This is a genomic window from Maricaulis sp. B-26 (genome assembly GCF_056857855.1).
Window position 1 is genome coordinate 111,778 of the sequence record NZ_JBSXNX010000023.1, and the last position, 161,860, is coordinate 273,637.

At 63.7% G+C, this 161,860-nt stretch carries 138 protein-coding genes, 1 tRNA gene, 1 other RNA gene and 1 pseudogene (1 of these 141 cut by a window edge); 56 read left to right on the forward strand and 85 right to left on the reverse strand.

Annotated features, from left to right (window positions below; genetic code table 11):
* From AC13HB_RS09895 to AC13HB_RS09925, 7 genes are all read left to right on the forward strand, one after another.
* Window positions 1–731, forward strand: the 3' portion of a protein-coding gene (locus AC13HB_RS09895) for an efflux transporter outer membrane subunit (protein ID WP_482949583.1). It extends 670 nt beyond the left edge of the window; the window shows 731 of its 1,401 coding nt (coding positions 671–1,401); the start codon falls outside the window, past its left edge; the stop codon is at window positions 729–731.
* Window positions 732–733: 2 nt separating this feature from the next.
* Window positions 734–2,032, forward strand: a complete 1,299-nt coding sequence (locus AC13HB_RS09900) for an efflux RND transporter periplasmic adaptor subunit (RefSeq protein ID WP_482949584.1) — start codon at window positions 734–736, stop codon at window positions 2,030–2,032.
* 29 nt (window positions 2,033–2,061) lie between these two features.
* Window positions 2,062–5,280 (forward strand): efflux RND transporter permease subunit, encoded by a 3,219-nt coding sequence (locus tag AC13HB_RS09905; RefSeq protein WP_482949585.1) that lies wholly within the window; start codon window positions 2,062–2,064, stop codon window positions 5,278–5,280.
* Between the two features lie 72 nt (window positions 5,281–5,352).
* On the forward strand, window positions 5,353–7,419 hold the full coding sequence (locus tag AC13HB_RS09910) for a M13 family metallopeptidase (protein WP_482949586.1): 2,067 nt from the start codon (window positions 5,353–5,355) through the stop codon (window positions 7,417–7,419).
* Window positions 7,420–7,596: 177 nt separating this feature from the next.
* On the forward strand, window positions 7,597–9,678 hold the full coding sequence (locus AC13HB_RS09915; protein WP_482949587.1) for a M13 family metallopeptidase: 2,082 nt from the start codon (window positions 7,597–7,599) through the stop codon (window positions 9,676–9,678).
* A gap of 116 nt (window positions 9,679–9,794) precedes the next feature.
* Entirely contained in the window at window positions 9,795–11,051 is a 1,257-nt protein-coding gene (locus tag AC13HB_RS09920; RefSeq protein ID WP_482949588.1) for a DUF819 family protein, read from the forward strand.
* Window positions 11,048–11,653 (forward strand): gamma-glutamylcyclotransferase, encoded by a 606-nt coding sequence (locus tag AC13HB_RS09925; protein ID WP_482949589.1) that lies wholly within the window; start codon window positions 11,048–11,050, stop codon window positions 11,651–11,653. Before AC13HB_RS09920 ends, AC13HB_RS09925 begins: the two co-directional genes overlap by 4 nt.
* Here the strand turns inward: AC13HB_RS09925 and AC13HB_RS09930 are convergent, their stop codons facing one another.
* Window positions 11,654–13,309: an aminotransferase class V-fold PLP-dependent enzyme gene (locus AC13HB_RS09930; protein ID WP_482949590.1), complete on the reverse strand. Its 1,656-nt coding sequence runs from the start codon at window positions 13,307–13,309 to the stop codon at window positions 11,654–11,656.
* Window positions 13,310–13,434: 125 nt separating this feature from the next.
* Between AC13HB_RS09930 and AC13HB_RS09935 the strand changes: the two genes are divergently transcribed.
* Complete coding sequence (locus tag AC13HB_RS09935; RefSeq protein WP_482949719.1) at window positions 13,435–13,896, forward strand: Lrp/AsnC family transcriptional regulator; 462 nt, start codon at window positions 13,435–13,437, stop codon at window positions 13,894–13,896.
* 109 nt (window positions 13,897–14,005) lie between these two features.
* Window positions 14,006–15,484, forward strand: coding sequence for an MFS transporter (locus tag AC13HB_RS09940; RefSeq protein ID WP_482949591.1), 1,479 nt, complete (start codon window positions 14,006–14,008; stop codon window positions 15,482–15,484).
* On the opposite strand, the gene AC13HB_RS09945 is transcribed toward AC13HB_RS09940, so the two are convergent.
* The 3 genes from AC13HB_RS09945 to AC13HB_RS09955 are packed head-to-tail and all read right to left on the reverse strand — an operon-like array spanning window position 15,481 to window position 20,241.
* Complete coding sequence (locus AC13HB_RS09945) at window positions 15,481–16,638, reverse strand: osmoprotectant NAGGN system M42 family peptidase (protein ID WP_482949592.1); 1,158 nt, start codon at window positions 16,636–16,638, stop codon at window positions 15,481–15,483. The genes AC13HB_RS09940 and AC13HB_RS09945 overlap by 4 nt on opposite strands.
* The gene (gene ngg, locus AC13HB_RS09950; RefSeq protein WP_482949593.1) at window positions 16,625–18,439 is read right to left on the reverse strand and encodes an N-acetylglutaminylglutamine synthetase; all 1,815 of its coding nucleotides are present in this window, start codon (window positions 18,437–18,439) and stop codon (window positions 16,625–16,627) included. Before ngg ends, AC13HB_RS09945 begins: the two co-directional genes overlap by 14 nt.
* The gene (locus AC13HB_RS09955) at window positions 18,436–20,241 is read right to left on the reverse strand and encodes an N-acetylglutaminylglutamine amidotransferase (protein WP_482949594.1); all 1,806 of its coding nucleotides are present in this window, start codon (window positions 20,239–20,241) and stop codon (window positions 18,436–18,438) included. Before AC13HB_RS09955 ends, ngg begins: the two co-directional genes overlap by 4 nt.
* A 263-nt stretch (window positions 20,242–20,504) precedes the next feature.
* On the opposite strand from AC13HB_RS09955, the gene AC13HB_RS09960 reads away from it, so the two are divergent.
* The 3 genes from AC13HB_RS09960 (at window position 20,505) to AC13HB_RS09970 (ending at window position 22,988) form a co-directional block, all read left to right on the forward strand.
* Complete coding sequence (locus AC13HB_RS09960) at window positions 20,505–21,014, forward strand: hypothetical protein (RefSeq protein ID WP_482949595.1); 510 nt, start codon at window positions 20,505–20,507, stop codon at window positions 21,012–21,014.
* A 268-nt stretch (window positions 21,015–21,282) separates the two neighbouring features.
* Window positions 21,283–21,726, forward strand: coding sequence for a hypothetical protein (locus AC13HB_RS09965; protein ID WP_482949596.1), 444 nt, complete (start codon window positions 21,283–21,285; stop codon window positions 21,724–21,726).
* Window positions 21,723–22,988, forward strand: coding sequence for a relaxase/mobilization nuclease domain-containing protein (locus AC13HB_RS09970; RefSeq protein WP_482949597.1), 1,266 nt, complete (start codon window positions 21,723–21,725; stop codon window positions 22,986–22,988). The genes AC13HB_RS09965 and AC13HB_RS09970 overlap by 4 nt, the downstream gene beginning before the upstream one ends.
* Before the next feature lie 53 nt (window positions 22,989–23,041).
* Here AC13HB_RS09970 and AC13HB_RS09975 read toward each other — a convergent pair whose 3' ends face one another.
* From AC13HB_RS09975 to AC13HB_RS10005, 7 genes are all read right to left on the reverse strand, one after another.
* Window positions 23,042–25,360 (reverse strand): AAA family ATPase, encoded by a 2,319-nt coding sequence (locus tag AC13HB_RS09975; protein WP_482949598.1) that lies wholly within the window; start codon window positions 25,358–25,360, stop codon window positions 23,042–23,044.
* 2 nt (window positions 25,361–25,362) lie between these two features.
* Window positions 25,363–26,568 (reverse strand): GIY-YIG nuclease family protein, encoded by a 1,206-nt coding sequence (locus AC13HB_RS09980; RefSeq protein WP_482949599.1) that lies wholly within the window; start codon window positions 26,566–26,568, stop codon window positions 25,363–25,365.
* Entirely contained in the window at window positions 26,561–28,609 is a 2,049-nt protein-coding gene (locus tag AC13HB_RS09985; protein WP_482949600.1) for a DEAD/DEAH box helicase, read from the reverse strand. The genes AC13HB_RS09980 and AC13HB_RS09985 overlap by 8 nt, the downstream gene beginning before the upstream one ends.
* Window positions 28,610–28,616: 7 nt before the next feature.
* Window positions 28,617–29,783: a hypothetical protein gene (locus AC13HB_RS09990; protein ID WP_482949601.1), complete on the reverse strand. Its 1,167-nt coding sequence runs from the start codon at window positions 29,781–29,783 to the stop codon at window positions 28,617–28,619.
* Entirely contained in the window at window positions 29,780–32,512 is a 2,733-nt protein-coding gene (locus AC13HB_RS09995; protein WP_482949602.1) for a class I SAM-dependent DNA methyltransferase, read from the reverse strand. The genes AC13HB_RS09990 and AC13HB_RS09995 overlap by 4 nt, the downstream gene beginning before the upstream one ends.
* Before the next feature lie 318 nt (window positions 32,513–32,830).
* Window positions 32,831–33,319 (reverse strand): hypothetical protein, encoded by a 489-nt coding sequence (locus AC13HB_RS10000; RefSeq protein WP_482949603.1) that lies wholly within the window; start codon window positions 33,317–33,319, stop codon window positions 32,831–32,833.
* Entirely contained in the window at window positions 33,304–33,564 is a 261-nt protein-coding gene (locus AC13HB_RS10005; protein WP_482949604.1) for an ECs_2282 family putative zinc-binding protein, read from the reverse strand. The genes AC13HB_RS10000 and AC13HB_RS10005 overlap by 16 nt, the downstream gene beginning before the upstream one ends.
* 585 nt (window positions 33,565–34,149) lie before the next feature.
* Between AC13HB_RS10005 and AC13HB_RS10010 the strand changes: the two genes are divergently transcribed.
* From AC13HB_RS10010 to AC13HB_RS10020, 3 genes are all read left to right on the forward strand, one after another.
* Window positions 34,150–34,548, forward strand: coding sequence for a hypothetical protein (locus AC13HB_RS10010; RefSeq protein ID WP_482949605.1), 399 nt, complete (start codon window positions 34,150–34,152; stop codon window positions 34,546–34,548).
* 120 nt (window positions 34,549–34,668) lie between these two features.
* A complete protein-coding gene (locus tag AC13HB_RS10015; RefSeq protein ID WP_482949606.1) occupies window positions 34,669–36,756 on the forward strand; it encodes a type IV secretory system conjugative DNA transfer family protein in 2,088 nt (695 codons plus the stop codon).
* 133 nt (window positions 36,757–36,889) lie between these two features.
* The gene (locus tag AC13HB_RS10020) at window positions 36,890–37,090 is read left to right on the forward strand and encodes a hypothetical protein (protein ID WP_482949607.1); all 201 of its coding nucleotides are present in this window, start codon (window positions 36,890–36,892) and stop codon (window positions 37,088–37,090) included.
* A gap of 628 nt (window positions 37,091–37,718) precedes the next feature.
* On the opposite strand, the gene AC13HB_RS10025 is transcribed toward AC13HB_RS10020, so the two are convergent.
* Window positions 37,719–38,219 (reverse strand): antirestriction protein ArdA, encoded by a 501-nt coding sequence (locus AC13HB_RS10025; protein WP_482949608.1) that lies wholly within the window; start codon window positions 38,217–38,219, stop codon window positions 37,719–37,721.
* A 186-nt stretch (window positions 38,220–38,405) separates the two neighbouring features.
* A complete protein-coding gene (locus tag AC13HB_RS10030) occupies window positions 38,406–39,008 on the reverse strand; it encodes a hypothetical protein (protein ID WP_482949609.1) in 603 nt (200 codons plus the stop codon).
* A gap of 245 nt (window positions 39,009–39,253) precedes the next feature.
* Here AC13HB_RS10030 and AC13HB_RS10035 point away from each other — a divergent pair, with 245 nt between their 5' ends.
* Both AC13HB_RS10035 and AC13HB_RS10040 read left to right on the forward strand, forming a co-directional pair.
* On the forward strand, window positions 39,254–39,550 hold the full coding sequence (locus AC13HB_RS10035) for a hypothetical protein (protein WP_482949610.1): 297 nt from the start codon (window positions 39,254–39,256) through the stop codon (window positions 39,548–39,550).
* Window positions 39,550–40,587, forward strand: a pseudogene (locus AC13HB_RS10040) (recombinase family protein); the annotation flags it as partial. The gene AC13HB_RS10035 and the pseudogene AC13HB_RS10040, both read left to right, overlap by 1 nt.
* A 493-nt stretch (window positions 40,588–41,080) precedes the next feature.
* On the opposite strand, the gene AC13HB_RS10045 reads toward AC13HB_RS10040, so the two are convergent.
* Window positions 41,081–41,157: transfer RNA gene (locus AC13HB_RS10045), tRNA-Arg, on the reverse strand.
* Between the two features lie 129 nt (window positions 41,158–41,286).
* Window positions 41,287–42,297, reverse strand: coding sequence for a P1 family peptidase (locus AC13HB_RS10050; RefSeq protein ID WP_482949611.1), 1,011 nt, complete (start codon window positions 42,295–42,297; stop codon window positions 41,287–41,289).
* Between the two features lie 88 nt (window positions 42,298–42,385).
* Here AC13HB_RS10050 and AC13HB_RS10055 point away from each other — a divergent pair, with 88 nt between their 5' ends.
* Window positions 42,386–44,158, forward strand: a complete 1,773-nt coding sequence (locus tag AC13HB_RS10055) for a gamma-glutamyltransferase family protein (RefSeq protein ID WP_482949720.1) — start codon at window positions 42,386–42,388, stop codon at window positions 44,156–44,158.
* Here the strand turns inward: AC13HB_RS10055 and AC13HB_RS10060 are convergent.
* Together AC13HB_RS10060 and AC13HB_RS10065 are read right to left on the reverse strand one after the other, a co-directional pair.
* The gene (locus tag AC13HB_RS10060) at window positions 44,155–45,633 is read right to left on the reverse strand and encodes a sensor histidine kinase (RefSeq protein WP_482949612.1); all 1,479 of its coding nucleotides are present in this window, start codon (window positions 45,631–45,633) and stop codon (window positions 44,155–44,157) included. The genes AC13HB_RS10055 and AC13HB_RS10060 overlap by 4 nt on opposite strands.
* 25 nt (window positions 45,634–45,658) lie before the next feature.
* On the reverse strand, window positions 45,659–46,411 hold the full coding sequence (locus AC13HB_RS10065) for a TVP38/TMEM64 family protein (RefSeq protein WP_482949613.1): 753 nt from the start codon (window positions 46,409–46,411) through the stop codon (window positions 45,659–45,661).
* 130 nt (window positions 46,412–46,541) lie between these two features.
* Here AC13HB_RS10065 and rpmH point away from each other — a divergent pair, with 130 nt between their 5' ends.
* From rpmH to dapD, 7 genes are all read left to right on the forward strand, one after another.
* The gene (gene rpmH, locus AC13HB_RS10070) at window positions 46,542–46,676 is read left to right on the forward strand and encodes a 50S ribosomal protein L34 (protein ID WP_482949614.1); all 135 of its coding nucleotides are present in this window, start codon (window positions 46,542–46,544) and stop codon (window positions 46,674–46,676) included.
* A gap of 5 nt (window positions 46,677–46,681) precedes the next feature.
* Window positions 46,682–47,059, forward strand: a complete 378-nt coding sequence (gene rnpA, locus AC13HB_RS10075) for a ribonuclease P protein component (RefSeq protein WP_482949615.1) — start codon at window positions 46,682–46,684, stop codon at window positions 47,057–47,059.
* A gap of 16 nt (window positions 47,060–47,075) precedes the next feature.
* Window positions 47,076–48,884: a membrane protein insertase YidC gene (gene yidC, locus AC13HB_RS10080; protein ID WP_482949616.1), complete on the forward strand. Its 1,809-nt coding sequence runs from the start codon at window positions 47,076–47,078 to the stop codon at window positions 48,882–48,884.
* 71 nt (window positions 48,885–48,955) lie between these two features.
* Window positions 48,956–49,531, forward strand: coding sequence for a ribosome biogenesis GTP-binding protein YihA/YsxC (gene yihA / locus AC13HB_RS10085; protein WP_482949617.1), 576 nt, complete (start codon window positions 48,956–48,958; stop codon window positions 49,529–49,531).
* Window positions 49,532–49,534: 3 nt separating this feature from the next.
* Complete coding sequence (locus AC13HB_RS10090) at window positions 49,535–50,533, forward strand: DUF1036 domain-containing protein (protein WP_482949618.1); 999 nt, start codon at window positions 49,535–49,537, stop codon at window positions 50,531–50,533.
* Window positions 50,533–51,243, forward strand: coding sequence for a pyrimidine 5'-nucleotidase (locus AC13HB_RS10095; protein ID WP_482949619.1), 711 nt, complete (start codon window positions 50,533–50,535; stop codon window positions 51,241–51,243). The genes AC13HB_RS10090 and AC13HB_RS10095 overlap by 1 nt, the downstream gene beginning before the upstream one ends.
* Entirely contained in the window at window positions 51,240–52,067 is an 828-nt protein-coding gene (dapD, locus tag AC13HB_RS10100) for a 2,3,4,5-tetrahydropyridine-2,6-dicarboxylate N-succinyltransferase (protein WP_482949620.1), read from the forward strand. The genes AC13HB_RS10095 and dapD overlap by 4 nt, the downstream gene beginning before the upstream one ends.
* Here the strand turns inward: dapD and AC13HB_RS10105 are convergent.
* The gene (locus AC13HB_RS10105; protein ID WP_482949621.1) at window positions 52,064–53,287 is read right to left on the reverse strand and encodes a BaiN/RdsA family NAD(P)/FAD-dependent oxidoreductase; all 1,224 of its coding nucleotides are present in this window, start codon (window positions 53,285–53,287) and stop codon (window positions 52,064–52,066) included. The genes dapD and AC13HB_RS10105 overlap by 4 nt on opposite strands.
* Window positions 53,288–53,499: 212 nt before the next feature.
* Here AC13HB_RS10105 and AC13HB_RS10110 point away from each other — a divergent pair, with 212 nt between their 5' ends.
* Together AC13HB_RS10110 and AC13HB_RS10115 are read left to right on the forward strand one after the other, a co-directional pair.
* Window positions 53,500–53,841, forward strand: coding sequence for an aspartate decarboxylase (locus AC13HB_RS10110; protein WP_482949622.1), 342 nt, complete (start codon window positions 53,500–53,502; stop codon window positions 53,839–53,841).
* A 26-nt stretch (window positions 53,842–53,867) separates the two neighbouring features.
* Window positions 53,868–54,383, forward strand: coding sequence for a GNAT family N-acetyltransferase (locus tag AC13HB_RS10115; RefSeq protein ID WP_482949623.1), 516 nt, complete (start codon window positions 53,868–53,870; stop codon window positions 54,381–54,383).
* Here AC13HB_RS10115 and AC13HB_RS10120 read toward each other — a convergent pair.
* Window positions 54,380–54,844 carry a cupin domain-containing protein gene (locus AC13HB_RS10120; protein ID WP_482949624.1) on the reverse strand — a complete coding sequence of 155 codons (465 nt, stop codon included), beginning with the start codon at window positions 54,842–54,844 and terminating at the stop codon, window positions 54,380–54,382. The two genes, AC13HB_RS10115 and AC13HB_RS10120, sit on opposite strands and share 4 nt — an antisense overlap.
* A 50-nt stretch (window positions 54,845–54,894) precedes the next feature.
* On the opposite strand from AC13HB_RS10120, the gene dapE reads away from it, so the two are divergent.
* Both dapE and AC13HB_RS10130 read left to right on the forward strand, forming a co-directional pair.
* Entirely contained in the window at window positions 54,895–56,061 is a 1,167-nt protein-coding gene (gene dapE, locus AC13HB_RS10125) for a succinyl-diaminopimelate desuccinylase (protein WP_482949625.1), read from the forward strand.
* Window positions 56,058–56,633 (forward strand): hypothetical protein, encoded by a 576-nt coding sequence (locus AC13HB_RS10130; RefSeq protein WP_482949626.1) that lies wholly within the window; start codon window positions 56,058–56,060, stop codon window positions 56,631–56,633. The genes dapE and AC13HB_RS10130 overlap by 4 nt, the downstream gene beginning before the upstream one ends.
* Here AC13HB_RS10130 and truA read toward each other — a convergent pair.
* From truA to AC13HB_RS10145, 3 genes are read right to left on the reverse strand one after another with little or no spacing between them, the layout of a single operon-like run.
* Window positions 56,606–57,364, reverse strand: coding sequence for a tRNA pseudouridine(38-40) synthase TruA (gene truA / locus AC13HB_RS10135; protein WP_482949627.1), 759 nt, complete (start codon window positions 57,362–57,364; stop codon window positions 56,606–56,608). The genes AC13HB_RS10130 and truA overlap by 28 nt on opposite strands.
* Window positions 57,364–58,296 (reverse strand): methionyl-tRNA formyltransferase, encoded by a 933-nt coding sequence (gene fmt, locus AC13HB_RS10140; RefSeq protein ID WP_482949628.1) that lies wholly within the window; start codon window positions 58,294–58,296, stop codon window positions 57,364–57,366. The genes truA and fmt overlap by 1 nt, the downstream gene beginning before the upstream one ends.
* 43 nt (window positions 58,297–58,339) lie before the next feature.
* Window positions 58,340–58,948, reverse strand: a complete 609-nt coding sequence (locus AC13HB_RS10145) for a hypothetical protein (protein ID WP_482949629.1) — start codon at window positions 58,946–58,948, stop codon at window positions 58,340–58,342.
* Between the two features lie 156 nt (window positions 58,949–59,104).
* On the opposite strand from AC13HB_RS10145, the gene AC13HB_RS10150 reads away from it, so the two are divergent.
* The 5 genes from AC13HB_RS10150 to AC13HB_RS10170 all read left to right on the forward strand — a co-directional run bounded on the left by AC13HB_RS10150 (window position 59,105) and on the right by AC13HB_RS10170 (window position 63,206).
* A complete protein-coding gene (locus AC13HB_RS10150) occupies window positions 59,105–59,956 on the forward strand; it encodes a pirin family protein (RefSeq protein WP_482949630.1) in 852 nt (283 codons plus the stop codon).
* Between the two features lie 135 nt (window positions 59,957–60,091).
* On the forward strand, window positions 60,092–61,075 hold the full coding sequence (locus AC13HB_RS10155) for a glutathione S-transferase family protein (RefSeq protein ID WP_482949631.1): 984 nt from the start codon (window positions 60,092–60,094) through the stop codon (window positions 61,073–61,075).
* 73 nt (window positions 61,076–61,148) lie between these two features.
* Window positions 61,149–62,081: an AraC family transcriptional regulator gene (locus tag AC13HB_RS10160; protein ID WP_482949632.1), complete on the forward strand. Its 933-nt coding sequence runs from the start codon at window positions 61,149–61,151 to the stop codon at window positions 62,079–62,081.
* 127 nt (window positions 62,082–62,208) lie between these two features.
* Window positions 62,209–62,691 carry a YHS domain-containing (seleno)protein gene (locus AC13HB_RS10165; protein ID WP_482949721.1) on the forward strand — a complete coding sequence of 161 codons (483 nt, stop codon included), beginning with the start codon at window positions 62,209–62,211 and terminating at the stop codon, window positions 62,689–62,691.
* A gap of 107 nt (window positions 62,692–62,798) precedes the next feature.
* The gene (locus tag AC13HB_RS10170; RefSeq protein ID WP_482949633.1) at window positions 62,799–63,206 is read left to right on the forward strand and encodes an MAPEG family protein; all 408 of its coding nucleotides are present in this window, start codon (window positions 62,799–62,801) and stop codon (window positions 63,204–63,206) included.
* A 31-nt stretch (window positions 63,207–63,237) separates the two neighbouring features.
* On the opposite strand, the gene def is transcribed toward AC13HB_RS10170, so the two are convergent.
* Together def and AC13HB_RS10180 are read right to left on the reverse strand one after the other, a co-directional pair.
* Window positions 63,238–63,762 (reverse strand): peptide deformylase, encoded by a 525-nt coding sequence (gene def, locus AC13HB_RS10175; protein WP_482949634.1) that lies wholly within the window; start codon window positions 63,760–63,762, stop codon window positions 63,238–63,240.
* 31 nt (window positions 63,763–63,793) lie between these two features.
* Window positions 63,794–65,233, reverse strand: coding sequence for a DNA recombination protein RmuC (locus AC13HB_RS10180; protein ID WP_482949635.1), 1,440 nt, complete (start codon window positions 65,231–65,233; stop codon window positions 63,794–63,796).
* Window positions 65,234–65,437: 204 nt separating this feature from the next.
* On the opposite strand from AC13HB_RS10180, the gene AC13HB_RS10185 reads away from it, so the two are divergent.
* A complete protein-coding gene (locus AC13HB_RS10185; RefSeq protein ID WP_482949636.1) occupies window positions 65,438–66,556 on the forward strand; it encodes a GNAT family N-acetyltransferase in 1,119 nt (372 codons plus the stop codon).
* 63 nt (window positions 66,557–66,619) lie between these two features.
* Window positions 66,620–67,765, forward strand: a complete 1,146-nt coding sequence (locus AC13HB_RS10190; RefSeq protein WP_482949637.1) for a PQQ-dependent sugar dehydrogenase — start codon at window positions 66,620–66,622, stop codon at window positions 67,763–67,765.
* Window positions 67,766–67,775: 10 nt separating this feature from the next.
* On the opposite strand, the gene AC13HB_RS10195 is transcribed toward AC13HB_RS10190, so the two are convergent.
* The 6 genes from AC13HB_RS10195 to AC13HB_RS10220 all read right to left on the reverse strand — a co-directional run bounded on the left by AC13HB_RS10195 (window position 67,776) and on the right by AC13HB_RS10220 (window position 71,737).
* Window positions 67,776–68,492, reverse strand: a complete 717-nt coding sequence (locus AC13HB_RS10195; protein WP_482949638.1) for a queuosine precursor transporter — start codon at window positions 68,490–68,492, stop codon at window positions 67,776–67,778.
* Between the two features lie 57 nt (window positions 68,493–68,549).
* Entirely contained in the window at window positions 68,550–69,155 is a 606-nt protein-coding gene (gene recR / locus AC13HB_RS10200) for a recombination mediator RecR (protein ID WP_482949639.1), read from the reverse strand.
* A 7-nt stretch (window positions 69,156–69,162) separates the two neighbouring features.
* Window positions 69,163–69,486, reverse strand: coding sequence for a YbaB/EbfC family nucleoid-associated protein (locus AC13HB_RS10205; protein ID WP_482949640.1), 324 nt, complete (start codon window positions 69,484–69,486; stop codon window positions 69,163–69,165).
* Complete coding sequence (locus AC13HB_RS10210; protein ID WP_482949641.1) at window positions 69,483–71,330, reverse strand: DNA polymerase III subunit gamma/tau; 1,848 nt, start codon at window positions 71,328–71,330, stop codon at window positions 69,483–69,485. Before AC13HB_RS10210 ends, AC13HB_RS10205 begins: the two co-directional genes overlap by 4 nt.
* A 35-nt stretch (window positions 71,331–71,365) precedes the next feature.
* Window positions 71,366–71,464, reverse strand: an RNA gene (ffs, locus tag AC13HB_RS10215) — signal recognition particle sRNA small type.
* A gap of 45 nt (window positions 71,465–71,509) precedes the next feature.
* Window positions 71,510–71,737, reverse strand: coding sequence for a hypothetical protein (locus AC13HB_RS10220; RefSeq protein ID WP_482949642.1), 228 nt, complete (start codon window positions 71,735–71,737; stop codon window positions 71,510–71,512).
* A gap of 183 nt (window positions 71,738–71,920) precedes the next feature.
* Here AC13HB_RS10220 and AC13HB_RS10225 point away from each other — a divergent pair, with 183 nt between their 5' ends.
* Both AC13HB_RS10225 and nudC read left to right on the forward strand, forming a co-directional pair.
* Window positions 71,921–73,276: an MBL fold metallo-hydrolase RNA specificity domain-containing protein gene (locus AC13HB_RS10225; protein WP_482949722.1), complete on the forward strand. Its 1,356-nt coding sequence runs from the start codon at window positions 71,921–71,923 to the stop codon at window positions 73,274–73,276.
* 99 nt (window positions 73,277–73,375) lie between these two features.
* Window positions 73,376–74,296, forward strand: coding sequence for an NAD(+) diphosphatase (gene nudC / locus AC13HB_RS10230; RefSeq protein ID WP_482949643.1), 921 nt, complete (start codon window positions 73,376–73,378; stop codon window positions 74,294–74,296).
* 111 nt (window positions 74,297–74,407) lie between these two features.
* Here the strand turns inward: nudC and AC13HB_RS10235 are convergent, their stop codons facing one another.
* Complete coding sequence (locus AC13HB_RS10235; protein ID WP_482949644.1) at window positions 74,408–74,935, reverse strand: porin family protein; 528 nt, start codon at window positions 74,933–74,935, stop codon at window positions 74,408–74,410.
* A gap of 307 nt (window positions 74,936–75,242) precedes the next feature.
* On the opposite strand from AC13HB_RS10235, the gene AC13HB_RS10240 reads away from it, so the two are divergent.
* Complete coding sequence (locus AC13HB_RS10240) at window positions 75,243–75,947, forward strand: c-type cytochrome (RefSeq protein ID WP_482949645.1); 705 nt, start codon at window positions 75,243–75,245, stop codon at window positions 75,945–75,947.
* Window positions 75,948–76,042: 95 nt separating this feature from the next.
* Here the strand turns inward: AC13HB_RS10240 and AC13HB_RS10245 are convergent, their stop codons facing one another.
* Genes AC13HB_RS10245 through AC13HB_RS10255 form a run of 3 tightly spaced genes read right to left on the reverse strand, consistent with a single transcriptional unit; the run spans window position 76,043 to window position 78,649 of the window.
* Window positions 76,043–76,894 (reverse strand): C40 family peptidase, encoded by an 852-nt coding sequence (locus AC13HB_RS10245; RefSeq protein ID WP_482949646.1) that lies wholly within the window; start codon window positions 76,892–76,894, stop codon window positions 76,043–76,045.
* Window positions 76,822–77,235, reverse strand: coding sequence for a MarR family transcriptional regulator (locus tag AC13HB_RS10250; RefSeq protein WP_482949647.1), 414 nt, complete (start codon window positions 77,233–77,235; stop codon window positions 76,822–76,824). The genes AC13HB_RS10245 and AC13HB_RS10250 overlap by 73 nt, the downstream gene beginning before the upstream one ends.
* A gap of 55 nt (window positions 77,236–77,290) precedes the next feature.
* The gene (locus AC13HB_RS10255) at window positions 77,291–78,649 is read right to left on the reverse strand and encodes a leucyl aminopeptidase family protein (RefSeq protein ID WP_482949648.1); all 1,359 of its coding nucleotides are present in this window, start codon (window positions 78,647–78,649) and stop codon (window positions 77,291–77,293) included.
* Between the two features lie 105 nt (window positions 78,650–78,754).
* On the opposite strand from AC13HB_RS10255, the gene AC13HB_RS10260 reads away from it, so the two are divergent.
* Entirely contained in the window at window positions 78,755–79,549 is a 795-nt protein-coding gene (locus tag AC13HB_RS10260; RefSeq protein WP_482949649.1) for a tetratricopeptide repeat protein, read from the forward strand.
* Between the two features lie 6 nt (window positions 79,550–79,555).
* On the opposite strand, the gene AC13HB_RS10265 is transcribed toward AC13HB_RS10260, so the two are convergent.
* From AC13HB_RS10265 to AC13HB_RS10315, 11 genes are all read right to left on the reverse strand, one after another.
* Window positions 79,556–80,026 (reverse strand): OsmC family protein, encoded by a 471-nt coding sequence (locus AC13HB_RS10265; RefSeq protein ID WP_482949650.1) that lies wholly within the window; start codon window positions 80,024–80,026, stop codon window positions 79,556–79,558.
* A gap of 69 nt (window positions 80,027–80,095) precedes the next feature.
* On the reverse strand, window positions 80,096–80,608 hold the full coding sequence (locus tag AC13HB_RS10270; protein WP_482949651.1) for a hypothetical protein: 513 nt from the start codon (window positions 80,606–80,608) through the stop codon (window positions 80,096–80,098).
* A gap of 62 nt (window positions 80,609–80,670) precedes the next feature.
* Window positions 80,671–81,669 carry a type II secretion system F family protein gene (locus AC13HB_RS10275; RefSeq protein WP_482949652.1) on the reverse strand — a complete coding sequence of 333 codons (999 nt, stop codon included), beginning with the start codon at window positions 81,667–81,669 and terminating at the stop codon, window positions 80,671–80,673.
* 7 nt (window positions 81,670–81,676) lie between these two features.
* Window positions 81,677–82,678, reverse strand: a complete 1,002-nt coding sequence (locus tag AC13HB_RS10280; protein ID WP_482949653.1) for a type II secretion system F family protein — start codon at window positions 82,676–82,678, stop codon at window positions 81,677–81,679.
* A gap of 2 nt (window positions 82,679–82,680) precedes the next feature.
* Complete coding sequence (locus tag AC13HB_RS10285) at window positions 82,681–84,225, reverse strand: TadA family conjugal transfer-associated ATPase (protein WP_482949654.1); 1,545 nt, start codon at window positions 84,223–84,225, stop codon at window positions 82,681–82,683.
* Window positions 84,226–84,231: 6 nt separating this feature from the next.
* Window positions 84,232–85,842 carry a CpaE/TadZ family protein gene (locus tag AC13HB_RS10290; protein WP_482949655.1) on the reverse strand — a complete coding sequence of 537 codons (1,611 nt, stop codon included), beginning with the start codon at window positions 85,840–85,842 and terminating at the stop codon, window positions 84,232–84,234.
* A gap of 17 nt (window positions 85,843–85,859) precedes the next feature.
* Complete coding sequence (locus AC13HB_RS10295) at window positions 85,860–86,534, reverse strand: CpaD family pilus assembly protein (protein WP_482949656.1); 675 nt, start codon at window positions 86,532–86,534, stop codon at window positions 85,860–85,862.
* A gap of 11 nt (window positions 86,535–86,545) precedes the next feature.
* Window positions 86,546–88,024: a type II and III secretion system protein family protein gene (locus AC13HB_RS10300; protein ID WP_482949657.1), complete on the reverse strand. Its 1,479-nt coding sequence runs from the start codon at window positions 88,022–88,024 to the stop codon at window positions 86,546–86,548.
* Window positions 88,025–88,035: 11 nt separating this feature from the next.
* Window positions 88,036–88,896: a Flp pilus assembly protein CpaB gene (cpaB, locus tag AC13HB_RS10305; RefSeq protein WP_482949658.1), complete on the reverse strand. Its 861-nt coding sequence runs from the start codon at window positions 88,894–88,896 to the stop codon at window positions 88,036–88,038.
* Window positions 88,897–89,038: 142 nt separating this feature from the next.
* Window positions 89,039–89,578 (reverse strand): A24 family peptidase, encoded by a 540-nt coding sequence (locus AC13HB_RS10310; protein ID WP_482949659.1) that lies wholly within the window; start codon window positions 89,576–89,578, stop codon window positions 89,039–89,041.
* Between the two features lie 164 nt (window positions 89,579–89,742).
* On the reverse strand, window positions 89,743–89,901 hold the full coding sequence (locus tag AC13HB_RS10315) for a Flp family type IVb pilin (RefSeq protein ID WP_301065653.1): 159 nt from the start codon (window positions 89,899–89,901) through the stop codon (window positions 89,743–89,745).
* Between the two features lie 271 nt (window positions 89,902–90,172).
* Here AC13HB_RS10315 and AC13HB_RS10320 point away from each other — a divergent pair, with 271 nt between their 5' ends.
* The 3 genes from AC13HB_RS10320 (at window position 90,173) to AC13HB_RS10330 (ending at window position 91,788) form a co-directional block, all read left to right on the forward strand.
* Window positions 90,173–90,637, forward strand: a complete 465-nt coding sequence (locus AC13HB_RS10320) for a pilus assembly protein N-terminal domain-containing protein (protein ID WP_482949660.1) — start codon at window positions 90,173–90,175, stop codon at window positions 90,635–90,637.
* Between the two features lie 70 nt (window positions 90,638–90,707).
* The gene (locus AC13HB_RS10325) at window positions 90,708–91,256 is read left to right on the forward strand and encodes a TadE/TadG family type IV pilus assembly protein (RefSeq protein ID WP_482949661.1); all 549 of its coding nucleotides are present in this window, start codon (window positions 90,708–90,710) and stop codon (window positions 91,254–91,256) included.
* A complete protein-coding gene (locus AC13HB_RS10330; protein ID WP_482949662.1) occupies window positions 91,249–91,788 on the forward strand; it encodes a TadE/TadG family type IV pilus assembly protein in 540 nt (179 codons plus the stop codon). Before AC13HB_RS10325 ends, AC13HB_RS10330 begins: the two co-directional genes overlap by 8 nt.
* On the opposite strand, the gene AC13HB_RS10335 is transcribed toward AC13HB_RS10330, so the two are convergent.
* The 4 genes from AC13HB_RS10335 to AC13HB_RS10350 all read right to left on the reverse strand — a co-directional run bounded on the left by AC13HB_RS10335 (window position 91,785) and on the right by AC13HB_RS10350 (window position 96,188).
* Complete coding sequence (locus AC13HB_RS10335) at window positions 91,785–92,585, reverse strand: aminotransferase class IV (RefSeq protein ID WP_482949663.1); 801 nt, start codon at window positions 92,583–92,585, stop codon at window positions 91,785–91,787. The genes AC13HB_RS10330 and AC13HB_RS10335 overlap by 4 nt on opposite strands.
* Entirely contained in the window at window positions 92,582–93,859 is a 1,278-nt protein-coding gene (pabB, locus tag AC13HB_RS10340) for an aminodeoxychorismate synthase component I (protein ID WP_482949664.1), read from the reverse strand. The genes AC13HB_RS10335 and pabB overlap by 4 nt, the downstream gene beginning before the upstream one ends.
* A gap of 20 nt (window positions 93,860–93,879) precedes the next feature.
* On the reverse strand, window positions 93,880–94,650 hold the full coding sequence (locus tag AC13HB_RS10345) for a tyrosine-protein phosphatase (protein WP_482949665.1): 771 nt from the start codon (window positions 94,648–94,650) through the stop codon (window positions 93,880–93,882).
* A 74-nt stretch (window positions 94,651–94,724) separates the two neighbouring features.
* Window positions 94,725–96,188 (reverse strand): AMP nucleosidase, encoded by a 1,464-nt coding sequence (locus tag AC13HB_RS10350; protein WP_482949666.1) that lies wholly within the window; start codon window positions 96,186–96,188, stop codon window positions 94,725–94,727.
* A 170-nt stretch (window positions 96,189–96,358) separates the two neighbouring features.
* Between AC13HB_RS10350 and AC13HB_RS10355 the strand changes: the two genes are divergently transcribed.
* On the forward strand, window positions 96,359–98,932 hold the full coding sequence (locus AC13HB_RS10355; protein WP_482949667.1) for a bifunctional aspartate kinase/diaminopimelate decarboxylase: 2,574 nt from the start codon (window positions 96,359–96,361) through the stop codon (window positions 98,930–98,932).
* Here AC13HB_RS10355 and AC13HB_RS10360 read toward each other — a convergent pair whose 3' ends face one another.
* Window positions 98,933–99,421: a hypothetical protein gene (locus AC13HB_RS10360; protein WP_482949668.1), complete on the reverse strand. Its 489-nt coding sequence runs from the start codon at window positions 99,419–99,421 to the stop codon at window positions 98,933–98,935. It abuts the gene before it with no gap.
* Window positions 99,422–99,604: 183 nt separating this feature from the next.
* Here AC13HB_RS10360 and AC13HB_RS10365 point away from each other — a divergent pair, with 183 nt between their 5' ends.
* Window positions 99,605–100,552, forward strand: coding sequence for a hypothetical protein (locus tag AC13HB_RS10365; protein WP_482949669.1), 948 nt, complete (start codon window positions 99,605–99,607; stop codon window positions 100,550–100,552).
* Between the two features lie 99 nt (window positions 100,553–100,651).
* Here the strand turns inward: AC13HB_RS10365 and AC13HB_RS10370 are convergent, their stop codons facing one another.
* From AC13HB_RS10370 to slyA, 3 genes are read right to left on the reverse strand one after another with little or no spacing between them, the layout of a single operon-like run.
* The gene (locus AC13HB_RS10370; protein ID WP_482949670.1) at window positions 100,652–102,235 is read right to left on the reverse strand and encodes a DHA2 family efflux MFS transporter permease subunit; all 1,584 of its coding nucleotides are present in this window, start codon (window positions 102,233–102,235) and stop codon (window positions 100,652–100,654) included.
* Window positions 102,222–103,391 carry an HlyD family secretion protein gene (locus AC13HB_RS10375; protein ID WP_482949671.1) on the reverse strand — a complete coding sequence of 390 codons (1,170 nt, stop codon included), beginning with the start codon at window positions 103,389–103,391 and terminating at the stop codon, window positions 102,222–102,224. The genes AC13HB_RS10370 and AC13HB_RS10375 overlap by 14 nt, the downstream gene beginning before the upstream one ends.
* On the reverse strand, window positions 103,381–103,842 hold the full coding sequence (gene slyA, locus AC13HB_RS10380; protein WP_482949672.1) for a transcriptional regulator SlyA: 462 nt from the start codon (window positions 103,840–103,842) through the stop codon (window positions 103,381–103,383). Before slyA ends, AC13HB_RS10375 begins: the two co-directional genes overlap by 11 nt.
* Window positions 103,843–103,983: 141 nt before the next feature.
* On the opposite strand from slyA, the gene cueR reads away from it, so the two are divergent.
* A complete protein-coding gene (gene cueR / locus AC13HB_RS10385; protein ID WP_482949673.1) occupies window positions 103,984–104,367 on the forward strand; it encodes a Cu(I)-responsive transcriptional regulator in 384 nt (127 codons plus the stop codon).
* A gap of 761 nt (window positions 104,368–105,128) precedes the next feature.
* Here the strand turns inward: cueR and AC13HB_RS10390 are convergent.
* From AC13HB_RS10390 to putA, 4 genes are all read right to left on the reverse strand, one after another.
* Window positions 105,129–106,166, reverse strand: coding sequence for a ribonucleotide-diphosphate reductase subunit beta (locus tag AC13HB_RS10390; protein WP_482949674.1), 1,038 nt, complete (start codon window positions 106,164–106,166; stop codon window positions 105,129–105,131).
* A gap of 190 nt (window positions 106,167–106,356) precedes the next feature.
* Entirely contained in the window at window positions 106,357–107,190 is an 834-nt protein-coding gene (locus AC13HB_RS10395; RefSeq protein WP_482949675.1) for a lipid A-modifier LpxR family protein, read from the reverse strand.
* Window positions 107,191–107,425: 235 nt separating this feature from the next.
* Window positions 107,426–109,321, reverse strand: coding sequence for a ribonucleoside-diphosphate reductase subunit alpha (locus AC13HB_RS10400; protein WP_482949676.1), 1,896 nt, complete (start codon window positions 109,319–109,321; stop codon window positions 107,426–107,428).
* Between the two features lie 357 nt (window positions 109,322–109,678).
* A complete protein-coding gene (gene putA / locus AC13HB_RS10405) occupies window positions 109,679–112,816 on the reverse strand; it encodes a bifunctional proline dehydrogenase/L-glutamate gamma-semialdehyde dehydrogenase PutA (RefSeq protein WP_482949677.1) in 3,138 nt (1,045 codons plus the stop codon).
* Between the two features lie 477 nt (window positions 112,817–113,293).
* On the opposite strand from putA, the gene AC13HB_RS10410 reads away from it, so the two are divergent.
* Window positions 113,294–114,361, forward strand: a complete 1,068-nt coding sequence (locus AC13HB_RS10410; protein WP_482949723.1) for a glycosyltransferase family 4 protein — start codon at window positions 113,294–113,296, stop codon at window positions 114,359–114,361.
* A 120-nt stretch (window positions 114,362–114,481) separates the two neighbouring features.
* Here AC13HB_RS10410 and AC13HB_RS10415 read toward each other — a convergent pair whose 3' ends face one another.
* From AC13HB_RS10415 to phnC, 4 genes are all read right to left on the reverse strand, one after another.
* A complete protein-coding gene (locus AC13HB_RS10415) occupies window positions 114,482–115,537 on the reverse strand; it encodes a substrate-binding domain-containing protein (protein WP_482949678.1) in 1,056 nt (351 codons plus the stop codon).
* A gap of 69 nt (window positions 115,538–115,606) precedes the next feature.
* The gene (locus tag AC13HB_RS10420) at window positions 115,607–116,806 is read right to left on the reverse strand and encodes an OprO/OprP family phosphate-selective porin (protein ID WP_482949679.1); all 1,200 of its coding nucleotides are present in this window, start codon (window positions 116,804–116,806) and stop codon (window positions 115,607–115,609) included.
* A 254-nt stretch (window positions 116,807–117,060) separates the two neighbouring features.
* Window positions 117,061–119,064 (reverse strand): phosphonate ABC transporter, permease protein PhnE, encoded by a 2,004-nt coding sequence (gene phnE / locus AC13HB_RS10425; protein WP_482949680.1) that lies wholly within the window; start codon window positions 119,062–119,064, stop codon window positions 117,061–117,063.
* The gene (phnC, locus tag AC13HB_RS10430; RefSeq protein ID WP_482949681.1) at window positions 119,064–119,858 is read right to left on the reverse strand and encodes a phosphonate ABC transporter ATP-binding protein; all 795 of its coding nucleotides are present in this window, start codon (window positions 119,856–119,858) and stop codon (window positions 119,064–119,066) included. Before phnC ends, phnE begins: the two co-directional genes overlap by 1 nt.
* A 69-nt stretch (window positions 119,859–119,927) precedes the next feature.
* On the opposite strand from phnC, the gene AC13HB_RS10435 reads away from it, so the two are divergent.
* The gene (locus AC13HB_RS10435; RefSeq protein ID WP_482949682.1) at window positions 119,928–120,410 is read left to right on the forward strand and encodes a prepilin peptidase; all 483 of its coding nucleotides are present in this window, start codon (window positions 119,928–119,930) and stop codon (window positions 120,408–120,410) included.
* Here AC13HB_RS10435 and AC13HB_RS10440 read toward each other — a convergent pair.
* From AC13HB_RS10440 to AC13HB_RS10500, 13 genes are read right to left on the reverse strand one after another with little or no spacing between them, the layout of a single operon-like run.
* A complete protein-coding gene (locus tag AC13HB_RS10440; protein WP_482949683.1) occupies window positions 120,404–120,952 on the reverse strand; it encodes a hypothetical protein in 549 nt (182 codons plus the stop codon). The two genes, AC13HB_RS10435 and AC13HB_RS10440, sit on opposite strands and share 7 nt — an antisense overlap.
* Window positions 120,939–121,679, reverse strand: a complete 741-nt coding sequence (gene gspN / locus AC13HB_RS10445) for a type II secretion system protein N (protein ID WP_482949684.1) — start codon at window positions 121,677–121,679, stop codon at window positions 120,939–120,941. The genes AC13HB_RS10440 and gspN overlap by 14 nt, the downstream gene beginning before the upstream one ends.
* Window positions 121,679–122,191 (reverse strand): type II secretion system protein M, encoded by a 513-nt coding sequence (locus AC13HB_RS10450; protein ID WP_482949685.1) that lies wholly within the window; start codon window positions 122,189–122,191, stop codon window positions 121,679–121,681. Before AC13HB_RS10450 ends, gspN begins: the two co-directional genes overlap by 1 nt.
* Window positions 122,188–123,408 (reverse strand): type II secretion system protein GspL, encoded by a 1,221-nt coding sequence (gene gspL, locus AC13HB_RS10455; RefSeq protein ID WP_482949686.1) that lies wholly within the window; start codon window positions 123,406–123,408, stop codon window positions 122,188–122,190. The genes AC13HB_RS10450 and gspL overlap by 4 nt, the downstream gene beginning before the upstream one ends.
* A complete protein-coding gene (gspK, locus tag AC13HB_RS10460) occupies window positions 123,405–124,400 on the reverse strand; it encodes a type II secretion system minor pseudopilin GspK (RefSeq protein WP_482949687.1) in 996 nt (331 codons plus the stop codon). The genes gspL and gspK overlap by 4 nt, the downstream gene beginning before the upstream one ends.
* Entirely contained in the window at window positions 124,397–125,059 is a 663-nt protein-coding gene (gene gspJ, locus AC13HB_RS10465; protein ID WP_482949688.1) for a type II secretion system minor pseudopilin GspJ, read from the reverse strand. The genes gspK and gspJ overlap by 4 nt, the downstream gene beginning before the upstream one ends.
* A complete protein-coding gene (gspI, locus tag AC13HB_RS10470) occupies window positions 125,056–125,418 on the reverse strand; it encodes a type II secretion system minor pseudopilin GspI (RefSeq protein ID WP_482949689.1) in 363 nt (120 codons plus the stop codon). Before gspI ends, gspJ begins: the two co-directional genes overlap by 4 nt.
* 1 nt (window position 125,419) lies before the next feature.
* On the reverse strand, window positions 125,420–125,926 hold the full coding sequence (locus AC13HB_RS10475; RefSeq protein ID WP_482949690.1) for a GspH/FimT family pseudopilin: 507 nt from the start codon (window positions 125,924–125,926) through the stop codon (window positions 125,420–125,422).
* Complete coding sequence (gene gspG, locus AC13HB_RS10480) at window positions 125,926–126,384, reverse strand: type II secretion system major pseudopilin GspG (protein WP_482949691.1); 459 nt, start codon at window positions 126,382–126,384, stop codon at window positions 125,926–125,928. Before gspG ends, AC13HB_RS10475 begins: the two co-directional genes overlap by 1 nt.
* A gap of 10 nt (window positions 126,385–126,394) precedes the next feature.
* Complete coding sequence (gene gspF, locus AC13HB_RS10485; protein ID WP_482949692.1) at window positions 126,395–127,636, reverse strand: type II secretion system inner membrane protein GspF; 1,242 nt, start codon at window positions 127,634–127,636, stop codon at window positions 126,395–126,397.
* On the reverse strand, window positions 127,623–129,152 hold the full coding sequence (gspE, locus tag AC13HB_RS10490; RefSeq protein ID WP_482949693.1) for a type II secretion system ATPase GspE: 1,530 nt from the start codon (window positions 129,150–129,152) through the stop codon (window positions 127,623–127,625). Before gspE ends, gspF begins: the two co-directional genes overlap by 14 nt.
* Window positions 129,142–131,124 carry a type II secretion system secretin GspD gene (gene gspD, locus AC13HB_RS10495; protein ID WP_482949694.1) on the reverse strand — a complete coding sequence of 661 codons (1,983 nt, stop codon included), beginning with the start codon at window positions 131,122–131,124 and terminating at the stop codon, window positions 129,142–129,144. The genes gspE and gspD overlap by 11 nt, the downstream gene beginning before the upstream one ends.
* Window positions 131,124–131,984: a type II secretion system protein N gene (locus tag AC13HB_RS10500; RefSeq protein WP_482949695.1), complete on the reverse strand. Its 861-nt coding sequence runs from the start codon at window positions 131,982–131,984 to the stop codon at window positions 131,124–131,126. Before AC13HB_RS10500 ends, gspD begins: the two co-directional genes overlap by 1 nt.
* 442 nt (window positions 131,985–132,426) lie before the next feature.
* On the opposite strand from AC13HB_RS10500, the gene AC13HB_RS10505 reads away from it, so the two are divergent.
* Window positions 132,427–133,599, forward strand: coding sequence for a S8 family serine peptidase (locus AC13HB_RS10505; protein ID WP_482949696.1), 1,173 nt, complete (start codon window positions 132,427–132,429; stop codon window positions 133,597–133,599).
* 127 nt (window positions 133,600–133,726) lie between these two features.
* Here AC13HB_RS10505 and AC13HB_RS10510 read toward each other — a convergent pair whose 3' ends face one another.
* On the reverse strand, window positions 133,727–136,393 hold the full coding sequence (locus AC13HB_RS10510) for a TonB-dependent receptor domain-containing protein (protein ID WP_482949697.1): 2,667 nt from the start codon (window positions 136,391–136,393) through the stop codon (window positions 133,727–133,729).
* A gap of 77 nt (window positions 136,394–136,470) precedes the next feature.
* Entirely contained in the window at window positions 136,471–139,332 is a 2,862-nt protein-coding gene (locus tag AC13HB_RS10515) for a hypothetical protein (RefSeq protein WP_482949698.1), read from the reverse strand.
* A gap of 557 nt (window positions 139,333–139,889) precedes the next feature.
* Here AC13HB_RS10515 and AC13HB_RS10520 point away from each other — a divergent pair.
* Both AC13HB_RS10520 and AC13HB_RS10525 read left to right on the forward strand, forming a co-directional pair.
* The gene (locus AC13HB_RS10520; protein ID WP_482949699.1) at window positions 139,890–141,131 is read left to right on the forward strand and encodes a type III PLP-dependent enzyme; all 1,242 of its coding nucleotides are present in this window, start codon (window positions 139,890–139,892) and stop codon (window positions 141,129–141,131) included.
* On the forward strand, window positions 141,128–142,180 hold the full coding sequence (locus AC13HB_RS10525; protein WP_482949700.1) for a 1,9-bis(guanidino)-5-aza-nonane synthase: 1,053 nt from the start codon (window positions 141,128–141,130) through the stop codon (window positions 142,178–142,180). The genes AC13HB_RS10520 and AC13HB_RS10525 overlap by 4 nt, the downstream gene beginning before the upstream one ends.
* A gap of 176 nt (window positions 142,181–142,356) precedes the next feature.
* Here the strand turns inward: AC13HB_RS10525 and AC13HB_RS10530 are convergent, their stop codons facing one another.
* Window positions 142,357–144,225: a P-loop NTPase fold protein gene (locus AC13HB_RS10530; RefSeq protein ID WP_482949701.1), complete on the reverse strand. Its 1,869-nt coding sequence runs from the start codon at window positions 144,223–144,225 to the stop codon at window positions 142,357–142,359.
* 1,824 nt (window positions 144,226–146,049) lie between these two features.
* Between AC13HB_RS10530 and AC13HB_RS10535 the strand changes: the two genes are divergently transcribed.
* Complete coding sequence (locus tag AC13HB_RS10535; protein ID WP_482949702.1) at window positions 146,050–146,514, forward strand: hypothetical protein; 465 nt, start codon at window positions 146,050–146,052, stop codon at window positions 146,512–146,514.
* Here AC13HB_RS10535 and AC13HB_RS10540 read toward each other — a convergent pair.
* Window positions 146,511–148,133 carry a peptide ABC transporter substrate-binding protein gene (locus tag AC13HB_RS10540; RefSeq protein WP_482949703.1) on the reverse strand — a complete coding sequence of 541 codons (1,623 nt, stop codon included), beginning with the start codon at window positions 148,131–148,133 and terminating at the stop codon, window positions 146,511–146,513. The genes AC13HB_RS10535 and AC13HB_RS10540 overlap by 4 nt on opposite strands.
* Window positions 148,134–148,298: 165 nt before the next feature.
* Here AC13HB_RS10540 and AC13HB_RS10545 point away from each other — a divergent pair, with 165 nt between their 5' ends.
* Complete coding sequence (locus AC13HB_RS10545) at window positions 148,299–148,940, forward strand: MarC family protein (RefSeq protein WP_482949704.1); 642 nt, start codon at window positions 148,299–148,301, stop codon at window positions 148,938–148,940.
* Between the two features lie 10 nt (window positions 148,941–148,950).
* On the opposite strand, the gene aguB is transcribed toward AC13HB_RS10545, so the two are convergent.
* The 3 genes from aguB to AC13HB_RS10560 all read right to left on the reverse strand — a co-directional run bounded on the left by aguB (window position 148,951) and on the right by AC13HB_RS10560 (window position 154,171).
* The gene (gene aguB, locus AC13HB_RS10550; RefSeq protein ID WP_482949705.1) at window positions 148,951–149,814 is read right to left on the reverse strand and encodes an N-carbamoylputrescine amidase; all 864 of its coding nucleotides are present in this window, start codon (window positions 149,812–149,814) and stop codon (window positions 148,951–148,953) included.
* Between the two features lie 4 nt (window positions 149,815–149,818).
* Window positions 149,819–150,865, reverse strand: coding sequence for an agmatine deiminase family protein (locus AC13HB_RS10555; protein WP_482949706.1), 1,047 nt, complete (start codon window positions 150,863–150,865; stop codon window positions 149,819–149,821).
* Between the two features lie 99 nt (window positions 150,866–150,964).
* Window positions 150,965–154,171, reverse strand: coding sequence for a TonB-dependent receptor (locus tag AC13HB_RS10560; RefSeq protein WP_482949707.1), 3,207 nt, complete (start codon window positions 154,169–154,171; stop codon window positions 150,965–150,967).
* 319 nt (window positions 154,172–154,490) lie between these two features.
* Between AC13HB_RS10560 and AC13HB_RS10565 the strand changes: the two genes are divergently transcribed.
* Window positions 154,491–156,038: an ArnT family glycosyltransferase gene (locus AC13HB_RS10565; RefSeq protein WP_482949708.1), complete on the forward strand. Its 1,548-nt coding sequence runs from the start codon at window positions 154,491–154,493 to the stop codon at window positions 156,036–156,038.
* Window position 156,039: 1 nt separating this feature from the next.
* Here the strand turns inward: AC13HB_RS10565 and argC are convergent, their stop codons facing one another.
* The 4 genes from argC to AC13HB_RS10585 form a co-directional block, all read right to left on the reverse strand.
* Window positions 156,040–156,969, reverse strand: coding sequence for an N-acetyl-gamma-glutamyl-phosphate reductase (argC, locus tag AC13HB_RS10570; RefSeq protein ID WP_482949709.1), 930 nt, complete (start codon window positions 156,967–156,969; stop codon window positions 156,040–156,042).
* Window positions 156,966–158,297: an acetylglutamate kinase gene (locus tag AC13HB_RS10575; protein WP_482949710.1), complete on the reverse strand. Its 1,332-nt coding sequence runs from the start codon at window positions 158,295–158,297 to the stop codon at window positions 156,966–156,968. Before AC13HB_RS10575 ends, argC begins: the two co-directional genes overlap by 4 nt.
* A complete protein-coding gene (locus AC13HB_RS10580; protein WP_482949711.1) occupies window positions 158,294–159,304 on the reverse strand; it encodes an N-acetylornithine carbamoyltransferase in 1,011 nt (336 codons plus the stop codon). The genes AC13HB_RS10575 and AC13HB_RS10580 overlap by 4 nt, the downstream gene beginning before the upstream one ends.
* Before the next feature lie 120 nt (window positions 159,305–159,424).
* A complete protein-coding gene (locus AC13HB_RS10585; RefSeq protein ID WP_482949712.1) occupies window positions 159,425–159,610 on the reverse strand; it encodes a hypothetical protein in 186 nt (61 codons plus the stop codon).
* A 260-nt stretch (window positions 159,611–159,870) separates the two neighbouring features.
* Between AC13HB_RS10585 and kdsB the strand changes: the two genes are divergently transcribed.
* Together kdsB and AC13HB_RS10595 are read left to right on the forward strand one after the other, a co-directional pair.
* Window positions 159,871–160,650, forward strand: a complete 780-nt coding sequence (kdsB, locus tag AC13HB_RS10590) for a 3-deoxy-manno-octulosonate cytidylyltransferase (RefSeq protein ID WP_482949713.1) — start codon at window positions 159,871–159,873, stop codon at window positions 160,648–160,650.
* Window positions 160,650–161,282, forward strand: a complete 633-nt coding sequence (locus tag AC13HB_RS10595) for a histidine phosphatase family protein (RefSeq protein WP_482949714.1) — start codon at window positions 160,650–160,652, stop codon at window positions 161,280–161,282. The genes kdsB and AC13HB_RS10595 overlap by 1 nt, the downstream gene beginning before the upstream one ends.
* The last annotated feature ends 578 nt before the right edge of the window (window positions 161,283–161,860 follow it).

A 161,860-nucleotide genomic window follows, 5' to 3' on the forward strand; every position in this document is an offset into this window, starting at 1 on the left:
CCTCCCGCGAACGCGCCGAAGCCGCCGCAGCCCGCAGCCTTGAAACCCTGCTCGGCCGCTATCCCGGCGGTGCCATGGAACCGGTCGCCGACTTCCCGGAGATCGACGTGCTGGCCGGCATCGGAAGCCCGGAAGACCTGCTGGTCCGACGTCCCGACGTCCGCGCCGCCGAGCGCCGTCTGATCGCCGCCGGCCTGCGCGCCGATGCAGCCCGCAAGGCCCTCTTCCCGAGCCTCTCCCTGAGCGGCGGAAGCGGAACGGGCGGCCCGGACTTCGAAGATGTCCTCGATACCGATAGTCTGGTATCGAGCGTTACGGCTTCACTGTTCGGCCCGATCTTCAATGGCGGCAGCTTGCGCGCCCAACGCGACCAGGCCCAGGCCAATGCCGAACTTCAGGTCGCGTCCTACGTGTCCACGGTTCTGGGCGCCTGGCAGGAGGCAGAGAACGCCATCCATGCCGACGCCCTTCTGAGCCAGCGTGTCGACAGCCTCGAGCGTGCCTATATCGAGGCGGCCGAAGCCGAGGATCTCGTGATCCGGCAGTATTCCAGCGGCGTATCGACGATCTTCGATCTTCTCAACGCCCAGAGCCGACGCATCAGCGCCGAAAGCCAGTATATTTCGGCGCGTCGCGATCGTGCGACAAACCGCGTCGACCTTTATCTCGCCATCGCCGGCGATTTCTCCGCGGCCCAGTCCGCAGACCCGGCCGCGCCTACAGGAGAATAGTCATGCAACTCGTGGGACGTTTCATCATCATCGGCGGCGCCGTGCTTCTTGTCGGCTTCGTCCTGTTCACGATCTTCGCATCGAAACCCGAGCCCCAGCGTGCCAATGCCGCGCCGCGGCCCGTCGCGGTCTTCGTCAGCGAAACGCAGCGCGACACGATCCATCTGACCGTGAACTCGCAAGGCGAGGCCCGGCCGCGCACGCAGATCAATCTGGTGCCGCAGGTGGCCGGTCGCATCACCTATGTGAACCCGGACTTCATCGAAGGCGGCTTCTTCGAGGCCGGCGAAACCCTGATCCAGATCGAGGATGCCGACTACCGCCTCGCCGTGACCCGGGCATCTGCCCAGGTTGCCCAGGCCGAACAGGCCCTGGCGCGCGAACAGGCGGAATCCGAGCTGGCCGCCCGCGAGTGGGAAGAACTGGGCGAAGGCGAAGCCTCCTCCCTGACCCTGCGCGAACCGCAACTGGCAGAAGCCCGCGCCCAGCTGGCCGCGGCCCAGGCCTCGCTGCAATCGGCCCGCCTGGACCTCCAGCGCACCCGCGTCTCCGCGCCCTTCACCGGTCGCGTCCGCTCCAAGAATGCCGATCTCGGCCAGTATGTCGCTCCGGGCGCCAATCTCGGCGAGGTCTTCTCGACCGACACCGTTCTGGTGCGCCTGCCGCTGACCGACCACGAACTCGGTCTGCTGGGCATACCGGTCGCCTTCGAGGCCAATGACGTGACCGACGCCATCCCGGTGACGCTGAGCGCAAGGCTGGCCGGTCAGATGCACTCCTGGCAAGGACACATCACGCGTACCGACAGCGCCATCGATCCGCAGACCCGCGTGCTCTATGCCATCGCCGAAGTCGAGGACCCGTACGGTGCCGCCGCCGAGGGCGGTGCGCCGCTCGCGGTCGGCCTGTTCGTCGATGCCGAAATTCGCGGCCGCGAGGTCGAGGGCGCCTTCATCCTTCCGCGCTCCGCGCTGCGCGGCCAGAACAGCGTCCTGGTCGCCGAGGAAGGCGGCACGCTCTCCGTGCGCACGGTTGAGGTCATCAACTCCACGCCGGACCGCGTCGTCATCTCCGGCGGCGTACGGGGCGGCGAGCTCGTCGTGACCTCGCCGATCCGCGGCGCCAGCGACGGCATGCGCATCCAGACCTTCGGCAATGACGGCGAACTCATGGCCGCCTACTCCGCCACCTATGACGAGTCTCCCGAGGGCGAGGACGCCGAGGACGGCGAAGAAGGCCTCGCCGAAACTGAAACGGAATCCGGCGAATCCGACAGCGAAGCTGTCACGAGCGCCGGCTGATCTGATCGACCGCAAGTAAGGAGGCGGCGATGACCGACCCGAACACGACACACGACGAAGCGCCGCGCAGCGGCATCATCAGCTGGTGGGCCCGCAACTCCGTTGCCGCCAACCTGATCATGATCATCGCCGTATTCGGCGGGTTCTTCGGTTACAAATCGCTCAACCGCGAAGTCTTCCCCAGTGTCGCCATCAACGGCGCCAACATCTCGGTCGCCTGGCCGGGTGCCTCGCCCCAGGAGGTCGAGGAGCAGATCATCGTCCGTATCGAGGAAGCGCTGACCGACATGGATGGCATCGAGACCATCACCTCGACGGCGCGCGAAGGCGGCGGCTCGATCAATGTCGAAGGCAAGCGGAGCGTCGATGTCGGTGAATTCATCGACAACATCAAACTCGAGGTCGACTCGGTCAACAACCTCCCGCAATCGGCCTTCCGGCCGGTCGTTACGCCCTGGCGTTCACAGGACCAGGTCGTCGGCTTCGCCATTCACGGCAATGTCGACCGCCGCGAACTGCAGCAGTTCGGGCGCGAGATTCGCGACGAGGTGGCACAGCTTCCCGGTGCCTCGATCGTCAATGTCTGGGCGACGCGTAACGAAGAGGTCTCGATCGAGGTTTCCGAAGCCAATCTGCGCCGCTACGACCTCACCTTCGACGAGATCGTGCGCGCCGTCCGCGCCAGCTCGCTGAACGCTTCTGCGGGCAGCGTGCGAACCGATCTGGGCGATGTGAACATCACCTCGCGCCAGCTCGCGGATACGGCCCCGGAATTCGAGAACATCATCATCCGCCAGACATCCGACGGCGGCACACTGCGGGTGCGTGACATCGCACAGGTCACGGACGGCTTCGTCGACTTCAACCTGGAAGCCACCTATGACGGCGAGCCGATGGTGCTCGTGGTTGTCGTGACCTCCCCCAATATCGACGTGGTGGAAACCTCGGCAGCCGTGCGCGACTATATCGAGCGCAAGCAGTCGGACGTGCCCGAAGGCGTCACGCTCTCGCTTTGGTGGGACAGTTCGGAAATGTACACGGCGCGGATGGAGACCATCTCCAATTCGGCCCTGTTCGGCGGCATTCTCGTGCTGATCGTGCTCTTCCTCTTCCTGCGCCCCATCGTGGCCTTCTGGGTGACGGTCGGCATTTTCGTCGCCTTCGGCGGTGCCTTCCTGCTGCTGCCGGCGCTCGGCGTCACGCTGAACATGCTGTCGCTCTTCGCCTTCCTGCTGGTGATCGGTATCGTCGTCGACGATGCCATCGTGGTGGGCGAAAACATCTATGACAGGGTTGAACGGGGCGAACCGGGCCTGACGGCTTCGATCGTCGGCACGCAGATGGTCGCCAAACCGGTCATCTTCGCGGTCATCACCACGATCATGATGTTCTCGCCCTGGATGCTGCTCAGCGGGCCGGAAGTGCAGTTCACCCGACAGATCTCGCTCGTCGTGATCGCCGCCCTGGCCTTCTCGCTGATCGAGTCCCTGCTCATCCTGCCAGCGCACCTCTCGCACATGAAGCCGCAGTCCAACAAAGGCCTGTTCGGTCCGCTGATCGCGGTGCAACGCGCCATTGCCGGCACGCTGGTCTGGTTTGCGCGAAATGTTTACCGGCCGGTCGCCAAGGCGGCGATCCTGAACCGCTATGCCACGCTGGTCGTCTTCGTCGGCATCTTCGCGGCCTCGATCGCGCTGATGATGACCAATCGCGTCGGCTCGGTCTTCATGCCGCAGATCGAGAACGACATGATCCAGGTCAATATCCAGCTGGCCGAGGGCACGCCCTGGAACCGGACCGAACAGGTCCGCCAGCAGCTCGACGAGGCGCAGCGCCTGACCCTGGAGCATTACCGTGAGGAATTCCCGGGCGAGATCGACATGCTCCACAACCGGTCGACCCTGGCCACGGACGGTCGCATCCGCGCCTGGATCCGCCTGGCCGATCCGGAAGTGCGTCCGGGCGGTCTGCCGACCTCGACGGTCGCCCAGACGATCCGGGAGTATCTGGGTCCGATACCGGACGCGGAGGAGGTTCGCCTCGACTCCACCATCAATGATGGCGGCAATTCGATGCGCTTCGCCCTTTCCGGCCAGAATCTGGCGGAGTTGCGGGAGGCGGCCGACGATCTGAAGTCCCAGCTTCGCAGCTATGACACGCTCTACGACGTCGTCGACTCCATGCAGACCTCGACCGAGGAGCTCCAGTTCAGCTTGCGCCCGAACGCGCAAGGTCTGGGTCTGACCCTGCAGGACGTCACCCGTCAGGTCCGCCAGGCCTTCTATGGCGAGGAGGTCCAGCGCCTGCCCCGCGAAGGCCAGGACGTGCGCGTCATGGTTCGCTGGGACCAGGAATCGCGCCAGTCGCTCGACTCGCTGCGCGAGGTCCGCATCCGCACCTCGGACGGTCGGGAAGTCCCGCTGTCGACCGTCGCGGAAGCCGAGTTCGCACCGGGCCTGAACCGGATCAACCGCCGCAACGGCATGCGCACCATCACGGTGAGTGCCGAACTGTCGGACCCGGCGGCCCGCGGCGAAATCACGGAGAGCCTGAACGCGGACTATTTCCCGACCTTTGAACAGCGCTTCCCGCACACCTCGCGTGACGAAATCGGCCAGGCCGAGGGCGAACGCGAATTCATGCAGGAAGTCATGGGCCTGCTCCTGCTGGCACTGGTCTCGATGTACCTGCTGCTGGCGGTGGCCTTCAAATCCTACTTCCAGCCCATCGCGATCATGATCGCCATCCCGTTCTCTCTGACCGGGGCGATCTTCGGACACATGCTGTTCGACATGCCGATCGCGCTGTTCTCCTACTTCGGCGTCGGCGCGGCCGCGGGGGTCGTCATCAACGACAACCTCGTCCTGCTCGACTTCGTGAACCGGCTGCGCGCCAACGGCGTGGGTGCCTTCCAGGCCCTGATCGACGCCGGCGTACAGCGCTTCCGCCCGATCCTGCTGACCTCGGTCACCACCTTTCTCGGGATTTTCCCGATGATGGCGGAACGCTCGACCCAGGCGGAATTCCTGAAGCCGATGGTCGTCGCTCTGGGCTTCGCGGTCGTCTTCGCTCTCTTCCTGACCCTGCTTCTGGTACCGGCCATGTACGCCATCGGCGTCGACGTGGCCCGCTTCTTCCGGATGCTGTGGACGGGCAAGAAGCAGCCGCCGCTCGGCGCCCACTACGCGGACACCGATTTCGCGCACGGCGAATATGCGGGTCACCTGAAAGGTTCGCCCGCCGAATAGCCAAACAACGCCCCGCACGCTATGCCGTGCGGGGCGTTTTACGTTTCCGAACTACTCCAGGGGGTTGATCACATGAAAAAGCTATTGATGAGCACGGCCGTGCTGGCCTTGCTCGCAGCCTGCGACCAGGCGTCCGTTCCTGCCGGCAATGAGGCCGACACTACCAGCCACGTCACCACCGCCAGCGCCGATATCGGCGAATGGGGTTTCGACATGGAAGGCATGGACCAGGCGGTCGTGCCGGGCAATGACTTCTACCGCTATGCCAACGGCACCTGGCTGGACAATACCGAGATTCCGGCCGACCGGTCGAACTACGGCATGTTCACCGAGCTTGCCATCGAGGCCGAAGAGCACGTCCAGGACATCATCCTGACGCTCACCGCCGAGGATGCCGAAGACGGCTCCGTCGAGCAGCAGGTCGGCGATCTGTACGGGTCCTGGATGGACACGGAGACGGTCGAACAGCGTGGTCTCGCACCGGCACAGCCCTATCTCGAGGAAATCGCGGCCGCTCAGACGCACGCCGACATCGAAGGGCTCTTCGCCACCATCCATCACCAGTCGCCTTACGGCGTCGGCATTATTCCCGACCCGGCGGACACGACGCGCTACACGGTCTTCGTGGGGCAGGCCGGTCTCGGCCTGCCGGATCGCGACTACTATCTCGAAGAAGACAATGCCCGTTACGTCGAGGCCTATCGTGCGTTCATCACGCAGATCTTCGACCTGGCCGGCATCGAGGGCGGCGCCGAGAAGGCGGACGCCATCATCGCGCTCGAGACGAGCCTCGCCGAGGTTCACTGGAGCCAGGCCGACAGCCGCGACATCAACAAGATCTACAATCCGATGCCGATCGACCAGCTCGACACGCTGGCGCCGCAATTCGACTTCCCGGCGGGCATGGAGCAGCTGGGTCTGGACGGCGTCGCCACCTATCTCGTCGCGCAGCCGAGCGCCATCGAGGGTGCGGCAACGATCTTCGAGGATACTTCGGTGGATACCTGGAAGGATTATATGACCTTCCACTTCCTGCGTTCGAATGCCAGCCGCCTTCCGGCTGCCTTCGACGAAGCCAGTTTCGAACTCTACGGCCGCACGCTGAACGGCACCGAGGAACAACGCCCGCGTGATCGCCGCGGCGTCAATCTCGTCGGCGGACAGCTCGGCGAGGCCGTCGGCCAGGTCTATGTCGAGCGTCACTTCCCGGCCTCCTCAAAGGAAGCCATGGAAGGCCTCGTCGCCAATCTGGTCGCGGCCTTCGAGGAACGCCTGAACAGCCTGGACTGGATGGATGAGGAAACGCGGGCCAATGCGCTGCGCAAACTGTCCACTTTCGAGCCGCGCATCGGCTATCCGGACGAGTGGCGCGACTATTCCGCGCTCGAGGTCCAGTCCGACGACCTGTTCGGGAATATGATGCGTCTCGCCGAATTCAACTGGAACGACCAGGTCGAAGACCTTGCCGGACCGGTCGATCGCGGCGAATGGCCCTATCCGCCGCAGACGGTGAACGCCTCCTACAACCCGCTGATGAACCAGATCACCTTCCCGGCGGGCATCCTGCAGGCGCCCTTCTTTGATCCGAATGCCGACGCGGCGATCAATTACGGCGCCATCGGCGCGGTGATCGGTCACGAAATCGGCCACGGCTTCGACGACCAGGGCCGCCGCTTCGACCATGACGGCTCGATCCGCGACTGGTGGACCGAAGAGACGAATGAGCGTTTCGAGGAGCGCGCCGACCGTCTCGGTGCCCAGTATGATACCTACTCGCCGGTCGAGGGCCGCTTCGTGAACGGCGAGTTCACGATGGGCGAGAATATCGGCGATCTCGGTGGCTTGCAGATGGCCTACACCGCCTATCACCGTTACCTCGACGAGTGCTGCGGCGGCGAGGCGCCGGTCATCGACGGCTTTACCGGCGACCAGCGCTTCTTCCTGGCCTGGGCCCAGGTCTGGCGCCGTCTCTATCGCGAGGACAATCTCATTGCCCGCCTGACGACGGACCCGCACAGCCCGTCCCAGTACCGGACCAATGGCGTCGTCCGCAATCTGGACGCCTGGTACGAGGCCTTCGGGGTGACCGAAGAACACGACCTCTACCTGCCGCCGGAAGAGCGCGTGAAAATCTGGTAGCGCAAACCGCTTCCGAAACCAGAACGGCCCGGCGAAGATCGCCGGGCCGTTTTGCTTTGTGTGGGCGGTCTGGCCCGTCCGGTCGCTGCAATGTGACAAGACGGTCAGTTGCAGTCCAGAATTCTCCCCCTACTGTCTTCGCCCATGTTTATCGGGAAATCCCTGGGGAGTTCATCCATGAAGAAGTATCTGCTCGGAGGCGCATGTCTGGCGCTTCTCGCCGCCTGCAACCCGGCGGCCGAAACGCCTGAAGCCAATGACGCCGCCGCGACCGAGGCCGCTGCCGCCACGGAAATGTCGGGCAGCCCGGCGCTGGGCGACTGGGGCATCCAGACCCAGCATGTCAGCGACACCGTCCATCCGGGCAATGACTTCTTCCGCTATGTGAATGAAGGCTGGCTCGACACAACCGAACTGCCGGCCGGCTTCTCGAGCTTCGGCGCCTTCACCGAACTCTATCTGGAATCGGAAGAACGTATCGAGGGCATCATCCACGAAGCCTCGGCCAGCGAAGCCGAGGCTGGCACGCTGTCCCAGCAGGTCGGCGACCTCTATGCCAGCTTCATGGATACCGAACGCCTCGAAGCGCTCGGCCTCGACCCCGCCCGTCCGGGTCTCGAGCGGATCGCTGCAGCGTCCACCCACCAGGACATCGCAAACCTGATGGGCGCACCGGGCACGGATTCGATCTTCGGCGCCGGCGTCGGTCGCGACCCGGGCAATCCGCAGCGCTACATCGTCTCCGTCGGCCAGTCGGGCCTCGGCCTTCCCGACCGCGACTACTATCTGCGCGACGATGAGCGTTTCCAGCAATATCGCGATGCCTATATCGCCTACATGACCGACGTGTTCGAGATGATCGGCATGGACAATGGCGCCGAGCGTGCGCAGTCCATCCTGGAACTCGAGCGCGCCATCGCCGAGATTCACTGGACTCGGGCGGAAAGCCGCGACCGGGTTGCGACCTACAATCTGATGACCACGGACGAGCTGAACAGCTATGCCGCCGGCTTCCCCTGGGACGCGTTCATGACGTCCCTGGATTTTGGCGACCAGTCGGAAGTCGTCGTTCGCCAGAACACGGCCATCCAGTCCCTCGCCCAGCTCTTCAGCGAAATTCCGGTCGAGACCTGGCAGGACTACCTCGCCTTCCACTGGATGGAGAGCCACCGCAACCAGCTGACGCCGGCCTTCTACGAACGATCCTTTGATTTCTACAATCGCACGCTGAGCGGCACGGAAGAGCCGCGCCCGCGTGAAGACCGGGCCGTCCAGTACGTCAATGGCTCCATGGGCCAGGCCATCGGCCAGATCTATGTCGAGCGCTACTTCCCGCCGGAATACAAGGCCCAGATGGAAGAACTCGTCGGCTATCTCCGTGCCGCCCTGCGCGAGCGGATCGAGACGCTGGAATGGATGGATGACGAGACTCGCGTCGAAGCCTTCGACAAGCTCGAGAAATTCCTGCCGAAGATCGGCTATCCCGACGTCTGGCCGGATTATTCCGATATCGAGATCCGTGCCGACGATCTGTGGGGCAATGCCGAGCGCATCAATGCCTGGTTCCGTGCGGACAGCCGCGAGCGCCTGCGCGGTCCGATCCGCGAGTGGGAATGGTTCATGTCGCCGCAGACGGTGAACGCCTATTACAGCTCCACGGCCAACGAGATCGTCTTCCCGGCGGCCATCCTGCAGGGCCCCTTCTTCGATCCCTTCGCCGACCCGGCCGTCAATTTCGGCGGTATCGGCGCGGTGATCGGTCATGAAATGGGCCATGGCTTCGACGACCAGGGCAGCCAGTCCGACGGCGACGGCGTTCTGCGCAACTGGTGGACCGACTTCTCGCGCGAACAGTTCGACGCACGCACCGACCAGATCGTGGCGCAGTACGAAGCGTTCTCGCCGGTCGAGGGTATGAATGTCGACGGCCGCCTGACCCTGGGCGAGAATATCGGCGATATCGGCGGTCTCTCCATGGCCTACCGGGCCTACCAGATGTACCAGGCCGATCATGGCGAGGCGCAGGACATCGACGGCTTCACCGACGATCAGCGCTTCTTCATGGCCTGGGCCCAGGTCTGGCGGAATGTGCGTACCGAAGACAGCCTGCGCTCGCAGCTGCTCGGCGATCCGCACAGCCCGGCGCAGTACCGGGTCAACGGCGTCGTCCGTAATATGGACGTCTGGTACGACGCCTTCGGCGTGACCGAGGACCACGACCTCTACCTGCCGGAAGAGGATCGCGTCTCTATCTGGTAAGTCTCCGGCTTTCCTGACGAAACGGCCCGGCCCTGCGCCGGGCCGTTTTGCGTTGCGCTCTTGCGAAATGCGAGCGGAACCGGTCTTATCGGCGCAAATCCACCGGGGGAGACATCATGGAAGCCGAAGCCGCACCGCTTGTGACCAATGACGCCATCGTGCTCGGCCTGCTGGCCGTGCTGCTGGGCGGAGTGTTCTGGACCTCGACCTCCGGCCTGCGCTTCTTCAAGGGCTTCTACCGGATCTTTCCGCCGCTCCTGCTCTGCTATTTCCTGCCCTCGCTGCTGAACACGTTCAACATCGTCGATGCGGAAGAATCCAACCTCTACTTCGTCGCTTCGCGCTATCTCCTGCCGGCAGCCCTCGTCCTGCTGACCATGTCGGCCGACCTGCCCGCCACCTTCAAGCTGGGGCCAAGGGCGCTGATCATGTTCCTGACCGGTACGGCCGGCGTGGTCATCGGCGGACCGGTCGCCCTGCTGATCGCCAGCGCCATCTTCCCGGACGTGATCGGCGTGGACGGTCCGGATGCGGTCTGGCGTGGCATGACCACGGTCGCGGGCAGCTGGATCGGCGGCGGCGCCAACCAGGCCGCCATGTACGAGGTCTTCCAGGTCGGCGACGAGATCTTCTCGGCCTGGGTCGCGGTCGACGTTATCGTGGCCAATGTCTGGATGGCCTTCCTGCTCTTCGCCGCCAGCAATAATCGCGCGATCGATGCACGCATCGGCTCCGACACCCGCGCGGTGGACCATTTGCGGGTGAAGTCGGAGGCCTATGAGAGTGAGCACGCACGCATTCCCGAGCTTCGCGATCTCATGTTTATCGCCGCGATCGGATTCGGCTCCGTCGCCCTGGCCCACTTCATGGCCGACCAGCTGGCGCCCTGGTTCAGCGAGATGTCCCCGGCCCTGGCCGACATGGCTCTGGGTTCGGGCTTCTTCTGGCTCGTCCTCGTGGCGACGATCATCGGCGTCGTGCTGTCCTTCACCAAGGCCCGCAAGCTGACCTCTGTCGGCTCGATGAAGACCGGTTCCGTCTTCATCTACATCCTGGTCGCCACGATCGGCATGAATATGGACATCACGGCGATCGCGCGGAATCCGGAATTCTTCCTGATCGGCCTGATCTGGGTCTCGATCCACGCCGCCCTGCTGATCATCATGGCGGTTCTGATCAAGGCGCCGACCTTCTTCCTCGCCGTGGGCAGCCAGGCCAATATCGGCGGCGCGGCCTCCGCGCCGGTCGTGGCCTCGGCCTTCCACCCCTCGCTCGCGCCGGTCGGCGTGCTGCTCGCCATTCTCGGCTATATCCTCGGCACCGCCGCCGCAACGCTGACGGGTGAAATCCTGCGGGTGATCGCCGGCGCATGACGGATTACGTCATTGGTTATGGAAGCCTGCTGAGCGGTTATAGCCGGCGTACCTATTCCGGCATCCAGGAGGGCGTGCTGCCTGTTCGGGCGCATGGCTGGCGGCGCGGCTGGACGGTGCGCTATCCCGACGAGGCCGCCACCTATGCCGGCGTGCGGACGGCGCCGGGGCATGTACTCGACGCCGCTCTCGTACCGACGCTGATCACGCCGGAGCTGAAGCACCGCGAACGCGGCTATGTCTTCACGGAAGTCCCGCGCGGGACGGTCGAACCGGCCCGGCCGGGCGACCGTCTGCCCGAAGGCCGGTTCTGGATCGTGGTCAATCGCGAGCAGGTCCGCGCCGATGCGGAGCATCCCATCCCGCAGAGCTATGTCGATACCTGCCTGGCCGGATGTCTGGAAACCGGTGGCGATGTTCTGGCGAGCGCGTTTATCCGTCATACCGAATTATGGGATGCGCACTGGGTGGACGACCGGGATGCGGAGCAGCCGCTCTATCCGCGGCTCACGCCCGTCGATGCGCAGGAACGCGCGCATATCGACGCCTTGCTGGAGGCGGCCGGCGTGCTGCGCTATCGCCAGCCTGCGGGGCGTTACTAGCTAGACCGCCATGCCGGCGGCCCGATTTTCAGCGCCGGCACCGAACCGCGCAGCGAGTTCGTGCGCCTCGCACAGAGCGGCCGAGCGGAGAGCCCCCGCACTGCAGCACTCGCAATCCACAGCCTTCACACGTCCCTCGCCCGACAACAGCCGCGCCGGGAAGACAGGCGCATCGATGCCCTCTTCCCCGCCCCAGCTCCAGGCACCGGTTTGCGGGTCGCAATCGTAGAGTCCGGCGAAACAGGCCGCATGCTCTGCGAGGAAAGCGACCGCTTCGATCAGATAGTCGATCTCCTCATCGCTCATCAGCCAGTGCAGGCTGACCCGGCACCAGCCCGGTCGCGCGCCGGTCTCACCAGCCAGGACCCGCTCGCGGATCTCCATGCTGGACGCCATGTCGAGCCCCAGAAGCGCATGCCCGTACGGCCCGGCACAGGAACAGCCTGCCCGCGACTGGATGCCGAACAAGTCGTTGAGCAGGACGGTGACCAGGCGCGGCGGCACCAGCGCGCCGTCGGCGCCGCGCAGATTGAAGGAGACGATCCCGATCCGGCGGTCCGGATCGGCGGGACCGAGGATTTCGATCCGCGGATGCGCCTGCCAGGTCCCGAAAGCCCGCAACAGGGCCGCGTGTTCTCGCGCCTCGATCGTGCCATGCCCGATCTCGTCCTGCAGCTGGAGCGCCAGCGCGGCACGCACGAGCTGCGGCAATCCGGGCGTGCCGGCCCGCTCGCGCGCCTCGACATCCTCGATGAAGTCGTGCCCGCCCGGCCAGACATAACGCACCGTGCCGCCGGCGCTCTGGGTCGGAGGCAGATCGGTGCGGTAGAGCGCGCGATCGAAAAGGAGGAGCCCGCAGCTTCCCGGACCGCCGACGAATTTGTGCGGCGAGAAATACACCGCATCGATCCGCGCACCCTCATCGCCCTCCGGGTGCATGTCGATCGGCAGATAGGGCGCGCTGGCCGCGCAATCGAGACAGAAGACGGCCTCATGGGCATGCAGCAGACGCGCCAGGGCCCGTACATCTGTTTTCACGCCGGTGACATTGGATGCGGCGGAAAAGGCACCGATCTTGCGCTTGCCGGCATGGCGCGGATCAGCGAGCGCCTGCTCCAGCGCCGCCATGTCCAGACCGCCGCGCTCGTCGAGCGGGATCGTTACGGTGTCGGCGAGGCTTTCGCGCCAGCTCAGCTCGTTGGAATGATGTTCATAAGGGCCGATGAAGACGACGGTGTCGGCCTCCCGCTCGGCCAGACCGCCGAGCCGGTCGCGCGTCGCCGGCGGAATGGCGAGGCCGAGGATTTCCTGGAGCTTGTGAATAGCCCCGGTCGCGCCGGACGCGCAGGGGATAAGACAGTCTTCGGGACCGGCATTGACCGCAGACTTGATCCGCGCCTCCGCCTCGCGCATCCAGGCATTGCTGGCGCGGCCGGTGGCGCTGTCTTCGGTATGCGGGTTGGCGTAGTCGACCGAGAGGGCGGACATCACAGCCTCGACGGCTTCCACGCTGCGACCGGATGCGGTGTAGTCGGCGTAGAGCAGTGGCTTGCGGCCGAAAGGCGTGTCCAACGTGGCGTCGCTGCCCGACAACCCCTTTCGCAGATCGGCAATGCGCACTTCGTCCGTCTCCATTTCCACCCTGTCTTTTGCCACCTTGGCCAGCCTCCGATTCCCTGAGCGCACAGAAAAGCATCGTTTCGGGAGGGATTTTTCCCAAAATTTGTCGCCTTTGGACTATGCGGTAGTGATTTTCACTACTATGACTCTCAATCATGGATATCGACAGCTATGACGCCCGACTTTTGCGCGCAATCCAGTCCAATTCCGACCGAACCGTGCAGGAACTCGCCGACCTGATCGGGCTCAGCCCGACGCCGACAGCCCGGCGCCTCAAGCGACTGGCCGAAGCCGGGATTATCGACCGGCATGTCGCCCTGCTCGACCCGGAAGCGCTCGGCTTGCAAGCCACGCTCTTCATCGCCGTGCGAACCAGCCAGCACGATGCGGCCTGGCTCGAACGCTTCGCCGAAGGCGTCAAACGCATGCCGGAGGTCGTGGAATTTTACCGGCTGAGCGGCGATATCGACTATCTGATCAAGCTCTGCCTTCCCGATGTGCGCGCCTATGACGAGGTCTACAAAAAGCTGATCGCCATCGCACCGCTCTCCGACGTCAGCGCCAGTTTCGCCATGGAAGCCATCAAGAACACGACCGAGCTTCCCATCCCGGCCCCCCGCTGACCGGGCACGGCTTGAAACGCCCCTCGCGATACGAGAAGCTCCGCGCCAGACGCTCTCCGGCCCTTGCACCGGCCGCCCCGCCCACACACGCGACAAAGACGGCAGCCTCATGACGGATTTCCCCGATGATACGACGCTCCCCCGCAATGCAGCGGTGGAAGGCTATCGCAATGTCGCCGCCATCGTACTGGCCCTGACGGTCATGCAGGCGGCGGTGGGCGCCCTGTCCGTCGTCGGCCCGCTCACACTTCTCGCCCAGGGCGCGTCTTCGCTGAAAATCGGCATCATCGTGACCGGCTATGCACTCGGCTTCCTGCTGGGCGCGCACCTCGCACCGAAGGAGATCCGGCGTATCGGTCATATCCGGGCCGTCGCCGCCTTCGCCGCCGCCGCCTCGATCGCAGCTGCCCTGCTTCACGCCAATGATGCATTGGTCTGGTGGATGCTGATGCAGTTCATCATGGGGATGTGCGTCGCGGGCCTGCTGGCTTCCGGAGAGAGCTGGATCGCCGATGCGGCGCCCAGCGAACACCGGGGCGCCATTCTCGGCTTCTATCTGGTTGCCTCGAAGGTCGGCTTCATGACCGGGCCTTTCCTGGCCGCCTCGGTTCCCCCCGGAGCCGCGACCGGCTTTCTCATTGTCGCCGCACTCTTCACAGCCAGCCTGATACCGGCCTGCGCCACCAATCGCGCCCATCCCCGCATCCCGGAGACAGAGCCCTTCAGCCCGCTACGGGTCTGGCAGATCGCGCCGTCAGCGATCATTGCCGCCTTCACGGCAGGCCTCGTCAACGGTGCCGTGCTTCAGCTCTATGCCGTCTATAGCGGCAGTCTCGGCGGCGCAGGGTCCGCGATGGCGCAGACAGCCGCCATCTTCAACGCGGCCCTGATCGGCGGGTCGGTCCTCGCCCAGTGGCCGGCAGGCATCATTTCCGACCGCATGGACCGGCGCATCGTGATTGCCGCCCTCGCGATCATCAGCGGTGCGGCTGCGCTCGTGCTCGCGCTCTTCTCCGGCATTCTGCCGCAGGGTGCGATTTACGGGATCGCCGCCATCTGGGGCGCCGGCGCTCTTTCCTATTACGGCATTGCGGTCGCACACGCCGCGGACCGCGCTCCGGAAGGCGATGCCACCAGCATGATGTCGGGCATTCTCATGGTCTGGGCGCTCGGCTCCATTATCGGCCCGCTCGGCGCCAGTTCGGTGATGAGCCTGACCGGCCCGTCCGGTCTCTTCCTTTTCGCCGCTGTGGCACTGGCAGGGCTCGCACTCGCCATGATCTATCGCCGCACGGATACGCCGCCCGTTCGGGAGGGCGACAAGTCCGACTTCGAACCAACCTCGGCCACGAGTATCGCCGTCGTCGAACTCACGGAAGTAGCCGGTGAGGAGGCGGAAGCCGGGGCCGAAACGGGAGAGGGTTTCGACGGCGAGTATGATTACGGTTTCGAGCGGCAGTCTCAGGCCCGCTCCTTTCCCTCGGACAAGACGGGCGGCACGACTCCGGAGCACGAGGCCCCGGCCGACGAGGACCCTGACGACGAGGACCCTGATGACGAGGAACCGGGCGGCTACTGGCGCAACTAGCCGCCCTCCGCCGGCTCGGTGGGCTGTTCGGTAAAGCCCGACAGATCGCCGGACGGTGCAGCGTCGCGCTTGATCTCCACCTCGCTCATCGCATAGGCGCCGAGCAGGCGTGCCACGGAGAAAAGTGCGTTCTCGTGCACGCGCTCATAGCCGTGCGAAGCGTCGATCCCGAAGGTGACCAGAGCCGTACGCACATCCGCCCCGCCCTCGATCGCCGAGGCCGCATCGGAACGGTAATAGCGGAACACATCCCGCTGATGCGGGATGGAATGATCGCGGGCGAGGTGAAGAAGCTTGGTGGTCAGATGATAGTCGAAGGGTCCGGTCATATCGGCCATGCCGATCGTCACGCCCGTTTCCTTGGAATTCTGCCCCGGCGCCACGGCACCATTGTCGACGGCCACCATGGAGGCCACGTCATGGGTCAGGATGGATGACGCCCCGACCCCGACCTCCTCGGATATCGAGAACAGGAAAAGCGTGTCCACCGGCGGCGTCACGTCATTGTCGCGAAGCGCTTTCAATGCCGTGAGCATCGCGGCCACGCCGCCCTTGTCGTCGAGATGGCGTGAAACCACGAAACCGTTCTGCAGATATTCCGTGCAGGGGTCGATGGCGACGAAGTCGCCGACAGCAATGCCCAGCGCCTTCGCGTCGACGGCGGCCACGCCAAGGGCGGCAGCCTCGATATCCGTATGCATGGGCGCGTCGATTCGCAGCTCGACCTGGCTCCAGGCGACCGGCTGGGTGTCGATCTCCTTGTTATAGACATGGCCGGAAGCCTTCAGCGGCAGGATGGAGCCGCGATAGCTGCCGTGCTCCGTGAAGATCGTGCAGCGCGCGCCCTCCGCGAAGCGCGCCGACCAGTGCCCGATCGGGACAAGGGAAAGGCGTCCATTGTCCTTGAGATAGGAGACCTGCGCGCCCAGTGTGTCGACATGCGAGATGATGGCGCGCGCCGGCTGTTCGCGCCGGCCGGGAAGTCGCGACCGGATCGCGCCGCGCCGCGTCAGCTCGAATTCGACGCCGAGCCGTTCCAGTTCCTCGCCGCACCAGCGCGCGATCTCGTCCGTATAGCCGCTCGGGCTGGGGATCGCGAGCAGGGTCTTCAGGGTATCGCGAAGATAGTCTTCATCAATTTCAATGCCTTGCATCCTCGTCTCCAGGTCTGGGTACATCGATGCGAATGGTCTGGGGGAAGAGCAGATCGATGAAACGCTCGACCACCGGCTGGGGTTCATGATTGGCGAGGCCGGGACGCTCATTCGCCTCGATGAAGACGAATTCGTCGAGCACCGGCGCCTTGACGATGAAGTCGAGCCCGACGACGGGCATGTCGAGCGCCCGTGCCGCCGCGATCGAGGCTTCCACGATGCGCGGATGCAGGAGATCCGTCACATCGTGCAGCGTCCCGCCCGTATGCAGATTGGCCGTGCGGCGCACTTCGAGCGTCTCCGACGCGTCCAGAACATCGTCCAGGCCATACCCCGCCGCCCGGACACAGCGCTCGGTCTCCGCATCGAGCGGGATCCGGCTCTCCCCGCCGGTTGCGGCTTCGCGACGGCGGCTCAGCCCCTCGATGAGCGCCCTCACCGTCTTCTTGCCGTCACCGGATATTTCCGGTCGCTTGCGAAGAGCACCGGCGACCACCGCCCCGTCGATCACGATGACCCGAAGATCATCGCCGGCGACACAGGTCTCCACCAGCACTTGCGGACAGAAGGCCCGGGCCGTTTCGATTGCGGTCTCGAGGTCCTCGCGAGATCGTATATCGACCGTGACCCCTCGACCCTGCTCGCCGCGTGCGGGCTTGACGACAACCGAGCCGCTGCGCTCGAGTAGACCCAGCGCCGCCTCGAAATCCTCGCCGTCGACCGCCTCGGCCACTTCCAGCCCGATCTCGCGCATCAGGCGGCGCGTCACCGCCTTGTCGTCGCAGCGGCTCATGGCGATCGCGGTCGTCAGTTCTGTGAGCGATTCCCGGCAGACGATCGAGCGCCCGCCGAAGGTGAGCCGGAAAAAGCCGCCTTCCGCGTCCAGCACATCCACGGAGATCCCGCGGCGGCGGGCTTCCTGCACGATAATCTCCGCATAGGGATTGAGGCCCTCCTCCAGCGTGTCGCCGGTAAAGAGCTTCTCATTGATCGGGTTCTTCCGCTTGACGGTAAAGAAGGGCGTCCGCTCGAAGCCGAGACGCTCGTAGAGCCCGATCGCGGACTCGTTGTCATGGATCACCGAGAGGTCGACATAGGCCGACCCGCGCGCGGCATAATGGGCGAGCAGGTGTCGCGTCAGCGCCTCGCCCACCCGGGCATGATTGGCGCGCGGGTCGACGGCGAGGCACCAGAGCGATGCACCATTCTCCGGATCGCTGAAACAGCGGGCATGGTCGACCCCGGTCACCGATCCGATGATCTCTCCGGAGCTCTCGTCGACCGCCACGAAATAGGTCAGGCAACGGCTGTCGCGGCGCTCCCAGAAGAAATCGGGATCGACCGAGACCATGCCGCAGGCCGAATAGATCCGGTTGACGGCATCGGCATCGCTGCGCGTGCAGAGCCGGCGAACCGAGAAGCCGCGCGGCGGATCGCCGGCATCGCGAAAAGTGGACAGGTCGCGCCGGTAGGTGTGCGACGGATCGAGGAAGATGTCCTGCGGCGCCAGGGCCAGCAGGACGTGCGGATCGCGCACATAGAAGGCGATATCCCGCCGACCGGGCCTTTCCGCCAGCAATCGGTCGATCAGCGCCTGCTGATCGGAGAAAGTGTGAGCGAAAACGAGCTGCCCCCAGCCGCAATCCAGGCTGACCTCGGGATCGATTTTCGGCAATTCGGAACCGTCCGCGGCAACGCCTTCATCCCGCGGCAGCAGGGATTGCTCGCGCTTGCGCCGAAGCCGGTAGGACATCGCGCCGGATGCCGTCCGCGTCTTCGTACCTGTGCTCGAACGACTCATGCCGCAGCCTCCAGTGCACCGGCCCGTGCCGGTGCGTCATGTGTCTCCAGCCAAAGCGCCAGCACCCCGATCTGCCAGAGCTTGGATCCGCGCAGCTTGGTGATGTGCGCCTCGGGGTCGCGCAGAAGGGTCTCCACATACTCGTCCCGCACCAGGCCGCGATCGCGGAAGCCCTGAGAGCGGACCGCGTCTGCGACCATGTCGAGGAAATCGCCGCGCAGATATTTCAGGGCCGGCACCGGGAAATAGCCCTTGGGCCGGTCGATGACCTCGTGCGGCAGGATTTCGCGGGCCAGATGTTTGAGCACGCCCTTGCCTTCCTGCTCGAGATGAAGCTCGGCCGGGCAGCGCGCCGCCAGCTCGATGACCTCGTGGTCGAGGAAGGGCACACGCGCCTCCAGCCCCCAGGCCATGGTCATGTTGTCCACCCGCTTTACCGGGTCGTCGACCAGCATGACCTGGGTGTCGAGCCTTAGCGCCTTGTCCAGCGGCGAAGCCGCACCGCCGCGCTCGAAGTGATCGCGTACATATTCGCCCGCATGGTCGGCTCCGAGCCATCCCGGCTGCAGCAGTTCGCCCATCTCTTCGTGCGAGCGGTCGAAAAAGGCGTCGCGATAGGTGGCAAAAGCGTCGTTCGCGCCCGCCATGGGCGGGTACCAGTGATACCCCGCGAACGCCTCGTCGGCGCCCTGACCGGACTGCACCACCTTCACATGCTTGGAGACCTCTTCCGAAAGAAGATAGAAACCCACGCAGTCATGACTGGTCATCGGCTCCGACATGGCCGAGATCGCCCCCGGCAGCGCATCGAGCGCCCGCGACGCCGCAATCTCCATCTTGTGGTGATGCGTGCCGAAACGCTCGGCGATGATGTCGGAGTATTTGAACTCGTCGCCGGCCTCCCCGCCCACGGTCTCGAAACCGATGGAAAAGGTGTTGAGACCGGTCACGCCGGCCTCGGCGAGCAGCGCGACGATCAGCGAACTGTCCAGCCCGCCCGAGAGCAGCACGCCGATGGGCACATCGGCGACCATGCGGCGGCGCACCGCGTCGCGCAGTGCGGTATGGATGCGGTCATGCCATTCGCCCGGCGACAGGGCCGCTTCGCCCGCAGGCAGCGTGTAGTCGCACTGCCAGTAGACGCTCTCGCGGCGCCGACCATCCGGCTCGATCTCCAGCAGGGTCGCCGGCGGCAGCTTGCGCACGCCCTCGAACAGGGTGCGCGGCGACGGGACCACGGCATGAAAGCTGAAATAATGGTGCAGGGCGACCGGGTCGATATTGCGATCGATATCGCCGGCCGCCAGCAGAGCCGGCAGCGACGAGGCGAAGCGCAGCCCGTCCGGACGTTCGGCGAGATAGAGCGGCTTGATGCCCTGCCTATCGCGGCACAGCACGACCCGGCCGCTGTCGCGCTCGGTTATGGCGAAGGCGAACATGCCCTTGAGCCGTTCCGGCAGATCGCGCCCCCAGGCGTGCCAGCCCTTCAGGATCACTTCCGTGTCGCTGGTGGAGAAAAAGCGATATCCCTTCGCCTCGAGCTCCGCGCGCAATTCACGGTGATTGTAGATACAGCCGTTGAAGGCGAGGCTCAGGCCGAGCTCGGAATCGACCATGGGCTGCGCGCCGGCTTCGGACAGATCGATGATCTTCAGCCGCCGGTGCGCGAGGCCGACGCCATCGCGCAAGACAATACCGTTTCCGTCAGGCCCTCGCCGTCGCATCGCCTGACTCATTCGGGCCAGTGCTTCCGGATCGGAAGACGATTGGCTGAACGACAAGTCGCCGGCAATTCCACACATGCGAAACAGACCTCCTGTATTGAAACTGTATTTGAAAGAAAAAAATCACCTGAGAAGCGTTGATCGGAAGTTCATAAGTAATATGGCACCGCAATTCGAAATTCAAGGAAAGCGCAAACCGTGAAATTTGCCGCTCATTCTATTTTATGCGCACACGCGACCCTTGATTCTTTTCCGTATAACACTATCCCTTAGACACGAATTTATTTCTCGGAGACGCATCAGCGTTCGAGATTCTTTAACGATGGAGACAATTTAGCTTTATGAGACACCGTGAACGCCCGCGCAGGGTCGCCGCTTTCGTTGCCGAGTCCGTCAATATCCAGCAGATGCAGAGCGCCACAGAAGCCCTGAACCGGCACAATCGCCGTGCCGTCCTGGTGTCGGATCAACACGCCCTCCTGCGCGGATATAACGGGAATGCTGAAATCAACTTCGCCGTGGCACAGACCACCGAGGAGACCGATCCGGACGCCTATGACGCGCTGATCCTGCTGGACGGCGCCTCCCGCCTGAAGCCGAGCGCCATCGAGCTGAGCCGCCGCTTCGGCGATGCCGGCAAGCCTGTCGTGGCCCTCAGAGGCAGCGCCGATCTGCTCGCCGGCATGGCCGGCACCGACGCACCGGGCGACGAGACCGCGGCCGCCATGATCGACGGCACGCTCTACCAGAGCGGCGACGACGACTGCGACTGGAAGATCCTGGACGCCGTCGGATCCCGCCTTCAGGGCGGCCCGGGCGATGACGCCGCCCCGCAAAAGCGCCGCGCCTGACGCGATCGCGCCTTGAAGACACAAAAAAACCCCGCTCCTTCGAGCGGGGTTTTTCATGGCGCACATAGCCGCCCCGACAGCACCCGTCAGCGCCCGAAGCGGTCGCAGGTGAGGGCTCAACGAATTGCCATGAGATCAAGGAAATGGCGCGCCTTGAAGGAAATTCTTCGAACGCGCTATTTGAAACATTACAGGATTGGGAGCACCAACTCAAACACTCTGAGATAGACTTCAAGGCTATCTCTCAGAAGCCAAAGGGGCCGCAGCTATGAGCGGCCTAGAGAAAGCAGCAAAGCTGGGCGTTAGCGCCCGTTTCAAGACCGCTGCGGCGCAGCAAGACAAATCAAAGCCTGCACCGCCATTCTCCCTCCGTCTGACCGTTGGAGAGCGCGCAAAGCTCGAACACATGGCCAATGGCATGTCGCTCGGCGCGTATATCAGAAAGCGCCTGTTCGGCGATGATGCAGAGCCGCGAAAGTCACGCCAACGCAGGCCAACTGTTGACCGCATAGCTCTAGCAAGAGCGCTGAGCATCTTGGGCAATTCACGGCTCGCCTCCAACCTCAATCAGATTGCAAAAGGCATCAACAACGGGACACTGCCTTTGGGGCCTGATCTTGAAGCTGAGCTGGTAAGCGCTTGCGCTGATATCCAGACCATGCGCGACGAACTGATGAGGGCACTTCGGACGGGCACTGAGGGGCCGTCATGATCCTCAATGGCAATCAACGCGGCGGCGCGAAAGACCTGGCCATTCACCTCATGAAAGAGGAAAACGATCACGTCGAGCTTTATGAACTTCGCGGTTTTGTCGCCGATGACCTGATGGGCGCTTTTGGAGAAGCGCAGGCGATCAGCAAGGGCACGCGCTGCAAACAGTTTTTGTTCTCGCTGAGCCTGAATCCACCCGAAAAGGAATTGGTGGCTGTTGCAGAGTTTGAGGCCGCGATTGATAAGGTCGAGAAAAAGCTCGGACTTGAAGGCCAGCCTCGTGCCATCGTCTTTCATGAAAAGAATGGACGTCGTCATGCTCATGCTGTGTGGAGCCGGATCGATACGATCAACATGAAAGCGATCCAGCTTTCTCATTCTCACAGAAAGCTGCGAGACGTATCCCGCGAAATCTACAGAGAGCATGGTTGGGAGTTGCCGACTGGTCTGATTGATCGCGACGCCCGTGATCCGAAGAATTTCTCGCTCGCCGAATGGCAACAGGCTCGGCGCATTGGGAAGGACCCACGAGCGATCAAATCAGCGCTGCAAGATGCTTGGGCAATTTCCGATTCCAAGTCGGCATTGGTGCAAGCGCTCGAAGAAAGGGGTTTCACCCTCGCCAAGGGCGACCGACGCGGCTTTGTTGTCCTTGATCGCGACTGCGAGATTTATTCACTTCCCAAGTGGCTTGGCATCAAAACGAAGGCCGTTCGCGAAAAGGTCGGGCCTTCTGCCCCTCTGATGAGTGTCGAGGCGGCCAAGGCCGAGATCGCATTGGCCATGACACCGGCGATGCAACGCCTGGAAGCTGAACGGCGCGCCAAGGCGAGATTGGAGCGTGAGGCTCTAAATCAGCAACGGAAAGAGCTTGTCCGCGTGCAACGTGCGGAGAGAAGGGCGCTACAAGAACGTCATCGCAAGCGCAGGACTGCCGAAGCCCAAAGACGACAGGATCGCTATCGTTCTGGGATCGCTGGTGTGTGGGATATTCTTCGTGGGGAAAAGCGTCGGATCAAAAAGCAAAATGAACTTGAGGCTTGGCAGTGTGTGATGCGTGACCGCTCTGAACGAGACGCGCTTATCTTCGAGCATTTGGAGCAGCGCCGCGAGTTGAACCGCGAGCAGAAACAACAGTATCAGCGTCAAGCGGACTTGAAACTCACTCTCACTGATGAGCAACGCAGATATGAGCAAATGCGCAAGCATCTACAACACTCCGCGAAAGCACGATTATCACGGGATCTGGATCGGGAACGGTAATCAGTGCGTCTATGGGAACAAAGCTTGAAGTTCTTTAAGGCGAGTGATCAGCCTTACGGTTGGGATTGAATGATAGCGATTTGTCCAGAGGCATATTTCTCGACGACTGAGAGTGCTTCTTGGCAAGCCAGCTTTAGGTCATCGTCTGTAGGAGCCTCGTCATAGTAGGTTCCATGACAAAGAGAGTTGATCATTATGCTTTTGATACTGAAGCCCTCCTCTCCAGCAAGATAGGACACAAAGACCTCAAGGCTCTCAGATTTGTCAGGCCTGCAAAAACGCCCAACCGCTTCCAGTACAGACCGGATCGCATTGCCGGTGCCGTGATCGGGATTGTTGCCGTTCGCAACCTGGTAGACGTGCGCAAGCTGTTGCTCAAACGGAGCCACATAGCTCCTCAGGTGGGAAATTTTATGTGTGACGCCATCAGTAGAAAGAGAGAAAGTTGCCTCGTCTTTGACAACCTTGTTCGTCCGGGAAATATTGAAGAAATAGCTGCTGTGGGTGAGGATCAGAAGCTCAGGCCGCACGACTTTGTTGCCGTCTATCTTGCCGGGATTGATGGAAATCTCGCCCTTGTCTGAAATGCCAAGGTGCTTAAGCGTCTGCGCGATAGCAAACACAAAATCATACGACATCGAAGTCACCGGGTCGTCAAACACTAGGAAGAGCTTCCTGTAATCGCTGTTCGAGGTCACCTTCCGATGAACGCATGCTATGAAGTAACAGAAGGCGATCGCAGTCTTCTCTCCATCACTTAACGTGCGGTGCGGACCGCGCATCATCTCGTGATCGCCGCGTTTGAGAACGAAATTGTCTTTGTCAAAGACATATTTGTTCGCAAAGAACTCCTTGAGAAGAAGCTCGAAGGTTTCCGCGACACGAACACGAGCGTCGGTAGACGGGCTTGACTTCTCAAGTGCCGTCAATTCGTCCTGCCTGCTTTTGGTGACACCCCTGAGTAACCTCAAGGCTACGACATCCGCCCAGTTGCTGATCGCAAACTCACGATCAAACACCTCGCATGCTTTGCGTTGCAAAGATTTGCGCTCCTCGTCGGATTTTTCGATAGCCCCGTTGAGCTCCGAGACCTTGATGTTGTTTTCTTCTATGATCTTGTTGATGCCAGTGATGCAGGCAGTGAGGTCGACACTTGGTAGCGAGTGCGGGGTGTACAGCGCGCCAGCCTTCTCTTGGATGGCGCTCTTAATAGAGGTGATGACCGTCTGAACCTCCTTGAACTCCAAATCCCCGTCATTGATTTCGGTGTCTTTTCTGGACGGAACAAAGCGCTTAAGCTTGTTCAATCGCGATTTCTGTCTCGCGACCTGCGTTTCGGCATCTTTCAGCTCAGCCTCTTTTTGGTTGAGCTTGGCGAAGAACTTCCGAAGCTCCGCTTTGTGCTTTTCCTCTTCGTCCTCAAAATATGCGATATAGGCATCGATTATGGCCTTCGGACCGGGGGCTGTAATTCCCTGCTCGCAAAGCGGACATGTCGTGCGGTGCTCGTCCTGAATGATTGTTGCACCGGTTTCATAGAAGCCGTGATGGGTATCGATCTTCTTCTTAATCTCTTCGGAGACGCTTGACAGGGAAGTCACTCGTTGGAGCGAGGCTTCCAATAACCCAAGCTCTATATCGTCACTTCTGATCAAGCCCAGAATATCTGGATATATTGGTTCCGCCGGAATCGCTTTGAGGCTGTCCAAATCCTTGAGGATATCTGCAAAGCATTGCTCGGGAGGCTCCGGCTTTTCGGCAAAGCGCTCAAGCAGGCTGTCGAGGCTTAGAGCTTTATATTCCCGGAGCTGTTTGTTGCTGCCCGCTTTCTCGTGAAGCTCAGCTAGTTTTTCCTTATCGTATTTTTCGCGAAGCGCTGAAATAGCAGCCTGCTCTTCTGCAGCGACCTTTTCCAGAGAGTCCTGGGTATCCTTGAGTTTAATGTTCTCGCTATCAACTGAGATCCGATTTTCGATCTCACCATCAATTTCATATTCGCGCTCTCTCAGCTCTTCCTGCACGAAATCTTCGGAAAACACATGAAAGATAGTATCGGTTACGCTAGCAGATACTCTATCGGTTGGCTTTTCGAGGTGCAGGGAACCCAATACATTCGTGCCGCGTGAGAACGAGAAGCTCCCTTTACCATCAGAAGATTCATCTGAAATTAGATTTTTAGCAGCATCAGAAATGTCGCGACCCTGGGCTTCTAAGTCCAAATAGCGCAGCGCGCGCGATAGGAAGGACTTACCGGTTCCATTACGGGCAAATATTAGATTTTGATTGTACTTTGTGAGGTCACCGCTAAGCGCGAATATCGGACCTAAGTAATTTGCTGTTATTGAAAAGGCGGGTTTGGGAAGCGTGGTCATATCTACCGCCTAGAAACTTCATTCGTCTGGACCAAGCCCGCCACGTCAGGAGAGTAAAGATACTCGCTGATCGTACCGTCCTTGAATTTTTCAATCGCTTCGTTGATCACGAAGAGCGGGACCAGGAACCACTCACGCGGCTCAACCGGATTTCCAAAGCGGTCTTTGATGTCAATTTGCAATCTCGCGGGCTCAAAGACGCGGTGCATTAGGCGTTCGAACTTTTTTCGATTGATATTGAATAGCTCGTAAGTCGCGACGACCTCGACGTCGGCCAGAAGATAAGTCGCATCTTTTGCTGCGTTGGCGATGCGCTTCTCAACGCTACCGCCTGTAACGCCGATCTTGTGCAGCACCTCACGATTTTCAGCTACGACCGGATGGCTGGATTTGCTCCTCAGCACGTAAATTGTTCCGCTGGCCAGGTCTTCGTCTTCCTGCTCTCCTCCGAACAAAGGGCCAGCCGAGGGATCGGTGATGCGGCGTCCAGCTTCATCCTTGTGAAGCGCTCGTTGAAGCGACCGCATTAGCATGTTGCTCTCAGTACCGTTGTCGAAAATCACGCGGAGACGCGCATCGGTCATGCCCTGTGGCGTCAAGAATGCCTCGTCCATATGAGCCACGTAGGCTTTCTGACCGCCAACGACAAAGAAGCGTCCAGGCGCAATTTCCGCTTTCCGCTCAAACGGGCGGGTGGTTCTCATTCCGGTATCGAGTTCGTGTTGGACTTGATCGAATAGCGGCTTGAACTTCTCAAAATCCTCGCACTTCTCACGATTGGCAACTTCTTCCGCTGCCCGCTTCTCAGCAGCCGATCGAACATGACGCAATTCGGTGATCGATGCAGTTTCGCTCTCAACGCCCAGTTCGCGGAGAAGGGCATCATCATCAAGTTCTTCTACATCAGGCGAGTCCGCTGACGATGTTCCTGCCACAAGCCCTTGGTGATCGAGCGGTTCGACCAAGGCTCGGCACTCTTCCAGCTTGCGGATACGATCAAGCCGGACGGCATAGAGACGCTCGAAAATATCTCGCTCTTCGCCGTGCTGCGGGACGCGATCATGTTCTTCGACGAAGCGCTGAATTTCTTCAAAGCCCGCGATAATGCGCTCCTCGCGCGGCGTCCGTGTGACCGCTTTCTTAGCTTCGACCTTAACGCCTAACTCGGCTAATAGGGCATCATCTTCTTCTGTGAACTCTTTAGCCATTGGCAGCCTCCGCTTTCATGCGGGCGAGGAAGGCGACGCCTTCGGCCATTTTCTTTTCCCAGGCATCCTGCGAGGTAATCGACGGCAAACGTCCACGTTCCTGCTTGAACTTCAGGGCGCGTTTAGCGAGGTCGCGCGCCTCTTCAGCGGTAAGCTTGACCTGCTTGCCGGACATGATGGCTTTGACCTGTTTCAAGCGATCTTCGTTCATAGTTTTGGAGAGGATGGCATAAGCCTCAGAGAACGGATTGATCCGGTCGATCAGGTCGATATCCAACTCGCGTACGTCGGTAACGTATTTGCGGACGCCTTCGACAAAAGCTGTATTCGCTTTGATTTCGTTGTCGCCGCTTTCATTGGCGGCTTTCTTCGCTTCTTGGGTGAGGTTCAGCGCCGCGATAGCGCGTTGACGCACAGCTTCCTGATCGTCTTCATCCAGCTCGGGGTAGCGATCCTTGATGATCTTACCCATACGCACCTGGGTCAGCTCTTCTGGTACCAACTCCTCATCGAACAAGCCGCGCTCGATAGAGGCTTTATCCTGTACGAATGCGGTGATGACCTCGTTCAGGTCTTCGCGGCAAATTCGTTCAGCCTCTTGTGTCTTTGGTTCTTTCAGACCCTTGATTTCGATCTGGAACTGGCCACTGTTCTCGTTGAAACCGACATTGCATTTATTTGGATCGTAGCCGTCTTCGCCATAGTCGAAATCTGCCTGCGGCCCGGTATTCGGGTTCTTAGGTGTGAAGTTGAAGCGTGGTGCGAGAACTTGCTCCATGAGCAAGCTTGCGGCGATGGCTTTCAGCGTATCGTTCACCGCTTCAGTCACGGCTTCTTCGGAGGCATCAGGCTCGGCGATTAGATTGGTGAAGCGGGCTCGCGTTTTGCCTTCCGCGTCGCGTGTCGCGCGTCCAATGATCTGCACAATCTCGGTGAGGCTCGAACGGTAGCCAACGGTCAGAGCGTGCTCACACCAAATCCAGTCAAAGCCTTCCTTGGCCATGCCCAGGGCGATGATGATATCGACATGATCGCGGTTATTCTTTTGAGCGGGGTCTTTGAGGGCGGCTGAAACCTTGTCGCGCTTGGACGGGTCGTCATCGACCAGGTCGGCGATTTTGAGGATGCGTCCATCTGGGCGCTTCACCAGTTGGAAGCCGGTGGTCGGGTCGGTCCCTTGCCAATCGCCCAGCTCCTCGATGATGTGCTCCACCTCGCGGATTTTGTCTTTTGTGCTCTCGCGGGAGTTCACGCTCGGAATGTGAATGATTGTCTTCTGATCGGGATCAAGCACTTTAAGAATGTCATCGGCGTATGCTCCTGAATAGAAGAAGTAGCCGATATCTAGCGATTTCAGCCACGTGTAGCCATTGAGCTGCTCGTAATAGGTGTAGGTGACCGGCTCGAATTTCACTTCGTCTTCGGGCATCAGAACCGGGTCGGCATCGCCACGGAAATAGGAACCCGTCATCGCGACGATATGAACTTTGTCGCGCGCGATCAGAGCGGCGAGATGCTGGCCAAGCTTGTTGTCGGGATTAGCCGAGACGTGGTGGAACTCATCGACCGCAATCAGGCGGCCATCAAAGGCTTCGATCCCGAACTTATCGACGGCAAAGCGGAAGGTCGCGTGGGTGCAGACCAAAATCTGGTCGGCGCTATCGAGGAAAGCGCTGACGGAATTGACTTTGCCGCCGTCCTCCCCGGGCGCATTGCAAAGATTCCACTTGGGAACGACTGCCCAGTCAGCCCAGAAACCGAATTTCGAAAGCGGCTCGTCGTTGAAGCTTGAACCGATGGATTTCTCTGGCACAACGATGATCGCTTGCTTCACACCCTGATTGTGCAGCTTGTCGAGCGCGACAAACATGAGTGCGCGGCTCTTCCCTGAAGCAGGAGGGGATTTGATCAGGAGGTATTGCTCACCTCGCTTTTCATAGACCTGTTCCTGCATCGGGCGCATGCCCAGCTCATTCGATTTGGTCGAATTGCCATTGGCAGAATATTGAACTGATACTGATGGAACAGATTTTTCTTTCATAAATACCTCAAGTGTTTGTTTTTACGGCAGCACAACCAAGTCGCCACGCGGTCTCAATATCGTTTTCATTTGCGAGATAAAATTCGCCGCCAAGCCATTCTGCATGGCTGGCCAAATGTCGCTTCATGGCGTCCTCACCGAGCACGGCAACGGCATGGTTAGCGCATAAGGGCAAGCCCAACGACTTGCGTGTGCGATCCACCGTCCAGCGAAATGATCCACGTGGCATCGCCTTCTGCAAGGCTTGCCGGCGTAGGTCCGGACTCGCGGACAGGCCGATCTTGATGATTGAACGTGTCTCCCCCTGCCGCCCGAGATAGGCGGAAACATCCCCTGACAGCCTGAGTATGTAGAGATCACGCGGCAGGCTGTGTGAGCCTTGGCTCACTTCATAGCCTTCGCTGGCCGCAGGTCCGGCGCGAACCAGCCCGCGCTGCGGTTCTTCTTCGGATAACGTCTGCGCAGCAACAGGCTGATAAATCTCGACCTCTTCACAGGGGATCGCTCTCAGACGCGCGATGATCTGCGGATCGATGAGAACCTCCCCCATCGCCGCAATATGGCGCGCATGACGCCCCAGATCGGGGAAAATCTCCATCGCGCTTGGCCGATATTCCGGAAGATAGCTGAAGGCGCGCAGCGCGCGGTTCGAATGACGCCATTTAGCTGGTTCCCGACCGTGGTGGATGGGGTGGGTGAATTCATTACGGTCGCCAGTGTCGTGACTGACAAGGTAGAAGCCCGCAATCTTGCCTTTTAGATCAGGGTCCGTGTCGGTCTGATTGCTGGTCACATAACAAACCGTGATGAAGGGGTTGGATAGCTGCGCCATCAGATTGGCGCGGCGCGTTAAGCCGCGATCGCCCGACCAACCAACCGTGCCCCAGGTTTCCGGACTCCATCCCCAGAAAGAAGTGAACAAGACCGAGGTGGCATCGGTCCAGACCTCACTCACATCGGCTCGGCCACGCGCGACGGCCTGGAAATGCGCCTCGAAGGCGTGGACGCTGCCATAGGTTTCGACGACGCGTGTCTGAACCTTGCGCATCATGTCTTGGCCGCGCTCTGGCCACTGGTGGTAGGCGAACATGGCGGTGAAGTCACCGAAAATGCGCTGAGCAATGTCGGATATGACTTTGGCATCACCGCCGGGGCTGTAGGGTCGATCGCTCATGCCGCCCCCTTGGTTTTCGTCATTTTGGTGTAAAGCTCGAACAGCTTTTCGAGCCTCTCAGTGTCATTCTTGAAACGACGCCCAATGTAGATGCGTTCAAGGACTTCATCGTTACGCTCATGCGCAGCACGCAGGTCGTCAGGCATTTTATCGGGATCGTAGAGATCAGCGATGGTGGCAGGCCAATGCGCCTCTCTTGCTACAAGAATACCTTCAGCGCACTGAGACAGGTCTTCCTTGTTTTTCTCGGTCATCTTAGGAACAGGGAACGTGTTCCACCCCATCGTATTAGAGTACCGAAACCGTGTTTCGAGCTTTCCGCAGATGGCTGCAATCCAAACTAGGTGCAATCTGGAGGCCAGTAGAGATAAATTCCAAAGCGGCGCGTCATATATAGCAAACGCTTGATTTGTCGTTCCAATCCGCCCTGGCAGGATGGTCGTTGGCAAATACTCCCGCGTTTCAGATGAAACTTGAGGCGCGAGGATCGTCGTAGCACGAGGAAGATTTCGATCTCGATACTGATGCGGGCGGTCAGCCAACGCGTTGTAGCTGGGGTCTTTGCTGTTCGTCCGAGTTTCCCGAACTTTTTCGATTCGGGCGGCTATCTCAGGTATTGAACGAGCGAACGGCAAATCAATGTCATCGATCCAGATACAATACCGGCACTGGCCTTTGATGAATTCTTGCGCTCCATATAAAGGCAGAATCAGACGATCGGCTTCGGGGTAGGTTTTAATTATTTTATCTTTTTCAGACTGATTTAGTGATAGATGGTTTCCGTCTCCCGGCAAATTTCCATAGTTCATTTTTGAGATTTGGGAGATCGGCCTGCTTTGCGCACTCACAACAACTGAATGTCCTGGAAGTAGATACGGGGATATTTCATCCACTTCTCGCACCGTATCACCGTCAAATAGCTTTTTTGTTCGGCGATTTTTACCCACACCGATTATTACGACAGTAACTCCCGCGTTATTGGCGGCACTGTTCGCCCATTTGAATGATTGATGGGCGAAGTTTATCCGAAGCCCTTTCCCGAATAGATGTGGCCAATAGATTGGTACTTGTGTCCCTTGGGAAACGGAGTTTGTTGTAACAAATGCGAATTCCCCGCTTTGATGGATTACAAAGTCAGAGGCCTTTTCAATCCAACCGAAAACGTAGTCCAGCGAGGCGCTAGACTTTATCCGATCTCCGAGAATTGCCTTAAGATCGCTCTTCTGAAATTTGTCTTGATTTCGCCTTCCGATATACGGTGGGTTTCCACAGATATATGTTTCACCTCCCTCGTTCTCGAAATCGATCTCGGCTTGATCCAATGGCGTTTCGAACAAGTCATCTGAAGAAATTTTCACGCCTGTTCCAGTGGGCGGGCATATGCTCAGCCAATCCAGACGAAGGGCATTGCCGCAGGTGATCCAGTTCATTGCATTCAACGGCAGGAACTCTTTCAAAGCTTCTTGCTGGCCGCGATAAAGAACATCACATTGGAACTCTGCAATAATGAGTGCGAGACGCGCGATTTCTGCCGAGAAGTCTCGTAGTTCGATGCCTCGAAAGTTCGTAAGCGGGATATCCGTTCGACGCTCTTTCTCGCCGCGCCGCTTGTTGATTTCGGCTTCTATCGCCCGCATTTCCTTGTAGGCGATCACAAGGAAATTGCCTGAGCCGCAGGCCGGATCGAAGACACGGATTTTGGCGATCCGGTTTCGAAGATTCAGAAGCTTGCGCGAGTTATCGCCTGCTTCCTCCAGCTTCTCTCGGAGATCATCCAGAAAGAGCGGATTGAGCACCTTCAAAATATTGGGCACGCTTGTGTAATGCATGCCCAAAGCACCGCGTTCTTCATCATCCGCAACGGCCTGAATCATCGATCCAAAGATATCTGGGTTGATCTTCTTCCAATCGAGATTGCCGATATGGAAGAGATAGCGCTGCGCAATCCGGCTGAAACGCGGTACGTCTGTCGAGCCGGAAAACAGGCCACCATTTACGTACGGAAATTTGTCGGCCCAGCGTGGAATCTTGGCCTCGGCGCGCTCTTCAAACTTCGTGTTCATCGCACGGAAAAGCTCGCCAATAACCTCATGCGTGTTTGAGGAATCGCGTTCGCTCATTTGCTCGATAGTGCCGGTGAACAGGTTCTCACCGTCAAAGATATCCGTGTCTTCCGCAAAGAAGCAGAAAATCAGCCGCGCCATGAAGTGGTTCATGTCGTGTCGGCGTTCTTCCGTCCCCCATTCAGGATTGTCTTTCAAAAGCTCGACATAGAGCCGGTTCAGACGACTGGTGGCCTTAATGTCGAAGGCGTTTTCGCGGATTTGCTTGACGGTCGAAATGCCCGCCAGCGAGAGAAAGAAGCCAAAGTGGTCGGGGAAGTCTTTGTAGGCACAGGCGACCGTCTCGCCGCCAATCAGGTCTTCCGCCTCGAACTCGCTTCCATCAGTCGCGAGCACATACTTGGCTTTGGCCTTTGTCGTCGCAGGGCTTTCCTTCAACGCGCGAAGCGTCTCCGTCACCGTGCCAGGATTGCAGACTTTGATATGGATGTTGTTGGTTTGAAGAACGCCGCCCTGATCTGATTTGTTCGACGCACCAGATCGAAGCTTCTTGATCGTGGTGGCTTTGTTGCCAAACGCCTCAAGGAACGCGAACGGGAACTCCTGCGGCTCAAATGGCTGCTCAGCTAGCTCCGAAATAGCTTCTTCAATTTCAACTGCGTTCACGGTCGGACGTATCCTTGTTGTCTTGTTCTTCGTCGTGATCCCGGATGTGCGCGCGCATGTAATCCCGAAGGACTTGCGCCGCTGGGCGATCCTGCGCGCGACAGACTTCTATGAATTTTTCACGGAGGTCTCGTTCCACGCGGATACGGAAACCGGAATCTTTTCCCGACATTTTGAAAGTGTATCCATTGTGGCCACGATTGTGAAGGGCCATTACAACCTTATGTAGAGAATAATGAAGCCCCATTTTTTAAAAAGTGAATTGTAGACAATGAAGGGCGGGCAGCACCGGCCTAGACGGAATGCTGCGTATTGGTCTCAAAATGTGAGGTAGACGGTCTTGCTCTTATTCTGCCCGTCATCGTCGCTCCAAACAATTTCGATTGGTTGCTTCCTCGCGGTCTGCATGTGGACAAATGCGAGCAACTCAACAGAATTATGTCTTTCCATAAATTCCATCGGGAATTTATCTGCCACTTCTCGCTCGGTAATAATGTTGGTGCCCTCTGGGATGCGAATGTCGACGTTGTGTGCGACGGCTTCACCCTGATTCCATACTTTCACACGGTAGCTCGATTTTCCCATTTTTATGAGCTTCGCGCCCATATCAGCTTTGCTGGATGCCTGGAGGTTTTGAAGCTCGCGCGCCAATAGCCGTTCGTTCAGCTCATGCTGGGTCTCGACGAACTTTTTTTGCCGCGCATTACGCAACTCGCCGAGGACCAAGGCCACCAATGAGACGAGGAGGGCCAGACCCGCAATGATGGCGCTAGCGAGACTAGAATAATCAGCTACCGGGCTTTCCATTTGCTCCCCTTGAACATGTCTTTTAATTGCTTTTGGATATCTTTAGTTACTTCGCCGATGACCTCATTCTTGTTGATTTCGATGTTCTCGGCATTCGCTTCGATCAAATCGTCACGAGACATCTCGGTCTTGCATTGCTGGCAAGTAACTGGGATCAATTCGTCCTCGTCATCATACTGGAATTGATCATGTCCACACGTTGGGCAAAGAAGGGATATGCTACGGTTATATTTTTCGGCACTCATTTGAATCTCGTATTCTAGTGATCACACCTAGATATTATACCAAGTCGAGAAATAGAACAAAAGCAAAACATCGATAATGTTCACAGCAATGTTCCAGGGAGCACGGAACCCGTTTGATCGATGGGTGCAGGGAGAGCAGAAATCTCACCTGCGAGTAGTTCAGCGGCGATACGCTGACGGCATCCAAACGGCGCACGGTTGGTCTCGATGAAGTCGTCTCCATGACATGGCCATGGGGGTATCGGGGGAGCTTGGAGGCTCACCTGATCTGCGATCGAACGGCAGGCTGTTCGGACATGGGGAGGTGTCGGAGGGGAGAGGTCATTCTCCGCCTCTGATGAGGGATCAATCGGCGATACGATTGGATGGTGCTGGGTAGGTTCAATACCTGGTCAGCGCCAAGGCTTGGGGTATCCAACAGGGGGCGCAGCAGCCCCTTTGGCAAGGTCGGCGTTGTAGTACAACGCACACCTTGCGCGTCAAAAAACGCGTCCAAATCGGGTGAAAACCGCGAAATACCCGGCTTTACTGCACTTTTGACGATTTCCGTGCTACGTCGATTCCCATCGAGACGTGGAGTGCGATGTGTCTGATAGCTGGGATGAGAAACACGCCCGGAACAAAGGAGCGGCGAAAAATGCCTTCGAAGAGAAGGCTTCGGGCGCCCCAAAAGAGGAGCCGTCGAGCGACCTTTTGAACGCGCTCGAAGGGCTCAATGACCGGCGATCGGGCGTCCCGGATCGCCGGAACTCTGACATTCACCGCATCACACAAGAGTTGGATGATGAGGCTCAAAAGGAAGAAGGAGCCGAACTTCCCGAACTGGAAAAGCCACGTCCCAGACCACCTTCGTTGAGCCTGGGCGGTGAAACTATCCGGCCAGCTCCAAAGTATGCCGCGCCCGAACGCGATGAAGCTGCACGCGATCGTATGCGGGCTCTTTTGCAACGCGGCAAAGAGCAAGATCGAGAACGCGACCGTTAGTGAAAAAATCTGCGGGCATTGGCCGCTAATTTCGCAAAACGGGCGATTGGCTTAACTTTCGATAATAAACGGCACTCACACACGTTGACAGTTTTTCAACGTAAGAGGAGTGCCCAAACGATGGACCCAATAATTTCGTGGTTCCGCTCTCTCTGGGACAGCATTCAAGATTTAGCTGACACAGCGCTTTCCAGAGAGCCAAGTCCAAAGCGGAAGGTTGAGAAGTTTTTGAGGAGCAAGCCGCCCTCAAAATCGTCACCTGAGACGAAATCGAAGGTTAAACCTGATCCCAAACCATTTCTCAAATGGCTTGGCTGGGGCGCGATCGCTGTCTTCGGTGTGGCCGTCACGGTGGCCGTCGTGAGCTTTGGTTTCAGCGGCGAAGAAAGCGGCGGCAATCAAATCCAATATGATGCCTATGGCATGCCAATCGGCGGCGGTGATCTTGGCGCTGCCATGAACCCAATGCGCGGCCTCACGTTAAGCAGCCTCATGGGCGGATTTGTGCTCGGGGTTGGATTGGTCGCAATCCTCGCCTTTTGGCGTTGGGTTGTTCACAAGCATGGATGGGTGGCGCTCGTTGTTCTGTGCGCGTTGCTCGTCCTCATCGGAGACACAAGCGACTCTGCATCGACAACATCCATGGCGTCGATGCTGGCCTTCATCACTGGCTTTAGCGCGGGCATTGCCCTGGCGGCGAAGTTTCTTCTCGTCATCAGACCGCCTACGGAAATACCGGACATCTTCGGCTCCTCACGGTGGGCGACGTTCGATGACATCACAGATGCCGACCTGATTGGTTCAATGGACAAGGGAGACGGTCTTTTCCTCGGCAAAGAGCAAGAGAAAGGCGTCCCGCTCGTCTATCGGGGCGACATGCACGCATTGACGGTCGCGCCGACGCGAACGGGTAAAGGAGCTGCTGCAATCATTCCGAACCTTCTCCGGTCAAAAAGCTCAATTCTCGTCATTGATCCCAAAGGCGAGAATGCGCGGCGCACGGCAGCAAAGCGTGCTGCGATGGGTCACAATATCAAAATTGTAGACCCATGGGGCATTGCTCAAGAAGCTGACAAGTTTGGCCCTGGGGCCGATGCGGGCTTCCATGCCCATTTCAATCCTTTGGACGCTCTTCGTGCAGATGATCCAGACCTTGGATCGGACGCGATGCAACTCGCCGACGCGCTCGTTGTCTCAACTGACAAAGAGCCATTTTGGAGCGATGAGGCCAAAGCGCTGATTGCTGGTTTCATCCTCTATGTCGTCGTTGCTCCTGAAGAAGAGGGCAACCGAACGCTTGGCCGGGTCCGGGATATCCTGTCGCTGCCTCCGGCTGCGGATACGGAAGATGAGAATCTTCCTGGCACGATGGATGAGATTTTGATGCGGATGGCGGTCTCGCCTCATCCGCTGGTGAGCGCCGCCGCTTTCCGCATTGCTCAGAAGGCGGAGAAGGAACGCTCTGGTGTGATCTCCTCGGCGCAATCAAACACGCATTTTCTCGATAGCCCTAAAATCCGTGACAGCCTGGCCAAGTCAGACTTCAAGTTCTCCGATCTTAAAACTGCCGATGCGCCGACGACGATTTATCTGGTGCTGCCTTTGGATCGTCTCTCGACGTTCAATCGCTGGCTTCGGTTGATGATCTCAAGCGCCATGATCGATCTGACACGCACCCCTGCGAAGTCAGATGCTGAGCCGGTGCGCGTGATTTTGGATGAGTTTGCAGCCCTCGAAAGACTGAAGATTATTGAGACAGCCTTCGGGACGATGGCGGGCCTTGGCGTACAGCTTTGGGCGGTTACACAAGACCTGTCTCAGCTCATGCGCCTCTACGGCGATAAGGGCTGGCAGACCTTCGTCAGCAATGCAGGCGTGTTCCAGTATTTTGGAAGCCGCGACTATGAGACGGCGAAATACGCGGAACATTTGACCGGCATGACGACGATGAAAAAGCGTTCCATCAGCTTCGGATCGTCCTCATCGGCAACCACGTCTTACCCAAGTAGCTCGTCCACTACGGGCCATTCGAAAACTATCTCGTATGACGATGTGCAGCGTCCGCTGGCATATGCAGATGAGATGATGACGCTTCACCGCGATTTGCAGATTCTCTTCGTGGAGAACAACTATCCAATCATCGCTCGAAAACACTGGTGGTTTCGTCAAGCGAAGGCCAGCAAGCCTTTGAACCCTTGGGACGCATAGCTTCGCAGCCTTTACGGATATGCGGCGCTGAACCGAACCGATCGACACCCATTGCCTGGAAATTGTGTGGCGGGACAGGCGAGGTGCTCGAACGGTTCGGTCGCCGCAATTACAAACGTAAAGGAGCGACGCGATGTCTCTTCAAATCATTTCAAAGGCGGAAGCTGCCCGCATGCCGATAGCGCAACTTCGAGCGTTGCATCATTTGTTCGCCGAAGAGCTGGCAAATAGCGAATGCGGTTCAGAGTTTGCTCAAGCGATTGCGCACAATCTGCATATCGTCATCAACGAGCTTAGCACTCGAAATCGGCTGAGCAGGTATCCAAGACGCTAGACGTTAGTCGGACGGCCGCTTCAAAGCCAGCCCAAGCTTTCTAGCTTGGGCTATCGACATCTATGATGGAAAATGGTGAAAAGTATTCGCTTTGCAAATGGGGCGTGAAAGGCTGTTGAAGGATGATCTGGCGAATCCCACTCTTTCTAGTTCTAGTAGTCTATGGCGCTTGGTGTGCAGTCACATTTGGCGTAGGCGGCTCTGCCACCAATGGTGAGCAAGAAGCCAGTAGCATATGGCAGATAGTTGCCTTTTTCTTGCTTCTGATTCTAGTCTATAATTTGTACATTGTTCTGACTACTAAAGTTTTAGTCGATGGCTTTGGCCTATCTAACGAATTTTCGAAAACCGGGTCGCACGGAACCATAAATACGGTAACTGGACATGTGAGTGTGCATGATAGGTATGAGAGTGCTCGAAGTTACGTTTTTAAGTTTGTCGCAGGAGCCCAGTGGTTCGGGTTTTTGATTTTGCTTGTTCTTTCGAGTCCGGACATTCAGTTAATCAGTGTGCCTATTGGTGCACCGGGTTTCAGAGAAACCACTGGCGCACTTTTTAACTTCCTCGGGCAAGTTCTTTAGGCGCCTCCTTACTCGCATATATCCGCTTTTGAATTGGGTCGCCCAGCTTACAGCTGGACGATCCATTGACGATTACCAAGTTCCAGTTCGGTAACTTCGCCGCCCAGGCGCATATCGCGGGCAAAGGCTTCGACATCGAAATAGTAGCGAAGGCTTTCCGGTAGCTGGTCAAGAAGCCCGGTGCTCTCGACGTAATCCTCGGCGTATTCGAGAAGCGTGCCTTCAAAGAGCATCACTTCGTCCAGACGATCGATAATCTCTTCCGGCGCGATACATTCGTATCCAGCGAGGTATATGGCGCGCGCGGCCTCGTCTTCGTCGAGGTCTTCAAATTGATCGAACCACAGCGGCAGATTTGCTTGGTTCACGCCGATCGCTTTGAACAGCTCATAATTGTCGCCATCAATGAACTGAATCTCATACTCTTCGACGGGATCGCCGTACTCGTTGCGATGTCGCGATGCTCGCTCGCGGTACTCATCGAGCGTTTCGAAATAGAAGCCCGTCGCTGAAATGTCGTAGGGCGTTGCATGATAAATGTTGGGCATATTGTCCTCCTTTGCTTTGAACGCAGGAGGCTCGGGCGACTGGAATAAAGGCACGCTGCAACTGCCTTCACGGTCACTGGTGCGGAAGGTCGGTTGCAGTGGGCCTGCCAGTCGCCACGGATGCGGTTATCTCAAAGCAGAGGACGGTTTTGCCCAGGCTTCTATGTCTCGGCTGACAGGAGGCGTTCAGGCTTTTCGTAGCGTTTGCTTACATGCCTCGAACATCATCGTCATATGATTGCGCCGGGTCGAACCCAATCGCTTCATAGCTTCATCATCTTCGAGGGCACGGTCGAGTTCAATGTCGCGGAAACGGTCATAGACCAATGCCGTAAGAAACACCGATTTGAAGCTTCCTGTAGGAAGGCCGCGCTGCTCTGTTCTGAGATGCCGAAGTGTGCGGAGCAACATGGGACGCGGCTGGACGAGTGGCAGAAACTCGCACGCTGAACAAAGGCGTCTATTACCGAGAAGGGCTGTTCCTAGGCCATCGAGACTTTCAAACGACTCTCTGATTTCAGACGGACAGTCGAATACGCAAGTGTGAAGGCGCTGCCAAAGCGGATCGTCATCATCAGGCCAGTCAAGCGGTAGGCCGATTTGATGAAATAGCCTGTCAGAGCGAGCAATCATGTCGCGCAGTTTGCGCATGGTTTCAGCGGCTGATCGCTCAGAAATACCGGCTCGCTCACTCGCAATCGGCACAGAAAAGTTTGAGCAAACCGCCCAAAGGAGCGCTTCGACCTGTTCATTGCTCAGTTTTGAGTGGGCGATGTAACGGTTTGCCATAGAAAATATTATTTAATCTCAAAGTGTTAAATGACTCTTCTTCCTCTGATCGGGACAGGTAATTGTCGCATCGCAATAAGCACCGCATTTTGAGTTCGAACATTGCGAAACGGTGCTTTTTTGCCGGATAAGTTATGCACAAAAAGGGCTGAAAGCCCTGAAAATGCTGGACTTTTTGATCCGTATACGGCATAATAAAAATAGAGCCCCCTTCGCGTGCGTGAGACACAAGAAAGGAGTTCAGGATGCCAGACGATCAAAAGAACATCCTGCAATCGTCAACCGTTGACGGTTTCAATCAGGAGGCTCGCAAGGTTCGTTTCGATCCTGAAGCGTACGCTCACCACATTGCACAACTCGACCTCACCGAGACGCAGAAGCTAACGCTCATGCGAACTGTTTGGGACCTGATGGTTCTGTTCGTAGATGCTGGCTTCGGAATCGATGGGCCGACTCTCGCAATGGCTGATAAAGAAAACCAAGAGGCTGAACGCGGGGACAAACCGCGCAAGCAGCTCGAAACGCCGGAGAGCACACCATGATGAATCTAACGAACAAGAAGAGCGAAACCGGCGGAATCGCAGTGATCTACTGCCGTGTGTCGAACGTCAAACAGACGACGCGCGGCGATGGCCTTGGAAGCCAAGAAACACGCTGCCGGGAATATGCTGGCTACAAGGGCTATCGCGTAGAGCAAGTCTTCACAGATGATATGAGCGGCGGCGTAGCTGATCGTCCTGGCATGATGCAGATGCTGGACTGGCTCAAAGAACACCATGCAGAAAATCCGGTTGTTATCATAGATGATGTGTCGCGTCTCGCACGGGGGCTGGACGCGCATATTCGATTGAGAACGGCAATCGGTGGCGCGGGAGGCCGGTTGGAAAGCCCATCGATCGAATTTGGGGAGGACTCAGATTCGGTCCTGGTGGAGAACCTTCTGGCCTCGGTGTCGCAACATCAAAGGCAAAAGAACGCGGAGCAAACCACGAACCGCATGCGCGCTCGGGCCATGAACGGTTACTGGGTGTTTGCAGCGCCTAAAGGCTATCGTTTCGAGCGCTCCAACGAAGGCAAGGTTTTGGTTCGCGATGAGCCTCTCGCCTCAATCGTTCAAGAAGCTCTTGAAGGCTTCGCTTCTGGCCGCTTCGGTACACAAGCGGAGGTGAAGCGCTATCTCGAAGCCCAGCCCCTTTTCCCTAAAGATTTGCCGGGCGGATTTATGCGCAACCAGCGTGTGAACGATCTCCTCACCCAGCCGCTTTATGCCGGTCTGATCTCAATTCCAAAGTGGGGAATTGCGATGCGTGAAGGCCGTCACGAAGCATTGGTCTCTGTCTCGACCTTCGAGAGAATTCAAAAACGCCTGGCAAACCCTGACCGTCAGATCATCCGTAAAGATATGCGGGAAGACTTTCCGCTTCGCGGGGCCGCGTTGTGCGGTGATTGCGATCACCCTCTGACGGCGGCGTGGTCCACGAGCAAGACCGGAACAAAGCATCCGTACTATCTCTGCTATAACCGTGACTGCGAGAGCCACAGAAAGTCTATCAGACGCGATGCGATCGAAGGGGAAGTCGAAGCGGCGCTCGCAAGCGTTACGCCTGCCAAGAGCCTTTTTGAGCTTGCGAGAGCGATGCTGAAAGACCTCTGGGATGGTCGTGTCGATCAAGAACAATCACGTTCGAAAGAAGCCCAGGCGCGTATCAAGGAACTCGACAAAAAGATCGATCAACTCCTCGATCGGATCGTTGATTCAAACTCCTCACGCGTGATCGCGGCGTACGAGGCGAAGATCGAAGGATTCGAAAAAGATAAGCTATTGCTTCGGGAACAGACCAATCGTGTAGGCCAAAAACCGCACACCTTCGAGGAGATGTTCGAACTCGCCTGCCAATTCCTCGCAAACCCCTATGAAATATGGATAAATGGCACTTTGGCGGTGCGCAAATTGGTGCTGAAAATGGTGTTTCCAGCCGGTATTACCTATGATCGAGAAAATGGACTTCGAACCCCAGATTTAGCCTTACCATTCAAGGTGTTAGGCGGTCTCGAAGGTGGCGATTGTAAAATGGCGCACCGGGGAGGATTCGAACCCCCGACCCCCAGATTCGTAGTCTGGTGCTCTATCCAGCTGAGCTACCGGTGCAGGCCGTATGTCCGGGGTCTCAGCCCCGAAGAGGCGCGGAACCTAACCGCGGGTTTGCGGGAAAGCAAGTACCCGAAACGCGTAAAAAACACACCGGATGCAGCACGGGCATTCTCCGCCTCACAGGCGCTAATCCGGCGCCTTATCCGCCGTGTGCGAGCGGGCTGCATGAACGCCGCGCGCGACGGCGCGTGCCAGACAGTCCGCTGCCAGGCTGCCGAGTTCCGCCAGGGCAAGATCGGCGGACGCCTCCGGGAGGTTCCGCCGCGCCGTAGCCAGTGCGAAGACGACATCGCCGTCAAAGGGGGTGTGCACCGGCCGGATAGCGCGGGCGAGACCGTCCTGCGCCATGATGGCCAGGCGCTGGGCCTGCGCCGGGGTGAGCACCGCATCCGTGGCCACGCAGGCGATGGTGGTGTTCTCGCGCGCGCCCGGGTTGATCTTGGCCGCGCCCCAGTCGCCGGGCGGAGCCGACCAGCCGGCGGGCGGGCGGCCGCCCCCGAACTCGCCGTCGATCTCGAAGGGCCAGGCCCAGTAGACGTCGTCATGCCCCGGCAGGGTGACCGAACCGAAACTGTTTACGCTGACCAGCGCCCCCACGGTGAACCCGTCTGCGCTCACCAAACTTGCGCTTCCCGTGCCACCGGCATGCTGTCCGGCGCGGGCGCCATGACCGGCACCGGTGGCGCCTTCCGTGATTTGGCGGGACGCGGCCCCCAGCGCAGCCTGCCCCAGCGCGCGATAGGGCGGCGTCTCGCCCCATGCCTTGTCGCCACCATTCGCAAGATCGTAGAGGATAGCCGACGGCACGACCGGCGAACGCGGCACGCCGGGCATATCCATCAGGGAAAAGCCGCGCCCGGACGCACCGAGACTGGCGGCGACGCCGTCCGCTGCCGCCAGTCCGTAGGACGACCCGCCGGACAGCACCACCGCGTCGACCGCATCGACCAGGGTATGGCTGGCCAGCGCATCGGTTTCCCGCGTTCCCGGACCGCCGCCGCGCACATCGACGGCGCAGACGGCGCGCTCGTCGGGAAGGATGACGGTCACGCCGGTGCCCACCCGCTCGTCCTCGGCCTGGCCGACCTGCAGCCCGGCCACATCGACGAGGCTGTTGCTCTTCCCTGGCGCCGCCATCTATGCCCTCTTATCTATTCGTGCGATCGCGATTGCATCGCGGACAATCATCGCCATCGTAGCGGTCAGTATCGAGGGGGCTAGTTCCATATTGCGTTTTCTGCACACCACCACCTTCCTGGTCACCGGCCTGGTTTCCGGCCTGGTTTCCAGTCTCGCGCTCGCAGCCTGCTCGCCGGCCCCGGCGCCCGATGCTCATAACGAGACTGCACCTGCGACGCCCGCAGAGGCGACGTCAGCCGGACCGGCCATGGTCTCCGCCGCCAATCCCCATGCGGTGGAAGCCGGGCTTGCCGCCCTTCGCAATGGCGGCGATGCCATCGATGCCGCGATCGCCGTGCAGAGCGTGCTCGGCCTCGTGGAGCCGCAGAGCTCCGGCCTCGGGGGCGGCGCCTTCATGCTCTATTACGACGCGCAGGACGGATCGCTGACCGCGTATGACGGCCGGGAGACCGCACCGGCCACCGCGTCGCCGGACCTCTTCCGGGATGCGGACGGTTCCGTATTGAGCTTCTACGACTCCGTTTTCTCGGGCCACTCCGTCGGCGTCCCGGGCGCCGTGGCCATGCTCGCCATGGCGCACGAGGATCATGGCGAACTGCCCTGGGCGAACGGCTTCGATGCCGCCATCGATCTCGCCGAGGACGGTTTCGCGGTCTCGCCGCGCCTGCAGCGCTTCATTGCGGGGGTCGCGCCGCGCACCCCGCTGGATGAATGGCCGGCCTCCCGCGATTATTTCTTCCTCGAGGACGGCAGCCCGCTCCCGGTCGGTCATGTCCTGCAGAACGAAGCCTATGCCGACAGCGCTCGCGCCATCGCGGCGGACTGGCGCAATCTCTATGCAGGTCCGCTCGCCGCAGAGATCGTCGAGGCGGTCCGGGCCGAACCGCGGCCGGGCGGTCTCGCCCTGAGCGATCTGGAAACCTACCAGGCGATCCGGCGCGATGCGCTGTGCCGCCCTTATCGCGAATGGACGGTCTGCGGTGCGCCGCCGCCGGCCTCGGGCGGCGTGACGGTGAACGAGATACTCGGCCTGCTCGAGCCCTATGACATGAGCGAGACCGGACCGGACAGTGTGGAAGGCTGGCGCCGCTTCATCGAGGCCAGCCGCCTCGCCTATGCCGACCGCGACGCCTATATCGCCGATACGGCTTTCGTCAGCGTCCCCGTCGAGGGCCTCCTGGCGGAGGACTACATCACCGCGCGCGCGGCGGGCGTCGATCGCACCACGGCCCTGCCCCGCGTCACGGCCGGCATTCCGGACGGTGTGCAGCAGCCCGGCGCCGACGCAACGCCGAACTCTCCCGGCACCAGCCATTTCGTCATCGTCGACAGCGATGGCGACGTGGTCTCCATGACGACGACGGTGGAGAGCGTCTTCGGCAGCCACCGCATGGCCGGCGGGTTTTTCCTGAACAATCAGCTCACCGATTTCTCGCGCGATCCCGTCGATGCCGAGGGACGGCTCGTGCCCAATGCGCCGGAGGGCGGCAAACGTCCGCGCTCCTCCATGTCGCCAACCATCGTGTTCGATACGGACGGCGAATTCGTGCTGGCGACGGGGTCGCCGGGCGGCTCGTCCATCATCGCCTATACGGCCAAATCCCTGGTCGGCATGCTCGACTGGGGTCTGACGCCGCAGGAGGCGATCGAGCTTCCCAATGTCGTCGCGCGTGGCGATGTGGTGCGGGTCGAGGACGGCATGGCACCGCAGATCGTCAGCGGTCTGGCCGGGCTCGGCTTCACGCTCGACGCCAATCGCGGCGAGAATTCCGGCCTGCATATCGTGCGGCGGATGGAGGACGGCACGCTGATCGGCGGCGCCGATCCGCGGCGCGAGGGCGTGGTCGGCGAGCCCTAGGCCTCGCCGCCGCTCTCCTCTTGCGGCACAGCCGGCAGGGTGATGCGGAAGGTCGTGCCTTCCGCATCGCTGTGCGCGAGTTCGACATCGCCGCCATTGGCCCGGGCCAGTTCGCGGGCGATCGACAGGCCCAGTCCGGTCCCGCCCTTGCGGGCCGAGCCGGTGAAGGGACTGAAGAGATTGGCGCGCGCTTTCGGCGGCAGGCCCGGCCCCGTATCGGCAATCTCGATGTGTACGGCGTCGCCCTCACGCACCGCACCAGCCGTCAGGCGCCGCGGCTCGTCCACGGTCATCATGGCCTGGACGGCATTGCGGCAGAGATTGAACACGATGCGGTGGACATGATCCGGGTCCACCAGCACCACCAGATCCGGCGCGACGGAGTTCTCGCAGACCACGCCGCTGTCCTGCGGCAGAGCGTCATTGGCGACTTCGTCGAGCAACGCCCGGAGCGGGACGGCACGGCGCGTCGGCGGACGCTCCTCTGCCCGCCCGAACTCCAGCGTGGCCTCGCACAGGCGCACGCCCCGGTCCACCGCCCGCACGAGACGCTCGCCCATGCGGCGCACGCGCTCGTCGCTGTCAGCCGCGAGCCGGTCGGAGACGAGCTGGGCGCTGGCCAGCACATTGCGCAGATCATGATTGATCTTGGCCACGGCCCCGCCGAGCGTGGCGAGACGCTCGCGCTGCTGAAGCGCCTGGCGGATTTCCGCCTGCATGCGCGCCAGCTCCTGTTCGGCCTCGCCGATTTCCGTGCGCGAGCCGGAGGGATGGACCATGCGCCCGGGATCGCTCGGATCGGCGCGGAAACGGTTCATTGCCGCCGCAAAGCGGCGCATCGGACGCACGAAGCACAGATAGAGCGCGGCATAGAGGACGATGCCGAGCAGAAAGGCAGCGACGGCGGAGTAAAGCAGGAAGCGGCGCGAGAAGGCCTGCAGCTCCCTGCGCAGGGGGGCCTCGTGCACGATCACGTCGATCAGCTCGTCGGGATAACCCGCCGGCTCGGCCCGGATGCGCAGCAAGCGCCCCGGCGGCGCGAAGAGGACATCGACGGTATCGCGCAGATGGGTCGCCCAGTTCGCCTTGCGCAGATCGCTTTCGACGAAACCCTCCCCGATCGGCCCGCTATAGAGAACGAGCTCGTTCATACCGTCGCGGACGCGCGACACGGCAACCGCGTCGGCGCCCATGAGCAGGGCGCGCACCTCGTCCTCGCCGAGCGCCCCGTCGGGCGCCACATCGGCGGCCAGGGCGGCCAGGTGCGCGGCCTCGGCCCGGTCGGTCATCCATTGCAGGCGGAAGCCGGCGGCGGCCGGGAAGTAGACCAGCGCCACGCCGATCGCGATCACGCCGATGGTCACCATGAGGAGCTGGCCCGGCAGGCTGTCCACCACGGCTCCCACGAGACCGCGCCGCCCCCGCGATGCGCTGGCGGCCGTCTCGGGCGTGTCTGGATCCGGGCGCTGACTCATGACCATTCGGCGCAATAGCCCAGCCTCAGGAGTCCGGCAAGCGCTTCGCGGTCCGCGTCTTCCCGTCCGGCGCCAGCCAGCGGCGCCAGACCAGCGGCGCGAGCGCCAGCGGCAGCACCATCGCCGCGGCCAGCAGGAAAGCCGGATCGAGCAGGGCGCCGAGCCCCGGCGGTCCGGCGGGTTCCAGCAGGGTGGCGAGTCCGGCGCCTATACCGGCATAGAGTACGACCGAGGGGGTCGAGCCGATCAGCGTCCCCGCCACATAGGGCCGGGCTCTCGCCCCGAGCAGGGCGGCGGCCACATTGACGAGGAAGAAGGGCAGCGGCAGGACGCGGAGCAGGATCATCGCCGTGAAGTCGTTGCGCTCGAACAGGGCGGCATAGGCGGTCACCCGCGGCCCGAAACGGTCGCGGGCCCGCTCGCCGGCGATATAGCGGGTCAGCAGGAAGGCATTGAACGCGCCCAGCGTGATCCCGAACAGGGAGACCGGAATGGCCAGCCAGGTCCCGAAGAGAAATCCGGCTCCGATGGTGAACCAGAGCGCCCCGGGCAGGGCGATGGTGACAGTCGCCATGTAGAAGAGGGCATAGGCGATCGCGGCAAGGCCCCGATTCCCGTCGATCCAGAGCGCCAGCTCGCTGCGGCCCGATTGCAGCAGGGCCAGCATGTCGCGCGGGGAGCCCGCCAGGAATAGCAGTGCGAGCATCGCCGCGAGGACGAGCAGCAGCAGAGCCAGCCGGAACACGGCCTGGCGGGATTGCAGGGAAGGGCCTGGCATGCTTTCCTTTCCGTTCGGCCGGCAAAAACGGAGGCCGGGCCTGAGTCTTGTGCGCCAGCCGCCCTTGACGCGACGGCCCAGCTTGCGTATTAGCCGCCGCTCTCGAATTGAACGCCGATGGAGCGCCACCGTGAAACGCACTTTTCAACCGTCCAAGCTCGTCCGCAAGCGTCGGCACGGTTTCCGTGCGCGCATGGCGACGAAATCCGGCCGTCAGGTTCTGGCTCGCCGCCGGGCCAAAGGCCGCAAGCGTCTGTCCGCCTAAGGGCGATGCGCACGACGCCGCCAGCCGTCAAGCGGCTGAAAAAGCGGCGTGAATTCCTGAATGCCGCTAAAGGCCGAAAAGCCGTTCGTGCGGGTGTCGTCGTCCAGTCGACTCCGCGGGACGGCTCTTCGCATTGTGGCGCAGGTTTTACAGCGACCAAGAAGATCGGTAATGCGGTGATCCGCAATCGCTGCAAACGGCGATTGCGCGAAGCTGCTCGGCTGCTACTCCCCCTCCACGGACAGCCCGGTTTTGACTATGTATTCATCGCGCGTGCGGTCACGCCCGATCGGGAGTGGTCGCGACTGCTGGGGGATGTCGAAAGCGCATTGGTGAGCCTTGCCGAAGACGAGGCCCCGGGCAAACGGAAACAGCAAGCCTGAGAGGCCTTTAGTTTTCATGGGCGAAGATCAACGCAATTTATTCATCGCACTCGGCCTGATCCTGGTCATCATGCTGGGCTATCAGTTCTTCGTGCTGGACCCGGCCGCCGACCGCCGCCAGGCCGAGCTGGAAGCCGAACAGGCCGCAGCGGAAAGCACCGAGATCGCCGATCCCGACCTGCCCATGAGCACGGTCGAGGGCAGCGCGCCGACGGTGATCGACCGTGAGGACGCCCTCGCCGAGAATGCCCGGGTCGAGATCGATGCCGTCGTCGACGGCCGCGGCGTGATCGGCAGCCTGTCCCTGACCGGCGCCCGCATCGACGATATCCGCCTCGCCCATCACTCCGAGAGCATTGACGACGATACGCCCGTCGCCGTGCTCAATCCGATCGGCAGCGAGCACGTCTTCTATGCCCGCGACGGCTGGCAGTCCGCCACGCCGGGCTTCGCCGACCTGCCGGGCGGCAATACGCAATGGGAACTGGCCTCGGGCACTGTGCTGACGCCGGAAACCCCGATCATGCTGGTCCACGAGACCGCCTCCGGCCTGCGCTTCGAACGCCTGATCACGGTCGACGAAAATTATCTCTTCACGCTGACCGACACGGTCACCAATACGTCCGGCCGGGAAGTCGAGCTGCAGCGCTACGGCCTTGTGCGTCATGAGGGCCTGCCGGAAGACCCGACCAATAATATCGCGGTCTTCGAAGGCGCCCTCGCCATCGTCGACGGCGCGCTCGTCCAGCGCAAATTCGGCAAGCTCGAAGACGGCAACGGTCTAGAGGAGAGCGGCACGGGCGGCTGGGTCGGCATTACCCAGCGCTACTGGATGGCCGCCGCCATTCCCGACCAGGACCGCGCCTTCACCGCCCGCTTCCGCACCATCGAGCGCGGCGAAACCGATGCCTTCGAGGCCAGCTATGTCGAAACCGCGCAGGCCCTGGCGCCCGGCGCGAGCCTGAGCTCCACCACACGCATCTTCGCCGGCTCGAAGGAGCTGGACGTGCTGCAGGCCGTTCAGAACGATGTCGGCATCGAGCGCTTCGACATGGCCATCAACTGGGGCTGGCTCTGGTTCCTGGCGCGGCCCTTCGTCTGGCTGCTGCACATTCTGGAAGGCGTCACGGGCCAGTTCGGCCTCGCCATTCTCGCCCTCACCCTGATCATCAAGATCCTGATGTTCCCGCTGGCCAACCGCGCCTACGCCTCGATGGCGAAGATGAAGGCTGTGCAGCCGAAAATGCAGGAAATCCGCGAGCGCTATGCGGCCGACCAGCAGAAGCAGCAGCAGGCGCTGATGGAGCTTTACCGCAAGGAGAAGATCAATCCGCTGGCCGGGTGTATCCCGATCCTGCCGCAGATCCCGATCTTCTTCGCGCTCTACCAGACCCTGTTCAACGCCATCGAGATGCGCCACGCGCCCTTCTTCGGCTGGATCCGCGACCTCTCGGCCGCCGACCCGACCTCGATCTGGAATATCTTCGGTCTCCTGCCCTACGACCCGTCCGGCTGGCCGATTCTCGGCGGCGTGCTCGCCATCGGGGCCTGGCCGATCATCATGGGCATTACCATGTGGGCCCAGCAGGCGCTCAACCCGCCGCCGCCCGACCCGATGCAGGCCCGTATCTTCGGCATGCTGCCCATCGTCTTCACCGTGATCCTGGCGCCCTTCGCGGCCGGTCTGGTGATCTACTGGGCCTGGAACAACTTCCTGACCGTGCTCCAGCAATACGTGATCATGCGCCGCAACGGGAACGAGACCCAGCTGGACAAGCTGATCGCGCGCCTGATGAAGCGCGGCGAAGCGGGAGGCGAGTCCTGAGCCAGTCCGACGATGACGCGCTCGACGTGGAAGCAGGGCGGCGGCTGTTCGCCCGGCCCTGCAACTTCCTCATGGGTGCGGTCGGGCTGGACCATTTGCCGCCGCCTGACCGGATCGAGATCGCGTTTGCCGGCCGGTCCAATGTCGGCAAGTCCTCGCTGATCAATGCGCTGACCAATCAGAAGAACCTCGCCCGCGCCTCGGGCGAGCCGGGCCGCACGCGCGAGCTCAACTTCTTCGACCTGGACGACACCGAGCTGCGCATCGTCGACTTGCCGGGCTATGGCTATGCCAAGGCGCCCAAACCGATCGTCGAGAAGTGGACGAAGCTGACGCGAGCCTTCCTGCGCGGCCGGGTCAATCTCAAGCGCGTCTACCTGCTGATCGACAGCCGCCACGGCCTCAAGGACGTGGACCAGAAGATCATGGACGTGTTCGACGAGGCCGCGGTGAGCTACCAGCTCGTCCTGACCAAGGCCGACAAGATCAAGCCTCCGGCCGTGGCCCGCGTGACCGAGGAGACCCTTGCCGCCATCATGCGCCGCCCGGCCGCCTTCCCGCGCGTCGTCGCGACCTCCAGCGCGAAGAAGGACGGCGTCGACGTCCTGCGCGCCGAAATCGCAGCCTTGCTGGCCCAGGGAGCCTGACCCATGCCCGTGCGTTTTCTTGCCCTCTCGGTTCTCGGCCTGACCGCCGCCACGGCGCTCGCCGGCGGCCGGGCGGAGGCGGCGGAGCTGTGCAACGAGACGAGCTATATCCTCGAGGCCGCCACCGGCTGGCCGGTCGAGGGCGGTGTTGCGATCCAGGGCTGGTATCGCGTCCGGCCGGGCGAATGCACCGAGGTCGCCGATGCGGACGATCTCGAGGACGACCAGCCGATCTTCTATTACGCCAAATCCAGCCTCGCCTATCTCGGCGGCGTGCGCGAATGGCGCGGCACCGTGCCGATGTGCGTGGACGAAGCCGATTTCGAGGTCGTCGCCAATACCCGCTGCTCCGCCCTCGGCCTTGCCTCGCGGGAATTCTTCATGCGCGAAGGCGATGAGCGCGAGCGCACCGTCCTCGTCGAACCCGCCGATTACGGCCGCCGCGCCCGCGTCGCAGGCCTGCAGCGGCTGCTCCAGTCGGCCGGCTACAGCGTGACCGGGATCGACGGCTATGACGGCCGCTCGACGCGCCGCGCCGTCTCCAGCTTCCGCGAAGACAATGCGATCGGTGCCACCGTCTCCGACAGCGCCTTGATCGACGCCCTCGAACGCGTCGCCCTGGAACGCAATGCCGCCAGCGGCCTGACCCTGTGCAACGAGGCGGACGGCGATATCGCGGCGGCCGTGGGCTATCGCAGCGACTCGCTCTGGCAGTCGCGCGGCTGGTGGCGCATCCATGCCGGCGAATGCGCCCGCCTGCTCGCCGACCGTCTTGAGGATACCGACGCATTTTACTACGCCGAACGGATCAGCTCGGCCGCTCGCCGCCCCATGCTCGGCGGCGATGAAGGCTTCTGCTATGCTCCGGCCCGCTTCGTAGCGGAGGAGCGCAGTCTGTGCGCCGAGCGCGGCTATGGCGAGGCGGACTTCGTACGCATCCCGGAACCGGAGGATGGCGGCGTTCGCGTCACCCTTCAGGAAGAGGACTTCCGTAGACAGTGATGGCGAGCCAGCGCCCCGATCTCAGCCATATTTCGCACTGGGTCTTCGATCTCGACAATACGCTCTACCCGTCCGACGCGCCGGTCATGACGCAGGTCGATGCGCGCATGACCGAATTCGTCGCGCGCCATCTCGGCCTGCCCCATGACGAGGCCCGCGCCATGCAGAAACACTACTGGCGCACCTACGGCACGACGCTGAACGGGCTGATGGCCAATCACACCGTCGATATGCGCGAATTTCTCGATTTCGTGCACGATATCGACGCCAGCGTGCTCCAGCCCGACACCGCCCTCGCCGAGCGCATCGCCGCCCTGCCCGGCAAACGCCTCGTCTACACGAACGGCTCGCTCGGCCATGCCGAAAACATCATGGCGCGGCTCGGCATCGACCATCTCTTCGACGACATTTTCGACGTCGAGGCCGCCGGCTTCACCCCCAAACCCCACCGTGAAGGCTTCGACCGCTTCACCGCCCGCTTCGCGCTGCCTGTGCCGGAGAGCGTCTTCTTCGAAGACTCAGTCCGCAATCTGAAGACGGCGCACGAGATAGGGTTCACAACGGTGCTGGTTCGGGCCAAGGAAGGCCCACGGGACGAGGAAAGCGCCGCCCCGGACGAGCATCCCGACCACGTTCACTTCGCTGTGGACTGCCTGCCCACCTTTCTGGGGTCCATACGGACCTCAGCCATGCCGGACGACAAATCATGACCGACACCACCCTCATCTCCACGATCGAAAATGCCTGGGACAATCGCGACGCCGTGACCGCCGAAACGACAGGTGAGGTTCGCGATGCCGTGGAGCATGCGATCGGGTTGCTCGACAGTGGCGAGGCGCGGGTGGCCGAGCGTCAGGGCAATGGGGACTGGCAGGTCAATCAATGGCTGAAGAAGGCCGTGCTGCTGGGCTTCCGGCTCAATCCGATGGGGCTGGTGGATGGCGGCGTGGCCGGGTCGAAATGGTGGGACAAGGTGCCTTCCAAGTTCGAGGGCTGGGGCGAGGACGAGTTCAAGGCTGCCGGCTTCCGCGCCGTGCCGCCCTGCGCCGTGCGCCGCGGCTCCTATATCGCGCCGGGCGCGGTGCTGATGCCGAGCTATGTCAATCTCGGCGCTTATGTCGATGAAGGCACCATGGTCGATACCTGGGCGACGGTGGGTTCCTGCGCCCAGATCGGCAAGCGCGTGCACATTTCCGGCGGCGTCGGGATCGGCGGCGTTCTGGAACCGCTGCAGGCGGGCCCGGTCATCATCGAGGACGACGTCTTCATCGGTGCGCGCTCGGAAGTCGCCGAGGGCGTGATCGTGCGCGAGGGCGCCGTGCTCTCCATGGGCGTCTTCCTCGGCCAGTCGACCAAGATCGTCAATCGCGAGACCGGCGAGATCACGCGCGGCGAAGTGCCGGCCTATGCCGTCGTCGTGCCGGGCACCCTGCCCGACCCCAAGGGCGGCCCCTCGCTCGCCTGTGCGGTGATCGTGAAACAGGTCGACGCCCAGACGCGCTCGAAAACCTCGATCAACGACCTCTTGCGCTAGCCGCCCGCGGCCAGCCAGGCCTCGGCGCCCTTCGCGGCGGCGAGGCCGGTGGCGAAGCTGGCCTGCAGGAGATAGCCGCCGGTCGGGGCGTCCCAGTCGAGCATTTCGCCGGCCACGAAGACGCCCGGCAGGGCTTTCAGCATGAGATTATCGTCCACGGCCGCGCGGGTAATGCCGCCGGCGGAGGAGATGGCGCGCTCGAAACCGCGCTGGCCGGTCACGGCAAGATCCAGCGCCTTGATCCGCGCCGCCAGCGCGTCCGGCTCGCGCGGCAGCTCGGCCGCGCCTTCGCGCAGAAGGCCGGCCGCGGCTCCTGAAATCCCGGCCTTGCGCAGCCGGTTGGAAAGGCTCTCGCCCTTGCGGCCGCGCGCCAGTTTCCGGCTCAGCGCCGCAAGCTCGACATTGGGGCGCAGATCGATCGTCATCGTCACCGGCTCGCCGGACGCCAGCGCGGCGCGGACCGGTCCGGAGAGCGCGTAGACCGCGCCGCCCTCCAGCCCGTAGCGCGCGATCATGGCCTCGCCCTTGACCCGCTCCCCGCCGCAGGAGAGCGCGATCGTCTTGAGCGGCGCGCCGGCAAAGCGCTCCGCGAAATGCTCGCTCCAGGCGATCTCGACACCGCAATTGGACGGCGCCATCTCGGCGACCTCGACGCCGTGCGCCTCCAGCACGCTGCGCCAGCCGGCATCGGATCCGAGACGCGGCCAGGAGGCACCGCCGAGGGCGAGCAGGACGGCATCGGCGCGATGCTCCACTGCCTCGCCGCTCTCGCGTTCGAAGCACAGCGCCCCGTCCTCGTTCCAGCCGGTCCAGCAATGGCGCAGATGCAGTCGCACGCCCAGCCCGTCCAGCCGCGCCCGCCAGGCGCGCAGGAGGGGCGAAGCCTTCATCGCTTTCGGGAAGACGCGGCCGGAAGAGCCCACAAAGGTCTCCTGTCCCAGCTCCTCGCACCAGGCGCGCAGCTCGGCGGGCGTGAAATCCTCGATCATCGGCCAGACCCAGCCCGCCGCCTCGCGATAACGCTCGCGGAACACCGCCAGCGGTTCGGAATGGGTGAGGTTGAGCCCGCCGCGCCCGGCCATCAGGAATTTCCGCCCCGGCGTCGGCATGCGCTCGAACACGTCCACCTCATGCCCCGCCCGCGCCAGATGCTCGGCAGCGAAGAGGCCGGCGGGGCCGGCGCCGATGATGGCGATGGTCTTGGAGGAGGATGTGCTCATGCGCTCTTCCTAACCCGCCCTGTCGCCGCCCGTCACTTTCTGCACGCACGACGCCACGCGACGGAACCCCTGCGGCGACGTCTCGGCATGACGATCAGGGGCAGGTGCGGGCAGAGATCGTCCCCCCTTCCCCACACTCGCACTGATGCGCCGCTACCGCGATCCCCTCGAATCTGATCAAAGTGGGAGAAATCCAGCATGAGGGGCGCGCCATGAGCGATGAGATGACCAAGGAAAAGCCGAAGGCTGCCGATCCGGCTGCACCGTACGGATCCGCCGACAACCCGTCCGAGTTCGACGTGCTCAACCGTATGGGCGCGGACGAGCCCTATTTCATCATCCGTGGCGGCGACCCGCTTTCGGACGCCTTGGTCGAGCTGCACGCCTACATCGGCGCAGGCCAGTCCGGTGCGGCGCACGATACGCTGGAGCGCATCCTCGCCCTGACCTCGCAGAACCCGCCGCGCCCGGTCGGGTCGCCGAAATATCGCGAGACCTTCAAGATTTCCGTTTCGATGGAACGCTATCGCGAGACGCACGGCCGCTCGCACTGATCGCGGGAGGCTGCGGGAGATCACTCGTGCCAGTCCAGTCCAAACCGAGCAAGTTCGACCTGAAATGGGCCGGGCCCGGCGATTACGATGCGCTGGGCCAGCTCATGTATGCTGCCGTGCGTCACGGTCCCTCGCGCTATAGCGAGGACCAGCGCCGGGCCTGGGTGCCGGCGCCGCGATCGGGAGACGACTGGCACCGGCGCCTTGCGAACCAGGCCATCATCATCGCCGAACGCGACGGCATCTATGCCGGCTTCATGAGCCTGGAACCGGGCGGCGAAGGCCGCGGCTATCTCGATTTCGCCTATATCCGACCGGCCTATCAGGGCACGGGCCTGTTCCGCCGGCTCTATGCCCGGATCGAGGAGAAGGCCCGCGAGACCGGCCTGACGCGCATCGACGTCCATGCCAGCCTGATGGCCCAGCCCGCCTTTTCGGCGGTCGGGTTCGAGATCGTCCAGCCCGAACAGGTCCGGATCGGCGACCAGGTCTTCGACCGGTTCGCGATGGAGAAACGGCTCGACGCGGGCGAAGACGCCTAGAATTCCGAGCCGTCCTTGCGGCGAAAACAGTCCGGATTGCTGTAGCGGCCCGGCTGGGCCTGCATGTCGATATCGGGATAGAAGGCCGCGTCATTATCGCTGCGCGAACCGACCACGAGGAAGACGCAGTCCTTGTCGCCATTATTCTGCAGATGGTGCGCATTGGGCACGCCGGCAGGGAAGCCGATCACATCGCCCGGACGCACGGTCTGCTCGCCCTCGTCGGTGACGAGGGTCGCCTCGCCTTCCTGCATGATGACCAGCTCGTCCTCATGGCTGTGCCAGTGACGCTGACCGGACCAGCTGCCCGGCGTCAGGCGGACGATATTCACGCCGAACTGGGTGAGCTGGGCTGCGGGAGCAAGCCGCCGCACCATGCGCTTGAGGCATGGCCCGCCATATTCCTCCGGATAACCCGTCCCGCCCGTTTCCTCGACATCTTCCAGCGTAAACTTGATCATGTCTGCATCCTTGTTCTGGCGTGCCCGGGCGAAGCGACTATGTTGCCAGTATGACCGTGCAGACCGACCTCTCCAATCCCCTCCCGCTGGCCCAGGCGCTCATTCGCCGGCCCTCGATCACACCGGCCGATGCCGGCGCGCTCGGCGTGCTGGAGGATGCCCTGACCTCGATGGGGTTCGATTGCCGCCATTACCCGTTCGGCGAGGTCGACAATCTCTATGCGCGGCTGGGCAGGGGCTCGCCCTGTTTCATGTTCGCCGGCCATACGGATGTCGTGCCGCCGGGTGCGGAAGCGGAGTGGAAGAGCGGGCCCTTCGATGCGGAGACCCGGGACGGCGTGCTCTGGGGCCGCGGCGCCGCCGACATGAAAGGCGCCATCGCCGCCATGGTCGCCTCTGTGCACCGCCATCTCGACGCCAACGGCAAACCGGACGGATCGATCGCCTTCCTGATCACGGGTGACGAGGAAGGCCCGGCCATCAACGGCACGAAGCGCGTGCTGGAAGCCATTGCGGAAGAAGGCGAGCGCTTCGATCACTGCCTGGTCGGCGAGCCGACCAATCCGAACGCGCTGGGCGATACGATCAAGTCGGGCCGCCGCGGCAGCCTCAATTGCGAGGTCACCGTGACCGGACGTCAGGGTCATGTCGCCTATCCGGAACGCGCGGAGAACCCGATCCCGCGCCTGCTCGGCCTGCTCGACCGGCTGCTGGCGCGCACGCTGGACGAGGGCGCGCCGCATTTCCAGCCGTCCAATCTGGAAGTCACCTCGGTGGATGTCGGCAATCCGACCACGAATGTGATCCCCGCCGAGGCCAGGGCACGCTTCAATATCCGCTTCAATATCAAGCACGAGGGCGCAGACCTGGAACGCTGGATCCGCGACGAGGCGGCCAAGGCTGCGCTCGGTTTCGACGGCAAGGTGGAAACCGACATCCATGTCACGGGCGAGGCCTTCCTGACGCCGGCCGGCGAGTTCACCACGCTTCTTCAGGACTGTATCGAGGCAGAGACCGGGCGCCGCCCGGCCCTGACCACGGGCGGCGGGACGAGCGATGCGCGCTTCATCCAGGCCTATGGCCCCGTAGCGGAATTCGGCCTCGTCGGCGCCACCATGCACCAAGTGAACGAGCGCGTTCCCGTTTCCGATATCGAAAGCCTGACACGGATATATACCCGCATCCTCGAGCGCTATTTCGCGAGCCCGATTACATGATCCGACTGATCGCCGAAGCCTGGCTCGCCATTCAATCGAGCTGGAAACTGCTGACCTTCAAGCCCGGTTGGGAAAGCGGGTTCGATATTTCCGTCGGTGGCTTCTGGCGATCCTTCACGGCCTCGCTCTTCGCGCTGCCCATGGTCGCCTTCATGCTGGTTTCCTCGAACCAGCTCGGCAATCCGATGCCGGACGGCTATCGCTATCTGGCCTATTTCGCGACCTGGATGGCTTTCCCGCTTGCCGCGTTCGCCGCGGCGCGGGTCGTTGGAGCGCCCCGGCGCTTCGTGCACTGGGTCGTTGTCCACAACTGGGCGATCCTGCTGCTCTACGCCATCCAGGCCTTTGCCTGGGCGTTACGTACCGCCGGGCTGATCGATACGGCCATGCTCGGCATGTTCTTCATATTCTACGAGTATTTCCGGGTACTCGTGCACTGGCGGATCGCCTATTGCGTGCTGGGCGTGCCGACCATCACTTCGGCACTCGCCGCGGCGGTGCCGATCCTGTTGTCCGAGATCACCGTGCAGCTGGTCCTGGGTCTCTACGACGTACCGGCTCCGGCCGGATAATCCACCGCCACCAGATAGAGCCCGTCCGGCGGGGCGACCGGACCGCAGCGGCTACGGTCGGCGGCGTCGAGTGCGGCCTTGAAATCCCGCGCCGACCATTTGCCCACGCCAACCTCGACCAGCGATCCGACCATGGAGCGAACCTGGCGGTGCAGGAAGGAAAGCGCCGAACAGGTCAGCTGCACCTCCTCGCCATAACGCGAGACGGAAATCTCATCGAGCGTCTTCACCGGGCTTTCCGCCTGACACTGGGCGTCACGGAACGTCGTGAAATCATGCTGGCCGAGAAGTGCCTGGGCGGCATGGTGCATGGCCTCGGCATCGAGCTTGCGCGGCACCCGCCAGACCTGGCCGCGATCGAGCGTCAGCGGAGCGCGGCGGTCGATCATGCGATAGAGATAATGCCGCCTGCTTGCGGAGAAGCGGGCGTGGAAATCGTCGCTCACGCGCTCGGCCTCGATAATGGCGACCGGGTGCGGTTTGAGATGGTAATTGATCGCGTCGCGCACCTTGTCGGCGGCGAGGTCCTTGGTCAGGTCGAGATGGGCCACCTGCCCCAGCGCGTGAACGCCGCTATCGGTCCGGCCGGCGCCATAGACGAGCACAGGCGCGCCATCGAGCTTTTGTGCGGCCTTTTCCAGCGCTTCCTGGACCGAAGGCGCATTGTCCTGACGCTGCCAGCCCGAGAAGGGCCCGCCATCATATTCGATCGTGATCCTGTAGCGGGGCATCAGCCCAGCACCGTCCCGGCAGGCAGTTTATTGCCGCGCAGGAAGTCCCCGGCCGACATGGCGCCCTTGCCTGACCGCTGCAGACGCTCGAGACGCAGGGCGCCCTCGCCGCAGGCGATGGTCAGCGCATCATCGAGCACCGTGCCCGGCGCACCGGAGCCCTCGGCTTCGCTCGCCATCAGGACTTTCACGCGGACCGGCTCTTTCTCGCCCGCCATCTCGAACCAGGCGCCCGGGAAGGGCGCGAGACCGCGCACATGCAGGGCGAGTTCGCGCGCGGACCGCGTCCAGTCGATGCGCGCCTCCCCGGACGAAATCTTCTTCGCGTAGGTCACGCCCTCTTCGGACTGCGGCACGGCCTCGAGCGAGCCGCGTTCCAGCGCGGACAGCGCGCGCGGCCACATCAGAGCGCCGGTCTCCATCAGCCGGTCGTGCAGGCTGGCCGCGGTGTCCGTTTCGGCGATGCGCACGGTTTCGGACAGCAGGATCGGGCCGGTATCGAGCCCGGCTTCCATCTGCTGGATCTGTACGCCGGTTACGTCATCGCCCGCCATGATGGCGCGCTGGATCGGCGCGGCCCCGCGCCAGCGCGGCAGCAGGGAAGCATGCAGGTTGAGACAACCCATGCGCGGCGCATCGAGCGCCTCCTGCGGCAGGATCTGGCCATAGGCGACCACCGCCGCGAGATCGAGATCGAGCGAGGCGAATTCGGCGATCACCTCGGGATCGCGGAAGCTCTCCGGCGTCGAGACGGGAATGCCCAGCACCTCGGCCAGCTGATGGACCGGCGTCTTCTGTTCGGCCTGCCCTCGCCCGCGACGGCGCGGCGGCTGGGTATAGACGCGCGCCACCTCATGTCCGGCGGCTGCGATCTCGGCGAGGGAGCGCGCCGCGAAATCCGGCGTGCCCATGAAAGCGAGGCGTAAGGTCATGGCGCGGGTTAGAGCGTCGCCGCGCCCCTTTCGTCAAGCCTCCTCAGCCTTCGGTGTCATCCATCTCTCCGGTCGCATCCTCGAAGCCCCAGGGCGGCGGCGGGGCGTCGACGGGCTCGGTCAGGTCGAACTCGGCCTCGAAATGCCGGTTCGGACGATCGAGCGCATAGGTGAAGCTGGTATCGGTGATGGTCACGGACCAGACATTCTCGACAGAATCGGGATTGCCCTCGGCGAGGAAGAGGGCCCTGGAGAAATCGTCCGCCGGGAATTCGGCACGGCCATCGGCCGGCGGCGTCGCGGTCGTGCCGCCATACCAGGTGAGAATATCTTCGGTACCGTCTTCATGCCGGTGATCGTGCTTGAGCTCGAGCCCCTCGCCCTGGCGCGTGAACACCCAGGTGCGCGAGCGATTCTCGCCGACATGGAGCGGGACACGAATTTCCGTGTCCGAGCATTCGCGCACATGCATGGTCAGAACCTCGGAAGCCCAGTCGGCATCGCGCGGATCATCGCTGACCACACGCCCCTCGAAAGCCTGACCGCACAGGGCCTCCAGCTGAGCGAAGAAATCCGGCGTCTCCTCGACGGACGGCGAACAGGCGGCGCAAACGGCCAGTGCGGCCGACACGGAAAGCAGGCGTGCATGCATGATCAGTCTCCCCAGTCTTTCCCGGGAGCCTGCCCCATCCCTTCCCGATTGGAAACAATCCTTTTCGCGTTCACCTGTCGTTTCGGCGGACAGGACGCCCTATCTTCCTGGTCAAGCAAAGGCCGCAAGGCCGTTCAGGACAAGGAGCACGTCATTATGACTGCGACCGATACCCTCACCCGCGCCCGCCGTATCACCAAGGTGTCGCGCGGCCTGCCGACCTCGGACGGGGCCGGCGTCAAACTCACCCGGATGCTGGGACATCGGGGCCTGATGGATCTCGATCCCTTCCTCATGCTCGACCAGATCCGCTCGGACGACAGTGCGGACTATATGGCGGGCTTCCCGAACCATCCGCATCGCGGCTTCGAAACCGTCACCATCATGATCGACGGCAAGATGCGTCATGGCGACAACAAGGGGCATTCCGGCGTCATCGAGGGCGGCGGCATCCAGTGGATGACGGCCGGTCGCGGCATCGTCCACTCCGAACTGCCCGAGCAGGAAGACGGCCAGCTCTGGGGCTTCCAGCTCTGGGTCAATCTGCCGGCCGAACTGAAGATGACCGATCCGGGCTATCAGGAGTTCGCGAAGGACGAGATTCCGGTTGAGGAACGCGAGGGCGTCCGCCTGCGCGTTCTGGCCGGCACCAGCTCGACCGGCGTGACCGGACCGGCGAAGAGCGTGTCCATCCAGCCCACGCTGATGGATATCACGCTTGAGCCGGACGCCACGCTTGAGGAGGCGATCCCGGAGGATCACACCGCCTTTATTGCGGTCTACAAGGGCATGGTGTCCTCGGGCGAAGGCCGGGTCAGCGATCCCGATCTGGGCGTGCTGGAAGACGGCGACCGGATCGAGCTGAAAGCCGGCCCGGAAGGCGCGAGCCTGCTGCTCGTCGCCGGCAAGCCGATCGGCGAACCGGTCGCCCGCTACGGTCCCTTCGTCATGAATACCGAAGCCGAGCTTCACCAGGCTGTGCGCGATTTCCAGGCCGGGCGTTTCTGACGCGAAGCCAGCGACTGCGGCGCCGGCCCGCGCCCAACCCCAAACCCCGAACGATACCCTCGCGGGTGGTCGGGCCGGGAGCGCGGGCCGGCCACGGACTTTCAAAACAGACGTTTCCGATCAAGGGAGTAAGCGATGGGTCTTCTCATCGACGGCCATTGGCATGACCAATGGTATGATACCGGCGCCAATAAGGGCCGTTTCGAACGCTCGGTCGCGCAATTGCGCAACTGGGTCACGCCGGACGGTTCACCCGGGCCGACGGGCCGCGGCGGGTTCAAGGCCGAACCGGGCCGCTATCACCTCTATGTCTCCTATGCCTGCCCCTGGGCCCATCGCACACTCATCTACCGCGCGCTGAAAGGCCTGACGGAGATGATCGACGTCTCCGCCGTACACTGGCTGATGGCGGAGAATGGCTGGACCTTCGCGGCGGACAAGGACGGCCTTGTCGGCGACAGGCTTATGGACAAGGCCTTCATGTACCAGGTCTATCTCGCTTCGGAGCCGGACTATTCCGGGCGTGTCACCGTGCCGGTGCTCTGGGACAAGCAGACCGGGCGCATCGTCTCGAACGAGAGTTCCGAGATCATCCGCATGTTCAATTCCGCCTTCGACAATGTCGGAGCGACGCCGGGCGACTATTATCCCGAGGGCAAGCGGGCCGAAATCGATGCGCTGAACGCGCTCATCTACGAAACGGTCAATAACGGCGTCTACCGCTCCGGTTTCGCGACCACGCAGGACGCCTATGAGGAGGCGGTTTTCCCGCTTTTCGAGAGCCTGGACTGGCTGGAGGATATCCTGGCCGGGCAGCGCTTCCTGACCGGCGACGCGCCGGTCGAGGCCGACTGGCGGCTGCTGCCGACCCTGCTGCGCTTCGATCTCGTCTATCACGGGCATTTCAAGTGCAATCTGAAACGCCTGACCGAATACCCCAATCTGTGGGCGTATACGCGCGATCTCTATCAATGGCCGGGCGTGAAGGAGACGTGCAATTTCGAGCACGCCAAGGCGCACTATTACGCCAGCCACGACACGATCAATCCGACCCGGATCGTTCCGGCCGGTCCCGTTCTCGATTTCGACGCCCCGCACGGACGGAACACAATGTCGTAATCCCACTGCCGCAGGCCGCGGACTTCGCCTATCGTCCTGTATTCCTCCAAGCCGACAGGACGAAAGGCAAAGCATGGACGTTCTGCACGACATCCTCGACACGCTGGACCTCAAGGGCGTGGTGTATTTCCGAACGCATTTCTCGGCGCCCTGGGCAACCACCGTGCCCGATTTCCAACAAGCGGCCCGCTTCCATCTCGTCGTGCAGGGGCAATGTCATCTCAGCGTTCCGGGCGGCAGCGAAGTCCTTCTGGGGCCCGGGGACCTGGCGCTCGTTCCGGGCGGGCGGGCGCATATTCTCGCCGACCGGTTCAGCGACACGGCGCCCCCGCTCGAAACCGTGCTCAGCGAGGCCGGGTATGACGGCAAGGGCGTTCTGGTTCTCGGCGAAGGGGACAGCCGCGCCGCCACGCAGATGATCTGCGGGCATCTTTCCTTTCGCCCCGACGCCCGGCATCCGCTGCTCGATGCCCTGCCTGACCTGATCCATGTCAGTGCCTCCGACCGGGTCGATCTTCCCATTCTGGACGAAGTCCTGCGCCTGATCGCCCGCCGCATCTTTTCGGAAGGCGCCGGAGCGACGGCGGCCGTGACGCGCATGAGCGAGATCGTTTTCATCGAAGTCCTGCGCCAGGCTATCGCGGCCAGACCCGGCCGGGCCCATTTGCTCAGCGCGTTCAATGACCGCCATATCGGCAAGGCGCTGGCGCTGATGCATGCGGAGCCGGCGCGGCGCTGGACGGTGGATGAACTCGCACAGGCCGTCGGCATGTCGCGCAGCCGCTTCTCCGACCGCTTCGCCGAGCTGACCGGCCAGAGCCCGATGGCCTATCTCGCCGACTGGCGCCTGCAGAAGGCGCTCGCCCTGCTCGGCGATGCCCGCTGTTCGATCCAGGAAGTCGCGAACGAGACGGGTTATCTGTCTCCGGCCGCCTTTACGCGGGCGTTTGCGGGAAAATTCGGCCAGCCGCCCACTGCGTATCGGCGCTCGCTTCAGGCAATTTGATGCAGATCGTCCCAATCGCTTGCCGGATACGCCCAAACATTCCGGGTCGAATTGATTGATCGTATGATCCTGCGCATCTGATCCCCAGCCGGCACAAGCCGGTGCAAACAATGGAGATCAGATCGTGATGAAGAAAACGGCCCTCGCCGCGACCCTCACCCTTTTCGCAAGTCTGGCGGCAGCCCCTGCCTTCGCCGAGGACGAGTACAATGTGTCCACGGGACTGACCGCGGCCGGAACGCCGCTCGGCCTGCACGGCGTCGACCCTGTCGCCTTTCTCGATATCGGCAACCGGATCGAAGGCCGGGCCGAACATGCCGCCGTGCATGACGGCGTGACCTATTATTTCGCGACGGCGGCCAATCGGGCTGCCTTCGAAGCATCTCCGGCACGCTACCTGCCGCAGAATGGCGGCTTCTGCACCTATGGCGTCTCCGTCGGCAAGAAGTTCGACGGCGACCCGCAATACGCGGCCGTCATCGACGACCGCCTCTATGTCTTCCTGAGCGAAGAAATCTTCCATGCCTTCCTGGCCGATCGCGAGACGACGATCTCCCGGGCGGCCGATAACTGGCCGCGCATCCGCGAAACGCCGGCCGAAGACCTCTAACTCCCGCGTCCCGGGGCCGGCCCGCCAGGCCGGTCCCGGGGACGCCCCTTCCCGACCGCGACCGGCGCTGAACACATACCGCGCCGCCGACACTTTCAGGAGCAGGCATGCAAACCGCCTACATCATCCTCGCCCTCAGCGGCGTTCTGACCGTCCTGCTATGGACGCCCTATATCCTCGCCCGGCTCTTCGTCTGGGGATTGCCGACCTTCCTGCACAACTATCCCGCAGGCTTCCCGGTCGAGCAGCCGGCACCGCCGCTCTGGGCCGAACGGGCCCGCCGGGCCCATCTCAACATGGTGGAGACACTCCCCGCCTTCGTGGCGGTGACACTCGCCGCCATCCATCTGGCGGAGGGAACGGAATTCCGGTCTCTGGCCCTGTGGACGCAGATCTTCCTGGCCGCGCGCCTGGTCCATGCTCCAGTCTATATCCTGGGCATCCCCTATCTGCGCACACCGGTCTACCTGGTGTCCTGGGCCGCTATTCTGATGATCGGATATCTGGCGCTCTAGCCGTCGCGCGAGGGCGTGGTCGTACCGGAGGTCAGGCCGCGTCGCGTTCCTTGGCCTTTTCCAGCTTCTTCACCTTCTGCACGGCGCGCTGACGCTTCAGCCGCGAGAGATAGTCGATGAAGAGAATGCCCTCGAGATGGTCCATCTCGTGCTGGATGCAGACCGCGAACATGCCCTCCGCGACCTCCTCGCATTCCTTGCCGTCATAATCGAGATAATTGATCCTGATGCGGTCCGGACGTTCCACCTCGTCATAGACGGAGGGAACGGACAGGCAGCCCTCTTCATAGGGCTGAAGCGTGTCGGACGGGTCGGTCAGAACCGGATTGACGAAATAGCGCGGCTGCGGCTCCTCGTCGGGCTTGGCGAGGTCCATAACGATGACGCGCTTGGGCACGCCGACCTGGATCGCCGCCAGGCCGATCCCGTCGGCCGCGTACATCGTCTCGAGCATGTCGTCCATCAGGGCGCGGAGCTCATCATCAACCTTTTCAACAGGTTGAGAGACCTCTTTGAGGCGCGGATCCGGGACGGTGAGTATATCGCGAATAGCCATGACGTCTAAATAAGTCCGGAAGCTTTACGGATCAAGAATCGAGGGCGTCTGCAGCCTCCAGCGCGGGCAGGTCGTCATCACCGTCCGCACCCGCCGCTTCGAGATATTCCGCAGGCAGGGATTTGCGGGCCTTGGCGCCGAGTTTCTTGAGCTTTTCGGTCTGGCCGACGAGATTGCCGCGGCCCTCGACCAGCTTGGAGCGGGCCGAGGACCAGGCGTCCTTGGCGCCGTCGATGCGCTTGCCCACCGTTTCCAGATCCGAGACGAACCCCTCGAACTTGTCGTAGAGCGCGCCCGCCCGGTCGGCGATATCGATCGCATTGCGGTTCTGCCGGTCGATCATCCAGAGATTTCCGACCGTGCGCATGGCCATCATCAGCGTGGTGGGCGTCGCGATCATCACATTGCGGTCCCAGGCATAGCCGGAGAGTTCCGGATCGTTCTGCAGCGCGAGCGAGGCCGCGCCCTCGAGCGGGATGAACATGAGGGTGAAATCGACGCCCTCGTACAGGCTCGCATAATCCTTCTCGCCCAGCGTCTTGATATGCGTACGCACCGAGGCAATGTGCTGTTTCAGCGCCGCGGTGCGCATCTCCTCGTCCTCGGCATTCACGCAGCGCTCGAACGCGGTGAGCGAGACCTTGGAGTCGATCACCAGGCGATGCCCGCCCGGCATGTCGACGATGACGTCCGGACGCAGTAGCGCACCCTCGGCATTGCGCTCGCTCGCCTGGGTATGGAAGTGCTCGCCCTCGTAAAGTCCCGCGCGTTCGAGAATGGTCGCCAGTACCATCTCGCCCCAATCGCCCTGAACCTTCGACGAGGCGCGCAACGCATTGGCGAGGTTCTTGGCATCCTCGGACATTTGCGAGGCGTCCTTGCGGACGGTTTCCATCAATTGCTTGATCTCGCCGGCATGCCCCGAGCGCTCCTTGGCATCGGTCTCCACCTTGGTGCGGAATTCGGTGAGCTGTTCGCGAAGCGGGTTGAGCAGGGTCTTGAGGCTTTCCGAGCTCTGCTTGTTCAGCGCCTCGCCGCTGGTCTTGAGAATTTCGCTGGCGGTCAGTTTGAACTGCTCGGTCAGGCGTTCGCGCGCTTTCTCCAGCTCCTCCAGCTTTTCGGCATGATGGCGTTCCGCCGCATCGAGCCGCGTCTTCAGGCTGGCATGGTCGCGGGCGAGCCCGGCATGCTCCTCGCGCAGCGCCTCGAACTGCTCGCGGACGCGGTCGCGCTCCTCGGCCGCCGCTTCCAGGCGCGCCAGATTCTCGCGTGCCGCAGCTGCCTCGGACGCCTTCGCCTCGGCCTTCTCGCGCCAGTCGTCGCGCTCGGCCCGCAGCGTCTCCACCTCTCCGGCGGAGAAGCCGTCGCCGGCAGCAGGACGGCGCAGGACAAGCACGGCGAGCAGGGCCAGGATGAGGACAAGGCCGCCGAGCAGGAGCCAGGTTTCAAGACCGATGGACGTCAGGGGCATGATTCAGGTTCGCTTTCTGTTCGGTCGCATAGTGAGCGAGTCGCCGCGTGCGGGCCAGCGCCCGCCTGTCGCGGCCGGTGAATTCCGAGCCTCGCACCCGCACCGGACAGAAATGGTCACCCCGATCGGCCGCCATCGGCCCTTCCCGCCGGGAGACGGCCCGTAATTTGCTTTTCCCCCGTTACGGGAAACGGGAGAGCGGCCATGCGCACGCAGATCGTATCAATCGAGGACATGTCGGCGCACGAGATCGTGCAATGGAACGCCTGGGCGTCCCGCGATGGGGAGCTGACGAGCCCCTATCTGCGCTTCGAGTTTACCGAGACCGTGGCCCGCGCGCGCCGCGACGTCCGCATCGCCGTCTTCGAGGACGATCAGGGGCTGGCCGGTTTCTTTCCCCATCACCGCCCGCATGGCGGCGTCGTCCGCCCGGTCGGGGCTCCGATGAGCGATTATCAGGGCGCGATCGCCCGCGAGCCCGGCCTGCTCGATCCGAAACTTGTCGCCCGCGCCACGGGAGCCTCGGCCTTCGTCTACGAGAACTGGCTGGGTACAGGCGATACGCCCGCCGCCGGAACGCGCAGCCGCGAGGACAGCCAGATCGTCGATCTCGCCGCCGGGCCGGAGGGCTATTTCGAGGCGCAGCGCGGGCTCCACCGCGATCATTTCCGCAAGACCGCGCGGCGCCTGCGCGCGGCCGAGCGCGATCACGGCCCGGTCCGCGTCGTGCTGGGCGACCCGAAGGGCGAGGCTTTCAACCGCCTGTCCGGCTGGAAGCAGGCGCAATATCGCGCCACGGGCAAGCTGAACGTGCTTGGCATCGACTGGGTGCGCCACGTGCTGACCGATCTGCGCAAGCGCGAGGGCCAGGACTTTTCCGGACTGACCGCCTCGCTCTGGTTCGGCGACCGGCTTGCCGCCGCCGAATTCGGCCTGGTGGCCGGCGATGTCTATCACTCCTGGTTCCCGGCCTACGACCCGGATCTGGCAAAATACTCGCCGGGGCTCCTGCTGCTACACGGCCTGTTCGAACAGGCGCCCGAGCGCGGCCTGACGCGGATCGATCTCGGCAAGGGCGGAGATCATTACAAGAAATACTACGCCAACCGCTCCGTCCCGCTCGATCAGGGCCGGGTCCTCTCGCCCGGACTGGCGGCGCTGGGTGTCGCCGGCTGGGACCTGGCGGAGCGCGCGGCGGGCGTGCTGCCGGGCCGTCTCGCCCATCTTCCCGCGCGTCTCAGGAACCGCTGGTCGCAAGTCAGCGCCTTCGAACCGCGCATGGGTCCGCGCCTGACCAGTCTTGCAATGTCGATTTCCCTGTAGGCCGGCTCTTCTCTCTCGTCCGTCCGCGCCCTAACATCGGCGGGTCTGTTCGGGAGTGATCCGATGCGTGCAATTGCCGGAAGTCTCGTTATGGCCTGCCTCGGCGGACTAGGGGCAACGGCCTCACCGGTCCTTGCCCAGCAGGCGATCCACGAGACCGAGCAGGCCGATTTCCGCGTCGTCACGGTGGCGGGAGGCCTCGAACACCCCTGGTCCATGGCTTTCCTGCCTGGCGGCGACATGCTCGTCAGCGAACGCGAGGGCCGTCTTCGCTATATCGAGGACGGCGTTCTGCGCGACGCACCCGTCGCTGGCATCCCGGACGTGTTTTCCGTCGAACAGGGCGGTCTGCTCGGCATAGAGCTGCACCCCGAATTCGAGACCAACCGCCTCGTCTATCTCGCCTTCGCCGAGGGCCAGTCCTCCAGCAACCGGACCGCGCTCGCCCGCGGACGGCTGAGCGAGGACGGGACGGCGCTGGAAGGCGTCGAGATGCTGTTCCGGGTCAGTCCGGACAAGGATCGCGGCTATCATTTCGGCGGCCGCATCGCTTTCCTGCCCGACGGGACTCTCCTGCTCTCTCTGGGCGATGGCGGTCTCTTCCGCAATGAGGCGCAGGATCTGGGCAATCATCTGGGCACGATCGTGCGTCTCAACGAGGACGGCACGGTGCCCTTCGACAATCCCTTCGTCAGCGCACGCGGCGCACAGCCGGAAATCTGGAGCTATGGCCACCGCAATGTGCAGGGCCTCAGCATCAATCCGCAGACCGGCTCGGTCTGGGCGCTCGAACACGGCCCGCGCGGCGGCGACGAGATCAACATCATCACTGCCGGTGACAATTACGGCTGGCCGGTTATCAGCTATGGCGTCAATTACGACGGCACGCCGGTCTCTGCTGACACGCATCACGAAGGCATGGAGCAGCCGATCTGGTTCTGGGATCCGTCCGTCTCGCCCTCCGGTCTCGCCTTCTACGCGGGCGACGGATTTCCGGATTGGCAGGGCGATGCCTTCATCGGCGCGCTGAGCGGGACCATGTTGATCCGCTTCGAGACCGACGGCGACCGGATCCAGTCCGAAGAAGCCCTGCTCGAACGGCTGGGCGAGCGCATTCGCGATGTCGCAGCCGGTCCGGACGGCTTCCTCTACCTGCTCACCGATGCGGATGATGGACGCCTGATCCGGCTCGAACCCGTCATTCCCTGACGGGCCGTGCCTAGCCGCGAATATCCGTGAGCGGCCGCCCCTCGGCGAGATTTCGCAGAAGATAGACGACCGGCGTATCGAACGCGGCCACCAGGACCTTGATCAGGACCTGGCCCAACACCAGGCTGGCGATCGCGGTCCAGCTCACCAGACCGCCGAAAGCGACGGTGATGAACATGGTCGAGTTGAGAATCTGCGAGACAATGGTGGAGACGTTGTTGCGCAGCCAGAGACGGTTCTTGCCGGCATCCTTCACCCGCATGTGGTGAAAGATCAGAACGTCGGCAAGCGCGCTGACGCCGAAGGCGACCATGCCAGCGAAATTCGTGCGCAGGCCCGAGCCGAGCACATCGATAAAGGCGGCCTGACGCTCGGGCGTCCAGTTCGGCCCCGGCGTCACGAAGCCGGCGATATCTTCCAGATGCATGGCATAGACGATCAGGACGACCATGACGAAGCGCATGATGAGACCCGCGATCACCACGCTCAGCGCATGGCCGCGCCCCCAGACCTCGCTGATCACGTCGGTCGCCAGATAGGTCAGCCCGAAAGCCAGTGTCCCGGCCGGCACAAGCACGCTCAGACCGAAAAAGCTGAATTCGTGGATTTTCACGGCGGTGATCGCGGCGAGCACGAGCGACACCATGAAAAGGCCGGTGCAGAAGAACAGGACGAGCGTCTTGCGGGTTACCCGGTCGGTCGGAATGTCCTCCGGCACGTCCACCATGCATCGCCCCTTGAATAGCCTAGGGTGACGCTAGGGTAATTCGCGAAAAGGGGGAAGTCAGACGCTCGACCGGCTCCGGAAGGCCGCGGCCAGCGTGCCGTCGTCGAGATAGTCGAGCTCGCCTCCGACCGGCACGCCGCGGGCAAGCGAGGTGATCGTCACGCCGGCATCGGCCAGCTTGTCGGCGAGATAGTGCGCCGTGGTCTGGCCGTCGACCGTGGCGTTGAGCGCGAGCACGATCTCGCTCACTTCCGGACGCGAGGCGCGCTCGACCAGCTTGGCGATATTGAGATCTTCCGGACGGATACCATCCAGAGCCGAGAGCACGCCGCCGAGGACGTGATAGCGGCCCTTGAAGGCCCCGGCCCGCTCCAGCGCCCAGAGATCGCCCACGCTTTCTACGACGCAGATCGCATTTTCCAGCCGGCCCGGTGCCGCACAGACGGCGCAGGGGTCACTGACGTCCATATTGCCGCATTCCGAACAGGCGCTGATCTTGTCGGCCGCGTCGGCCAGGGCATCGGCCAGCGGGCGCATGACGGCGTCGCGCTTGGTCAGCAGGGTCAGCGCAGCCCGACGGGCCGAGCGCGGTCCCAGTCCCGGCAGCTTGGCCAGGAGGGTGATCAGGCGTTCGATTTCAGGGCCGGCGGAAGCGGTACGCATGGCTGTCCTAGAAGGGCATGTTCATGCCGGGCGGCAGATCGATACCGCCGGCTGCGTCCTTGAGGATTTCCTGCTGGCGCTCTTCGGCCTTGCGGCGCGCATCTCCATGCGCGGCGACCAGAAGGTCCTCGAGGATTTCCGGCTCTTCCGGGTCCATCAGACTCTTGTCGACAGAGACGCCCTTCATGTCGCCCTTGGCGGTCAGCGTCACCTGGACAAGACCGGCACCCGCTTCGCCCACGACTTCCGTCTCGGCGAGCTTTTCCTGCGCTTCGGCCATCTTCTGCTGCATGGCCTGCGCCTGTTTCATCAGGCCCATCAGGTCCTTCATGCGCGTCTCTCCGTATTCTCGTCATCCTTGCGCGCAGCGGGTCGGTCCGTGTCGCGGACCGCGACAATCTCCGCACCCGGGAAGAGACGCAAGGCCTCGCTGACAGCCGGGTCCTGCCGGGCATTCTCGAGCCGTTCCCGCTTTTCGCGCTGACGGCGTTCGAACCAGGTCTCCCCACCCTTCAGATCGGGGTCGGCGAGGATCGCCCAGCGATCGCCGGTCCATTCCTGCAGCCGCCTTGCGAGACGCTGGGAGAGGTCGGATGGCGCGCCCTCGACCGGCTGGAAGGAGAAGGAGCAGGGCTTGTAGACGACCGGACGCACAAAGCGTTCGATATCCGACTGAAGGGCTATGTCGCGCTTTTCCCGCAGGAGAGCGATCAACGCCTCGAACGTTGCGGGACCGTGAAAGCCATCGGGGATATCCGCGTTACCCTGTGAGGTCTCGACAGGCGGTGCGGGGCGGGGATCTGCCTGCGGCGTCTGGCCTGCGGGCTCCATATCCACGGGCGTTTCGGAGGCCGGCCCGGACGCCGGCGCTGCGGCCGGCTCAGGCTTTCCCGGCGCCTCCACGGGGGCCTGTCCTGGCGTCGCTTCAGTGGCTGGTGCTGTCGGCATGGCGGCCAGGATGCGAGCGGCCTCTTCCGGCGGGGGCATGGTCGCCGCCGCAGCCAGACGCAGGAGCGTCATCTCCGCGGCCGGCAGCGGGTCCGGCGCATTGCGCACATCGTCCAGCCCGGTGAGCAGGATTTTCCAGAGCCGGGTCAACTGCCCCAGACTCTGGGCTTCCGACAGCGCCACGATCCGCGCAACGGTATCGGCTGCCTCGCCGAGATCGGCATCGGGACCGGCCGCCTTCACGCGCGATGTGGCGTGGACATAGTCCAGCAGGTCCCGCGTGATCACCACAGGATCGCCGCCGGCATCATAGAGCGAGGCCAGCTCGTCGAGCGCCTCGGCGGTGCGGCCTGCGAGCGCATGCTCCAGCAGGTCCAGCACCCGCGCCCGGTCGGCCAGGCCCAGCATGTCGCGGATCTGCGGCGCGCTGACGGGGCCATCTGCGTCACTGCCCTGGACGATGGCCTGATCGAGCAGGGAGAGCGCATCGCGCACGGAACCCTCCGCGGCGCGCGCGATCAGGGACAGCCCCTCGCGCTCCACGGACGCGTTTTCCTTGCCGCAGATGTTTTCCAGATGGTCGGTGAGGACCTCGCGGTCGATCCGCTTGAGATCGAAACGCTGACAACGGGACAGCACGGTCACGGGAACCTTGCGGATTTCCGTCGTCGCGAAGATGAACTTGGCGTGCTCGGGCGGTTCCTCGAGCGTCTTCAGGAGCGCATTGAAGGCCGAGGTCGACAGCATGTGGACCTCGTCGATGATGTAGACCTTGTAGCGCGCGGAGACCGGCGCATAGCGCACACCGTCGAGGATTTCGCGGATATCGTTGACGCCGGTCCGCGAGGCGGCGTCCATCTCCATCACGTCGACATGGGCCGAGCGCGCGATCGCATCGCAATGCCGGCCGCGCTGCCCCAGATCCATGGACGGCGCGTCGATCTCGTCGGTGTCGAAGTTGAGCGCACGTGCGATCAGGCGGGCCGTCGTCGTCTTGCCGACGCCGCGCACACCGGTGAGCATGTAGGCATGGGCGATCCGGCCGGCCGCAAAGGCATTGGTCAGGGTCCGCACCATGGCGTCCTGGCCGATCAGGTCTTCGAACGTGTCCGGGCGGTATTTGCGCGCCAAGACCTGATAGCCCGGATCGTCGGCCGGAAGATCGAGGCCCGGCATGAGGGCTTCCGTCGCTCCTGCGTCTTCATTGGGGAGCGGCGTATCGTCCATGAGGGCTCTTCGGGTTGCTCGGGCACGCAGCGTGAGGTGGAAGGCCGGACAGCGACCCGAGCGGAAACTCGTTACGGCTGCTTCCTTCCGGACCTGACCGGGTTGGCGAGGCACTCGTCCACAGCCGACCTTCCGCCTTCATATATCGCGTGCCGGGACGCCCGACGCAAGACGCGGCATCATTGCGTCTGCTGTATTTTGCCTTCGCCGAGACGGGCCGCCGCATCGAGAAACGCGGCATGGTCGTCGAGGGCACCGATCAACGCGTCGTCGCCGCCGCTCTCCATCAGCACGTCGCGCCAGTAGCGCGTGATCCGGGACTGGGTTTCCAGCCAGTCCCTTACGGCCATTCCGGCATGATGGGCGAGGCCGGCGGGCGCGGGTTCGGATGCGGGCTTGAATGACATGGCAACTCCTCCTGGGACCGGATTATTTGCGACTCATTCTCAAATGCAAGTTCATTCTTCAATCCTGCCCGCCGCGCGGACCTGTGTCGCAAGGGCGCATGCCCCACCGCGGCGGCGCCTGCTAAAGTCTGTGCCTGCGGGCTGCTATTCCCGCAATGTCAAAGGGATAGGCCCGTGACCGAAATGAGCCTCACCTTCCTGGGCGCTGCCGGTACCGTGACCGGGTCGCGTCATCTGATCGAGTCGGAGGATACGCGCATCCTGCTCGATTGCGGACTGTTCCAGGGTCGTCGCGACATCCGGACGCGCAACTGGGGCAAGTTCGGCGTTTCGCCGCGCAATATCGATGCGGTCGCCCTTTCCCACGCTCATCTCGATCATTCCGGCTATATCCCCCGCCTGATCCGCGACGGCTATGGCGGCGAGATCTACTGCACCCCGCCGACGGAGGATCTGTGCGAGATCCTGCTGACCGATAGCGGCTATCTGCAGGAGCGCGATGCGGAATACGCCAACCGGAAACGCTTCAGCCGGCACCACCCTGCGCGGCCGCTCTACACCGAGCAGGATGCGAAGGATGCCATGTCGTCTTTCAGGCCGGTCGAGTTCGGCACACCGCACCCCATGCCCGGCGGTGCTGAGCTGACCTGCCGTCAAGCCGGCCACATTCTGGGCGCCGCCACCCTGCAGCTGGACTGGAATGGCCGCCGCATTCTCTTCTCCGGCGATCTGGGCCGCTATGGCGACCCGATCATGCCCGACCCGGAGCCTGCCGGCGACGCCGACTATCTCCTGCTGGAGACCACCTATGGCGACCGGCTGCACGGTCAGCGCAATGCCTGCGACCTGCTCGAGCAGGTCATCGAGCGCACGGTGCGGCGCGGCGGCACGGTGATCATCCCGTCCTTCGCCGTCGGCCGGGCGCAATTGCTGATCTACTATCTCTGGCGTCTGAAGACGGCCGGCAAGCTACGCTCGGTCGGCGTCCATCTGGACAGCCCGATGGCGATCGACGCCTCGGACCTGTTGCGCCGTCATTTCGACGAGCACCGGCTCAGCGTCGAGGATGCCCGCGAGATGGGCGGGATCGTGGAGTATGTGCGCGATGCCGAGCGTTCCAAGCAATTGACCAGCGACCCCATGCCCAAGGTCATCATCGCCGCCTCGGGCATGGTTACGGGTGGACGGGTCCAGCACCACCTCAAGACCTATGCGCCCGATGCCCGCAACACGGTCCTCTTCTCCGGATTCCAGGCCCCCGGCACGCCAGGCGCCGCCATTCTCGCCGGCGCCGACGAAATCCGGATTCACGGTCGCACCATTCCCATCGAGGCCGAGATCGCCGATCTGCCCATGTTGTCCGCCCATGCCGATGCGGACGGGCTGATGGCCTGGCTGGGCACGTTCAGCCGGCCGCCGCGCCGGACCTTCCTCGTGCACGGCGAGCCTGCAGCAGCCCGGGCCATGCGCGACCGGATCGAGGAGACGCTCGGCTGGACCTGCGATATTCCCGGACACGGCGAGCAATTCGAGCTCTAGTCATCCCGGCCCGGGAGCACTTCACCGACCGCTTGCTGGCCCTTCGTCAAAGTGCGAGTCTGACACGCCTGCCAGTGCTAGCTGCCGCGGAATTTCCCCATGAACGACCGTACTCTGCTCGCCGATACCCATCCCCTCGTTTTCGCCGGCTCGCCGCTGGATCGCGGCGACCGGCTGCGCCGCGACGAGGACCGCGTCCAGGCGCTGATGGAGGGCGATGAAGGCTGGTGGATGGCGCTCCAGTCCGGCGATCCGCTGCTGCAGCCGGACGGCAATCTGTTCTGGTTCCGGCGTGCGGAGATCGAGGATCTCGACCTCTCGCCGACCCGCGTCTTCCTCGGACATTACAAGGGGTCACCCTGTTTCGCCGCCGGGCTGCTGCCGAACACCATGCCGCCTCCGGGCGTCGTCACCGCGGATGCGCGCGGGGCGGCCATGGGCCTGTCGCACGACGAAGCCGCCATTTTCAGCTACGGCAAATCCCTGCTCGCCTGGCATGCGCGCCACGGCTTCTGCGCGGTGTGCGGCCATGCCACCGAGGTCAAGTCCGGCGGCACGCGGCGCGTCTGCCCCGGCTGTCAGGCCGAGCATTTCCCCCGCGTCGATCCGGTCGTGATCATGCTGGCCACCCAGGGCGACAAATGCCTGCTCGGCCGCCAGGCCTCCTGGCCGCCGACGATGTGGTCAGCGCTCGCCGGCTTCGTGGAACCGTCCGAGACGCTTGAGGAAGCCTGTGCCCGGGAGCTCGAGGAGGAGGCCGGTATCAAGGTCGATATCGCCGGCACGCGCTATGTCATGGCCCAGCCCTGGCCTTTCCCTTCATCGCTCATGATCGGCATGGTCGCTCCCACGCTGGAAGCCACGATCGAGATCGACACGCACGAGCTGGAACAGGCCCGCTGGTTCAGCCGCGAAGACGTCCGGCGCATGCTGGCCGGCACGCATGCGGACAGCGCCCTGCCCGATTCCATCGCGATCGCCCGCCGCCTCGCCGAACTCTGGGTCGACGGGAAGATCTGACGCCCGCTGGCGCGGCGACGTGTTCGTCCAGGCGAAGTTGCAGGCGCGCAAAAGAAAAGGGCTGCGCCATGGCGCAGCCCTTCTCCGGACGGTTATCCGCGATGCGGATGCCTAGCCACCGAAGCGGCGAACATAGGACACACCGTACACGTCGGCTTCGGCACCGGCATCGTAATCAAAGCGGGTGTAGTCGAAGCGCACGCCGTTGACGCCGTCGAAGAAGTATTCGCCGCCGACGCCATAGGCCCAGCCGTCTTCATCTTCGCTGACGGAGAAACCGGCGGCGCTGGCATCGACCTGCGCGGTCGTGTAGCCGGCGCGGATGAAGACATTGCCGTTGTCGGTGGAGTACGGGCGGAAGACGCCGAACAGGCCGGCGGCATAGTCGAGGCTGACATCGCCGGTGACGGCACCGACGGTCACGCTCTCATCGCCGAGGCCAATATTCACCTGGCCTTCGACACCGAAATATTCGCTGAAATCATAGCCGCCGCGGAAGACGACCGTATCGAGATCGACACCGTCGAAATCGATACGCTCATAGCCCGCACCAAGCGTGTACTTGCCCTCTTCCTGCGCCTGGGCGCCGGCGGTGAGAGCGAGAACGGAAAGGGAGGCAACCAGAGCCGTACGGATCATTTTTCTACCTTACATTGTTGTAATGTCAAACGCGCCCTATGCGCGCTTCGCTAAGGCAGATGGCCCTCGAATGAGCCCGATTCAAGGCAGTATCTGGGCGCGACTGCCAAATCGCAGCCCCGTCGCCGCAGGTGTGATTTTTGCGCCACGCCTCATGGCATGACGGGACCAGACGGGTGAGCCCGGACGCCGATTTCACGTGCGGCGCGATTACGCATGCATTCTAGAGCGCTCCGCTGTTGCCTGTACGCGCGGCGCGTGCCAAACACTGGCCCGATCTTCGACTGGCTTGAATTTGGGGGCGTCTATGGGCGATCTCTTCTGGAACAAAATCTTCGGCGTTCTGATCGGTGCGGTCCTCGTCGTCCTGCTGATCACCGAACTGGGTCACATGCTCGTCCCGTCGCACGCGGCCGAGGAGCTGACCGCCGAGAATACTGCCTATCCGGTGGACTGGGCAGCGATCGAATCCGGCGCCGGTGCCACCGTCGTCGAGGAAGAGCCGGTCGACTTCGCCGTCCTGCTCGCAGCCGCCGATGCCGGCAATGGCGAGCGTGTCGCGCGCCGCTGTGCCGCATGCCACACCTTCGAGGAAGGTGGCGCGAACGGCGTCGGCCCGAACCTCTGGGGCGTCGTCGGCGCCACCATCGCGAGCCACGACGGCTTCAACTACTCCGCAGCCCTGCAAGGTCTGGGCGGCGAGTGGACCTATGACGCGCTCAACCACTTCATCGAGAGCCCGAACAGCTATGCGCCGGGCACGGCGATGTCCTTCCGCGGCCTGAGCGACGAGGAAGCCCGTGCCGACCTGGTCGCCTATCTGCGCAGCCTGTCGGCCAACCCGCTGCCGCTTCCCGAGCCGCCGGCTCCGGAAGAGACGATGGAAGAGGCTTCCGGCGAGACGATGGACGACGCTGCAGCCATGGCCGATGAAGCCGCCACGGTTCCGGCGACGGAAATCGAGGAAGAGGCTCCGGCCGAGGCGCTCGAGGACGACACCGACCAGGAATAATGGCCGGTCCGCGCGGGCCCGCGTCAGACACGGAAAACCCCGGATCGCCGATCCGGGGTTTTTTCTTGTCTGATGACCGGTGAAGCTTGCTGCGGTCAGACCGGCCGGACGATGGTGCGCACCGGATTCTCGGCCTCGCGGATGCGTCGCTCAGCCTCCACGAAAGGCTCCAGCGTCACGTCCATGAAACCCGCATTGGCGTGCAGGAAGAATTCGCTATCGGTCATAATGCCGACATGGCCGGGCCAGAACACGATATCGCCGCGCACGCGTTCGGGGTCGTCGGTCACGGTACGCCAGGCCTTCTGGAGGAAGGCTTCCTGCTGGTCCGCATCGCGCGGGCAATCGATGCCGGACGCACACAGCGCCATCTGCACGAGACCGGAACAGTCCAGCCCCAGACTCTCCTTGCCGCCCCACAGATAGGGCGCGGCGAGATAGGCCTCTGCCACGGCGACGAAATCCGGCGCGGTCTCGTCTGCCGGTGCCGTATGCGCCTCGATCACCCAGCCGAGCCCCTGCGCCTCGACGAACCGCCCCTCCCGGCGGCCGGCTGCGAAGCCGGCATTCAGGCTGAGCAGATGGTTGGGAGCCGCCTTGATATCGGGCCTGGAGAAAGCATAGGTGCGCAGGGCGGTAACGCGGCGGTCGACCGGCAGGATTTCGCGGTCGAAACCGGCCAGCTCGACCCAGCCGACATAGCCGTCCGCCCGCGACCAGCCCCAGCCCCAGCCATCGCGCTCATCGAGCACGGCGAAGACCTCGCCGGCGAGCACCTGGTCGTCCATGGCACCGTCCGGCGCCGGAGAGCGGCGGATCGGCGCGGCGGAGATGCGGGCCTGCCAGTCGACGGGCTCCACGAAGCGCTCGGCCTCTACGCGCCCCTTGAGGTGCGAAGCCGCAAGATCGGACCGGGCGGGCGTGAGGCGGGGATCCAGTTCGGACATTGGCGGGTTTCCTCGGCTCTCTGGGCGACGGTTTCGCCGTAATCGTACAGAAACACGGCCCCTTTGACAGTCCGGTGGACCGAGACCTCACGCTTGTCGGCCTTGTCCCGCTTGCGCCGGACCAGGCCCTGACGCTCCAGCACGTCCAGGGCCCGCGTCACGGCAGGCTTGGGCAGGTCGAGCGAACGGGCCAGATCGCGCACGGCATGAGGCCCGGGCTTCATGAAGACCGAGAGCAGGAGAGCGAACTGGCGCGCCGTCAGATCCGCAGTCGCGCCTCGCACCGCATCGGTGGAGACGAGCCGCATCATCTCAAGCGATGTCATCGCCTGCGACGCCATCAAAGCCTACTCCCGTCATAACCTTCGCGCCAGCGGGCGGGCGCCCGGGCGAAGGCTAATTCTGGAAGCGCTCCTTGAGCATTTGGTAAACGGCCCGCGCCGCATGCATGTCGCCGCCCTTGGGACGTCCGGGACGCGCCTTCGGATTCCAGGCAAAAATGTCGAAATGGGCCCAGGTCGCATCGCCGACGAAGCGGCGCAGGAAAAGGGCCGCCGTGATCGAGCCGGCCATGGGCATGGTGGTCGAATTCACAAGATCGGAAATCTCGCCGTCGATATCGGTCTCGTATCCCTTCCAGAGCGGCATGCGCCAGACCGGGTCCTCGACCTTGAGGCCAGCTGCGGAAATGTCCGCGGCGAGCATGTCGTCATCGGTGTAGAAGGGCGCAACCTCCGGCCCCAGCGCGACGCGGGCCGCCCCGGTCAGCGTCGCGAAGTCGAGCAGGAGATCGACATCGTGCTCGGTCGCCCTGGCGAGCGCATCGGCCAGGACGAGACGGCCTTCCGCATCGGTATTGTCGACCTCTACGGTCAGACCCTTGCGCGAGGGCAGTACGTCGCCGGGACGGAAGGCACCGGCCCCGATCGCGTTCTCCACCGCAGGAACCAGCAGGTGCAGACGCACGGGCAGACGGGCCGCCATCACCATGCGGGCCAGACCCATCGCATTGGCCGAGCCGCCCATATCCTTCTTCATCAGGCGCATGAACTGAGCCGCCTTGATGTCGAGACCGCCACTGTCGAAGCACACGCCCTTGCCGACGATCGCCAGGCGGGGATGGTTTTCATCGCCCCATTCCAGCTCCAGCAGGCGCGGCGCCTCTCCCGCCGCGCGGCCGACGGCATGGATCATCGGATAGTTCTGGGCCAGAAGGTCGTCGCCGCGCACCACGCTGATCTGGGCGCCGAACTGGTCTGCCAGTTCGCGGAAGGCGTTTTCAAGCCCCTCCGGACCCATCTTGTCCGCCGGCGTATTGACGAGATCGCGGGTCAGGGCGACCGACCCGGAAATGATGCGCGCCTCCTCGGCGTCGGCATCCTCCGGCAGAACCAGCTGCGCCGGCTCGCGCTCGGCCGCTTTGAACAGGGTGAAGTCGTAACCGCCCAGGGCCCAGGCCGTCGCCGCCACCGTCGGGTCGATCGTCCGGGGAAGATGCGTCCACTGCCAGGCGCCCGCCGGCAAGGCCTTGGCGCCGGCACCGAGTGCGAAGGCGTCCTCGCCACCCCCGACCCCCATCAACGCATCGGCCTCCCCGCCCGCGGGAAGGAGCACGACCTGACCGGGCTTTCCGGCAAATCCTGCAGCCAGGGAGCGATGCTCCCCGGGCAGGCTCGAAACCACCGAATCGGCCTCTCCGCTCATGACCAGCCGGACCGTTCGGGCATCTTGGGCGGAAGTCAGAAGGGTCGTCATGGCAGCATCCTCTTTCGCGTCGCCTCGAGAAGGGCGGTGAATTAACTCATTCTTGACCGCAATTGCGCAGATTCAAGCCGACCCGACAGTAACCCGGTGGCAAGCATGCGCTCCATTTTCATCGCCGCTCCGATTTCGGCCCTCCTTCTGGCCGCCTGCGCGACTACGGCGCCGACGGAGGAAGAGCAGGCCGTCATCGACCAGATGAACGACAATACGATCGTTCCGGCCTCCGCCGCCGAGCGTGAGGCGATTCGCAGCCAGGACCTGCTGTCACAGGCCGCCTTCTGGGCCGAAGCCTATGATCTCAACCCGTCGGATCTGGAAGCCGCGGTGGAGCTTTCCATCGCGCTGCGCCGGCTAGGCAATCATAGCCGCGCCGCCGATATCGCGCGCCAGACTCTCGCCCTGCATCCGGACAATACCGATCTCCTGCTGGCCTACGGCATGGCCGCAGCCGCCTCGGGCCGCGGCGCGTCCGCGATCGAACCGCTGCAGCGCGCCCGCCAGCTTAATCCGTCCGACTGGCAGACGGCCAATGCACTGGGCATCGCGCTCGAGCAGGCCGGCCAGACCGACGCCGCCCGCACGGCCTTCCGCGATGCGCTGAACCTGGAACCGGGCCAGCCGTCGGTCCTGTCCAATCTCGCCCTGTCCTATGTGGCCGCCGGAGAGCCTGCGACGGCCGAGCGCATGCTGCGCGAAGCCATGATCCGCCCGGGTGCCGATCCGGCCGTGCGCCAGAACCTCGCCCTCGTCATCGCCCTCCAGGGCCGTTTCGACGAAGCGGAAAACATCGCCCGCATCGATGTCACCGAAGAGATGGCCGAAGCCAACATGGCCTATATCCGCGCCATGCTGACCACGCGCCGCCGCTACGACGCCGTGACGGCGGACTAGGCGCACCTACCCTTCCAGATAGGTTGCCTCCCATTCCACCGGGAAATTCACCGAGCGTGCGATGAAGCAATGGCGGTGGATTTCGGCGTGGATGGCGTCGGCCTTCGCCGCATCGCTGCCGGGCGCGAGGGTGATTGTGGGGCGCAGGGTGAGCTTCACGAAACGGCCGGTCCCGTCCGGCTCGCTCTCGCCGGTGCCGACGGGCTCGTCGCTATAGCCGTGCACAACGATGCCGGCATTGCTGGCGAGGTGGAGATACCAGAGCATGTGGCAGGCCGAGACCGCCGAGACGAGCAGGTCTTCAGGATTGTGCAGACCGGGGTCGCCGCCGAGCATGGGATCGTTGGAGCAGTGCACGACCGGCTTGCCGGGCGTCTCGATGCTCCAGGTGCGGTCGTAGCCCTTGTAGCGCCGCGTGCCCTCGCCGCGATCGCCGGTCCAGACCACTTTCGTGATAAAATCATGCTCATGCGCCATCGGCACCTCCCAGTCTGAGGCGCCTGTATCGGCATGTTCGCGATTCCAGGAAAGAGTGGAGGCTCGGCCCTATTCCTCGTCCGCTTCCGGCGGAGGGGGCGGCGGTGGTGGTGGCGGCGGAGGCGGCGGCGCGGCCTCCAGGTCTTCCACCTTCTTGAGCGGGAAGTCCTTGCGCAGGAGCGGCGTCACCAGGGTGTGGTCGAAACGGAAATCCTCGACCAGATCGCGCAGCTCCGCCGGCGCGCGCCCGTCCTTGGACAATTCGGCGCCGCGATAGAGGGCGTAGAGACGCAGATAATTCTTGTCGTCCTGGGACAGCGAAGTGTCGTCCAGACGCGAGCAGACGGCGATCAGGCGCTGCATGCCGTTCTTACGCCTGCCGGATTTCAGGTCGATCATCGCGCTGGCGAGGCCAACCTTCCAGCCCATATCGGCGTAATGGGTCTTGGGAGCTTCGTTGAGCCGGCGGCGGGCCTCGTCGGCATCGTCGCGGTCAAGCGCTTCCATCGCCTCGCCGACGGCGAGATCGGCAGCGCGGATCTCTTCGCGCAGCTTTTCCCCTGACTTGCGACGGGAAAACATGGAGTCGGTCCACCTGTTCAGCATGCAACGCGTTATTCAAGTAACGCGCCAGAACGGATTCGTCACATGCTATTGATGCTGATGATGGCCGGGCCGAGGATGACGACGAACAGGACGGGCAGGAAGAAGACGATCATCGGCACGGTCAGCTTGGCCGGCAGCGAGGCCGCTTTCTTCTCGGCCGCGGCCAGGCGCATGTCCCGGTTTTCCTTGGCCATGACGCGCAGTGCCTGTCCCAGAGGGGTACCGTAGCGCTCGGCCTGGATCAGCGAGGTACACACCGCCTTGACGCCGGGGTGATTGGTCCGCTTGGCCAGGTTTTCATAGGCCACGCGCCGGTCCTGGAGATAGGACAGCTCCGCCGTGGTCAGCGAGAGTTCCTCGGCCAGTTCCACCGATTGCGACCCCACCTCGTTGGAAACCTTGTGGAAGGCGGCTTCGATCGACATGCCCGATTCCACACAGATCAGCAGCAGGTCGAGCGCATCCGGGAAGGCGCCCATGATCGATTGCTGACGCTTGGAGGCGAGGTTCTGCAGATAGAGGTTCGGCGCGTAATATCCCAGAAGGCCGAGGCCGAAGGAGAAACAGATCCGCGTGATCGTCGGCAGGCCGAAATCATTGACGTAGAAGACGTAGAACAGCGCCCCCGCGAAGAGGATGATCGGCGAGAGCAGGCGGAAGAAGTAGAAGGTCACCGTCGGACGCTGGCCGCGCAGGCCGGCCTGCTGCAGCTTGTCCTGCAGGGCGGGGTCCTCGAACGCCTTCTGCAGGTTCAGCGAGTCCACGACCTGACGCATCAGGCCCTTGGCCTCGACCTCGCGGATCGAGCCCCGGCCCTTGGCGGCCGCCTCGTGCTCCATCGCCTCGCGGCTCTTGCGCTTGAGCTCTTCGCGGCGGTTCTGGACGCCCTTGATCCGCTTGTCGAGCTTGTCGCCGCTGAAAGCGGGCGAGGTCAGCGTGACGATGGTCGCGAAGACGAGCACCGCCGAGACCAGCGCAATCAGGGATTCCGGGTCGGTCAGGAAATCGCGTACTTCGGTAAAGCCGATGCCGAACATGAAGGCCTCAGATCTTGAAGTTGATCATGCCGCGCATGACGAAAATACCGATCGCCATCCAGGTCACCCCGCCCAGCAGCATCAGCTGCCCCGTCGGGTGGGTGAACATCTGGCTCATATAGGAGGGCGTGGTGGCGTAGACGATGCCGAGCACGCCCGGCGGCAGCGAGCCGATGATGGCGGCCGAGGACTTTGCCTCGGACGACAGGGCGCTGATCTTCTCGCGCATCATCTTGCGCGAACGCAGCACGATGGAGAGATTGCCCAGCGTCTCGGCCAGGTTACCGCCGGTCTTCTGCTGGATGACCAGAACCGTGCGGAAGAAGTTCAGCTCGGGCAGCGGCATGCGCTCGCACATGCGGTCGAGACCGTCCGCCAGCTCGACGCCGACCGCGATACCCTCGACCAGCTTGGCGAATTCGGTCCGCACCGGATCCGGGCTTTCCGTGGCGATGATCTTGAGACACTCGTTGAGCGGCAGGCCGGACTTCACGCCCCGCGTGATCACGTCCAGCGAGTTGGCGAATTCCGCCGTGAACTGCTTCTGCCGGCGCCCGCGCAGGAAGCCGAGCCACCAGCGCGGCAGGCCGAGGCCACCGATCACACCGATTGCCAGTGTCACGAGCATGTTCTGTCCGGTCAGGAAAGCGATCAGCACGCCCGCAATGCCGATACCGGCGGAGACCATCCAGAAGGTCGTCGGCGTGAAGCTCATGCCGGCCTGCTGGATCTGCGCCTTCAGCGTGACGGATTTCTTTTTCTTGTCCTTCTGGCGCGCCTCGATGTCCTTGAGGGATTCCTGGACCTGACGCTTGCGCTGGGCCGCCTGGTCGAGCGCAGTATTGGCACGGCGCCCGCGGCCGCCGTTTTCGCCGCGACCACCCACCGCGCGCTGGACGCGCTTGCGATTGGCCCCGTCGCCGGCAGCGCCTACCGCCACCCAGCCGACACCGCCGACCGCCACGAAGGCTGCGGCTGCGGCAAGAATGAATGCGAGATCACCATTCATGGTCAGGCCTCCGAGGCGTCGAGTGCGTGGGCGAGCTCGCGCTCCATGCCGAAGTAGCGGGCACGATCCCAGAATTTCGGACGGGCGATACCGGTGGAGACGTGACGGCCCTCGATCTTGCCGTCCGCATCCTCGCCCTGCATTTCGTAGAGGAAGAGGTCCTGGGTGACGATGACCTCGCCTTCCATGCCGACCACTTCCGTGATGTGAGTGATTTTCCGCGAACCGTCGCGCAGGCGCGCGGCCTGGATGATCACGTCGATCGATCCGACGATCATCTCGCGGATCGTCGTGGCCGGCAGGTTGTAGCCGCCCATGGTGATCATGGATTCGATACGCGACATGGCTTCGCGCGGCGAGTTGGCGTGCAGCGTACCCATCGAGCCGTCGTGACCGGTGTTCATGGCCTGCAGGAGGTCGAACGCCTCCGGGCCACGCACCTCGCCGACGATGATCCGTTCCGGGCGCATACGCAGACAGTTCTTGACCAGGTCCCGCATCGTCACCTGACCCTGGCCTTCCAGGTTCGGCGGACGGGTTTCCAGACGCACCACGTGCGGCTGCTGGAGCTGCAGTTCCGCGGCGTCCTCACAGGTCACCACGCGCTCGTCTTCCTCGATGAAGCCGGTCATGCAGTTCAGCAGGGTCGTCTTGCCCGAACCGGTACCGCCGGAGATCAGAACGTTACAGCGGCTGGCCCCGATAATGGAGAGAACCTTGGCGCCTTCCGGCGTGACGGAGCCGAACTCCACCAGGTTCTGCATGGTCAGCTTGTCTTTCTTGAACTTACGAATGGTCAGCGTGGGACCGTCCAGCGCCAGCGGCGGTGCGATCACGTTGACACGCGAGCCGTCCATCAGGCGGGCGTCACAGATCGGCGAGCTCTCGTCGACGCGGCGGCCGACCTGGCTCACGATGCGCTGACAGATATTCATCAGCTGGCCGTTGTCGCGGAAGCGGATATTCGTCTTCTCGACCTTGCCGTTGACTTCGATGAAGACGTCGTCGGCACCGTTGACCATGATATCGGCGATGTCGTCGCGCGCGAGCAATGGCTCGAGCGGGCCGAAACCGAGAACGTCGTTGCAGATGTCCTGGAGCAGTTGTTCCTGCTCGGCGATCGACATGGCGACGTTCTTGATCGAGATGATCTCGGTGACGATGTCACGGATCTCCTCGGCGGCGGTGTCCTGGTCCAGGCGCGCCAGCTGCCCCAGATCGATGGTGTCGATCAGGGCGTTAAAGATCGTCGTCTTGATCGCATAGTATTCTTCCGAGCGATTGCCCGGATCGGCCACCCTGCCCGTCTTCCGGTCGGCAGGCTTTTGCTGCAGGCGATCGGCAGCGCTCGGTTTCGCAGCAACAGGAGCGGCTGCAGGCTTGGGTGCCGGTTTCGGCGCGGCCGGCTTGGCCGGGGCTTCGGCAGAGGCAGGCGGACGCTGGCGCTCGGCGCCAGCGTCGGAACGAGCCTCGGGCTTGGGCGCCGCGGGGGGCGGCGCCGGCCTGGCGGGTCTTGCCGTGGGTCCTCCGGCCCGTTTGCCGAACATCGCCTACTAGCCTCCGAACATCTTCGAGAAGAAGGACCGCTTGCGCGTGACCGCCGGAGCCCGGCCGGTCACCGCGCCGGCGAGGTGCGCGAAGCCCTCTGCCGCCTTGGACTTGGGATCGAGCTCGGTGATCATCTGGCCGTTATTGGCCGCCTTGCCGAACAGCATCGGCTCGAAGGGCAGGACCAGGGCCGGCTGCACACCCAGCGCATCGGCGAAATCCTTGACCGGGATTTCCGGGCGCTTCGGCATGCCGGCCATGTTGATCACGACTTTCGGCGGCTCGTCGTTCGGGCGCGCCGTGGCGACGAGGTCGAACAGGTTCTTGGCATTGCGCAGCGAAGCGAGATCCGGCGTCACAGTGACCACGACCTGGTCGGCCGTCAGCAGGGTCTGGCGGACCCAGGGCGACCAGGTGTGCGGCAGGTCGAGGGCCACGAAAGGCGCCTGACGCTGAACCTTCTCGATCACGGTCTGATAGTCCGTCGGCGCGAAGTCCCAGTCCTTGTCGAGCGTGGCCGGGGCCGAAAACAGGCTCAGGCGGTCCGTGCAGCGGACCAGGAGACGGTCCAGCAGCGCATCGTCGAGACGATCCGGCTCGACCAGGGCGTCGCCCAGCGTCTGGGCCGGGTCCTGGTTGAAGTCCAGGCCGGCCGTGCCGAAGGACAGGTCGAGATCGACCAGAACCGCATCGGACTGGATGCCCTCGGTCATCGCCCAGGCGCAGTTGTGCGCGATGGTCGAGGACCCGACGCCGCCCTTGGCGCCGACGAAGGCGATGGATTTTCCTGCAAAAGGCTGGTCCGGATCGAGGAAGAGTTCGGAAATGGTCCGGATCAGGTGCAGCGGCGACATCGGCGGCACCATGTACTCGCTGACGCCGCGCTTCATCAGCTCGCGATAGAGCGCGATATCGTTGGCAGCGCCGACGATGATGACCTTGGTGTCCGCATCGCACACGCCGGCCAGCTCTTCGAGCTGGTCGAACAGGGTACGGCCGCGCATGCCGCTCTCGATGATCAGCAGGTTCGGTGTGGAGGCGTCGTAATAGCGTTCGATCGCAGCCGGCAGACCGCCCATATCGACGCTCACCGTGGCCTTGGCGAGACGGCGGTCTTCTGCCGCGCTCTGCACCAGGGCGCCGGTTTCCGGACGCTCGCAGAAGGCCGCAACCGTGATGCGCGGGACCGGCTGGTCCGGCACGTCGCTGTCGACCTCGCCGTAGAGCGCCTCGCTGCCGTGCACGGAAGCGAGTTCCTCCTGCAGCTCGGCGAAGAGCGGATTGGTGATCTCGCCGTCCTCGGCCTCCTCGACATAGCCGGTCTCTTCGAGCTCGGCCTCGTCGGAGAAGGGATCGGAGTCATGAGCCTCGACCGTCTCGTCCACATAGTCGGCCGCGTCAGCCGCTTCGGCCGCGTTGCTTTCGGCCGCCTCGGCACCGAAGGGCGACTGGTTCATCGGCGTATCCGTGAACTCGGTATCGTCCTCGCCGGCGAATTCGGTATCGTCCGCCACGGCCTCGCCCAGCATGAGGCGCTCGACATCGTCGGCGTCCAGGAAGGGATCGTCGTTTTCCAGCAGCGGATCCTGCTTCAGAGCACGGTTTGCGTCAGCCATAATCGCTCCTTTCACCCCTAGTCGTTCGACACATTGGACACGGCGCCACTCTCGTGATCGCTGCGCTCGCTGGCGGTAGATTCACCGCTGCGATAGAGCTCGATCACCGTCTGGCGGCGTCCTGCATCGGGGGTTTCCATCGTTCTTGGCGCGATCAGATCGCGCGGATCGGCAACCGTGGCGGCCAGGTTGGCAGCCAGCGTGCAGCCGAAATTGCTGTGCCGGTTATTCCCCGGATTGCGGGCCAGATTGTCCCAGTTTCCGCATTCCGGTGCGACGGCGGCATAGCGCGTGAAGCTGAACACCAGCGCGCCCTGCTCACGGCCGCGCGCGTCATAGGCGCCGCCGGTGATGTTCCGCCAGTCGATACCGCGGTCGTAGAAGAAATTGCGGGCTTCGGCGATCGCACCGATCGCGGCGTCCTCGTTGCCGGCGCCCTGCGGATAGCTGATCACGAGCGGGCCGTGACCGCGGGCCTTGTATTCGGCCGCGACAGCGGCAAGCACGCCTTCCTGGGCCCAGGTCAGGCCGTTATCGCGCGGATCGACCGCGAATTCGGCGCGGTAGGTTTCCGCGACGGCGCTGGCCTGCGGCAGGGCCGCCTGCTCGGGTCCCGTCGTGGCGCACGCGGACAGCGCAGCCAGGCAGGTCAGTCCGGCGATTGCGCCGAGAATCTTTTTCTGTGCCACCATATCCACCTCCACTACTCGAACAGGAAGCCGACCGGACCCGACCAGCCACGGTCGCCCGTGTCCGAACCGGGCACCGAATAGGCGCGGTTGATGCGGTTGAAGAGCAGGGCCGACGCTTCATTCGCGTTCTGGTACCCGTCCACCGGCGTTTGCAGGTCGTTCGGATTGGCCGGATCGACCAGGTAAGGCGTGACCAGAACCACCAGTTCGGTTTCCTGGTTCTCGAAATCGCGCGAGCGGAACAGCGAACCCAGCACAGGCAGGTTCTGCACGCCCGGAACGCCGTCGAGATTCTGGCGCGTCTCTTCCTGGATCAGGCCGGCCAGGACCAGGCTGCCGCCGGAGGGCAGTTCGACCGTGGTCTCGGCGCGATTTACGTTCAGCGCGGGAACCGTCAGGCCGGGCACCGTGCCGATGACATTGCCTTCATCGTCGGTGACCTGGTTGGACCCGAAGGTCAGCGAACCCTGGCTGGTCAGTTCTGACACCTCGGTCGAGATGCGCAGGCTGATACGGCCTTCCGACAGCACGACCGGGGTGAAGCCGAGGCCGACGCCGAAGGGCTTGTACTCGATGATGATGTTGCCGTCGCGGTCGCGGCCGGTGGGAACCGGGAATTCGCCACCCGCGAGGAAATTGGCGCTTTCGCCCGTGATCGCGGTCAGGTTCGGCTCGGCCAGCGTGCGGACCAGGCCGACGCGTTCCATCGCCTGCAGCAGGGTGGTCACGTCGGTGATGCCGTTCGGACCATTGCCGCTGACCCAGTCGACCGCCGCGCTGGTACCGCCCAGAAAGCGGCCCACCCGCGAGAAGGCCGGCTCGGTGGCCACGGCGAAGTCGAACTCGCCGGAGGCGCCGGAGGCGGACAGGTTGACGCCCAGCTGACGGACGATGGTGCGCTGCATCTCGACGATGCGGACCTTGAGCATGACCTGCTCGCGCGCCTCGATATTCAGCATGGACAGGATGTGATCGGGATCGTCGACCCAGCGCTGCGCGATGCGCAGGGCAGCGTCGGCATCGGCCGCGCTCGGCACGGAGCCGGACAGCACGATGTGATCATTCATGGCTTCGGCCCGCACCCGAGCATTCGGCAGGAAGCGGTCGAAGCTCTCCTGCAGCGGCGAGAGATCGCGCTCGACGCGCAGATCGAGATCCAGGATGAGCTGGCCGTCCGCGTCGAAGAAGAAGGCATTCGTCTGGCCGATGCCCATGCCCATGATGTAGGCGCGGCGCGGCGTGCGGACGACGGCATCGACGACTTCGGTATTGGTCACCAGAACGTCGGCGACATCGACCGGCAGGTGAATGACGGCCGCCTTGTCGAGCGGCAGATCGAGGCTTTCCGAGACCGGACCATTGCCCGGTTCGCGGATATAGACCTGCATCGTGTTGCCACGTTCGGTTCCCGGCGCCTGGGCCGCCGCGGACGCGGCGACGACGGGCGTCGACAACGCGCAGGCTGCGAGAATGATAAGGCTGCGGATCATGTCGACTTTCCTCACTCGTCTCCGGCCATTGCGACCTGGCGGGCGCGGCCATAGCGGATCAGGGTTACGGACTGGGAACGGCGGTCGCCGTCATAGCTCGGAGCCGGGGCAGCCGGGACGGGATCGCCGCCGGAGACCAGGACCGGACCATTGTCGGCGCCGGCATCGGTCAGGCTGCGCAGGACCAGGTGGATATCGCCGCGCGCGACGGCCAGGGAGACCGCACGGGCCTGTTCCGGCGTCAGTTCGAGCGTGGCGGTTTCGCCGATCACGGTCTCGCCCTCATCGTCCTCGTCATTGGAGCTGCCGAAGGTCTGGTCGATGGCCAGGACGCGGGCATTCTCGACGATGGTGTGGGCGACGTAATTGCGGCGCGAGGAGCGGCCTTCGGTTTCTTCCTCGAAGGAGACGATCACGTCGACGCGGTCGTTCGGCAGGATGAAACCGCCGGCGCCCGTTTCGGCCGAGATCGGCACGGCCACGGCGCGCATGCCCGGCGTGAGCACGGCGGCCATGAAGCCGGCATCGCCCGGCTGGACGAGACGGCGGCCGGTGACGGGCTCGCCCTGGCTGATCGGGGCACGGACGAGGGAGCCCGCGAAGGCCTCCATGTCCTGGCCGCGCCCTTCCACGACATAACCCGGCGAGACGGCCTCGTCGGGCCAGGCCTGCCAGTAGAAATCACTGCCGCTGACACGGTCGCCGATGGCGAGGTCGCGGCGGGCGGCAAGAACGCGAACGGCGGGACGCTGCTCCTGGACCTGTACGGTCTGGGGGCCGTCATTGCCGTTCATCGACTGTCTGACGAAAAAGGCCACCGCGATCGCAGCGATTGCGGCAGCGGCGAGGATGGCGATACGGACCGCGTTCATGGGACGCTTCAAACCTCTCAGGCGCACGAATACGCTAGAGAGGAGACGCTTAATTCCTCAAAGTGGCGTTAATTATACTTGGAGAATGCGGACTAAACGGATTTTTCTACTGAATTTCCGACGACCCGCAATTCGAGTGGTGTCAGGCTACCACATAGAAATGCGTGTTCGGCAGAACCCAGAGCACGCCGGCGGCCAGAGCGACTCCATAGGGAATCGGGGCGCCTTTCGAGAACAGCGTCTCGCCGCGCAGGAATGACGGCGTCCGGAAGTCCGGATGATGGCGCCGGATCAGGGCTGCGGCATGCGGTGCCGAATACCGCACGATCAGCAGGACCAGGGCGAAGACGCCGCCGGCGAGAACCAGAGCGAAAAGATAGGCCAGCGTCACGGGCCAGGCGAACCAGAGCGAGGCCGCCGCGAAGAGTTTCGCATCGCCGCCACCGAGCGTGCCGGTCGCAAAGAGCGCAAATCCCAGGACGAAGGCCAGAACGCCGCTGAGCAGATGCAGTCCGGCCAGCTCCCAGCCCATGCCCGAGAGCAAGGCGGCGACCGGAAAGAGTATCGCGACCGCTACGCAGAGCCAGTTGGGAATCGTAAAGCGCGTCACGTCCCAGGCTGCAGCGAGGAGCATGAGCCCGATAAAAAACAGCAGGACGATGTGCAGAAAGATCGCGACCAAGACGCCGCCTCCGGGAAAGGTTCGAATTTAACTATAAATCGAAACACTTAATAGGGCGTTGGCGAATACTTGAGCGACAGCATTACGGCGCAAGGTGACGCCCGAACGAAAAAGGGCCGCTCCCCGGGGAGCGGCCCTTCCGTATTCTACAGATTGGCGGACGCTTAGAGCGAGCCGGCAACCGTGTTGAAGTTGTCGCTGACGCCCGTACCGAGGGCCGTCACGGCACCGATGATCACAACGGCGATGAGGGCGGCAATGAGGCCGTACTCGATCGCGGTAGCGCCGGATTCGTCTTTGAAGAAGCGAGAAATCATTTTCATTTTTAAACTCCCGTGTAGGTACCCAACCATCAGGAGCCGATCCGTCCCGACCTCTCCTGAGTGACACCCACTAAACACGAGAAGAATTGCGGCGGAGTAAAAATTCTTGGCTAACAAACTCTTTAAACGCCCCTTTCTCCGCTATAGTTAATTTTCCGAGAACGAACCAAGTCAAAAGCAAAAAGAAATTAAATCTCGACCGTTTAGAAAAGATTCAGACGCGCGCGCGATGATGGCCTCCAGTTTCAGTCGACCGGGTGGGAGTGCCCTCATGATTAAACGCATCGCCGTCGCATTCACCTTGGCCATGGCCAGCATTAGCCCGGCCCTCGCCCATGATCTGAGCGTGCCCGTCGAGCATGCGGAAGTCGTCCGCCTGCCGGGTGAAGCCTCCGCGGTCGTCGTCGGCAATCCCTCCATCGCGGACGCCATGGTCCATGACGGCCGTACCCTGGTCGTGACCGGCCGCCTGCAGGGCCGCACCAATGTGATCGCTCTCGATCGGGTCGGCCGCGTCATCTATTCGCGCGAGATCGTCGTGTCCAATCCGGTCGAAGGCCAGGTCGCCATGTTCCGCGGCGCCGACCGCTTCACGCTGAGCTGCGGCGATATCTGCGAGGAAATCCCGCGCGCCGGCGACCAGCAGGAGCGCACCGAAAGCCTCACCGACCAGCAGCGCGGCCGCCTGTCGACCGTCGACATGGCCATGTCGGGCGACGGCGAACCGGGCCAGTAGAACACGCCAGCAAGACACGGGGCGGGCGGGTCGCATCGGCCCGCCCGAACTCTTTCCGGGGGCAGCTTACATGTCACGCACTTCAATCGCGTCCCGCCTGACTCGCGTCTCGCGCCGTTTCGGCCGCGACCGCAAGGGCGCGACGGCGGTCGAATTCGCGATGATCGCCGCCCCCTTCTTCTTTCTTCTCTTCGCGATGATCGAGGTCGCGGCCGTCTTCTTCACCGGCACCGTGCTGGAAAATGCCGTGCTGGAAGCCGCGCGCGAAATCCGCACGGGCCAGGCCCAGGCCGGCGGCATGACCCGGACCGGCTTCCGGACAGAAATCTGCGACCGGATCGAAATCGTCGGCGATTGCGACCGCGTCGAGATCGACGTGCAGGTGTTCGAGAATTTCAACGCGGTGAACCAGCCCAGCCCGGTCGGGCAGGACGGATCGATGGATACGGCCGGCTTCGGCTGGGACCCGGGCACAGCGGGCGACATCGTTCTGGTGCGCGTCTTCTATCGCTGGAACCTGCTGACGCCGAATTTCGGCGGCGGACTGTCCAATATGGAAAACAATCAGCGCCTGATCACCGCAGCCACCGTCTTTCGCAACGAGCCTTTCGATGATTAGCGCGGCCCGTCAGCTATTCCGGCGCTTCCGGCGCGATCGCCGCGGCGTGTCCGCAGTCGAGTTCGCCCTCATCGCCCCCTTCATGATCCTGCTCTATCTGGGCGGAGTCGAGGTCAGCCTCGCCCTCTCCGTGGATCGCAAGATCACCAGCACGGCCAGCGCCATCGCGGACCTGGTCGCCCAGGACGATGTCGTCAGCGATGGCGAGATGGCCGACATTCTCAATGCCGGCAATGTCATCGTCGCCCCCTTCGACTCCACCCCGCTGGAGATCCGCGTGACCAGCGTGCTGATGCGCGGAGACGGACAGGTCGAGGTCCAGTGGAGCGATGCCCGGGGCATGACGCCCTATTCCGAGGGCGCCTCGGTGAACATTCCGGACGGGGTACTGATCCCCAATCGCTCGGTCATCATGGTCGAGGTGGACTACCGCTACGAGACGCTCTTCAACCAGCTGGGCGTCTCGCAGCTCGACATCAGCGAAGTCTTCTATCTGCGCCCGCGGCGCTCGATCATGGTCGCCCGGATCTAGTCGAGACCGGCCGCCACGGCGACAATCAGCGGATGGGCGGGATCGAGTGCCCGCCCGTCGATGTCCGCGACCGGCACCACGCCCATGAGTGCATTCGTCACGAAGGCCGCATCCGCCACGTCGAGCGCGTCGCGGCCATAGGTCCCGGTCTCGACCGCATTCCCCTCAACCAGCTCGGCCCTGACCGTTCCCGGCAGCACGGCGCAATCCAGCGAAGGCGTGAACAGGGCGCCGCCGGAAACCCAGAACAGATTGGCGCAATCTCCGCCGGAGACATGGCCGTCCGTATCCAGCAACAGCGCCATGTCAGCCCCGGCTTCGGCCGCCTCGCGCCGGGCCGCGACATTGTCGGCATAGCTCAAAGTCTTGTGACGCGCCGCGAAGCTGGACGCAGAGCGCCTGATTATCGACGTCGAAAGGCGCAGCGGTGCGTCAGGCACTTTTCGCCCGGCGGCGCTCAGCAGGATCGACACCGCACCGTCGGACCGGACCAACCCGCGCGGTCCGCCGCGCGCCGCGACCGTCAGGCGCAGAGCCGCATCGTCCAGCCCGTTGCGCAGGGCCGCTTCCATGCACAAGGCCTGCAGCGTCGCGTCGTCCATCCGGAAATCGAGCCCCAGCGCCGCGCAGCCTGCGCGAAGCCGCGCAAGATGCCGCGGAAGACGCAGCGGGATGCCGTCGCGCACGCGGATCGTCTCGAACACGCCGTCGCCGAGCAGGGCATTGCGCGCATTGACGGGCCAGCCCGCGGCACCGGCTTCGCCCCACTGTCCGTCCATCCAGACCTGCTCGCTCATTCGCCGTCTCCGCACAGGGCCCGCTGCAGGGCGGACGCTTTGGTCAGGGTCTCCTCATACTCCGATTGCGGATCGGAGTCGGCCACGATACCGCCGCCCGAGCGCACGCTGGCGCGCCAGCCATTGCCCGCACGGCGCAGGGCTGCGGTCCGGATCATGACATTCATGTCCATATCGCCTTCGGCCGAGATCCACCCCAGCGCGCCGCAATAGGGACCGCGCGGTTCCTCCTCGAGTTCGGAGATGATCTCCATGGCCCGCACCTTGGGCGCGCCGGTGATCGAGCCAGGCGGGAAACAGGCGGCGAGCAGGTCGAATACGTCGCGCCCCTCGCCCATCTCGCCTTCCACCACAGAAACCAGGTGATGGACATTGGCATAGCTCTCGACACCGCACAGGAGCGGCACGTGCACCGAGCCGGGACGGCAGACCCTCCCGATATCATTGCGCATCAGATCGACGATCATGAGATTTTCGGCGCGGTCCTTGGCGCTCGTCTCCAGCTCGCGGGCCAGCGCTGCATCGCGCGCCGGGTCGGTCGCGCGCGGGCGCGTGCCCTTGATCGGACGCGCCTCGACCTTGCCGCTCTTCAGCTCGACGAATCGCTCGGGCGAATTGGTCATCACGACATGATCGTCGTCCAGTACGAGATAGGCCGCATGCGGCGCCGGGCTGGCCTCGCACAGACGACGGAAGACGTCGTATGGCGCATCGCCATCGCCCAGCTCCGCGTCGAAGGCCTGGGAGAGATTGACCTGGAAGACATCGCCCGCATGGACGTAATCGCGTGCCTTGCGGGCCGCTTCGAGATAACGCACCTGCGACCAGCGAGGCCGCCAGTCCGCGTCCGCGCCGGCGGGCCGGACCTCTCCCCTGTTCGCATCGCCCAGCTGCGCCTCGAGGGCCTCGATGGAGGCGGCATCGCGGCCCCTTACGATCATCGTGCCGGCCGCGCGGTCGAACTCGACCCAGGCGGGATAATGCGCAAAGGCGAGCGGCGGCCAGCGCGGGTCGAGATGCGGCAGGCGCTCGAAAGCCTCGGCAAGATCGTAACCGAACAGGCCGGCATAGAGCCCCGGCGCTTCGCGCCAGGCTGTGGCGAGCGCATCGAAAGCATCACGATCCCCGCCCCGAAAAACACGGTCCGGCTGCGCGAAGATTCGCGCGCGACCATTGCGGCCGTCATGCAGGAGAAGCGCATTCTCCGTTCCGGCAAGCGGTGCGAAGACCCCCAGCGGGTCGCGCCAGGCGTATCGGTGTTCGACCAGTGTCATGTCGGTGTCCGGCGCTCGGGTCAGCGTTCGAGCCAGCGGTCGCGAAGCGCGGCCCGCTCGGCCTCGCTGATACCCAGTATCTCGGTCACATAACGGTCGGTTCCGCCCATCGTCTCGAAGGCCAGGGCGAGGTAATCGGCATCGACACCGAGGAAGATACGCATCATCTCTGCCGGCATGGCCTTGCCGTGCTGGGCGCGGGTGCGCTCCTGGATGACCGGAATGATGGCGTCGAAGTCTACTGCGGTGTTGGTCAGGAGATAATCCTCGAAGATCGTGTCCCGGTCGACGCCGAGTTCGTCGAGCACCAGGGCGCAGAAAATGCCCGTGCGGTCCTTGCCCGCCGCGCAATGCACGACGAAACCCGCATCCGCATCGCCGGTCGCCAGCGCCTTGTAGCTTTCCCGGTAGACCTCCTGATTGCAGGTCTCCATCGGGATGCGGCGATAGGCGGAGAGCATGTAGTCGCGCACGGCCTCGGGCGAATGATCGTCCTGACGCAGGAATTTCAGATGCGGCGGCTCGCTCTCATTGCCCAGATCGGACGCGATGACCCGCACGCCCATATCCGCCGGCCAGACGAAGGGCTCGTTCTCGCGCTCGCGCGGCTTTCGAAGATCGGCGACGACCTTGATGCCCAGATCGCGCAGCAGCGCCTGATCGGTCTCGCTGGCCCGCCCGAAATGGCCGGACCGGTAAAGACCGGAGCGCACGCGCGCGCCTTCCCTGCCCGTATAGCCGTGAAAATTGCGGAAGTTATGGACGCCTTCGAGCGGTGTATGCCGTGTCATGCCTTGGAGGTACGCAATCGGCAGGCCGGCGGCAAGGTCCCGCGCATCGAATTCGTGCGCGGGACGCCTCGCGATCAGCGGAACGGCGGCTCGTCGAAGCTGCGCAGCTTCCTCGAGTGCAGGGCCGCGCCCTCATCCTTCTTGAGGATCTCGATCGTCTCGATCCCCGCAGCGAGGTGTTCGGACACCGATCTCTGATAGAAGAGATTGGCCGCTCCGGGCAGTTTCAGCTCGCCGTGCAGCGGCTTGTCAGAGACGCAGAGCAGCGTGCCGTAGGGCACCCGCAGGCGCAGGCCGTTGGCGGCGATGGTCGCCGATTCCATATCCACGGCAATGGCACGCGACTGGTTGATGCGGCGGGCCTGGGCGGCATAGCGCAGTTCCCAGTTCCGGTCCGCATAAGTCGCGACCGTGCCGGTTCGCAGGCGCGCCTTGAGCGTTTCGCCGGTATCGCCGGACACGCTCGAAACCGCCTCTTCCAGCGCGATCTGGATCTCCGCGATCGGCGGGATCGGGACCTCCAGCGGCAGGTCCTCGTCCAGCACCGCGTCATAGCGCAGATAGGCGTGGGCGAGGACATAGTCTCCGAGCCGCTGCGAGTGACGCAGACCGCCGCAATGGCCGATCATCAGCCAGCATTGCGGACGCAGCACGGCGAGATGGTCCGTGATCGTCTTGGCATTGGACGGGCCGACACCGATATTGACCAGGGTGATACCGCGTCCGCCCGGCGCCTTGAGGTGATAGGCCGGCATCTGGAAACGCCGCCAGGGCGCCCCCTCGACAAGGGCATGCGCGTTCGGCGTCGAGGCATCCACGGTGACGTTTCCGGCCGCGGAGAAGCTCTCGTAGTGATTGTCCTCCTTCAGCTGGCGGATGGCCCAGGCCGTGAAGGCGTCGACATAGCGGTGATAATTGGTGAAGAGGATAAACTGCTGCGTATCCTCGTAGGGCGTGCCGGTATAGTGGCGCAGCCGCTGCAGCGAATAATCGACCCGCGGCGCCTCGAACAGGGAGAGCGGCTTGATCGCGCCCGGTTCGGACGGGCTCAGCCCGTTGGGCAGATTATCATTGACGCGCGAGAGGTCGGCATAGGGAAAGTGGCGGACGAGCTCGGCCGGCGTGGCCGCATTCATGTCCAGTTCCTCGGCCCCGTCCAGCACGTAGGAGAAGGGTATTTCCGTATCCGATGGACCGGTCTCGATGGTGATCTCATAGCCTTCCGAGAGCAGGGTGAGCTGCTCGATCAGATAATCCCGGAACAGGGCCGGATGCGTGATCGTGGAGGTGTAGAGGCCGGTATCGGTAAACTTGCCGAAGGCGCGGCTGACCGGCGGAGGCGGACCGTCCGGCGTATAGGTCACCCGGAGCTCGGGATAGACGAAGGCACCGGACTTCCTGTCTTCGGCAGATGGCGGCGGTCCGCCATCAAGGAAGGATTTCAAAGCGTTCTGCAGACGTTCAACGGACAAGCGATAGAGCGCATCGAGCTGTTCCACCGCTTCAGCGGGCGTTCCCGCGATCTTGTATTCTTTCATCGCGCGTCTCTTGCCCGATTTCGCGGCAGGGATAAAGCGCAAACTGGCAAAATGTCCGACATTCCGGCTTTGCCGAAATGCATCATTGGCCTTCCCGCCCGGAGCCTGTAAGGACGCGCCTTGCCCTGCAGGCGCAGCATATTCCTGCAGACAGAGTTTGGAGACCCGCCATGGAAAACACGCAAAACCGGATCGTTCTGAAATTCGGCGGCACCAGCGTCAAATCGCTGGCGGACTGGCGTGTCATCTCCAAACGGATCGCCGAACTGCGCGCCGCGGGTAAACAGGTCTTCGTCGTGCACTCGGCCATGGCGACCATTTCCGATCTGCTCGACAGCCTGGTCGACAAGGCCGTCGCTGGTGAAGGCGAGGTCGAGTTGGAGGCGATCCGCGAGCGTCACATGGCGCTCGCCGCCGAGCTGGAGGTGGACGGCGATGCCCTGCTCGCGCCCTTCCTCGAGGAACTCACCCGCCTGCGCGCCGGACTGGCGCTGACCGGCGATGCCAGCCCGCGTCTGAAGGCGCGGATCATGGCCCAGGGCGAACTGATGTCGACCACGCTCGGCCAGGCCTGGCTGGCGGCGACCGGTGTCGAATCCGCCTGGCTGGATGCCCGCGACTTTCTCTCAGCAAGCCCGGCGAGCGGTGCGCGCGGCTATCTCTCGGTCGATTGCCAGCACACGCGCGACGACGCTCTTCTGGCGCATCTGGAAAGCCTGCCGCCGGTCGTCATCACCCAGGGCTTCATCGCCCGGCGTGAGGACGGAGATACCGCCCTGCTCGGTCGTGGCGGGTCGGACACCTCCGCCTCCTATTTCGCCGCCAAGCTGGGCGCAGAGCGGATCGAGATCTGGACCGATGTGCCCGGCTTCTTCTCCGCCGATCCGCGCCTGACGGGTGCCGCGCGGCAAATCCGCTCGCTGAGCTATGAAGAGGCCCAGGAGATCGCCTCCATGGGCGCCGGCGTTCTGCATCCGCGTGCCGTGGCGCCCGTGCGCCAGGCCGGTATCGAGATGCACGTCCTGTGCACGCACAAGCCGGACATGGCGGGCACGAAAATCTCCGCCACCCCGTCCGAGGACGCACCGCGTCTCAAGGCCGTCTCGGTGAAATACGGCGTGCGGCTGATCACGCTGGAGACCGACGGCATGTGGCGGGCCTCCGGCTTCCTGGCCAATGCCTTCCAGCCCTTCTCGAGGCATGGCGTCTCGATCGATCTTGTTTCCACGTCGGAGACCTCGGTCACCGTCTCGCTGGACGACGATCCGGGCCTGACCCCGGACGTGCTCGGCGCGCTGGAGGAAGATCTCGGCGCCATCGCCCGGGTCACCATCATCGAAAATTGCGCCGCGGTCTCGCTGGTCGGGCGCGGCGTTCGCGCCCTCCTCGCCCAGCTCGGCCCGGCCATGGAGGCTTTCGCGCATTATCCCGTGCGCCTGGTCTCCCAGGCCGCCAACGATCTCAATCTCACCGTCGTCGTCGACGGCGAACAGGGCACGCCGCTCTGCCGCCGTCTGCACGACCAGCTCATCCAGCCCAAGCCGCTGGACCGGACTTTCGGACCGAGCTGGCAGGAGATCGCCGAGGACATCACCACAACGCCGCCGGCCGGCACCGGCACATGGTGGCGCGCCAAGCGGCAGGCCCTGCTGGACCTCTGCCCCTCCGACAGTGCGGTCTATGTCTACGATCTCGAGACGGTGAAGGCGCGCGCCTCGGCGATCGCCGGCCTGAAACATCTCGATCGCGGCTGGTACGCCATGAAGGCGAACAACAACCCGGACGTCATCCGCACGGCTGTCGCCGCCGGTCTGGGCGTGGAATGCGTTTCCATCGCCGAGGTGAAGACCGCCATGCAGGCCGCGCCGGAGCTGACGCCGGACCGCGTCCTCTTCACGCCGAATTTCGCGCCGAAGGCCGAATACGCCGAGGCGCTGGAGATGGGCGTCCACCTCACGCTCGACGGCCTGCACCCGCTGCGCCACTGGCCGGAAGTCTTCGCGGGCCGCAAGATCACGCTGCGCGTGAACCCCCAGCGCCCGGAAGGACATCACAAGCATGTCCGCACGGCCGGTCCGGAAGCCAAGTTCGGCCTTCATGCCGACGAGCTTGAAGAGGCCAAGACGCTCGCCGCCAAGGCCGGGGCGACCATCAACGGGCTGCACGTGCACTCCGGCTCGGGCATTTCCGATCCGGACCACTGGCGCCGCGTGGGTCTCTTCCTGGTCGAGACCGCCCGCTCCATGCCCGATGTCGAAATCCTCGATCTGGGCGGCGGTCTGGGCGTCGACGAGGCCTCCGGCCCGCGCCGCATCGACACCGACGCGCTCGATGCCGTGCTTGCCGACCTCAAGACGGCGCATCCGGAATACAAACTCTGGCTGGAGCCGGGCCGTTTCATCGTCGCCGAAGCAGGCGTGCTGCTGGCCCGCGTCACCCAGACCAAGCACACGCCGGATGCGCGCTTCATCGGCATCAATACCGGCATGAACTCGCTCATCCGCCCGGCCCTCTACGGCGCCCGGCACGAGATCGTGAACCTGACCCGGCTCGACGAGGAGCCCAGCTGGATCGCCGACATTGTCGGCCCCATCTGCGAAACCGCCGACCGCCTCGGCGCCCAGCGCCTGATGCCGGCAACCCAGGAAGGCGACATCATCCTCATCGCCAATGGCGGCGCCTATGGCCGCGTCATGGCGAGCCGGTACAATCTGCGGGAGCCTGCGGGGGAGACTGTGGTTTGATCACTCCTCGGCGGACCGGCGGCATCTCCACTGCCGGTCCTGCTGCAGGCGCGCATAGGGTCCGGCAAGCCCCAGCCCTTCGACCACGCCGTCATCGAGACAAAGCGCCCGGTTCGAACGTTGCCAGTAGACGGCCTCGACCGGGTCCTGTCCTTCGACCGGCACAACAAGCAGAATGCCGACGCCTTCGGGGCCCGGGATCAGCTGACCTGTCGCCACGATAATCGCCTCCGAAAAGACCGTCCGCGCATCTCCCGCAAGACGCTCGACATCGCTCAGCCGGACAGTCATGTGACATCCTAGGACAATCTTATCGTCTCCGGCCGACCGCCTGGTCCGCTCGCAATCGGCCTCGAGATATTCGACCAGCCGCACCTCGTAGATGGCGAACCCCTCGCCTGCATCCGCTACAGCCGCCCCCGGCCCCGCCATCGCCCAGGCGCAAACCAGGACGAGACGCGCAAACAGATACGAGATCGCCCGTTCCATTGATCCCAATCCCATCCCGCCATATTTGGATCGGGCAGGCTCGCGGTCAAGCGAAAGGGGGGCGAGTTCCGGCTCGCCATGGCGAGGCGGTACAATCTGCGGGAGCCCGCGGGGGAGACTGTGGTGTAGGGCAATCGGGGCGTGTATACCGAATGCACGCCCCGCCCTCTACGAGCAGTCACAATGCCGGATACGCCAACGCAGACGCTCGAATTCGTCAGCGACATCCCAAACGCCGGGGAGGGATACGTTCTCGTCAAACCCTGCGTATCGGCAGAAGGCTGCGGGCTCTTCCTATTCGTTGAAGCGGAAGAGCCCTCTGACACAGCGCCCCGAAAGGTGACGGATTCCTCCTACGCCATACCGATCATGAACACGCCACGACGCTGGAAACTGATCAGCTCTGATGGTGAACGGCAGGAAACGACCGATCTGGGGTCGCATCAGCTTGCCTATCCGGAGATCGACCTGTTTCCGGACGGGCGCGTGCTCCTGGCCTCAACACGTTGCGGGCACAACCCAGAAGAAGGGAACGACCTGAATGGCGTGGTAGTGTCGCCGGGAACTGGACAGCAGCACGCCTTCTCAATGGGCGACGGAATTGAAGACTGCATGATCGACAATGCCGGAAATATCTGGGCGTCCTATTTCGACGAAGGTATTTACGGACCTGATGGCCCCGCCAATCACGGGCTGGCCTGCTTCAACTCGGAAGGCAGGCTTGTTTGGGCGCACGAGCAGAGCCGAGCAAGCGCGATCATTGATGACTGCTACGCTCTTAATGTCGCGCACGACGCGACATATTTCTATTTTTACAGCGCCTATCATCTCGGACGCGTAGCTTCCGATGGATCCGTTTCTACGCTCGAAACCGGCTTGAGAGGGTGTCACCACTTCGCGATCAACGCGAAGCATGTCATCTTTTCCAGCGCTTACGGCGACCCGAAAAACACCTTCTATTGCCTTGATCGGCTGGGCTTCAAATTAGGGAAAGCACAGCCAATCTCTCTCTTCCGACCGGACGGTGCGCCAGCCGAGACAGGGAAGTTTATCGGCCGCGACGACTGCATCCACTATTTCGACGACACTGGCTGGTACCGAGCTACTGTCGAACAGATTTGCGGCGCTTAGATAAACAGCCATCCGGCTGGACTTCCCCCTGCGGCGTCATCCCGGCAAGCCAATTATGGATGATTGCGCGCTCGCGCAGTTGCCACTCGAGGACCGCCCCTACTCTGCCATCGCCGCAGCCACCCTCTCCCGCGCATCCGCCTTCTTCTCGGCCCGGTGCATGAACCAGGTCGGGATGAGGGCGGCGAGGAAGACGAGGGTGACGACGAGGAAGCCGTCGCGGAAGGCGGCGCTGCTGGCCTGGATGGCCAGCGTACGCGACAGGAACTGACCGGCGGCGGGCATGAGCTGCGTGTCGGGCAGGCCGGCGGCATGCAGGCGGGACGCGATCTCGGCAAGCAAAGACTGGGTGGCCGGATTGTCGGCGGACTGGGTCGCGGCGAAGGCGTCGGCATGGAGCATGGTGCGGCGCTCCATCATGACGGCGAGCAGGTTCACCCCGAAGGCGCCGCCGAGCTGGCGGATGAAATTCATCGCGCCAGAACCCTGGCCGAGGAGCTCGGGCGGCAGGACCCGCAGCGAACCGGCCGAGATCGCCGGGAAAAGCAGGCCCAGCCCGACGCGGGAGATCGCGGTCCAGCCGGCCAGTGTCCAGAACGCCGTGTTGATATCGACTGCGGCCGAGAGCCAGGACGACCAGGCGAAAAGCAGAAGGCCGAGCGCGATCATGAGGGTCGGCGGCACGGCATCGGTCAGGCGGCCCGCGATCGGGAAGGTCAGCACCATGGCAAAGCCGGCCGGCATCAGCAGAAGGCCGGCCTGGGTCGGGGTGAGCCCCTGGATGGTCTGCACGAAGAGCGGCAGGAGATAGGTCGAACCGAACAGGCCCGCCCCCATGATGAAGCCGACCACACTGGCGGAGAGGAAGCGCGGATTGGCGAAGACGCGAAGATCCAGCATGGGGCGCTTGCTGCGTATCTCCCAGACGATGAAAGCCAGAAACGCGATCATCGCGACGACGAGCTGGAAAAGGATCGGATCGGAATTCCAGCCCAGGCGCTGGCCATTGGTGAGCGCGTTGAGCAGGGTCGCCAGGAAGAGCGCGACGAGGGCGAAACCCGTCCAGTCGAAGCCGGGACGCGGCCCGGTCTCCGCGCGGGGCGGGAGGAAAATATTGGCGAGCACCATGCCGCCCGCCGCGAAGGGCAGTCCGAGATAGAAGACCCAGCGCCAGTCGAAGGCGTCGATCAGGATACCGCCCACCCAGGGCCCCAGCGCCGGTGCCAGAACCACGCCGAGCCCGAACACGCCCATTGAGGCGCCGCGGCGTTCCGGCGGGAAGACCTGATAGAGCAGGATCATGGCCAGAGGCTGGACGACCCCGGCCGCCGCCCCCTGGATCACGCGGGCCAGCGTCAGCACCCCGTCATCGGGGGCCAGGCCGCCCAGTACCGAGCCGAAGGAGAAAAGTCCCAGCGCGGCGAGCATGGTAAGGCGCAGGCCGAAGGCGCGATTGGCCCAGTCGGCGACCAGCATGGTCGCGGTCATGGCGGCCAGGAAGCCGGTGGAGAGCCATTGCGCCTGCACGGCGCTGATCCCGAACGTGCCCATCACCGAGGGGATGGCCACATTGACGATAGTGGTCGAGAGCACGACCGAAATGGTCGCCAGCATCACCGTACCGGTCGCCAGCCAGCGATAGGCCGGGCCGTAGCGCGCAAAGAGGGTGTCAATCGGCGACATCGACGCTCAGTTCCACCATCATGCCCGGGCGCAGCCGGGCCTCGCCCGGATCGAAGGCGATCCGGATCGGAAGGCGCTGGGTGACCTTGGTAAAATTGCCGGACGGGTTGGGACTGGGCAGGAGGGCGAACTGGCTGGTCGCAGCGCCGCCGAGCCGCTCCACCGTGCCGGTAAAGCGCTGACCGGGATAGGCGTCGACGGTAAAGGTCGCCGTGGCGCCGAGCGCGATCTTGCGGAAATCGGTCTCGCGAACATTGGCGTCCACCCAGACCTCGTCCGAGCGGTGATAGATCAGCATGCGCGTTCCCGGCGTGACGTATTCGCCCGGATCGACGAAGACGGCATCGACGACGCCGTCGAAGGCGGCCGGGACCTGACGCCGCTCCAGATCGATCCGGCGCTGGGCGAGCCGGGCTTCGAGCCCGGCCTGTTCGGCGGCGAGCGTGGCGATCTGCCGTTCGATGACGGAGATTTCCGCCGCCTCCGCTTCGATCACGGCGAGATTGGCTCGCGCGGTTTCGACGGAGGCGGCGGCAGCCCGGGTCTGGGACCGGGCCGTATCGAGAGCGATGCTGGCCGCATCGAGATCCTGGGCCGAGGCGACCCGGCGTTCGGCCAGCGCGCTGATACGGTCGAAGCGTGTGCGGGCGTCCTGCTCGCCCGAGCGCGAGGAAGCGAGATTGGCCTCGGCGGCAGCGATCTGCGCGCGCGCGGCCTCGAGCCGGCTGTCCGTACGGGCGCGGATCATGTCCTGCTGGGCGCGCAATTGCTCCCGGCGCGCGGCCACGCCGTCGATTTCGGAGCGGATGCCGGCGACGATGAGCTCGGCCTGTTCGGCATCGATGGCGATCATGACGGTACCGGCAGCGACGTCCGTCCCGCCATTGACCGAAACGTCCGTGACCTGACCGCTGACCTCGGACGAGACCGTGATCATGCTCGCCGCGATGCGGGCGTCGGTTATGACCACGTGCGACCAGCGGCTGGTCAGCCAGTGTGCCCCCAGAGCGAGCGTCGCCAGCACGACCACGCCGATCACGGCCAGCCGCTGCCAGCGAGAACGCGCGGCAGCCGCCCATTCGGCAGCCACTTCGGACGCGCTCTGGCTGCGCTTCGGCGCCACGCTGCCCTGGCTGGTCTCGGGGTTATCCCCCATGACGCCCCCCTGCTCCGGCCTCGTCTTCGCGCAGATTCTCCAGCCGGTCGGCGACCTGTTTCATGACGCGCTGGGTGGTCAGGATGTCCGCCTCGGGAATGCCCGCGAGCACGGCCTGGCGGGTCTCGATGCCGATCCCGCGCATCTGTTCCAGCATGGGTTCGGCCGCCCGGGTGACATGGACACGCTTGGCGCGGCGATCCCGCGCGCAGGCCTTGCGCTCGATCAGGCCCTGCTTTTCCAGCCCGTCGAGAATGCGCACCAGGGTCGGCCCCTCAATGCCCAGCGCGAGCGCGAGATCGCTCTGCATGATGTCGGGGGCCTTCTTGATTTCCAGCAGGGCCAGCCAGCGCGACTGCGTCAGGCCGAGCGACTTGAAACGCGCATTGAGATGCGTGCGCCAGCGTCGCGCCACGCGCGCCATCTCATCGGCGAAACCGGTCGTGTCCATCCTCGGCACCTATTAATTAGCGTGCTAATTAATAGCTCAATACAGGTTCATCGGCCCCGGAACAAGGAATCTGGACTGGCGCGGGCACTTCCATTAAAGTCTCCAGTAACTGGAAACTGGCTCGCACAGGAGTGAGCCCTGATGAATATCGGAACCGCCGCGAAATCCGCCGATCTACCTGTGAAAACAGTGCGCTACTATGCCGACATCGGGCTGGTCGACGCACCCTTCCGGAGCGAGGCCGGCTATCGAACCTATGACGAACAGGCCGTGCGCAAGCTCGCCTTCGTCAAGCATGCCCGCGATTTCGGTTTCTCGATCGAGGAATGCCGGGACCTGCTGAGCCTCTATGAGGACCGCGACCGTTCGAGCGCCGATGTGCGCCGTATCGCCAAGGCCCATCTCGCCGAGATCGAGGAAAAGCAGAAACAGCTCGCCGCCCTGCGCGACGAACTCGCCCATCTCGTGAAAGCCTGCCGCGGCGACGACCGCCCCGATTGCCCGATCCTGGATCGTCTCGGCTAGACCGACTTATCCCCGCCCCTGACGGCGCGTTTATGATGGGATCACGCTTCGGACAGGCCGGTGCACAGGCGGTTTGGAGCGGGTGGCGCTGATGCGGGCACGATCGGCCCGCGTCCTAATCGCTTCACCGGGTTGCAGACGATCCCTCGGGACCGACGACATTATCCAATACAGACTTCCCCGGCGGATCGTCTGCGATGCCCGGAATGGGGCTCGACACTCCGACGCGAGAGCGTGCGGAGGGTTAGCGCGTTGAGCGCAAACGCCCATAAGGGTGGTTTCATTCATTGATTGTCTTGATAGAGCTTCGCCTTGGGCGTTCTGACGCGTCAAGGCGCATGCCCGCCATGCGACGCCGAAGGCGGCCTTGACGCGTCAGAACGCCCAAGGCCGACCAGCTGACAAGACATTCATGAGGTAGTGCGGCGAGAATACGCCCTTACGCTACCGATCTAATTTATCTCGGCGTTGCGTGAGCGCAGAGGCCGCAGCTGATTTAGCGGCCTTACTTGCAGTCGGGCTCCTTAGCGTTCTGGCCGCTTTCGATGCAGCCAGAGCCTTAGTTTCCTTGGGCGTCCGAGATTGCGCCAATGCAGACCCAGCCGCCGACTTCGCCAAACGCGACGCTTTTGGGTTCCTCAGAGTTCTGGAAGCGGCGCTGGCCGCTGGCTTGGAAGTTCGCTCGTGATTTTTCGGCATGTCCAACCTCACTAATGAGTCGTGTCAGATTACAGCCGATTCGATGAGAACAAAAGCGGAACTTACTCCGCCGGCTCTTCCGCCGCCTTTTCGGTCTTCATCTTGTCGAACATGCCCCACACGCCGTCATCGCCATGCCAGTCGCCCTTGGTAGCGCCCTTGGAGTATTCGGTGGCGCGGGCTTCGAAGAAGTTGGCGTGTTCGACGCCGTTGAGGATTTCCGACAGCCAGGGCAGCGGGTGCTCCTCGACGCCGTAGATCTTCGGCAGGTCGAGCTGGCCGAGACGCCAGTCGGCGATATAGCGGATGTACTGCTTGATATCGTCCGGCGTCATCCCCTCGACCTCGCCGGCCTCGAAGGCCAGGTCGATGAACTTGTCCTCGAGACCGACCACGGTGCGGCAGCACTCGGTGATGTCGTCCTTGACCGTCTGCGTCAGGGCGCCGGTTTCCTTGGCGAAGGCGTGGAAGAGCTTGATCATGCCTTCGCAGTGCAGGCTCTCGTCGCGGATCGACCAGGTCACGATCTGGCCCATGCCCTTCATCTTGTTGAAGCGCGGGAAGTTCATGAGCATGGCGAAGGAGGCGAAGAGCTGAAGGCCTTCGGTGAAGGCGCCGAACATGGCGACCGTCCGCAGGATGTCCTCATTCGTTTCGACGCCGAAACGTTGCATGTAGTCATGCTTGTCGGCCATGGCCTGGTATTCCATGAAGGCCGAGAACTCGCTGTCCGGCATGCCGATCGTCTCGAGCAGGAGCGCGTAGGCGGCGATATGGATCGTCTCCATGTTGGAGAAGGCCGACAACATCATCTTCACCTCGGTCGGGCGGAAGACGCGGCTGTAGCGCTCCATGTAGTTGTCGTTCACCTCGACGTCCGACTGGGTGAAGAAGCGGAAGATCTGCGTGAGCAGATTGCGCTCCTTGTCGTTGAGCTTGGTCGCCCAGTCCTTGCAGTCCTCGCCCAGCGGCACCTCTTCCGGCATCCAGTGGACCTGCTGCTGCTTCTTCCAGAAGTCGTAGGCCCACGGATAGCGGAAGGGCTTGTAGGAATGGCTGGTCGTGAGGAGGCCCGGTAGGTCCTGCGTGGCGGTCGTCATGGCTCGATGCCTCTCCTGCTCGTCGGAATCAGATCAACACAAGATATTGTGTCCATCCTTACCGAAACGTCTATAGCTTGATGCGGCCCTGACCGCACCGGGTTGTGGAGAGTGCCCGATTCGCAGTCATCATGGCAGGTTGGCGCAGGGGAATTTTTTGTCGCAGCGGATATGGCGGCACCGGCGCGTGCTACCAGCGCCAGTTCACCGTCACGGCGCCGAACTGTTCGGTCTCGTCGAAACTGCTGACCCCGGCGACATGCTTGTATTCGCGGCGCACATAGGCGAGCGACAGATCGGCCTCGCCGAAGCGCACGGCCACGCCGGCCTGGGCATCGCCGACGACTTCGCGCTGGGTCAGATACATGGCGTTGGAGAAATCGACGCCGCTGGCCGGATCGTAAAGCAGGGTGCGACGGTCCGCGCCCGCGAAGATGTACCAGCGCGGCGACTCCACCGGGCCCGTCTGCAGATAACGTCCGATGCGCACTTCCGCACCGGCACCGGCGGCCGAGCCGTCCGGGCCGACGCTCAGTCCCGCGCGCGGCGTGATGCTCATGTCGAGCGTCTCCGCATCGCCCGCGCTCTCGAAACGGCGTTGATAATTGACCGCCACTGTAGCCTCGCGCTCGCCGCGGTCGATCACGACCGGCGAGCGATCACCCATAAGCGGCGAAAAGAGTTCGGCCGCGGCCGCCTCGCGGCGCCCGTCGTCGAGCACCGCGACCTGGAGCGTTCCCGCCTCGCCGAGATCGTACTGCGTCCCGCCCGACGCGGTCATCGCCGCCAGTGGCATGCCGCCGAACGGATCCGCATCGAGCGACAGCGCCGTCAATGCGACATTCGCCGCTTCCGGCGAGAGCGGGCGCACATCCGGTTCGCTCCGGAATTCCGACTGGATCATCTGCGACGCGGAGGCCCATTCGGACGCACCGCGCCCCGGCTCGATCAGCACATAGCTGACCCCGCCCAACGCGACCGCCCCGGCCAGCGCAATCTCCGCCAACCTCCCCAGCTTGGCCATACGCGTCCCTTTCACTCACATCCCGCGACCGTTTCCCGGTTCGCCGGATCGGCTCCGCCCCACTCCGGACCCTGGGAGAAAATCCCCGCGCGCATGACGCGGTTCTTCATCTCCAGCGTGAAAGGTTAATAGCGATTTCCGGTTTCAGTCCAGAACGAATCCACGAAAAAGGCCCGGATCACGATGATCCGGGCCTTCTCGGTCCCCCTCGGACGTCTGCCAGTCGTACCGTACGCTACTGGCAGGCGAGGCATTCCTCGTAATCGGTCGGGGCGGCATCGGCCATGGAGACCTCGGCTTCCGACTTCTTCTCCGAACCGGCATAGGCGGCGCGCTGGATCGACTTGGATCGGCAGTAATAGAGCGACTTCACGCCCTTCTCCCAGGCCGTCCAGTGCAACATGTGGAGATCCCACTTGTTGATGTCGCCCGGCAGGAAAATGTTCAGCGACTGCGACTGGCAGACATAGGGCGTGCGGTCGGCCGCATGCTCGATGACCCAGCGCTGGTCGATCTCGAAAGCGGTGCGGAAGAGCGCCTTCTCGTGCTCGTCCAGGCCATCGAGATGCTGGACCGAGCCCTCATGCTCGAGAATGGACGCCCAGATGCCCGGCGTATTCATGCCCTTTTCCTCGAGCACGGCTTCCAGCTTCGGATTCTTCACCGTAGTCGAGCCGGACAGCGTCTTGTGCGTGTAGACATTGGCCGGGATGGGCTCGATGCCGGCGGAGACGCCGCCGCAGATGATCGAGATCGAGGCGGTCGGCGCGATGGCCAGCTTGTGCGAGAAACGCGCCTTGACGCCGGAGGCCTCGGCATCCGGGCAGGCCCCGCGCTCTTCGGCCAGCTTCACCGATGCGGCGTCGGCCGCCGTGCGGATATGCTTGAAGAGCTTCATGTTCCAGGACTTCGCCATGGCGCTCTCGAAGGGCGCATTCATCTGCTGGAGGAAGGTGTGGAAGCCCATCAGGCCCAGACCCACCGAACGCTCCTGGATGGCGGAGTAGACGGCGCGGTCCATCTCGGCCGGTGCACGCTCGATGAAGTCCTGCAGCACATTGTCGAGGAAGCGGTAGATGTCCTCGATGAAATCGGGCTCGTCCTTCCACTCCAGATACTTGGCCGCATTGAGCGAGGACAGGCAGCACACGGCCGTGCGCTCCTTGCCGTTCTGGTCGAAGCCCGTCGGCAGCATGATCTCGGCGCACAGATTGGACTGGCGGACCTTGAGACCCAGCTTGCGCTGGTGGGCCGGCAGGGCGTTGTTCACCGTGTCTGAGAAGATGATGTAGGGCTCGCCCGTCTGCAGGCGCAGCTCGATGATCTTCTGCCACAGCTTGCGCGCATTGACGGTCTTCACGACCTCTTCGGTCTTCGGCGATTTCAGCTCGAATTCCTCGTCATTGGCGACGGCGTGCATGAATTCGTCGGAAATGTTCAGACCGTGATGCAGGTTCAGGGACTTGCGGTTGAAGTCGCCGGACGGCTTGCGGATTTCGAGGAATTCCTCGATTTCCGGGTGGTGCACATCGAGATAGACGGCAGCCGAGCCGCGGCGCAGCGAGCCCTGGGAAATCGCCAGGGTCAGACTGTCCATCACGCGGATGAAGGGAATGATGCCGGAGGTCTGGCCGACTTCGCCGATCTTCTCGCCGATCGAGCGCACATTGCCCCAATAGGTGCCGATGCCGCCGCCATTGGAGGCGAGCCAGACATTCTCGGTCCAGGTGCCGACGATATCGTCGAGCGAATCGCCGACGGAATTGAGGAAGCAGGAAATGGGAAGGCCGCGATCAGCGCCGCCATTGGACAGGACGGGCGTGGCCGGCATGAACCAGAGCTGCGAGATATAGTCGTAGAGACGCTGCGCGTGCTCGGTATTGTCGGCATAGGCCGTCGCAACGCGGGCGAACATGTCCTGATAGCTCTCGCCCGGCAGCAGATAGCGGTCTTCCAGCGTCTTCTTGCCGAAATCGGTCAGCAGCGCATCGCGCGACCGGTCGATCCTGACGCTTTCGATGACGCGAAGATGCGAACCCTTGGCCGATTTCGGCTTGCCGCGACGCGAGGTCGTGACCGTCGAAGTTTCGGCGTCAATCTTGCGGTTCGTGGCCGTATCCATTGGCGTCATGATGGTCTTACTCCCCAAGCCCGAGGCAAAATCGTCCTGTTGCGCGGAATGCCAGTCCGCGCCCCGTCTCAACCCGTAAGGTTTCAAGAAACTCTGTATAGTGTGCCGCTGTTCCCAGCCGACGCTACATATAGTGGCGCACCTTACAGATGTGTCAACGCCCGGAATGGTCCGAAGCCGGACTTTTTAGTTAACAAAGCCTGAATCGGACCCGGGCCGAAACACGACCGGTTAAGCTTCGCCAAGCACCATGCGAACATCCGCCCGATCGGGAGAAATGTGACAGGTGTGTCATTGCCTGTGGAAAGTCGGGTACCCGCAATCAGAGTGCGGGTACCCGACGGAACCGGGCGAGCGTCAGCCGCCGAACGGATCGAGATTGAGCAGCTCCGGATCGCCGCCCTGGGCGGAGATGTTCACCGTCACCGTGCGCTCGCCGGCAAAGCGGTGCAGATAGTGCGGCCCGCCCGCCTTGGGACCGGTACCGGACAGCCCCTCGCCGCCGAAAGGCTGAACCCCGACCACGGCGCCGACCATATTGCGGTTCACATAGACATTGCCCGCCGGCACGACGGCCTGGATCTCGCGGTGGAAGGTCTCCAGCCGCGAATGAATGCCCAGGGTGAGGCCGTAACCCTTGGCCGCGAGCTCGGCCGCGATGGCGGGAAGCTCCTTCCGCTTGTAGCGGATGACGTGGAGAATCGGCCCGAAGACCTCGCGCTCCAGCAGGTCCAGCGAGGGCAGTTCCACCAGGGTCGGACCGAAGAAGGAACCGCGCTCCGCCCAGTCGCCCGGATCGATCTGCTTGATAATGGTGGCGCCCGCCTCCATCCGCTCGACATGGCGGAAGAGGATCTCGCGCGCCTCGCCGTCGATGACCGGACCGACATCGGTGGCCGGATCGGCCGGATCGCCGACCTGCAGCTCGTCCATGGCGCCGGCGAGCGCCTCGATGAAATCGTCCGCCACATCGTCCGGCAGGAAGATGACCCGCAGCGCCGAACAGCGTTGACCGGCCGAGCCGAAGGCGGACTGGATGGCGTCGTCCACCACCTGTTCCTTGAGCGCGGTCGTATCGACGAACATGCCGTTGAGGCCGCCGGTCTCCGCGATCAGCGGCGCGATGGCCGTCTCGCGCGCAGCGAGCGCCCGGTTGATGGCGCGGGCGACCTCGGTCGAACCGGTAAAGGCCACGCCCGCCGTGCGCGGATCCGTGGTCAGTGCGGCACCGACGATCTCGCCGCGCCCCGGCAGGAGGTGCAGCACGTCGGCCGGAAGCCCGGCTTCCTGGAACATGCGCACGGCCTCGAAGGCGATCAGCGGCGTCTGCTCGGCCGGTTTGGCGAGCACGGTATTGCCCGCCGCCAGCGCGGCCGCGACCTGGCCGGTGAAGATTGCCAGCGGGAAGTTCCACGGGCTGATCGTGACGAAGACGCCCCGGCCCTTCAGACCGAGATGATTGGTCTCGCCGGCCGGTCCGGGCAGACGTTCCAGGCTGTCGAACTCGCGTTCGGCCTGGGCGGCGTAATAGCGGCAGAAATCAACCGCCTCGCGGACTTCGGCGATGCCGTCGAACAGCGTCTTGCCGGCCTCGCGCGTCATCAGCGCGATCAGGCGTTCGATATCGTTCTCGAGCGCATCGCCCATGGCGCGAATGATCTTGCCGCGCGCGCGGCCGCCGAGCTGGTCCCAGCCCGGCTGCGCGGCCAGCGCCGCGTCGAAGGCGGCATCGACATCGTCCGGCGACGCGTCGATCACCGAACCGACCTGCTCGTTCAGATCGATCGGGCAGAGAATCTGGTGCGCCGCGCCTTCATAGAGCTGACCGCTGACCAGCGGACCGGCCATGACCTGCTCTTCCTTGGCGAGATCGTCGAAAGCCTTGGCCATTCGCGCACGGACGCGGGCCTGGGCGAGGTCCATGCCGGCGGAATTCTGGCGCTCCTCGCCATAAAGATCCTTCGGCAGGGCGATCTGGCGGTGACGGTCGAGCGTGTCGGCCAGTTCGAACGGACCGCGCGCAACGTCCTCGACCGGGACTTCCGGGTCGAGGAAGGAGTGCACGAAAGAGGTGTTCGCACCGTTCTCCAGCAGGCGACGCACGAGATAGGGCAGCAGATCTTCATGGCTGCCGACCGGGGCATAGACCCGGACGGGGCGCTTGCCGAACAGCTTGTCGGAGGCGGCATAGAGCGGTTCGCCCATGCCGTGCAGGCGCTGGAACTCGTAATGCTCTACCCCGGCCTGGTCGGCCAGTTCCATCACCGCGCACAGGGAGTGCGCATTATGCGTGGCGAACTGGGAATAGATCGCCTCCGGCGCGCTCAGCATGACCTTGGCGCAGGCGAGATAGTTGAGGTCGGTCGCAGCCTTGGTGGTCCAGACCGGGAAGTCCGGCCAGCCCATCTGGTGCGCGAACTTGATCTCGCTGTCCCAATAGGCGCCCTTCACCAGGCGTACGAAGAAGCGGCGGCCGGTTTCCTGGCCGAGTTCGATCACGCGCTCGACGACGTGGCGCGCACGCTTCTGATAGGCCTGCAGCGCCAGGCCCAGCCCCTGCCAGCCTTCCAGCTCCGGCTCGCGGGCCAGGCGTTCGAGCAGTTTCAGGGAAAGCACGAGACGATCGGATTCCTCGGCATCGATGCAGAAGCCGATATCCTTTTCCTTCGCGGCACGCGCCTGTTCCAGCAGCATGGGATAGAGCTCGGTCATCACGCGCTCTTCCTTCACCGCGAAATATTTCGCGTGCAGGGCGGAGAGCTTGACCGAGACGCCGTGCTCCAGCTCGATCGGCTTGTCGCCGCGGACCTTGCCCACGGCCTCGATCGCATCGAGATAGCGCTTGTGATAGCGCGCCGCGTCCTTGGCCGTGCGGGCGGCCTCGCCGAGCATGTCGAAGGAACAGAGTTCGCCCTCGCCTTTCCTGGCGCGGTTGATGCCTTCCTTGATGGTGCGGCCGAGCACGAATTGCTCGCCCATGATGCGCATGGCCCGGAAAACGGCGGTACGGATCACCGGCTCGCCCAGCTTCTGCGTCATCTTGCGCCAGTAATCGCCCGGATTTTTCCGCGCCATCGGATCGACGTCGATGATCGAACCGGTCAGCATCAGGCCGAGCGTGGACGCATTGACCAGCCAGTTCTCGGACCGGCCCATATGGGTCGACCAGGCACCGCCGGAGATTTTCTCGGCGATCAGCTTGTCGGCGGTAGGGGCGTCCGGTACGCGCAGCAGCGCCTCGGCCAGGCACATCAGGGCCAGGCCCTCGCGATTGGACAGGCCGAATTCCTGCAGGAAGCTGTCCATCAGGCCGCGCGCCTTGGTCGTGGCACGGGCGGTCTTGACGATCTCGACCGCATTGTCGTGGATACGCTTCTGCGCCTTCTCGTCGAGCCCGGTATCGGCCGACAGGCGTTTCACGAGTTTGCTCTCATCGGCGAATTTCACCGAATCGATATCATCCCAACGAAGAGCCTCGCGCGCGTGCACATTCATGGCTGAAACTCCCTGCCAGCACCGTATGAGGCGGACAATGGTCCCGACTTATCCGGACTTCAAGTGAAGTTTGCCGCTGTCCAGTCTTCGTCCTTCGACGTCTGGTCGCGACCACCGCGAAACTCGCCACGACTTGCACAAAAGACGCACGGAACTTGACTTCCCGAACTAAAAAGCGGGAGATTCTTGCCCTGCTTGCGACTGAAAATCGCACCGCGGACATGCAAGGCACTCCGCCCTGCGACGCCGCCGGATGCAGCCCGTGCGGCCGGCCACAGCTTTCTTTCCTTCAAGCCGGGCAAATCGCCTCTATGCTGCCGGGCTGACAGCTGCGCCTCGCTCCGCTAAAGGGCAGTGATGCAGCGGCACGACCGGGACCAGCAGGACGCGATGACAGACAAGACCGAACTTCTCGAGGCCGAAGAGACGGCCGGCGGCGCGTATGACGATAATGGCGACGACCGGCCCCAGCGCATCATGCTGGTGACCGACGCCTGGGAGCCGCAGATGAACGGCGTCGTGCGCACGCTTTCACGCACCGTCGCGGAATGCCGCGAGATGGGCCACCTGGTCGAGGTGATCCATCCGGGCCTCGGCTACAAGACCATGCCGCTGCCGACCTATCCGGAGATCAAGCTGGCGATCGGCGCGCGCGGCGATATTGCCAGGCGCTTCAAGGAATTCGAGCCGGAAGCCATCCATATCGCCACCGAGGGCCCGCTCGGCCAGGCGGCGCGCGGTATCTGCAAGAAGTGGGGCCTGCCCTTCACGACCAGCTACCACACGAAATTCCCGGAATACGTCAATGCGCGTTTTCCCTTCATCCCGCTTTCGGCGGGCTATGCCTTCATGCGCTGGTTCCACAATGCATCCGGCCGCATCATGGTGACGACGCCCTCCATGCGCGACGATCTCGCGGCGCGCGGTTTCAAGAATCTCACCGCCTGGGCCCGCGGCGTCGATATCGAGCTGTTCAACCCGGACAAGCGCCGCATGCACGGTGAGGACGTCTATGAGGGCCTCGAGCGCCCGATCTGGGTCAATGTCGGCCGGATCGCGGTGGAGAAGAATATCGAGACCTTCCTCGAGCTGGACATTCCCGGCACCAAGGTGGTGGTCGGCGACGGTCCCCAGCGCGAGGAGCTGATCGAGAAGTTCCCGGACGCGGTCTTCCCGGGCTCGAAGTTCGGCGACGAGCTGGCGCGCTATTTCGCCGATGCGGACGTCTTCGTCTTCCCCAGCTGGACCGATACGTTCGGCCTGGTGAACCTGGAAGCCATGGCCTGCGGCACCCCGGTCGCGGCCTTCCCCGCGCACGGCCCCAAGGACATCATCCCGGGCTCCGGCGGCGGCTTCATCAATGACGATCTACGCGAGGCCTGCCTGAATTGCCTCGAGATCGACCGGGCCGCCCCGCGTGCCCATGCCGAGAAGCATTCCTGGAGTCAGTGCGCCATCGATTTCGTCGAGAATCTCAAGCCGCAGCCCAAGCCGGAACGCAAGCGCTTCTGGCGCCGCCTGCGCCGCCGCAAGTCGCTCTACTAGAAACGTTCCAGCGTGGCCGGAAACCGGTTTTTCGGTTCAAGAACGCGACTATCGAAAACGCCCAATAAAAAAACGCCGCTCCCTGGGGAGCGGCGTTTCGTTTGCGTATGACGCTGGCGCCTAGTGCGGCGCTTCCGTCATGGCTTCCAGGTTCATGGCCCGCTCGCGCAGATCCATGCGCGCGCCTTCCGGCAGCGGGATGAGTCCGCGGTCGGTGAGATAGCCGAAATCGCCCCAGGCGTCGTCCGAGGTGAATTCCTCGATATACTCGACCAGACCCGGCACGATCGCCGCGTGCTGGTTCTTCACATAGAAGAAGAGCGAGCGCGAGACCGGATAGGACCCGTCCGCGATGGCGTCGAATTCCGGCGCCACACCGTCGATCGCAACACCGGAAATACGGTCGGAATTCTGGTCGAGGAAGGAATATCCGAAGATGCCGAAAGCGGTCGGCGTGTTCACCAGCGTCTGGACGATCGCATTGTCGTTCTCGCCGGCATCGATCCACATGCCGTCTTCGCGAATGCGGCCCGCAATGCCCTCGAAGCGGTCTTCGTCCTCGTCATGCAGGGTTTCCAGGCATTCGATGCCGCGGGCACCGGCGTGCATGGCCAGTTCGACGAAGGCATCGCGCGTACCGGAGGTGGGCGGCGGACCGAAGACTTCGATGCGCTCGTTCGGCAGCGACGCGTCGATGTCCGACCAGCGCTCATTCGGGTTCGGAACGAAGCTGGAGCAGGACTCGTCGGCCGGTACTTCAGCGGCCAGGCCGAGCCAGAGCTGGGTCAGGCTGAGTTCCATATCCTGGTTCAGCTCGCCCGCACTGCCCATCACGATGCCGTCGAAACCGAAGCGGACTTCGGTGATCTCGCGCACGCCGTTTTCCTGGCAGCGCTCGTATTCGGACGCCTTCATACGGCGCGAGGCATTGGCGATGTCCGGGTGCTCCGTGCCGACGCCGGCACAGAAGAGACGCAGGCCGCCGCCGGAACCGGTCGATTCGACAACCGGGGTCGCGTACTCGGTCTTGGCACCGAAGCTCTCGGCCACAGCGGTAGAGAAGGGGAAGACGGTCGACGAACCGACGATGCGGATCTGGTCGCGCTGCTGCGCTTCCGCACCGCCCGCCAGGGCGAGAACAGCCGCGGCTGCGGCCAGGTGAAGCTTGATCGTCATGTTTTCCAAGTCCTTGTCACTGGAAGAAACGGTGACGCCGGCCAGGCCGGCGCCGTGATGATATGCGCCCTAGAAATCCCATTGCACCCGGATCTGGGCCCCGGTCACATCCGTGTCCGGAGCGCCGGCGATCGTGCGTTCGCCGTCGATATAATTGACCATGATGCGGAAATGATCCTCGAGATACCAGTTCAGGCCCAGCGTCCAGGTGGTCAGCTCGCCGGCGGCGACCGTGTCGAGATCCGACACGTCGTAACGCACCGCTGCCTCGACGGCACCATAACCGCCCTCGGAGAGCGTGGTCTGCGGACGCGTGCGGCCGAACTTGCCGGAGGATGCGGAGTAGCTGCGCGTCTCGCCGGTCAGGAAGTAGCCGAGATTGACGAACCAGCTGTCGAAGGACGGGTCGCCGGCCGGGCCGTCGACATCCATCGTCATGAATTCGGTGTGGCCGTGGAACGAGCCGGCGATGATCGCGCCTTCGAGGCCCCAGAACATCGAGCTGTCGGCCTCGCCGAGCACGCTGCCCGGACGGAAGTCGGCGCTGACGATGCGCGGCGTGATGTGCGTATTGGGGCGAACACGGACACGGGTTCCCGCATCGCCGTAATCCATGTAGCGCGTGGAGGCGCCGAGATGGACGGTCATCGCGTCCGTATCGACCGGCGTGTAGGTGACGCGCGCTGCGAAGGCGGAGCTGTCGTCCAGTTCGAGCGTCTGGGAGAGATCGCCCGGACGGCCGGCGAAAGCGCCGGCTGCGAAGGAGTAGTTGTCGCCGCCGCGGGTCACCATGGCGCCGACGCGACGGTCGAGGCCGAACAGGTCGGTACCCTGGCCGCGTTCCATGAAGGTGATGTAGCGCGAGGAGGTCTGCTCTTCCATCGAGTTCGGCGTCTTGAAGTGTCCGAGCTTGATGTCGACTTCGCCGGCGTCGAAGGTCAGGACCACGTCCTTGGCCGTGATTTCCTCGTCGATGAAATCAAACTCCGCGGTGTAGTCGACGGAGTTGAAGGTGCCGGTAATGCCGAGACGCGCGGTGCGGATTTCGCCGTCCTGGTAATTCGTGGTTGCGCCGCCGGTCTCGAAATCGATGTCGGCGGTGTCGAGATAGATGCGGCCGCGCAGCTTGATCGAATTGCCCGTCTCCGGGTTCGACCAGCCCGGTACGCCGTCGAACGACCATCCGCCGTCCTGGGCGGAGGCGGCGCTGATACCGGAAGCGGAAACGATAGCGGCCAATACGGTGCTCGCGAACAGATGCTGGGTCACGTTTTCAGTCCTGTTGGTCGGACGACCGCCAGAACTGAATTGAGCCGCTACAGGCACAATATGTCAGCTGGGCGACCGCCGGGTGAAAGTTTTGCTACGACTTCGACTTTTCGCGAACGGTCGTACCCGGACTCGGTGACGCTTTTGCTACGCCAATATGACAAATTTGTTTCAGGGTGAGTCGGGGCGGCCGGCCAAACGAAAAAGGGCCCGGCACGCCTTCGCGCCGGGCCCTCTTCGCAGATTTGCGAAATCTAGACGAGCCGTTTCCGCAGCAATTGCGACAACAGGTCGATCGCGCTGACGGCCACGACGATGACGATCACGATCGCGGCGGTGCGCTGGTAGTCGAAGGCGCGGACCGCTTCGAAGAGGATCTGGCCGATACCGCCGGCACCGATCAGGCCGAGCACGGTCGCGGAACGCGCATTGGACTCGAAGCGGTAGAGGCCGAAGGAGGTCCAGAGCGGCGCCACCTGCGGGATAACTGCCCAGATCACTTCGTGGATCGGACGGGCGCCGGTGGCGCGAACGCCTTCCACCGGGCCGTGATCGATGGATTCGACCGCTTCCGAGAAGAGCTTGGCCAGGACGCCGGTCGTATGGACGGCGAGCGCCATCACACCGGCCAGTGGCCCGAGGCCCACCGCGGCAATAAAGACCAGCGCGATGATCAGCTCGTTGATGGATCGGAAGACGTCCATCAGCCGCCGGACCGGCTGCACGACCCAGGGAGGCGCCACATTGCGCGCGCTGAGCAGACCGAAGGGAATGGCGGACACGACGGCGATGAAGGTACCCCAGATCGCGATCTGCACGGTCACGACCATTTGCGGGATCGCTTCCTCGAAGCCGTGCGAGAGCTGCTGCCAGTAGCTGGCGCGCGACTCGGCATCGCCGATATCGGACGGCAGGAAGCCGCCGATGAACTCGCTCATATCGTCCGCATTCTCGACCAGGAGATAGGCCCGGTCCATGTCGGCGGAGTCGAAGCTCCAGACGAGGATGACGATGACGCCGGCCGATATGACGGCATTGGCGATCCGCTCGCCCAGCGGCGTTTTCGGTCCCGGCCCGCGTGGTGCGGAGAGCCAGAGCAGGCCGACCAGGAGACCCGCCGCGAGCACCAGCATGACGCCGCTGGCGAGCCAGTTGGTCCCGGACAGCTCCACCTCGGCGGCGGCAAGCGGCGCATCGCCGTTGAGCGTGGTGTGACTGACGAGCGCGGTATTGCCGGCCTCGACTTCGGCGAGACGGGCCTGAAGCTCGGCAATACGGGCCGCACGCTCTTCCTCGCCGAGATCGGGATCATTGCGGGCCTGCGTGAGGTCGCGGACGATTTCCAGCTGGACGATCGGATCGAGGTGCGCGTTCGATGCCGGCAGGAAGGTGCCGAAATAGAGCGGTTCGAGCACGGAGCGGGCCTCGGCCACGTCTTCCGGCGTTCCCATGCGACCGTAATTCATGAAGAAGTATTGCAGGCGCTGCTTGGCCTCGACCGGCAGATCGGCGCGCCAGATGATCGGATCGGTGCCGATCATGGGCGAGCGCCAGATCTCGCGCAGGCGGGCGTGCATTTCCGGACGCGAGCGCTCCAGCAGGATCATGTTGGTGGTGTTGTTCGTCCCCACATCCACCAGCCCGTTCGCCACCGCGACCGCATTGGCCTCGTGATTGGCGTTGCGCACGGAGTTGAAGCATTCCGCCGGATCGATCCCGCGCGGGGCGAAGATGAAGGCGGAAGGCACGAGATAGCCCGAGGTCGAATTGGGGTCGCCCATACCGAAATCGAGCGTGCCGTCGCAGGCGAGAATGTCGTCCAGGGTCCGGATCGGGCTGTCGTTCGGGACCAGGAGAACGGAGTGATAGCCTTCGGATCCGTCCGGATAGGTCGCCTTGGCGAAGACCTCGCCGCCGGCCCGGCGCACGGCCTGCAGGCCGGAGAAATTGGAAAACCAGGCGAACTGGACGCTGTCATAGCGCATGGCCTGGATCACACCGGCATAATCCGACGCGTAGAAGGGTTCGATATTATAGCCGGTCCACTCCTCCATCGCATCGATGAAGGGGCGCCAGTTGACCTCCTGGGTGGAGGAGGACTCGGTGGCGATAATGCCGAAATTCAGGGTCAGACGGTCATCGTCCGCTGTGGCATTGTCCGTAGCGCCGCCGCTGTCCTGGGGTGCCGAGCAGGCCGCCAGCGCACAGGCCGAGACGAGCACGGCGAAACGGGTGAGAAAACGGGCCAGGGCGCGCATCAGGTTTCGCCTCCGTGGAAGGCGGCTTCGAATTCGGGGCCGTAGATTTCGATCAGGGTTTCGCGGCTGAGACCGGCGCTCGGACCGTCATAGACGATGCGCCCCTTGTTCAGCGCCACGATGCGGTCGCAATAGGTCTTGGCATAATCGACCTGGTGCAGGGTGACCACCACCGTCAAGGCGTCGTCGCGATTGAGGTCGCGCAGCAGCTCCATGACATTGCGCGCAGAGACCGGGTCGAGCGAGGCGATCGGTTCGTCGGCGAAGAGCACTTTGGCGCCCTGGACGAGCGCCCGCGCGATCGCGCCGCGCTGCTGCTGGCCGCCGGACAGGTTGGAAGCCCGCCGGGCCGCGTATTCCGCCATGCCGACACGCTCGAGCGCATCCATCGCCTTCTGCTTCACCGGATCGGGAAAGAGACCCAGCACGCCGCGCCAGCTGGGTATCTGGCCGAGCGAACCGAGCAGGACATTGCCGAACAGGCTGAGCCGGCCGACCAGGTTGAACTGCTGGAAGATGAAGCCCAGTCGCGCGCGGCTCTCGCGCACCCGCGCGGCGACCCTGCCCCGCGACTGCATGGTATGGCCGAGCACGGACACCGGGCCGGAATTGCTGTCGGCGACCTGCAGGGCCGCGGCGACCCGCAACAGGGTGGACTTGCCCGATCCGGACGGACCAATCAGCGCGACCATCTCGCCCGGTTTGACTTCCAGGCTGACATCGTCGAGCGCCTTGGTCTCGCCGAATGTCATCCGGACATTTTCGGCTTTGAGCGCCAGCGCGGCGTCTGTCATCTTGTGATTTCCCCTCTTCGCCGCACGTGTTGTGGCGCAGACTTACGACAGTTATGTGACAGGCCCGCCATGTATCTCGCCCACGCCGCCAGTCTGATCCTCATCGCGGCGCTTGCCTGGCTGACCTGGATCGATTCCAGAACCCTGCGGCTGCCCGATATCATAACCCTGCCGCTGATCGTAGCCGGTCTTGCAATAAATCTGGTCGCTTTTGGAGTCTGGCGCGCACCCCTGGCGGGCGCCGTGTTCGGTTATGGCGCGCTCGTGGCTCTGGAAACGGGGTATCGGGCGCTGCGCGGACGAGATGGTCTGGGACGCGGCGACGCCAAGCTTCTCGCCGCTGCCGGGGCCTGGTGCGGCGCCTGGCTGCTGCCCCCCATCCTGCTCGTCGCCAGCCTCAGCGCGATCGGTTTCGTTCTCCTTCGCGCAGCCCTGGAGCGCCGCATGCCAGACCCGGCCCGCCCCCTGCCCTTCGGCCCCTGGATCGCGCTCGGCTTCGCTCTGGCGTGGATCTATCGCGCCTACGGACCCGGTCTCATCCCCGCCTACTGACTCGCGCCGGACCCTGGTCCGGGCTGCGCGGCCGGCGGCGTCCGGTCGGTCCGGCAGGCATGATGCCCGATCAGCGGGACCACCATCTGCGCTCCGTCGCTGCGCCGGTAGCGCATCACCGTCCGGTCGATCCGCTGACCGGCCTGGAGCGGGTCGCCGATCGTACCGCTGATACTCACCGACAACTCCGATGCCGGGTCGCGATAGCTTCGCTCGAAGGGATCGCCGAATACGGGCTGGCCCCGGCGCGGCGGCGTGCCGAAGACAGCCGCGCGGCCGCCGATCCAGACGCGTGCCTGACCGCGGGTCTCATTCTCGAAGACCAGGAAGCGATGCGGCCTTTCGGCGGACCAGAAAAAGACGCCGCATTCGCCGATGGCCAGATCCTGGGGCGGCAGCGCCGCGCGTGGCGGTGTCGCGGGCGCGGCGGCGCTCGCCTCGGCGTTTTCGGGCGGCGCCGTTTCCTGCGCGACCGGCGTGGCGCAGGCGGCAAGCAGAAGCGCCGGGGCGCAGAGCAGCGCAGCGGGCCTAGCGGCTGGCATCGAGGCTTTCATGACCCGAGCCGTGCCAGACATCCCCCTCACGGGCAAGTCCGGCCAGCCCGAAAGCTTCGCGCACGGCGGCGTGCGGACTGGTTGCGAACACTGTCCAGTCATGGCCCGTAGCGCCGAAAACGATCTCGCCCTCGATCCGCATGTCCCCGGTCTCGCCGGCCGCCGTCAGCACGAGCGCTCCATCGCGGCAGGTCAGCTCGCCCTCCAGACGCGGCGCCTCGACACCATAGCTCCGGCCCAGCCCGGTCAGGGCCGCGGTCGAGACCTGGCCCGCAGCCGCACGGCATTCCATGCCGTCCAGGTCCAGATCGAGTTCGGACAGGCGCACGAAGACGGTCGCATCGGGGTCGAGCAGGCCGTTGCTTTCGACCGGGAGACGCGACAGGGCGAGCGCGCCGGAGACCTCGTGAGCGCGCAGGCGGCGCCCGTTCCAGCGGATACGGCCCTCCCCGCGCAGGCTTGGATCGTCCGCGGACAGACGCGCATCGATATGACCGGTCACGAGACCCAGCGGAGACAGGCGCACGCCGATCTCGCGCACCGGTTCACCCTCAATGCGCAGCCCGTAGACGCGGCCATTCCAGGCCGAGCCGAACACGTCGCGATAGCCCAGCTGTTCCGCCCCGCCCGCAGCGATGGCGACCGCCTTGAGCGGCAGGAGGGCGACAAGCCAGATCAGGAGACAGGCAGCGAACAGACCCAGGCGCAGGACCATCAGACGCCTCCCGCGCGGCGCAGCACGAAGGAGGCCTCGACCATGCCGTCCTCGACCCGGTCCATGGAGCCCGACACCACCCGGATGCCATAGCGCTCCTCCAGGTCGATCAGCCAGCTCATCACGGCGCCCGTCGGTGCGCGCTCGATACTCACCGTCATGCCGCCATCATCGGTCGGCACCAGCCGTGCGAGCGCGATGTCGTTACGTACGGCCAGCGCTCCGGCAATGGCGCGCAGAGAGCCCGACGCGCCCCGGGTCTCCGGCTCGGCGGCCTGGAGTTCCCGATAAAGATCGGCGTCGGCCTCGACGGCCCGATAGAGCCGCATGGCCGCGGCGTAATCGTCCCGGGAGCGGTCATGCCAGGCATTGAGCGGGCGTATCACCAGTGCGCTGAGCAGCACGCCGGCCACGAGCAGGCCGGCAATGGCGAGCATGACCTGCTCGCGCTGGCTGCGCGCCTGCCAGAGGCCGTTCAGCGGGGCGAGAATCGGGGTCAGGAAACGGGTCATTGCAGCCTCACCGTGAATTCGCCGCGGATTTCGCCACCGCTTTCGCGCGCGCCGCCATCCTCGAGTCGCAGGCCGATCCGGCCCGCTTCGCGGTCGAGCGCATCGAAATCGCCGAAGTCGGTATAGACCGCCGAGACCGAGAGTGCCGCGCGGGTCTGGTCGAAACGGATGCGGTCGATGCGCACCTGTTCATTGCCGGAGGTCAGCTCCGCAAGGGCCGAGGTCAGCTGGAGGAAGGACGACGTCCCGCCACCGCCCAGACCGGCCAGCCGGTCGCCCAGCAACCGTTCGGCCTCGGCCGGGATGACGGTGCGCTGAACCTCCGGAACGGCCGCGCGGAACTCCGCCACAGTGGCCTCGTCGAAGCGCTCGGCCTGCAGCCGGTAATACATCCCCTCACCCGCGATCAGCGCGATGAAGCCGAGCAGAAGCGCTGCCGCCAGCCAGGCCGGGCGGATCATCGGCCGCACGAAGCTCGACCAGTCGAAAGTGGACCGGAATCGGTCGCCGAAGAACGGCGGCAGGGCCGCCAGCTCGGCCTCCGGCAAGGCGCTGGCGAGGCGGTCGATCTCCTGCCGCTCCAGCGCCCGGAAATTCTCGCCTGTCAGCCCCAGCGAGGCGGAGGCGGCGATTTCGCCCTCCCCTGCGGCCTGGACGAGCGGGCCGGCCAGCGAGCCGAACAAGGACCCGTCGAGCGCTCCGCCAGCCGGCTGGCCGGGCTGGATCGCCTCGTCCGAATAAGTGAAGAGCACCATGTCGCCACGATCGAACAGGGTCAGCACCGCCTCTCTGTCGGCCGCCGCGAGACAGTCCGGCAGGACATGGAGCGGCCGCACCGCGACCGGTTCGATCCGCTCGATCCAGTCCTCCACGCGCGCCTTGTCGGCGGCCATCACCCAGCGGCGCCCGTCGCTCCCGCGCGGGCCGGGCATGACGGCCGTGGCCTCGAGCGGCGAGGCGATCTCGTCCTCGACGAGGAAAGGCGCCGCCTGTCGCGCCTCGCGCTCGCTGCGCGCCGGCAGGTCGAGCCGGGTGAGATAGACCGTTTCGGACGGCAGGAGGCAGAGCGTGCGCTCGACACTGTCGAGCGCGTCGATCTCCAGAGCCTCGCCGGCAGCAGCATACCCCTCGTGCAGACGCTGTCCGTCGCGCCGGTCGATGATGGACCAGTCGACACGACCGCTCTCGTGCAGGGCGAGGATGAGGTCTCGGCTCATGTCACGTTTCCATAGCGCTGGGAGACTCGACGGACCAGCCCGCCATCGAGGACTTCGACCAGACCGTCGAGCCGGTAGTCCTGTCCGGCATGGACGACGTCGATCCTGAGTTCGAAATATCGGGTATCGATCCCGACCGCTTCGCGCAGCGTAGCATCGGCCTCGAGCGCCGCGACCGTGTCGAGATTCCAGAAGGCATTGGCGGAGGCGAACCCGGCTTCCGGCCGCTGCAGCAGGATGCCCTCCGCGGCCACCCGCGTCAGCGCACCCTCAAACAGTGCGGCCAGGAGCGGCCATTGCTCGAGGGTCAGCGTATTGAGATTGAGCGGCAGGGCCGCCGTATCCGGGCGAGCGCAGACGAAGGGCGCCATGCGTCGGTAGAGATCGGGCGTCACGGCTTCGAGCGCCAGCAATTCCTCGCGTTCGGCCATCAGCGTATTGCCGGTCCGGTAGACGGGCCGGTCCGGCCGGGCATAGACATCGTCCTCGCCGCCGGATGGCAGGGGGCGTACATCGCTGTCGATCCAGTCGGCCGCCTGGGCGGCGATCCGGACCGCATCGCCGCCGGGAATGTCTATCGCGCGCAGGAGCTGTTCGAAACGGGTCAGCTGGACCGGATCGGCTTCCAGCACTCCCCGCTCGGAGGCCGTCACGAGGGCATTGAGATTGAAGCAGTTGTTTCCGTCACGCACCGTGCCGGCGAGCGAGCCCGCCTCGATCGGGAAAATGCGCGGCTCGCCCAGCCAGGCCGCGTCCGGGCGCAGCGACTCGACCGGGTTTTCCATCGCCTGACCGATCAGGCCTTCGGTGAAGTCGCGAGCGCCCATCGCATACCAATAGGCCTGGTCGCGTACCTCCATATTGGCGGAACGGCGCATGGCGAAGCGCAACTCGCCCGCCAGCACCATGGCGAGGCTCGACATCACCGCGACCAGCATCAGCGCGCTGATCAGCGAGGCGCCGCGCTCGGTATTCCCGCCACGCCCCGTCATGGCCGCACCGCCGGTGTCAGGACGATATGTTCGAGCCCGTCGAAACCGGGCAGATCATAGCGCAAGCGAAGCGCCCGCGGCAGCGTGCCGGCGGCAGCGGCATTCATGGATTCCGAAGGGATCACGCTGCGCGCCGACCAGTTGGCCCCGATCAGGAAACCCATCTCGACCGAGCCGATACCGGTCAGCAATACCTGTTCTGAAACCGGCGTCGGCACCGCCGCATCCGGATAGAGGGTCGCGCGTCGCACAAGATCGCCTTCGCGCAGGACGTATTCGACATGCAGGAGCGAGCTGCGCGGCTGGATCAGGCCTGGATTGGCCCGGCCCCGGCGCGTGAGGGCGAGAAGAACGCGTTCCTCGCGGCTGCGTTCGAGCTCCGCCAGCCCGTCGGCATCGCCGGCAAAGACATAGGGCGCCGCATAGCCGTCTTCCGCCCGCACCGGGCGCAGCACGATCTGGCCGATATCCTCGCGCAGGAGTGTCCGCGTCCGGTCGATCATGGCCGTGCGGTCGAGGGCGTCATTATTGACCTCCTGCGCCGTCAGGCTGGCCGACAGCAGAGCGATCGAGATCGATCCGATCACCGCGAGAATGGCGACCGAGACGAGCACTTCGAGCAGGGAGAAACCGGCCTCGTCCGGCACTGTGCGGGTCATGGGTCCGGCCTCGTGAACGTGTCGAGTTCGGCGTACACCGCATCGCCCTGTCCGACCGTGAGATGAAGCCGCACCAGATCGGCCGCATCCGTGGCGCTGACCTCGAGCCGCCACTCGTAATCCAGACCGCCCATGCGATAGACACCGTCGCGGTCTTCCGGACCGCCGGCCCGCAGAAGCTCGGTATTCATCAGGTTTTCCGCGGCGAGCATGGCGAGGCTTCGCTCCTGTACGGCGGCCGTATTGCGGGTCGTCGCCTGGGTCATATTGACCAGCGCCAGCCCCGCGATGGCCACCACGGCGAGCGCCGCCATGGTCTCGATCAGGGAAAAACCGTCTTCGTTCCGGGCGGGCGTCATCTCAGGCCCCTCCCGTCACGGAGAGGGAACCATCGGCAGCCCAGCTCAGCTCGCGCCAGCCGCGCGGCGATTGCAGACGCAAAACGAAAGGATCGGTCAGCCCGGCCGGGTCGAACCAGATCACAGGGAGACCGTCCGCCTCCTCGGCCTCGGGCAGGATCGCGGCTTCGGCGCGCAGGACGAGCCCGTCCTCCAGCACGCGCGGCGCCAGGGTGGGATGGTCGGAAAGGGGCCACCAGCGCCCGTCGACATAGCGGTAGAATTCATAACGCGCGCCGGCATCCCCGATCGCCAGTCCGACCGGTTGTCCCCCCGCAATCGCCTCCTGCGAGGCCTGGTGCAGGCGCGCAGCCAGACGGTCCCCGGCCGCGACCACGGGATCGCTTGCCGGCTGCATGGACAGCGTCACCGCGAAGGCCATGATCGCCAGGATGGAGACCGCAACGAGGATCTCCATCAGCGACAGGCCGGCCTCGCGTGAGCGGGAGGGCGTGGCGACTTGCGACATCAGCCCTGCCAGTTGCCGATATCCGCGTCGAGATCCTCGCCGCCCTCGCGGCCGTCGCGGCCGAGCGACCAGATGTCGAACATGCCGTGCTCGCCCGGATAGGCGTATTGATAGGGATTGCCCCAGGGATCGTCCGGCAGGCGGCGGATATAGCCGCCCTCGCGATAATTGCCCGTGGCGTCACGCGGCGCCTCGACCAGGGCCTGCAGACCCTCCTCGCTTGTCGGATACTGGCGCATGTCGAGGCGATAGGCGTCGAGCGCCTGTTCCAGCGTCGCGATATCCGTACGCGCCTTCTGGACCATGGCCTGGTCCTGGGCGGGCAGGACATTGATCACGACGATGGTCGCGAGCAGGCCGAGAATGGTGATCGCTATCATGATCTCGAGCAGCGAGAAGCCGGCTTCGCGGTCTGTCTGTCCGGCTGTCTCCGCCGGCGGCGTGTGAGTGTGAGTCATCAGTTTCTCCCTAACCGAGGGCGAGCGTATTGAGTTGCAGAATGGGCAGCAGGATCGAGAGCACGATCAACACCACGACAAGGCCGAGCACGAGTATGATACCCGGTTCGAGCAGGTTGAGCCCGATGGCGATGGCGCCATCGATATCCTGATCGAGCTGGTCGGCGGACCGCCGGAACATCTCGCCCAGCGTGCCGGACCGCTCGCCGGCGGCGATCATGAAGAGCATGAGCGGCGGAAACCAGTTGCGAGCCTTGAGCGCGTCGGACAGACCGCGCCCGCTCTCCACATCGCCGACCACATGTTTCAGATGCGCCTGGAAAGCCCGGTTCGTACTGGCGCGGGAGGCGGCGCGGAGAGCGTCGGGCAGAACGGTGCCGGACTCGATGAGAATACCCATCGTGCGGGCAAAGCGGGCCGCCTCGCTCGTGCGCAGGAAACCGCCGGCCAACGGCAGGCGCGCCATCATCCCGTCGAAAGCGAGGCGCATGGCGGGCTGGCGCAGGAGCAGGACGGCAGCGAGAACAAGCGCGACCAGACCGCCGATGATATAGGGCCAGCCGGCCTGCAGCCCGCCCGAAATTCCGATCATGATCCGCGTCAGCAGCGGCAGGGTGACGCCCATGCCCGAGAATTGCTCGGCGATGCGCGGCACGACGAAGGTCATCAAGACCGTCACCACGCCGGTCGCGACCAGGGTCAGCACGGCCGGATAGACCAGCGCACCGGTGATCCGGTTGCGCACGGCCTGGTCCTTCTCCAGATAGTCCGCGAGACGCGCGAGCACGATATCCAGCCCGCCCGTGCCCTCGCCCGCAGCGACCATGGCGCGATAGACGGCCGGGAAGGAGCGCGGGAAGCCTTCCATCGCGTCGGACATGCGTTCGCCTTCGGAAACGCGCGCCCGGACCGCCAGGAGGACGCGGCGCATATGATGGGGTCCGCCCTGCTGGGCGAGCATGCCCAGTGTCTCGGCGACCGGCATGCCGGCCCCGATCAGGCTCGCCATCTGACGGGTGACGAGCATCAGCTCGCGGCCGGACAAATCCTTCTCGCGCAGGCGTTCGAACCATCCCGGACCGGCATCTTCCGCTCCGCGCGCAGCAGCGCGCCCCGAGGCCTGGCGGATGGCCAGCGGCGCCATGGAGCGGCCGCGCAATTCGCGCCGGGCGGCCTGTTCGCTGTCCGCCGTAATCAGGCCGCGGGATTTGCGGCCGGTCTTGTCGAGGGCCTCGTATTCAAACGCCGGCATGGCGCTCCCCCTCCTCGCGGCTGACGCGGAGGACTTCCGACAGGCAGGTCGCCCCGGTCAGGACGAGATCGACACCGTTCTGGAACAGCGTCTTGCGCTTCGCGAAGGCGTGCGCGCTCATCTCGGCTTCGCGTGCGTCGTCATGGATAAATTTGCGCATGGCATCATCGACCATGACGAGTTCATAGACGCCGGTCCGGCCCTCGAAGCCGGTGTGTTTGCAATGGGCGCAACCGGCCGGACGGTAGAGCGTGACATCGCTGCCGGGTTCGAGACCCAGCAGTTCCAGTTCGGCTGCGTCGGGCGTGCAGGCTTCGCGGCAATGCGTGCACAGCCGGCGCACCAGACGCTGGGCTATAATGGCCGAGAGGGTGGAGGCGAGCAGATAACTCTCCACGCCCATATCGCGCAGGCGGGCAATGGCCGCGATGGCGGAATTCGTGTGCACGGTGGACAGGACGAGGTGACCGGTCAGGCTGGCCTGGACGGCGATCTGGGCGGTCTCGGTATCGCGGATCTCGCCGACCATGACGATGTCCGGGTCCTGGCGCAGGATGGCACGCAGGCCAGCCGCGAAGGTCATGCCGACCTTGGCGTTGACCTGGGTCTGGCCGATCCCGTCCAGCGCGTATTCGACCGGGTCCTCGACAGTGAGGATATTGCGCGTCTCCTCATTGAGGAGGTTGAGCCCGGCATAGAGCGTGGTGGTCTTGCCGGCACCGGTCGGGCCGGTGACCAGAATAATGCCGTTCGGCTGCGCCAGGGCATGGCGGAAATCGTCCAGCATCGCGTCCGGCATTCCCAGATCTTCCAGCCGGAAACGGGTCTCCGAATTGTCCAGCAGGCGCAGCACGACCCGCTCGCCATGGCGGGCCGGCAGGGTGGAGACGCGTACATCGATGGCCTTGCCGCCGAGCGCGATGGTCAGGCGCCCGTCCTGCGGCACGCGCTTCTCGGCAATGTCGAGCCGCGCCATCACCTTGATGCGCGAGACCAGGGGCGAGGCCAGTTTCGGCGAGACGCTGACCGTCTCGTGCAGCACGCCGTCGACCCGGTAGCGGATCGAGACGCGGTCCTCGAAAGGCTCGACATGAATGTCCGAGGCCGAGGTGCGCACGGCCTCCGCGATCATGCCGTTGATGAGCCGGATGATCGGCGCGTCCGAAGCGCTGTCGAGCAGGTCCTCGATCTTGGGGATTTCATCGACCAGCCGCGTCAGGCTCTCATCCGCCTCGTCGGCCGCCGCGCTGTCGGCGCCGAGCCCGGCATAGGCATAGATGTCCGAGAGTTCGCGGTCGAAACGGGCCGGATCGCATTCCACCAGGGGGTGCGTGCAACCGACCACGCGGCGCAGCTCGATCAGCGCGCGCCTGTCGGCATTGGAACGCACCAGAAAAGCCGCGCTTTCGCCGGGGCGGAACGCGACGCCTTTCTGGCGGGCATAGCTGTAGCTGACGGGCGAGGCTGCTCGGGGCCCGCCAGGGGTTCCGGACGCGGTCTGCGTGTCAGCCGTCATCATCCATCCCGTCTGTGGCCGCGTTCTCCGACACCGCTCCGGACATGGCCGGATCGCTCATCAGCATGTCGACGATGGCCTCCAGCGAACTGACGCCATCCGGATCGCTGGCGATCTGCTGGTTGCGGATGAAATCATAGCGATCATCCGTCAGCGCGCGCATGTCGGCCTCGGTCCGCACGATGGTCGGGCGGATAAAGATCATGAGATTGGTGCGCCGCGCCTCCCTTCCGTCCGAGCGGAAGAGACGGCCCACGCCGGGCACGCGGCTCAGGCCCGGAACGCCGGACCGGGAATCCTCGGCCTCTTCCTGGATCAGTCCGCCCAGCACGATGATCTCGCCATTATCGGCCAGCACCGTGGTCTGGATGGAGCGCTTGTTGGTGATCAGGTCGGCGGACGTGGCATTGACCGTACCGGCAACGCTTGAGACTTCCTGCTCGATATTCAGGCGCACCGTATTGCCCTCGGTGATCTGCGGCCGGACGATCAGCTTCACGCCGACCTCCTCGCGATTGACCGTGCGGAAGGGATTGGAATTGTTCGAACCGAGCGCCTCGCCCGTGGTGACCGGAATTTCCTGGCCGGAGAGGAAGGAGGCTTCCTCATTGTCCATGGCCAGGATGGACGGCGTGGCGAGCAGGTTGGAATCGACATCGTCCTCGACCGCGTTGAGCACCAGGCCGAAGAGATTGCCATTGCCGTTCTGGCCACCGAAACCGAGCGTCGCACCGCGCGCGTCGAGCAGCGAGGAAATCGCCACATCGCGCAGATCCGACCCGGCGGACGTATCGCCTCCGGTCTCTGTGATCGCACCGGTCAGGGCAAGCAGGTCCGGCGTATTGCTGGAAAAACGCGTCATGGCGAGCGGCGTGTCGCCCTCGCCGCCGGCGAGCAGCATCTGCACGCCCAGCTCGCGCGCCGTCCTGTCCGACATCTCCACGATAATGCCCTCGACCAGGACTTGCGGCCGGCGGATGTCGAGCTGCCGGATGACCAGTTCCAGCTCGCGCTGGATGTCCGGATCGGCATTGATCACGAGCGCATTGGTGGGGGCGTGATAGGAGATGGACGGCGCCCGGGATACGCCCTCCGCCTCGGCCATGTTCTCGATCATGCCGAGCAGGATGGGCAGCATCTCCTCGCCATTGGCATGGTCGAGATAGATGACGCGGAAGCCCTGGTTGGACTGGCTCACCGCATCGACGCGGCGGACCAGCGAGATCATCGTGTCCACGGCCTCGCGATTGCCGCGCAGGATGACCGTGTTGGAGGCCGGGATCGGCGCCACGGTGACGTTGAAGGAGATGCCGTCCTCGCCCGCGGCATTGCGCTGGCGGATAGTCTGGATGATGCGCGTCATCTCGGCGGCGGATACGTTCTGCAGCTCGACGATCTCGACGATCGAGGTATCGCGGTCCAGATCGCCGATCACGCGGCGGATACGGGTGACGTTCTCGGCATAGTCGACGATGACGAGGAGATTGCCGCTCTCCGACGCGTTGACGCTGCCCTGCGGGCTGGTCAGCGGGCGCAGCACGGTCAGCGCGTCGCGCACGCCGACATGATCGAGCCGTTCCACCACGGTGACATACTGGTCGCCGCGCAGCTCCGTCGTGACCGGCGAGGCACTGCGGGAGCCGCTCTGCTCGGGCACGATGCGGTAGGCGCCGGTCGCCGTCGGCACGACGGTATAGCCGTGCACGCGCATGGTGGAGAGGAAGACCTGGAAATACTCCTCCGCGCTCAACGGCGTCTGGGAGGTGATCGTCACCCGGCCCCGCACGGACGGGTCGACGATGAAGGTATGGCCGGTGACCGCGGAGACGTCGTCGATCACGGCCTGGATTTCGGCCTGGTTGAAATTGACCACCTGCCCCTGCGCCCGCGCCGGCGTACTGAGGCCGGCTGCGGCGGCAAGAAGGCTCAACGCGGCGAGAACGCCGCTGAAACGTCTGGCAAACTCGGTCATCAGGGAAGGTCCACCTGGAGGGTAAGGGGCAGGCCGCCCCGACTGACAGAAAGGGTGAGCTGGCCGCCATTCTCGAGCGACTCGAAGAACCCGTTGAGATCATCGACATCGGCGAGCGCGCGGCCATTGATCGCCGTCACCACATCGCCGGAGCGCAGGCCGAGCGCGGCCAGCATGGCGTAGTCGGCCCCCTCGGAGAAACGGTAGCCGTGGAGGCGGTCGCCCTCCATGACCGGCTCGAGGGGAATATTGCCCGCGAGCGTCTGGCGCGAGACCGAGCGCGGCAGGATGCCGGACGGACCCGAGGCGCGCGAGGCCTCGCTGCGCTCGCGGCGGGCGGCCTCGTCGCGCAGGAAGAGGGTTTCCGCGACGCCGCGGCGATTGATCACGACGTGATCGACATGAACTTCCTCGAGCGTGACTCCCTCGACGATCTCGTCGCCGACGGAGAAGAAACCCTGCCGGCTGTCCGGCGTCTGCACGATGGCACCGCCCGCATCAATGGTGGCGCCGCGGCGCACGCCGCGCAGGACGAGATTGAGCCGGGTTTCCGGCAGCTCGCGAACCGCGGCCGGGCTGACCGCCACCGTCTGGCGGCGGTCGGCGAAGAGATCGGCGCCGCGAAGACGGTCGAGATCGGCGATATAGGCCGGACGCCCCGCATCGGCCCCGCCGCCGGCGCTGCCGTCCTGGAAATCGGCAGCGCTGGCTCCGAAGGCGATCAGCCAGATCAGGCGGGCGAGCACCCAGGCGAGCAGGAACAGCAGCACGATCTCGACCAGGCGCGGCATCGCGGCGAGACCGAATCGACGAATCGATCCGCCTCTCGGCTGACGGCGCTGGTCTGTCGCGGCTGACACGCCCAATTCACCCCTCCTAAAGCCAGGCCCCGGCGGATGCGGTCTGGCGCCCCGGCCGGGTAGAGGCCCCGGATACACCGTCCGTGCGTCAGTTTTACGACGTTTCACGGCCACTCGTATCGTCCGCGGCCAGCCCCTACGCAAACCCTACGCAATTAACCGAAACTTCCCAACCGGAATCGGGAAAACCGGACGTCTCAGGCCCGATCTCGGGCTCCCCGCCGACACCAGCCCAAGCGCGAAGAAAATCTCGCTTAAATTATCTCAATCCTTACGGCCACTTGTGATTGCATTGCAAGGGCACACCCCCGATCGAACCCGGTTTTGTGTTGAATCCACATTGCAAGCCTGTAATGATTCTCGCCTGTCAGTCCGGTCGGAGGAGGCCGGACCCGCACAGCGTGCGGAAATCCGAAACACCCCAAGGGGAGGGTTCGACTTCATGAAACACCTCAGCCGGAAATCACTCGTCAGCCTGGCCGCGCTCGCGGCTGCCGCCTTCTCGGCGCCTGCGGCCATGGCCCAGACGACACCGCACGAGCTCGAGCTCGTGCGCGACAGCTGGATCTTCGTGTTCGACAATTCGGTCAGTTCGGCCGATGCGCCCGGCCTCGCCAATCGCGCGGTCGGCAATGCGGGCGGCCAGGTCCGGCACGTCTACAGCAATTCAATCCGCGGCTTTTCGGCGACCATGCCGGCCCGCGCCGCCGAACGCCTGGCGGCAAGCAATCCGAACATCGCCTATTACGAGGCCGACCAGGTGATGCGCATCGTGGTCGCCCCGCCGCCCTGTGGAGGTCCTCCCTCCCAGCGCGATCCGGGCTGCGATGATGGCGGCGGCGGAACCGACCCGACCCAGGAAACGCCCTGGGGCATTACGCGCGTCAATGGTGGCGTCAGCGGCGCCACGGGCACGGCCTGGGTGATCGACAGCGGCGTCGACCAGGACCATCCGGACCTCAATGTCGATACGGCGCGCAGCGCGAACTTCGTCTCCCGCGGCCCGAACCGGGTCGATGACGGCAATGGCCACGGCACGCACGTCGCCGGCACGATCGCCGCGATCGACAATGATATCGGCGTCATCGGCGTCGCCGCCGGCGCCTCCGTGGTCGGCGTACGCGTCCTCAACAACAATGGCAGCGGCTCGCTCGCGGACGTCATTGCGGGCATAGACTATGCCGCCGCCAATCACAGCCCGGGCGATGTCGCCAACATGTCGCTCGGCGGCGGGGTTTCCCAGTCGCTCGACGATGCGGTGATCGCCGCGGCCAATACCGGCCTGGTCTTCGCCCTCGCAGCCGGCAATGAGTCGGACGACGCGAACAATCACTCGCCTGCCCGTGCGAACGGCAACAACATCTACACGGTGTCCGCCTTCTCGCAGGGCGACAATTTCGCCTCCTTCTCCAACTACGGAAACCCGCCGGTCGACTGCTCCGATCCAGGCGTGTCGGTCTATTCGACCTATAAGGACGGCGGTTATGCCACCCTGTCCGGCACCTCGATGGCGACGCCGCACCTGGCCGGCATCCTGCTGCTGGGCAACCCGTCCACCGACGGGACCGTCTCCGGCGATCCGGACGGCAATCCGGATCCGATCTGCGTGAACTAACCCGCGCCGCGGGACGCAAAATGGAAGGGCCGGCCCGCATGGGCCGGCCCTTTTTCTTCAGGCAGTCTTGAGCCGGCACAACACGCCGGCAAGGCAGTATGGAGGGATCGGAACCCCTCCATGCGCCTTACCAGGTCCGGCTGATGGAAACACTCAGAGAGGTCCCGACATCATAGGTGTCGACCGCCAGCTCCACACCGTCGGCACTCTGGGTGGCCTCATAATCGTCACCCAGAATATTGCGAACCGAGAAGCCGACATCCCAGTCCGCATTACCCAGTTCGAGCGTACGGCTGTAGACGAAGTCGAGCGAACTCGGCAGCGATTCAACGATCTCCGGCAGATTGTCGGAGAGGTTGGCAACGGCCCGCGTCCGGTCGCCGGTATAGTTGAAAAGCAGCGCACCGCGCGCCCGGCCGTCGAAGGTCTCGAAGCCGAGCTGTGCGTTGAACAGATGCTCGGACTGGCCTTGCAGCGCCCGGCCATCCTCGATGAATCCGGCAGCATTGAGCTCCAGACCCAGCGGGTTGCCGAAGGCCCCCTGCGCGACCGTCACCGTACCGTCAGCCGAAACCTCGGACTGGATGTAGGTATAGTTCGTCTTGATGAACCATTCGCGGTCGTTGAAGAAGGGACGGTCCCAGCGGCCCGACAGGTCGAAGACCTTCTCGAACTCGAACTCGCCCCCCACCAGCGTCGCCTCCGGCGCGTTGATGAAGGAGGTGTTCAGCCCGTCGCCGATCGGGATGATGAACTCCTCGATCGGGTTTTCCAGCGTCTTGTGGAAGGCGCCGACAGTCACGAACTGGTCGCGGCCGAAATAGTATTCCAGGCGCGCGTCGAAGCTCTCGATCTCGGTGTTCACCAGGAAGGGATTGCCCTGGAAGCGCTGGTCCGTCTCCGTGTTGAAGAATTCGGCGAAGGCCAGCTCGCGGAATTGCGGCCGCGCGATCGACTGGGAATAGCCGGTGCGAAGCTGGAGATTGTCCGCGAAAGTCCAGGTGAGCGTGACGGCCGGAAGCACATAGTCTTCCTGGATCTGCGTCTCGACCAGGCCCGTATCGGCATTGCTGGCCGGGAAGGAGAAGGTATCGACGCTCTGCTCGCCATCTTCGAAGCGGGCACCGAAGGCGGCCCGGACGAAGTCGTTGATGGCGATATCGGCACCGGCATAGAAGGCTTCCACGTCCAGTTCGCCGCGATAGGCTTCCGGGAAAGTGAGACCGCCGGTCTCGACCAGGCGGAGGCGCTCGTCGGTGATGTTCTGGTTCGCGAAGATATAGTCGATGCGCGAGAAGAGCAGGTCCTGCGGCAGGCCGATGGAACCCTGTTCGAAGGAGAACTGACGCGTATAGGCGTCACGCTCGCGGCTGGTATTGGCGTAACCGGCCTTCAGCTCCACATCCATATCTCCCAGCATCGCCGGCAAGGCCAGATCGATACCGTAATCGGACGTATTGTCCTCGATCTGCGAGAAGCGGGTGAAATTGTCGTTGATGTCGCCTTCATAGCGGAAAGTGCCGGCCGCTTCGTCGTACTGGTAGTTCACGAAGCGTTGGTAGGGTGCATCGCGGGTCGCGCTGGCATCGGAGATGCGCCAGTCGACGGCCAGCTCGCCCAGCCCTTCGAAAACGTGCTCACCGGTCAGCTGGTTGAACACGACCTCGCGCTCGAACCATTCGGTATAATCGCCGCGAATGACGGCAGAGGAACCGGCATTGAACTCTTCCTGGCTGCGGCCTTCCTTGGAGGTCGAGCGCAGCACCATGGAGAGGAAGTTGATGGCGTGGTCGTTGTAGAAATCGACGCCGACCGAGACCATGGCCGAGGCTTCGACCGAATTTTCCGTCGACAGGAAATTGTCGCGGCCTTCGCCGTTCCGGGCGATGCCGGTACGGTCGGCATTGGCCGGGCCGTTCTCGTAAATGAGGCCTTCGGAACCGATCGCGCCCTTGCCGCGCTGACCTTCTCGGGTTTCCCAGCTGTTGGCGTACTGGAAGGCTCCCAGAATGCCGAGCGAGAAATTGTCGAAGTCGAAACGCTCGCCGGCATTGAACGAAAACTCGCCATTGGCCGAGGCGTCGACATTCTGCAGGACCCAGAGTTCCGAATTCACCAGCGAACGGCCGATGGCCTGCTGCTGGTCGGCGGGCAGATTATTGCCCACGCGGGTGGTGTCGAAGATCGCGGCGAGTTCGGCCGGCATATCGCGCAGGCCGTCGTCGAAGCCGAGCCAGTCCGTGTCGGACCCGTCATAGGTCAGACCCCGATTGCCGGTTGTGACCGTATCGCCTGACGCGCCGACCTTGACGCTGAAGAAGCGGTCGTCGGGCAGGTTCGCGGTCTCGATACCGATCACGCCGCCGCCGAACTCACCCGGGAATTCCGGTGAGAAGGTCTTCTGAACGAGCACGTTGGAGAGCAAGTTGGTCGGCAGGATGTCGAGCGGTGCCGCGCGGCGGAAGGGTTCCGGCGAGGGCATCGGCGAACCGTTCAGGAGCGTATTGGAATAGCGCTCGTTCAGCCCGCGAACGACCACGAAGCGGCCCTGCGTGGTCGAAAGGCCTGTCACCCGGACGAGGGCGGCGGCGAGATCGCTGTCGCCGGTCGTCTCGAGATCGTCGATCGAGAGCGCGGCGGCAACTTCCGAGGTCACGCGCCGGTCGTCGGGAATGTATTGGAAGCGGACTTCGATGACGTCGGTCGTTTCGTCGTCCTGCGCGATGGCGGCCACCGGTACCAGCGTCGTGGACGCCAGCAACGCAGCCGAGAGCGCAAATCGTGTGGTCTTCATCTTCATCACCATGAAACTGTGAAGTGAACCTCACCGGTCCGGCCGGCCCGAAGGCCGGCCGGGTTGCGGCGGTTGCGTTAGTTGGCGGTGCGGCGGAAGGTCCAGCCCTCGTACCAGGTGTCGTTCGCGTCAGCGACGGCACCGATGTAGGAGGTCGTGTCGAACCAGGCGTCGATGGCGTTGACGTCGGTGGCGGTGACCGCCAGCTCCGTCGCGCCCGGCACCACGCCGGTATTGCCCGGGATGAAGGCGAAGCCGTTCATCGAGTGGGTAATCTCGGCATTGTTGGCCTGACCCAGGAACCAGGCTTCGACGTCCACCAGGTCGTCGGCGCCGTCATCCTTCACATTCACCGTGCAATCGAAGACCGTCGACTGGATGACCAGGTCTTCATTGGCCGGGCGGCCATTGTCGAAGGTGATGCCGTCAAAGGTCGCCGCGTCGTCGACGTCCAGGCATTCCTCGCCCATATCGACCACGATGCCGTTGTAGAATTCGCCGGCCGTACCGGCCCGGAGCAGCATGCCGTCATCCGATTCCGCAGCGCCGCGCTCACCGATGATGGTGAAGTTGGCGATGCGCGGGTTGGAGCGCGGCGTCAGATTGTTGTTCGAGGAGCGATTGTCGAACTCGAAGCCCTGGTCCGCATCGTCGCCCGACTGGGCCACGATGACGTATTGCGCACGGCCGACCCAGCCATCGGTGAAGTCGAAGCTGTCGTCGGCATTGCCGGTCAGGACCACGTGACGGACGTCGACGGCGCCGCCGAACATCTCGATGCCGTCATCGGCATTGTTGTGGACCTGGATGTAGTCGACTTCGGTATTCGAACCGACGCCCTGGAAGGCGATACCGTTGAGCTCGTCCTCATTGTTCACGAGGAAGCCGGCATAGCGGACCTGCGTGTAGAAGATATTGCCCGAGTCGTCGTCCGGCGTGGCGCCGCCGAAGAGGCCCGAAGAGCCTTCGCCCGACTTTTCGCAATCCACGCTGCCGCCGGTCGCGGTGCCGTCGATACAGGCATTGATCGGCGCGCGGCCATTGATCACCAGACCGCCCCATTGACCGCGATCATTGGCGCCGACCGTGCCCTCGATATCGCTGCGGGCGGTCATGACCACCGGGGCCGTGGCGGTACCGTTGGAGCGGATGGTGGAACCGCGGGTGACGACGATGTAGTCGGAGCCGGACGAGCCGAAAATGGTCACGCCCGGGTCGATCGTGAGGTCGACCTCGATGCCCGAGGGCAGCGGGTTGGCCGGATCGGCACCGCGATCGACGCCGACGAAGACCGGCCCCACCAGCTCGTAGATCGAGCCGCGCGTCAGGCGCAGATCGGCGGTGACATTGCCGGTCAGCTGGCAGACGCGCTGGCCGTTGAGGGTTTCGGAGCTTTCCGTGGTGCCCGTCGGGCAGCCCGGATCCTCGAAAACGCCGAAGGTCCAGCCGGCAGCCCAGTTGGAGGCTTCCGTCTCGGATCCGGAGAAGGCGCCGATATAGTCGACCGCCTCGAACCAGGCGTCGCGGCCATTGGCGTCGAAGGCGTTGACGGCCAGCTCGACCGGGCCCGGCAGCACGCCGGCCATCGAATTGGCGATCTCGGCATTGTTCGGCTGACCCAGGAACCAGGCTTCGACGTCCACCAGGTCGTCGGCGCCGTCATCCTTGAAGTTCGTGGTGCAGTCGAACACCGTCGACTGGATGACCAGGTCCTCGTCGGCCGGACGGCCATTGGAGAGCGTGATGCCGTCGAAGGTCGCCGCATCGTCGATGTCGAGGCATTCCTCGCCCATATCGACCACGATGCCATTGTAGAACTCGCCCGCAGTACCGGCGCGCAGCAGCATGCCGTCATCCGATTCCGCAGCGCCGCGTTCGCCGATGATGGTGAAGTTGGAAATGATCGGGTTGGAGCGCGGCGTCAGATTGTTGTTCGAGGAGCGGTTGTCGAACTCGAAGCCCTGGTCGGCATCGTCCCCGGACTGGCGGACGAGCACGTATTGCGCGCGGCCGACCCAGCCGTCGGTATAGTCGAAGCTGTCGTCGGCATTGCCGGTCAGGACGACGTGGCTCACATCGACCGTGCCGCCGAACATCTCGATGCCGTCATCGGCATTGTTGTGGACCTGGATGTGGTCGACGTCGGTACCGTTGCCGACGCCCTGGAAGGCGATGCCGTTGAGCTCGTCCTCATTGTTCACCAGGAAGCCGGCATAGCGGACCTGGACATAGTTGAGATTGCCCGAGCTGTCGGTCGGATCGTCGCCGCCGAACAGGCCGGACGAGCCCTCGCCGGACTTTTCGCAATCGGCGGTGCCGCCGGTGGCGGTGCCGTCGATACAGGCATTGATCGGCGCGCGGCCATTGATGACCAGACCGCCCCAGAGGCCGCGATCGTTCTCGCCGACCGTGCCTTCGATATCGGCCCGGGCCGTCATGACGATCGGATTGTCGACGGCGCCATTGGCCTCGATGCGCGAGCCGCGCGTCACGACGATATAGTCGGAACCGGACGAGCCGAAGAGCGTGGCGCCGGCGCCGATTTCCAGCGTGACCGACGTGCCGCCGGCGGACTGGACGCTCTTGTCCTGGGCGACCGCGCCGTCGTCCAGGCCGATGAAGGTCGGGCCGGTGATGATCACGCCGGCATTCGGTGCGATGACCGTGTCGGTGGTGATATTGCCGGTGATCTCACAGGCATTGATGGTGATGTCGTTATTGGTCACCGAGGTTTCGCGGATCGACCCCGTACCGCAGCCGCCGGCCGGGATCAGATCGATCGTGGTCTGGCCGCTGCCGCCGCCACCATTGCCGCCGCCCGGAGGCGTACCGAGATCCTCGCCACCGGGCGAGGAGATGGATGTATCCGCGCAGGCTGCGAAGAATGCGCACGAAGTAGAGACAAGCAGAAGCTTGCGGAAATTTTGCTTCACCGACATTGAAGACCCCCAAGAGGATTGGCTTTCGACTGCGAAGCCGGCCTGAAACGCACCGGCATCCGCTTGGGGGGCGGATAAACAGGAGGTTTGTAACGCTTGAATGACAGGGCAACCGCGTTTCAGGACCGGACGGTGCGGCCACAATTCACGGTCGGAATTCCCGCCGGAACACCCTGTCGCAATCGCCTGCCTGGGCTGGAGATTTGCCGCCTGTTGCGACTCCGACACAGAACGGCAAGTAGAGATTGAAATTTTTGTGACAAACCGGAATGTTACACTTCCTTTACACAATCCACCGACGGATTCCAATATTACGAATTTCCACGAAATAAAGTAAAAGCACTCCGAATACGGAGCGTATATTTTCTCACCTTGAACCGCGCCGCAGCCCCGTGCGAGGCTGGCCGTGCGAAGCAACCGGAGGGAGCTCGAGATGAGATCGTGCACCCGCGCGAAAATTCCCGCTTTACAGCCGCGAATTTTGACTTTAATCGCGCCAGTCCCGGCGGAGGCGACGATGCCGGATTGGGTTAACTGCCAACAGGGGGTCACGTGAGTTGCACACGTACCATACTCCCCTGGACCTGGTCCGTTCGCGGCACGTAGAGAATCCGGTCGTCTGTGTACGTCCTGATCGCGTGGCCAAGGCAAGCCAGTGGTTCCAGGACAATTTTCCGGGCGAAGTCCTCTACGCTGTCAAAGCCAATCCCAGTCCCTGGATGCTCGAGACGCTGCATGCCAACGGCATGCGCTTCTTCGACGTGGCGTCCATACCCGAGATCCAGCTGGTGGCGGAGCATTGTCCCGATGCCCGCATGGCCTTCCTGCATCCGGTCAAATCCCGCGAAGCGATCCGCCGCGCCTATTACGAGTTCGGCGTGCGCATCTTCGCGCTCGACTGCGAAGCGGAGCTTCTCAAGATCGTCGAGGAGACGAATTACGCGCGGGACCTGGTCCTGATCGTACGCCTCGCCGTGTCCAATGACGGCGCCGTCTTCTCGCTCGCCGGCAAGTTCGGCGTACCCGCCTACGAGGCGGCGGAACTGATCCGCACCGCCCGCGCGCATGCGGACGAGCTGGGCGTGAGCTTCCATGTCGGCAGCCAGTGCATGCAGCCCTCGGCCTATCGCTCGGCCATGTCGGAAGCCTCCCGCCTGATCGTGCAGGCGGGCGTGACGGTCGACATCGTCGATGTCGGCGGCGGCTTCCCCTCCATCTATCCGGGCATGACCCCGCCGCCGATGGACGAGTACGTCGGCGCGATCGAGGACGCCTTCGAGGAGATGATGGTGCTGGAGAACGCCGATCTGTGGTGCGAGCCCGGACGGGCCCTGGTCGCCGAGGGCGAGTCGGTGCTGGCCCGGGTCGAGCTGGTGAAGGGCGACGCGCTCTATCTCAATGACGGCGCCTATGGCCGCCTGTTCGACGCGACGCACGCCAAATGGCCCTTCCCGGTGCGCCTGCACCGGGCCAAGGGCGATCCCGGCGAGCAGACCGCCGCCTTCCGCTTCTTCGGCCCGACCTGCGACTCGATGGACGCCATTCCCGGCCCCTTCGAGCTGCCGGCGGACATCGCCGAGGGCGATATCATCGAGATCGGCATGCTCGGCGCCTACGGCACCGCGCTGGCCACCAATTTCAACGGCTTCGGCGCCATCGACCGGGTGACGGTCGAGGACATGCCCTGGCCCTCCATGTTCGACGTCCAGCCGGATCGCCATACCGGCGAGGACGACGCCACCATCATTCCGTTCGCGCGCGCCCGCCGGCGCCGCCCCAAACTCCGGAGACGCGCATGACCGACGCTTCCAACTCGAACCGCAAGGCCGAGCTCCTTTCCTCGCCGATCGAGCATATCGACATTACCGGTTTCGACGGCCGCCAGATGATTGACAGCTGGGAGAAGATGTCCTTCACCAGCCGCGACGCCGCGCGCGCCGCCCGCATCCTGGAACAGGCCGTGGCCGATCCGGACTGCTCGGTCATCCTGACCCTGGCCGGCTCCACCTCGGCCGGCGGCTGCATGCATGTCTGGCGCGACATGGTCCGCCACAACATGGTCGACGCCATCGTCTCGACCGGCGCCTCCATCGTCGACATGGACTTCTTCGAGGCCCTCGGCTTCAAGCACTACCAGGCCAAGGAAATCCCGGACGACCGGGAGCTGCGCGATCTCTATATCGACCGCATCTACGACACCTATATCGACGAGGAAGAGCTGCAGGCCTGCGACCACGTCACCCAGGAAATCGCCGACATGCTCGAGCCGGGACCGCGCTCCTCGCGCTCCTACATCAAGGCGATGGGCAAATGGCTGGCCGAGGGCAATGCCAAGAAGGAAGGCTCGCTCGTGCAGGAATGCTACGAGCAGGGCGTGCCGATCTTCTGCCCGGCCTTCTCCGACTGCTCCGCCGGCTTCGGCCTCGTCAAGCACCAGGTCGAGCGCATGAAGGCCGACAAGCCCTACCTCTCCATCGACAGCGTGGCCGATTTCCGCGAGCTGACCGAGATCAAGATCAAGGCCGGCACGACGGGCCTCTTCATGGTCGGCGGCGGCGTGCCGAAGAACTTCGCCCAGGACACCGTCGTGTGCGCGGAAATCCTCGGCGAGGAAGTGCCCATGCACGCCTATGCCGTCCAGATCACCGTCGCCGACGTCCGCGACGGCGCCTGCTCCTCCTCCACGCTCAAGGAAGCCTGCTCCTGGGGCAAGGTCGACGTGGCCCTGGAACAGATGGTCTTCGCCGAAGCCTCCACGGTTGCCCCGGTCATTGCGTCGAGCGTGTTCCACAAGCGGGATTGGGAAAAGCGCGAGCGTCGCCGGTTCGGGGATATGTTTGAGGACTAGGCGTTAGGTTCGGTTTGAATGAGAAAAGCCCCGGCGTTTGTGCCGGGGCTTTTTGTTTTGGGGAGGCAGGACCATCACGATTGAGAATGCCACACCCAGCTTATGACGACACCGAGGCCAAGGCATTGACCTTCAACATACAGCATCGTGATGAAAGCAATGCCTAGCGTCAATTTCTAGTTAGAAATTGCGCTGTCGTCGCCAGCAGCTTCCGCCTCACGATCGCGAGCAGCGTCGAAATGTTGGATAGCCTCAGAGAGCGACCATTGCCTGAGCTTGCGGAGGCGATCCTTCTCAATCGGAGAAAGATCATCACCGTTTGCTGCTGCACCTATTGCCGCGTCGAGCCCGCGCACAAATGTTTCTTCTGCCCGCAGCTCATGTCGAACACGCTCAATAGCATACCGTACGCCAATAGAATTTCCGGTTTTTAGCTGCTCCGGAACTGGCAACGCTAACAACGCAGCAGCAAATGCTTCCGGGTCAACATGAGCCAAGATTGGGAGAAACGCATAATTCGGATCGGGGTTGCCAGCTCCAACCAAGGCATCCCTAACAAGCTCGGGTGCCTGCGGAAGCGCGTCGAGCATTTCTTGACCTTTGGCGTCTAACTGGCCGGCGTAGACAATTTCTGCCTTCGATTGGAGGTGAGAACGAACCCGACTGAGGAATTCACGCTCGGTGATCCGCCAACCACCATAACTCTGCAATTGCCGATCGTAGTGATCGCCATCCAATGCGGGCAAAGTCCCGCGTCGAGCAAGTTCATCAATGTAGTCGATCGATTGTTCCTGTACCGATTGTGCGGTTTCCTCAATGGCCTCGATATCCGCCAGCCAGAGCCGAAGTGAAACGACATGAAGAATTTCACCCAGCTCCGTGATTTCGTAATTGGCGAGTTGTTGGTGTAGTCGATCCACGGCTTCATCCACCTCGTCACGAGGTCGCTCGAAAAACTCCATCAGTATGAGCCAAGGCGGCGTATCTGCCGATGGTTGTGGCGTAACAGTTCGTTGAAAATCTTCACCGATTGCGTCTGCATCAAAATGTCCGCGAAAGAGTGCGTCGGAGAGCGCGTGTTTCCGTAGGTGAATAGTTTCCAAGTCCACATCAGGATGATCGGCTTCGTAGGGAAGATTGACATTGGCGAACTTCCGCATTTGCACAGTGTCGCGATTCTCGGGAAGATTATCCTCCGATAAATTCCCGTTTTTGGTGTGCACAGCCATGACCAGAATGTATTCTACGAACGCACGAAGCCGCGAGGAGTCAGCGGTCGCAAAGTCGGGCTGCGTCATCAAGATAGCCTCGATATCCCAGAGCGCCTGCTGGAGCGTGCGCAAATTATTAAATCCAGCCTCTCTCTCCAACCGAGGCTGACCATCCTCATCCAAAACATGTCGCCCCGCAGCGCGAAAGACATCTTTCAAGGCGTCCGCTTCGCGCCGGAAAAGGGTACGTACCGGTTCGCTCGACACACCGTCGACGAAACACTCAAAGGCAGCGTCCAAATCGGGCCGTACTTTGAGCGTTCGTCCGATGGTCTTTTCCTTTTGCGCATTGAATACAGCCAAATCGTCAGCTTCGACTGTTTCTGGATTTGCAACGACGATCACGCGCGCCGAGCTATGCTCTACGAGTTCGTTTACGTGGCGCAGCAGTTCGATGAGGCTCATCCCGTTAGCGCGCTCCAGATCATCGAAAACGTATGCCCCCTGCTGCGTGGTTGAGAGGAACCGCTTGAAGTCAGCAGCGTCAGCATTGGTGGCCGCTTTGAGCGCAGTGCCGAGGAGCTGCGTGATCGGATTATCTAAGTGGCCATAGACAGCGCTGAAAAGCGCCTGATCAAAATCAGCCTTCGAGGCGCAGCCGGACAAAGAGATGTAGAAACTAGGCGGATCTTCATCGCGCTCCTGGAGGAGGGATTTAATGATGTGGGTCTTGCCCACTCCCCACTCACCCGTGATTAGAAGTCCGTAGTGTGGCGGTATATCTCGCTCAAGAAATTCTCGAACTGTCTGTTTCAGAGCCGCGTTAGGATCCATGATAAAACCGCATATAAAATCTGATTGGATTTCTTACATCTACCAAATTTCTATAGGTATGCCGGTTAGGGACTCTTGTTCAACGGGATACTCGGGAAAGTTGGCTCACAGATATGATATTGGAGATGTCGCGAAGACGCTAAGCGCAAAGCTTCTCCCAAACCTCATACCAGCCAGCGGGCCGCAAGGGCCCAGCGCCGTCCCGGCAAGATGTTGAAGGGCGGGTTTGCGCCGCGCGCGGTGGGTCACTTCGAAGTCCCCCGATCGAACTCAATGGACATGACTGCCCCCCTTCTCCCCTGGGAGAAGGTGCCCGAAGGGCGGATGAGGGGGTAATCCCGGTGTGGACAGGCCTGCTCCGGCGGTGCCTTCCCCCTCTCCCCCGCCGCCAGGGCGGCGGACCCTCTCCCTAGGGAGAGGGCGTTCAATATCGCGCCTCCTCGAACTCCGCTTCCCCCGGCCTTGTACCGGGGCCTCGGAAGCGTTTGCGAGCCAGGCTCTCCGGGGTTTCCGAGGCCCCGGAACGGGGTCCGGGGGAAGGTGGTGGTGATTGGGGGAGAGAACGGCGCCAGGTCCTCGCCCCTGATGGGAGCGCGTGACTTCCACAAAAGCCGGAACGCTTCGCGTTTCACCCCTTCCGTCCCTCCTTCGCCGTCGAGGGGAAGGACCTCGGAGAGGTTCAGGGGCGGGTTTGCGAGTCCGGCTCGCGTCAAAAGGCCCCGAGGATGATCAGGACGAACAGGATCAGAACCAGTTCCGCGAGTTTGACGAGTATGTCCCAGATGTCCGGCATGTGACCTTTCCTTGCTGTCATTGTCAGCATGGCAGGTGGCCAGGACAAATCCTGTCGCCCGGGGGAGAGGGGTTTGGTGCCGCGCCTCCTTAAACTCCAATTCCCCCGGCCTTGTGCCGGGGCCTCGGAAGCGTGTGCGAGCCTGGCTCTTAAGGGGTCCGGGGGAAATGGGTGGTGATCGGGGAGATAACGGCTCCAGGTCCTCGCCCTTGATGGGCGCTGAGGAGCTAAAGAACAGTCCGGGGGACTGTTCGACGCGACGAAGGGACCGCGCCGGAGGCGTGGTGGAGTGGGTGACCCTTCAAAGATCCGGAACGCTGCGCGTTTCACCCCTACCGTCTCGCCGCTTCGCGTCGAGCCACCACCCCATCGAAGGGGAAGGACCTGGAAAACTGCGCACTTGTCATCCCGGACGGATACCCGGACGCGGAGCGATCCGGGTGCAGATCCGGGACCCATAGACGCGGAATTTTGACGGAAGCGCGCTCGCTATCCACGCTGCGCTTTCTTCCGGCCGGCACCGGGATTATGGGTCCCGGATCTCCGCCCGGCTCAAGGCCGGGCATGCGTCCGGGATGACAATGAGTGGTGGTATTTCATGGAGCCATCACCCGACCTTATCCCCGCCCTTCCCGTCTCCCTCATAATCCCTCTCGTCCCTTCGCCGCTCGAGGCCCGGACCGGTTATCCGGGGGTGAGGGGATTGCGGAGCTTGCCCGCTCCGGCCGGATTGACCGCGGCCGGATCCGGTGAGGCCATCGGCTCGGAACGGCAGCAAAAGCGCTGACTGTCTGTCCAGGCCGGTTTCGAGAGGGGCGCCGCGAGGGGCCCGACAAATCTCCGTGTGCGGGATGTCCCTGATGTCACTCACACCTACACACGATCCGGCATCAGCCGGCATCCCGCACGCCTCATACCGCCAGGTGACGACACCGTGGCGCCCGACCTGTTTTTCCCTTCGATCCGGCGCGATGCGCCGGCCCGCTTCCCCGCCAGGCGGAGGAAGCCGATCCGAGCCCGAGGAGCTTTCCATGTCCGAGAGATTTCACCACCGCCAGAGCGAACTGCGCCACCGCCGCCATCGCGCCGTCCTGCCCGCCGATCCGGTCCTGCCGCCCGATATCATGCTGCCGCCGGTGACCCGGCTGATCTATCCGCGCGCCGCGGCGCCGGACAAGGCGGCCTGGAGCGCCATGGCGCTCGGCCAGCGCGCGCTCGGGCAGGACGATATGCGCAAGGCAGAACGCTGGCTGTCCATCGCCGGACGCTTCGTCAGCTTGGGCCGCGGGCTCGCCGTGCTGAAAGCCGACCGCAAACGGGAAGAAGACCGCCACGACCAGCTCATGGACATGGCGCAATTCCTCAGCGGCATCGAGCCGGAGGACGAGACCGAAGCGGGCATGCTGATCGATGCGGTCGTCGAGCAGTGGCACGAGGCGGACGCCAGGGAGTGCGAAGAGGCCCGCCAGCAGGCCGGGGCGGATGCCGCGCTCTAGCCGGCGCCCGCCTCCCGGTTCACGCAGAGCCAGCGGCTGACATTGATCGCGGCGGGGTTGGAGATCCAGCCGGAGACCTGCGGGCCGACGAGCTGGGTATTGCCCTGGAAGAAGACCGGGATGACGGGCGAGGCGTCGAGCAGGATCTGTTCGGCCTCGGCCAGAAGATCGGCCCGCTCGTCCGGATCGTCGGTGCGCAGGGCGGCGTCGGTCAGGCGGTCATAGTCCGGATCGGTCCAGCGCGAATAATTGATCTCGCCCGCGCGGCTCTCCCATTGCAGGAGGACGGCATAGGGATCGTCAAAATCGGGCACCCAGCCGGAGGTCGCGACCTGGTAGTCGCCCGCACGCATGGCGTCGTAATGGAGCTGGCTGTCGCGGCTGACCAGCTCGACCTCGATCCAGGGCGCCAGCTCCATCCAGTCCTGCTGCACGACCGGCACGATGCGCGGCCATGAGCTGGCGGGCTGATAGTAGACCGTAAAGCGCAGCGGATTGTCCGGTCCGAACCCGGCCTCCTCCAGCAGGCGCAGGGCGAGGTCGCGGCGGGTCTGCATGTCGGTGTCGCGAAAGCCCAGCGCCACATCCTCGCGCCGGCCGGACAGGCCCGCCGGGGTGACGCGCCAGGCCGGCACGTCCAGTCCGGCGAGCACCTCGCCGGTGATGAAACGCCGGTCGACGGCCATGGAGAGCGCATTGCGCACGCGGGCATCGTCGAAGGGCGCGCGATCGGTATTGAAGCCGATATGGCGCAGGGTCAGGCCGGGCACGGCCTGGACCAGTTCGGGGTGGCGGGACTGGAGGAAGCCCGTATTGCCGCTGGAGAACTCATTGTTGAGGTCGAGCTCGCCCGCCCGCACGCGCCGCTCGGCCGCGGCCGTATCCACGGTCGGATAGTAATAGACGTCCGTGAGGCAGACCTCTTCGGCAGCGAAGAATTCCGGGTTGGCCTCGAGATGGATGAAATTGTTGAGCCGCCATTCGGCCAGGGTGAAGGCACCGCTGGTGACGATGTTTTCCGGCCGGATCCACTCGCTGCCATGGGCCTCGACGGCGTGACGCGGCACGGGCTGCCCCCAATACATCAGGACGGAGGGCAGATAGGGCGCCGGGCTCTCCAGCCGGATCTCCACCCTCGCCGCGTCGATCGCGGTAACGCCGAGCGCCTCCGGCGGCAGGCGTCCGGCATAGACCGCCTCGGCATTGTCGATGATGAGAAGCGGGGCCGCATACTGGTTGCCCGTCGCCGGATCGAGCGCCCGGCGCAGGCCGAAGACGACATCCTCCGCAGTCAGCGGCTCGCCGTCCGACCAGTTCGCCTCGCGCAGACCGAAGGTCCAGGTGCGGCCGTCCTGCGAGGTCTCTGCGGACATCGCCAGCGCCGGCAGGGGGCGCCCCTCGGCGGAGGGCTCGTAAAGCCCGGTGAACAGGTCCGCGACGATGGTCCGCTCGTCCATGATATGGGCGATGTCGGGATCGAGGCTCAAAGGCTCGATACGATTGCCCCGGTGCAGGGTGGTCGCGTCGTCCCCGCCGCCGCCATTGCCGCAGGCCGCCAGCAGGCTCGCACCGAGAAGACAGGCCGCCGCCCGCATCGACCAAAGTCCGGATGTCATCATCACGCTCTCCCCCGAACCGAGCGTGGAGCAGCCTCCCGCAATGCGCAAGACGGAAGCGTCCGGTCCCCGCGTTTTCGCAAATCGGAGATGCGGGACGCCGGCAAAAAAGTCCGTGACCTCGAAGATATGCGGCGTTATGGGGGCCTTCAGACAGGACGTATCGACATGCTTGAACTTTTCACCTCCGTATTCGTCACCTTCTTCGTGGCCATCGACCCGCCGGGCGTCGCCCCGATCTTCGCGGCGCTGACCGAAGACAGTCCGAAATCCCATCGCCGAAACATGGCGATCAAGTCGGTGGTGATCGCGACCGGCGTGCTCGTGATGTTCGCCCTCGGTGGCGGCTGGCTGCTCAATGCCATGCATATCAGCCTCGACGCCTTCCGCGCCGCCGGCGGCGTCCTGCTCTTCCTGATGGCGCTGGAAATGATCTTCGAAAAGCGCACCGAGCGCCGCGAGGAGCGCGCCGAGAAGATCGCCGAGGAGCACGACACGCACCCGGAAGTGCTCGACGACATCTCCGTCTTCCCCATGGCCATCCCGATGCTCGCCGGTCCCGGCGCGATCGCGACCATGATGCTCTTCATGTCCGAGGCGGAAAACCTGCTTCAGCGTGCCGTCATCATGGGCGGCGCCGGCGTGAACCTGCTGATCTGCCTGATCGTCTTCCTCGCCATCGGCCCGGTCATGCGCTTCATCGGCGAAAGCATGGCTGCGATGATCACGCGGATCCTCGGCGTCATCCTCGCCGCCCTCGCCGCGCAATTCATCTTCGACGGGATCAAGGGCGCCCTGATGGGCGGCTGACCGGCCGGCTCTACGGAGCCGTGCCGCCCGGCGTGAAAAAGGGCGCGTAAAGGTCCGGTCTGCGGTCCCGGAAGAAGCCCCAGGCGGCCCGGTGCCGCTGCAGGAAGTCGAGATCGAACTCGGCGGCGACGATCCCCGTCTCCTCGCGTCCCAGCTCGGACAGCTTCTCGCCGGTATGGTCGGCTACGAAGGACGAGCCGTAGAAGACCTGCCCGTCCTCGTCGCCGATCCGGTTGGCGGCGATGACCGGGATCACGTTGGACACCGCATGGCCCTGCATGGCCCGCTGCCAGCGGATCGCCGTGTCGAGACTGTCATCATGAGGCTCGGACCCGATCGCGGTCGGGTAGAGCAGGACTTCCGCGCCCATCATGGTCATGATCCGGGCGGCTTCCGGGAACCACTGGTCCCAGCAAATGCCCACGCCGACACGTCCGAACTTCGTATCCCAGACCCGGAAACCGGTATCGCCGGGGCGGAAGTAGAACTTCTCCATATAGCCCGGCCCGTCGGGGATATGGGATTTGCGATAAACGCCCAGCACCTCGCCGTCCGCGTCCAGCATGACCAGCGAGTTGTAGTAATGCGGCCCGTCCTTCTCGTAGATCGAAACCGGGATGACCACGCCCAGCTCCTTCGCCAGCGGCGCCAGCGCCGTCACGCAGGGATGCTCCATCGCCGGATAGGCCTCGGCGAAGAAGCGCTCGTCCTGAACCTTGCAGAAATAGGGTCCCTGAAAGAGCTCGGGGGGCAGGATCACCTGCGCCCCTCCGGCCGCAGCTTCTCGGATCATCTCCCTCGTCCGGGAAATATTATCCGCCATGTCGGTGCCATAGCTAGACTGAAGGGCGGCGATCTTGATGGTCCGGCTCATGAGGTCAGTCTCCGGCAGGCTGGTGACAGGTTACGCAATGAAAGGCGCCGCCCCCGGTAAGGATGGCGCCGGAGGGCGATCCGACCACGTCGCGGTCGGTGAAATGACGGCGCAGGGCCGCAACAGCGTCGGTCCCGCTCGGCGTGCCATAGGTCGGCACCACGACATTGCGCGGGCCGATCACCCAGTTCATGTGGCTGGCCGGCACGACCTCGCCATCGCCGAGATCCACCTTGCCGGGCGAAGGAATGGTGTGAACCTGGAGCTTCCGGCCCTTCGCATCGGTCATGCGCTCCAGCTGCCGCCGGATCGAGACCAGGACATCGGCCTGAGGGTCGTCGGGCGCAGACGGCGCCTGGCAGATCACCACGCCCGGCTTCACGAAGCGGGCGATATTGTCGACATGCCCGTCCGTATGATCGGCGTGCAGGCCCTCATCGATCCAGAGCACCTTGTCCACGCCCAGCGCTTCCATGAGACACTGCTCCACCTCGGCCTCCGTGAGGCCCGGATTGCGATTGGGGTTGAGCAGGCATTGGCGCGTCGTGAGTACAGTTCCGTCCCCGTCGAATTCCAGCGCTCCGCCCTCGGCGACGAGGTCGATTTCGCGAAGCTCTGCCCCGGCCCGTTTCGCGATGGCGGCGCCGACCGTCCTGTCGCCGGGCAGATCATACTTGCCGCCCCAGCCATTGAACCGGAAACGCACGGCGATATCGCGACCGCCCTCGCGCACGAAGACCGGCCCGGTATCGCGGGTCCAGACATCGCCATAGGCTTCGCGCACGACCTCGACCGGCCGATCGAGCATTGTTCGGGCCGAACTGGCGGCCTCTTCCGTCGCAGCCAGAACGGTGAGCCGGACCGAGGCCCCCCCATGGGCGGGTTCTGACAGGAGATGGAGGAATCGCGCGAACTCCTGGCGGGCCGGTTCGAGGTCTTCCTCCCACAGATCGGCAGCCGCCGGCCAGCAGGTGAAGATGCGCCGGACCGGCGCGGTTTCGTGCGGAATTTCAAGGGGCGGACGGGCGCCCGGAAAGGCAATGACGCTCATGCCCGCGCCTCTATCACGCAGCGTTCCCGGTGGCGAGCGCAAAAAAGAAGGGCGGCCACTAACGGCCGCCCTTCCGGATACACAGCTGTGTGCTTCAGCTTAGAAGCTGTAGCGAACGCCGAGGCGAACCGACCACAGCGAGGCACCGCCAACGCGGGTTTCCGTCGTCGGGGCATTGAAGTTCGTGTAAACGAACTGGTTGCCGCCGGTGGACAGGAATTCCGCATCAACCACGCGGTTGCGACGCGGGAAGCCAGCCTCGTTGAGGATGCCCCACTCGTCGTTCAGCAGGTTGGTGAAGTTGTCGATGTCGATGAAGAACTGCGAACGGTGACCATCCATCAGACCCGGGAATTCCTGGGTGATGCGCAGGTCGGCCTTGGTCCACCAGCCACCTTCGAAACCATTGCGCGGGGCGAAGCCGCCGGCATAGCCGCTCAGGCCGGATTCCTCGATGAAGTCGAAGAATGCGTTGGCGTCGATAGCGGACAGATCCACGTTCGGGTCGTTCGGACCGGTCGGAACGTAGAGCAGCCAGTTATCGCCCGAGAGGAACGGGTTGAAGAAGGTCAGGTTGCCACCGCGACGCGCTTCCATCGTGTAGCTGAACGGACGGCCGGAAGAGGCCAGAGCGAACAGGCTGAAGCGCGTTTCGTAGTCCTGGAAGAACTCGTGACCATAGTTCACGTTCAGGGTGAAACGGTTCTCGATGTTGTAGTTCGAGCGAGCCGCGATCTCGTCATTGGCGCCCACAAAGGCACGGCTGACATAGTTGGAGAAGGCGACCGACGACGTCATCGGCTGAACGTCTTCAGCGTCCGTGTAGGCGTAGCCGAAGACCCAGTCGAGGCCGTTGTCGTACTCTTTGGCGACCGTGAACGAGAGGTTCAGGGCCTCGGCCTCGACGTCCGTATTGGTGAGCTCCAGCGTGCCGGGGCTGTTGACGGAGTCGTAGATCGGGAAGCCGGCCGGGCCTTCACGATCCAGGACCAGGTCCCGGCGCGTGATGATCGCGGCATTGTGGTCGCGCGAGTAAAGGATGTCGGCATTGATGGTGTATTCGCCGCCCAGGAAGTTATCCATGGGAACGTACGCATTGTACGTGCCGCCGAAGGCAAACTTCCACTCGCCCGGGACTTCGAAGTTCGGGTCGAGGCTGTTCATCTCGAAGCCCGGCGAACCCTGGCCTGCCGCAACAGCGTCGATCAGCTCGGACGGGACCGAGTAACCGGGACCGGAACCGTCCGGGTAGACGATGCCCGGATCGAACAGCGTGGAGTAACCCGCGCCGTAGAACAGGCTCTCATTGACGCCGAACTGGGAGATGAAGTCGGTCGAATAGGTGTTCGACAGCCAGACATTCGGATCGCCGCCGGAGAACAGGCCGAAACCACCGCGCAGGGCGAGGTTGTCATTGACGTCCCAGGTGAAGCCGACGCGCGGCTGCAGCAGATCGCGACCGTCCATGTTCTGGGCATTGGAGTAGCCGTAGGAAGCCAGGAAGTCCGGGTTTTCCTTCGGCGTGTCGTCCGAAGTGTAGAAGTCGTAGCGCAGGCCGGCGGTCAGCACGAAGCCATTGCCGAAGTCCCACTCGTCCTGAACGTACAGGGCGTGGGAAGCATAACCCCAGTCGGCAGCCGCGTCGGCCGGGTTCAGGCTCGGCGCGTTGTTGTAGTCGATGTCGTCCGGGATACCGTTGCGGAAGTCATCGATGCTGTCGAAGTCGAACTGGCCGATCGTGTGCTGGACGAACAGGTTGAAGAAGTCCGTCTGCTCACGCTCATAGCCGAACGAGAAGGTGTGGTTTTCCCAACGATAGGTACCGCGCGCCACGAAATTGAAGACGTCGTAGTTCAGCTCATTGGACTGACGCGAGTCGTCTTCACCGATGTAGATCGTGTTGCGCTGGCCGGTGCCGTCGATCAGCGGATCATTGCTGTCCGTGATGCGGAACTCGCCGAAGCCGTCCTGGCCGATCGAGTTCTGGCGGTTGTCCAGCTCGGAGAAGCTGATACGGACTTCCGTGGAGAAGGCGTCCGTCCAGTCCGAGTACAGCGAGCCGGTGTAACGGGTCAGCTCGGCGCCACGCTCATAGAGGTGGTTGGAGTATTCGAACTCGTTGGCGTCGCCGTCGGATTCCGTGATGTTGAAGCCGTCATTGTTGAGGAAGACGAAATCGGCACGGTGGTTGTTGTTGATCTCCCAATCGAGACGGAAAAGGATCTTTTCGTCTTCGTTCGGGAAGCTCGTCGGCAGGAAGCCCGGATCGTAATTGTAGATATTGCGGGCAATATCCAGGATCTCGTCGTACTCGGCCTGCGTGAAACCGGCAACTTCGTTGATCGCACCGGAGCCTTCCGGACCGCGGTCGAAGGTGTTGGCACCTTCCAGCTTCGAGTAGGCGAGATAGAAGAAGAGCTGGTCTTCGATGATCGGGCCACCGATGTCGAAACCGTAGCGCGTCTCGTCGAACGCCGCGGCATTGACACCGACGCCTTCGAGGCTATCGCCCTGCAGGCTGTCGGAAGTGTAGTCGTACCAGAGATTGCCGTGCAGCTCGTTCGAGCCGGACTGGGTGACGGCGTTCACGTTACAGGCGGAGAAACCGCCATAGAAAACGTCGAACGGAGCCAGTTCGACCGCAACCTGCGAGATGGCATCGAACGGGAAGGGCTGGCGCTCGGTCGGGAAGCCGTTGCGGTTCAGGCCGAAACCGTCATTGATGCGGACGCCGTCGAGGGTCAGCGAGTTGAAGCGGGAGTTGGCGCCGGCGCACTGGATGCCGTCGACATCGGCTTCATCGACATAGATGCGCGGGTCGGTACGGATGATGTCATTGATCGTCCGGTTGATCGAGGGAAGGCGCTCCAGGTCACGCTGCGAGAAGACAGCGGACGGACCGACAGCGACTTCAACCGCGTCGATCGCCGAGGCGGTCACCACGATCACGTCGGTCGCTTCGGAATCGAGCGTCAGGTTGAGTTCCGTCGACTGACCCAGGTCGACATAGACGTCCTCGACGCGCTGACCGGCGAAGCCCGGCGCCGTCACGGTCACGATGTACGGACCGCCCGGACGGAGGTTCTCGGTCGAGAACGAACCCGTCGCGGACACGGACGCCGTACGAACGGATCCGGTCGGCACGTGCATGATGGTGACGGTTGCGTCGTTGACCAACGCGCCGGACGCGCTCTGGACCATGCCCTGGATGGAGCCGGTAGTCTCCTGGGCGTAGACCGCAGCCGGAGCCGCGGCCAGCAGGGCGATCGCCGCCGTGCCAAGTGAAAGTTTCTTGGAAAATGACATGAAACATGTCCCCCGATTGATGGATAAGGGGGCATCCCCCCTACGAAGCACGGGCCTCGTACGCCGACCGTTCGAAATTTCCAAGACGTATCCACGAAGGTTTTGTGACAGTCCGAACCATACGATTTTATGCGTGGACGCCTTCGCAGCGCAGCAAAACGCTATATTTATGTTCGCAGCCGCACAAAACCTCAAAATCGGGGGGTTCCGGGCAAAAAAACGAGGCATATTTTTGTCCACGCCCCCTTTACCCGCGATTGCGAAAAGCGCATAGGCTGCGGCCAAAATGTAACACCTTTCACAGCGAGTTCCGGACCCCATGACCACCGACCAGCTTGCCCCCACCCAGAGCGACTCGATCTGGGCTCGCAACGCCCTGTTTCTGATTCTCGTTTTCGCCCTCGGCCGGATCGCCGGGATCGCTCTGAGTCCGGTCGAGCTTTATGCCGACGAGACCCAGTACTGGATCTGGTCGCGGAATTTCGACTGGGGCTATTTTTCCAAACCACCGATGATCGCCTGGCTCATCGCCCTGTCGACCGGACTGCTCGGCGACAGCGATTTCGCGGTCCGCCTGCCCGCCCCGCTCCTCCATTCGGCTACGGCCACCTTTCTCTTCCTGAGCGCCCGGCACGTCTGGGATGCGCGCACGGGATTCTGGGCTGCGGCCCTCTATCTGACCATGCCCGGCATCTGGCTGTCCGCTATGGTGATGTCGACCGATGCGCTTCTCCTGTGCGCCTGGAGCGGCGGCCTGCTGGCCGTCCTCCACCTCCGGGATGGCGCAGGGCTGAAGACTGCCGCCGCGCTCGGTCTCGCCATCGGACTGGGCTTCCTGTCGAAATACGCGATGATCTATTTCGTGGTGGGAACCGGCCTGGCCGCACTCTACGACGCTCCCTTGCGCAAGGCGCTGCTGTCCGTCAAAGGCCTGGTCACGGCCGTCATCGCACTCTCCTGTCTAGCCCCCAATCTCGCATGGAATGCCGCCAACGATTTCGCCACCGTCTCGCACACCGCGGCCAATGCGAACTGGGGCGGAGACCTTTTCCATTTCGACGAGCTGCTCGACTTCATCGCCGAGCAATTCGGCGTTTTCGGGCCTGTCCTGTTCGGCGTCCTCGTCGTGATGGTCTACCGGATCGCCCGTCATCCGGGACGCGCCGACCGGATCGAGCTCCTGCTCGCGGCCTATGTCGTGCCGCCGATTCTGGTCGTCTCCCTCCAGGCCTTCATCAGCCGTGCCCATGCCAACTGGGCTGGCAGCGCCTATGTCGCAGCGACGCTGCTGGTCGCCGTCTTTTTGCTGCGTGGACGGCCCTGGCGTCGATGGGCCCTGGGCGGATCGATTGCCCTTCACTCAGCCCTGGCCCTGATGATGTTCGCCCTGGTCGCGAGTCCGACCCTCGTCGAGGCGCTCGGCCGGGACAATGACACCAAGCGGATCCGCGCCTGGAGCGAGACGGCGGAGGCGATTTCCGATGCGGCCTCGGCCAGCGACTACACCGCCATCGTCTTCGACGACCGCAATGTCTTCCACCAGACCCAGCGCTATGCACCGGAACTGCAGGGCGAGCTGCGCATGTGGCTGCGCTATTCCGGGCCGGTAAACCATGCCGAAGACGTCTGGCCGCTTGCCGACGGCCATGAGGGTCCGGTGCTGATCGTCTCGCACCGTCCGCGGGAAGTGCCCCGCATGCGCGAGGACTTCACCGCGTTCGAAAGCGCCGGATCGCTGGCCGTTCCGCTCGATGGCGACCGGACCCGCGATTTCACGCTCTGGCGTGCGGAAGGGTATGATCGCGTACCACGCGATGCAGCCTACGAGACGCGCTGGCAGGCCGTGGACGCTGCTGCAAGCGAGTGAACTAGCCGGTCTCTTCGGGCAGTCCGAGAGCGAGTGTGAGGTTCTGCAGCGCCTGCACCGCGGCGCCCTTGAGGAGATTGTCGAGAGCGCTGACGATCACGGCGTGCCGCCCGTCTCCGGACAGGCCGAACCCGCCGATGACGGCGCCGGGCCGGTTGGCGCCGTCTCGCACTTCCGGGATACCGTCGACGATCTCGACCAGGGGCTCGCCGCCATAGGCGGATTCGTAGAGCTCACGCAGACCGTCGCGCTCCAGCGGCTCGGCGAGTTCGGCATGCACCGTCGCCACGATGCCGCGAAAGAACGCCGCCACATGCGGCGTGAAACGGACGGTCTCGCCCAGATGGCGGGCCATCTCGCGCTCGTGAATATGTCCGGTCAGGGCATAGGGCATGAGATTGTCGGCCAGCGCGTCCGGATCGTTCTTGCGCGAGGGCGTGGTTCCGGCCCCGGAATACCCCGACACGCCGAACACGTGCGCCGGTGCCGACAGGCGGCCTCGCAACGGTGCCAGGGCGAGCTGACCCGCAGTCGCATAACATCCCGGATTGGATATCCGCCTGGCGCCGCGCAGGGCGTCGCGTCCATGGATCTCCGGCAGCCCGTAGACCCAGTCATCGTCGAAACGGTAATCCGCCGAGAGATCGACGATCGGCAGGGATGGATCGGTCGCTGCCACGAAGGGCGCGGCCGCGCCGTTCGGCAAGGCGAGGATGAGGGCGTCGACCTCGCGCCGTCCGACCTCGTCCGGCGGCAGAGCCTCGAATTCGAGCCCCGAGCGAAGTTCCGGCGCCATATCGCTGACAGGCCGCCCGGCAAATTCGCGCGAGGATGCGTAAGCGAGCTCGAGATCCTCCCGGCCCGCTATCAGGCGCATGAGTTCGCGTCCGGTATGACCGCGCGCACCGACCAGTCCGATCCGCACGGTCATGAGGAGGCCTCCAGCGTCGGCGGCAGGGCGAAGATCTTTTCCACCAGCGCATTGATTTCGACGAGGTCGACGCCTTCGCCGCGCCAGAACACCGTCCAGTCGTCGCGGCGGACGGCCCCGTCGCATTCCTCGAAATAGAAGCCATTGACGGGGTTGGACGTGCGCGAGCGCCAGATCAGGCGCGGGGCATACTCGGTCAAACGGTGCCAGACCGCGCGGCCGAGCCCCTCGCCGCGCGCTTCGTCGAGCGCGGCGAACTTGTCGAGATAGATCCAGTCGTCGAGCTTCGTGGTGATCGCCGCCGCACGATAGCTGTCCGTGACGAAGGCCCGGTCGACGACCAGCTCATCCCAGTATCCGGCAACCGGCTTGCGGCCGAAGCCGATTGTGACCAGCCGGTCGAGCCGGTCGAGATCGAGCACGGCCTTGTCCCTGGCCTCGATGATCCGCTCCCCGCGCCGGATCAGCGTACCGGCACCGGCGTGCGTGAAGAGCTCGCGAGCCAGTTCCGCCGGACGCGTGATCGAGACCGAGCTGGACAGCGGGAGATCGTCGAGCAGGCGCTTGATTTCCTCGATCTTCAACCGCATCCCGCCACTGACCCAGTCGGACGCCATGAGTTCCTCGAAATCCGTCGCCAGGTTGATCGAGGAGATGATGTCGCCATCGGTATCGAGCAGACCGCCGGTCCCGGTCAGGAAGACGACCTTGTAGGGCTGGAGAGCGTGGACGAGTGCGCGCACGGCCACGTCGGCATTGATGTTCACGAGGCAGCCGTCCGGCGTCTCGCCGAGACAGGCGAGGATGGAGGCCTGGCCGGCCCGTGCGGCCGCGGCGACCAGATCCAGTCGCACCCGGCTCGGCTCTCCCACCCGGCCCAGCCGGTCGGAATCTACCAGCTCCGCCTCGAAGACTCCGCGCGGCACCGCCGCGGCACGGCCGCCGGCAGCACGGATGGCATCGACGAGCGCCAGGTTCGCTTCGGTCAGCGTATCGCGGATGATCGGGATCGCCGCCTCGCGGGTGACGCGGAGACCGTCGACCCGTTCGGTCGCGATGTTCGCGGCGCTCAGGGCATCGTCGAGCTGCGGCCCGCCGCCATGCACGACGACCGGCGTCAGCCCGACCGTCTGCAGGAAGGCGAGAGCGGAAGCGAGCCCTTCCAGATCGTCGCGAATAACCGCACCGCCGACCTTGATGACGGCGAAGCGTTCCTGGTCGATGCCGGAGAAGCGCTGGAGGTATTCGCGGATTTCCTTGCCGTCGCGCATTTGCGACAGCAATTGCACGATGGTCTGCCGGATCACCGGCTGGGGAGCTGAGCTCATTCAGCCCCTCCCTGAAGCGCAAGCGCCTCCATAACCGCCTTCTGGACATGCAGACGGTTGCCCGCCTCCTCGATGCCGAGGAAGGCCGGACTGTCGACGACGGCGTCGGCGATCTTCACATTGCGGCGCATGGGCAGGCAGTGAGAGACGACGGCGTCATTGGTCAGCGCCATCTTCTCCGGCGTGATCATGAAGTCCTTGCCCTTGGCACGGTAAGGCGCCTCGTCGGCCCAGTTGCCGTAGAAAGGCAGCGCGCCCCAGCTCTTGGCGTAGACGACATCCGCCCCGTCATAGGCTTCCTCGATCTCGGTCGTCATGCCGAGCGAGCCGCCGCCCTCGTTCACGAAGCGCTCGGCCGCGTCCATATAGCGGTCGTCGAGGCGGTAGACTTCGTGCGGGACCAGCATGCGAACATTCATGCCGAACTTTGCGGCGATCAGAAGCGCCGAATTGGCCACGGCGGTGTTCAGCGGTTTGGGATGCGGCACCCAGGTCAGAAGGAAGGTCTTGTCCTGCACCGTGCCGAGACGTTCCTGCAGCGCCAGCATGAGGGCCAGTTCCTGACAGGGGTGGACGATGGTCTCCATATTGATGACCGGCACGGTGGCATGCCTGGCGAAGGCCGTGATCATCGGATCCTCGCGCTCGGCCTCCCAGTTCCTGAACTCGGGGAAGCAGCGGATGGCGATCAGGTCGACATAGCTCGAGAGAACGCGGGCCGCTTCGCGGACATGCTCTTCCTCAGTCCCGTCCATCACCGTGCCGTCGGAAAATTCCAGCGGCCAGGTCGCGCCCTTCGCGTCGAGCACGATGGCATGGGCGCCGAGCTGATAGGCGCCTATATCGAAGGAGGATCGTGTTCGGAGCGACGGGTTGAAGAACAAAAGCGCAATGGACTTGCCCTCCAGCGATCGGCTCGTCTCGCCCGACTTGAAGGCGGCTGCTCGGTCGAGCAGGCCCTGAAGTTCGGTGCGGGACCAATCGGCGGTGGACAGGAAATTGCGCATGATCTTCCTCTGAACAGGCGTAAAAACAGAAAACACCCGGCCATAGGACCGGGTGTCGTCAATGTCCATAGCAAGACGTTGCGATCCCATGCCGATGCCGGCACAGGATCGCCCGGGCGCCTAGTCGCAGACGCGCGTTCCGGCACGCGAGCCTGTCGAGCGGACACGCCGGCAGCGCCGCGTGGTCTGCTCGTCCTGTTCCTGGGTCTGGGCAGTGTCTTCGGCGGCGCCGGCCCCCGCAGTGTCCGTGGTGGCGCACGCGGTCAACAGCAGGGCTGAGCCTGCGATACAAACAATAAACTTCATCGAATTCCCAACTCGCTTGATAGATTGCGACCGGGTCGGCCATCTCGGACAGCCCGGCGTTCTTTGTATTTGAATCCGGCAGCTTCGCTGCGGCGAATGCGGATCGAGTGCACGATAGGGAAAAGCGCGCCGGATCAAAGACCTGTCCCTGCACCATGGATGAATTGTAACAATTGCGGGTTGCAGCCGACGGGCATTGCGTATTGTGGAATTGAACCGGGCGGTGTGAAACAGGCACGCTCGTATTTGGGAGGCCCTGCATGTCCGTTCTCGCCGTTATCCCGGCCCGTTATGGCTCGACCCGTTTTCCGGGCAAACCGCTCGCCGAGATTGCCGGCCGCATGATGATCGAGCGCGTCTGGCGTATTGCCGCTGCGGCGGATGGCGTGGACCGGGTCGTGGTCGCCACCGATGACGACCGCATCGTCGAGGCCGTGACCGCGGCCGGCGGCGAGGCCGTCATGACCGATCCCGACTGCCGCAACGGCACCGAGCGTGCGCTCGATGCGGTACGCCGTCTCGACAGCGATGCCGAGATCGTCATCAACGTCCAGGGCGATGCCCCGCTCATTCCGCCCTGGGTGATCGGCGGGGTCGCGGAAACGCTCCGCGCCGACCCCTCGCTTCAGATGGCCACGCCGGCCGTTGCCCTGCCGAAGGAAACCGAGGACCGGATGCGCGCCGACAAGGCGAAGGGCTCGGCTTCGGGAACCACCGTCGTCTTCAACAAGGCGATGGATGCGATGTATTTCTCCAAGAATGTCATCCCCTTCCGCCGCAAGCCCGGCGAGGGTACGCCGACCTATCAGCATATCGGCCTGTACGGCTATCGCCGGGATACGCTGGAGCAGCTGGTCGCGCTCGCGCCGACGCCGCTTGAGCTGACCGAAAGCCTGGAACAGCTGCGCGCCCTGGAGAACGGCATCCCGATCCGCGTCGTGCTGACCGATTATCGCGGCCGTTCGGCCTGGTCGGTCGACTCCCCGGAAGATGCGGAGCGCGTCGCCGACATCATCGCTCGCGAGGGGGAGCTGGTCTGATGAGCCGGGTCCTGCTCGCCCGTCACGGCAATACGTTCGGCCCCGGCGACACGCCGGTCTGGGTCGGCGCGAAGGAAGACCTGCTCCTGGTCGAGAGCGGCGAGGCTCAGGCAACCTCGCTCGGCGTCGCCCTGCGCGAGGCCGGACTGGTCCCCGCACGCATCATCAGCGGGCCGCTCAAGCGGACCCGGCGTGCTGCCGAGATCGTCTCGGGCCTGACCCGCTTCGCTGGCGAGATCGAGATCGACGACCGTCTCAAGGAGATCGATTACGGATCCTGGGGCGGCAAATCCAACGACCAGATCGCCGCCGAGTACGGACAGGACATGCTGGACACCTGGGACAAGCACCACACCCGCCCGGACGGCGTGGACTGGACGCCCGACGATGCCACGCTGAAAGCCAACGCGCTGGCCGCCATGGCGGATGCGGCGCGGACCGACGGCATCGCCCTTATCGTCACCTCCAACGGCGTGCTGCGTTACATGCATGCGGCGCTCGACGGCGAGGACGGCAATGCCAAGGTGAAAACCGGCCATGTCTGCGCGGCCGATATCGACGGCGAAACCGGCCGGCGCCTGTTCTGGAACGAAAAACCCGAAGCGGAACTGCTGAAGCGCGTATTCGGCTGAACTTTCGTCTTCCCCCGCCGGGGGAAGTGGGCCGCGGCAAGGCCGCGGGTCGAAGGGGGGTAGCTTGTTCGATCTCACGGCAGTCCGCTTCGCGGACGCCTCCGATGGGGCGGCCCACAAGGGCCGGCGCGCGGTCGCGCTTTCCAGTGCCGCTTTCGTCTTCCCCCGCCGGGGGAAGTGGGCCGGCGCGAAGCGGCGGGTCGAAGGGGGGTATTCGGCGCTTCATCCTGCACCATCCCCCTCCGTCCCTGCGGGACACCTCCCCCGGCGGGGGAGGACGAAACACCGATAGCGCCACGACCTTCCGGCCTGGCGGTATGAGGGGTGCAGGATGCCGGCTGATGCCGGAGTGTTGCTGTAGGTGTGAGTGACATCAGGGACATCCTGCACACGGAGATTTACCGGAGCCCTCACGGGCTCCCTCTCGAAACCGGTCCGGACAGACAGTCAGCGCTTTTGCTGCCTCTCCTTACCGATGGCCACCACCGGGCCCTGCTTTGGTCAGTCAGCAGGGACGGGCAGGCTCCGTACTCCCCACACCCCCGGCGAACCAGGCCGGGCCTCGAGCGGTGCGAGAA

Excerpts from the sequence above, each read along its gene's own strand:
- AC13HB_RS09900 (WP_482949584.1), top strand. The coding sequence starts at position 734 with ATGCAACTCGTGGGACGTTTCATCATCATCGGCGGCGCCGTGCTTCTT.
- AC13HB_RS09905 (WP_482949585.1), top strand. The coding sequence starts at position 2,062 with ATGACCGACCCGAACACGACACACGACGAAGCGCCGCGCAGCGGCATC.
- AC13HB_RS09910 (WP_482949586.1), top strand. The coding sequence starts at position 5,353 with ATGAAAAAGCTATTGATGAGCACGGCCGTGCTGGCCTTGCTCGCAGCC.
- AC13HB_RS09915 (WP_482949587.1), top strand. The coding sequence starts at position 7,597 with ATGAAGAAGTATCTGCTCGGAGGCGCATGTCTGGCGCTTCTCGCCGCC.
- AC13HB_RS09920 (WP_482949588.1), top strand. The coding sequence starts at position 9,795 with ATGGAAGCCGAAGCCGCACCGCTTGTGACCAATGACGCCATCGTGCTC.
- AC13HB_RS09925 (WP_482949589.1), top strand. The coding sequence starts at position 11,048 with ATGACGGATTACGTCATTGGTTATGGAAGCCTGCTGAGCGGTTATAGC.
- AC13HB_RS09940 (WP_482949591.1), top strand. The coding sequence starts at position 14,006 with ATGACGGATTTCCCCGATGATACGACGCTCCCCCGCAATGCAGCGGTG.
- AC13HB_RS09945 (WP_482949592.1), bottom strand. The coding sequence starts at position 16,638 with ATGCAAGGCATTGAAATTGATGAAGACTATCTTCGCGATACCCTGAAG.
- ngg (WP_482949593.1), bottom strand. The coding sequence starts at position 18,439 with ATGAGTCGTTCGAGCACAGGTACGAAGACGCGGACGGCATCCGGCGCG.
- AC13HB_RS09955 (WP_482949594.1), bottom strand. The coding sequence starts at position 20,241 with ATGTGTGGAATTGCCGGCGACTTGTCGTTCAGCCAATCGTCTTCCGAT.
- AC13HB_RS09960 (WP_482949595.1), top strand. The coding sequence starts at position 20,505 with ATGAGACACCGTGAACGCCCGCGCAGGGTCGCCGCTTTCGTTGCCGAG.
- AC13HB_RS09965 (WP_482949596.1), top strand. The coding sequence starts at position 21,283 with ATGAGCGGCCTAGAGAAAGCAGCAAAGCTGGGCGTTAGCGCCCGTTTC.
- AC13HB_RS09970 (WP_482949597.1), top strand. The coding sequence starts at position 21,723 with ATGATCCTCAATGGCAATCAACGCGGCGGCGCGAAAGACCTGGCCATT.
- AC13HB_RS09975 (WP_482949598.1), bottom strand. The coding sequence starts at position 25,360 with ATGACCACGCTTCCCAAACCCGCCTTTTCAATAACAGCAAATTACTTA.
- AC13HB_RS09980 (WP_482949599.1), bottom strand. The coding sequence starts at position 26,568 with ATGGCTAAAGAGTTCACAGAAGAAGATGATGCCCTATTAGCCGAGTTA.
- AC13HB_RS09985 (WP_482949600.1), bottom strand. The coding sequence starts at position 28,609 with ATGAAAGAAAAATCTGTTCCATCAGTATCAGTTCAATATTCTGCCAAT.
- AC13HB_RS09990 (WP_482949601.1), bottom strand. The coding sequence starts at position 29,783 with ATGAGCGATCGACCCTACAGCCCCGGCGGTGATGCCAAAGTCATATCC.
- AC13HB_RS10000 (WP_482949603.1), bottom strand. The coding sequence starts at position 33,319 with ATGGAAAGCCCGGTAGCTGATTATTCTAGTCTCGCTAGCGCCATCATT.
- AC13HB_RS10005 (WP_482949604.1), bottom strand. The coding sequence starts at position 33,564 with ATGAGTGCCGAAAAATATAACCGTAGCATATCCCTTCTTTGCCCAACG.
- AC13HB_RS10015 (WP_482949606.1), top strand. The coding sequence starts at position 34,669 with ATGGACCCAATAATTTCGTGGTTCCGCTCTCTCTGGGACAGCATTCAA.
- AC13HB_RS10020 (WP_482949607.1), top strand. The coding sequence starts at position 36,890 with ATGTCTCTTCAAATCATTTCAAAGGCGGAAGCTGCCCGCATGCCGATA.
- AC13HB_RS10025 (WP_482949608.1), bottom strand. The coding sequence starts at position 38,219 with ATGCCCAACATTTATCATGCAACGCCCTACGACATTTCAGCGACGGGC.
- AC13HB_RS10030 (WP_482949609.1), bottom strand. The coding sequence starts at position 39,008 with ATGGCAAACCGTTACATCGCCCACTCAAAACTGAGCAATGAACAGGTC.
- AC13HB_RS10035 (WP_482949610.1), top strand. The coding sequence starts at position 39,254 with ATGCCAGACGATCAAAAGAACATCCTGCAATCGTCAACCGTTGACGGT.
- AC13HB_RS10050 (WP_482949611.1), bottom strand. The coding sequence starts at position 42,297 with ATGGCGGCGCCAGGGAAGAGCAACAGCCTCGTCGATGTGGCCGGGCTG.
- AC13HB_RS10060 (WP_482949612.1), bottom strand. The coding sequence starts at position 45,633 with ATGAGTCAGCGCCCGGATCCAGACACGCCCGAGACGGCCGCCAGCGCA.
- AC13HB_RS10065 (WP_482949613.1), bottom strand. The coding sequence starts at position 46,411 with ATGCCAGGCCCTTCCCTGCAATCCCGCCAGGCCGTGTTCCGGCTGGCT.
- rnpA (WP_482949615.1), top strand. The coding sequence starts at position 46,682 with ATGCGCACGACGCCGCCAGCCGTCAAGCGGCTGAAAAAGCGGCGTGAA.
- yidC (WP_482949616.1), top strand. The coding sequence starts at position 47,076 with ATGGGCGAAGATCAACGCAATTTATTCATCGCACTCGGCCTGATCCTG.
- yihA (WP_482949617.1), top strand. The coding sequence starts at position 48,956 with ATGGGTGCGGTCGGGCTGGACCATTTGCCGCCGCCTGACCGGATCGAG.
- AC13HB_RS10090 (WP_482949618.1), top strand. The coding sequence starts at position 49,535 with ATGCCCGTGCGTTTTCTTGCCCTCTCGGTTCTCGGCCTGACCGCCGCC.
- AC13HB_RS10095 (WP_482949619.1), top strand. The coding sequence starts at position 50,533 with ATGGCGAGCCAGCGCCCCGATCTCAGCCATATTTCGCACTGGGTCTTC.
- dapD (WP_482949620.1), top strand. The coding sequence starts at position 51,240 with ATGACCGACACCACCCTCATCTCCACGATCGAAAATGCCTGGGACAAT.
- AC13HB_RS10105 (WP_482949621.1), bottom strand. The coding sequence starts at position 53,287 with ATGAGCACATCCTCCTCCAAGACCATCGCCATCATCGGCGCCGGCCCC.
- AC13HB_RS10110 (WP_482949622.1), top strand. The coding sequence starts at position 53,500 with ATGAGCGATGAGATGACCAAGGAAAAGCCGAAGGCTGCCGATCCGGCT.
- AC13HB_RS10120 (WP_482949624.1), bottom strand. The coding sequence starts at position 54,844 with ATGATCAAGTTTACGCTGGAAGATGTCGAGGAAACGGGCGGGACGGGT.
- dapE (WP_482949625.1), top strand. The coding sequence starts at position 54,895 with ATGACCGTGCAGACCGACCTCTCCAATCCCCTCCCGCTGGCCCAGGCG.
- AC13HB_RS10130 (WP_482949626.1), top strand. The coding sequence starts at position 56,058 with ATGATCCGACTGATCGCCGAAGCCTGGCTCGCCATTCAATCGAGCTGG.
- truA (WP_482949627.1), bottom strand. The coding sequence starts at position 57,364 with ATGCCCCGCTACAGGATCACGATCGAATATGATGGCGGGCCCTTCTCG.
- fmt (WP_482949628.1), bottom strand. The coding sequence starts at position 58,296 with ATGACCTTACGCCTCGCTTTCATGGGCACGCCGGATTTCGCGGCGCGC.
- AC13HB_RS10145 (WP_482949629.1), bottom strand. The coding sequence starts at position 58,948 with ATGCATGCACGCCTGCTTTCCGTGTCGGCCGCACTGGCCGTTTGCGCC.
- AC13HB_RS10150 (WP_482949630.1), top strand. The coding sequence starts at position 59,105 with ATGACTGCGACCGATACCCTCACCCGCGCCCGCCGTATCACCAAGGTG.
- AC13HB_RS10155 (WP_482949631.1), top strand. The coding sequence starts at position 60,092 with ATGGGTCTTCTCATCGACGGCCATTGGCATGACCAATGGTATGATACC.
- AC13HB_RS10160 (WP_482949632.1), top strand. The coding sequence starts at position 61,149 with ATGGACGTTCTGCACGACATCCTCGACACGCTGGACCTCAAGGGCGTG.
- AC13HB_RS10165 (WP_482949721.1), top strand. The coding sequence starts at position 62,209 with ATGAAGAAAACGGCCCTCGCCGCGACCCTCACCCTTTTCGCAAGTCTG.
- AC13HB_RS10170 (WP_482949633.1), top strand. The coding sequence starts at position 62,799 with ATGCAAACCGCCTACATCATCCTCGCCCTCAGCGGCGTTCTGACCGTC.
- def (WP_482949634.1), bottom strand. The coding sequence starts at position 63,762 with ATGGCTATTCGCGATATACTCACCGTCCCGGATCCGCGCCTCAAAGAG.
- AC13HB_RS10180 (WP_482949635.1), bottom strand. The coding sequence starts at position 65,233 with ATGCCCCTGACGTCCATCGGTCTTGAAACCTGGCTCCTGCTCGGCGGC.
- AC13HB_RS10185 (WP_482949636.1), top strand. The coding sequence starts at position 65,438 with ATGCGCACGCAGATCGTATCAATCGAGGACATGTCGGCGCACGAGATC.
- AC13HB_RS10190 (WP_482949637.1), top strand. The coding sequence starts at position 66,620 with ATGCGTGCAATTGCCGGAAGTCTCGTTATGGCCTGCCTCGGCGGACTA.
- AC13HB_RS10195 (WP_482949638.1), bottom strand. The coding sequence starts at position 68,492 with ATGGTGGACGTGCCGGAGGACATTCCGACCGACCGGGTAACCCGCAAG.
- recR (WP_482949639.1), bottom strand. The coding sequence starts at position 69,155 with ATGCGTACCGCTTCCGCCGGCCCTGAAATCGAACGCCTGATCACCCTC.
- AC13HB_RS10205 (WP_482949640.1), bottom strand. The coding sequence starts at position 69,486 with ATGAAGGACCTGATGGGCCTGATGAAACAGGCGCAGGCCATGCAGCAG.
- AC13HB_RS10210 (WP_482949641.1), bottom strand. The coding sequence starts at position 71,330 with ATGGACGATACGCCGCTCCCCAATGAAGACGCAGGAGCGACGGAAGCC.
- AC13HB_RS10220 (WP_482949642.1), bottom strand. The coding sequence starts at position 71,737 with ATGTCATTCAAGCCCGCATCCGAACCCGCGCCCGCCGGCCTCGCCCAT.
- AC13HB_RS10225 (WP_482949722.1), top strand. The coding sequence starts at position 71,921 with ATGAGCCTCACCTTCCTGGGCGCTGCCGGTACCGTGACCGGGTCGCGT.
- nudC (WP_482949643.1), top strand. The coding sequence starts at position 73,376 with ATGAACGACCGTACTCTGCTCGCCGATACCCATCCCCTCGTTTTCGCC.
- AC13HB_RS10235 (WP_482949644.1), bottom strand. The coding sequence starts at position 74,935 with ATGATCCGTACGGCTCTGGTTGCCTCCCTTTCCGTTCTCGCTCTCACC.
- AC13HB_RS10240 (WP_482949645.1), top strand. The coding sequence starts at position 75,243 with ATGGGCGATCTCTTCTGGAACAAAATCTTCGGCGTTCTGATCGGTGCG.
- AC13HB_RS10245 (WP_482949646.1), bottom strand. The coding sequence starts at position 76,894 with ATGTCCGAACTGGATCCCCGCCTCACGCCCGCCCGGTCCGATCTTGCG.
- AC13HB_RS10250 (WP_482949647.1), bottom strand. The coding sequence starts at position 77,235 with ATGGCGTCGCAGGCGATGACATCGCTTGAGATGATGCGGCTCGTCTCC.
- AC13HB_RS10255 (WP_482949648.1), bottom strand. The coding sequence starts at position 78,649 with ATGACGACCCTTCTGACTTCCGCCCAAGATGCCCGAACGGTCCGGCTG.
- AC13HB_RS10260 (WP_482949649.1), top strand. The coding sequence starts at position 78,755 with ATGCGCTCCATTTTCATCGCCGCTCCGATTTCGGCCCTCCTTCTGGCC.
- AC13HB_RS10265 (WP_482949650.1), bottom strand. The coding sequence starts at position 80,026 with ATGGCGCATGAGCATGATTTTATCACGAAAGTGGTCTGGACCGGCGAT.
- AC13HB_RS10270 (WP_482949651.1), bottom strand. The coding sequence starts at position 80,608 with ATGTTTTCCCGTCGCAAGTCAGGGGAAAAGCTGCGCGAAGAGATCCGC.
- AC13HB_RS10275 (WP_482949652.1), bottom strand. The coding sequence starts at position 81,669 with ATGTTCGGCATCGGCTTTACCGAAGTACGCGATTTCCTGACCGACCCG.
- AC13HB_RS10280 (WP_482949653.1), bottom strand. The coding sequence starts at position 82,678 with ATGAATGGTGATCTCGCATTCATTCTTGCCGCAGCCGCAGCCTTCGTG.
- AC13HB_RS10285 (WP_482949654.1), bottom strand. The coding sequence starts at position 84,225 with ATGTTCGGCAAACGGGCCGGAGGACCCACGGCAAGACCCGCCAGGCCG.
- AC13HB_RS10290 (WP_482949655.1), bottom strand. The coding sequence starts at position 85,842 with ATGGCTGACGCAAACCGTGCTCTGAAGCAGGATCCGCTGCTGGAAAAC.
- AC13HB_RS10295 (WP_482949656.1), bottom strand. The coding sequence starts at position 86,534 with ATGGTGGCACAGAAAAAGATTCTCGGCGCAATCGCCGGACTGACCTGC.
- AC13HB_RS10300 (WP_482949657.1), bottom strand. The coding sequence starts at position 88,024 with ATGATCCGCAGCCTTATCATTCTCGCAGCCTGCGCGTTGTCGACGCCC.
- cpaB (WP_482949658.1), bottom strand. The coding sequence starts at position 88,896 with ATGAACGCGGTCCGTATCGCCATCCTCGCCGCTGCCGCAATCGCTGCG.
- AC13HB_RS10315 (WP_301065653.1), bottom strand. The coding sequence starts at position 89,901 with ATGAAAATGATTTCTCGCTTCTTCAAAGACGAATCCGGCGCTACCGCG.
- AC13HB_RS10320 (WP_482949660.1), top strand. The coding sequence starts at position 90,173 with ATGATTAAACGCATCGCCGTCGCATTCACCTTGGCCATGGCCAGCATT.
- AC13HB_RS10325 (WP_482949661.1), top strand. The coding sequence starts at position 90,708 with ATGTCACGCACTTCAATCGCGTCCCGCCTGACTCGCGTCTCGCGCCGT.
- AC13HB_RS10330 (WP_482949662.1), top strand. The coding sequence starts at position 91,249 with ATGATTAGCGCGGCCCGTCAGCTATTCCGGCGCTTCCGGCGCGATCGC.
- AC13HB_RS10335 (WP_482949663.1), bottom strand. The coding sequence starts at position 92,585 with ATGAGCGAGCAGGTCTGGATGGACGGACAGTGGGGCGAAGCCGGTGCC.
- pabB (WP_482949664.1), bottom strand. The coding sequence starts at position 93,859 with ATGACACTGGTCGAACACCGATACGCCTGGCGCGACCCGCTGGGGGTC.
- AC13HB_RS10345 (WP_482949665.1), bottom strand. The coding sequence starts at position 94,650 with ATGACACGGCATACACCGCTCGAAGGCGTCCATAACTTCCGCAATTTT.
- AC13HB_RS10350 (WP_482949666.1), bottom strand. The coding sequence starts at position 96,188 with ATGAAAGAATACAAGATCGCGGGAACGCCCGCTGAAGCGGTGGAACAG.
- AC13HB_RS10355 (WP_482949667.1), top strand. The coding sequence starts at position 96,359 with ATGGAAAACACGCAAAACCGGATCGTTCTGAAATTCGGCGGCACCAGC.
- AC13HB_RS10360 (WP_482949668.1), bottom strand. The coding sequence starts at position 99,421 with ATGGAACGGGCGATCTCGTATCTGTTTGCGCGTCTCGTCCTGGTTTGC.
- AC13HB_RS10365 (WP_482949669.1), top strand. The coding sequence starts at position 99,605 with ATGCCGGATACGCCAACGCAGACGCTCGAATTCGTCAGCGACATCCCA.
- AC13HB_RS10370 (WP_482949670.1), bottom strand. The coding sequence starts at position 102,235 with ATGTCGCCGATTGACACCCTCTTTGCGCGCTACGGCCCGGCCTATCGC.
- AC13HB_RS10375 (WP_482949671.1), bottom strand. The coding sequence starts at position 103,391 with ATGGGGGATAACCCCGAGACCAGCCAGGGCAGCGTGGCGCCGAAGCGC.
- slyA (WP_482949672.1), bottom strand. The coding sequence starts at position 103,842 with ATGGACACGACCGGTTTCGCCGATGAGATGGCGCGCGTGGCGCGACGC.
- cueR (WP_482949673.1), top strand. The coding sequence starts at position 103,984 with ATGAATATCGGAACCGCCGCGAAATCCGCCGATCTACCTGTGAAAACA.
- AC13HB_RS10390 (WP_482949674.1), bottom strand. The coding sequence starts at position 106,166 with ATGACGACCGCCACGCAGGACCTACCGGGCCTCCTCACGACCAGCCAT.
- AC13HB_RS10395 (WP_482949675.1), bottom strand. The coding sequence starts at position 107,190 with ATGGCCAAGCTGGGGAGGTTGGCGGAGATTGCGCTGGCCGGGGCGGTC.
- AC13HB_RS10400 (WP_482949676.1), bottom strand. The coding sequence starts at position 109,321 with ATGACGCCAATGGATACGGCCACGAACCGCAAGATTGACGCCGAAACT.
- putA (WP_482949677.1), bottom strand. The coding sequence starts at position 112,816 with ATGAATGTGCACGCGCGCGAGGCTCTTCGTTGGGATGATATCGATTCG.
- AC13HB_RS10410 (WP_482949723.1), top strand. The coding sequence starts at position 113,294 with ATGCTGGTGACCGACGCCTGGGAGCCGCAGATGAACGGCGTCGTGCGC.
- AC13HB_RS10415 (WP_482949678.1), bottom strand. The coding sequence starts at position 115,537 with ATGACGATCAAGCTTCACCTGGCCGCAGCCGCGGCTGTTCTCGCCCTG.
- phnE (WP_482949680.1), bottom strand. The coding sequence starts at position 119,064 with ATGCGCGCCCTGGCCCGTTTTCTCACCCGTTTCGCCGTGCTCGTCTCG.
- phnC (WP_482949681.1), bottom strand. The coding sequence starts at position 119,858 with ATGACAGACGCCGCGCTGGCGCTCAAAGCCGAAAATGTCCGGATGACA.
- AC13HB_RS10435 (WP_482949682.1), top strand. The coding sequence starts at position 119,928 with ATGTATCTCGCCCACGCCGCCAGTCTGATCCTCATCGCGGCGCTTGCC.
- AC13HB_RS10440 (WP_482949683.1), bottom strand. The coding sequence starts at position 120,952 with ATGCCAGCCGCTAGGCCCGCTGCGCTGCTCTGCGCCCCGGCGCTTCTG.
- gspN (WP_482949684.1), bottom strand. The coding sequence starts at position 121,679 with ATGGTCCTGCGCCTGGGTCTGTTCGCTGCCTGTCTCCTGATCTGGCTT.
- AC13HB_RS10450 (WP_482949685.1), bottom strand. The coding sequence starts at position 122,191 with ATGACCCGTTTCCTGACCCCGATTCTCGCCCCGCTGAACGGCCTCTGG.
- gspL (WP_482949686.1), bottom strand. The coding sequence starts at position 123,408 with ATGAGCCGAGACCTCATCCTCGCCCTGCACGAGAGCGGTCGTGTCGAC.
- gspK (WP_482949687.1), bottom strand. The coding sequence starts at position 124,400 with ATGACGGGGCGTGGCGGGAATACCGAGCGCGGCGCCTCGCTGATCAGC.
- gspJ (WP_482949688.1), bottom strand. The coding sequence starts at position 125,059 with ATGACCCGCACAGTGCCGGACGAGGCCGGTTTCTCCCTGCTCGAAGTG.
- gspI (WP_482949689.1), bottom strand. The coding sequence starts at position 125,418 with ATGACGCCCGCCCGGAACGAAGACGGTTTTTCCCTGATCGAGACCATG.
- AC13HB_RS10475 (WP_482949690.1), bottom strand. The coding sequence starts at position 125,926 with ATGTCGCAAGTCGCCACGCCCTCCCGCTCACGCGAGGCCGGCCTGTCG.
- gspG (WP_482949691.1), bottom strand. The coding sequence starts at position 126,384 with ATGACTCACACTCACACGCCGCCGGCGGAGACAGCCGGACAGACAGAC.
- gspF (WP_482949692.1), bottom strand. The coding sequence starts at position 127,636 with ATGCCGGCGTTTGAATACGAGGCCCTCGACAAGACCGGCCGCAAATCC.
- gspE (WP_482949693.1), bottom strand. The coding sequence starts at position 129,152 with ATGACGGCTGACACGCAGACCGCGTCCGGAACCCCTGGCGGGCCCCGA.
- gspD (WP_482949694.1), bottom strand. The coding sequence starts at position 131,124 with ATGACCGAGTTTGCCAGACGTTTCAGCGGCGTTCTCGCCGCGTTGAGC.
- AC13HB_RS10505 (WP_482949696.1), top strand. The coding sequence starts at position 132,427 with ATGAAACACCTCAGCCGGAAATCACTCGTCAGCCTGGCCGCGCTCGCG.
- AC13HB_RS10510 (WP_482949697.1), bottom strand. The coding sequence starts at position 136,393 with ATGAAGACCACACGATTTGCGCTCTCGGCTGCGTTGCTGGCGTCCACG.
- AC13HB_RS10515 (WP_482949698.1), bottom strand. The coding sequence starts at position 139,332 with ATGTCGGTGAAGCAAAATTTCCGCAAGCTTCTGCTTGTCTCTACTTCG.
- AC13HB_RS10525 (WP_482949700.1), top strand. The coding sequence starts at position 141,128 with ATGACCGACGCTTCCAACTCGAACCGCAAGGCCGAGCTCCTTTCCTCG.
- AC13HB_RS10530 (WP_482949701.1), bottom strand. The coding sequence starts at position 144,225 with ATGGATCCTAACGCGGCTCTGAAACAGACAGTTCGAGAATTTCTTGAG.
- AC13HB_RS10535 (WP_482949702.1), top strand. The coding sequence starts at position 146,050 with ATGTCCGAGAGATTTCACCACCGCCAGAGCGAACTGCGCCACCGCCGC.
- AC13HB_RS10540 (WP_482949703.1), bottom strand. The coding sequence starts at position 148,133 with ATGATGACATCCGGACTTTGGTCGATGCGGGCGGCGGCCTGTCTTCTC.
- AC13HB_RS10545 (WP_482949704.1), top strand. The coding sequence starts at position 148,299 with ATGCTTGAACTTTTCACCTCCGTATTCGTCACCTTCTTCGTGGCCATC.
- aguB (WP_482949705.1), bottom strand. The coding sequence starts at position 149,814 with ATGAGCCGGACCATCAAGATCGCCGCCCTTCAGTCTAGCTATGGCACC.
- AC13HB_RS10555 (WP_482949706.1), bottom strand. The coding sequence starts at position 150,865 with ATGAGCGTCATTGCCTTTCCGGGCGCCCGTCCGCCCCTTGAAATTCCG.
- AC13HB_RS10560 (WP_482949707.1), bottom strand. The coding sequence starts at position 154,171 with ATGTCATTTTCCAAGAAACTTTCACTTGGCACGGCGGCGATCGCCCTG.
- AC13HB_RS10565 (WP_482949708.1), top strand. The coding sequence starts at position 154,491 with ATGACCACCGACCAGCTTGCCCCCACCCAGAGCGACTCGATCTGGGCT.
- argC (WP_482949709.1), bottom strand. The coding sequence starts at position 156,969 with ATGACCGTGCGGATCGGACTGGTCGGTGCGCGCGGTCATACCGGACGC.
- AC13HB_RS10575 (WP_482949710.1), bottom strand. The coding sequence starts at position 158,297 with ATGAGCTCAGCTCCCCAGCCGGTGATCCGGCAGACCATCGTGCAATTG.
- AC13HB_RS10580 (WP_482949711.1), bottom strand. The coding sequence starts at position 159,304 with ATGCGCAATTTCCTGTCCACCGCCGATTGGTCCCGCACCGAACTTCAG.
- AC13HB_RS10585 (WP_482949712.1), bottom strand. The coding sequence starts at position 159,610 with ATGAAGTTTATTGTTTGTATCGCAGGCTCAGCCCTGCTGTTGACCGCG.
- kdsB (WP_482949713.1), top strand. The coding sequence starts at position 159,871 with ATGTCCGTTCTCGCCGTTATCCCGGCCCGTTATGGCTCGACCCGTTTT.
- AC13HB_RS10595 (WP_482949714.1), top strand. The coding sequence starts at position 160,650 with ATGAGCCGGGTCCTGCTCGCCCGTCACGGCAATACGTTCGGCCCCGGC.